The sequence below is a fragment of the Pseudomonas sp. BIGb0176 genome (genome assembly GCF_024810175.1).
GTDB lineage: Bacteria > Pseudomonadota > Gammaproteobacteria > Pseudomonadales > Pseudomonadaceae > Aquipseudomonas > Aquipseudomonas protegens.
Window position 1 is genome coordinate 1 of sequence record NZ_JANUEC010000003.1, and the last position, 225228, is coordinate 225228.

Annotated in this window: 216 protein-coding genes, 2 tRNA genes, 1 other RNA gene, 8 pseudogenes and 1 riboswitch (1 of these 228 only partly in view); of the genes and pseudogenes, 106 read left to right on the forward strand and 121 right to left on the reverse strand. The window is 62.3% G+C overall.

What is annotated here, in order from left to right:
* The first annotated feature begins 219 nt into the window (after positions 1–219).
* From M2395_RS17970 to M2395_RS17980, 3 genes are read left to right on the forward strand one after another with little or no spacing between them, the layout of a single operon-like run.
* Entirely contained in the window at positions 220–879 is a 660-nt protein-coding gene (locus M2395_RS17970) for a paraquat-inducible protein A (RefSeq protein WP_123431446.1), read from the forward strand.
* A complete protein-coding gene (locus M2395_RS17975) occupies positions 866–1489 on the forward strand; it encodes a paraquat-inducible protein A (protein WP_015637044.1) in 624 nt (207 codons plus the stop codon). Before M2395_RS17970 ends, M2395_RS17975 begins: the two co-directional genes overlap by 14 nt.
* Positions 1482–3785 (forward strand): PqiB family protein, encoded by a 2304-nt coding sequence (locus tag M2395_RS17980; protein WP_123431445.1) that lies wholly within the window; start codon positions 1482–1484, stop codon positions 3783–3785. Before M2395_RS17975 ends, M2395_RS17980 begins: the two co-directional genes overlap by 8 nt.
* 155 nt (positions 3786–3940) lie before the next feature.
* On the opposite strand, the gene mksF is transcribed toward M2395_RS17980, so the two are convergent.
* Genes mksF through mksB form a run of 3 tightly spaced genes read right to left on the reverse strand, consistent with a single transcriptional unit; the run spans position 3941 to position 8755 of the window.
* Positions 3941–6784, reverse strand: coding sequence for an Mks condensin complex protein MksF (mksF, locus tag M2395_RS17985; protein WP_123431444.1), 2844 nt, complete (start codon positions 6782–6784; stop codon positions 3941–3943).
* Complete coding sequence (gene mksE / locus M2395_RS17990) at positions 6781–7488, reverse strand: Mks condensin complex protein MksE (RefSeq protein WP_123431443.1); 708 nt, start codon at positions 7486–7488, stop codon at positions 6781–6783. Before mksE ends, mksF begins: the two co-directional genes overlap by 4 nt.
* Positions 7478–8755, reverse strand: coding sequence for an Mks condensin complex protein MksB (mksB, locus tag M2395_RS17995; RefSeq protein ID WP_041120711.1), 1278 nt, complete (start codon positions 8753–8755; stop codon positions 7478–7480). The genes mksE and mksB overlap by 11 nt, the downstream gene beginning before the upstream one ends.
* 179 nt (positions 8756–8934) lie before the next feature.
* Here mksB and M2395_RS18000 point away from each other — a divergent pair, with 179 nt between their 5' ends.
* Entirely contained in the window at positions 8935–9735 is an 801-nt protein-coding gene (locus M2395_RS18000) for a hypothetical protein (RefSeq protein WP_015637039.1), read from the forward strand.
* Complete coding sequence (gene rimI, locus M2395_RS18005; protein ID WP_011063479.1) at positions 9732–10184, forward strand: ribosomal protein S18-alanine N-acetyltransferase; 453 nt, start codon at positions 9732–9734, stop codon at positions 10182–10184. Before M2395_RS18000 ends, rimI begins: the two co-directional genes overlap by 4 nt.
* 138 nt (positions 10185–10322) lie before the next feature.
* On the opposite strand, the gene M2395_RS18010 is transcribed toward rimI, so the two are convergent.
* On the reverse strand, positions 10323–10655 hold the full coding sequence (locus M2395_RS18010; protein ID WP_011063478.1) for a hypothetical protein: 333 nt from the start codon (positions 10653–10655) through the stop codon (positions 10323–10325).
* A 155-nt stretch (positions 10656–10810) separates the two neighbouring features.
* On the opposite strand from M2395_RS18010, the gene can reads away from it, so the two are divergent.
* On the forward strand, positions 10811–11455 hold the full coding sequence (gene can / locus M2395_RS18015; protein WP_011063477.1) for a carbonate dehydratase: 645 nt from the start codon (positions 10811–10813) through the stop codon (positions 11453–11455).
* Between the two features lie 113 nt (positions 11456–11568).
* Here can and M2395_RS18020 read toward each other — a convergent pair whose 3' ends face one another.
* From M2395_RS18020 to M2395_RS18040, 5 genes are all read right to left on the reverse strand, one after another.
* Complete coding sequence (locus M2395_RS18020; RefSeq protein ID WP_123431441.1) at positions 11569–12741, reverse strand: hypothetical protein; 1173 nt, start codon at positions 12739–12741, stop codon at positions 11569–11571.
* Positions 12742–12859: 118 nt separating this feature from the next.
* Positions 12860–14581, reverse strand: coding sequence for a J domain-containing protein (locus M2395_RS18025; protein ID WP_123431440.1), 1722 nt, complete (start codon positions 14579–14581; stop codon positions 12860–12862).
* An 11-nt stretch (positions 14582–14592) separates the two neighbouring features.
* Positions 14593–16290, reverse strand: coding sequence for a molecular chaperone HscC (locus M2395_RS18030; RefSeq protein ID WP_123431439.1), 1698 nt, complete (start codon positions 16288–16290; stop codon positions 14593–14595).
* A 192-nt stretch (positions 16291–16482) separates the two neighbouring features.
* Complete coding sequence (locus M2395_RS18035; protein ID WP_015637036.1) at positions 16483–18186, reverse strand: acid phosphatase; 1704 nt, start codon at positions 18184–18186, stop codon at positions 16483–16485.
* A gap of 186 nt (positions 18187–18372) precedes the next feature.
* Positions 18373–19791, reverse strand: a complete 1419-nt coding sequence (locus tag M2395_RS18040) for a short-chain fatty acid transporter (protein WP_041119896.1) — start codon at positions 19789–19791, stop codon at positions 18373–18375.
* Between the two features lie 115 nt (positions 19792–19906).
* Here M2395_RS18040 and M2395_RS18045 point away from each other — a divergent pair, with 115 nt between their 5' ends.
* Both M2395_RS18045 and M2395_RS18050 read left to right on the forward strand, forming a co-directional pair.
* Positions 19907–20140 (forward strand): hypothetical protein, encoded by a 234-nt coding sequence (locus M2395_RS18045; RefSeq protein ID WP_041774476.1) that lies wholly within the window; start codon positions 19907–19909, stop codon positions 20138–20140.
* 4 nt (positions 20141–20144) lie between these two features.
* On the forward strand, positions 20145–21533 hold the full coding sequence (locus tag M2395_RS18050; protein WP_041119892.1) for a PLP-dependent aminotransferase family protein: 1389 nt from the start codon (positions 20145–20147) through the stop codon (positions 21531–21533).
* On the opposite strand, the gene panB is transcribed toward M2395_RS18050, so the two are convergent.
* Positions 21521–22348, reverse strand: coding sequence for a 3-methyl-2-oxobutanoate hydroxymethyltransferase (gene panB / locus M2395_RS18055; protein ID WP_011063469.1), 828 nt, complete (start codon positions 22346–22348; stop codon positions 21521–21523). The genes M2395_RS18050 and panB overlap by 13 nt on opposite strands.
* 175 nt (positions 22349–22523) lie before the next feature.
* On the opposite strand from panB, the gene M2395_RS18060 reads away from it, so the two are divergent.
* Together M2395_RS18060 and M2395_RS18065 are read left to right on the forward strand one after the other, a co-directional pair.
* Complete coding sequence (locus M2395_RS18060; RefSeq protein WP_011063468.1) at positions 22524–23852, forward strand: MFS transporter; 1329 nt, start codon at positions 22524–22526, stop codon at positions 23850–23852.
* Between the two features lie 168 nt (positions 23853–24020).
* Positions 24021–24539, forward strand: coding sequence for a hypothetical protein (locus tag M2395_RS18065; RefSeq protein WP_011063467.1), 519 nt, complete (start codon positions 24021–24023; stop codon positions 24537–24539).
* 72 nt (positions 24540–24611) lie between these two features.
* Here the strand turns inward: M2395_RS18065 and M2395_RS18070 are convergent, their stop codons facing one another.
* Entirely contained in the window at positions 24612–25028 is a 417-nt protein-coding gene (locus M2395_RS18070) for a lysozyme inhibitor LprI family protein (RefSeq protein WP_015637031.1), read from the reverse strand.
* Positions 25029–25115: 87 nt separating this feature from the next.
* On the reverse strand, positions 25116–26486 hold the full coding sequence (locus M2395_RS18075) for a gluconate:H+ symporter (RefSeq protein WP_011063465.1): 1371 nt from the start codon (positions 26484–26486) through the stop codon (positions 25116–25118).
* A 248-nt stretch (positions 26487–26734) separates the two neighbouring features.
* Here M2395_RS18075 and M2395_RS18080 point away from each other — a divergent pair, with 248 nt between their 5' ends.
* A complete protein-coding gene (locus M2395_RS18080; RefSeq protein WP_123431438.1) occupies positions 26735–27631 on the forward strand; it encodes a cation diffusion facilitator family transporter in 897 nt (298 codons plus the stop codon).
* Positions 27632–27688: 57 nt separating this feature from the next.
* Here the strand turns inward: M2395_RS18080 and M2395_RS18085 are convergent, their stop codons facing one another.
* On the reverse strand, positions 27689–28363 hold the full coding sequence (locus M2395_RS18085; RefSeq protein WP_011063463.1) for a heavy metal response regulator transcription factor: 675 nt from the start codon (positions 28361–28363) through the stop codon (positions 27689–27691).
* A 385-nt stretch (positions 28364–28748) separates the two neighbouring features.
* Here M2395_RS18085 and M2395_RS18090 point away from each other — a divergent pair, with 385 nt between their 5' ends.
* The 3 genes from M2395_RS18090 (at position 28749) to M2395_RS18100 (ending at position 34533) form a co-directional block, all read left to right on the forward strand.
* Complete coding sequence (locus M2395_RS18090; RefSeq protein ID WP_123431437.1) at positions 28749–29999, forward strand: TolC family protein; 1251 nt, start codon at positions 28749–28751, stop codon at positions 29997–29999.
* Between the two features lie 200 nt (positions 30000–30199).
* Positions 30200–31369 (forward strand): efflux RND transporter periplasmic adaptor subunit, encoded by a 1170-nt coding sequence (locus M2395_RS18095; RefSeq protein ID WP_123431436.1) that lies wholly within the window; start codon positions 30200–30202, stop codon positions 31367–31369.
* Between the two features lie 26 nt (positions 31370–31395).
* Positions 31396–34533 carry a CusA/CzcA family heavy metal efflux RND transporter gene (locus tag M2395_RS18100; RefSeq protein WP_011063460.1) on the forward strand — a complete coding sequence of 1046 codons (3138 nt, stop codon included), beginning with the start codon at positions 31396–31398 and terminating at the stop codon, positions 34531–34533.
* Positions 34534–34706: 173 nt separating this feature from the next.
* On the opposite strand, the gene M2395_RS18105 is transcribed toward M2395_RS18100, so the two are convergent.
* Positions 34707–34928 (reverse strand): hypothetical protein, encoded by a 222-nt coding sequence (locus M2395_RS18105; RefSeq protein WP_011063459.1) that lies wholly within the window; start codon positions 34926–34928, stop codon positions 34707–34709.
* Between the two features lie 176 nt (positions 34929–35104).
* Positions 35105–36433, reverse strand: a complete 1329-nt coding sequence (locus tag M2395_RS18110; RefSeq protein WP_015637023.1) for an OprD family porin — start codon at positions 36431–36433, stop codon at positions 35105–35107.
* A 321-nt stretch (positions 36434–36754) separates the two neighbouring features.
* Here M2395_RS18110 and M2395_RS18115 point away from each other — a divergent pair, with 321 nt between their 5' ends.
* On the forward strand, positions 36755–37087 hold the full coding sequence (locus tag M2395_RS18115; RefSeq protein ID WP_015637022.1) for a DUF2790 domain-containing protein: 333 nt from the start codon (positions 36755–36757) through the stop codon (positions 37085–37087).
* 60 nt (positions 37088–37147) lie between these two features.
* On the opposite strand, the gene M2395_RS18120 is transcribed toward M2395_RS18115, so the two are convergent.
* Positions 37148–37642, reverse strand: coding sequence for a RidA family protein (locus M2395_RS18120; protein ID WP_011063456.1), 495 nt, complete (start codon positions 37640–37642; stop codon positions 37148–37150).
* A gap of 216 nt (positions 37643–37858) precedes the next feature.
* Here M2395_RS18120 and M2395_RS31850 point away from each other — a divergent pair.
* The 4 pseudogenes from M2395_RS31850 to M2395_RS31865 form a co-directional block, all read left to right on the forward strand.
* A pseudogene (locus tag M2395_RS31850) lies at positions 37859–38629 on the forward strand (PAS domain-containing protein); the annotation flags it as partial.
* Between the two features lie 111 nt (positions 38630–38740).
* A pseudogene (locus tag M2395_RS31855) lies at positions 38741–39175 on the forward strand (methyl-accepting chemotaxis protein); the annotation flags it as partial.
* 273 nt (positions 39176–39448) lie between these two features.
* Positions 39449–40225 (forward strand): annotated as a pseudogene (locus M2395_RS31860) (PAS domain-containing protein); the annotation flags it as partial.
* Between the two features lie 105 nt (positions 40226–40330).
* Positions 40331–40765: pseudogene (locus M2395_RS31865) on the forward strand (methyl-accepting chemotaxis protein); the annotation flags it as partial.
* A 39-nt stretch (positions 40766–40804) separates the two neighbouring features.
* On the opposite strand, the gene M2395_RS18140 reads toward M2395_RS31865, so the two are convergent.
* The 3 genes from M2395_RS18140 to M2395_RS18150 all read right to left on the reverse strand — a co-directional run bounded on the left by M2395_RS18140 (position 40805) and on the right by M2395_RS18150 (position 43177).
* A complete protein-coding gene (locus M2395_RS18140) occupies positions 40805–41332 on the reverse strand; it encodes a GNAT family N-acetyltransferase (protein ID WP_015637021.1) in 528 nt (175 codons plus the stop codon).
* 53 nt (positions 41333–41385) lie between these two features.
* Positions 41386–42294, reverse strand: coding sequence for a LysR family transcriptional regulator (locus M2395_RS18145; protein ID WP_019093558.1), 909 nt, complete (start codon positions 42292–42294; stop codon positions 41386–41388).
* A 109-nt stretch (positions 42295–42403) separates the two neighbouring features.
* Entirely contained in the window at positions 42404–43177 is a 774-nt protein-coding gene (locus tag M2395_RS18150; RefSeq protein WP_015637019.1) for an SDR family oxidoreductase, read from the reverse strand.
* A 164-nt stretch (positions 43178–43341) separates the two neighbouring features.
* Here M2395_RS18150 and M2395_RS18155 point away from each other — a divergent pair, with 164 nt between their 5' ends.
* On the forward strand, positions 43342–43947 hold the full coding sequence (locus M2395_RS18155; protein ID WP_041119882.1) for a flavin reductase family protein: 606 nt from the start codon (positions 43342–43344) through the stop codon (positions 43945–43947).
* Position 43948: 1 nt separating this feature from the next.
* On the opposite strand, the gene M2395_RS18160 is transcribed toward M2395_RS18155, so the two are convergent.
* A complete protein-coding gene (locus M2395_RS18160; protein WP_041120709.1) occupies positions 43949–45031 on the reverse strand; it encodes an SDR family oxidoreductase in 1083 nt (360 codons plus the stop codon).
* A gap of 95 nt (positions 45032–45126) precedes the next feature.
* On the opposite strand from M2395_RS18160, the gene M2395_RS18165 reads away from it, so the two are divergent.
* The gene (locus M2395_RS18165; protein ID WP_041119880.1) at positions 45127–46029 is read left to right on the forward strand and encodes a LysR family transcriptional regulator; all 903 of its coding nucleotides are present in this window, start codon (positions 45127–45129) and stop codon (positions 46027–46029) included.
* Between the two features lie 68 nt (positions 46030–46097).
* Positions 46098–46604 carry a YbaK/prolyl-tRNA synthetase associated domain-containing protein gene (locus M2395_RS18170; protein WP_053153821.1) on the forward strand — a complete coding sequence of 169 codons (507 nt, stop codon included), beginning with the start codon at positions 46098–46100 and terminating at the stop codon, positions 46602–46604.
* Between the two features lie 6 nt (positions 46605–46610).
* Here M2395_RS18170 and M2395_RS18175 read toward each other — a convergent pair whose 3' ends face one another.
* Positions 46611–47495 carry a LysR family transcriptional regulator gene (locus tag M2395_RS18175; protein WP_123431435.1) on the reverse strand — a complete coding sequence of 295 codons (885 nt, stop codon included), beginning with the start codon at positions 47493–47495 and terminating at the stop codon, positions 46611–46613.
* A gap of 97 nt (positions 47496–47592) precedes the next feature.
* On the opposite strand from M2395_RS18175, the gene M2395_RS18180 reads away from it, so the two are divergent.
* Complete coding sequence (locus M2395_RS18180) at positions 47593–48999, forward strand: MFS transporter (protein WP_123431434.1); 1407 nt, start codon at positions 47593–47595, stop codon at positions 48997–48999.
* Between the two features lie 5 nt (positions 49000–49004).
* Here the strand turns inward: M2395_RS18180 and M2395_RS18185 are convergent, their stop codons facing one another.
* Entirely contained in the window at positions 49005–49937 is a 933-nt protein-coding gene (locus M2395_RS18185; RefSeq protein WP_123431433.1) for a DMT family transporter, read from the reverse strand.
* A 102-nt stretch (positions 49938–50039) separates the two neighbouring features.
* On the opposite strand from M2395_RS18185, the gene M2395_RS18190 reads away from it, so the two are divergent.
* Positions 50040–50939: a LysR substrate-binding domain-containing protein gene (locus M2395_RS18190; RefSeq protein ID WP_011063443.1), complete on the forward strand. Its 900-nt coding sequence runs from the start codon at positions 50040–50042 to the stop codon at positions 50937–50939.
* 36 nt (positions 50940–50975) lie between these two features.
* Here the strand turns inward: M2395_RS18190 and M2395_RS18195 are convergent, their stop codons facing one another.
* The 4 genes from M2395_RS18195 to M2395_RS18210 form a co-directional block, all read right to left on the reverse strand.
* A complete protein-coding gene (locus M2395_RS18195; protein ID WP_123431432.1) occupies positions 50976–53216 on the reverse strand; it encodes an ATP-binding protein in 2241 nt (746 codons plus the stop codon).
* Complete coding sequence (locus M2395_RS18200) at positions 53213–53827, reverse strand: biliverdin-producing heme oxygenase (RefSeq protein WP_041119872.1); 615 nt, start codon at positions 53825–53827, stop codon at positions 53213–53215. Before M2395_RS18200 ends, M2395_RS18195 begins: the two co-directional genes overlap by 4 nt.
* 258 nt (positions 53828–54085) lie before the next feature.
* Positions 54086–54472, reverse strand: coding sequence for a cupin domain-containing protein (locus M2395_RS18205; protein ID WP_011063440.1), 387 nt, complete (start codon positions 54470–54472; stop codon positions 54086–54088).
* Between the two features lie 81 nt (positions 54473–54553).
* Positions 54554–55363: an AraC family transcriptional regulator gene (locus tag M2395_RS18210; RefSeq protein ID WP_011063439.1), complete on the reverse strand. Its 810-nt coding sequence runs from the start codon at positions 55361–55363 to the stop codon at positions 54554–54556.
* Positions 55364–55605: 242 nt separating this feature from the next.
* On the opposite strand from M2395_RS18210, the gene M2395_RS18215 reads away from it, so the two are divergent.
* The 4 genes from M2395_RS18215 (at position 55606) to M2395_RS18230 (ending at position 58322) form a co-directional block, all read left to right on the forward strand.
* On the forward strand, positions 55606–56247 hold the full coding sequence (locus tag M2395_RS18215) for a LysE family translocator (RefSeq protein ID WP_123431431.1): 642 nt from the start codon (positions 55606–55608) through the stop codon (positions 56245–56247).
* 73 nt (positions 56248–56320) lie between these two features.
* On the forward strand, positions 56321–56800 hold the full coding sequence (locus M2395_RS18220; RefSeq protein WP_123431430.1) for a GNAT family N-acetyltransferase: 480 nt from the start codon (positions 56321–56323) through the stop codon (positions 56798–56800).
* A gap of 43 nt (positions 56801–56843) precedes the next feature.
* The gene (gene ddlA, locus M2395_RS18225) at positions 56844–57938 is read left to right on the forward strand and encodes a D-alanine--D-alanine ligase (protein ID WP_011063436.1); all 1095 of its coding nucleotides are present in this window, start codon (positions 56844–56846) and stop codon (positions 57936–57938) included.
* Positions 57939–57968: 30 nt separating this feature from the next.
* Positions 57969–58322: a gamma-glutamylcyclotransferase family protein gene (locus tag M2395_RS18230; RefSeq protein WP_123431429.1), complete on the forward strand. Its 354-nt coding sequence runs from the start codon at positions 57969–57971 to the stop codon at positions 58320–58322.
* Positions 58323–58331: 9 nt separating this feature from the next.
* On the opposite strand, the gene M2395_RS18235 is transcribed toward M2395_RS18230, so the two are convergent.
* The 11 genes and pseudogenes from M2395_RS18235 to ggt all read right to left on the reverse strand — a co-directional run bounded on the left by M2395_RS18235 (position 58332) and on the right by ggt (position 66056).
* Positions 58332–58913, reverse strand: a complete 582-nt coding sequence (locus M2395_RS18235) for a membrane protein (protein ID WP_019093550.1) — start codon at positions 58911–58913, stop codon at positions 58332–58334.
* A gap of 96 nt (positions 58914–59009) precedes the next feature.
* Positions 59010–59465 (reverse strand): GNAT family N-acetyltransferase, encoded by a 456-nt coding sequence (locus tag M2395_RS18240; RefSeq protein ID WP_011063433.1) that lies wholly within the window; start codon positions 59463–59465, stop codon positions 59010–59012.
* Entirely contained in the window at positions 59462–60178 is a 717-nt protein-coding gene (locus M2395_RS18245; protein ID WP_015637009.1) for a polyphenol oxidase family protein, read from the reverse strand. The genes M2395_RS18240 and M2395_RS18245 overlap by 4 nt, the downstream gene beginning before the upstream one ends.
* Positions 60179–60311: 133 nt before the next feature.
* On the reverse strand, positions 60312–61124 hold the full coding sequence (locus tag M2395_RS18250) for a MerR family transcriptional regulator (protein ID WP_123431428.1): 813 nt from the start codon (positions 61122–61124) through the stop codon (positions 60312–60314).
* Between the two features lie 78 nt (positions 61125–61202).
* Complete coding sequence (locus M2395_RS18255) at positions 61203–61574, reverse strand: type II toxin-antitoxin system HigA family antitoxin (protein WP_041119869.1); 372 nt, start codon at positions 61572–61574, stop codon at positions 61203–61205.
* Entirely contained in the window at positions 61571–61882 is a 312-nt protein-coding gene (locus tag M2395_RS18260) for a type II toxin-antitoxin system HigB family toxin (protein WP_123431427.1), read from the reverse strand. The genes M2395_RS18255 and M2395_RS18260 overlap by 4 nt, the downstream gene beginning before the upstream one ends.
* Positions 61883–61997: 115 nt before the next feature.
* A pseudogene (locus tag M2395_RS18265) lies at positions 61998–62172 on the reverse strand (DUF3077 domain-containing protein).
* Positions 62173–62718: 546 nt separating this feature from the next.
* Positions 62719–63036 carry a DNA-binding transcriptional regulator gene (locus tag M2395_RS18270; RefSeq protein WP_077934764.1) on the reverse strand — a complete coding sequence of 106 codons (318 nt, stop codon included), beginning with the start codon at positions 63034–63036 and terminating at the stop codon, positions 62719–62721.
* The gene (locus M2395_RS18275) at positions 63023–63343 is read right to left on the reverse strand and encodes a transcriptional regulator (RefSeq protein ID WP_185057808.1); all 321 of its coding nucleotides are present in this window, start codon (positions 63341–63343) and stop codon (positions 63023–63025) included. The genes M2395_RS18270 and M2395_RS18275 overlap by 14 nt, the downstream gene beginning before the upstream one ends.
* 228 nt (positions 63344–63571) lie before the next feature.
* The gene (locus M2395_RS18280) at positions 63572–64066 is read right to left on the reverse strand and encodes a GNAT family N-acetyltransferase (protein WP_077934763.1); all 495 of its coding nucleotides are present in this window, start codon (positions 64064–64066) and stop codon (positions 63572–63574) included.
* A 154-nt stretch (positions 64067–64220) separates the two neighbouring features.
* On the reverse strand, positions 64221–66056 hold the full coding sequence (gene ggt, locus M2395_RS18285) for a gamma-glutamyltransferase (RefSeq protein WP_123431426.1): 1836 nt from the start codon (positions 66054–66056) through the stop codon (positions 64221–64223).
* Between the two features lie 235 nt (positions 66057–66291).
* Here ggt and M2395_RS18290 point away from each other — a divergent pair, with 235 nt between their 5' ends.
* The gene (locus tag M2395_RS18290; protein WP_123431425.1) at positions 66292–67284 is read left to right on the forward strand and encodes a cytochrome-c peroxidase; all 993 of its coding nucleotides are present in this window, start codon (positions 66292–66294) and stop codon (positions 67282–67284) included.
* A 49-nt stretch (positions 67285–67333) separates the two neighbouring features.
* Here the strand turns inward: M2395_RS18290 and M2395_RS18295 are convergent, their stop codons facing one another.
* Together M2395_RS18295 and M2395_RS18300 are read right to left on the reverse strand one after the other, a co-directional pair.
* Positions 67334–68020, reverse strand: a complete 687-nt coding sequence (locus M2395_RS18295; RefSeq protein WP_053160028.1) for a hypothetical protein — start codon at positions 68018–68020, stop codon at positions 67334–67336.
* A gap of 118 nt (positions 68021–68138) precedes the next feature.
* Positions 68139–68978, reverse strand: coding sequence for a 5'-nucleotidase, lipoprotein e(P4) family (locus tag M2395_RS18300; RefSeq protein ID WP_123431424.1), 840 nt, complete (start codon positions 68976–68978; stop codon positions 68139–68141).
* Positions 68979–69707: 729 nt separating this feature from the next.
* On the opposite strand from M2395_RS18300, the gene M2395_RS18305 reads away from it, so the two are divergent.
* Complete coding sequence (locus M2395_RS18305) at positions 69708–70253, forward strand: sce7726 family protein (RefSeq protein ID WP_123431423.1); 546 nt, start codon at positions 69708–69710, stop codon at positions 70251–70253.
* Here the strand turns inward: M2395_RS18305 and M2395_RS18310 are convergent.
* A complete protein-coding gene (locus M2395_RS18310; protein ID WP_123431422.1) occupies positions 70250–71320 on the reverse strand; it encodes a beta family protein in 1071 nt (356 codons plus the stop codon). The two genes, M2395_RS18305 and M2395_RS18310, sit on opposite strands and share 4 nt — an antisense overlap.
* Positions 71321–72762: 1442 nt before the next feature.
* On the opposite strand from M2395_RS18310, the gene M2395_RS18315 reads away from it, so the two are divergent.
* Positions 72763–73488 carry a hypothetical protein gene (locus M2395_RS18315; RefSeq protein WP_123431421.1) on the forward strand — a complete coding sequence of 242 codons (726 nt, stop codon included), beginning with the start codon at positions 72763–72765 and terminating at the stop codon, positions 73486–73488.
* Between the two features lie 86 nt (positions 73489–73574).
* Here the strand turns inward: M2395_RS18315 and M2395_RS18320 are convergent, their stop codons facing one another.
* From M2395_RS18320 to M2395_RS18425, 21 genes are all read right to left on the reverse strand, one after another.
* Entirely contained in the window at positions 73575–74360 is a 786-nt protein-coding gene (locus M2395_RS18320) for a hypothetical protein (protein ID WP_123431420.1), read from the reverse strand.
* Between the two features lie 387 nt (positions 74361–74747).
* Positions 74748–75182, reverse strand: coding sequence for a DUF2846 domain-containing protein (locus M2395_RS18325; protein ID WP_123431419.1), 435 nt, complete (start codon positions 75180–75182; stop codon positions 74748–74750).
* A 189-nt stretch (positions 75183–75371) separates the two neighbouring features.
* Entirely contained in the window at positions 75372–75986 is a 615-nt protein-coding gene (locus M2395_RS18330) for a tail assembly protein (protein WP_123431418.1), read from the reverse strand.
* A gap of 455 nt (positions 75987–76441) precedes the next feature.
* Positions 76442–77050 (reverse strand): hypothetical protein, encoded by a 609-nt coding sequence (locus M2395_RS18335; protein WP_123431417.1) that lies wholly within the window; start codon positions 77048–77050, stop codon positions 76442–76444.
* Between the two features lie 307 nt (positions 77051–77357).
* Complete coding sequence (locus tag M2395_RS18345) at positions 77358–77720, reverse strand: hypothetical protein (RefSeq protein WP_148071265.1); 363 nt, start codon at positions 77718–77720, stop codon at positions 77358–77360.
* Complete coding sequence (locus M2395_RS18350; RefSeq protein ID WP_123431415.1) at positions 77717–79507, reverse strand: DUF927 domain-containing protein; 1791 nt, start codon at positions 79505–79507, stop codon at positions 77717–77719. Before M2395_RS18350 ends, M2395_RS18345 begins: the two co-directional genes overlap by 4 nt.
* Positions 79494–80375 carry a toprim domain-containing protein gene (locus tag M2395_RS18355; protein ID WP_123431414.1) on the reverse strand — a complete coding sequence of 294 codons (882 nt, stop codon included), beginning with the start codon at positions 80373–80375 and terminating at the stop codon, positions 79494–79496. The genes M2395_RS18350 and M2395_RS18355 overlap by 14 nt, the downstream gene beginning before the upstream one ends.
* On the reverse strand, positions 80372–80599 hold the full coding sequence (locus M2395_RS18360; RefSeq protein ID WP_123431413.1) for a hypothetical protein: 228 nt from the start codon (positions 80597–80599) through the stop codon (positions 80372–80374). The genes M2395_RS18355 and M2395_RS18360 overlap by 4 nt, the downstream gene beginning before the upstream one ends.
* 127 nt (positions 80600–80726) lie before the next feature.
* Positions 80727–81026, reverse strand: coding sequence for a DUF3077 domain-containing protein (locus M2395_RS18365; RefSeq protein WP_123431412.1), 300 nt, complete (start codon positions 81024–81026; stop codon positions 80727–80729).
* Positions 81023–81277, reverse strand: a complete 255-nt coding sequence (locus tag M2395_RS18370) for a hypothetical protein (protein ID WP_123431411.1) — start codon at positions 81275–81277, stop codon at positions 81023–81025. The genes M2395_RS18365 and M2395_RS18370 overlap by 4 nt, the downstream gene beginning before the upstream one ends.
* 478 nt (positions 81278–81755) lie before the next feature.
* Positions 81756–82430: a KilA-N domain-containing protein gene (locus tag M2395_RS18375; RefSeq protein ID WP_123431410.1), complete on the reverse strand. Its 675-nt coding sequence runs from the start codon at positions 82428–82430 to the stop codon at positions 81756–81758.
* Positions 82427–82732, reverse strand: coding sequence for a helix-turn-helix domain-containing protein (locus tag M2395_RS18380; protein ID WP_123431409.1), 306 nt, complete (start codon positions 82730–82732; stop codon positions 82427–82429). The genes M2395_RS18375 and M2395_RS18380 overlap by 4 nt, the downstream gene beginning before the upstream one ends.
* Positions 82733–83002, reverse strand: a complete 270-nt coding sequence (locus M2395_RS18385) for an AlpA family transcriptional regulator (RefSeq protein ID WP_123431408.1) — start codon at positions 83000–83002, stop codon at positions 82733–82735.
* 102 nt (positions 83003–83104) lie between these two features.
* Positions 83105–83941 carry a hypothetical protein gene (locus M2395_RS18390; RefSeq protein ID WP_123431407.1) on the reverse strand — a complete coding sequence of 279 codons (837 nt, stop codon included), beginning with the start codon at positions 83939–83941 and terminating at the stop codon, positions 83105–83107.
* A gap of 182 nt (positions 83942–84123) precedes the next feature.
* Complete coding sequence (locus M2395_RS18395; protein ID WP_123431406.1) at positions 84124–85365, reverse strand: phage integrase central domain-containing protein; 1242 nt, start codon at positions 85363–85365, stop codon at positions 84124–84126.
* Between the two features lie 169 nt (positions 85366–85534).
* Positions 85535–85611 (reverse strand) — tRNA-Met (locus M2395_RS18400).
* 77 nt (positions 85612–85688) lie between these two features.
* Positions 85689–87152: an amidase gene (locus tag M2395_RS18405; RefSeq protein WP_123431405.1), complete on the reverse strand. Its 1464-nt coding sequence runs from the start codon at positions 87150–87152 to the stop codon at positions 85689–85691.
* Between the two features lie 72 nt (positions 87153–87224).
* Positions 87225–88259: an extracellular solute-binding protein gene (locus tag M2395_RS18410; protein WP_011063422.1), complete on the reverse strand. Its 1035-nt coding sequence runs from the start codon at positions 88257–88259 to the stop codon at positions 87225–87227.
* A gap of 27 nt (positions 88260–88286) precedes the next feature.
* Positions 88287–89096, reverse strand: coding sequence for an ABC transporter permease (locus M2395_RS18415; protein ID WP_015636986.1), 810 nt, complete (start codon positions 89094–89096; stop codon positions 88287–88289).
* Entirely contained in the window at positions 89093–90013 is a 921-nt protein-coding gene (locus tag M2395_RS18420) for an ABC transporter permease (protein WP_041119859.1), read from the reverse strand. The genes M2395_RS18415 and M2395_RS18420 overlap by 4 nt, the downstream gene beginning before the upstream one ends.
* Positions 90014–90028: 15 nt before the next feature.
* The gene (locus tag M2395_RS18425; protein ID WP_123431404.1) at positions 90029–91147 is read right to left on the reverse strand and encodes an ABC transporter ATP-binding protein; all 1119 of its coding nucleotides are present in this window, start codon (positions 91145–91147) and stop codon (positions 90029–90031) included.
* Between the two features lie 226 nt (positions 91148–91373).
* On the opposite strand from M2395_RS18425, the gene M2395_RS18430 reads away from it, so the two are divergent.
* A complete protein-coding gene (locus tag M2395_RS18430; RefSeq protein ID WP_077934758.1) occupies positions 91374–92282 on the forward strand; it encodes a LysR substrate-binding domain-containing protein in 909 nt (302 codons plus the stop codon).
* Positions 92283–92369: 87 nt separating this feature from the next.
* The gene (locus M2395_RS18435; protein ID WP_011063417.1) at positions 92370–93587 is read left to right on the forward strand and encodes an MFS transporter; all 1218 of its coding nucleotides are present in this window, start codon (positions 92370–92372) and stop codon (positions 93585–93587) included.
* A gap of 65 nt (positions 93588–93652) precedes the next feature.
* Here the strand turns inward: M2395_RS18435 and M2395_RS18440 are convergent, their stop codons facing one another.
* Positions 93653–94543, reverse strand: a complete 891-nt coding sequence (locus tag M2395_RS18440) for a helix-turn-helix domain-containing protein (protein WP_015636982.1) — start codon at positions 94541–94543, stop codon at positions 93653–93655.
* Between the two features lie 190 nt (positions 94544–94733).
* Here M2395_RS18440 and pobA point away from each other — a divergent pair, with 190 nt between their 5' ends.
* Positions 94734–95921, forward strand: a complete 1188-nt coding sequence (gene pobA, locus M2395_RS18445) for a 4-hydroxybenzoate 3-monooxygenase (protein ID WP_011063415.1) — start codon at positions 94734–94736, stop codon at positions 95919–95921.
* A 189-nt stretch (positions 95922–96110) separates the two neighbouring features.
* A complete protein-coding gene (locus M2395_RS18450; RefSeq protein WP_053153765.1) occupies positions 96111–98165 on the forward strand; it encodes a TonB-dependent receptor domain-containing protein in 2055 nt (684 codons plus the stop codon).
* A gap of 60 nt (positions 98166–98225) precedes the next feature.
* Here M2395_RS18450 and ychF read toward each other — a convergent pair whose 3' ends face one another.
* The 8 genes from ychF to M2395_RS18490 form a co-directional block, all read right to left on the reverse strand.
* Positions 98226–99326 carry a redox-regulated ATPase YchF gene (gene ychF / locus M2395_RS18455; protein ID WP_053153762.1) on the reverse strand — a complete coding sequence of 367 codons (1101 nt, stop codon included), beginning with the start codon at positions 99324–99326 and terminating at the stop codon, positions 98226–98228.
* 23 nt (positions 99327–99349) lie between these two features.
* Complete coding sequence (gene pth, locus M2395_RS18460) at positions 99350–99934, reverse strand: aminoacyl-tRNA hydrolase (protein WP_011063412.1); 585 nt, start codon at positions 99932–99934, stop codon at positions 99350–99352.
* Positions 99935–100102: 168 nt separating this feature from the next.
* Positions 100103–100702 carry a 50S ribosomal protein L25/general stress protein Ctc gene (locus tag M2395_RS18465; protein ID WP_011063411.1) on the reverse strand — a complete coding sequence of 200 codons (600 nt, stop codon included), beginning with the start codon at positions 100700–100702 and terminating at the stop codon, positions 100103–100105.
* Between the two features lie 138 nt (positions 100703–100840).
* Positions 100841–101782: a ribose-phosphate pyrophosphokinase gene (locus M2395_RS18470; RefSeq protein WP_003171603.1), complete on the reverse strand. Its 942-nt coding sequence runs from the start codon at positions 101780–101782 to the stop codon at positions 100841–100843.
* A gap of 47 nt (positions 101783–101829) precedes the next feature.
* Positions 101830–101904 (reverse strand) — tRNA-Gln (locus M2395_RS18475).
* 36 nt (positions 101905–101940) lie between these two features.
* Positions 101941–102792 (reverse strand): 4-(cytidine 5'-diphospho)-2-C-methyl-D-erythritol kinase, encoded by an 852-nt coding sequence (ispE, locus tag M2395_RS18480; RefSeq protein ID WP_123431403.1) that lies wholly within the window; start codon positions 102790–102792, stop codon positions 101941–101943.
* A 1-nt stretch (position 102793) separates the two neighbouring features.
* The gene (gene lolB / locus M2395_RS18485; RefSeq protein ID WP_019095037.1) at positions 102794–103411 is read right to left on the reverse strand and encodes a lipoprotein insertase outer membrane protein LolB; all 618 of its coding nucleotides are present in this window, start codon (positions 103409–103411) and stop codon (positions 102794–102796) included.
* A gap of 4 nt (positions 103412–103415) precedes the next feature.
* Positions 103416–105140: a tetratricopeptide repeat protein gene (locus tag M2395_RS18490; RefSeq protein WP_011063408.1), complete on the reverse strand. Its 1725-nt coding sequence runs from the start codon at positions 105138–105140 to the stop codon at positions 103416–103418.
* Positions 105141–105487: 347 nt separating this feature from the next.
* Here M2395_RS18490 and hemA point away from each other — a divergent pair, with 347 nt between their 5' ends.
* The 6 genes from hemA (at position 105488) to M2395_RS18520 (ending at position 110843) form a co-directional block, all read left to right on the forward strand.
* Positions 105488–106762, forward strand: coding sequence for a glutamyl-tRNA reductase (gene hemA, locus M2395_RS18495; RefSeq protein ID WP_011063407.1), 1275 nt, complete (start codon positions 105488–105490; stop codon positions 106760–106762).
* Positions 106762–107844 carry a peptide chain release factor 1 gene (gene prfA, locus M2395_RS18500; protein ID WP_011063406.1) on the forward strand — a complete coding sequence of 361 codons (1083 nt, stop codon included), beginning with the start codon at positions 106762–106764 and terminating at the stop codon, positions 107842–107844. The genes hemA and prfA overlap by 1 nt, the downstream gene beginning before the upstream one ends.
* On the forward strand, positions 107845–108675 hold the full coding sequence (gene prmC, locus M2395_RS18505) for a peptide chain release factor N(5)-glutamine methyltransferase (protein WP_011063405.1): 831 nt from the start codon (positions 107845–107847) through the stop codon (positions 108673–108675). It begins immediately after the preceding gene.
* Complete coding sequence (locus M2395_RS18510; protein ID WP_011063404.1) at positions 108669–109424, forward strand: molybdopterin-synthase adenylyltransferase MoeB; 756 nt, start codon at positions 108669–108671, stop codon at positions 109422–109424. Before prmC ends, M2395_RS18510 begins: the two co-directional genes overlap by 7 nt.
* Positions 109417–110208, forward strand: coding sequence for a glutamate racemase (murI, locus tag M2395_RS18515; RefSeq protein ID WP_019095039.1), 792 nt, complete (start codon positions 109417–109419; stop codon positions 110206–110208). The genes M2395_RS18510 and murI overlap by 8 nt, the downstream gene beginning before the upstream one ends.
* Before the next feature lie 116 nt (positions 110209–110324).
* Positions 110325–110843: an acyloxyacyl hydrolase gene (locus M2395_RS18520; RefSeq protein WP_015636972.1), complete on the forward strand. Its 519-nt coding sequence runs from the start codon at positions 110325–110327 to the stop codon at positions 110841–110843.
* An 8-nt stretch (positions 110844–110851) separates the two neighbouring features.
* Here M2395_RS18520 and M2395_RS18525 read toward each other — a convergent pair whose 3' ends face one another.
* From M2395_RS18525 to M2395_RS18580, 12 genes are all read right to left on the reverse strand, one after another.
* A complete protein-coding gene (locus M2395_RS18525; RefSeq protein WP_041119840.1) occupies positions 110852–111160 on the reverse strand; it encodes a YkgJ family cysteine cluster protein in 309 nt (102 codons plus the stop codon).
* A 54-nt stretch (positions 111161–111214) separates the two neighbouring features.
* Entirely contained in the window at positions 111215–111730 is a 516-nt protein-coding gene (locus M2395_RS18530; RefSeq protein ID WP_019095040.1) for a DUF2878 domain-containing protein, read from the reverse strand.
* Complete coding sequence (locus M2395_RS18535) at positions 111723–112994, reverse strand: cyclopropane-fatty-acyl-phospholipid synthase family protein (RefSeq protein WP_019095041.1); 1272 nt, start codon at positions 112992–112994, stop codon at positions 111723–111725. The genes M2395_RS18530 and M2395_RS18535 overlap by 8 nt, the downstream gene beginning before the upstream one ends.
* Positions 112981–113796 (reverse strand): DUF1365 domain-containing protein, encoded by an 816-nt coding sequence (locus M2395_RS18540; protein WP_011063398.1) that lies wholly within the window; start codon positions 113794–113796, stop codon positions 112981–112983. Before M2395_RS18540 ends, M2395_RS18535 begins: the two co-directional genes overlap by 14 nt.
* Positions 113793–115040: an NAD(P)/FAD-dependent oxidoreductase gene (locus M2395_RS18545; protein WP_011063397.1), complete on the reverse strand. Its 1248-nt coding sequence runs from the start codon at positions 115038–115040 to the stop codon at positions 113793–113795. Before M2395_RS18545 ends, M2395_RS18540 begins: the two co-directional genes overlap by 4 nt.
* Positions 115037–115807 carry an SDR family oxidoreductase gene (locus M2395_RS18550; protein ID WP_065365196.1) on the reverse strand — a complete coding sequence of 257 codons (771 nt, stop codon included), beginning with the start codon at positions 115805–115807 and terminating at the stop codon, positions 115037–115039. Before M2395_RS18550 ends, M2395_RS18545 begins: the two co-directional genes overlap by 4 nt.
* A complete protein-coding gene (locus M2395_RS18555; RefSeq protein ID WP_123431402.1) occupies positions 115804–116229 on the reverse strand; it encodes a nuclear transport factor 2 family protein in 426 nt (141 codons plus the stop codon). Before M2395_RS18555 ends, M2395_RS18550 begins: the two co-directional genes overlap by 4 nt.
* A complete protein-coding gene (phrB, locus tag M2395_RS18560; protein ID WP_123431401.1) occupies positions 116222–117667 on the reverse strand; it encodes a deoxyribodipyrimidine photo-lyase in 1446 nt (481 codons plus the stop codon). Before phrB ends, M2395_RS18555 begins: the two co-directional genes overlap by 8 nt.
* A 13-nt stretch (positions 117668–117680) precedes the next feature.
* Positions 117681–118616, reverse strand: coding sequence for a MerR family transcriptional regulator (locus M2395_RS18565; RefSeq protein WP_123431400.1), 936 nt, complete (start codon positions 118614–118616; stop codon positions 117681–117683).
* 3 nt (positions 118617–118619) lie between these two features.
* Positions 118620–119570, reverse strand: coding sequence for a DUF523 and DUF1722 domain-containing protein (locus tag M2395_RS18570; RefSeq protein WP_077934752.1), 951 nt, complete (start codon positions 119568–119570; stop codon positions 118620–118622).
* A 120-nt stretch (positions 119571–119690) separates the two neighbouring features.
* Positions 119691–119906: a TIGR02450 family Trp-rich protein gene (locus M2395_RS18575; protein WP_077934751.1), complete on the reverse strand. Its 216-nt coding sequence runs from the start codon at positions 119904–119906 to the stop codon at positions 119691–119693.
* Positions 119903–120889, reverse strand: a complete 987-nt coding sequence (locus M2395_RS18580; RefSeq protein WP_011063390.1) for an NAD(P)/FAD-dependent oxidoreductase — start codon at positions 120887–120889, stop codon at positions 119903–119905. The genes M2395_RS18575 and M2395_RS18580 overlap by 4 nt, the downstream gene beginning before the upstream one ends.
* 194 nt (positions 120890–121083) lie before the next feature.
* Here M2395_RS18580 and M2395_RS18585 point away from each other — a divergent pair, with 194 nt between their 5' ends.
* A complete protein-coding gene (locus tag M2395_RS18585) occupies positions 121084–121992 on the forward strand; it encodes a TIGR01777 family oxidoreductase (protein ID WP_011063389.1) in 909 nt (302 codons plus the stop codon).
* Positions 121993–122000: 8 nt separating this feature from the next.
* Complete coding sequence (gene hemH / locus M2395_RS18590; protein WP_123431399.1) at positions 122001–123026, forward strand: ferrochelatase; 1026 nt, start codon at positions 122001–122003, stop codon at positions 123024–123026.
* 58 nt (positions 123027–123084) lie between these two features.
* Here the strand turns inward: hemH and M2395_RS18595 are convergent, their stop codons facing one another.
* Together M2395_RS18595 and upp are read right to left on the reverse strand one after the other, a co-directional pair.
* On the reverse strand, positions 123085–124359 hold the full coding sequence (locus M2395_RS18595; protein ID WP_011063387.1) for a uracil-xanthine permease family protein: 1275 nt from the start codon (positions 124357–124359) through the stop codon (positions 123085–123087).
* Positions 124360–124361: 2 nt separating this feature from the next.
* Positions 124362–125000, reverse strand: coding sequence for a uracil phosphoribosyltransferase (gene upp, locus M2395_RS18600; RefSeq protein WP_011063386.1), 639 nt, complete (start codon positions 124998–125000; stop codon positions 124362–124364).
* A 164-nt stretch (positions 125001–125164) separates the two neighbouring features.
* On the opposite strand from upp, the gene M2395_RS18605 reads away from it, so the two are divergent.
* From M2395_RS18605 to M2395_RS18620, 4 genes are all read left to right on the forward strand, one after another.
* Complete coding sequence (locus tag M2395_RS18605; RefSeq protein ID WP_011063385.1) at positions 125165–125722, forward strand: hypoxanthine-guanine phosphoribosyltransferase; 558 nt, start codon at positions 125165–125167, stop codon at positions 125720–125722.
* Positions 125723–125725: 3 nt separating this feature from the next.
* On the forward strand, positions 125726–126199 hold the full coding sequence (locus M2395_RS18610) for a WbuC family cupin fold metalloprotein (RefSeq protein ID WP_011063384.1): 474 nt from the start codon (positions 125726–125728) through the stop codon (positions 126197–126199).
* A 99-nt stretch (positions 126200–126298) separates the two neighbouring features.
* Entirely contained in the window at positions 126299–126784 is a 486-nt protein-coding gene (locus M2395_RS18615; protein ID WP_011063383.1) for a hypothetical protein, read from the forward strand.
* A gap of 63 nt (positions 126785–126847) precedes the next feature.
* Positions 126848–127135 (forward strand): PA4642 family protein, encoded by a 288-nt coding sequence (locus M2395_RS18620; RefSeq protein WP_123431398.1) that lies wholly within the window; start codon positions 126848–126850, stop codon positions 127133–127135.
* A 67-nt stretch (positions 127136–127202) separates the two neighbouring features.
* Here M2395_RS18620 and mqo read toward each other — a convergent pair whose 3' ends face one another.
* Positions 127203–128714 carry a malate dehydrogenase (quinone) gene (gene mqo / locus M2395_RS18625; RefSeq protein WP_019095052.1) on the reverse strand — a complete coding sequence of 504 codons (1512 nt, stop codon included), beginning with the start codon at positions 128712–128714 and terminating at the stop codon, positions 127203–127205.
* A 735-nt stretch (positions 128715–129449) separates the two neighbouring features.
* On the reverse strand, positions 129450–129683 hold the full coding sequence (locus tag M2395_RS18630) for a hypothetical protein (RefSeq protein WP_019096022.1): 234 nt from the start codon (positions 129681–129683) through the stop codon (positions 129450–129452).
* 206 nt (positions 129684–129889) lie between these two features.
* On the opposite strand from M2395_RS18630, the gene M2395_RS18635 reads away from it, so the two are divergent.
* Positions 129890–130474, forward strand: coding sequence for a YajG family lipoprotein (locus tag M2395_RS18635; RefSeq protein ID WP_011063379.1), 585 nt, complete (start codon positions 129890–129892; stop codon positions 130472–130474).
* Positions 130475–130562: 88 nt separating this feature from the next.
* On the opposite strand, the gene M2395_RS18640 is transcribed toward M2395_RS18635, so the two are convergent.
* Complete coding sequence (locus M2395_RS18640; RefSeq protein ID WP_011063378.1) at positions 130563–130769, reverse strand: hypothetical protein; 207 nt, start codon at positions 130767–130769, stop codon at positions 130563–130565.
* Between the two features lie 189 nt (positions 130770–130958).
* Here M2395_RS18640 and M2395_RS18645 point away from each other — a divergent pair, with 189 nt between their 5' ends.
* Positions 130959–131246: a hypothetical protein gene (locus tag M2395_RS18645; RefSeq protein WP_015636955.1), complete on the forward strand. Its 288-nt coding sequence runs from the start codon at positions 130959–130961 to the stop codon at positions 131244–131246.
* A 66-nt stretch (positions 131247–131312) separates the two neighbouring features.
* Here M2395_RS18645 and M2395_RS18650 read toward each other — a convergent pair whose 3' ends face one another.
* Positions 131313–132479: a 1-acyl-sn-glycerol-3-phosphate acyltransferase gene (locus M2395_RS18650; RefSeq protein WP_015636954.1), complete on the reverse strand. Its 1167-nt coding sequence runs from the start codon at positions 132477–132479 to the stop codon at positions 131313–131315.
* Between the two features lie 140 nt (positions 132480–132619).
* On the opposite strand from M2395_RS18650, the gene M2395_RS18655 reads away from it, so the two are divergent.
* From M2395_RS18655 to M2395_RS18665, 3 genes are read left to right on the forward strand one after another with little or no spacing between them, the layout of a single operon-like run.
* Positions 132620–132802 carry a CPXCG motif-containing cysteine-rich protein gene (locus M2395_RS18655; protein ID WP_011063375.1) on the forward strand — a complete coding sequence of 61 codons (183 nt, stop codon included), beginning with the start codon at positions 132620–132622 and terminating at the stop codon, positions 132800–132802.
* Between the two features lie 16 nt (positions 132803–132818).
* A complete protein-coding gene (locus tag M2395_RS18660) occupies positions 132819–133079 on the forward strand; it encodes a putative signal transducing protein (protein ID WP_011063374.1) in 261 nt (86 codons plus the stop codon).
* Positions 133080–133114: 35 nt separating this feature from the next.
* Positions 133115–133735, forward strand: a complete 621-nt coding sequence (locus M2395_RS18665; protein ID WP_011063373.1) for an SOS response-associated peptidase — start codon at positions 133115–133117, stop codon at positions 133733–133735.
* A gap of 115 nt (positions 133736–133850) precedes the next feature.
* Here M2395_RS18665 and M2395_RS31870 read toward each other — a convergent pair whose 3' ends face one another.
* Together M2395_RS31870 and M2395_RS31875 are read right to left on the reverse strand one after the other, a co-directional pair.
* On the reverse strand, positions 133851–134693 hold the full coding sequence (locus M2395_RS31870) for a methyl-accepting chemotaxis protein (RefSeq protein WP_371261320.1): 843 nt from the start codon (positions 134691–134693) through the stop codon (positions 133851–133853).
* Positions 134694–134705: 12 nt separating this feature from the next.
* A pseudogene (locus tag M2395_RS31875) lies at positions 134706–135992 on the reverse strand (HAMP domain-containing protein); the annotation flags it as partial.
* 273 nt (positions 135993–136265) lie between these two features.
* Between M2395_RS31875 and M2395_RS18675 the strand changes: the two are divergent.
* On the forward strand, positions 136266–137084 hold the full coding sequence (locus M2395_RS18675) for a M48 family metallopeptidase (protein ID WP_011063371.1): 819 nt from the start codon (positions 136266–136268) through the stop codon (positions 137082–137084).
* Positions 137085–137169: 85 nt separating this feature from the next.
* On the opposite strand, the gene M2395_RS18680 is transcribed toward M2395_RS18675, so the two are convergent.
* The 3 genes from M2395_RS18680 to M2395_RS18690 form a co-directional block, all read right to left on the reverse strand.
* On the reverse strand, positions 137170–137754 hold the full coding sequence (locus tag M2395_RS18680; RefSeq protein WP_011063370.1) for a TMEM165/GDT1 family protein: 585 nt from the start codon (positions 137752–137754) through the stop codon (positions 137170–137172).
* A 92-nt stretch (positions 137755–137846) separates the two neighbouring features.
* Positions 137847–137968, reverse strand: a riboswitch (yybP-ykoY riboswitch).
* 52 nt (positions 137969–138020) lie between these two features.
* Entirely contained in the window at positions 138021–139019 is a 999-nt protein-coding gene (locus tag M2395_RS18685) for a class I SAM-dependent methyltransferase (protein ID WP_015636950.1), read from the reverse strand.
* 31 nt (positions 139020–139050) lie between these two features.
* On the reverse strand, positions 139051–140016 hold the full coding sequence (locus M2395_RS18690) for a 2-hydroxyacid dehydrogenase (RefSeq protein WP_053160073.1): 966 nt from the start codon (positions 140014–140016) through the stop codon (positions 139051–139053).
* An 84-nt stretch (positions 140017–140100) separates the two neighbouring features.
* On the opposite strand from M2395_RS18690, the gene M2395_RS18695 reads away from it, so the two are divergent.
* Positions 140101–140730 carry a LysE family translocator gene (locus M2395_RS18695; RefSeq protein WP_011063367.1) on the forward strand — a complete coding sequence of 210 codons (630 nt, stop codon included), beginning with the start codon at positions 140101–140103 and terminating at the stop codon, positions 140728–140730.
* Here the strand turns inward: M2395_RS18695 and M2395_RS18700 are convergent.
* Positions 140714–141487, reverse strand: a complete 774-nt coding sequence (locus tag M2395_RS18700) for a helix-turn-helix domain-containing protein (protein WP_015636948.1) — start codon at positions 141485–141487, stop codon at positions 140714–140716. The two genes, M2395_RS18695 and M2395_RS18700, sit on opposite strands and share 17 nt — an antisense overlap.
* An 87-nt stretch (positions 141488–141574) precedes the next feature.
* Here M2395_RS18700 and M2395_RS18705 point away from each other — a divergent pair, with 87 nt between their 5' ends.
* The 5 genes from M2395_RS18705 (at position 141575) to M2395_RS18725 (ending at position 151241) form a co-directional block, all read left to right on the forward strand.
* Positions 141575–142759, forward strand: coding sequence for an MFS transporter (locus tag M2395_RS18705; RefSeq protein ID WP_123431397.1), 1185 nt, complete (start codon positions 141575–141577; stop codon positions 142757–142759).
* Between the two features lie 146 nt (positions 142760–142905).
* Entirely contained in the window at positions 142906–144588 is a 1683-nt protein-coding gene (locus M2395_RS18710; RefSeq protein WP_053153721.1) for a fatty acid--CoA ligase, read from the forward strand.
* Between the two features lie 338 nt (positions 144589–144926).
* The gene (locus tag M2395_RS18715; RefSeq protein ID WP_123431396.1) at positions 144927–146816 is read left to right on the forward strand and encodes a DUF1302 domain-containing protein; all 1890 of its coding nucleotides are present in this window, start codon (positions 144927–144929) and stop codon (positions 146814–146816) included.
* A gap of 30 nt (positions 146817–146846) precedes the next feature.
* A complete protein-coding gene (locus M2395_RS18720; protein ID WP_011063362.1) occupies positions 146847–148211 on the forward strand; it encodes a DUF1329 domain-containing protein in 1365 nt (454 codons plus the stop codon).
* 294 nt (positions 148212–148505) lie between these two features.
* A complete protein-coding gene (locus M2395_RS18725) occupies positions 148506–151241 on the forward strand; it encodes a LuxR C-terminal-related transcriptional regulator (protein ID WP_053153716.1) in 2736 nt (911 codons plus the stop codon).
* 24 nt (positions 151242–151265) lie between these two features.
* Here the strand turns inward: M2395_RS18725 and M2395_RS18730 are convergent, their stop codons facing one another.
* The 3 genes from M2395_RS18730 to M2395_RS18740 form a co-directional block, all read right to left on the reverse strand.
* Complete coding sequence (locus tag M2395_RS18730) at positions 151266–152168, reverse strand: LysR family transcriptional regulator (RefSeq protein WP_011063360.1); 903 nt, start codon at positions 152166–152168, stop codon at positions 151266–151268.
* 232 nt (positions 152169–152400) lie between these two features.
* Complete coding sequence (locus tag M2395_RS18735) at positions 152401–153732, reverse strand: HAMP domain-containing sensor histidine kinase (protein ID WP_123431395.1); 1332 nt, start codon at positions 153730–153732, stop codon at positions 152401–152403.
* Positions 153725–154399 carry a response regulator transcription factor gene (locus tag M2395_RS18740; protein ID WP_011063358.1) on the reverse strand — a complete coding sequence of 225 codons (675 nt, stop codon included), beginning with the start codon at positions 154397–154399 and terminating at the stop codon, positions 153725–153727. The genes M2395_RS18735 and M2395_RS18740 overlap by 8 nt, the downstream gene beginning before the upstream one ends.
* Positions 154400–154538: 139 nt before the next feature.
* On the opposite strand from M2395_RS18740, the gene M2395_RS18745 reads away from it, so the two are divergent.
* From M2395_RS18745 to M2395_RS18765, 5 genes are all read left to right on the forward strand, one after another.
* The gene (locus M2395_RS18745; protein ID WP_011063357.1) at positions 154539–154721 is read left to right on the forward strand and encodes a hypothetical protein; all 183 of its coding nucleotides are present in this window, start codon (positions 154539–154541) and stop codon (positions 154719–154721) included.
* Positions 154702–154956, forward strand: a complete 255-nt coding sequence (locus tag M2395_RS18750) for a hypothetical protein (protein ID WP_011063356.1) — start codon at positions 154702–154704, stop codon at positions 154954–154956. The genes M2395_RS18745 and M2395_RS18750 overlap by 20 nt, the downstream gene beginning before the upstream one ends.
* 165 nt (positions 154957–155121) lie before the next feature.
* A complete protein-coding gene (locus tag M2395_RS18755; protein WP_011063355.1) occupies positions 155122–155622 on the forward strand; it encodes a methylated-DNA--[protein]-cysteine S-methyltransferase in 501 nt (166 codons plus the stop codon).
* A 58-nt stretch (positions 155623–155680) separates the two neighbouring features.
* A complete protein-coding gene (locus tag M2395_RS18760) occupies positions 155681–156325 on the forward strand; it encodes an MBL fold metallo-hydrolase (protein ID WP_015636939.1) in 645 nt (214 codons plus the stop codon).
* Positions 156326–156436: 111 nt separating this feature from the next.
* A complete protein-coding gene (locus tag M2395_RS18765; protein ID WP_011063337.1) occupies positions 156437–157195 on the forward strand; it encodes an OmpA family lipoprotein in 759 nt (252 codons plus the stop codon).
* A 77-nt stretch (positions 157196–157272) separates the two neighbouring features.
* On the opposite strand, the gene M2395_RS18770 is transcribed toward M2395_RS18765, so the two are convergent.
* Positions 157273–157707 carry a YhcB family protein gene (locus tag M2395_RS18770; RefSeq protein ID WP_011063336.1) on the reverse strand — a complete coding sequence of 145 codons (435 nt, stop codon included), beginning with the start codon at positions 157705–157707 and terminating at the stop codon, positions 157273–157275.
* A gap of 144 nt (positions 157708–157851) precedes the next feature.
* Here M2395_RS18770 and M2395_RS18775 point away from each other — a divergent pair, with 144 nt between their 5' ends.
* The 3 genes from M2395_RS18775 (at position 157852) to zapE (ending at position 161044) form a co-directional block, all read left to right on the forward strand.
* Complete coding sequence (locus M2395_RS18775) at positions 157852–158481, forward strand: alpha/beta hydrolase (protein ID WP_011063335.1); 630 nt, start codon at positions 157852–157854, stop codon at positions 158479–158481.
* A 24-nt stretch (positions 158482–158505) separates the two neighbouring features.
* Positions 158506–159861, forward strand: a complete 1356-nt coding sequence (locus M2395_RS18780) for a tryptophan--tRNA ligase (RefSeq protein ID WP_077934743.1) — start codon at positions 158506–158508, stop codon at positions 159859–159861.
* An 88-nt stretch (positions 159862–159949) separates the two neighbouring features.
* Positions 159950–161044, forward strand: coding sequence for a cell division protein ZapE (gene zapE, locus M2395_RS18785; RefSeq protein WP_011063333.1), 1095 nt, complete (start codon positions 159950–159952; stop codon positions 161042–161044).
* 42 nt (positions 161045–161086) lie between these two features.
* On the opposite strand, the gene M2395_RS18790 is transcribed toward zapE, so the two are convergent.
* Positions 161087–161986 carry a GlxA family transcriptional regulator gene (locus tag M2395_RS18790; RefSeq protein WP_169892244.1) on the reverse strand — a complete coding sequence of 300 codons (900 nt, stop codon included), beginning with the start codon at positions 161984–161986 and terminating at the stop codon, positions 161087–161089.
* Between the two features lie 244 nt (positions 161987–162230).
* On the opposite strand from M2395_RS18790, the gene M2395_RS18795 reads away from it, so the two are divergent.
* Positions 162231–163367 carry an acyl-CoA dehydrogenase family protein gene (locus tag M2395_RS18795; RefSeq protein ID WP_077934742.1) on the forward strand — a complete coding sequence of 379 codons (1137 nt, stop codon included), beginning with the start codon at positions 162231–162233 and terminating at the stop codon, positions 163365–163367.
* Between the two features lie 79 nt (positions 163368–163446).
* Here M2395_RS18795 and M2395_RS18800 read toward each other — a convergent pair whose 3' ends face one another.
* Positions 163447–164487 (reverse strand): NADP(H)-dependent aldo-keto reductase, encoded by a 1041-nt coding sequence (locus M2395_RS18800; RefSeq protein ID WP_053153710.1) that lies wholly within the window; start codon positions 164485–164487, stop codon positions 163447–163449.
* Between the two features lie 247 nt (positions 164488–164734).
* Between M2395_RS18800 and rplM the strand changes: the two genes are divergently transcribed.
* From rplM to M2395_RS18835, 7 genes are all read left to right on the forward strand, one after another.
* On the forward strand, positions 164735–165163 hold the full coding sequence (rplM, locus tag M2395_RS18805) for a 50S ribosomal protein L13 (RefSeq protein ID WP_007928449.1): 429 nt from the start codon (positions 164735–164737) through the stop codon (positions 165161–165163).
* 14 nt (positions 165164–165177) lie between these two features.
* Positions 165178–165570: a 30S ribosomal protein S9 gene (gene rpsI / locus M2395_RS18810; protein WP_003228056.1), complete on the forward strand. Its 393-nt coding sequence runs from the start codon at positions 165178–165180 to the stop codon at positions 165568–165570.
* Between the two features lie 253 nt (positions 165571–165823).
* Positions 165824–166417, forward strand: a complete 594-nt coding sequence (gene petA / locus M2395_RS18815; protein ID WP_011063329.1) for a ubiquinol-cytochrome c reductase iron-sulfur subunit — start codon at positions 165824–165826, stop codon at positions 166415–166417.
* Positions 166417–167628 carry a cytochrome bc complex cytochrome b subunit gene (locus tag M2395_RS18820; RefSeq protein WP_011063328.1) on the forward strand — a complete coding sequence of 404 codons (1212 nt, stop codon included), beginning with the start codon at positions 166417–166419 and terminating at the stop codon, positions 167626–167628. The genes petA and M2395_RS18820 overlap by 1 nt, the downstream gene beginning before the upstream one ends.
* Positions 167628–168410, forward strand: coding sequence for a cytochrome c1 (locus tag M2395_RS18825; protein WP_011063327.1), 783 nt, complete (start codon positions 167628–167630; stop codon positions 168408–168410). The genes M2395_RS18820 and M2395_RS18825 overlap by 1 nt, the downstream gene beginning before the upstream one ends.
* Positions 168411–168562: 152 nt before the next feature.
* Positions 168563–169180: a glutathione S-transferase N-terminal domain-containing protein gene (locus tag M2395_RS18830; RefSeq protein WP_011063326.1), complete on the forward strand. Its 618-nt coding sequence runs from the start codon at positions 168563–168565 to the stop codon at positions 169178–169180.
* A 16-nt stretch (positions 169181–169196) separates the two neighbouring features.
* The gene (locus M2395_RS18835; RefSeq protein WP_011063325.1) at positions 169197–169610 is read left to right on the forward strand and encodes a ClpXP protease specificity-enhancing factor; all 414 of its coding nucleotides are present in this window, start codon (positions 169197–169199) and stop codon (positions 169608–169610) included.
* Between the two features lie 51 nt (positions 169611–169661).
* Here the strand turns inward: M2395_RS18835 and M2395_RS18840 are convergent, their stop codons facing one another.
* The 4 genes from M2395_RS18840 to M2395_RS18855 form a co-directional block, all read right to left on the reverse strand.
* Positions 169662–170240 (reverse strand): BON domain-containing protein, encoded by a 579-nt coding sequence (locus M2395_RS18840; RefSeq protein WP_011063324.1) that lies wholly within the window; start codon positions 170238–170240, stop codon positions 169662–169664.
* Complete coding sequence (locus M2395_RS18845; protein ID WP_015636934.1) at positions 170237–170830, reverse strand: phosphoheptose isomerase; 594 nt, start codon at positions 170828–170830, stop codon at positions 170237–170239. The genes M2395_RS18840 and M2395_RS18845 overlap by 4 nt, the downstream gene beginning before the upstream one ends.
* Before the next feature lie 104 nt (positions 170831–170934).
* A complete protein-coding gene (locus M2395_RS18850; RefSeq protein ID WP_011063322.1) occupies positions 170935–171306 on the reverse strand; it encodes a YraN family protein in 372 nt (123 codons plus the stop codon).
* Positions 171306–173117, reverse strand: a complete 1812-nt coding sequence (locus M2395_RS18855; RefSeq protein WP_077934741.1) for a penicillin-binding protein activator — start codon at positions 173115–173117, stop codon at positions 171306–171308. The genes M2395_RS18850 and M2395_RS18855 overlap by 1 nt, the downstream gene beginning before the upstream one ends.
* 219 nt (positions 173118–173336) lie before the next feature.
* On the opposite strand from M2395_RS18855, the gene rsmI reads away from it, so the two are divergent.
* The 18 genes from rsmI (at position 173337) to lpxC (ending at position 192735) form a co-directional block, all read left to right on the forward strand.
* Positions 173337–174209 (forward strand): 16S rRNA (cytidine(1402)-2'-O)-methyltransferase, encoded by an 873-nt coding sequence (rsmI, locus tag M2395_RS18860; protein ID WP_019093695.1) that lies wholly within the window; start codon positions 173337–173339, stop codon positions 174207–174209.
* 72 nt (positions 174210–174281) lie between these two features.
* Positions 174282–174635: RNase P RNA component class A (rnpB, locus tag M2395_RS18865), an RNA gene on the forward strand.
* Positions 174636–174943: 308 nt separating this feature from the next.
* Positions 174944–175399, forward strand: coding sequence for a division/cell wall cluster transcriptional repressor MraZ (mraZ, locus tag M2395_RS18870; RefSeq protein WP_011063319.1), 456 nt, complete (start codon positions 174944–174946; stop codon positions 175397–175399).
* Positions 175396–176343: a 16S rRNA (cytosine(1402)-N(4))-methyltransferase RsmH gene (rsmH, locus tag M2395_RS18875; protein ID WP_065365213.1), complete on the forward strand. Its 948-nt coding sequence runs from the start codon at positions 175396–175398 to the stop codon at positions 176341–176343. Before mraZ ends, rsmH begins: the two co-directional genes overlap by 4 nt.
* The gene (gene ftsL / locus M2395_RS18880) at positions 176340–176633 is read left to right on the forward strand and encodes a cell division protein FtsL (RefSeq protein WP_011063317.1); all 294 of its coding nucleotides are present in this window, start codon (positions 176340–176342) and stop codon (positions 176631–176633) included. Before rsmH ends, ftsL begins: the two co-directional genes overlap by 4 nt.
* Positions 176630–178369 (forward strand): penicillin-binding protein 2, encoded by a 1740-nt coding sequence (locus tag M2395_RS18885; protein WP_047285249.1) that lies wholly within the window; start codon positions 176630–176632, stop codon positions 178367–178369. Before ftsL ends, M2395_RS18885 begins: the two co-directional genes overlap by 4 nt.
* Positions 178369–179832 (forward strand): UDP-N-acetylmuramoyl-L-alanyl-D-glutamate--2,6-diaminopimelate ligase, encoded by a 1464-nt coding sequence (locus tag M2395_RS18890; protein ID WP_019093697.1) that lies wholly within the window; start codon positions 178369–178371, stop codon positions 179830–179832. The genes M2395_RS18885 and M2395_RS18890 overlap by 1 nt, the downstream gene beginning before the upstream one ends.
* On the forward strand, positions 179825–181192 hold the full coding sequence (gene murF / locus M2395_RS18895) for a UDP-N-acetylmuramoyl-tripeptide--D-alanyl-D-alanine ligase (RefSeq protein WP_015636930.1): 1368 nt from the start codon (positions 179825–179827) through the stop codon (positions 181190–181192). The genes M2395_RS18890 and murF overlap by 8 nt, the downstream gene beginning before the upstream one ends.
* Entirely contained in the window at positions 181192–182274 is a 1083-nt protein-coding gene (gene mraY, locus M2395_RS18900; RefSeq protein WP_011063313.1) for a phospho-N-acetylmuramoyl-pentapeptide-transferase, read from the forward strand. Before murF ends, mraY begins: the two co-directional genes overlap by 1 nt.
* A gap of 5 nt (positions 182275–182279) precedes the next feature.
* Entirely contained in the window at positions 182280–183626 is a 1347-nt protein-coding gene (murD, locus tag M2395_RS18905) for a UDP-N-acetylmuramoyl-L-alanine--D-glutamate ligase (RefSeq protein WP_123431394.1), read from the forward strand.
* The gene (ftsW, locus tag M2395_RS18910) at positions 183623–184840 is read left to right on the forward strand and encodes a putative lipid II flippase FtsW (RefSeq protein ID WP_011063311.1); all 1218 of its coding nucleotides are present in this window, start codon (positions 183623–183625) and stop codon (positions 184838–184840) included. Before murD ends, ftsW begins: the two co-directional genes overlap by 4 nt.
* The gene (gene murG, locus M2395_RS18915; protein ID WP_065365214.1) at positions 184830–185900 is read left to right on the forward strand and encodes an undecaprenyldiphospho-muramoylpentapeptide beta-N-acetylglucosaminyltransferase; all 1071 of its coding nucleotides are present in this window, start codon (positions 184830–184832) and stop codon (positions 185898–185900) included. Before ftsW ends, murG begins: the two co-directional genes overlap by 11 nt.
* Positions 185893–187347: a UDP-N-acetylmuramate--L-alanine ligase gene (gene murC, locus M2395_RS18920; RefSeq protein WP_011063309.1), complete on the forward strand. Its 1455-nt coding sequence runs from the start codon at positions 185893–185895 to the stop codon at positions 187345–187347. Before murG ends, murC begins: the two co-directional genes overlap by 8 nt.
* Positions 187344–188300 carry a D-alanine--D-alanine ligase gene (locus tag M2395_RS18925; protein WP_123431393.1) on the forward strand — a complete coding sequence of 319 codons (957 nt, stop codon included), beginning with the start codon at positions 187344–187346 and terminating at the stop codon, positions 188298–188300. The genes murC and M2395_RS18925 overlap by 4 nt, the downstream gene beginning before the upstream one ends.
* Positions 188301–188304: 4 nt before the next feature.
* A complete protein-coding gene (locus M2395_RS18930; RefSeq protein ID WP_015636926.1) occupies positions 188305–189171 on the forward strand; it encodes a cell division protein FtsQ/DivIB in 867 nt (288 codons plus the stop codon).
* A 14-nt stretch (positions 189172–189185) separates the two neighbouring features.
* Complete coding sequence (gene ftsA / locus M2395_RS18935; RefSeq protein WP_011063306.1) at positions 189186–190445, forward strand: cell division protein FtsA; 1260 nt, start codon at positions 189186–189188, stop codon at positions 190443–190445.
* Between the two features lie 72 nt (positions 190446–190517).
* The gene (gene ftsZ, locus M2395_RS18940; protein ID WP_011063305.1) at positions 190518–191711 is read left to right on the forward strand and encodes a cell division protein FtsZ; all 1194 of its coding nucleotides are present in this window, start codon (positions 190518–190520) and stop codon (positions 191709–191711) included.
* Positions 191712–191823: 112 nt separating this feature from the next.
* Positions 191824–192735 (forward strand): UDP-3-O-acyl-N-acetylglucosamine deacetylase, encoded by a 912-nt coding sequence (gene lpxC / locus M2395_RS18945; protein ID WP_011063304.1) that lies wholly within the window; start codon positions 191824–191826, stop codon positions 192733–192735.
* A gap of 68 nt (positions 192736–192803) precedes the next feature.
* Here lpxC and M2395_RS18950 read toward each other — a convergent pair whose 3' ends face one another.
* The 7 genes from M2395_RS18950 to M2395_RS18980 all read right to left on the reverse strand — a co-directional run bounded on the left by M2395_RS18950 (position 192804) and on the right by M2395_RS18980 (position 202750).
* The gene (locus M2395_RS18950; protein ID WP_011063303.1) at positions 192804–194327 is read right to left on the reverse strand and encodes a diguanylate cyclase; all 1524 of its coding nucleotides are present in this window, start codon (positions 194325–194327) and stop codon (positions 192804–192806) included.
* A 139-nt stretch (positions 194328–194466) separates the two neighbouring features.
* The gene (locus tag M2395_RS18955; protein ID WP_015636924.1) at positions 194467–195792 is read right to left on the reverse strand and encodes an OprD family porin; all 1326 of its coding nucleotides are present in this window, start codon (positions 195790–195792) and stop codon (positions 194467–194469) included.
* 190 nt (positions 195793–195982) lie between these two features.
* Positions 195983–196207: a hypothetical protein gene (locus tag M2395_RS18960; RefSeq protein ID WP_053153702.1), complete on the reverse strand. Its 225-nt coding sequence runs from the start codon at positions 196205–196207 to the stop codon at positions 195983–195985.
* Between the two features lie 250 nt (positions 196208–196457).
* A complete protein-coding gene (locus M2395_RS18965) occupies positions 196458–197822 on the reverse strand; it encodes a heavy metal sensor histidine kinase (RefSeq protein WP_072450918.1) in 1365 nt (454 codons plus the stop codon).
* A complete protein-coding gene (locus M2395_RS18970) occupies positions 197812–198489 on the reverse strand; it encodes a heavy metal response regulator transcription factor (protein WP_011063299.1) in 678 nt (225 codons plus the stop codon). The genes M2395_RS18965 and M2395_RS18970 overlap by 11 nt, the downstream gene beginning before the upstream one ends.
* A gap of 8 nt (positions 198490–198497) precedes the next feature.
* Positions 198498–201593 carry a multidrug efflux RND transporter permease subunit gene (locus M2395_RS18975; protein WP_123431392.1) on the reverse strand — a complete coding sequence of 1032 codons (3096 nt, stop codon included), beginning with the start codon at positions 201591–201593 and terminating at the stop codon, positions 198498–198500.
* Positions 201590–202750 carry an efflux RND transporter periplasmic adaptor subunit gene (locus M2395_RS18980; RefSeq protein WP_015636921.1) on the reverse strand — a complete coding sequence of 387 codons (1161 nt, stop codon included), beginning with the start codon at positions 202748–202750 and terminating at the stop codon, positions 201590–201592. The genes M2395_RS18975 and M2395_RS18980 overlap by 4 nt, the downstream gene beginning before the upstream one ends.
* 213 nt (positions 202751–202963) lie before the next feature.
* Between M2395_RS18980 and M2395_RS18985 the strand changes: the two genes are divergently transcribed.
* The 3 genes and pseudogenes from M2395_RS18985 to M2395_RS31885 all read left to right on the forward strand — a co-directional run.
* Entirely contained in the window at positions 202964–203209 is a 246-nt protein-coding gene (locus tag M2395_RS18985; protein WP_011063296.1) for a hypothetical protein, read from the forward strand.
* A 158-nt stretch (positions 203210–203367) separates the two neighbouring features.
* A pseudogene (locus tag M2395_RS31880) lies at positions 203368–203649 on the forward strand (PAS domain-containing protein); the annotation flags it as partial.
* 312 nt (positions 203650–203961) lie between these two features.
* Positions 203962–204951 (forward strand): annotated as a pseudogene (locus M2395_RS31885) (methyl-accepting chemotaxis protein); the annotation flags it as partial.
* Between the two features lie 31 nt (positions 204952–204982).
* Here the strand turns inward: M2395_RS31885 and M2395_RS18995 are convergent.
* From M2395_RS18995 to norR, 5 genes are all read right to left on the reverse strand, one after another.
* Positions 204983–205732 (reverse strand): YkgJ family cysteine cluster protein, encoded by a 750-nt coding sequence (locus tag M2395_RS18995; RefSeq protein ID WP_123431391.1) that lies wholly within the window; start codon positions 205730–205732, stop codon positions 204983–204985.
* Positions 205733–205823: 91 nt separating this feature from the next.
* Entirely contained in the window at positions 205824–206150 is a 327-nt protein-coding gene (locus M2395_RS19000; RefSeq protein ID WP_123431390.1) for a hypothetical protein, read from the reverse strand.
* Between the two features lie 97 nt (positions 206151–206247).
* Complete coding sequence (locus M2395_RS19005; RefSeq protein ID WP_123431389.1) at positions 206248–206727, reverse strand: GNAT family N-acetyltransferase; 480 nt, start codon at positions 206725–206727, stop codon at positions 206248–206250.
* A 3-nt stretch (positions 206728–206730) separates the two neighbouring features.
* Positions 206731–207633 (reverse strand): chemotaxis protein, encoded by a 903-nt coding sequence (locus M2395_RS19010; protein ID WP_065365220.1) that lies wholly within the window; start codon positions 207631–207633, stop codon positions 206731–206733.
* 177 nt (positions 207634–207810) lie between these two features.
* Entirely contained in the window at positions 207811–209367 is a 1557-nt protein-coding gene (norR, locus tag M2395_RS19015; RefSeq protein ID WP_015636917.1) for a nitric oxide reductase transcriptional regulator NorR, read from the reverse strand.
* 156 nt (positions 209368–209523) lie between these two features.
* Here norR and hmpA point away from each other — a divergent pair, with 156 nt between their 5' ends.
* From hmpA to queC, 9 genes are all read left to right on the forward strand, one after another.
* Entirely contained in the window at positions 209524–210705 is a 1182-nt protein-coding gene (hmpA, locus tag M2395_RS19020; RefSeq protein ID WP_123431388.1) for an NO-inducible flavohemoprotein, read from the forward strand.
* A 364-nt stretch (positions 210706–211069) separates the two neighbouring features.
* Complete coding sequence (locus tag M2395_RS19025; protein WP_011063288.1) at positions 211070–211579, forward strand: disulfide bond formation protein B; 510 nt, start codon at positions 211070–211072, stop codon at positions 211577–211579.
* 796 nt (positions 211580–212375) lie between these two features.
* Positions 212376–213320, forward strand: coding sequence for a ubiquinol oxidase subunit II (gene cyoA, locus M2395_RS19030; protein WP_011063287.1), 945 nt, complete (start codon positions 212376–212378; stop codon positions 213318–213320).
* A gap of 3 nt (positions 213321–213323) precedes the next feature.
* Positions 213324–215342, forward strand: a complete 2019-nt coding sequence (gene cyoB / locus M2395_RS19035; RefSeq protein ID WP_011063286.1) for a cytochrome o ubiquinol oxidase subunit I — start codon at positions 213324–213326, stop codon at positions 215340–215342.
* A gap of 3 nt (positions 215343–215345) precedes the next feature.
* Positions 215346–215972 (forward strand): cytochrome o ubiquinol oxidase subunit III, encoded by a 627-nt coding sequence (locus M2395_RS19040; RefSeq protein WP_011063285.1) that lies wholly within the window; start codon positions 215346–215348, stop codon positions 215970–215972.
* On the forward strand, positions 215973–216302 hold the full coding sequence (gene cyoD, locus M2395_RS19045) for a cytochrome o ubiquinol oxidase subunit IV (RefSeq protein WP_011063284.1): 330 nt from the start codon (positions 215973–215975) through the stop codon (positions 216300–216302).
* Positions 216303–216312: 10 nt separating this feature from the next.
* A complete protein-coding gene (gene cyoE, locus M2395_RS19050) occupies positions 216313–217200 on the forward strand; it encodes a heme o synthase (RefSeq protein ID WP_011063283.1) in 888 nt (295 codons plus the stop codon).
* A 158-nt stretch (positions 217201–217358) separates the two neighbouring features.
* On the forward strand, positions 217359–217913 hold the full coding sequence (locus M2395_RS19055) for a cytochrome b (protein ID WP_019093706.1): 555 nt from the start codon (positions 217359–217361) through the stop codon (positions 217911–217913).
* 120 nt (positions 217914–218033) lie between these two features.
* Positions 218034–218732, forward strand: a complete 699-nt coding sequence (gene queC, locus M2395_RS19060) for a 7-cyano-7-deazaguanine synthase QueC (RefSeq protein ID WP_011063281.1) — start codon at positions 218034–218036, stop codon at positions 218730–218732.
* Between the two features lie 94 nt (positions 218733–218826).
* Here the strand turns inward: queC and M2395_RS19065 are convergent, their stop codons facing one another.
* On the reverse strand, positions 218827–219708 hold the full coding sequence (locus tag M2395_RS19065) for a queuosine precursor transporter (protein WP_015636913.1): 882 nt from the start codon (positions 219706–219708) through the stop codon (positions 218827–218829).
* Positions 219695–220297 (reverse strand): helix-turn-helix transcriptional regulator, encoded by a 603-nt coding sequence (locus tag M2395_RS19070; RefSeq protein WP_015636912.1) that lies wholly within the window; start codon positions 220295–220297, stop codon positions 219695–219697. The genes M2395_RS19065 and M2395_RS19070 overlap by 14 nt, the downstream gene beginning before the upstream one ends.
* 527 nt (positions 220298–220824) lie before the next feature.
* Between M2395_RS19070 and glyA the strand changes: the two genes are divergently transcribed.
* Positions 220825–222180, forward strand: a complete 1356-nt coding sequence (gene glyA, locus M2395_RS19075; protein WP_053159994.1) for a serine hydroxymethyltransferase — start codon at positions 220825–220827, stop codon at positions 222178–222180.
* A 101-nt stretch (positions 222181–222281) separates the two neighbouring features.
* Here the strand turns inward: glyA and M2395_RS19080 are convergent, their stop codons facing one another.
* The 3 genes from M2395_RS19080 to M2395_RS19090 all read right to left on the reverse strand — a co-directional run.
* Positions 222282–222983 carry a hypothetical protein gene (locus tag M2395_RS19080; RefSeq protein ID WP_011063277.1) on the reverse strand — a complete coding sequence of 234 codons (702 nt, stop codon included), beginning with the start codon at positions 222981–222983 and terminating at the stop codon, positions 222282–222284.
* Positions 222984–223148: 165 nt separating this feature from the next.
* Positions 223149–224075: a GTP-binding protein gene (locus tag M2395_RS19085; RefSeq protein ID WP_123431387.1), complete on the reverse strand. Its 927-nt coding sequence runs from the start codon at positions 224073–224075 to the stop codon at positions 223149–223151.
* Positions 224075–225228, reverse strand: the 3' portion of a protein-coding gene (locus tag M2395_RS19090; protein WP_053159991.1) for an amidohydrolase. The gene runs 592 nt beyond the window's last position; 1154 of the gene's 1746 nt are visible here — the last part of the coding sequence; its start codon lies off the right edge, out of view — the gene reads right to left on this strand; it ends in the stop codon at positions 224075–224077. The genes M2395_RS19085 and M2395_RS19090 overlap by 1 nt, the downstream gene beginning before the upstream one ends.

Sequence of the window (225228 nt, forward strand, 5' to 3'; positions counted from 1 at the left end):
TCAGAAGTGAAACGATGCATCGCCGATGGTAGTGTGGGGTTTCCCCATGTGAGAGTAGGTCATCGTCAAGATTAAATTCCGAAACCCCAACTGCATATGCAGTTGGGGTTTTGTTTTTGCGCGCGAAAAATTTGCTCTTATTCGCAAACAAATTTGCACAGTTATTTTCGGATTGGAACACTAGAATAACCGTTACTTTCTCCACTCCCAGAGCCTTCTATGCCAGATCCGGTTGACGCCCCCGGGTTGTCAGAATTACCACTGGACGACCTGGTTGCCTGCCATGAATGCGACTTGCTGATGCGCAAGCCCAAGCTCGCCCTCGGTGAGAAAGCCCAGTGCCCGCGTTGTGGCTATGAGCTCTACGCGCACCGACAGAATGTGGTCGAACGCAGCCTGGCCCTGGTGATCGCGGCCTTGTTGCTATATGTGCCGGCGAACTTTCTACCCATCATGCAGCTCAATCTACTGGGACAGTCTTCCGAGGACACGGTCTGGAGCGGTGTGCAGGGGCTGTTCGACACCGGGATGGAAGGCGTGGCGGTGGTGGTGTTCCTGTGCAGCATGGGCATTCCCCTGCTCAAGTTGATTTGCCAGCTTTTAGTCCTGCTGAGTATTCGTTGGGACATCGGCCGCAGTTACGGCCTGCTGCTCTATCGCATTTATCACCATCTGCGCGACTGGGGCATGCTCGAGGTCTACCTGATGGGGGTGCTGGTGGCCATCGTCAAGTTGGCCGACATGGCATCCATTACCGTGGGCCTGGGCTTGGTGTGTTTTATCAGTCTGTTGTTGGTGCAGGTCTGGCTGGAGGTGGTGATGTCGCCTCACCAGATCTGGCAAGCGTTATCGGGAGAGGACATACATGCGGGCGATTGAGGCAGGCATTCTGATCTGTACTGAATGCCACGAGTTGAATCGGCAGGAGGCTGACAGCGAAGAGCAGACCTGCACTCGCTGCGGGGCCATGGTTCATCCTCGTCGCCCCAATAGCATACTGCGCACCTGGGCGTTGCTGCTCACCGCCGCGATCCTCTACATCCCGGCCAACGTGCTGCCGATCATGACCGTCAGTTCCCTGGGCCAGGGTGACCCCAGCACCATCATGTCCGGGGTCATCCAGCTGGTGCAGCACGGCATGTTTCCCATCGCTGCGGTGGTGTTCGTCGCCAGTATCCTGGTGCCCACCTTCAAGCTGGTGGGTATTGCCCTGTTGTTGTTTTCGGTGCAGCGTCACCAGCCGCTCTCGGCCCGACAGCGGATCATCATGTACCGCTTTATCGAGTTCATCGGCCGCTGGTCGATGCTGGATATCTTTGTCATCGCCATCCTGGTGGCGGTGGTCAACTTTGGCCGGCTGGCCAGCATCGAGGCCAATCTCGGTGCGGTCGCCTTTGCCAGCGTGGTGATTCTGACCATGCTGGCTGCAGTAACTTTCGATCCCCGACTGATCTGGGATAACACGGAGTCGGACGACGACCATGAGTGATTTGCCTACCGCCAAAACCCGCCCGGCCTCCAACTGGTCGGCTATCTGGGTATTGCCCCTGATTGCCCTGATCATCGGCGGCTGGCTGGGCTGGCGTGCCTACAGCCAGACCGGTATCGAGATCCAGTTGCGCTTTGAAAGCGGCGAGGGGATTCAGGCCAACAAGACTGAGGTGGTCTACAAGGGCATGCCCGTAGGTAAGGTCAAAACCCTGGCTCTGGACGATGAGGGCAACTCCAAGGGAGTGATTGCCACAGTCGAGATGAACAAGGACGTCGAGCAGTACCTGAAGACCAACACCCGCTTCTGGCTGGTCAAACCCAGTGTCAGCCTGGCCGGGATCACCGGCCTGGAAACCCTGGTCTCGGGTAACTACATCGCCGTCAGCCCCGGGGATGGCGAGCCGAGTCGCAAGTTCAAGGCCCTGGCCGAAGAGCCTCCTTTATCTGATGCCAAACCGGGCCTGCACCTGACCATCAAGGCCGAGCGCCTGGGGTCGCTGAACCGTGGCAGCCCGGTGTTCTACAAGCAGATCCATGTTGGCCAGATCAAGAGCTTCCTGCTCTCCGAAGACCAGAACACGGTAGAGCTCAAGGTCTATATCGAGCCCACCTATGCCAATCTGGTGCGCAAACACACACGTTTCTGGAACGCCAGCGGCATCAGCATCGACGCCAACCTGTCCGGGGTAAAAGTACGCAGCGAGTCCCTGTCCAGCATCGTCGCCGGGGGGATCGCCTTTGCCACGCCGGAGAATCGCAAGGACAGCCCGCCCACCGACCCAAGCCTGCCGTTCCGTCTGTATGAGGACTTCGACGCCGCCCAGGCCGGGATCCGGGTCAAGGTCAAGCTCACCGATTTCGAAGGCCTGCAGGCCGGGCGCACCCCGGTGATGTACAAGGGCATCCAGGTGGGTAGCCTGAAGGCCCTGAAGGTCGACTCCGACCTGAGCAGCGCCACCGCCGAGCTGACTCTCGATCCCCTGGCCGAGGATTACCTGGTCCAGGGCACCCAGTTCTGGACCGTCAAGCCTTCGATCTCCCTGGCCGGCATCACCGGTCTTGAGGCCCTGGTCAAGGGTAACTACATCGCTATCCGTCCCGGCGACAAGGGCGCCGCGCCCCAGCGCGAGTTCGAGGCCCGGGCCAAGGCCCCGCCGCTGGACCTGCGTGCCCCCGGCCTGCACATGGTGCTGTTCACCGACAACCTGGGGTCCCTGGATGTCGGCAGCCCGATTCTCTATAAACAGGTCAAGGTCGGGTCGGTGCAGAGCTACCAGTTCTCCCACACCCGCAAGCAACTGGTGATCGGCGTCCACATCGAGAAGGAATATGAAGGCCTGGTCAACGGTTCGACGCGCTTCTGGAACGTCAGTGGCATCACCCTGACCGGGGGCCTGAGCGGTGGTATCCAGATCAAGAGCGAGTCGCTGCAAAGCCTGATGGCGGGTGGCATCGCCTTCGAGACCCCGCTGCCCAACGTGCCGCTGAAAAAGCGCATTCCACGTTTCCGCCTGTTCGCCAACCAGGAGGAGGCGGCGCAGCGCGGCACCCTGGTGAGCATCAAGGTTGATCGCGCCGACGGCTTGCGGGCCGGCACGCCTGTACGTTTCAAGGGCCTGGACGTGGGCAAGCTGGAAGAAGTGACCCTCAGCGCCGACATGCAATCGGTCATGCTCAAGGCGCGGATCACTGAAGTGCCCGAGCGCATCGCCCGGGTCGGCAGCCAGTTCTGGGTGGTCAAGCCGGAGTTGGGCCTGATGAAGACCTCGAACCTGGAAACCCTGGTCACCGGCCAATACATCGAGGTCCAGCCTGCGACGAAGAGCCAGGGCGTGCAGACCAGTTTTGTCGCCTTGCCGCAACCGCCGGAAGCCAGCGTTCAGGAAGCCGGCCTGAGCCTGGTGTTGAGCGCTGCTCGGCGTGGCTCGCTGAAAGTCGGAGTGCCGGTAACCTACCGCGAAGTGGCGGTGGGCAAGGTGACCGGTTACGAGCTGGGCCAGACGGCCGATCGGGTACTGATCCACATCCTCATCGAACCCAAGTACGCACCGCTGGTTCGCAGTGGTACGCGCTTCTGGAACAGCAGTGGATTTGGTGTCGACTTCGGCCTGTTCAAAGGGGCGACGGTGCGTACCGAATCCCTGGAGACCCTGATCCAGGGGGGGATTGCCTTCGCGACGCCGGATGGCGAGCGCATGGGCAACCCGGCGCGGCCTCAGCAGACCTTCCCGTTGTTCGACAAGTTCGAAGAGGAATGGCTGACCTGGGCACCGAAGATCCCCCTGGGCAAATAACCTTCTTGTAGGAGCCGGCTTGCCGGCGAAGAGGCCCTCAGCCCTGCGTCGCGCCAGAGGACGCCTTCGCTGGCAAGCCAGCTCCTACAGCAGCTTTCCCATAAAAAAGGCCGCGCTCGGAAGAGCGCGGCCTTTTTCGTTGCAGCGTTACGAAATCAGACTTCGTCCAGCTCCGCTTCTGCTTCCGGCTCTGCGTTCAGCACGGCCTTGACCTGATCGTGACGACGGATGAACTTCCAGTCGGCCTCGTCGATGTAGATGCCGTTCGGTCCGCTGCCACCTTCCAGGTCGATGGCCACCTGGGCCGAAACCTGGGGCTTCACACTGGCCAGGATTGGCACGAAGCCCAATTGCAGGCTGGTTTCCAGCAGCGCCGCCTGGTTGCGCTCGTCGATGTCCGCCGCCTCGTCGAGGTAGTAAGGCAGGCGGATGCGCCCGGCCTGGTCGCGGTCCATCAAGTGCAGCAACAGGTACATGTTGGTCAGCGCCTTGATGGTCATGGTGGTGCCGTTGGACGCCGCGCCATCGATGTCGGTGTGGATGACCGGCTGGCCGTTGACCTTGGTGATCTCGAACGCCAGTTCGAACAGGTCCTTGAGGCCCAGCTGGTTGTGGTTGGCCGCCACCAGCCGCGCCAGGTACTCCTTGGCTTCTTCGTTCTTGTTGTCCTGCTCGGCGCTCTGGCTCAGGTCGAACACCGACAGGGTCTCGCCTTCTTCGTATTGCCCGGCGCTGTGGATGATCTGGTCGATGTGCTTGAGGGCTTCCTTGTTCGGCGCCAGGACGATGCGGAAGCTCTGCAGGTTGGACACCTGGCGCTTGTTGATCTCGCGGTTGAACAGCGCCAGTTGGTGTTCCAGGCTGTCGTAGTCGCTGCGGATATTGCGCAGGGTCCGGGCGATATCGGTGACCGCGGCGCGGCGCGCCTTGCCCAGGGTCAGGGCTTCGTCGGTGCGGTGGGCATAGGCGTTGATCAGCAGCTGCAGGCGCCGCTCTACGTCATCCTCACTGTCGAACTTGGCCACGCCCTTGAGGCGCACCTGGGCATACAGCGCCTCGATCTGCCCGTCGACCCGCTGCAAGCCCTGCCAGCTGTCCTGGTAGTCGTTGAGCAATGGCAGCAGGTTGTCCATGGAGTCGTCCACCGGGTCCATGAACGGCGTGCCGAACGGCAGGTCCGCCGGCAGCAACTGACGGCGACGCAGGGCGTCGTCGAGGGTGCGCTGCTTGGCTTCCATGTCGGCAATCTGCCGGCCCACCAGTTGCAGCTTGGCCGACAGTTGCTGGACGCGTTCGGTGAAGGCGTCACTGGAGCGCTTGAGTTCGTCCTGGGCGGCCTCCATCTGTGCCAGCTGCTCCAGCTTCTCGCCTTCCTCGGCGCTCAGGGTCTGGGCACGGCGGAAGTCTTCCAGGGCCTTCTGCGCATCCAGTACCTGCTGGTACAGGGCTTCGGTCTGGGTCTTGCTCGCGGCGCGGTCTGCAGCCACGGCAGCTTGGGTCTTGAGCTGCTTGAGCTCTTTTTCCAGGCGCTCTTTCTGATCCCGCAGGGCGGCGCGGTCAGCCAGGGCCTGCAGGGCTGGCGGCTCGATGTGGGAGATGTCGATGGACAGCCCCGGCACTTCGAAACGCTCGCCCTTGAAGCCATCGAGGATCAGCTGCACCGACTTCACCCACTCGCCGTTGTCGTCCAGGGCGATGCCGTGCTCGCCCAGGGGCAGGCTGAACAGCGCGCTGTTGAACAGGCGCATCAGGCGCTCCACGTCCTGCTGGGAGAACTCCTCGCGCAGGCGGGCATAGCTGTTGTTGTCAGCGTGATCGAGTTGCTGCTTGACCGACTTCAGACGTTTTTCCAGGTCCCGCAGGCGCTCTTCCAGGTCTTCGGCGGAGAACTGCCGCGACTGGGCCAGGGCGCCGGCCAGTTCATCGTGGGCATCCTTGGCCGCCAGCAGTTGCTGTTCCAGGACCTTGACGTCATCCACCAGGGCGAAGCGGTGCTTGAGCACCGACAGTTCGCCGAGCCAGCGCTGGGTGCCGGTGATTTCCCGTTCCAGGCGCATCATTTCCTGGGTGCTGCTGCGTTGGTCGTTTTGCAGCGCGTCCTGCTCGTTGCGGTAGTGCTCGGCCTGGATGGTCAGCTCTTCCTTGCGGGCGCCGGCGTAGTCCGACCAGGTGCCCAGCAGCGAGTCCAGCAACGGTGACAGGCGATGCAGTTTGCCCCGCAGAATGTCCCGCTGCTTCACGCCGTTGGCCAGGGCCTCCACCAGGGGGCCGGCGGCCACCAGGGAGTTGTAGTCCTGCTCCATGCGTCGTACGTCGCGGAAAGCTTCGTCGCACGCGGCGATGTAGTCGACGCTGCCGGAGCGCAGGCTGTGCTCGAAGGCGTCGAGGAACAGCTGCTTGAGCTTGGCCGCGGTGATTTCGCGCATGTGCAGCAGGTTGATGAACAACGCGCGGAAGGTCTTCAGGCTCTGCTCGCTGGTGGAGCGCAGCGGGATCAGGGTCAGGTCCAGGGGGATCGAGGTGTGGCCGCCCACCAGCAGGCGCCGCAGTTCATCGGGCTTGAGCTCATAGGCCTTGAGGCCCTGGCGCTCCAGGTTGGTGAACAGCTCTTTCTGCCGTAGGCAGGTGTCGTCCTTCTGGTAATGCGCCAGGTCCAGCTGGCCGGCGTAGGCGAAGAACTGGTGGCCGAAACCGCCGCCCGGGCCGCGCCCGACCACGCCGATCACATGGGGGCCGTGGGGTAGCGAGACCTCCACCAGGATGTAGCTGGTGTCGGAAGCGAAGTAGAAGCGCCGGGATTGCTCCAGGCTGTACTTGCCGAAGCTCATGTCCGACATGCGCGCCAGAATCGGGAATTGCAGGGCGTTGATCGACGCCGACTTGCCCAGGTTGTTGGCCCCGTAGACCGACAGCGGCTCTTCCAGGGGGAACAGGCCGAGGCTGTAGCCGGCGGTGTTCAGTAGGGCAAAGCGGCGGATGCCGTAGCGTTCCTTGCTCATGCGTCGAGCTCCTGTTCTTCGGCGACGGCTCGGGCCAGCGCGTCTTCTTCACTTTCTTCGGACTCGTCGAATTCGCTCAGGTCCAGCGGGTCATCGGTCTGCAGCAGTTTCTCGTCGCTGTCGTTGTCCACCAGCACCGGGGTCGGCAACGGCAGCACGCTGTGCAGGCTGGCGGCCAGGTCGCGGTCCTGTTGCACCGACAGGCAGACATCGAGGAAGCGGTGCATCGGCGGCAGGAAGCGATAGATCCCCGGCTCCTCGGCGGCAAAACCCAGCTGGGTCATGCGGCGCATGATCTTCTCTTCCAGCTCTTCCTGGGTCTGCACTTCGGCCTGGATGAACAGGTCGCGGTATTTTTCCAGCAGCGACGGCAGTTCGTCGCGGCCCAGGCTGCCGCCGTCGAGCACGGCGATCGGGTCGCGGCCCTGGTCGGCCAGGTGCTCCACCAGGATGAAGGTGAACAGCGCCAGGCGTTGGGCGGTCTTGTTCACCTGGGCGGCGGCGTTGTCCGGCACGAAGTAGTAGAAGCCGCGGGTATCGCACACCAGCTCGAAGCCCAGGGCCTTGAACAGGGTGCGGTACTGGTCCTGGAAATTCGACAGTTGGGCGTACAGCTCCGGGTCGCGGCGGCTGACGTGGTAACCCTTGAACAGCTCGCGGAAGATCGGCGCCAGCTGGGACAGTTCGGAAAGATCAAGATGCATTGGCGTTGCTCGCAGAATGCTCGGCGGCGTCATCGCGGGCCGAGAGCAGGGCGAAGGAGCGCAGGCTGACCTGGTGCTCCTGGGTGTGGTAGTCGCGGCGTTCGAGGCGCTCGCGCTTGAAGCGTTTTTCCCGGGACAGGCGCGAGAACCAGTACAGCAGTTCGTCGGTGGCGCCATCGGGCTCCTGGTCCAGCAGCCAGCTCATCAGGTCCGGCATCGGCAGGGCGTCTTCGCAGCGCTCGAGCATCTCGCGGACGGTGCGCGGCGCCTTGGGGGCCACGCCCTTGTGGGTCTTGTGGGCCTTGGGGAAGCGCGCGGGCTTGGGTTCGAAGCGGGCCAGGGCGTAGACATAGGCTTCCACCTGGCCGGAGCTGCCGAGGAAGGTGCTTTGCGGACGGGTGAACATCGGCATGGCGGCCTGGGGCACGGCGTCGATGCCCTTGCGGCGGATGGCCGACAGGGCCAGGGCCGCGCCGCGGGTCACGGCGTTATGACGGCGCGCCTCCTCACGCAGCGGCAGCAGCAGTTCCCGGGCATGGCGCAGGGTCAACTGGGCGCTGGTCTGCATTTCCAGGATCCGCGCGTGGGTGCGCAACAGCATGTCGTCGTCCACCAGGTGGCCCAGGCGCTGCTGTTCGGTGAGCATGCGCAGCAGGACGTTCTCCACCTTGCGCACGCCCTGTTCGAAGGCGCCGTCGGCGTTCACCAGCTGGATCATCGGTTCAACGTATTCGTCCCAGGTGGCCAGCACCTCGGCATAGCGCTGGCGCAGGGGGATCTGCCGGTCGCTGGTCTTGGCGCGCTCGGCCACCGCGACCAGGGCCTGTTCGTCGTTGGCGAGCTTCTTCAGGACATCGCGCACGCGCATGTCCAGCAGCCGCAGCTGACGGGCCAGGTCGTTGCCGTCGCGCACGTCGAAGGCGTCCTGGATGTAACCGGCCAGGCGCTCGAGGTGGCGCAGGTAGGCTTCGATCTCCAGGCACAGGCCCAGGCGGTGCTCACGGCGCAGGTAGGCGAGGAAGTCGTGGATCTGCGCATTGAGCTCGAAACGGTTCGGGCTTTTCGCCACCGGGACCAGGATGTCCAGGCGTATCCATACGTCCAGCAGGTGGGTGATGTCCTGGGGCGTGCTGTCCAGTTGTTGGGCAGACAGCTGTGAACGCAGTTCGGCAAGACTCAGGGTGCCTTGGTCGAAGTGCTCGCACAGCGGCTCCAGAAGTGCCCAGTGTTCGGCGAGGGCGCGCAAGACGCGCTTGGGTTCGATCATCGGAATGGCCGGCTGGTTGGCAATGAAAAGCGGCGATTGTACTGCATCAGGGGGCTGACGATTCACCCCCAGGTCCAGGTATGAGACGGACAGTCGCTTTTGTGCGCAATCAACTGCGGGCGATCTTCGGCGAAGGACGGTAGAATCCCCCTCCTCAGTTATCCACAAGTGGCCGACCTTTGCTTATCGAGTCCCGTCGTCGCGCTTATCTGTCCGCCATGCAGGTGGTCAGTTGGCTGCCGCGCAGCGAATTGCCCTTTGCCGCCCCTTCGCGCCCCGAGTTGCTGGCCCTGCCGGAACCGGAGGTGGAGGCGCCGCCTGCCCCTGTGGTCGAGGCCAAGGCCCCCGCGGCGCCGGCGGCAAGGAACGTCGAACGGCCGAAGATCGAGGTGCCGCGCCCCTCCACCGCCCCTGCGCGCCCAGCCAGCAAGGCGCCGACCGAGGGCGAAGAGGCCCCGGCCCCGGTGGTCAAGGCCCCGGTGGTACCGCCGCCGCGTTTTGCCTTGCAGTTGCTGCGGGCCGGCCGTTGCCTGCTGCTGGTGGAGTTACCCACAGGCGAAGCCTTCCAGAGCCGCGACCCGGCCTACCTGTTGCTCAAGGACATGCTGCGCGCCGCCGGCCTGCCGGACAGCCCGCAGATCCTCGCCGAGCCGGTGCGCTGGCCGATGCTGACCCGGGGCAACCTGGACCAGGGCCCCGAGGCTGCGCGGGATTTCGTCCAGGCCTTTGTCGGCGTGCGGATCGAGCAGGAACCCTGTGTCTGCCTGTGGCTGATCGGCCTGCCGGCGGTGCGGTTTGCCGGCGAGGCGAATGCCGAATCCTACAACCGCGAGCTCCAGGTCGAAGGCCTGGGTTCGGCCTGGGCCCTGCCTGGCCTGGAACTATTGATGGAAGAGCCACAGCGTAAGGCTGATGTCTGGCAAGCCATGCGTCGCTTGATGACGCGCTGGAAAAGCACTGATGAGCAAAATGACCAATGAGTGACGCGTTGACCTTCCGCCTGGCCACCGAAGCGGACCTGGATAGCATCCTGAAAATCGAATATGCGGCGTTCAGCCACCCCTGGACCCGGGGCATTTTCATGGATGCCTTCAAGTCCTACGAGGTCTGGCTGATGTTCGAAGGCAGCCAGCAAGTGGGCCACGGGGTGATCCAGGTGATCATCGACGAAGCGCATCTGCTGAACATCACCGTCAAGCCGGAAAGCCAGGGCCGCGGCCTGGGCCTGCGGTTGCTGGAAGAGCTGATGAAGCGCGCCTACCAGAAGGACGCCCGGGAGTGTTTCCTGGAAGTGCGCTCCAGCAACCAGACCGCCTATCGGTTATACGAGCGTTATGGCTTCAATGAAGTGGGGCGCCGCCGCGACTACTATCCGGCGGTAGGTGGTCGCGAAGACGCCCTGGTCATGGCCTGCACGCTGGTCGACTGAGCCTTTAACCGCACGCGGGCCGCTGTAGGATCTGGCTTGCCAGCGAAGGCGCCATTCGGGGCGATGCACGGCTTGAGGGCCTCTTCGCCGGCAAGCCGGCTCCTGCGGGAGAGCGCGTCATTGAATGCGGTGCAGGGCTCAGGGCTTGCCGTCCAGCGGGTCGCGGCGGGCCAGTTCGGCTTCATCCAGGCCATTGCCGCCACCAATGTTCTCTTCTTCGACAATACTCAGGTCCCAGTCGGCCGGTTTGTCGGCACCGGCCTCATGGGCGGAGCGGGCACCGTCTTCGCGGATCAGGGTTTCCGGGCTCAGGTCATCATCGCTTGCACCGTCGTCCGTGACGCGGTTGCTGGCGCGGGCGGCGGGTTCGTCGTCATCGAAATGCAGCTCCTCCATGGAGCCCATGCGGTCCTGATCGTCGTCGATGGGTTCGGGCTGGGGGGCGTTGTAGGGGCGTCGTGATTCGTTCATGGCGATTACTCATACTTCGGGACTAGATAAAGGGTGGACCCTTGCATGCCCCTGAAGATTCCCCCGCAAGGGATGGCCGGTATCTGTAGCAATAGGCGTGACCTCGACGGGCGGCCGTCTGTCAAAGCAGCGCATCATTCTTGAGGCTTCACAGCATGAACGAACTACAAGATCTGATTGATAACAACGAGCGTTGGGCCGAAGCGATCAAGCAGGAAGATCCGGACTTCTTCTCCAAACTGGCTCGCCAGCAGACCCCGGAATACCTGTGGATCGGCTGTTCGGACGCGCGGGTGCCGGCCAACGAGATCGTCGGCATGCTGCCGGGCGATCTGTTCGTGCACCGCAACGTGGCCAACGTGGTACTGCACACCGACCTCAATTGCCTGTCGGTGATCCAGTACGCGGTGGATGTACTCAAGGTCAAGCACATCCTGGTTACCGGCCACTACGGCTGTGGCGGCGTGCGCGCCTCTATGCAGGATCGCCAGCTGGGCCTGATCGACGGCTGGCTGCGTTCGATCCGCGACCTGTACTACGAGCACCGTGAAGCGCTGGGGCAGTTGCCCACGGAAGAAGAGCGGGTCGACCGTCTGTGCGAGCTGAACGTGATCCAGCAGGTGGCCAACGTCGGCCATACCAGCATCGTGCAGAACGCCTGGCATCGCGGGCAGAGCCTGTCGATCCACGGTTGCATCTACGGCATCAAGGACGGTCGCTGGAAGAGCCTGAACGCCACCATCAGCGGCTTCGAGCAGTTGCCGCCGCAGTATCGGCTGCGTCCGGTGGGCGCGGTCTGATCGTCGCTGGCCGCAGGCGGCGATAGGGCGCAGGCTTGCGGGCTCTGTCAGAGCACCGCGACCCTGCGGGTCGATCGCAGCCTGCGGCAGCGGCTACAGGTTGAGCGGCCGGCTCAGAGGTGCGGTACCTCGGTGCTTGGCGCCGGTGCCGGGGCCTTGAGCTGGTTGAGCTGGGTCTTGACCGGTGCACTGGTGCATTTGGCCGCGGCTTGCTGCTCGCTCAGCTTGCGCACCGAGGTGTAGAACAGCTCGCAGGTCTGCACTTTCTGCGTCACCTGCCAGGTCTGGGTGCAACTGCCGAGCAGGGTGCTCGGGTCCGTCCCCGGCTTGCTGCCCATGCCGGCCTGCCAGCAGGCCGCGCTCAGGTCCTGGCCCATCACTTTCAACCCCGCGGCATCGGCCTTGGCCTGGTCATCGTCGTAGTTCGCCGGGTCTGCCGCGTACCAGATATAGCTCGGGTGGTTGGAGCCCAGCACCGGCACCTTGACCCCCTCGCTGGGGCTGATCTGTGCCAGGCCCAGCACATTCACCGTGACCCCGTACTGCTGCTTGAGCCAATTGCGCACCGGTGCGCCGAAGGCCACCATCGGCAGGGCCGCGCCGCTGGTGCTCTGGCTGACCTGCCTGACCATGCTGGTCTGGTAGCTGTTGAAGTAGCTGTAGACTCCCTCCAGGTCCTTGCCGGCACTCGATGGCGCGGCAATCGGCGCGATGTCGACGATGGTCTGGTAGGCCGGGGTCTGCTCGGCGGCGATGCCGTTGGCCGTCAACAGGGTTGCCCAGCGGTCGGTGGTGGCCGACTCCAGATAGTCCTGGGCCTGGGTCAATGAATAGTCCGGCGGGAAGTGCAGCAGTTCGACGCTCTTGCGGTTTTCCAGGGCCATGCCCAGGGGCAGGAACAGGTACCAGCTGTAGGCCCATTTGCCATCGGCATTGAGCTGGCTGGCGCCCTTGTAGGCCAGGTCGCCGGCATCCAACAGGGCACTCAGGGGCTTGTCGTAGCCGTCCGGCACACCGCTGATGGAGGCCAGGACCTTGTCGCCGGTGGTCTTGACACTGACTTTTGCAGCGCTGTAGCCGTCACGCTGCACGCTCTGGGTCAGGTAGTGAGCCACCGTCTCCTCCAGGGTCCAGTTGCGATAGCAGATCACGTTGCAGTTGTTGGGGTAGGCGAAGAGTTGGGTGACGCGCTGGGGGCTGCCCAGATCGACTTCGACATCGGCCTGTGTCGTCGCGCTCAGGGCAGCAGCGGTCAGCGCCAGGGTCATTCCTGCGAATTTGAACATGCTCAGATCCTTTTCAGCGTGAACCCCTTCGAAGGGGGGGCCAGGACATACTGAAACAGCACCGAGCGGAGAAACAGCCGGGAGTGAAAAAATATCCATTGCCCCGGCTGCGCAGGGTTCAACCAGGCATGAGGCGCGTCCAGGGAAACCCCGGGGCATGGAGCTGACAGACCCGGATGACCACGATCATGACGACCAGATAGATCGGCTGCCAGGGGCTGAAGTGATTCCAGTGCAAGGCGCCCAGCCAGGGGCTGCGGGCACAGAAATCCGGGTCCGGCTGACCGATGCGCCGCGAATGCAGCAGGCCGATCAGCACAAAGCCCAGGTAGGCCAGTATCCCCAGGGCCCCCAGCCAATAGCCGAACAGGCCCAGCATGACCGCTTGCGGCACCCCGTGGCGCAGCACCAGCCAGTGCTGGTGCGGATTCAGGCGCTTGGGCACCAGGCGCTCGCTCAACCACAGGTCGATGGCCAGCAGGCGGGCGATCGCAGGGGCCCAGGTGTTGAGCAGGATCAGCCCGAAAATCGCCAGGACACCCCCACAGAACAGCCCCATCATCACTGCAAGTTCTTTGCTGTGTTGGGGCTTGTTCATGAAGTACAGGCTCAGGGCCAACCCCATGGCGACCCCTGACCTGATCCAGCTGTCCACACCCTGCGGACGCGGCATCAGGTTCTGCCAGAAAAACACATCGCTGCGAGGCAGCCGCTCCAGCAGCGCCGGGAAACGCGAGGCCAGGGTCTGCGACAGCTCCATGCAGGCCTGCCAATGTTCGTCTTCGAAGTGCCGGGTCAGGGCGACCTGGCGACGTCGGGGCATGGGGTTCAGCAGCAGGTGAGCCGCGGCAACGTCCGGCGTCGCTTCGCCGGGTTCCCCGGCGTTGGCCAGCAGCTTCTGATAGAAGGCCTCCTGCTGGCAGCGCTCGATCAGCGACTGCCAGAGCCACGCCGGTTCAGGGGTGTTGCCACGGCTTTCGTCCCAGCCGAACAACTGGCATACCCGATCGAACAAGGGTACCTGCCAGGCTTGCTGCTGCAGCAACTGCAGCATTTCATGCTGCCAGTTCTGGCGATGATCGAAGATCCGCAGCCAGGGTTGTGCGCAGTAGCTCGTCAGGCGTTCGAGGAAGGCCCGCTCCTGGCCGGCTTGCAGCAACGCTTCCAGCGTCCGGCGGTATTCCTGCAACAGCGTCTTGACCAGGAATGCCTCTTGCCAGGCCTCCATGGGCGGTTGTTGCCAGGGTGTCAGCCAGTCCAGATGCTCGGCGGCCCAGCCGATGATCGCGGCGTATTGCTCGGGGTGGGCGCAGCACGCCACCAGCAGGCGCTGCAGGAAATCGTCCTCGCAGCCCTGCTGCCGAGCCTGTTGCCAGCGCTCTGGCAGGTTCTCGACGCCCAGCCCCTTGAGCAGCGGCAATGCGCTAGTGGCTGGAGCGGGTAGGGGGGCGGGATCCTGCGGGGCGGGCGGGACCCAGTCCGCCAGCGGTTCGACGGACAGCGGGACGTCTTCAAGCAGGCTGGCCCATTGCTGGGCCTGGGAAGGGCCCCTCGGCGTTGGCCGCGGGGCGGCCACGTCCATCTCTATCAGGCCCGACCAGGCCTGCAGGTTGTCCGGGGGCGGTGCCTTAGTGGAGGCGGTCTGGATCACCGCGACTTCATCCGCGATCTCTTCCCGCCAGCGGGCCAGTTGCAGCGCCCGCTCATAGGCTTCACGCAGGCGCTGGAAGCCTTCGGCATCCTCGTCCGGACGGGTGATCTTCAACTGCCGGGCATAGCTGCGCTTGATGCTGCGTTCGTCGGCGTCCTCGGGCAACTCCAGCAGGGACCAGCAATCCATGTTGCCGCTCCTCAGTGCCAGTGGCCGTTTTCCAGGTGTTGCAGCTGTTCACTGAGCTGGCTGCGCACTTCGCGGATCTTGCGCTCGTCCTGGGTTTCCAGCACTTGCTGGAATTGCCCGGCCCAATAGCCGATCTGTTCGCGCAACTCCCCCAGGCTCTCCTGATACAGGCGTTCCAGTCGGGCGCTGAGCAGCGTGTTGACCTGCTGGTCGCGGGGGTGAATCTTCAATTGCGCCAGGGCCTTGAGGCGCTCCTGGATTTCTTCCGGAGTCAGCACGCCGGGGTTGTTTTCGATCACCAGGGAATGGCTTTCCCCGGTCAGCGGGATGCTCACCTGGGCTTCCAGCAGGCCGTTGATGTCGTAGGTGAAGCGCACGTCCAACGAGACTTCGCCGGCGGGGCGCTTGGGCACGCGCATTTCCAGCTGGCCCAGGGCGACGTTGTCGCGTACCAGGCGGCTTTCGCCCTGGAAGATCTTCAGCAGCACCTGCTCCTGGTTGTCATGCAGGGTCTGCACGGTCTTGACCCGGCTTACCGGCACCACGCTGTTGCGCTCGATGATCGGCAGGTAGTGCCCGCTCTCGATCTGGTTGCCGTATTGCTGGGAGGTCTCGATCCCCAGGGAGTAGGAGCAGACGTCGGTCAGCACCACTTCTTCCAGGGCCGCCGAGCGTGCCTTGAGGGCCGCCTGGACCGCCGCGCCCTGGGCCACCACCTGGTCGGGATCGAGGCTGATGGAGGGAAAGCGCCCGAACAGCCCGGCCGCCAGCTTGCGCACCAGGGGCATGCGGGTGGCGCCGCCCACCAGGAGGATTTCATCCAGGTCGCTGACGCGGATCCGTGCATCGCGCAGGGCGCGTTCGATGGGCGCCCGCAGGCGTTCCAGCAGCGGCGCATAGAGGCTGGCCAGTTGCGCCTGGGTGATGGTCTGTGTCCATTGCCGGCCATCGACCCGCAGGCTGAATTCGGCACTGGGCTCCTGGCCGAGGGCGCGGCGCACGCGCTCGGCTTCCCGGCGCAGTGCCTGGAGCACGCTCTGGCGTTCGGGAAAGCCCGCGGCCTGGGCCTGCTGTTCGAGGAAGTGTTCCAGCAGCAGGTTGTCGAAGTCCTCGCCGCCGAGGAAGTTGTCGCCGGCGCTGGCGCGGACTTCCATGACCCCGTCGAACAGCTCCAGGATCGACACGTCGAAGGTGCCGCCACCGAGGTCGAAGACCAGGAACGAGGTTTCCCGGTCACGCTGGTGCAGGCCGTAGGCCAGGGCTGCGGCGGTGGGTTCGTTGATCAGTTTTTCCACCTTGAGCCCGGCCAGTTCGCCGGCAATCCGCGTGGCCTTGCGCTGGGCATCGCTGAAGTAGGCTGGCACGCTGATCACCGCTTCCTCCACCGGTTCGCCATAGGCCCGCTCAACGTCTTCCTTGAGGCTCTTGAGCACCAGGGCCGAGAGTTCTTCGGGGCGGTAGGTCCGTTCCCCCAGGCGCACTTCGGTGGCGCTGCCCATGTAGCGCTTGAACAGCGCCGTGGTGAGCTGCGGGTGCGTGTGCAGGCGCTCCCTGGCGGCTTGCCCCACCAGGATCCGGCCTTCGTCGTCCAGGCCCACCACGCTGGGGGTCAGCAGTTCGCCCAGGGCATTGGGCACCAGCTCGCTGGCGGTTTCGCGCCAGACCGCGACCAGGCTGTTGGTGGTCCCCAGGTCGATACCTACGATCATGACGACGAACTCCCTTTCCAATCGGAAAACAGATGAAACAAATAGGTGGCGCGCAGGATATTACCCGCCGGGTGGATGGGTAAAGTGGGTGATGTTATATGGCTATCATTTGTGCCGGTGCCGCAGAACCGAAGCCGGGCTTGGGTTTCGGTTCTGCGGTGGCAGGTGGGCCCGTTGCGGGTCCGGCCGGGGTCAGGCCGTGAAGTGCAGGGCGTTGGTCAGGTCGCCCATGGGCTTCTGGCCCCGGGCGATCATGGCCTGGTCACGTTCCTTGATGCCGTCCAGGGTTTCCAGCTGGAACACCCGGGTGATCAGCCGCAGGATCGAGGCGGTGTCGTAGACCGTGTGGTCCACCGTGCCCTTGCGGGCGAACGGCGATACCACCAGGGCCGGAATCCGCGTGCCCGGGCCCCAGCGGTCGCCCTGGGGCGGCGCCACGTGGTCCCACCAGCCGCCGTTTTCGTCAACGGTGACGATCACCACCATGTTTTTCCACTGCGGGCTTTCCCGCAGCACTTTCAATGCCCGGTCGATATGCCGGTCGCCGGCGGCCACATCGGCATAGCCGGCGTGCAGGTTGAGGTTGCCCTGGGGCTTGTAGAAGGTCACTGCCGGCAGCTTGCCGGCCTCGGCATCGGCGAAGAACTTGTTGGTGCTCGACTCATCGCCCAGGCCGCCGTCGCGCAGGCGCTTGGCCCGTTCGGCGGGGTTTTCCGGGCCCTGGCGCACGAAGTAGTTGAAGGGTTGGTGGTGGTACTGGAAGTTGGGGATCTTGGGAATCCCGCCGGAATCCTTGAACTGCTCCAGGGTCGCCTGCCAGGCGCCGCCGTACCAGGCCCAGTCGACGTTCTTTTTCGACAGCTTGTCGCCGATGTGTTCGTGGGTTTGAGGCACCAGCACGCTGGGCAGGTCCGGCTTGGCGTAGTCCGGGCGCTCCGGGTCGCGGATCCAGGTCGGCCAGTAGGGCGGGGCCATGGTATTGACCGCGTAACCGTCCGGGGTCAGGGCGCTGGGACCGAACTGCGGAGCGCCGTCCATGGCACTGGCCGGGGACTTGTCCAGGGGCTTGAGGCGGGTGCCCTTGGGGTCGTCGCCCTGCAGGGTGGCGATCTGCGACTTGGCCACCGAGTTGGCAGCATCGGGGTAGAACGGCACCTTGGCGCTGATCAGGTACTGGTGGTTGAGGAACGAGCCACCGAATGCCCCCTGGAAGAAGTTGTCGCAGAGCACGAACTCCCGAGCCACGTCCCACAGGCGCAGGGAGTAGCGGGTCTGGGCGTAGTGGCCCATGGTCAGGGCGCCGGAGTCGGCCCAGGCCACGAAGCTGTCGTTCTTGCCGCCGTTGATCTGCATCTGGTTCTGGTAGAACACGTGCCACAGGTCGCGGGTCACCAGGCCCAGGGGCAGGTCCTCGCCACTGGGCCCCTTGAGGGCGAAGGGGGCATTGGGCAGGTTTTCCTGGAACTGGGTTTCCACCGGGTAGGTGATGCCGTCCAGGGTCTGCGGGCCCACCTGGAGAATGCCACCCCAGATCGGCGGCAGTTTCTGCAACAGGTTGCCGTCGCGGTCGCGCTGCTGGAAGTCTTCGGGCTTGAGGGCCGAGAGCGGTTTCTCCACCCCGGGAAAGTTGGCGAACAGGTTGTTGAAGCTGCGGTTCTCGGCGAACAGTACCACTACGTTCTTCACCTGCTCCTGCAGCGCCTTGTCCAGTTCGGCCGGGGACAAGGGGCGTTCCACCGGCGGTTTGCCTCCTGGCTCGCCGGGCTGGCCGCAGGCGCTCAGGGTGGCGCCGACCCCCAGAACCGCAACGCCGCCTAGGAAGCGGCGGCGGCTGGTATCGGCAGGCTGGTCGGTGGCGGATTCGGGGGTGTCGCGCAGGTCGGTATCGTCGCTCATGTCGGCTCCTTGCTCGGCTCTCTGAGGATTCGTTACAAAGTATTTCGGTCGCACGTTAACAACCGAATATGACGCAAAGGCTACAGGAATGCGGCACGGCCTGGCTGTCTGGGCCCTGGATAAATCTGCGATTGGGCCGACGGGCCGTTATCCACAGGCCCGCTGTGCAGCGGGCCTGTGGCTCTGTCAGGGAATGACCGGCGGCAGGTAGGACAGGGTGGTCCCCAGGGCCCAGAGCAGCACCAGCACCAGGGGCGCATGCACCAGCAACTGGACAAAGGAGAAGCCGATCAGGTCCCGGGCCTTCAAGCCCAGCACCCCCAGCAGCGGCAGCATGTAGAAGGGGTTGATCAGGTTCGGCAGGGCCTCGGCGGCGTTGTAGATCTGTACCGCCCAGCCCAGGTGGTACTGCAGGTCATTGGCCACCTGCATCACGTAGGGCGCCTCGATGATCCACTTGCCGCCGCCCGAAGGAATGAAGAAACCCAGCACCGCCGAGTACAGCCCCATCAGCAGCGCGTAGGTGTCGTGGGAAGCGATCTGCACGAAGAAGGTCGAGATGTGGTGGGCCAGGGTCTGGCCATCCACGCCCTTGACCACGGTCATCAGCGCGGCGATCGAACCGTACAGCGGGAACTGGATCAGCACCCCGGTGGTGGTGGGCACTGCCCGGGCCACGGCATCGAGGAAGCTGCGCGGGCGCCAGTGCAGCAGGGCACCGGCCATCAGGAACAGGAAGTTGTAGGTGTTGAGCCCGGAGATCGCGGTGATCGCCGGTTTGGTGGCGAACTCGTGATACAGCCAGCCGGCCGCCAGCAGCGCCAGGAGAAGGGTCAGCAGCGGGCTGTATTCCAGCCATTCGCCAGGGCGGGTCCGGGGTTGCGGCTTGGGCATGCTGAAGCTCGGGTCGACCCCGCAGGCCTGGGCATCCCGGGCGCTGCCGGGGCCGGGCGCCGTGGCGTAGGCGACGATCAGCGAGACCACCACCAGGGCCAGCAGCAGGACGCCGGATTGCCAGAGAAAGATGGTCTGGGTGAAGGGAATGACCCCGGTGATGGCCAGGATCGACGGTGGCAGGCTGCCGGGGTTGGCCTGCAACTGCGCCGCCGAAGACGACAGCCCCAGGGCCCAGACCGCGCCCAGGCCCAGGTAGGCGGCAGCGCCGGCGGCGCGGTAGTCCATGCGCAGTTCGGTACGCCGGGCCAGGGCCCGCACCAGCAGGCCACCGAACACCAGGGACAGGCCCCAGTTGAGCAGGGAGGCGACCATGGAAATCAGCGCCACCCAGGCCACCGCCGAGCGGCCGTTCCTGGGAATGCGCGCCAGCTTGTCGATCAGCTTCACCGCCGGCGGCGAGCTGGCTACCACATAGCCGCCAATGACCACGAAGGCCATCTGCATGGTGAAGGGGATCAGGCTCCAGAAGCCGTCGCCAAACGCCATGGCGGCATCGGTGGGCTTGGCGCCCATGGCCAGTGTGCCCAGGGCAACGATGATCACCGCCAGCGCGGCGAACACCCAGGAGTCGGGAAACCAGCGTTCGGCCCAGTTCGAGCAGCGCAGGGCAAAGCGGGCGGAGCGGCTATCTTGAATATCAGCGGCCACGTGAGTACCTCGGATTTCTTATGTTTATAAGGAGGTCGGCCGCCCCAGGCAGAGGCGGCCGAGAACTGTGCAAGAATGCGGCAATTGCCACGGACTGCAAAGGATCTCAACGCCCATGTCATTTTCCCCCGAAGAACGCGCCGCACTGCTCAAGGTCAAGGGTGTCGGTTCTACCGTGGTCGCTCGCCTGGAACAACTGGGCATCACTTCCCTGGCCCAGCTGGCCGCCGCCGATGCCCTGCACATCGTCACCCAGGCTTCGGCCCTGGTGGGTTCCAGTTGCTGGAAGAACAGCCCCCAGGCCCGCGCGGCGATCCAGGCGGCGATCGCCATGGCCAAAGGCAACTGAAGCGGTGCAGCGCCACCCGTCTTTCGCCTATCAGGCGGTCTACCGCTACCTGTCGCAGTGGATCGACAACGCCGCCAGCGATCAGGAGCAACGCCTGCCGTCATTGCGCGAACTGGCGCAGCGGCTGAAGGTTTCCCTGTCCACCATCAAGTACGCCTACGCCCTGCTGGAAGACGAGGGGCGCATCTGTTCGCGGCCGCGCCAGGGCTATTTCACCCGGGCCCTGGCCGCCGCGACCGTGCCCGAGGCCGGTGAGGATCTGCTCGACAACCTCTATGCCCAGGCCCGCCTGCCGGGGCGCCTGGCGCTGTGCAGCGATGCGCCGGCGATGCTGCTGTCGCTGGAGCAACCCTTGCTGATGACCGAGCGCGAACTGGCCCGCCAGTACCCGCGCAACCAGGCACCGCTGTACCAGCCCCTGGGCGAGCAGGAGCTGCGCAGCGAACTGGCCCGGCGCTACACCTGCTCCAGCCGCGACTACTGGCAGGCCGACCAGGTGTTCCTGGGGGCCGATCTGCACAGCGTGGTGGAGTTGGCGTTGCGGGCGCTGGACCTGGACGGCGGCGTGGTGCTGGTGGAGTCCCCGTGTTCCTGGGCGATCCTGCGCCAGTTGCGGGCGGCGCGCCTGCGGATTATCGAGCTGCCCCTGGATGCCGGCGGGCGCTTCGATCTGCAGCAGGTGCAAGCGCTGCTTCAGCGCGAGCCGGTGCGCCTGGCGGTGTTCTCCTCGACGGTGAACATCCCACACGGCAGCCTGATGCCCGCCGCCGACAAGCAGCAGCTGTGCCGCTGGTTCGCCGAGCGGGGGATCTGGCTGCTGGAGAACGATAGTTACGGAGCATTCAGCTTCGTGCCCGGCGCTGCTCGCTATCGGGATTTCGCCGACCCCGAGCGCCTGCTGGTGTTCGCCAGCCTGGACAAGGCCATCGGCGCCGAGGCGCCCTTGAGCTACGTGCTGAGCCGCAGCCTGGGCCCGGCCTTGCAGCGCCAGTGCCTGGAGCGGCGCTTTCGCCTGTCGCCGATCCGCCAGAAGGCCGTGGCCCGGCTCTTGAGTTCCGGTCGCGTAGACCAGCACGTGCTGAAACTGCGGGGCATGCTGCAACAGCGGATGAAGCAGTTGCAGCAACTGCTGGACGAGCAGGCCGGCGGGCTGTTGCATGCGCCGCTTGCCGCCGGCGGCGCGACCTTGTGGGTCGAAGCCAGGCGCCCGGTGCCTATGACCCGGGTCTACGAGCGCCTGCTGGCCGACGGCATCGTCATCGCCCCGGGGGCGATCTTCAGCCAGCAGGGCTTGTGGCAGCAGCACCTGCGCCTGAGCTTCACCCTGGACTGGAGCAAGGATATCCAGGGCGCCCTCGGGCAGTTGGCGCGGGCGGTGAGTCAGGCCTCCTGAACCACCCCATAACAATGCTGCAACTGCGGAAAGGCCTGCTCCCGAACCTCTGCGGCGAAGCGTTCGCAGGCCTGGCTGATCAGGGCGCCGGCATCGGCGTATTGCTTGACGAAACGCGGCACCTGGGGCCCGCCCAGCCCCAGCAGGTCTTCGGTCACCAGTACCTGGCCGTCGCAGGCCGGGGAGGCGCCGATGCCAATGGTCGGCATCGGCGAGAAGTCGCTGATGCGCCGCGCCAGGGGCTCCGCAACCCCTTCCAGCAACAGGCTGAAGGCGCCGGCCTCGAGGTGGGCCCGGGCATCTTCCTCGATCTTGCGGGCCGCCTCGCTGTCGAGCCCCTGGGCCTTGAACCCGCCCATCTGGTTGACGAACTGCGGCATCAGGCCGATATGCGCCATCACCGGAATGCCCCGCTGCACCAGGAACTCCACGGTGGGCGCCAGGGCCCGGCCGCCCTCCAGCTTGAGGGCGGCGCAACCGGTGCGGGCCATCACCTCGGCGCAATTGCGGTAGGCCTGTTGCGGGGATTCCTGGTAGCTGCCGAAGGGCATGTCGGCAATCACGCAGGCCAGGCGGCTGCCGGCCACCACCGCGCGGGTGTGGGCGATGATTTCCGCCAGGCTCATGTCCAGGGTCGAGGTGCGCCCGTAACCGACCATGGCGGTGGAATCACCGATCAGGATGAAATCCACGAAGGGGTCCATCAGCCGCGCCATGTGGCTGGTATAGGCGGTGAGGGAAACGATCTTCTGCCGGCCTTTCATGGCCACCAGTTGCGGGACGCTCAGGCGCTGGGTGCGGGTATGGCTGCTCATGACGACTTTCCTGATTCTGCTTGGGTGGGAAAGTGCCCGATTATTGGCCTGGCGCGCGGCCGTTCAAGGTACAGAAAACCCCGGAAAACCAACCCAGGGCCGGGAACGGGTTGTTCCCCGGATCTTTTGCGTAGACCATGAGCGCCTTTGCTTTGTGCTGCCATCGAGTTGCTTTATGACCCCTTCCACTGAGTCGTCGCCGGCGCGCTTTTCCCGCTCCGACTACAAGACCCTGGGCCTGGCCGCCCTGGGCGGTGCCCTGGAAATCTACGACTTCATCATCTTCGTATTTTTCGCCCTGACCCTGAGCCAGCTGTTCTTTCCCCCGGAAATGCCCGAGTGGTTGCGCCTGCTGCAGAGCTTCGGAATCTTCGTCACCGGCTACCTGGCCCGGCCCCTGGGCGGCATCCTCATGGCCCATTTCGCCGACCGCCTGGGGCGCAAGAAGGTCTTCAGCCTGAGCATCCTGATGATGGCGCTGCCCTGCCTGCTGATCGGCATCATGCCGACCTATGCCCAGATCGGTTATTTCGCGCCCTTGCTGCTGCTGGCGCTGCGGGTGCTGCAAGGTGCCGCCGTGGGCGGCGAAGTGCCCAGCGCCTGGGTGTTCGTCGCCGAGCACGCGCCGCGGGCCCATCGCGGTTATGCCCTGGGCTTTCTCCAGGCCGGGCTGACCTTCGGCTACCTGCTGGGCGCCCTGACCGCGACCCTGCTGGCGCGGGTCTTCAGCCCCGAGGAAATCCTCGACCACGCCTGGCGCTATCCCTTCCTGCTGGGCGGCGTGTTCGGCGTGATCGGCGTCTGGCTGCGCCGCTGGTTGAGCGAAACCCCGGTGTTCGTGGCGCTGCAGCACCAGCGCGATGCCGCCGCCGAACTGCCCCTGCGCACCGTGTTGCGGGAACACCGGCTGGCGATCCTGCCGGCGCTGATCCTCACCTGCGTGCTGACCTCGGCGGTGGTGGTGTTCGTGGTCATCACCCCGACCATGATGCAAAAAAGCTTCGGCATGAGCGCCAGCCACACTTTTGCCCTGAGCAGCCTAGGGATTGTCTTTCTCAACATTGGTTGCGTGCTGGCGGGGCTGGTCGTCGACCGCCTCGGTGCCTGGCGCACGGTGATGCTCTATAGCCTGCTGCTGCCACTGGGCATCGCCGTGCTCTATGGCTGCCTGATCAGCGGCGGCGCCTGGATCGGCCTGGCCTATGCCATCGCCGGCCTGGGCTGCGGCGTGGTGGGGGCGGTGCCGTCGGTGATGGTGGGCCTGTTTCCGGCGCGGATTCGCGTGTCGGGGATCTCCTTCACCTACAACATCGCTTATGCCCTCTGGGCCAGTACCACGCCGTTGCTGCTGATCGCCCTGATGCCCTGGAGCCCCTGGATCTGCGTGATCTACTGCGCAGTGATGGGAGCGGTGGGGGTCGTCAGCGCCGGTTACTTCGGCGGCCGTGTGGGTGAGGAAGGGCCTGCGGCAGCGAGAGAAAGCTGCATGGCTGACCAACGCTAGGACTTTTCTTCGGCCTGCTGTGATTCAGCGAAGCGGCGAGCTAGAGCCTTCACCAAAACGCCTCTTGATCCCGCGTGAAACCGGGCTGGAAAAGGGCTTTCAGCCCCCGGTTTTTTCCCGCTAATCTCCCGGAACGCGCGGCCTGCGCTTGGGTTTCCGGGAGCTGTCTTGATTCGTTCGACGCTGTGTTCCTTGCGAAATTTCTCCGCCTTGGCGCCACTGTTACAAGTGGCGCTGATGAGCTTCGTGCTGGGGTTGGTGTTTGCCCTGATCCAGGCCTGGACCTGCACTCAACTGGACTACGGCCTGGAGGGCGCCAGCCCCGACAGCTTGCGCGCCCGGGTGATCGCAGTGGAGGCCGGGGCGCTGCTGGTGGAGGAACTCGACACCGGGGAGCGCCAACGCTTGCGCCTGAACCGCGAACTGACCCGGCTCCAGCTGCCACTCGCTCAACTGCCGGGGCAGACCCTGGTTCTCCGCCACCTGCGGGGGTACCTGCTCAGTTGTCGCCGCGACGATCAACCCGGGTGCAGCGCCCTGTGTTCCAGCGCCGCAGAGTGCCAGCAGCGCCTGCGCCAGGGCGACTCGTGTGTTGGCATGCTGGGCTTTGCCTGGCTCGTCAGCCTGATCTGCGGACTGCTGCATGGCTTGGGGCATCGACCGTTCTGGCAGCGAGCGGGCTCCTGAGGCCGCTTTCGCGGGCAAGCCCGCTCCTGCAGGTGCTCCGGCTTGCCGGCGAAGAGGCCCCCGGGCCTGCTGTCATTCGGGCAGCAGTTGTTCCAGATAGCGGGTGCGTTCGGTGCTCAGGCGGGTCACGCAGAGGTTGATCAGGGTCACATGGGCCGGCTTGCCCGGTTCCACTTCGAAGGCCTCCAGCACGCAGGTGCTGTCGCGGTATTTGATCCAGGCGCGTTGGGCGTTCTTCAATTTGCCGAGGTATTCCTGTTCTTGCAGCAGGCTGCTGGGGTACAGGTTGTGCACCCGGACCAGCAGCGCCTGATAGCTCTGGTTGAGTGCGGCGTCGGCCCGCTCCTTGTCCTGCTGGGCGCAGCGGTCGACCTGTTCGCTGACGCTGATGTGCTCGCAATCCAGCGCTGCGGCCTGGGCAGGCGCCCAACCAGCGGCGCCTGCAATTACGGCGATGACGAGGCCAAAGATCCAGGGCTGATAAGGCATGTCGGTCCCTTGCGCTGAGAATGAAGCGGGCATTCTACAGCGCTGTTCCCAATGCAGAAGGGCTGGCCTGCCCACCACGGCCAGCGGTTATTGCAACCAGTGCCAGAGCAGCAGCGTCCCCACCAGCCCGACCACGGAAACAATGGTCTGCAGCACCGACCAGACCCAGAGTGTCTGCTTGAGTTGCAGGCCGAAATACTCGCGCACCATCCAGAACCCGGCGTCGTTCACGTGGCAGAAGAACACCGAGCCGGCGCCGATGGCCAGCGCCACCAGGGAGCTTTGGGTGGCGGCCAGACCGGCCATCATCGGCGCCAGGATGCCGGCGGTCGTGGTGGTGGCCACGGTAGCCGAGCCGGTGGCCTGGCGCAGGGCCACGGCGATCAGCCACGCCAGGAGGATATAGGGCAGGTGCGCGCCTTCGGCCACCTTGCTGATGGTCTGGCTGACCCCGGCATCCAGCAGCGTCTGTTTGAGCCCGCCGCCGGCGCCAATGGTCAGCAGCAGCACGGCAATCGGTGCCAGGCTTTTGCGCAGGGTGTTGCCGACCTGGTCCCGAGCCATGCCGTTGGCCCAGCCCAGGCAGATCACCGCGGCGATCACCGCCAGGCCCAGGGCGATCAGGGGTTCGCCGAGAAACTTCAGGGTCAGGGCCAGGGTGTTCTCCGGGCTCATGGCGACCTTGGCCAGGGTGCTGCCGAGCATCAGCAGCACCGGCAGCACAATGATCAGCAGCGACACGCCGAAGCCCGGCTGGCGCGGGGCCTTGGGCGCAGCACTGAACAGCGCGCCGAGCTCCGCCGGTTCGCTGACCTGCAGGCGCTTGGACAACCAGTTGCCATACAGCGGGCCGGCCAGGATCACCGCCGGCACGGCCAGGCACAAGCCCAGCAGCATGGTCAGGCCGAGGTCGGCGTGCAGGGCGCTGACGGCAATCAGCGGGCCCGGGTGCGGGGGCATCAGCGCGTGCAGGGTGGTCATCCCGGCCAGGGCCGGAATGGCGATTTTCAGCAGCGGCAGGCCCGAGCGGCGGGCCATGACGAAAATGATCGGCACCATCATCACCAGCCCCACTTCGAAGAACAGCGGCAGGCCGATGACCATCGCCACCAGGGCCATGACCCAGGGCAGCGACTTGCCCTTGCCCAGGCCCAGCAAGGTCGAGGCGATGCGATCGGCGGCGCCGGACTCGGCCATCAATGCGCCGAGCATCGAGCCCAGGGCAATGATGATCCCGGCCTCGCCGAGAATCGCCCCGGCGCCCTTGCTGAAGGCCTTGGCCACTTCCTCCGGCGGCAGGCCTGCGCCCACCCCGGCAATGAAGGTGCCGATCAGGATCGACAGGAACGGCGGCAGTTTGGTGGCGCTGATCAGCACAATGATGCTGGCGATGGCCACCAGGCAGCAGATGATCAGGCGGGTGTCGTGGACCATCCAGGCGGCAGTCGATACATCCAAGGCGGGACTCCTCAATCGGCTATTTTTATCTGTTACGTTTTGTTTCACTTTTTTGGGAGCATACCCGAGGCGCCCGCCGCAGAGGGCTTATGCGCACTTTTGGTGCATTCGTTAGCCGGCTAACTATGGGCCTGCCCTGGATAACCGGCGGATAACCGGCAGATGACAATTCGCTTATCCAGCCCTGGGCACCTGGCCAATCGAACTATCATCAGGGCCACGCTTTACCAGCCAACCGAGGATCTTTCATGGGCGCAGGACACAGTCACGGCCAGGTACGGGCCGGGCATGAACGCAAGTTGTGGATGGCCCTGGGGCTGACCGGCAGCTTCATGCTCGCCGAGGTCATCGGGGCCTTTGTCACCGGCAGCCTGGCGCTGCTGTCGGATGCCGCGCACATGCTCACCGATACCCTGGCGCTGGCCATCTCCCTGGTGGCGATCCAGGTCGCCAAGCGCCCGGCGGACCGAAAGCGTACGTTCGGTTATGCGCGCTTCGAGATCCTCGCCGCAGCGTTCAACGCCCTGCTGCTGTTCGTGGTGGCGTTCTACATTCTGTTCGAGGCCTGGCAACGCCTGCAGGCACCGGCCGAGATCCAGTCCACGGGAATGCTGGTGATCGCGGTGCTGGGGCTGATCGTCAACCTGATCTCCATGGGCCTGCTGGCCTCCGGCAGCAGCCAGAGCCTCAACGTCAAGGGTGCATACCTGGAGGTATGGAGCGACATGCTCGGTTCACTGGGGGTGATCATCGCCGCGCTGGTGATCATGTTCACCGGTTGGGGCTGGGTCGATTCCCTGGTGGCCGCGGCCATCGGCCTGTGGGTGTTGCCTCGGACCTGGACCCTGCTCAAGGAGAGCATGAACGTGCTGCTGCAAGGGGTGCCGGACGGGGTCGACATCGACCAGGTGGAGCAGGCCATACGCCAGGTGCCGGGGATCAGCGACGTGCACGACCTGCATATCTGGGCCCTGACCAGCGGCAAGAACGTGCTTAGCGCGCATCTGGTGGCGCACCTGCAAGGGTGGGATGAACAGGCGATCCTGGCCGAGGTCACCGAGCTGCTACAGGAGCGCTTCGACATTGCCCACGTCACCTTGCAGGTGGAGCAGGCAGGGTTTCATGAGCAGGTGCATGAACATTGAGGGAGCCGCGCTTGCGTCTTGTGCAGGAGCCGGCTTGCCGGCGAACACGGCCGCGCCTCAGTCGCGTTCTTCAAGGACATAACCCACACCGCGCAGGGTGTGGATCAGCTTGCGTTCGAAAGGGTCGTCGATCTTGGCCCGCAGGCGGCGGATCGAGACTTCCACCACATTGGTGTCACAGTCGAAATTCATGTCCCAGACAAAGGAAATGATCTGGGTCCGCGACAGCACCACGCCGCTCTGGCGCATCAGCAGGTGCAGCAGGGCGAACTCCTTGGTGGTCAGGTCGATGCGCTGCTTGCCGCGAAAGGCCCGGTGCCGGCCCTGGTCCAGCTCCAAGTCGGCGACCCGCAGCACATCCGGCACCGGCGCCTGTTCGCTGCGGCGCATCAGGGTGCGGACCCGGGCCAGCAATTCCGGAAACTGGAACGGCTTGACCAGGTAATCGTCGGCGCCCAGGTCCAGGCCACGGATCTTGTCCGCCAGCCGGCCCTGGGCGGTGAGCATCATCACCCGGGTGCTGCTGTCCTGGCGGATCTGCCCGAGCACGCCCCAGCCGTCGATGTGCGGCAGGTTGATGTCGAGGATCACCAGGTCGTACGCATGCTGGCGAGTCAGGTGCAGGCCGTCCGCGCCGTTGTTGGCGCAATCCACCACGTAGCCACTTTCAGTCAGCCCCTGATGCAGGTAGTCAGCGGTCTTGGGTTCGTCTTCGATGACCAGAATACGCATGAAAATGAGGTTCTCGGCAGGTGGGGACAGTAACGAAAAGACGCGAATAATCAGCGGGCCAATGCTCGAAAGTTGTGCGGCCCCGTGCCGTATTCGTGTTCTTTAAAGTTCGCTTGCTGGCACTTGAAAAGTGCTCTTGATGTTCACTTCGAATAGCCGGATGTTAATACAGAACCTTGAGCCAGAGCCTTTGCTAACGGATTTGTAATCTTTGCGCCACCCTGCTGATAAGCACTGAAAGTTACAGTTGGCCGAACTTGAAACTCTCCCTGTCAATGGGCGAACTGCTGCAGTTTCATATCGGCCGGAACTCCTGTGGATAAGCGTCGATATGGTGCGCTGCAACTTCGCAGACACTTTGCCTCCATAGGGGCCGGAACTTGTTATGCCGACTTTCCCGAGAATATCTGCCCGGGCAGCACGCACCTGCGTCCTGACCCTGTTGCTGGCCGTGGCGAGCCAATCTGCAAGCGCCGTCGAGCAACCGCTGTTGAGCCTGGACAGCGCCCTGGCCCGAGCCTTTGCCAACAACCCTGAACTGGCCGCCGCACGCTGGGAGATCGACATCGCCCAGGGCGCCCGCCAGCAGGCCGGGCTCATCCCCAACCCGGTGCTGTCGGTGGACGCCGAGGACACCCGCCGGGATTCGCGCACCACTTCGGTCAAGCTCAGCCAGGCCCTGGAGCTGGGGGGCAAGCGCGGAGCACGGATCGACGTGGCCAGTCGCGGTCAGGAACTGGCGGCCCTGGAGCTGGAGCGGCGTCGCAACCAGTTGCGTGCGGATGTTCTGGATGCCTATTACACGGCGCTGCGGGCCCAGGAACGCACCCAACTGGCCGGGCGCTCCCTGGCCCTGGCCGAACGGGGCGTGGCGGTAGCCCAGGGCCGGGTCAACGCCGGCAAGGCCTCGCCGGTGGAAGCCACCCGGGCCCAGGTGCAACTGGCCGAGGTGCGCCTGGAACTGAACCGGGGGCAGATGGAGCAGGACAATGCCTACCGACGCCTGGCCATGGTCACTGGCGCGGCCACCAGCGACTTTGCCGGGGTGCAGGAGCAGCCCCTGGCACTGGCGGCGCTGCCGGCTCCGGCACAGTTGCTTGGCCGCCTGCCGGAAACCACCGAACTGCGCCTGGCGGAGCAGGAAGTGGTGCAGCGCGAGGCGTCCCTGGGGCTGGAGAAGGCCCAGCGCATTCCCGACCTGGACGTCAGCGTGGGCAGCCAGTACGACGCCAGCGCCCGGGAGCGGGTCAACCTGGTAGGGCTGTCGATGCCTTTGCCGCTGTTCAATCGCAACCAGGGCAACGTGCTGTCCGCCGCCCGCCGCGCCGACCAGGCCCGGGACCTGCGCAACGCCACCGAATTGCGCTTGCGTACCGAAACCCGCCAGGCCCTGGAACAGTGGAACACCGCCCGGGGCGAGGTGCAGTCCTTCAACCAGACCATCCTGCCCGCCGCCCAGCGTGCGGTGGACAGCGCCACCCAGGGCTTCGAGATGGGCAAGTTCAGCTTTCTCGACGTTCTCGATGCTCAACGCACCCTGATCGGCGCGCGTACCCAGTACCTCGCCGCGGTGGCGCAAACCACCGATGCCTGGGTACGGATCGAGCGCATCTACGGCGACCTCAGCCGTTGGTGAAACCCTGGCTGATGGGCCTGGCGTGCCTTGCCGCGTTGCTGGTGAGCGACTGCAGTGGCGCACCCCCGACAGCCCCCGAAGACCCACCCGCGCATTGGTGCGTGCATGAGCTGCATCGGGCCATTGGTCAATGGCTGTTTCCCTCTACCCCGTAAGGCAGCGCCTGGCGCTACCGACCCTCGATCGATTCAGGAGTCCCCATGGATAAAAAACGCAGCCTTGTTCTGGCCAGCACGGCAGTGGTCGGCCTCGGGCTGGCGGCCTTGCTGCTGCCGGGCCTGTTCGCCAGCCCGGTAACGGTGCCCCAGGCCGAGGAGGCCGGGCACGGCGCCCAGGAGCCCGAGGGCCATCTGGAACTCAGCCCGGAACAGATCCAGGCCGCCGGCATCGAGCTGGCCGCAGCCGGTCCGCGGCGCCTCAACCGGGTACTCAGCCTGCCGGGAGAGATCCGCTTCGACGAGGACCGTACCTCGCACATCGTGCCCCGGGCCGCCGGTGTGGTGGAGTCGGTACAGGTCAACCTCGGCCAGTCGGTCAAGCGCGGCGAACTGCTGGCGGTGATCGCCAGCCAGCAGATCTCCGATCAGCGCAGCGAGCTGGCCGCCGCCGGGCGGCGGGTGGAACTGGCCCGTACCACCTTCCAGCGCGAGCGCCAGTTGTGGGTCGACCAGATCTCCGCCGAGCAGGATTACCTGCTGGCACGCCAGGCCCTGCAAGAGGCGGAAATCGCCCTCAACAATGCCCGGCAGAAGATGAATGCCCTGAGCGGCAGCGCCCAGTTGGTGGGCGGCAACCGCTATGAAATGCGCGCGCCGTTCGACGGTGTGGTGGTGGAAAAACACCTGAGCGTGGGCGAAGTGGTGGGCGAAACCAGCGCCGCGTTCACCCTCTCGGACCTGTCCCGGGTCTGGGCCACCTTCGGCGTGTTTCCCAAGGACCTGGACAAGGTCCGGGTCGGCCAGCCGGTGCAGGTCAGCTCCAGTGAGCTGGGGACCCAGGTCCAGGGCCAGGTGGCCTACGTCGGCAGCCTGCTGGGGGAACAGACCCGCACCGCCACGGTGCGGGTGACCCTGGCCAACCCCAATGACGCCTGGCGCCCGGGGCTGTTCGTCTCGGTACAGGTGGCCACCGAAGCCTTCGACGCACCGGTCAGCGTGCCGCAGACGGCGATCCAGACCGTGGAAGACCGGCCCTCGGTGTTCGTCCGCGTGGCCGAGGGGTTCCAGGCCACGCCTGTGGTCACCGGGGCCAGCCAGGACGGTTTTGTCGAGATCCGCGAGGGCCTCGAAGCCGGGGCCCAGGTAGCCGCCCGCGGCAGCTTTACCCTCAAGTCCGAACTGGGCAAGGGCGCGGCCGACCACGGCCATTGATCGGCCTCATCAGAGAGTGACTTCCCATGTTTGAACGCATCATTCAATTCGCCATCGAGCAGCGCATCATCGTCCTGCTGGCGGTGCTGCTGATGGCCGGCGTCGGCATCGCCAGCTACCAGAAGCTGCCGATCGACGCGGTGCCGGACATCACCAACGTCCAGGTGCAGATCAACTCCGCGGCGCCGGGGTTCTCACCCCTGGAAACCGAACAGCGCATCACCTTTCCCATCGAGACGGCCATGGCCGGCCTGCCGGGGTTGCAGCAGAGCCGGTCGCTGTCGCGCTCGGGGTTGTCCCAGGTAACCGTGATCTTCAAGGACGGCACCGACCTGTTCTTCGCCCGCCAACTGGTCAACGAGCGCCTGCAAGTGGCTCGCGAGCAATTGCCCGACGGTGTGGAGGCGGTGATGGGGCCGATTTCCACCGGGCTCGGGGAGATCTTCCTGTGGACCGTGGAGGCCGAGGAGGGCGCCCGCAAGGAGGACGGCACGCCCTACACCCCCACCGACCTGCGGGTGATCCAGGACTGGATCATCAAGCCGCAACTGCGCAACGTGCAGGGCGTGGCCGAGATCAACACCATCGGCGGCTTTGCCAAGGAGTACCAGATTGCCCCGGACCCCAAGCGCCTGGCGGCCTACAAGCTGACCCTGAGCGACCTGGTGACGGCCCTGGAGCGCAACAACGCCAACGTCGGCGCCGGCTACATCGAGCGCAGCGGCGAGCAGTTGCTGATCCGCGCGCCGGGGCAACTGGCGTCCATCGAGGACATCGCCAACATCGTCATCAGCAGCAGCGACGGCACGCCGATCCGCGTGCGCAACGTGGCCGACGTGCAGATCGGCCGCGAGTTGCGCACCGGCGCGGCCACCGAGAATGGCCGGGAAGTGGTGCTGGGCACCGTGTTCATGCTGATCGGCGAGAACAGCCGTACCGTGTCCCAGGCGGTGGCGAAGAAACTTGAGGAGATCAACCGCTCGCTGCCCGAAGGCGTGGTGGCGGTCACGGTGTACGACCGCACCAACCTGGTAGAAAAGGCCATCGCCACGGTGAAGAAGAACCTCTTCGAGGGCGCGCTGCTGGTGATCGTGATTCTGTTCCTGTTTCTGGGCAATATCCGCGCGGCGCTGATCACCGCCCTGGTGATCCCGCTGTCGATGCTGTTCACCTTCACCGGCATGTTCAGTAACAAGGTCAGCGCCAACCTGATGAGTCTCGGTGCCCTGGATTTCGGCATCATCGTCGACGGCGCGGTGGTTATCGTCGAGAACGCCATCCGCCGCCTGGCCCATGCCCAGCAGCACCACGGGCGCATGCTGACCCGCTCCGAACGCCTGCATGAAGTCTTTGCCGCGGCCAAGGAAGCCCGGCGCGCGCTGATCTTCGGCCAGTTGATCATCATGGTGGTGTACCTGCCGATCTTTGCCCTTACCGGGGTGGCCGGGAAAATGTTCCACCCCATGGCCTTCACTGTGGTCATGGCGTTGCTGGGGGCGATGATTCTCTCGGTGACCTTCGTTCCGGCAGCCATCGCGCTGTTTGTCACCGGCAAGGTCAAGGAAGAGGAAAACCTGCTGATGCGCAGCGCCAAGCGCGGCTACGCCCCGGTGCTGGACTGGGTGATGGCCCGGCGTGGCCTGACCTTCGCCCTGGCCGGCTTGATCCTCGCTGGCAGTGCGCTGCTGGCCAGCCGCATGGGCAGTGAATTCATCCCCAGCCTCAGCGAAGGCGACTTTGCCCAGCAGGCCCTGCGGGTGCCCGGCACCAGCCTCACTCAGTCGGTGGACATGCAGCAGCGCCTGGAGAAAACCCTGCTGGCGCAAGTGCCGGAGATCGAGCGGGTGTTCGCCCGCACCGGCACCGCGGAGATCGCCTCGGACCCGATGCCGCCGAATATTTCCGACAGCTACCTGATGCTCAAGCCCAAGGCCCAGTGGCCGGACCCGAACAAGTCGCGAGAGGCGCTGATCGCTGATATCCAGCGTGCCAGTGCCCTGGTGCCGGGCAGCGCCTACGAGCTGTCGCAGCCGATCCAGCTGCGCTTCAACGAGCTGATTTCCGGGGTGCGCAGCGATGTTGCGGTGAAGGTGTTTGGCGATGACATGGCGGTGCTGAACAAGACCGCTACGCAAATTGCCACGGCCTTGCAGAGCTTGCCTGGCGCCTCGGAAGTCAAGGTCGAGCAGACCTCGGGGCTGCCGGTGCTGACCATCAATATCGACCGCGACAAGGCCGCACGTTTCGGCCTCAACGTGGGGGATGTGCAAGACACCATCGCCGTTGCGGTGGGCGGGCGCCAGGCCGGCACCCTGTACGAAGGCGACCGGCGCTTCGATATGGTGGTGCGCCTGTCCGATCAACTGCGCACCGATATCGACGGCCTGTCCCGGCTGCTGATTCCCATACCGGCGACGGCGGGCACGGCCAACGGGCAGATCGGCTTCATCGCCCTGTCGGAAGTGGCCAGCCTCGATCTGGTGCTGGGCCCCAATCAGGTCAGCCGGGAAAACGGCAAGCGCCTGGTGATCGTCAGCGCCAACGTGCGCGGGCGGGATATCGGCTCCTTCGTCGAAGAGGCCACAGGCCTGATTGCCGAGAAGGTCAAAGTCCCGGCCGGCTACTGGACGACGTGGGGCGGTCAGTTCGAACAATTGCAGGAAGCCTCCCAGCGCCTGCAGGTGGTGGTGCCGGTGGCCTTGCTGCTGGTGTTCGGGCTGCTGTTCATGATGTTCAACAACCTTAAGGATGGCCTGCTGGTTTTCACCGGGATTCCCTTCGCCCTGACCGGCGGGATCATGGCCCTGTGGCTGCGGGACATACCGCTGTCGATCTCGGCGGGGGTGGGCTTCATTGCCTTGTCCGGGGTCGCCGTGCTCAACGGCCTGGTGATGATTGCTTTTATCCGTAACCTGCGAGAGGAAGGGCGCTCCTTGTCCCTGGCGATTCATGAAGGCGCCCTGACCCGACTGCGCCCGGTACTGATGACCGCCCTGGTGGCCTCCCTGGGCTTCATCCCCATGGCCCTGGCCACCGGCACCGGCGCCGAGGTGCAACGGCCCCTGGCCACGGTAGTGATTGGCGGCATCCTGTCCTCCACCATCCTCACCTTGCTGGTGCTGCCTGCCCTGTACCAATGGGCGCATCGCAGGGAAGAAGACTGATCGCGCGCCGCTTCTTGTAGCCGCTGCCGCAGGCAGCGGCTACAGGTGTCAGTCCTGCGGCAATTTTCGGGCAAAAAAAAGCGCCCCAAGGGGGCGCTAAAAATTCATCTCTTTCCAAAGGAGCATCAGAAAAAACGCTTCAAGAGATGAATGTGCTCGGTAGGCAATCGCTGTCAGATGTCTTCTTCGGCCGTGGTAGGCGCAGAAGCATCGCGAGGGGCTTTGCCGGTGCTGCCGGTGGCGGCTGTTTCCTGGTTGGCGTCGCCGTGGATCTGTTCCTGGCTGGCCAGGAAAGCTTCGCGGACCTGCTGTGGGCGTTCGCTGCCATCAGCGGCCCAGGTGGCGGAGCTGGTTGTGGCCAGTAGGCCGATCAATAACAGTTGGGTTGGGCGCATGAGCTTCTCCTGACACGTTGGGCGGCCGTGAAAAACACGGTGGCTGCCAGTGTGTCCGGGAGTATATGAAGGCCAACCTAACGAGAAGGTGAGGCCGATATTACAGTTCTGAAAGGCATGAGTCTGTGAAGAAGTTTTAACACCGGGCAGGCCTGGCGCCTGCCCGGAGCCGCTCTCTAGAGCAGGGCCAGGGGGTACTCGACGATCAGGCGAAACTCTTCCAGGTCGGATTCGAACTGGCTGGAACGGATGGTCGCCTGGCGGATGCGCAGGGACAGATCCTTGAGGCTGCCGCCCTGGAACACGTACTTGGCTTCGATATCCCGCTCCCAGCGGCGCTGGTCGGTCAGTGGGTCACCTGCCGCATCGCGGCGCATGTACACCGAGTTGGCGTGGCTGTAGTCGGCGCCGCTGCCGCGGGCGTAGCGGGTCATGAACGACAGGCCGGGAATGCCCAGGGGCTGCATGTCGAGGTCGTAGCGGACCATCCACGAGCGTTCCTTGGGCGAGTTGAAGTCGCTGTACTGGATCGAGTTGTCGAGGAAGATCGAGTCCGACTGGCGCAGGTAGTCGAAGTCGTCGTTGCCGTTGTTGCGCTGATGCGACAGGGCCAGGGTGTGGGCGCCGTAGGTGGCGCCGACCTTGGCGCTCCAGATGTTGTTGTCGAGCTCGCCCAGGAGCTTCTTGCCTTCATCGACGGCCTTGTAATAGTTGAAGCCGCTGAACAGGCTCAGTTGGTCGGACAGCGGGTAGTTGCCCGCGACGCCGAAGTAGTACTGGTCCCAGGCGTCCTTCAGGCGGCTGCTGTAGAGGCTGAAGTTGAGATTGGAGTTGAGCCGGTAGTCGCCGCCGAAGTAGCCGACCCAGGGCGAGTCCACCTTGCCGGCGTAGAAGGTGGCGAAGCCATCGCGCATGCCACTGCTGTCGGGCTGGCTCATGGCATGCAGGCGGCCGCCCTGCAGGTTGAGGCCGTCGATGCTGGTGTTCTCCAGGGTCACCCCGCGAAAGCTTTCCGGCAGCAGGCGGGAGTCGCCGTAGTGCACCACGGGGGTCTTGGGAAACACATCGCCGACTTTCACCACGGTATCCAGGGCTCGCATTTTCACCGCACCCCCAGCCTTGCCGTAGCTGTCGGCGGGCCGGTTGTCGTGGTTCAGCGGCAGCATGCCGAAGGAGCCACCGCCGCCGCTGCGGCCGGTGCCAGAGTCGAGCTTGAGGCCGTACATGGCAAAGGCATCGAGGCCAAAGCCCACCGTGCCCTGGGTGAAGCCGGATTCGAACTGGCCGATCAGGCCCTGGGCCCAGGCTTCGGAATAGCCGTTGCCGGTGGGGCTGGACTGGCCCTTGCGGTCGTCGCGGTTGAAGTAGAAGTTGCGCAGCAGCAGGTCGAGGCGGCTGCCTTCGACAAAGCCTTCGGGCCGTTCCTCGGCGGCCACTGCCGCCATAGGGCTGAGCCCCAGTACCGCAGCGAGCACGGACAGGGACAAGGGGGGATTGATACGCATGGGGGTCGCTCCTGAGTGTTGGCAGCTATCAACTTTTATATCGCCAGAGGCGTTCTTATTGGGCTCGACCGGCAGGCGTCGCAACGCCTGCCCAGTCGCTGTCGATAGTTGCAAACGGCAGATAACGGCGGGGTGACCCGGTCATTACAATTGTGCAAGAAAGCCGTCCAGGGCCCGGGCCAAAACCCCGACGGGCCGGGGGTTATCCCGGGTAGGGCGGGCTGTCGGCAGCGCCCATTACAGATAAGTAATCTGCCCGCGATCATCCTGACAGGGTCGGTTGCTTATCCTCGCTGGCGTCAACTGGACGAGGAAACTGTGATGAAAGCAATCAACCTGAGTCTCGCCGCGCTGCTGTTGAGCCTGGCTTCCCTGGCGCAGGCCGAAGGGGGAGGCGACCGTACGTTCGCCCGGGCCATGGTGGAAAACCAGAAGGCGATGGAGCGCTATGCGGCGAACCAGGGCAAGCCGGCGCCGGTGGTGCAGGCGTACCGCTACGGCATGAAGCTGGATGTCGCCAAGGTGGTCAACGTGACCCCGCCGATCAAGTCCTGCGAGGTGGTGCCTTCGCGCATGACGTATGAGGATTCCGCCGGCCAGCTCAAGACCATCGAGTACCAGGTCATGGGCCAGTGCCGCAACAACGGCAGTTGATGGGCCGCCGGCGCTGCTGTGCCGGGCCCGCAGGGGTGGGCCCGGCCAGCGTGGCTGCACTCAGTCGTTGCCGGAGCCGGGGTGCAGGGCGACGATCATGTCCACTTCCACCGAGGCATTCTTGGGCAATTGATAGACCCCCACCGAGGTCCGGGTGTGTACGCCGGCGTCGGCAAAGATCGAATAGAGGACTGCGGAGGCGCCGTCTGCCACTTCGCTCTGCTGGGTGAAGTCCGCCGCGCTCTGTACATAGACGTTGATCCGCAGGATGCGCTTGATCCGCTGCAGGTCGCCGAGCATCTGCTCGAGGATCGCCAGGGCCCGCAGGGTGCAGATCTGCGCCCCGTGCCGGGCCTGCTCCAGGGAGGTTTCGGCACCGACCCGGCCAACCACCATCACGGTATTGTCGATACGCGGGATCTGCCCGCTGACATACACCTCATCGCCATTGCGCACCGCCGGCACGTAATTGCCGCCAATGCGCATCTCGCCTTCGAAACTGTGTCCGACCTGTGCTGCGGCCTGCTGGAAAAGTGCCTTGCGTGATGCATCCATAGTCCAACTCCGTCGATCGCCCTGGAATTTCCCGTCGCCGACTATACGCGCTCCTTGGTTGCGCGAAATCCCCGGCTGCGGGCCCGAATTCCGCGGCCTTGCTGGCTGCGGAATTATTTTTGTCAGACAAGCCTTAATGGCTATTAAGAAAAATCTTTCAGGGCCGATGTTAGGCCCAAAGCAGTCCACTTTTTCAGCCCCCCCCGGTACATCCTCATGTTCAATAAACGCTTGAAGCAGGAGTTGTCGACTCTACGCGAAGAACTTTCGAGCCTTCAGCAAGTGAAGGAGAGCCTTGAAAGCGAGATGCTCGTCATCAACCTGAGCGCCGATGGACGGATTCAGTCGGTCAATCACAATTTCGCCCAGGAAATGCTCTACAAGACTGGCGATCTGGTGGGCCGGGCCCTGGAGGACATCGTCCCGGAACACGTCAAGCATGATGAGTTTCACCTGCGGTTCAAGGCGACCCTGACCCGGGGCGAACACTTTGCCGGGGCGGTGCGGCTGCTGCGCGGCAATGGCCAGGAAGCCTGGCTGCGTTCCATCTCCCAGCCGGTTCGCGACTCCGAGGGGCGGATCAAGTATTTCGCGATCTTCTCCAGCGACCTGACCCGCACCATCGAGGCCTCTCGGGAGCACGAGAACCTGATTGGCGCCCTGATGCGTTCCACCGCGCTGATCGAGTTCGACCTCAACGGCAACGTGCTGACGGCCAATGACCGCTTCCTTTCCAGCATGGGCTACAGCCTGGCGCAGATTCAGGGCAAGCATCACCGCATCTTCTGCGAGCCGGAGGAGTACAACAGCCAGGCCTACCAGGCCTTCTGGAAACGCCTGAACGCCGGGGAGTTCATCGCCGAGCGCTTCAAGCGCATCGACGCTCATGGCCGGGTGGTCTGGCTGGAGGCTTCCTACAACCCGGTCATGGACGCCAACAACAAACTCTACAAAGTGGTGAAGTTCGCCACCGTGATCACCGACCAGGTAAACCAGGAACTGGCCGTGGCCGAGGCGGCGAGCATTGCCTACAACACCTCGCTGCAGACCGACAACAGCGCCCAGCGCGGCACCACGGTGGTTACCGAGGCGGTGAACGTGATGCGCGATCTGGCCAAGCACATGCAGGAGGCCGGCGAAGGCATTGGCGCCCTCAACGAGCAATCCCTGGTGATCGGCAGCATCGTCAAGACCATCAGCGGGATTGCCGAACAGACCAACCTGCTGGCACTCAACGCGGCCATCGAGGCGGCCCGGGCCGGTGAGCAGGGGCGTGGTTTCGCGGTGGTGGCCGATGAAGTCCGGCAACTGGCCTCGCGCACCAGCAAGGCCACCGAGGAAATCGTCGGCGTGGTGCGCCAGAACCAGGACATGGCCCGCGAAGCCGTGGAACTGATGGCCGAAGGCAAGCTGCAGGCCGAGCAGGGGCTGGCTCTGGCGGCGGAAGCCGGCACCGTGATCGTCGAGATCCAGGACGGCGCGCAGAAGGTGGTCAGCGCGGTCGGCCAGTTCGCCAACCAACTGTCCTCCTGATTGCTCCCCAGCACAGTGCTCCCGCCACGGGGCACTGTGGAATTCAGGGCGGCATCGGCCAGCCCCGGCGCCCTTGGCGCCATTCATTTCCCACGCTGAGACACTCGGGCCTGACCGATAGGGCCCCGGGCGACGGCTGCGCCCAAGAAAAACCAAGAAATTTCCTAGAGGCTTGTAGGAAGTGTCTGGAAAGCGCTGCGGGGCTTGGAGAAAGCCCAAACTGCGCCGATGGCTAGGGGTTGTTGTATCCACTCCTAGTCTGTCGGTGTATCCATGTTCAACAAACGTTTGAAGCAGCAACTTGCCACCCTGAGCGACGAGCTGAACGCTCTGCAGCAATTCAAGGCCTGCCTGGAAAGCCAGGTGCTCAATCTCGAACTCGATGGCGAGGGGGCCATCCGCCGGGCCAACCAGAACTTCATCCAGGCCCTGGAACTCGATGGCCAGCCACTGGCCGGCGTGGCCCTGGAGAGCATCATCTCGCGCCACCCTCAGGCTGTGCCGTTGTATCGCGAATTCAAGGCGGCCCTGGGGCGCAACGAAAGCTACACCGGCCAATTGCGCCTGCAACGCGGAGGCGGCCGCGAGGCCTGGCTGCAGGTCTGCGTGCAGCCGATCCGCGATGGCGCCGGGCGGCTCGATCATTACAACCTGATCTGCACCGACCAGAGCGCTTCGGTGGAAAGTGCCTGCGAGCATGAAAACCTGATGGCGGCGCTGCTGCGCTCCTCTGCGGTGATCGAGTTCGACCTGCAAGGCCGGGTGCTGACGGCCAACTCGCGGTTTCTCGCCTGCATGGGCTACCGGCTGGATGAGGTCCAGGGCCAGAACCACCGCCTGTTCTGTGAACCGCAGGAATACGAAGGGCCCGGCTACCAGGAGTTCTGGGCACGGTTGAACGCCGGCGAATACATCGCCCAGCGGTTCAAGCGCATCGACAGCCAGGGCCGGGTGGTGTGGCTCGACGCGTCCTACAACCCGGTGCTGGACGCCAGTGGCCAGCTCTACAAGGTGGTGAAATTCGCCATCCTGATCACCGATCAGGTGAACCAGGAACAACGGGTGGCCGAGGCGGCGGACATCGCCTACAGCATCTCCCGACAGACCGACACCAGCGCCCAGCGCGGCTCGGCGGTGGTCACCGAGACCCTGGACGTGATGCGTGACCTGGCTACCTGCATGCAGCAGGCCGGGGACGGCATCGAAGCCCTGAACGAGCAGTCCCTGGTGATAGCGAGCATCGTCAAGACCATCAGCGGGATTGCCGAACAGACCAACCTGCTGGCCCTCAATGCGGCCATCGAAGCGGCCCGGGCCGGTGAACAGGGGCGGGGTTTTGCGGTGGTCGCCGATGAGGTCCGGCAACTGGCCTCGCGCACCAGCAACGCCACCGACGAGATCGTCGGCGTGGTGCGCCAGAACCAGGACATGGCCCGCTCGGCGGTGGAGCTGATGGCCGAGGGCCGGCAGCAGGCGGAGCAGGGCCTGACCCTGGCAGCGGAGGCCGGCACGGTCATCGTCGAGATTCAGGACGGTGCGCAGAAAGTGGTCAGCGCGGTCGGCCAGTTCGCCAACCAGCTGTCGGCCTGAGGGCGTGGGCGTGCGCCTTGGGGGCGCACGCCCGGGTTGCTAGCGTGGCGCAGGCCCATGGCACTCGTAGTGCAAGCGGTCGAACCACTCGCCGTGCAACAGGAAGCTGCGCCGCGAATGGCCGTAGCAAGAGAAGCCGCAGGCTTCCAGCACCCGCACCGAACCGGTGTTCTGCGGCCGCGCATTGGCTTCGATGCGGCTCAGTTGCAGTTCGCCGAAGGCGCGCAGCAGCACCTGCTGCACCGCAGTGCGGGCAATGCCGCGGCCGTTGAAGCGGGCGCCGACCCGGTAGCCCAGTTCCGCGCAATTGAAGTAGGGGCGCTGCACCCGGTGCAGGTTGACGCGCCCCACCAGCACTGCGTTGTCGCGGATCAGGAACTGATAGCCGCGGTCTGCCTCGGCATCCTCGCACGCCTGGTTTATGGCTTCGGCGACCCCTTCGCGGGAGTAGTAGGTGGCAGGCCGGGCGTTGATCGAGGCTTCGAAGAACGCTCGGTTTTCCCCTTCGAAGGCCAGCAGGTCATCCAGGTCGTCGAGGTGTGGAGCGCTGATGTGCAGGTGGGTCATGGTGCCAGTGCCTCAATCCGTGAAGGCGCTTTCTTCTCACGATCCGCGGGTGTTCAGCAAGCCTCCAGGTGCGGTTTGATCAGTTCGGCGAACCATTCGATGAACACGTTGAGGCGGCGCGAGCGATGGCGCCGGTCGGGGTATAGCGCGCAGATATCCATGGGCGCCACCGGCAGTTCACGGAGCACCTGCACCAGCTCGCCACGGTCCAGCAGGTGCTGCACGTCGAAGCGTGGCACCTGGATCAGCCCCAGCCCCTGCCGGCAGCAGGCGATGTAGTTCTCGACGTTGTTGACGATCACCCGGCTGGGCAGCCCCAGCAGGTGCTCGCGACCTTCCAGCAGGTATTCCCAGGGCTGCTCGCGGCCGGTGTCCGGGGAGGCATAACCGACCATCCACTGGCCGTTCTGCAGGTCCTGGGGGGTGTGGGGCTCGCCCTGTTCGGCCAGGTAGGCGGGGCTGGCGCAGTTGATCAGCGCCAGTTGCCCCAGGGGGCGGGCGACCAGGCTGCTGTCGGCCAGGCTGCCGACGCGGATCGCGCAATCGATGCCTTCCTGGACCAGGTCGATGCTGCGATCGCTGGCGCCCAGGGCCAGTTGCAGGCCGGGGTATTGCGCCAGCCATCGGGGCAGGGCGGGGACGATCAGGCGCCGGGCGATGCGGCTGGGCACATCGATGTTCAAGCGCCCGCTGACGTCTATCTGGCGGTGGTGGAACAACTGGTTGAGTTCGGCGGCGTCTGCCAGCAGGCGCCGCGCCCGTTCCAGCAGAATGGCGCCGTCGGCGGTCAACTGCACGTGGCGGGTGGTGCGGTGCAGCAGTCGGGTGCCGAGGCCGGTTTCCAGTTGCTGCACGGCGGAAGAGACGGTGGCCCGTGGCAGTTCCAGGGCATGGGCAGCCTTGATGAAGCTACCCATGTCGGCCACCTGGATGAACACGCGGTATTGCTCAAGCTTATCCATCGTTTGAACGATCCTGGTTCGGGGGCGCCTGACGGCAGTGGATCGCAGCATCGGCCGAGGCGATCGATGCTGCGGCTCGGCAGGCCAATTTACCCCTTGGGCGCCAGGATTACTTGGTGGTGTAGCCGCCGTTGATCAGTAAGGTCTGGCCAGTGATCCACCAGCCTTCGGTGACCAGGTGGCGAATGAAGGGCACCACGTCCTCGATATCGGTGAGCCCGGTCTTGCTCGAAGGCGACAGGGCTGCGGCGCTCTTGTGGTACGCCACGGCGTCGGCGCCTTCGGCCGGGTAGAAGAATGGGGTATCCATGGGCCCGGGGCCGACGGCAGTCACTGAAATGCCGCGGGCACCGAACTCCTTGGCCGCGGCCCGGGTGAAGTGTTCCACCGGCGCCTTGGAGCCGCCATAGGCGGCATAGAACGGAGTGAAGGCCCCCAGCAGCGAAGTCACCAGGGTCACCAGCTTGCCGTTGTCCTCCAGGTGCTTGCCGGCTTCCTTGATAAAGAAGAAGGCGCTCTTGGCATTGACCGCGAACATCTGGTCGTACTCGTCCTCGCTGATTTCAATGATGGGTTTCTTCAGCACCTTGCCCACGGTGTTGATGGCGATGTCGATCTTGCCGAAGCGCGCCTTGGCCTCGTTGAACAGCTGCTCCACGGCACTGGCGCGGGTGAGGTCGGCCTGCCACGCCTGGGCCTCCACACCCAGGGCCTTGAGTGCCGCCACCGTGGCCTCGGCGTCGGCCCGGCTGGCGTTGCTGTTGTAGTGCACGGCCACCGCCCGGGCACCGTGGCTGGCCAGGTCGCGGGCAATCAGGCCGCCGAGGTTCTTCACGCCACCGGCGATCAGCACGACTTTGTTGTTCAGGGAGTGATCGGTCATGGCGCGGGTCCTTCAACAATTGGGGTGAAGGCTGAGTCTAGTGTCTGCACCGCTGTTGATAAGCCGTCGGCGGCTGGACGGATTATCCAGAAAATCCGGCCAATGACCTTGCCTGCCGACGGCCGCGATGGGGCTACAATCGCAGTTTTTTTCAGGAGCCAGTCATGTCCGATCTTCGTCGCCCGGTACCGCTGGACAAGGCGTACCGCTTGCTCAACCACGGCCCAACGGTGCTGGTCAGCGCAGCCCATGGCGGGCAGCGCAACATCATGGCCGCAGCCTGGGCCATGCCCCTGGATTTCGAGCCGCCGAAAGTCGCCGTGGTGCTCGACAAGTCCACCTGGACCCGACAACTGCTGGAGGCCTCGGGCACCTTCGTGCTCAATGTGCCTTGCGTGGCCCAGGTGGATATCGTGCAGAGCCTGGGCAACAGCTCCGGGCTTGAGCTGAGCCAGGGCGGTAGCGACAAGTTCGCCGCCTACGGTCTGCAGGCCTTTGCCGGCGAGCAACTGGCGGCGCCGCTGCTGGAAGGTTGCGTGGCCTGGCTGGAATGCCGGCTGCTGCCCGAGCCCCACAACCACCAGCAGTACGACCTGTTCCTTGGCGAAGTGATTGCCGCCCAGGCCGATGCCCGGGTGTTCAGCGAAGGGCGCTGGCACTTCGACGGGCACGACCGGCTGCGTACCCTGCACCATGTTGCGGGCGGGCATTTCCTGATCATCGGTGACGCCGTTGACGGTCGGCAACTGCCCCTGGTCGGCGAGCCCTGAGTCAGGGAATCAGCCGGTAATCACGCAGCCGCTGCAACTGTTCGAGCACGCTCTGGTGGCTGTCGATGCAACCGGTAAAGCCGGCCTGGCGGATCTTGATGGTGCTTTGCACCATGTCGTAGCCGGTATTGAGCCAGCCATCGACGAAGGGCCAGGCGGCGATCTGCTCCCAGGGCGTGGGGCGCAGTTGCTGCTCCTGGACAATGCGCGCCCACAGCGGCGCCTTGTCGGCCATCTGCACCCCCAGGTTCATCGGTTGCGGCGCGGCGCTGGCAAGGCCGAAGAACCCGGCGATCTGTGGCCACAGGTGCTGCCAGCGAAAGTGATCGCCATTGGTCACGTTGAAGACCTGCTGCTGTGCATTCGGTGAAGTCAGGGCCCAGAGCACGGCCTGGGCCAGCACCCGGGAATCGGTGGCCTGGTGCAGCGCCGACCAGGCCTGCAGGCTGCCGGGAAAACGCAGTGGCAGGTTCAGTGCCTGGCTGATGGCGGCGAAGCTGGCGATGCCGGTGAGGATGTTCATCGGTGAGTTGAGGCTGGGGCCCATGACCCCGTCCGGACGCAATACCGTCCAGGCAAAACCCTCGCGTTCGGCGTCATGCCACAACAGGTCTTCCTGATCGTTGTAGAAGATCGGCCCCATGAAGCGCGGGTCGCTTTCCTTGGCTGGCGTCTTATAGGGCCCCAGGTGTTCACCGTAGGATTTGCCGCCACCGATCAGCACCACCTGGCGCAACCTGGCTCCGGCCTGGCGCAGGGCCTTGAGGCTGTGCTCCAGCATCGCCAGGTTCGGCGCCACTGTGGCGGCCATGCTTTCCCGCTCGCTGTAGGCGCAGAACACCAGGTCGGTGACGCTGCCCAGTCCGGCAAAGGCGCGGGCGGTGCCGGCGGCGTCCAGCAGGTCGGCGCTGATGTGCGCCGGTGCCGGGCTGCCGTCCAGCAGGCTGGTCGGTGGGCGGCGACGGGCGGCGGTGGTCAGTTGCCAGCCCGGGGTACGGTGCATCAGCTCGACCACTGCGGTGCCGACCACGCCATAGCCGCCGATCACCAGCAAGTGACGGTCCGGGGAAGTTGAAACGCTCATCGGGGATACCTCGAATAAAGGGATCGCCAGCATAGAGTCGGGTCTTTGAGTGAAATAGACTGCCGGCCGGAACAGCATCTGTGAGTTGAATTCATATGGCGGGCAGCGAGATCAACCGGTTTGCCGAGATGGAAACCTTTGTCGCGGTGGTGGAGTGTGGCGGCTTGTCGGCCGCTGCGCGGTTGAGGCAGGTGACGCCTTCCTCGGTGAGCAAGCTGCTGGCGCGGCTTGAAGCACGCCTGGGCGTACGCTTGCTCAACCGCTCCACCCGCCAGTTGCAACTGACCGCGGAAGGCCGCGGCTTCTATGAAAACAGCGTGCGCCTGCTGGCAGACCTGCGAGAAGTGGAGGGTGAGGCCAGCAGCGCCCGGGCTCCGGTGGGCCGGGTGCGGGTCAACACCAGCGCCTCCTTTGGCCTGCATGTGCTGGCGCCCCTGGTGGCGGAGTTTCTCCAGCTGTATCCGCAGGTGGCCCTGGACCTGGTGCACAGCGATGCCCTGGTAGACCTCTTGGGAGAACAGACCGATGTGGCGATCCGCACCGGGCCGCTGGCGGATTCGCAGTTGATTGCCCGCAAGCTCGGGGAAACCCGCGGCGTTGTCGTTGGCTCCCCGGCCTACCTGGCTCGCTGTGGCGTACCGCAGACCCCGGAGGATCTGGCCGCGCACCACCTGCTCGGTTTCGACTACGCCCGGGCCGTGCCGGGCTGGCGCCTGGGCGCGGCGGGCGAGAGCCAACTGCTGCAGCCCAATGGCCGGGTGCAGGCCAGCGACGGCGAAGCCTTGCGCCATCTGGCGCTACACGGTGCCGGGCTGGCGCAACTGGCGGCCTTCACCATCGCCGATGACCTGGCCAGCGGCAGGCTGGTACCGGTACTGGAAGCCTTCAACCAGGCGCCGCTGGAAAGTTTTTATGCGCTGTATGTCGGCCAGGGCGGCCACGTGCCGTCGCGGGTGCGGGTGTTCATCGACTTCCTGGCACAGCGGGTGCGCTTGTAGCCGCCACTGGTCAGGCGTGGCGACGGATGCTTGAATCAACCCCCTGGCGACTTTTCCAAGGACAGAACATGCATGCAGTTTTCCAACGACTGGTGAGCCTGCTGGACAGCCACCAGGCGCGCTATCGGGTGATTTTTCACCCGGCCGAAGGGCAGTCGGCGCGGGTTGCCGAGATCCGCGGCACCGAACCTGGGCAGGGGGCCAAGGCCATGCTCTGCAGCCTCAAGGGCACAGACGAGGTGTATGGGCTGGTGATTCTCAGCGGCGACCAGAGGCTGGACATGAAAAAGGTCGGCGCGGCCCTGGGGGGCAAGAAGGCGCAACTGGTATCGCCGGAGCTGGCCAGGGAGCTGACTGGTTGCGTGATCGGCGCCATTGCTCCGCTGAGTTTCGATCCGCGCATCCGGCTGATCGTCGACCCGCAACTGACCTCCCGCTACAGCGAGATCGCCTTCAACGCCGGGCGCCTGGATGCCTCCATGGTGCTCGATACCCAGGACTACCTGAGGATCGCCCAGCCGCTGCTGCTGAGCGTGACCCGGGACCTGGAGAGCGACAGCCCCCAGCCCGGTTGAAGGCGGCTACCAGCTCAACCGAACCAGGGCCTCGGCAAAGGCGGTGAGCTTCGGCGAGCACTGGCGCGAGGGCGGATACACCAGCGACAGCTCGCGGCTGCGCCCGGCATGCTCCTGCAGAACCGGCACCAGCCGGCCGGTGTCCAGGGCTTCGCGTACCGCGAACTCCATCAACTGGGCAATGCCGAAGCCGCCGAGCACCGCGTCCACCAGGGCATCGCCGATATCGAAGATCAGCCGGCCCTGGACGGCCAGGTCCAGGGGCTTGCCCTGGTCCATGAACTGCCAGTCCACCAGCCGGCCGCTGCGCAGGTTACGCACGGCCAGGCAGTTGTGCTGCTGCAGGTCGGCCAGGTGCCGAGGCGTGCCATGGCGCTCCAGGTAGCCTGGCGCCGCCACCGTGACCCAGCGCAGGGGCGCCAGGGGCCGGGCAATGAGGCGCTGGTCCAGGATCACCCCGGTGCGCACCACCGCGTCGAAACCTTCATCGATGATGTCCACCACCCGGTCGGTCATCACCGCTTCGATGCTCAGCCCCGGGTGCTGGGCCGTCAGCTCGCCGATCACCGGCATCACCACCTTGCGCCCGAACAGTGACGGGGTACTGATCTTCAACATTCCACTGGGGGATTCGCGCCGGTCCAGCAGCAGGTGTTCGGCATGGGCCAGTTCCGCCAGCAGGGGCGCGGCGCGCTCGACCAGCACCTGGCCGTCCGGGGTCAGGCTGACACTGCGGGTGTTGCGTTGCAGCAGGCGGACCCCGAGCTGCTGTTCCAGGCGGGAAATGGCTCGGGACAGGCCGGACTGGGTCAGCCCCAGGTCACCGGCGGCACGGGTGAAACTGCGGGTTTCGGCAACCCGGACCAGCAGGCGAAGGGCGTTCAGATCCATGATTAAAGTCATTACTGAAAGAGATAATGGCTTGTTTATCATTTAAACGGCATCGATGACACTGGCCGCCGGTTATTTCCACACAAGGATCTTCGCGATGTCCGCGACCCCGTTAGCCAAGCCGTCGGGCTGGATGCTGTTACTGCTGGCCACCGCGCAATTGATCATCGCCCTGGACGCCACCATCGTGTTTGTCGCCCTGCCGGAAATCGGCAGCCACCTGGGCTTCTCCGCCCAGCAGTTGCAATGGGTGGTTAGCGCCTACAGCGTGGCTTTCGGTGGTTTCCTGCTGCTGGGCGGACGGGCGGCGGACCTCCTGGGCAAGCGGCGTTTCTACATCGTCGGCCAGTCCTTGTACGCCCTGGCCTCGCTGGCCGGCGGTCTGGGCGGCAGCGCGCTGCTGCTGGTGCTGGCCCGGGCGGTGCAGGGCGTGGGCGGGGCAATGCTGTTCCCCGCGACCCTGGCCCTGATCAACACCTGGTACGCCGAGGGGCCGGCGCGCAACCGGGCCTTTGCGGTGTGGAGCGCAGCCTCGGCGGCGGGGCTGGCCCTGGGGGCGCTGCTGGGCGGGGTGCTGACCCAGTACTGGGGCTGGGAGGCGGTGTTCCTGGTCAACGTGCCCCTGGCTGGGGCCTGTGCGTTGCTGGCCCGGCACTGGATACCCGCCGACCCTGCGCGCCAGCGCGGCCGTCAGTTCGACTTGCGCGGCGCGCTGACCGTGACCCTGGGTGGCACCCTGCTGGTGTTTTCCATCGTCCAGGGCCCGGAGTGGGGCTGGAGCGCCCCGGCGACCCTGGGCTGCCTGGCGTTGTCCCTGGCCCTGCTCGGGTTGTTCGTGCGCCTTGAACAGCGTAACGCCGACCCGCTGATGCCCCTGCGCCTGCTGGGTTATCCACAACTGCGCATGGCCATGGTGATTACCGCGCTGTTCATGAGCAGCTTCGGCGTGCAGTACTACTTCCTCAGCCTGTATTTCCAGCAGGTCTATCAGTTCAGTGTGTTGCAGAGCGGACTGGCGTTCCTGCCCTCGACCCTGCTGTGCACGGCCGGGATCTGGGGCGCGGAGCGGGCCCTGCTGCGCGTAGGCTTGCGGGCGACCCTGGTCAGCGGTTTGCTGCTCGGGGCGCTGGGCATCGGCCTGATGTACCTGGCCCTGCCGGGCAGTAGCGGCTTTGTCGGCCTGCTGCCGGGGATCGTGATCATGAGCATCGGCCAGGGCATGACCTGGACCTCGATGTGGGTCTCGGCCGGGCAGGGTATCGCGGCGTCCGAGCAAGGGGTGGCTGCGGGCGTGGCCTCCACCAGCCAGCAGATCGGCGGCGCCCTGGGGCTGGCGCTGCTGGTGTCCCTGGCCAACACCTTGAGCGCCGGCGGCAATCAGGCCTATGGCATCGAGATGGCTACCGCCGCCAGTGCCCTGCTGGCGCTGTTCGGGGCCTTGCTGGCGCTGCGCCTGCCCCGGGCTGGAGTGGCCTTGCCGGCCTGTTCCGTGGCCCAGGGCTGAGGGCGTCAGCCATGGGCCTGTGGCAGGTGGCGGCGCACCGCCCACAGCACCCCGGCCAGGAGCAACAGGGCGGCGCTGCTTTGCAGCAGGCTGGGCAGGTGCTGCAGGCAGATGAAGCCATAGAGCAGGGCGAACAGGGTCTCGAACACGATCAACTGGCCGCTCAGGGTCAGCGGCAGGCGCCGGGTCGAGGCATTCCACATGCGATTGCCGAACCAGGAGCCGAGCACCGCGCTGGACAGGCTCAGGCCCCAGAACAGCATCCAGCGCTGCTCGCTGGCCTCGGCCCGGGTGCCGGGCAATGAGAACCCGTCCGCCAGCAGCCAGACCAAGGCGCTCATCAGCCCAGTGGTAATGCCCCACAGGGTCGACCACTGGCTGCTGTTGAAACGGCTGCCTTTGAGGTAGCGGGCGTTGTCGGTGGCAAACCAGGTCCAGCACAGCAAGGCGCCGAAGGCGCAGAGCAGGCCCAGGGCGCGCTGGCCCAGTTCCACCGAATCGCTGTGGGCGGTGAGCAGGGTGTCGAGGTTGATGCAGCAGATGCCGGCGAACACCAGCAACAACGGCCAGCGCAGCCGGCGCAGGGGCACGGCATCGGCATCGCCGCGGCCGGCCAGGGTGATGGTCAGCGGCAGCAAGCCGACGATCAGGGCGGTGCTGGCTACGCCGGCCCACTGGATGGCGCTGGCCAGGAGCATGAAATAGATCAGGTTGCCGGTCAGCGCCAGCTTCACCAACAGCACGGTATCGCCCCAGGTCAGGCGTTGCAGCAGCTCCCGGGCATGAGGCGCAGCCAGGAGCAGGGAGAATGCACCGTAGAGGCTGAAGCGCGCGCAGCTGAGCAGCAACGGGCTGAACTCAGGCAGCAGGCTGGGCACCACAATCGCCAGGCCCCAGACCGCACCGGCCAGGGCGGCATAAGCAACTCCACGTTTCATGCAAACACTCGTACCTAGTCATCAAGCTGCGCAGGCTAGTCATTGCTGACCGGATGGACAAAGGATATATAGGCACCTACCTATTCTCCTGGGGAATGCCTTGTGAGCCGCTTCGCCCGTCATCTGCCGCCGCTGGAAACCCTGGTCACCTTCGAGGCGGTGGGCCGCAACGCCAGCTTCACCCGTGCGGCCACCGAGCTGTGCCTGACCCAGAGCGCGGTGAGCAAGCAGATCCGTGCCCTGGAGCTGTCGCTCAAGACCGAACTGTTCGAGCGCCAGGCCCGGGGGGTGAAGCTCACCGCCAGCGGCGCCTCGCTGTTCGTCGAGGTCAGCACCCAGCTCGAAGCCTTGCTGCGCAGCGTCAGCCGCCTGCGGGCCGGGCGCGACGCCAATACCATCACCGTGCAATGCACCCACGCGGTGGCGCAGTTCTGGCTGTTCCCGCGCCTGCTGGCATTCAACAAGCAGCACCCGGACATCACCGTGAGCATCCATGCCAACAACGACATGGACGAGTCCAGCGTGGCCGAGCATGACTTCGGCATTCTCTATGGTGCGGGGCACTGGTCGTCCCTGGCGGCGGTATCGCTGTTCGCCGAGATGGTCTACCCCATCGTCAGCCGGCGCCTGGAGCTGCCTGTGGTCAAGGAGCTGGCGCAACTGGCCGAACTGCCGTTGATCCAGCTGGACGCCTCGGAGTGGAACTGCATCGACTGGCGGGACTGGTTCCATCATTTCGGGCTGGACTACAGCGCGCCACCGGGGGCCCTGGGGTTCAACCAGCTGACCCTGATGTTCAGCGCGGTGCAGCAGGGCATGGGCGTGGGGCTGGGCTGGGATTTCATGGCCAGCCAGTTGGTGGCCCAGGGCGAGTTGCTGCGGGTTGGCGAGTGGGCGTTCCGCACCGGGCAGGCGGATTTTCTGGTGCATCCGCGGCACAAGCGCCTGTCCGCCAGCGGCCAGTTGTTTCGCGACTGGCTGGTGGCCCAGGCGGCTGAATGAGCGCCCGGGGCTCAATGGCCAGCCCCGGGCTATGGGTCAGAGGCTGGCGCGCGGCACGCTGAAGCGGAACTCGCTGCCCTTGCCCACTTCGCTGTGGGCTTCGATCTTGCCGCCGTGGGCGTGGATGATGCCCTGGGTGATGTACAGCCCCAGGCCGGTGCCGTTGGGGTTGCCTTCCTTCATGGTCCAGTAGCGGTCGAAAATGAATGGCAACTGGTCGGTGGGAATGCCCTCCCCGGAGTCGCGCACGCTGAACACGATCTGCTCGCCGTCGGACATCGCCACCACCCCGACCTTGCCCTGTTTGGGGGTGAACTTGATGGCGTTGCCCACCAGGTTCGACAGCACCTGGAACAGGCGCTCGGGGTCGGCGTTGATCCTGAGGTCCGGTTCGGCGTGGAAGCTGATGTCGATGGCCTTGTCCAGAGCCAGTGGCGCCAGCAATGAATAGGCCTCTTCGAACATCTGGCTGACGTCCAGCGGCTGCGGGGCGATGCTGTAGCGCCCGGCCTCGATCTTGGAGGTGTCCAGCAGGTCTTCCAACAGGTTGTTCATGCGGCTGGCGGCCTGCTGCATGGTGTCGATGGCCGAGGAAATGCGCCGTGAGGTATGCGGGCCATCGGAACTGAAGGCCTTCTGCATCATGCCGCAGAGCATGGAGATCACGGTCATCGGGTTGCGCAGGTCGTGGGACACCACCGCCACCAGTTCGTCCCGGGCGCGCACGGCCTGTTGCTCGCGCAGCACCTGGCGCGCCAGGTCGTGCTCCAGGGCCGAGCGGCGCAGGTCATTGGCGGCGAAGCGGTCGCCGTGGCTCCACTTGGTGGAGATCCCGGCCATCTCCACTTTCCAGATCTCGAACGAGGTGCGCGGCCGCAGGCGCAGGCCGGCGTCGGAGTTTTCCAGGTCCAGGGGCTTTTGCGGGTTGCCGCTCCAGTTGATGTTTTCCTTCACTTCCGGGCGGAACCACAGCACGCCGTTATCCACAGGCTTGGGCAGGGTCATGGCCAGGACCCCGCTGGCCACCTGTTGATAACTCGCCGCCGGCGGGTAGACGCTGGCCAGGTGATGGCTGGCGAACACCGCCTGCCCGGTGCCTTGCAGCCAGCGGTGCAGGGCGCGGATTTCGTCCTGGGGCGGGCAGTTGCCGAAGCAGTGCAGTTGCTTGTCTTCGATGATTGCCACGCCACCGGCCTGGGTCAGCTCCAGCAGTAGTTGCGGCACCTGGGTCAGGCCGTCGAAGACGCTGTCGGGGGTGTCGCGCATGGCCTGGTCGAGGCTGGCCAGGGCGGCGACTTTCTCTTCCCGCTGGCGGCTGATATCCAGGGCTTCCATGGCGCTGATCTGCAACGACAGCACCTGGCCGATGGTCTGGCAGGCAATGCGCAGCTCGTGGGGCACCAGCAGCGGCTGGCGGTTGCCGCAACTGATCAGGCCCCAGAGCTGGTCGCCCTTGAGCAGGGAAATGCTCATGGAGGACAGCACGCCCATGTTCTTCATGTACTGGCAGTGGATCGGCGACACGCTGCGCAGGGTGGCGAAGCTCAGGTCCAGGGCCTGCTGAGTGTCCGGGCGCAGCGCCGGCAGCAGGGGCACCGGCTGGTAGTCGGCGTTGGGGATGATCCGCAGCCAGTTGCTGCGGTACAGCTCGCGGGCTTGCTGGGGAATGTCCGAGGCCGGGAAGAACAAGCCATTGAACACTTCCATGGTGGGGCGGGTGGCTTCGGCGATCACCTGGCCGTGGCCTTCCTCTTCGAAGCGGTAGATCAGCACCCGGTCGTAGCCGGTCATCGCCTGGATTTCGCTGACGCTGATGGTGTACAGCTCATTCAGGGTCTTGGCCGTCTGCAAGCGCCGCAGCAGGCGCCCCAGGTTCTCGGTCTGCTCTTTCAGGTGCTGGGGCTGCAGGTGTTCGAGCTGGATTTCCAGCTCCAGCATCAGCACTCCCTGGTGGCGATGCAGCAAGCCTTCGAAGCGCGCGCCATTGACGGCCAGGTGCAGCGGCGGCGCATCGGACAAGCGCGGCAGTTGCAGCACCTCGCGGATGCGCTGGCCGTCGGTGTCTCCCAGCAGTTGCTCCAGGGGCTGGCCGAGGACCTGCGCGGCAGGCTGGCCCAGCAGGGCCTCGACGTTGGCGCTGATCTGCTGGATGCGCAGCTCCGGCTCCGACAGCGTCAGCAGCACGCCATGGGGCTGGATCGCCCCGGGGGAGCGGATTGGCTCATCGGCGCAGTTGGCCAGCAGTTGTTCGAAGGCTTGGGCGTCTTGTGGGGTCATAGCAGCACCTCGCGGCTGTCGAGCCAGTGCTCGAAACAGGCAAATGTGGATTGCGCGGCGCTGACCACTTGTTGTCGTGCGCTCGCGTCCTCGGGCATGCGCCCCAGGTAGTCGAGAAAGTCTTTCCAGCGCCGCCCGGTGGCGGCGCCATACACGTCGAGGAAAGCCCCGCCGTTATCCCCGTGCAGGTCCAGGCGCTGGGCCATTTCCCGGCGCAGGATCTGCCCGCCCAGGGTCGCGCCCTCCAGTACATAGAGGGCGCCCAGGCACGCGCCGGGGCTGGCCAGTGCGGGCAGATGGTCGCAGCGGGGCAGGGCGTCGATGCGCTCCGGGGCCAGGCCCAGGGCCTGCAGGTCGCCGGCCAGGGCCGGGGTCTTGCGGCGCTGCTCCGGGTCGTAGCCGGCAGGGATCAGGCCGCTGTCATGCAGGGCCGCCTCCAGGGGCTGATAGAAGCCGAAATAGGCCTGGATCAGGCGCCGGTACCAGGCCGCATCGAGGTGCTCGGAGAAGAACGGCAGGCGCTTTTCCAGGGCCACGTGCAAGGTCGCGGTGCCGGCGCGCAGGTCTTGAAGCAGGGTGGGGGCGGTGGTGTCTTGGTGCGGTTTGGGCATTCAGGGGTCAGGGGTCGCAACAGGTAATGGACGCGCCATGGGCGTCATCGAAAGCTGGGACCAGGCTGTAGTCCCTGCACTAGAGCCATCGCACAGAAAAATAAGAGCGTCACTCTACCTGTGCTTTTTGCACTGACGTACAGTTTTTGACGCACCATTGGTCGGCCAAGGGTAGGCGATCGATGACGTGTTGCTGTGTCTGACTGTGTTCAAGAGGCAGAAATTCCTTTTTCCGTCTCGCAGGTTCAGCGGTAAGGATCAGATCCAGACGTCGTTCTGGGCGGTGCGTTCGCCACCTTGATCGCCGGTGTTGAGCACGCCCTTGGGTTCGATCAGCAGCAGTTTGACCTCCTGCTCGGCCCAGGGTTTGTGCTCGACGCCCTTGGGCACCACGAACATCTCGCCACTGCCGATGGCCACCCGGCCGTCACGGAAGTCGATGTACAACTGGCCGTCGAGCACGATGAAGGTTTCATCGGTGTCGGCGTGGGAGTGCCAGACGAATTCGCCCTGCAACTTGGAGATCTTGAACTGGTAGTCGTTCATCTCGGCGATCACCTTGGGGGTCCAGTGTTCGCTGAACAGGCCGAGTTTGCTGGCGAAGTTGATGCTCTGGTAGGCGTCTTGCGGGGCAGGGTTTTGCATGGTGTGGTCCACCTCAGTGATGAATGAGCGCTGAGGGTAAACAGCCAGGGGCTAGGGCTTCTTGAACGATCGTGTATGGCCTCAGCGGCCGAGCATCTTCAGCCAGCGCGCCGGGGGCAGGCCGTAGGTCTGGCGAAACTGCCGGGTCATGTGGCTCTGGTCGGTGAAGCCGGCGATCAGTGCGGCGTTGGCCAGGCTCTGGCCCTGCACCAGCAGCGCGCGGACCAGGTCCAGGCGGCGCATGCTCAGGTAGCGGTAGGGGCTGGTGCCGAACAGCAAACGAAAATCCCGGGACAGGCTCCAGCGGTCGCGCCCACTGTGGGCCGCCAGTTCCTCCAGGGTCAGGGTGCGGTCCAGGGCACTGTGGATGTATTCCCGGGCCCGCTCGGCCGCCACATAGTCGAAACGTTGCCGTGATTGGGCGACCCCGGAGACGCTGTTCAGGGCATGGGCCAGGTCGAACAGGGCGTCTTCCTGTTCCAGCGGGTCCAGGGGGCTGTCGACCCCACGCAGCAGGGCCTCGGTGGCGGCAAACAGCCGCGGGTCGTTGGACAGGCCGCCAGTAATGAAGGGCAGCGGCTGGCCGCCGAGGATCTGCTGGATCAGCGCCGGCTCGACATACAGCATGCGGTAGTGAAAGCCGTCGTGGGTGCCGGCCTCGCCGTCGTGGGCTTCGTCGGGGTGCAGGACCATGGTGGCGCCGGGCAGGCTGTGGCGCCAGCCGCCGCGGTACTGGAAGCTCTGCACCCCGTGCAGGGTGCGGCCGATGGCGTAGGTGTCATGGCGGTGCATGTCATAGCCATGGCCGGCGAAATACGCCTCGATGCGCTCCAGGCCCCGGGCGGGCGGCGCGCGGTGAACCCAGTCGGTGACAGCTGCGGGTTTGGCCATGGAACGGTCCTGATGGATGAAACCAAGGGCCGTACGTTAACTCAGGGGCGCGCTGGCTGTCTTGCCCCTCGGTTCTACGCCGTAGCGGTTCTGCCGGAAGAAGGGCGGCTTGCAGGAGGGTTCCGGCGCTGCACGATGGCTTGTTGCCTGAGCCGGGTTGCGAGGCCAATCGGCGGTTGCCTGGGCAGGCGCGAGTGGAGTAGCGTCGTTCCCCCGGACCCTCTTCATGGCCATCTGTTCCCATGTACGCCTCACACCTGGTTTACCTCGCCCCGTTGTTGTCGCTGGCCCTGCTCTGGAGCGTGGCGGTGATCACCCCCGGGCCGAACTTTTTCACCACTGCACAACTGGCGGCGGGCTGTTCGCGGCGCCATGGCCTGTTCGCCGCCCTGGGGGTGGCCAGCGGCACCCTGCTCTGGGGGCTGGCGGGAGGCTTGGGCATCAAATCGCTGTTCAGCGCGGCGCCGGCGCTGTTCGTGTTGTTCAAGGTTGCCGGTGGCTGTTACCTGATCTACCTGGGGCTCAAGCAGTTCAAGCGCAAGCCGGCCCTGGAGACCCCGACCACCGATGGCGCGAGCCATGCTGCGCGCAGCCTGTTCTCGGCCTACCGGCTGGGCTTTCTCGGCAACATGACCAACCCCAAGTCGGCGCTGTTCGTGGCCACCATTTTTGCCACTTCGATGCCGGCCTCCCCGCCACCTCTGCTACTGGGGCTGGCGGTGCTGACCATGGCCGGCCTGTCGCTGTCCTGGTACTGCTGCGTGGCGCTGTTTTTCGCCAGCAGCCGGGTGGCCGGGTTCTATGCCCGGGCCCGGCGCTGGCTGGACCGCCTGGCCGGTGGTTGCTATGTGCTGTTCGGCGGGCATCTGCTGGCCAATCGCTGAACGGCCGGTGCCTTGCGCCGGCCAGTATCCGCCCCCAACAAGGACGACCCGTCCCCGTATCAGGAGACCGAACATGGCTGTTGTTTTTCGCCCGGTGGCAGAGGCGGACATTCCGCGGATCTGCCGTTTCGTGGGCAATCCCCAGGAGTTGTATTTCTTCTTTCCCGCCGCCACCTGGCCACTGACCCACGAGCAACTGCGCGACTCCATCGCCCAGCGCAGCGACTCGACGGTAATCGAGCGTGACGGGCAGGTAGTGGGCTTTGCCAACTTCTACCGCTGGGCCAAGGGCGGCACCTGTACCATCGGCAATGTCATCGTCGACCCAGAGGTGCGCGGCGCGGGCCTGGCGGCGCAATTGATCGGGCAGATGATCCACATCGCCCACAGCAAGCACCAGGCCAGCGAGGTGACGCTGTCGTGCTTCAACAGCAACGTGGCGGGGTTGCTGCTCTATCCGAAGCTGGGCTTTGTGCCGTTCGCCATCGAAGAGCGCAAGAACAAGGAACAGGAGCGAGTGGCGCTGATCCATTTGCGCTACAGCCCCAGCTGAATTGAAGAACCGTCAGCAATCATTTTTTCAACGGGAAGCAGTCATGAGCAAGTTGCGGGTCGGGATTATTTTTGGTGGCCGTTCGGCCGAACACGAAGTGTCGCTGCAGTCGGCGCGCAATATCGTCGATGCCCTGGATCGCACGCGTTTCGAGCCGGTGCTGATCGGCATCGACAAACAGGGGCACTGGCACCTCAACGACACCTCGAACTTCCTGATCAACCAGGAAAACCCGGCGCTGATCGCCCTCAACCAGTCCAACCGCGAACTGGCGGTGGTGCCGGGCAAGGCCAGCCAGCAACTGGTGGAAACCTCCAGCCAGGAACTGCTGGGGCATGTCGATGTGATCTTCCCCATCGTCCACGGCACCCTGGGCGAAGACGGTTGCCTGCAGGGCCTGCTGCGCATGGCCGACCTGCCCTTTGTCGGCTCCGACGTGCTGGGTTCGGCGGTGTGCATGGACAAGGACATCAGCAAGCGCCTGCTGCGCGACGCCGGGCTGGCGGTGACCCCGTTCATCACCCTGACCCGGGCCACCCGTGCTCGCTACGGTTTTGCCCGGGCCCGGGAAACACTCGGCCTGCCGCTGTTCGTCAAGCCGGCCAACCAGGGTTCATCGGTGGGGGTGAGCAAGGTCGACAACGAGGCCGAATACGAGGCCGCGGTGGAACTGGCCCTGGGCTTCGATCACAAGGTGCTGGTGGAGTCGGCCGTGCGTGGGCGGGAAATCGAATGCGCGGTGCTGGGCAACGACCAGCCCATTGCCAGTGGCTGCGGCGAGATCGTGGTCAGCAACGGTTTCTATTCCTACGACAGCAAGTACATCGACGGGGAGGCGGCCCAGGTGCTGGTGCCGGCGGACATCAGCATCGAGCACAGCGAGCGCATTCGGGCCCTGGCCGTCGAGGCATTCCAGGTGCTGGGCTGCTCCGGGCTGGCTCGGGTCGATGTGTTTCTCACCGATGAGGGGGAAGTGCTGATCAACGAAATCAACTCGCTGCCGGGCTTCACTCGGATCAGCATGTACCCCAAACTTTGGCAGGCCACCGGCATGAGCTACAGCGAGCTGGTGAGCCGCCTGATCGAGCTGGCGCTGGAGCGTCACGCTGAACGGCAAGGGCTGAAAATCAACCGCTGAAGCGGATCATCGTGGTTAAGGAAGTGACGAATGAGTTCGGCAACAGATGCATCGGTTTATCTTTTTTCCTACGGCACCCTGCAAGACAAGGCGGTGCAGATCGCCAACTTTGGCCGTGAGTTGAGTGGCAGCGCGGATGCCATGCTTGGCTACGAACAGAGCTGGGTGGAAATCACCGACCCCGAGGTGCTGGCGGCCAGCGGCAAGACCCACCACCCGATCCTGCGCCCGGGGGCGGCGGACAGCGCGCCGATTCCCGGCACCGTGTTCTGCATCACCGCCGAGGAGCTGGCAGCGGCCGACAGCTATGAAGTCTCGGACTACAAGCGGGTCAGCGTGACCCTGGCCTCGGGCATCCAGGCCTGGGTCTACGTCAGCGCCTGAGTCTTCGGCTCACTCCGGCGGCAGCATCACACCGATGCACGCCAGGGCCAGCAGCACCGCCCCGAGCACGATGAACACATAGTTCAGCGGCGTGAAACGGGCGTTGCTGCGGCCTTCGGGATCTTTCGCGGCGGCATTCAGGCCGCGCTGGCCGAGCCAGGTGATCCACGCCAGTACCGGCAGCAGCGCCAGGCTGGCAATGTCGGTCACCGGGTAGCCGATGTTCTTGCGCGACAGCGCGTCCACCACGTTGTTGATGATCACCCCCACCACAAACAGGGTTGCCAGTTCACCGGGCCGCCAGTCATGGCTGCGGCCGTCGCGCTTGAGCGTCGCATCGGCTTCGCGGTACAGCGCATGGGTGAAGAAGATCGCGAAGAAGGCCCGGGCCACCGGCCACAGCTCCTGGCCGCTGGCGTGCCTGAACTGATGCCAGTTCTTGTAGGCCCAGTACACCTGGTAGATACCGAAGGTGAGGATGTACAGGGTCAGGAACTTGGCCTTGGACACCACGTAGAACGGCTGTTGCGCCGCTTCGGGCGAGGGGGCGACCAGATCCGCCTGGGGCGGGGCATAGAGGTTGTCAGACACGGGCACTCCTTGGGTTGAGCCTGAGGGGGGAGGCAACGTTAGCTCAGGTTGCTGGCCAAGAACCAGCAGGGGCTCGGTGGCCAACCGGAACCGGGTTCAGGCCCGGGGTGGATCCGCCGGCCGAACGTAGTGAATATCCCATTCACTTTCACCCACCTGAACAAAACCCAGGCGTCGATAAAAACGATTCGAGTCACTGCCGCGCAACGCATCCAGGTGGATGGGTAGCTGCTCGTTGGCGGAGCGTTCCAAAAGCTGCTCCAGGGCCTTGGCGCCGAGGCCCCGACCTTGGAATTGCGGTAGGACGTACAGGTGCTGCAGGCGCAGATGATCGCCGTGTGATTGGCTCTGGATAAAGCCTGCGGGCTGTCCGTCACTGAGGATGAAGTGGCAGCGTTCGGCCGCGAAGCTTGCGGCAAAACGCTCCCGGGCCCGCTGCGGATCGAAGCGCCCCAGGCGCTCAAGGCTTTCGCGCATCGCCGCGATGCGCATCTGGACCAGGGTTTCCAGGTCGCTCAGGGAGGTTGGGAGCAGTGCACTCTCGAGGTTCATGTCCGGCCGATCCACGAGTACTGGAAGGCCTTGGCTTCACCCCGGTGCCCGCGTCGACGATAGCTGGCCAGGGCCGGGGTCGAGCAGTAGGTGCACAGCTCGCTGATTTCGATCTGTTCATCACTGATTCCAGCGGCGTGCAGCAAGTGCACGGCATAGCGGCTCAGGTCGAACCACAGGGAATCGGCCTGGGTCGGTTGCGGTGGCGGAATCTGCGGCGGCAGCAGCGGGGCCGGTTGCTCACGGCTCCAGGGGGCCTGTGCGGCCGGCCACAGCGGGTCCTGAGTGGCGGACAGGGTGTCGATGAAATCGGCGCTGACTTCATAGCAGCAGGGTTTGATCGATGGGCCGATGGCCACCCGCAATTGCTGTGGGGTGATGCCCTTGCTGGCGAAGTGTTGCAGCACATTGGCGATGATCCCGCCATGCAGGCCTTTCCAGCCGCCGTGCACTGCCGCGACCCAGGAACCGTCCTCGCTGCTGATCAGCAACGGCAGGCAGTCGGCGGTGACTACTGCGATGGGCCGGCTGGAATGGGTGAGTACCGCGTCGCCGCGGATGATTCCGCTGGGCAGCGTGGTACTGGCTTGCACCACCTCGCCGCTGTGGATCTGCGAGCAGAAGAACAGGTTGGCCGGCAGGGCGGCGCCGAGGGTCGAAAACGCATGACGGATGCCGGATATCTGGTTCAACACACCTGCCTGGAAACTCATCGGGCCTTCGCTCGGTAACCTGGGAATGGCTGCAGAGCATAGCGGTATCCGAGGTACTTTTGCTGACAGACAACGCTGGATAGGCCGGGGCAGACCAGCGGTAGCCTGCTGGTCGGCCCCTTCACCGGGCGTTTCAGGCGCTCAGAGGGATATACAGTTCCACCACGCTGTCCGGGTGCGTGGGCCCCAGAAAGCGCTCGCCGGTGTACTCGAACTCCACCGCGTCGATGGGCATCAGCCCGGCGGCGGGCAACCACTCGCTGTAGGCGGCGCGAAAGGTCTCCGGCAGGGTGGCCACGCTGCCGTGATGCTCGACTCGCGCGTAATGGCGGGCAGGGATTTCCAGCTCCACCATGCCGGGCACCAGGGGCGCGTCGGCGGCGACCGGCAGGCCGGCCACATAACGCCACTGGCCGTCCTCCAGGGGCTGGCAGATGCCATAGGTGCCCACCGGCTCGGCCAGGCGCTGGATCTCCTGTTCCCGAGGTTCGAAACGTTGCCAGAGCTCGGCGATGGTGCCCGGGTCGTCCTGCTGCCAGGCCATGCCGATGATCCGCTGCGGCGCCAGGAATACCTTCTGTGGTGTCTGCGCGGCTGGGAGTTGGCGCTGCGGCTGGGCCAGGTAGCGCTGCAGATGGCCCAGTACTTTCTGGCTGCGGGCGATCTCGCTTTGCAACTGCCGGGCATGCGCCTGCAGTGACTGCTGCATGTGCAGCACGCTGTCCAGGCCGCCCTGGTCCGCCAGAGTGCGGATGTCTTCCAGGGACATGCCCAACTGCCGCAGCCAGGCGATGCGCCCCAGGGTCACGATCTGTTCCGGGCTGTAGTAGCGGTAGCCGTTGTCCCGGCCGGTGAGGGCCGGGGTGAACAGGCCGATGCTGTCGTAATGGCGCAGGGTCTTGGTGGTAAGGCCGTGGCAGCGGGCCATTTGTCCGATGGTGAGCATGGAGCGTCCTTGGTGTTGTTGGGCTGCGGGGCATGCTGAGCCTTTACCCAAGGGCAAGCTCAAGCCCGGCAGCACGGCTCAGGACGATTTGATCGGCTTGATCAGGCTCTCGGCGGGAATGCCGAACAGCTGGTGCAGTTTCCAGATCATGGGCAGGGTCAGCGCGCGCTTGCCGTTGAGCACTTCGTAGACGCGGTTGGTGCGGCCGATGGCGGGCGCCAGGTCGGCGGCGGACAAGCCGGACTGTTCCATGCGGAACTTGATCGCCTCGATCGGGTTGGGCAGGTCCAGGGGAAACTGCTTGGCTTCGTACGCCTCGATCAGGGTAATCATGACGTCGAAGTAATCGCCTTCAGGTGTTCCGGGCTGCGGTTCGTTGTCGAACAGGGGCGAGACGCTTTTCAGCGCGGCGCGGTAGTCCTGGTCGGTGTGGATAGGGCGGATGTTCATGCGGGTTGCTCCATGTCTACGCTGTCGGCATCAATGGCGTCGTACTCTTGGTGAGTGCCCACGAACTTGATGTACAGCGCACCAAAGCGGTAGGCCACGGCAACGATCAGTCGGTACTCGTTGCCTTTGATGTTGAAGACCACCCTGCGGCTTTTGAGAATGCTCGCGTTGCGATACTGGTCCTTGATCTGCGCAGGGTTGGACCACTCGGCATTCCTTGCTTCATCGATCCAGGCCAGCAGAGGCTGTTCTGCGTCCGGGTGCTTTGCCCAGAAGGCCTTCAACTGACTGACTGCAATAATTCTCATGGCGCGATCCTAGTCCCGTCCTGGGACTTAAACAAGTCGCTGAGTGCGTCAAGCGATGTACGGGCAGATCGCTGGATCTGCCCGCAGAGGCAACGTCGGTTCAGGGACGATCAGGTCATGCAGAGAGCGTGGCGTGCACGTCGTCCATCAGTGCCTTGCCCATCTCTGCCAGGTAGTGTGCCGCCCAAGCATAGCGGTCGCACCGCGGTTCCATGGCTGAATTGCTTTGCCAGATGCAACAGGGTCGAGGCGTGTTCCAGGGCGTCGTTGATCGGCACGTCGGCATTCACTCGAAACAGCGGATGCGAGTGTTCGCCGCAGTGGGAAAAGCGGATTTCACCGAGGGTGGTCAGGGGCGATTGAGTGGTCATCGGGCACCTCCGGTTTTGTGTGACGGGAGGTGTTGGGGAAACAGATTGCAGAAGCAGTTCATGGTCACGACTCCTTGATTCGAAGGACCGTCACCGTCTGCCGCCAAGCAGATCAGGGTGGCGGATTGCGCAGGATTGGCGGACCGGGAATCAAGGAACCGGCGAACCCGAAGGTTCTCCCACGCAACCCGCCATAACGCAGGTATGCGGGCGCAAAAAAAGCGCCTGCATGATTGGTGGGGGCGCTGTTGCGCCTCGATTCTATCAGGCCGCCAAGCCTGTTCGCTGATTTTGCAGCGACGGTCGAACCATAGGTTGGAGTAGGGGGCGTCGCAACGGCATTACTGCGACATTTTGTGAACCAACCCTGTAGCCGCTGCCGCAGGCTGCGAACGACCGGAACGGTCGCAGCGATCTCCCAGGCGCCGAAGGCCCTTCGGTCCTTGTCGCAGCCTGCGGCAGCGGCTACAGAGGTTGTGCCAGCACCTCTCGAAATACATCGGGCCTGAGCATTGCGATATGCAGCAATGAACGGGCCGCTCCAGAAGGCGAGCGCCGACCTTGCTCCCACTCTTGAAGGGTCCTTACCGACACGCCAAGCAGTTGCGCAAATTTGGGTTGCGACAACCCGGTTTTACCGCGCGCTTCGGCGGCCTTGGTGATCGGAATGCTATGGGTATGGCCATGCCGGCCGGCTTTGACATCGATGATCGCGTCCAGAAGCTCCTGGCCGATATTGCGCTTGGCATCGCGCTCCAATAGTTCTTTTTCAGTAAGGGGCATGATTCATCTCCTTCGCAATTCTGCGTAGAACAGGTGCTGGAATGTTTTCGGTAGCGCCTTTGCCATAGATCACCAGCGCAACCAGGGCTCCGCATGCGAGCTGGGTGGTATAGATGACCCGCACCGAGCCACTTTTTCCACGTCCATCAACGCTCCATCTGATTTTCCTGCAACCGCCAGAGCCCGGGATGACAACGCCGGACTCTGGGTCGCAGGCAAGAAACGTCATGAACTCTCCACGCTCCTCTTCGGACCAGTAATCGGGCCAGAGTCTGGAAAACAGCGGAGATTCTATGATCGTCAGCATGCGGGAGAATTCTACGTCCTTGACGTACCTTGCGGCAATGGTGGGTGCTAGGAGATGACTCCTGAAAGATTAAGAACGTGGAGTTGCAACTCCAATGAGCGGAGTCCTGATTTCCAGTCAGCCCATTCGTTTTCTTGTGTGTGATCCATGCCCCCGATGTCACCTTTTGCATGACCTGAAACCCGAGCAACTCTGCTCAGGGCGGTTCCATGATCCGGAGCCGCTCACTTAACCCTCCAACGCTTTCGCCATCTCACTGGTCGCCGCCCAACCCAGCCCCTGATACAGCGGCTTGCCGGCCTCGGTCGCATGCAGCACGGCAAAGCCCAGCCCGCGCTGGCTGAACTCGGCCTCTGCCAGTTTCATCAGCGCCGAAGCCAGGCCGCGCCGCCGGTAGGCCGGTTCGACGTAGACGTTGAGCACGTAGCCGCGTTGATCCTGGGTCGGATGGGAAGGGTGGGGCGGCCAGTCGATGCTCATCAGGCCGATGCTGGCCACGCTCTGCTCGGCGTCCATCAGGGCAAAGCCGTAGTAGCGGCCGTCCTCCAGGCGTTCGCGCAACCAGGGGCGAAAGTGCTCGGTCATCACTTGCAAGGTGGAGAGATCCTTACCCGCATCGAGAAACATCGCCTTGCGATGGCGGCAGATCAGCTCAAGGTCCTGGGGCGTCAGGCGTCGCGGGCTCAGGCCCGTGATATCAAGGTCGGCTGCAATTTCGTTCATCGTCGGTTCCTCGGTGGACAGGGACGATGCTAGGGCAGATCCCCCGGCCGGGTCAGACACAGACCAGCGCAAAACTTTGCATACAGCGCCGTTGTTTCCCGTCCACAAAAAAGGGCCAGCCTCACGGCCAGCCCTCGGGTTCATCCGATTACTCTCAATCCCCCAGCGCTTCCCCTTCACGCCGTGGATCGGCGCCGCCGGCCCAGGACGCCTTGCCCTGTGCGTCACGCACGCGAACGATGGCCTGGGTGCCGCTGGTCATGTCGATCTCGTTTACCTCATGTCCCTGAGCTTGCAGTGCCTGCTTCAGGGCCGGGCTGAACTGGCCTTTCTCCAGTTCGGTCGGCCCGTTGCGGCTGCCGAAGTTGGGCAGGCCGACGGCGGCTTGCGGGTCCAGGTTCCAGTCGAGCATGCCCACCACCGACTTGGCCACGTACTCGATGATCTGCGAGCCGCCGGGGGAGCCGACGCTGGCCAGCAGTTCGCCGCTGGCGCGGTCGAAGACCAGGGTTGGCGCCATGGACGAGCGCGGGCGCTTGCCCGGTTGGACGCGGTTGGCCACCGGCTGGCCGTTTTCCTCGGGAATGAACGAGAAGTCGGTCATCTGGTTGTTGAGCATGAAGCCCTGGACCATCAGGTGCGAGCCGAAGGCCGCTTCCACCGTGGTGGTCATCGATACGGCGCCGCCCAGGTCATCCACTGCCACCACTTGCGAGGTGGAGATGCGCATTGGCGAACGGTCCGGTGCGTAAGCCACCTGGATGCCCTGAGGCTTGCCCGGTTCGGCCTTGCCCATGCTGCGCTCGCCAATCAGTGCGGCACGCTTGGCCAGGTAGTCCGGGGCGATCAGGCCGGCCACCGGCACCGGTACAAAGTCGCTGTCGGCCACGTACAGGCCACGGTCGGCATAGGCCAGGCGCTCGGCTTCGGCAATCAGGTGCACCGCTTGTGGCGCGGGCTCCAGGCCGGCGGGCAGGTTGGTTTTCTGCGGCTTGAGGTTGGCCAGGGTGTAGCGCGGGTCGCGCTGTTCCAGGGCCTGCAGGGTGCCGAGGATCTGCGCCACCGCCACGCCGCCGGAAGAGGGCGGCGGCATGCCGCACACCTGCCAGCGCTTGTAGTCGCTGCACAGCGGCGCGCGTTCCTTGGCGCGGTAGCCTTGCAGGTCATTGAGCGACAGGCTGCCGGGGTTGGCGTGGCCCTGGACCTTGGCGACGATTTGTGCGGCCACCGGGCCTTTGTACAGAGCGTCCGGGCCTTCCTGGGCGATGCGCTTGAGCACCGCGGCCAGTGGCGGGTTCTTCAGCAGGGTGCCCACGGCTTTCGGCGTGCCGTCGGCATTCAGGAAGTACGCGGCCATGTCCGGCGAGCGCGCCAGGAACGGATCGGCGCTGATCATGGTGTGCAGCCGTGGCGAGATGGCGAAGCCTTGCTCGGCCAGGCGGATCGCCGGTTCGAACAATTGTGCCCAAGGCAGGCGTCCGTGTTTCTGGTGGGCCATTTCCAGGGCCCGCAGCACGCCCGGGGTGCCCACCGAGCGTCCACCGATCTGCGCCTGGGGGAAGGCCATGGGTTTGCCGTCCGCCTGCAGGAAGAGCTTCTCGGTGGCGCCGGCCGGCGCGGTTTCCCGACCGTCATAAGTGCGTACGGCCTTGCCGTCCCAGAGCACGATCATCGCGCCGCCGCCAATCCCCGAGGACTGCGGTTCTACCAGGGTCAGCACCGCTTGCATGGCAATCGCCGCATCGATGGCCGAGCCGCCCTTGCGCAGCATTTCGCGCCCGGCCTCGGCGGCCAGCGGGTTGGCAGCGGCGGCCATGTGCTTGTCGGCATGGCGAGTCTGCATGTCGGTGCGGTAGCCCGAGGCGATTTCCGGAGCAGCGGGCAGGGTGTTGGAAGAGGGCGGGTTGTGGCAGGCGCCAAGGCTGAGGGCGGCAGCCAGCAGGCTGAGGCCGAGCAGTTGGCGGTGACGGGGAGGGAAGTTCGAGAACACGCGTTGAGCTCCGTTCACAGGGAAATGAGGGGTCGTCCGTGCGGGGGAATGTACAGCAGTGGCGCCGGCAGTTGGACCCGGATGTAGCCCTGGGCAGTTGGCTGGAGTGGGCCATCTCCCCTGTACACAGGGTCGCAGGCAGTCTTTCACCCGGCCGTCGATTGATCTGAGTCAGGGCGGGAGGGGGGCGTTGGGTACAGGGTGAAACAAACTATAAGCCTGATGAGGGGACGTCATGCACCGTTGTAAGTGGTTACTTGTTTTCGGATTGCTGTTGGGGGGTGAGGTCAGGGGGGAAACGCCAAGCGAACCGATCCAGCCGGTACAGCCGGTGAAGATCACCGATGTGGCCAAGGTGGAGCTGGGCAAGCAGTTGTTCTTCGACCCGCGCCTGTCCAAGTCCGGTTTCATATCCTGCAACTCCTGCCACAACCTGAGCATGGGCGGCAGCGACAACCTGCCCACCTCCATTGGCCACAACTGGCACCAGGGGCCGATCAACTCGCCCACGGTGCTCAATTCCGGCATGAGCGTCGCGCAGTTCTGGGACGGCCGCGCGGCCACGCTTCAGGAACAGGCCGGTGGCCCCATCGCCAACCCGGGGGAGATGGGCTTCACCCATGACCTGGCGGTGGACGTACTGCGTTCCATTCCCCAGTACCGGGCCTCCTTCAAGCATGTCTACGGCGACGACGGCATCAAGTTTGACGACGTGACCAACGCCATCGCTGCGTTCGAAGAAACCCTGGTTACCCCCAATGCGCCGTTCGACCGCTGGCTCAAGGGCGACAAGGCGGCCATCAGCCCCACCGCGCTCAAGGGCTACCAACTGTTCAAGTCCATCGGCTGCGTGGCTTGCCACAACGGCGAGGCGGTGGGCGGTGGCTCATTCCAGAAGATGGGCATGATCGAGCCCTATGTCACCCAGAACCCGGCCCAGGGCGTGGCCGGACTGACCGGCAAGGATGCCGACCGCATGCTGTTCAAGGTGCCGACCCTGCGCAACGTGGCGCTGACCTATCCCTACTTCCACGACGGCGCCTACTGGAAGCTGGAAGAGGCGGTGGACGTGATGGCCCGTCTGCAACTGGGACGCAAGCTGGGTACCGAGGAGGTCAGCCAGATCGTGGCCTTCCTTGAAACCCTGACCGGTGACCAGCCGGACTTCAAGCTGCCGATCCTGCCGCCGTCCTCGGCGCAGACACCGCGTCCGCAGCCGTTCAACTGAGCGAAAAAAACCGCAGCCTGCTGCGGTTTTTCAAGCCCTACGTGCTGGGTCAGCCCTGCCTGGCCCCCGTGGCGCAATTGAATCGGTCATCGATGGGGGCTTGGCGAGCGGGTTCGAAGTAGCCAGGTGTACGAGTGCTATCGGTGCGTTGCCAGCGTTGTGGGTAAGACAGCATCGAGTAGGGCGAGTGGTCCTTGAGCGTCTCGTAGTTCAAGGACAGGTCGATCTGCGCGGCACCGTGAAGGAGGGGCCCTTCGATCGAAAGGACGGAGCCGGTCAGCCAGGTTCGCTCAGGGCTTTCCAGGTACCTGGGCGCGGTGATGCGCAGCCAGGTACGCCCGGCATCCTGGGAAAAGTACAGGCGCGGCAAGCCGGCCCCGCCCTTGCTGAAGCCCGGTCCTTGGGCAATCGGAATCACCAGGTAGTTGGAGTTGGCAGCATCGATCATCAAGTGCGAACCACGGCCATGTACGGTGATGCCGTTGAATGAGCCAAAGGGTGCAACCGGGGTGTGGATGCCGAGCCGGGTGTCGGTGTAGTGCACCATGTCGCCACTGCTGGCGATGACCGGCGAGGAACCGTTGCAGAGCTTGAAGGTGGTCCGGTCGATCTCGAAAAAGCGTGATGAGTCGATGCGGTAGATGACCCGGCCGGGCAGGTACTGGATCGGCTCGGGAGTGCTGCAGGCCCCAAGTACCCCGCACGAGATCAGCAACAGCAGCTTCCTTGCCCACATGAGAAAACGACTCCTTGTTCCTGCCTGAGTGCAGGGGCTGGCGTTTATGACATCCCTGGGGGCTTGGCGCAACACTGGCCATGGCGGGCCAGCGTTGCGCTGATGTTGCGACGCCCTGTCAGGGCTTCATCTGCCAGGCCGTCGAGCTGGCCGCGGCCTTGAACTTGGCCCGATTTTCCGGAGTGGCCGGCGGTTCGGAGTCGCCGAAGATCGCCTTCAGCCAATGGCCGTCGGTGGGGTTGGGGAAGAGGATGAACTTGCGGCCGAACTGCTCCTTGTCCTCGGTCATCAGGCTGCTGCGCTGCTTGACGTCGGCCACGTAGTACTTGCGTTTGAAGTCGTTGAGGTTGTCGCCCAGCATCAGCACCACGTTGTGGTCCTTGGCGATCTCCTGCTGCCGCGGCTCCTTGTTGGAGCTGTCGCGGTACACCGTCAGGTGCTGCTCATCGGCATAGGGCAGCTGGTTCTTGCGCAGGTTGGCCAGGGCGTATTCGTAGGTCTTTTCGCCCTGGTCGCGGCTGGTGACGTAAAAGACTTCGACACCCTTGGACTGGGCGTACTTGAGGAACTCCACGGCGCCTGGGGTGGCCACCGGGCCATTGTCCGCGACCCACTTGTCCCAGGCCTCGTCGTCGAAGAACTCCTTGCCCGAATTGATCATGTAGCCCCAGTAGCTGTTGCTGCTGAGCACGGTGTCGTCAACGTCGCTGATGATCGCCAGGGGGCGGTCGCCGGCCTTGTGTTCCTGCAGGGCGCGGTCCAGTTGCAGACGGGCGATGTTGAAGCCCTGGTAGTACAGCGCCTCGAACTCTGCGGCGGTCTGCTTCCAGGCCACGGCGGCGGTCAGCAGGTTGGAGGGCGGGGTAGGAGCCTGCTCGGCGAAGGTTGAGGTACAGGTGATTGCCAGGAGCGAGAACAGCCAGGGAGCGACCGCGGTTCGGGTGATTTTTGTTTTCATTTTCGAGCCCTTGAAGTGAGGATTGCGCAGCTCTCACAAACACTGCCGGAGTGTTCTATCCCAGTCAGTGGCGGTGCTCAATGCGGGTGTCGCGTTTGTGGATCAATGCGGCGTAATCCCCGGTACTTTTTCGCGGGCATAAAAAAACGGCCTACCTTGCGGTAAGCCGTTTTTAGTACTTGGTGGTACACAGACATTTGAACTGGTCATGTATCTTGCTGTTTTTATTGGTTATTTTTGTATTTATATTTTTTAGGGATACATCATGGGATACACGGTGCTGTCTGCTGGGGTGTTTTTGGCCCGTTTCACGCTGACTGAAAAAGCCGTCGAGGTTCGTTGCTCCATCCACGACGAACGGTAACGTCATCATGATAAGCCCGCCGCCGGTGCAAAGGTGTGGTCACCACCACTCCTTTGATGGATCAGTCCATAAGTGGCCCGATTATCTCGTTCCTCACTTTTGAGGAGCCATCGCCACATAGAGGCGCTCTTGCCGCGCCCCCGGCGCCAGCACCACCCCGGATCAGGGTAGTGGTCATTCGGGGGCTTTCATTTTACGTATTATCCCGACCAGATTTCCTCGATGCTAGGGTTTGGCTCCTGCTGAGGCGCGATAAGATTTGGTGATGCTATAGCTACTCGGCTTGGAAGGGGGCCGACATCCTCTCGTCGAGCACCCTTCAGACCTACTGTGAAGACTTCAAAATCGAAGGCTATAATCGCTCCATGTTAAATCCAACCGAAATACGACCTCTCCTTAAGCAATGGATCACGAGAGTGATGCCCCATGATGCTCAGGATGTCTTTATTGAAGAGCTTTGCTTTATTGATAAGGCTCGGCGGGCTGACCTCGTTCATGCCAACGGGAAGTTGAGTGCATTTGAGATAAAGTCTCACGCGGATACTTTGAGTAGGTGGGGAGGTCAACAAGAAGCTTATTTAGCCTGTTTTGATGAGGTATGGCTTTGCTGTCATTCGAAGCACTTAATTAAGGCGCTAGAAGTCTCTATCCCCACTGTAGGAATACTGGTAGTAGACGATTATTCAGGGATGGCGATGGTAAGAAGCGCTAAGTCGAATAGATCGCAGGATAAATTTCATTTGACTGGTTTTTTATGGCGGGACGAGCTCGACTCTCTGGCTAAGAGCTTCGGTATCAATGTTCGCGGGAAGGACCTGATTAAGGATGTGCGCCATAAAGTTAGCGACGCACTTCCTCTGGCAGATATTAGAGCTTGCGTTTTGCGAACTCTTAAGAGTCGATACTCTTAGATAAGATCGTCAAAATCTAATTCGTTAAATTCTTCATTGGTATCGTCGGTTATAGATAAAATCATTGCGCAGATATGCTGATTGATTCTATAACCGTTCCATGTTCCATTGTTGCCGTATCCAGTAGAGGTTGCGACAATTCGGGAGTACTCACGAGTGGCCCAACAAAAATCATCACCATGATAACCTGGTAGGTTTCTAACCTCTTGTGCTATTTCGATATAATTTGTAAATTCTTTATTTCCTCCTTTCCGTCTTTGCCACCATTCGGTTGGAGTGTAATAGCAGCCGAATGGTAGCACTGGCATACCTGGAATGTACTCCATAGGTGCGGTTGGGTTGGTTGCCGCGTAGTCGCCGTATGTGGGGCTAGGATTTATGCCGTTGCGGTCAATGTTTGACTGCCAAGCGACGTCATAACAAGCAGAAGATCGAGAGGTATTAGACGCTGGTTTGTCGATAGGGAATGAAGTGCTGAGCAGTACTACGCTTTGTAAGTTGTAAGCATTAAGCTGTTTCAATGAATGGTTGAATTCGGAGCCTGCAGCCGTACTTGCTGGTGAGGTTGCCCCGAAATCCAGTATCACATGCGCGAAGTTAGGCAGATTTAGAGAGTCTAGGATTGATAAAAGTCTGGCCCAAGATGCAGAGGTCGGTTTTTCAGGGCAGAAGACTCGAATTGCAATTTGGTTGAAGTTTCGCTCTGCAGAAAGAGCCAACTGAATAACGTCTCTTTGCGGATCATCGTCGGTCCATGAGATTACTGGGATTATATGGTTATTTGTTTTTTGGGTATTTAGAAAAAACTGCTGCTTATTTTCAAAGGCATCACTAGCGTTGTGAAGGTCGTTGCCTCCAATGAAGTCTTCTCCGATATCTTTTCTTACTCTAGATACATCTAGGAAGAATGGGTGATCAGTCCAGTTTGCCAAAAATGTCTGTAAGTGTCGGTCGTCATCTCCTCTCATATCCAAGAGAGGAGTAAACACATCTCTCCTTTCAGGCTCCAGGTTGGTGAGAGCTTTTATATCGTTTTGCCCTACCCTTAAACATGCTACGTATTGCATGTCGCGCTCCTTGCATTTTATTAGGGGAATTTGACTATTGGGGGAAGTAATTAAAATTCCAGCGTGCCTCAATGGATGCTGAGAGGTATTTGTTTTTTTCGAATAACTTGTTTTAACGTTACGCCCTGCGTGGCAATCATTGATGCTAGCTCATGGGTGGCAAAAAGCCAGTCTGGCTGGGTTTTGCAATCGACAGTTTGGCGAGGTGGCAGGGCGAACAGTTTCTGGTTTTGGTCCAGAGTTAACTAGTCGTCCCCTCTGGTGAATATTTGACGAGCATCAGTCGCCAGCACGCAGCCTTTTACGCTGGGGGCAGCGTATTGCTTACGCTGGGGGAAATTCAGACGAGACCCATCGGCGAAAATCCGTCTAGGGCCTGTCTAGTATTGCCTGGCGCACTAAGCATTTTTCTGGCTCGGTATTTCACCACCCCATCGCTCCCGGATATTGATCGAGCACTCACCTTGACGGCCGCCCCCTCTGCTTTTAGACGATGCTGGTGCTGTCCTGGCTGACCGAATGCTCGCAAAGCCTTGAGCTACGTGGCTTTCAGCGTTCCAGCCGCTGGTGGCGCCAGATAAAACCGTCAAGACCTGTCCAAAATTTCGTCAAGGTTATGTCAAGGCTGGTCAAGGATTATGGTGGCGTTTGCCTGGGGTGGCCGTGAGCCACTCTCGCTGCGTAAGTGATCGTCGCGCTGGAGCCTGTCCAGAATCCGTCTGGGGTCTGTCGGGGGTATGAGACGGCAAAGCCCTGCTATTTGACGGCCAGCGCACGGGTTAAGCCTCAGACGGCCACCCAGCGCGGATTCTGTCTCACGCCTGTCTTACATTCCGTCAAAGCGTGGTGAAAGTAATAGCCGGCGCCAGCGTGGTGGAATCTACACGGTGAGTTGAATTCAACACTCAATGCTGGCGCGGATCGTGGGCGCCGGCCAATCGACCCCGAGCCGTGAGTTTGGTCTGGGCCTGTCCAGATTGCCAGTGGAAACCACTGCAAAACCCTGGAAACCAAAGTGGAAATCAGCGACTGGAAACCAAGTGCATTGGTATAACCAGAGTTGTAACCGCTGGCCTGGTTCGCACAAGCCTCGCGTAGGAGGGTGCGAACCAGAAGTGCGAACCTCGGGTGCGAACTTGGTGCTGGTACACATCAGCGGGCGCGTACTGATCGTGCGTATCTGGCTGCTTACCATCGGCACACAGCTCTCTCCCACGGAACGTTCGCGCAGTCCAGGTACGTGAAGACACTGCGTGAAACCTTGCTGGGGTGCGCGACGGACATGCGCGAAACACTGAGCGAAAAACACTGCTGCCGATACTTGGCGCCAGCCTCCGACGGGGACGTTCCGCAGGTAGGCAGGAGCCGTTAACTATTTCGCTCTCCAATCATCTACGCTAGTCGAGACGGAATAGCGCCAATCACATACTGAGGCTCTTTGGATGGACGATAAGCACGGAGAATTACTTGATGGCCTCGATTGGTATTGGTCCCGAAAAGTAGAAGCGTATCGAGGTTTTGAATCGTTGGACGCCGAGAGTTTCAGCGTCAACGCCCGCCGATATTATGGTGAGTATTTTTTGTATCTCGTCAGCGCAATCGAGCTCCTGAGCGATTTTGACGACTCATTCAATGACTGTATTGAAACCGCACTCGATGGATACGGCGGGCACTCGGGGAAAAATAACTTTCAGTACCTTCGGCTCCTACGCCACGCGATGATTCATAGGGGGGCAGACATTACGAGTGCTGGTGTCGAAGTAAATGGCATCATTTGTCCACTGGCTCCCCCTACGCTTACTGCGAGGGGTGGGAAAAGTTTTATGCGGTTCTCGCCTTTTTTGACCGTGGTGATTTTTTTCTGTGAGGCCAAGATCGGGCCCGCTATTGAAGATTTTATGGATCGCAAGAGCTTTTGGGATAGAGACCCTGCTGTATCGCTTGCAGTGGCACTGGATATGTTGAGAAATATGGAGCACGCCTCAGCAGCGACAAAACATCAGTTGGAACACATGATGAATGACCAGGCAAAACTAGGTGCCTTGCCGTTCAACACGTTTCAAGAGCTTCGAGTCTCTTTGAAATCTGGGATGTCTTCAGAAGCTGATTTGCAGGGCCTGCTCAGTGAGTCAGAAGCTTGGTGGGCGTTTTACCGAAGCAAGCTATAGCGGTACCGGTGGTGACTCCCTGTATGTATCCATGTTGCACGTCCCAAACCGTGGATACCAGAGTGGATACCGAGCAATGAAACGTCCTAGGCGGCTGGCGCATGCTGCTTGGGACCTTTCCATAAAAAGGCGCTGAGTACTTCCGAGAGCAGTTGCTGAAGGGTGCTCATCGAATCTGGAGTCACATCGACTTCACCATAATGCCCATCCGCCATGGTAGACCCATAATTTGAACCGTTTAGGCAGTTGAGCATAAGGACGCCGCCTCCTGGGGCACTCACCATCCCATTGTTTATTGGCTTCAAGTCCAAGGGCTTGCCTCCGACCCCCAGAGACCGGGCGCGATCTTCCTGATGCTGTGCCGAATTTCGAACCCCACGAAGGTTTGGGAAGGCGATGGCCATTCGTTGGTGGATATCAGTTACTTGAGCTGGGATGTTTTCAGTTTTTGCCAGAACACCTAAAAACTTGTCGAACCCGTCTAGGGCGTACAAAAAGGCCCGCGCATAAAGGAATGAGGTGTTGTGCTCAAACTCTCTGGGAATAGCTCCCCTGGCCCATTGCTCCCGCTTAAAACGAACATCGGTTTCAAATCGTACTTCCTCCCAGTTCTCATGAGCGTTCATGCCTCCCTTTTCCAGCTCAACTATTTGTTGAATTTCGCTACGACGCTGGGCGTCTTGTTCCCATTTATCTCGACTCATAGCGGGCAAGACCCGGGCCTGTTGTGAGCTTGAAAATAGGTTGAGCGCTAAATTTGCTTCAAAAAACTGCGACTGAAGATTGCGTAGCAACCCTTCGACTTTCCAGGACCAGTCCCGGTCCTCATAGTCCAACCAGGTGCCAGGGACCACGAGCTCGAAAATATACATAGACACCTCGATATGCTTAACGAACGTGTCGCAGTGTAGTCAGGTCTTGCCCAGATTTTGTACCTTTTGATTGAACGGGTAAGCGCTGTCGACTTAACAAAACTTAACATTTCTTCAGGGCGGGAATCTGTCAAAACCTGTCATCGAGAGCGCACCAAAACCTGACATTGGATCGAGTGCGGGGCAGGGCGCGATGTTGAGAAATGTTGAGGTCAGATGGGCCTGGAGCCGATGGCAAAGCTCGCTGCCTGTTAGCAAAAGTTAGTCCCATGAGAGGTTGGCTAACCCGTCACCCTGTTAACAATTGTCAGGTGGCGGGCGGCTTGTCAGGCGATGTGGATGGTTGCCATGGCCCTAATTCAATAGGTAAATATGGCCTACTTCGACTTAAAGTGAGCCAGCTAGTTTCGTCTCTAGCACTCCTTCTCGTCCTTCGGCTTCGCTGACCAAGTGGAGCTGACTCCGGGCGTAACCGAACCCCATTTTCACCTCTTGCCACACATACAGGTTCTTGCCCGGTTGCGCGTTCACCTTGAGCATTGTCAGGTTTTCAGCGTCAGAGCCAATTGTATGAGACCCCGCGGGAACCTCTGTAACAAGGTAGGTATTTGCTGCCGTCGCACCAATAACGCGCCCGTCAACAGTCACCGTCATTTTGATTGCAGCACCCATATTTTCGTTGCGGTAGATGTAAATCCGGGACATATCTGGGAGGGTGCCAAAACGTTTCATTTCGGAGTCTAAGGCGGGCTCGCCCATGGGGACTGATGCACAGCCATGAAGCGCAGCAGAGAGGGCGAGTATGCTCGCGATCCTTTTCATTCGATGTCCCTATTAATCGCTGTAGGTCGAGAGTTGTAGGCCCTTATGACGATAGGGCGTTTTGAATCAGCGTCCTTATAACCCGGCTCTTTAGCAGTGGAAAGAGATCCTTTATGAGTAAGAGTCGGCCCAGTCAATATTGTGGAACATCCCAGGATGAGCCCGGCCCTGGCGGGCCCGCCGGTAATACTACATTTGGTCTTCGGAGTAGATCCCGGCGCTGATCACGGCGCTGCCGACGATCATCCGCCCGTAAAGCAGCGGGACAGGGTTGCCCTGGACACTGGTATTCACGGCGCCGTTGAAGCTGTAGCTGGGTCGGTTATTGGGGCTATCCTGAGACCCCAGCCCCTTAGATTGAGCGCTCAATAGCGACATAACGCCGCCTGCTGCCATGGATATGCCGACGGCACCAACGGCACCCCAACCACCTCCAGCCGCTATACCAGCAAATCCGCCGGTCATGACCGTTGCCACTGCAATGAGGACTACTCCGACAATAGTTTGCAGGCTCCCGGCGCGTTTAGATCCGGTAATTACCGGGGCAATCCGAATAACCTTTCTCCCCGTCGGCTTGCCGAGGTCGTCCTCGCCGATGTTTTCCTTCCCGACGAATACCGCAAACCGTAAACCTTTGCTTTCGGCTTCCATCATGAACTTCTCGAACCCGCGGAACTGCCTGAAGTAACCCATTACGTCCCGTAGCCCATTGCTGGTGGTAACCCGGTGTTTGGTTCTACCTGTGATTTTGGCTAGCTGGTCGGTAACGATGACTGTTTGCATTTTTTCTGTAATGGCTGCCATGGGGGGCGTGCTCCTTAAGCGAGATTGAGTTGCTGGGCCAGGCGGGCGCGGCTGTCCTGGCAGTCCTTGATCAATCTCCGGGTAATGGCGGGGTGATCTTGGTAAAAGGCGCTGGTTGCCCTGGCGTTTTTGCAGGACTTGCGCAGGATCTCCGCCCAGATGGCCGCTTCTGTGTGGGTGAAAAACGGTCCCTCTACGTAGTGCTTCTGGCCGCTATTGGTGATCCTGACCTCGTAGGCTGAGTGCCTTGCTGGGGAGTTGTGCCTCTCAAGCTGATTCGTCCGGCATGCCTCTTCGAAACGGTCCCGATGTGTCGGTGACTAGCTCGTCGTTTTGCTGTCCTGTTCCATGATGTGTACCTCTGGTGGGGCGTTGGTCATGGGCTGTCCGCCCTGTTGAATTGTTCTGTGTCGCGCCACGTTTTCGTGATTCGCAAAACGTGGCGCGGAAAATGGTCATTTGCCGACGATGCTCAGCGCGGGCGGCAGCTTTGGGCCGAACGGCGCACCAGGCGCGAAGGGGTCGGGTAGCAGGTGCTCAGGGCACTCCTTGATGAACTGGATCATGGAGGCGTGGCAGGCTCGATACAGCGGGCCACCGGCGCCCCATTCATCGCTCTTACGGTCGGAGCTGTCCTCCAATCGGGACAGATAGGCCACTCCACGGAGGCTGGTGTCACCGTCTGCGCTGGCTTGCTGGCGATGTACTGGGTTGACGGCCAGTAGGTCGCACATCCGGTCGAAGCCCAGCGCTTGCGCCAGCCCTTCACGGTCGAACATCAGCGATTGGCCAAACCCGGCAAGCGCGCTCCACGCTCCGCAGAGGGTGGCCTCTTGGTGTTCCTGGGCTCGCTGCTCCAATTCAGCAATGGCTTGCCGGGTGAAGGGGAGGAATGCTTTCAACTTGCCCGCTTGCCGGCGTAGGGCTCGCCGTTCACTGCGGATAACGTCGAGCTGGTCAGCAATGGCGCGACAGATTCTCCGGGTGGTGATGATCTGCGTGGTGGCGTTGACTCCAGGCTTCAAAGCGATGTTGCACAAGCGGGTGATAAGGCTGGGCGTCATTGGTGCGCCTCCATAGGTGTGGCGTCGTAACTGGTGCGCAGGTGAGCGCCAGCCGTGCAATGGCGGCCTGTGGGCGCGTAGCAGGATCGACAAGCCATGATGTGGTTGAGGTATTGGTCGCGTGCCTGTCGCCATTCCAGCGTGGCGGTGGCGGCACTTGCATGCGGGCTGGCGCAGAACTGGGGAGCGCGCTCGACGTGGTTGACCAACACCAGGCGCGGGCGAGGTTCAGGATTGCTCCGCAGTTTTGTGGGGGAGGCAGCGGTAACGATGGGTGGCATGTGATCGAGCAGGGCAGAAAGGAGGCTCATACCGCCACCTCGCCGCAATTACTCGTAATCCAATGTTCCTCTGATTTCAAAAACACCGGCAACAGCGGCAACAAAGGCAACGGTCCCGTAAACCGTGGCCTCCAGACGTTGCCGATGCTTCCAAATCGTTGCCACCAGTTTTGAACCGGCAACAGTGATAACCAAATGAGAGGGACGATGCCGTCTCTTATGTTGAAAATCAGGTGTGCGTTGCCAGTTGTTGCCACTCTTTTTATGGGGTGGCAACGGCTGTAAGCCACGTCCTGTAAGGCCGTTGCCGGTGTTGCCACTGTTGCCAGCGATTCTAGGTTCCTGTGAGTTTGGGCAATCCGAGTAAGTAGTGTTTGAGGGCTGGTCATGCGCCACCCCCTTCACGGTCAATGACCTCTGGATCGATCACGTAGAGGCGGGCCTGGCCACCCCCAGGGAGGCGGTAGTTCTTGGTTTTGCGCTCGTTGTCGCGGCGGGCAATTACGTTCGCGCCCTCGAGTGCTTTGACGATGCGAGACAGGCCGTAGCCGTGGGCTGCTTCGATCAGCGCCGGCTTGTTGAACAAGTACAGGCGGTTGTTTCCAACCAGTTCCCAGTAGCCAGCCCGGTTGAATACCTTGGTGTCGGGCGTTTGATCGTCGATGTCGGAAAAGCGGCTGCTGCCGTGGCGGTCGATAAAGTCCAGGATGCCGGCGAGGATCTGGCGGTCTTCGGCGTTTCCGCTACCAACCCGACTGAGCCACTCCCCATAGAGCAAACGGCAGTCAGCTAGGGCGGTGCCGGGCTCCCAAGGCAGCAGGCCATAGGCGATGGCCATTTCCCCCGCCAGCGCAATGACGGCAAACCGATCTGCCACTCGACCGGCCTGGGCGTTGTCCTCCACGAAGGTTGCACGTATCCCGGCGAAGTCTTCGAGTAGTCCGGCGCGGTCATCACTGGCGAGCAGCTTCTCGACGAACGCAGGCCCAAGGTGGCCATGGTGGGCGCCAACGGCCACGGTGAGTTGGCGGTGGAAGTCCGCACCCTCCAGGCCGTGCAGTTCATCGAAGGCCCTATGGGTGCGGGTGCCGGCGTTCACGTCGACCATGCGCAACTCGGCGCCAGCGTGGGCGGCGTTGCCGGATATCGCGGCGTGTTCGGAGAGGGAGCGCTCGCCGCTGGAAAGTGTGAGCAAGCGCCAACTCAGTTTGGCGCGGCCCTCACGCTCGCGGGTCATGGTGCCTTTGCCCTGACCGTTGGCGAGGGAGTAGGCCATTTCCTGTACGCGCTTGGGGTCTGCGCGTTTGATTTCGTCCAGGGGCAAGATGGTGTCGTTACGGCTCGATGCCTCGATCTCCAGCCCGCCCTTGGTCATGTCCCAACTGGCGGCGAACACCCCGGGGTCACCCCATACCGACGAGCCGATCAGTTGCGCCAGGGACTTGCCGCTCGAGCTGTCGCCCACCAGGTGAACACCACCACCCAACACACCGACCAGACTGAGCAGTGGGCCGGCCAGTGAGCAGCCGATCGCCAAGGTGAGCACCGGGTTGCCGGCGCACTTTGCGGCGACCTCCGACTGCCACAGCGCCAACTCGCCGCGGCGGCTGAACAACACCTGGGCCTTGTTACTGGCCTGGTAACGCACTTTGTCGCTGCCGATGGTGCGCCCAGGCAGCACGAACGCCCCCGACTCATGCCAGCCTGGCCGACTGGTGGTGGCGAACACCTCGGCGGGGTGCTGATCGAGTAGGTACTCCATGAAGGTGCCGCGCTTCTTGAGGGCAATAATGACCCCCATGCCGAACAAGGCGCGGCGGGCATCCTCGCCACTACCCCCGAACACCTCCATGGCGATGATCCATTCCTTGATGCCGCTTTCGGTCACCAGGCGTAGCAAACGTCCCTCGCTGCCATCGTCGCTGTTGGTCGTGCGAGCGACCACGGTTACTGGGCTGGCGATCCACTCATCAGTGATAGGGCGGTCGCCGCTATCGCTCTCGGCGTCGTCCTGGTCTGGAGCACGCTTAAAGCCGTGCCAGTAGACGCCAGGGCGAAGCTTGCGCCCCTTCTCATTGGTGACCCAGTGCTCGTACACGGCCCAGCAGGGACGATCAGGCTCAATGGTCGCCGCGTCAGGCCGAAGGTTAATCACGTTGGTGTCAGGCTTGGACATTGGCGAGCTTCCAGTTGGCGAGGTCGTTGAAGTCGGTGAGGTCGCCGGGGGAGCCTTCTGGCCACTCAGGGAAAGCGACCTGGGCACCGACGGCGGCCGCGGCGGCGTTCGCTGCTTTGCGCCCTGGGTTTCCGTCGGTGAGCCGATCATCGTCGCCGGCGATCACAATGGCCTGCCCCGGATAGCGGGAGCGCAGGCCCATCGCCGCCGGGATCAAGTTGCCGGCGTTCATAGCGGCGGCAACGACGTATCCGCCGTGCTGGTGGAGGCTGGCGGCCGTTGCCCATCCTTCGCAGATGCAGAGCACAGAGTCGGGCTTAATAATGCCCAGAGGCGAATAGGTGCCCTTGATCCGGCCGCCGAACAGGAAGCGCTTGCCGCCGTCAGGAGCAATTCGTTGCAGGTTGACCAAGCGGCCATCCAGGTACAGTGGGATCAGAAGGTCAGCGCCACGCTGGCGCAAGCTGTAGGGGCGAACAGCCTTGGCGACCAAATACGGGTGGTCTGGCGAGGCGCGCCGCGCGTTGTGCCACCAGTGATTGGCCTTCTCTGCCGCTCGCTGTTGGCGCCGGTGTTGTTCGGCTTCGCGCTGGCGCCGGGCCTGATCCACTAGCTCACGGATCTGCGCGGCTTCGTAGGCGTCTACTGGTTCACGGCTACACCAAGTGTTGGCACCGCCGGACTTCCAGCTGCCGAACGCGCCGGATGCAATACCATCCAGGTACAGCACATACCAACCGTTGAGGCTGCCGGGCTTGTCGTCTGGGACGCGGAAACGATGGATGGCGCCGTCTGCCACGGGAAGCCAGTCGAGCTGGCCATAGACGGCTTGGAGTGCGTCACGAAATTGGATCGTTGCGTCAGTCATGCGGCCCCCTTCGGCGGGGTAAACCGCTTGGCCAAGCGTTCCAGCTCTTGGGTTAGGCGTTCCAGCTCTTTGCAGTGCCGGCCTTGGTCGCCCTCCGAGACTCGTAGCTCCAGGAAGCCGACCAGGGTTTTCACCAGCAGCGCATAGCTGGCGCTGTCGATGTGCGCGCCAGTAGTGGGCGGCACGCCGCTACCCTTGCGCTTGATCGGAGTCACGTTACTCATGCTCCACCTCCAGGTGCTTAGCACTACGCAAAACTACGCCGCCGCACCGGGCAAACAGCTCTGTGGCTTTTTTCAAGCAAGCCGATCCCGCCAGCGCAAAAATGCGCTGTTGAAAAGTCGTCATGGTTTAGGCCCTGTTTGCTTTGAGGCGCTGCTTGATCAAGGATTCTTTCAGCGAATCAACTACAGCTCGCGCTGAATCCAAGGTGTGTTTCACCAGCCACACCTCGTTGCCTACGAGTGAACGCTCGCCCATCGCTGCGGCGTAAATTGAGTCGTCGATCGTGCTGAGAAGGTCGGACACGCTTTCCATTGCATCTTCAATCGGAGCGCCGGGGTTAACGATGAAAAGTGCCTGGTGCTTGGTGGCTTCGCCGGTTGGGTGGAAGCGGTGGCCTTCTGCGGTGTTGATGCTCGCCAGGTTCATTGGTTGCCCTCCAATGCATCGAGCTTTTCCTGCAGCTCGGTAGTCTGGCAATTGAGGTAGTTCGCCCAGTCGTCTCCGATGTACTGCCCGAGGCCTGTTAGGGCTTTAACGTTGTGTCCCTTGCCATGGGTGACGTCGGCGCTGACGGCATTGAGCAGCGCGGTCAGCCAGGTGATGTGCTCACGGCTGGAGTGGATCAGGTCGATGGCTTCACCGCCGATCAGGGATGCGCTACGAGGTGAGCTGATCATTTCGCCTCTCCTTGTGCTTCCAGGGTGCGGACGACGGCCATGTGGCTGTTGTAGCGAGCGAGACGAACGGAAAGGGACGAGTTTGCGCGAAGGGCACTCAGGGCCAAACGACGATGAGCAAAGACGCGAATTGCGGACGGACTGAGGGCGTAATTCATCGGTGTAGCTCCGTTTACTTCAATGGAGCCACTCCTATCTGCCGCCAAGCAGGGAAGGGTGGCGAGTTGCACAGGATTGGCGGACCGGGGTAAACGGAACCCGGCGCACCCGAGGGTGCTCCTGCGCAACCCGCCATAACACAAGAATGCGGGCGCAAAAAAAGCGCCTGCAATCGTAATGGGGGCGCTGTTGCGCCGTTTACTGTTCGACCCGCCAAGGTCGGTCGCTGATTTTGCAGTGACGACCAAACCATACCGGCCCTTACGATTGCATGCAAGGGACGTTATCGACCTGTCATCGGCAATCCTAAGAAGGCTGGTCATGCGGCATCACTCCGAAGGTGCTTGGCCGTCAGGCTCTGGATGTAGCGAAGTAGCGATGCCTTGCGGGCCGCGAAGTCCTTGCCCTGGCCGATCAGCAGCACGTCACGAATCTCGATCAGGGTGACCAGCAACAGCTCATGCGCGGTTAGCTGGTCGCGATTGCGGCCGGCAAATTGGCCGGTGATCACCTGGTTGATGAGCTTGGCCTCGTTGATGAAGTGGTGGCGCTGGGGAGTCTTTCCGTTCTCTTCGTAGGCGATCGCCAGAGCATCACACAGGCCGCGATAGCCGACTGCCGACTGTTGGCGCGCTTGCTGCCAGTTGGCCTGGTCTCCGCGTACCAGTGCGTCGATCTGCTCGTCGCACCAGATTTCAAAGTCCACAGAGAGCCAGCGGGCGAATTTCACTGCGAGTTTGGAGTGGAGCCAAGTTCCGCTGTTGGCGGTGTTGCCTCGACGGGTCGTCACCAGAGTAATACGGGATTTTCCCGTATTACTCTGGCTCATCCTGCTGGCCAGCTTTTCGATGTACTCCTCGGTGGAGCCAAGGCGCAACCAGTCGTTAGGTGCCTTGTCGAAGCGGGCGGCTGCAATGGTCGCGTTGATCCAGCCGTCGGCATTGAAGGTGACTGCCTGGCCCTGGTAGTCGAAGGGAATGATGCGAGTCTTCATGCAGCCACCTTCTGGCCCGGTTCGGCGATCAGTGTGTAGACGGCCACGCCGCGGTGGGTGCGCCCCCACTCATCGGTGAGCATGGTTCGGGTGGTGATGATCTTGTAGCCGGCGTTTCTCAGGTCACAGATCCGCGCACCAGGGCGGCAGATGTTTAGGTCGCGCATGATCGTGAACGTGTCAGACGGCCCCAGGCGCAGGTGTGGAATAAGCCGCACTAGTTGAGCGTGGTTGCTGGTATTGTGGAGGTGAGATTTTTCCGGGCTGGCCTTATTGGTTTGGCCTTTTTTTTGGTCGGTCATTTATGCCGCCTCCCCTCGCAGGGCGATGCGCTGGCGAACCCAGGCCTGTACCTCGGCCAGTACCCAAGCAACGGGAGCGCCACGTGCTTTGCTATTGCTCAGCGATACAGGGCGAGGAAAGGTCGGGTCATCTTTAAGGCGTTTGTAGATCGTCGGACGCTTGTATCCCGTAATTGCCTCCATTTCTGGGATGCGAATGAGAGTGGTAGCGGGGTCGTACTTATAGTGTTCTTCGGCGGTTGGGAGGTTTACTGGGGAGATGTTGGCCATATCAGTTTCCCGTTGTTGATTAGGACGGGAAACAGGTTCGTTGACACTGGAAAGGGAGTCATTGCAGCTGCAAAAGTAGACTTTGCAGCTGCAAAATTATGGTTATGGCAGAGCTGATGCCTTTAATGCGATGGCGCGAGCCTCTGCCTTGGACTGAGCAATCGTCTCTGCTTCTTTCGCTGTTTTATTGGCTTCTGCAAACATGTGATTCATTGCGGTAGCGCTCGCCCCTGGCCAACCTTTGTCTCCAATAGCAGTAGCTGCACTGCCTTGGTTGTATCGTGGTCGAGCGTTATCTAGCAATAAGGTCAAAAGGCCCGCAATCGCAAGTTGATACGATGTTTTAGGGCTTTCCGCGGGAGTGGCTTGAGCAGCTATTTCATTTACTTGAGCGAGCTTATCTCGCAGCTCGCAGTTTTCTGCCAAGGCGTTGTGCAGTTCAAGAAGAGCTGTCTCTTTCTCCGTGCGATACTTTGCCAATGATGCTCGTATGGCCTCTATTTCAAGCTCCTTCTCTGCGAGCTCCTCGGCATTAATCGTATCGGCCAAGGCCTGTACATTGGCGGATTTGAAGACAGGGTGGATGCTTTCGCACGGAGATGATGGAAACCAGTGAATCTCACGCTTTGAGATATCGCCGTTTTCAGCAAATACCATTACCTGACCATAGAGCAGCAACTTTTTCTGGTCTTTGAGAGCAAAGCGAAGTTGCTCCTGGTTTGTCACAGAGTGGTATCCAGAGGCGTGTACGCTAAGAAGCCAAGAATCCTCATCAGTCCCTGAGCAGCCTGTCCCCACATTGACGTAAGCCTGTGTCCTGCCTGCTTCACAGAGACAAAGGAGAATATCGCTGGTGATTTCAGTTTTTGTCAGGCGCCTCAGCCAATCGACAGCTTGGTCTAGCGAAAGCCACGGCAGCAGCCTGTAAACCTTATCCACACCTACTCTCCTGAATCTCTACCCACAGCCACTAGCCCGACCTCGTTTTGAAGGGAATAAACAATCAAGCGGCTGCGAACTGACAGAGCAGGTAGGCGCGCGGCAGATACAGAATGACTGTCTATCCGAACAGTAATGGCTAACAGTCTATATCTGTCCACGAGAACAATGGAAGGCCCGTATTAGGCCCTCTTGCCGAAGTCGCCATGCACAATCACGCCTCCAGCTAGGTTGTCGAGGTAGTTCGAATACCACTGCATCATCGCTGTGCGCTGTGGCAAGTACTGGGCCTTGTTGTAGACGCCGGCTACTCCGGGTTTTTTGTGTGATAGCTGGGCTTCGACGTGGTTCTCATCGAATCCGTTTTCATTGAGCACCGTCGATGCGATGTGCCGGAAGCCGTGACCGGTTTGCCGTCCCTCGTAGCCCATCCGTCGCAGGGCCATAAGAAACACGGTGTCGCTACGTGGCTTGGTGTGGTCGCTGCGGCCAGGGAACAGAAGGGGATAGCAGCCGGTGTACTGGCGCAGTTCCTCCAGCGCCTCGATCGCCTGAGACGAAAGTGGCACCAGGTGTTCAAGCCCCTTCTTGCGGCCTTTACGATCGACGGGAATCGTCCAAATCTTCTTGGCAAAGTCGAACTCTGACCACCGCGCCTCGCGCAGCTCACTGGGGCGCACGGCAAATAGGCTCAGCAGGCGTAGGCCGAGACGCACGTCGTGGGCGTGTGGGTAAGCGGCTATGGCACGAATCAGGCTCGGCAGTTCGTCAGGTGAGACGTGAGCGTAGTTCTCGGCCTTGCCGGACTGGAGATACTTCTGCAGGCCGTCGAGTGGATTGTGTGTTGCGCGGCCGGTCACCCGGGCCAGGTCGTAGGCGTCCCTGCAGTAAGCCCGAACTCGACTCATCTGCTCCAGGATACCTTGCTGTTCCATGCTGCGCAGAAATTCCATCCACTCAAGCGGGGTGATCTCCGCATAGGGACGCTTGCCGAACACCGGGAAGACGTGACGCTCCAGGGCACCCATGATTCTCTTCGCGGTGCCTGCGTCCCAGTTGGTGAGACGTGAGGCGTACCACTCCCGCGCCAGTGGCTCGAATGTCTCGCCGGCGATATCCCTCTCTGCTTTCTTGCGAGCTTGTTTAGTGACGATCGGGTTTTTCCCGTCGGCGGCGTCAGCACGCAACTCGGCGGCTTTCTGTCTGGCCACCGATCCGCTCACCTCGGGATAACCTCCCAGCCCCAGCCAAGACCATTTCCCGTCAGGCTTCTTGTATCGGAGCTGCCAGGACTTTTGGCCATCGGTCTTCACCCGGAAGTAAAGGCCATTCCCGTCGAGCTCGCGGTACTCCTTGGCGTCAGGCTCTAGCCCGGCCAATGCGGTGTCAGAAAGGGGGCGGCGCTTGATTTCAGAGCGTTTCATCGAACGTGTATCCCTTCGGTTCAATTATTTACCGAGGATACACAGGGGGATACACGGAGGGAAGGTATAGGGGGATACAAGGAGAGATAGCCAGAAACAAGAAAGCCCGCACTAGGCGGGCTTCTTGAGGTTGTTTAGAGACTCATGGAGACATCTGTAAACAGGTACTTGGTGGCTACACAGGGACTTGAACCCCGGACCCCAGCATTATGAATGCTATGCTCTAACCAACTGAGCTATGTAGCCAAGTGGCGCGCATTATTCGCTCGGAACGACAATGCGTCAAGCGTTTTTATAAAAAAATTATCTACGCTATCAACCGTTTATCCCTTCCCCCCGAAAATCAGTGGCGATGGGCAGCGCTGGAACCAGCGGCTGGCCTGTTCGTAGGCGTGGGCCAATTGCAGGACGGCGAAGTCGGCCTGGTGCTTGCCGATGATCTGCAAGCCCATGGGCAGGCCGTTGGCATTGAAGCCGGCCTGGACGCTGGCCACCGGGCAGCCGGACAAGGTGCCGGGAATCACCACCTCCATCCAGCGGTGGTAGGTGTCCATGGCCACGCCTTCGATGTTGCGCGGCCAGGGTATGTTCTTGTCGAAGGGGAAGACCTGGGCGCTGGGCAGCAGCAGGTAGTCGAAGCGTTCGAACAGTTTTGAAATGGCGCGGTACCAGTCGCTACGGATCACCGAGGCCTCGAACACCTGGCTGGCGGAGAGCTTGAGGCCGTTCTCCACTTCCCAGATGGCCTCGTCCTTGAACTGTTTGCGTTTCTGTGGATCGGCATAGGTGCTGCCCAGGGACCCAGCGACCATCCAGTGGCGCAGGGTGCGCCAACTGCTCCACAGGCGTTCGGGGGCGAAGTCGGGGCTGGCCGGTTCTACGCTGCAACCCAGGCTGCGGAAATCGCCTAAGGCCTTTTCGCAGAGCTCCAGCAGGCCCTTTTCCATTGGCAGGTAACCGTTGAAGTCCCCCAGCCAACCCAGGCGCGAGCCCTTGAAGTCGCGTTCCAGCGGGGCGGCGAAGCCCTGGCCGGATTCGGCGATGGACAGTGGCGCCCGTGCATCGCCGCCGGCCTGCACCGACAGCAGCAGGGCTGCGTCGCGCACGCTGCGGGCCATGGGGCCTTCGTAGCCGAGCTGGTCGATGAACAGGTCGCTGCTGTCGTCGAACGGCACCCGGCCCTGGGACGGGCGGAAGCCGAAGATGTTGTTGAAGGCCGCCGGGTTGCGCAGCGAGCCCATCATGTCGCTGCCGTCGGCCACCGGCACCAGGTGCAGGGCCAGGGCCGCGGCGGCGCCACCACTGCTGCCGCCGGCGGTCTTGCTCGGGTCATAGGCACAGCCGGTGGCGCCGAACAGCGGGTTGTAGGTCTGGGAGCCGAGGCCGAATTCCGGGGTGTTGCTCTTGCCGATCAGGATCGCCCCGGCGGCCTTGATCCGTTCCACCATGATGCCGTCGCGCTCTGGGATGAAATCCCGGTACAGCGGCGAACCCAGGGTGGTGCGGATGCCGTGGGTCAGGGACAGGTCCTTGATCGCGTGGGGCAGGCCGTGCATCCAGCCGCGATATTCGCCACGGGCCAGTTCGGCGTCGCGCCGGTCGGCCTCGGCCAGCAGGGCTTCGGCCGGTTGCAGGCTGACCAGGGCATTGACCAGGGGGTTGTAGTGCTCGATGTGGGCAAGGTAGGTCTGCATCACTTCCCGGCAGGAAACCTGACGCAGGCGGATACGCTCGGCGAGTTCATGGGCCTGAAGCAGGACCAGTTCGCTGGGGGGCTTGGCGATCATGGCAGGAGGGCCTTTCAAACGGCTTTAGAAACGCCCCGGCATCCAGACCGGGGCGGCAGAAGTCAACGCAGCTCAGCGCATCAGGTTGGTCCACAGGCGGTCGGCAAGGCGGATTGCGCCTTCGCCGCAGGTCTGGCTGAAGACCACCTTGGTGCCCTCGGGAATGTGCAGCTCGGGGGCATCCTTCAGGCCGGCGTCGAGGAAGGGTTCGACGCCCTTGATCGGGCTCTGGTGCTTGAGGAAGTTCTGGGTCATGGCGGCGTTCTCAGGCTGGCTGAGGAAGGCGATGAAGGCCTTGGCGTTCGCCGGATTCTTGCTGCCCTTGGGGATGACCATGTTGTCCACCCAGGCCAGCACGCCCTCTTTCGGGTAGAGGTACTTCAGGCCGGGCTTCATTTCCCGGGCGCGCATGGACGATCCGCCCCAGAACATCGACATGTCGATTTCCCCGGCCGCCAGGTTCTCGCGGATCGCCCCGGCCTTGGAGCTGTAGGTCTTGACGAAGGGCTTCTGCGCCTTGAGCAGGCCAAGGATCTGCTGCATCTGCTTGGGGTCTTCGCTGCACAGCGGAATGTTCAGGTACAGGCTGGCCATGTCGATCACTTCGCTCACCGAGTCGAACATGTTGATCCGCCCCTGCAGCTCCGCTGGTGGCTCGTAGAGCACCTTGTAACTGTCGCTCGGGCCTTTGTAGCGTTCGCCGTTGAGCACCACGCTGGTGGTGCCCCAGATGAAGGGCACCGAGTAGGCGCCTTCCGGGTCCCAGGTCGGGTTCTTCAGGTTGTCGACCACGCTGGCGTAATAGGGCTGCTTGGCCGGGTCGAAGCGCTCCAGCAACTGCTCCTTGATCAGGATCGGGATGAACTGGTGGGAGGGGATCGCCACGTCATAACCGGTGCCGCCCTGTTTCAGCTTGGCCAGCAGGGTTTCGTTGGAATCGTAGGAGTCCACCGTGACCTCGATACCGGTCTGCTTCTGGAACTTGGCGAGAATTTCCGGCGAAAAGTAGCCGCTCCAGCTCACGACGTTGAGTTTCTCGGCGGCCTGCACCGCCAGTGGCAGGCTCAGCAACAATGAGGTACCCAGGCTTGCGATCAACTTGCTCATGTCATTTCCCCAAGGTCAGTGGAAGGTTCAAGCGTGTTTCTTGCTCAACAGGTAAGAGAGGCTGACGAACAGCACCGAGACGCCGAGGATCAGCGTCGACACGGCGTTGACGTCGGGTGTCACGCCCATGCGCAACAGGCCGAAGATGAAGATCGGCAGGGTGGTGGTGCCGGCCTGGGACACCATCATCGAGATCACGAAGTTATCCAGGGAGACAATGAAGGCCAGCATCAGCCCGGAGACGATCCCCGGCATCAGCAGCGGCAGAGTCACCTTGCGGAAGGTGCGCCAGGGGCCGGCGTACAGGTCTGCCGCGGCGTGTTCCAGGGACAGGTCCATGTCGTTGAGGCGGGCGCGGATCGGCAAATAGGCGAAGGGGATGCAGAACACCGTGTGGGCGATGATCAGGTTGCCGTAGCCCAGGGACAGCCCCAGGGTAGAGAACAGCGCCAGGGTGGCCACGCCGACGACGATTTCCGGTAGCACCAGGGGCAGCATGATGGCGCCCATGGACAGTTGCAGGCCCTTGAACTTCGCCCCGCGTGAGGTGCCCAGGGCCGCCAGGGTGGCGATGGCGGTGGCCGCCATGCTGGCGCACACGGCGATCAGCAGGCTGTTGCCTGCCGCCTGGCGCAGGGCCTGGTTGGCGAACGCCGCGCGGTACCAGTCGAGGCTGAAGCCGCTCCACACCGTGGCCGACTGGTTGGCGTTGAAGGAGAACACCACCAGCACCAGGATCGGCGCGTAGAGGTACAGGTAGAACAGGAAGCTGAAACCGCCGAAGCCGGGAAAGTCCTGGACACCGAGGCCGTTGCGCTTGAACAGGCGGATCATCATGCACCCTCCTGAAGGGTTTTCTGGCGCTGGGCGCGCAGGGCGTAGACGGTCAGTACCAGCATCACCGCGGCCATCAGCACCAGCGACAGGGCTGCGCCGAAGGGCCAGTTACGGGCATCGCTGAACTGCCGGAAGATCAGGTTGCCAAGCATCATCCGGGTGCCGCCCCCCAGCAGTTCCGGGGCGATCATCGCCCCCAGGCAGGGCACGAAAGTCAGGATCGCCCCGGCGAAAATCCCCGGTTTGGCAATGGGCAGCACCACCTTGCGCAGGGTCCGAATGCGTCCGGCGTAGAGGTCCTGGGCCGCTTCCAGCAGGCGGGTGTCCATCTTTTCCAGGGTGGCGTAGATCGGCAGCACCACGAAGGGCGCGTAGGTGTAGACCAGCCCCAGCAGCACCGCACCGTCGGTGTACAGCAACTGCAACGGCTCGTGGATGACCCCCAGGCCCATCAGGCTGTTGTTGATCACCCCGGTGTTGCGCAGCAGCAGGATCCAGGCGTAGGTGCGGATCAGCAGGTTGGCCCAGAACGGCACGGTGATCAGGAAGATCAGCAGGCCGCGGCGCTGCACCGGTTGCATGGCCAGCCACACCGCCACCGGAAAACCGATCAGCAGGGTGATCACCGTGGTCAACCCGGCGATGCCGATGGAGCGCAGGGCGATCAGCAGGTAGGAATCGGCGAAGGCCAGGCTGTCGTCCAGTTGCCGTTCGAACAGCAGGGAGGTGTAGGCGTCGCTGCTGAAGACCTTGTTCACCCCGCCATAGGGGTTGGCTTCCATCAACGAATAGCCGATGACGATAAGGATCGGCACGATCAGGAACAGGCCGATGGCGACCAGGGCCGGGCTGACCCCGAGAAAGCTGCGCAGGGCCTTGCGTCGTTCCAGGTGCTGGGAAATCGAAGAAGCGTGCATGGCGAATCCTCGTGGTCAATCCAGCAGGACGCTGGCGCTGCCGCGTTCGAACAGCAGCCCGGCGCTGCTGCCTACGCTCAGGCGCGGGTGGTGTTCGAGGCTGTTGGGCGTGCGCACGGTGAGGCGCGTGCCGTCGCCGAGGCTGACCTGGTATTGCAGGTCGGTGCCCAGGTAGATCAGCGCTTCGATGCGGCACGCCAGGGCGCCTTGCGAGGCATCACCGCGCAGGTGCAAGCGCTCGGGGCGCACCGACAGGGTGACCTGCTGGCCGACCTTGGCGGTGGTGCAGGGTTGCGCCGGCAGCGCCTGCCCGGCGGGCCCGCTGAACCAGGCCAGGCCCGCTTCGACACGGCTGACCGTGGCCGGGATGAAGTTGGTTTCACCGATGAAGTCGGCGACGAAGCGATTGCGCGGCTGCTCGTAGATTTCTTCCGGGCGACCCACCTGTTGCACTTCGCCTTCGGAGAGCACGGCGATGCGGTCGGACAGGGTCAGGGCTTCTTCCTGGTCGTGGGTGACGAAGATGAAGGTGATACCGGTCTTGGCCTGGATGGCCTTGAGTTCTTCGCGCATGGCCTGGCGCAGCTTGAGGTCCAGGGCCGACAGCGGCTCGTCCAGCAGCAGTACCTTGGGGTGGGGGGCCAGGGCTCGGGCCAGGGCGATGCGTTGCTGCTGGCCGCCGGACAGCTGGTTGGGCTTGCGCGCCGCAAAGCGCTCCATCTGCACCAGGGCCAGCATCTCGCGCACCCGCTCGGCGATCTGCGCCTTGTTCAATACCTGGCCCATAGGGCGCGATTCCAGGCCGAAGGCCAGGTTCTCGGCCAGGGTCATGTGGGGGAACAGTGCGTAATGCTGGAACACCGTGTTCACCGGGCGCTCGAAGGGCGGCCGGTCGGCGATGTTCTCGCCATAGAGAAGGATCTCGCCCTGGGTCGGGAACTCGAACCCGGCGATCATCCGCAAGAGGGTGGTCTTGCCACAGCCCGAGGGGCCGAGAAGGGTGAAGAATTCGTTGTCGCGGATATCCAGGTCGATGTTCTTCAGGGCCACCGGGCCGCTGTGTGGATCGCCGTAGACCTTGCGCACTGAACGGATGGACACCGCCAGCGTTTGCAGCGCATGCAGGGCATTCATGCCTTACCTCCGATTCCCCCATGAGCTGTCGTGCAGGCCATGGATCTTGTTTTTCTTGGGCAGGATCGAAATGTGTCGGGTGCGTGGAAAGCTTGTCTTTGCAGGCTTTGCGCGGGTTTTACCGGGTTCTGCTGGGGCTGATTATCAGTGAGGGCTTGCGGGGGCGAAACATCAATTTTAACATACCGGCTGTTAAAAAATTTAATAGCAAGGGGCGGGCGAAATCATGGTCGAGCAGCGTTTGCCACCGTTGAATGCAGTGCGTGCTTTTGATGCCGCCGCCCGTCTTGGCAGCTATGTCGAAGCCTCAAGGGCCTTGCATGTGACCCAGCCGGCCATTGGCCGCCACGTGAAGCTGCTGGAGGACTGGCTCGGGGTGCAACTGTTCGAACGCACGTCCCGCGGCGTGAACCTGACCCCGGCGGGGGAGAAGTACCACCGCAAGATCGCCGCCGCCCTGCAACTGATCATCGAGGCCGGGCGCGAGGTACAGCCCAGGGCCGCCGAGCGCTGGCTGCGGATCATGGTCGTGCCGGGGTTTGCCAAGCGCTGGCTGACCCCGCGCCTGGAGGCGCTGCGCCACGTGCGCCCGGGCCTGAAGTTCGCCATCGAGCCGAACTCGACCTTTAGCGAAGTGGATGCCAAGAGCAGCGACCTGGGGATCGCCTACGGCCTGGACGGGCAATACGCCGAGTCCCGGGTCAGCCTGATCTGCCCCCGGGTGTTTCCCATCTGCACCCCGGCCTACCTGGCCAGTATCGAGGCGATTCGCGAGCCGGCGGACCTGGCCCGCCATGAGTTGATCCACTTCGATGACGGCGAGTGGTGGAACATGTGGTTCGCCGCCAATGGCCTGGATATCCAGCTCACGTCCGACCTGATCTACGTGAACAACGACCATGCGCTGTCGGTGGCGGAAAGCGGCGGTGGTATTGCCCTGGCCAACGAAGTGCTGGTGCGCGAGGAGCTCAAGGCCGGCACCCTGGTGCGGGTGCTGGAAGACCAGGTGCAGCTGGAAAGCTACCGGGTGCTGACCCCGGCCAGCGAGTGGTCGGAGGACGTGGAATGGTTTATCCAGTGGCTCAAGGCCGAGCTGGAAGCGGATTTCCCCGAGGCGCGAATCGAGGTTCGTTAGCAAGCTAATGGGATGGCGCGACTGCACCGAAAAATGGCACATTGACGCACCTGCCCCTGTGCGCCCACCCGTTGTACGGAAAATCCTATGGCTAGCAGCAACTCCCCGAGCGTCGCCGCGACGGCTTCCCCGGCTTCGCAAAGCAGTCCCCTGGTCCTGCGCATCATTGGTGCGGTGGCCCTGGCGCACCTGATCAACGACTTGATCCAGGCAGTGCTGCCGGCGATCTACCCGATGCTCAAGGACAGCTACGGCCTGACCTTCACCCAGGTCGGCCTGATTACCCTGACCTTCCAGCTGACCGCGTCGCTGTTGCAGCCCTGGGTCGGCTACTACACCGACCGCCGGCCTCAACCATTCCTGCTGCCGGCGGGAATGATCTGCACCCTGATCGGCATCCTGATGATGTCCCAGGTCGGCAGCTTTCCCTTGATCCTGCTGGCAGCAGCATTGATCGGCATTGGCTCCTCGACCTTCCATCCGGAGGCTTCGCGGGTCGCGCGGCTGGCCTCGGGCGGGCGCTATGGCCTGGCCCAGTCGAGCTTCCAGGTCGGCGGCAATGCCGGCACCGCCTTCGGCCCCTTGCTGGCTGCGGCCATCATCATTCCCTACGGCCAGGGCAATGTGGCCTGGTTCGGCCTGTTCGCGCTGTTTGCCCTGGTGGTGCTGTATGCCATCAGCCGCTGGTATGCCAACCACCTGCGCCTGTACAAGCTCAAGCAGGGCCAGGCGGCGACTCACGGCCTGTCCAGGAACCGGGTGATCAGCGCCCTGGTGGTCCTCGGGCTGCTGGTGTTTTCCAAGTATTTCTACATGGCCAGCTTCACCAGCTACTTCACCTTCTACCTGATCGAGAAATTCGACCTGTCGGTGGCCAGCTCGCAACTGCATCTGTTCCTGTTCCTGGGAGCCGTGGCGGCGGGAACCTTCTTCGGCGGCCCGATCGGCGACAAGATCGGGCGCAAGGCAGTGATCTGGTTCTCGATCCTCGGGGTGGCGCCGTTCACTCTGTTGTTGCCCCATGTCGACCTGTTCTGGACCAGCGTCCTGAGCGTGGTGATCGGCTTTATCCTGGCCTCGGCATTCTCCGCCATCGTGGTGTACGCCCAGGAACTGGTGCCGGGCAACGTTGGCATGATCGCCGGGGTGTTCTTCGGCCTGATGTTCGGTTTTGGCGGGATCGGTGCGGCGCTGCTGGGGCACCTGGCGGACATTCATGGCATCGAGTATGTGTACTACCTGTGCTCGTTCCTGCCGCTGTTCGGGGTGCTGGCGATCTTCCTGCCGCGTACCCGCAAAGCCTGATGGCTTGAGGCGTGCTGGCGATAGAACGCCCGGGGTACTGGCCCCGGGCTTTTTTTGCCTGGGCTTCAGCCGCCCTGGCGGGTGTGCCCGGTGCCTTGGCGAAAGGCGTTGGGTGTCTGGCCGCCGAGGCGCTTGAAGAAGCGGGAAAAGTAGGTGGGGTCGCTGAAGCCCAGGTTGTCCGAGAGCTGGCTGATGCTGATGTTGGTGTAGATCAGGTTGCGCTTGGCCTCCAGCATCAGGCGCTGGTGGATGATCTGCAGCGCGGTCTGCCCGGCCAGTTCCCGGCACAGGGTATTGAGGTGCACGCTGGACAGGCCGATGCGATGGGCCAGGGCTTCCACCGTCGGGTGCTCCTGGTAATGCTGCTCCACCAGCTTGATGAAGTGCCCCAACAGTTGCTGGTTGCGCTCGCTGCGGTTGCTGGGCGTCACGTTCTGCTGGCGTCGGCGGCTGATCCACACCAGCAGTACGTTGACCAGCGAATGCAGCAGCAGGTCCCGCGCCGAGGCGCTGCCTTCGTATTCCTCCAGCAAGGTCTTGAACAGGCTGTTGAGGCGCTGCCGGTCACGGCCCACCGGGTAGCGCCCGGCCGCGGCCAGGACCGCCAGCGGCGCCCCCAGCTGGCTTTCCAGTTGGGCCACCAGCGGTGCCCCCAGGGTCAGCACGTAGCCCTCGATGTTCTCGGAAAACTGAAAGCCGTGGACCATCAGCGGCGGCACCACCTGGATGGTTGCTTCGCGCACGTCCTCGCGGCGCCCTTCGACTTCCACCAGGGCCTGTCCGCTTTGCACATAGAGCAGTTGATACAGGTCGGCGTGGCGGTGCGGCTTGATCTCCCAGTGGTGCAGGCTGCTGCGCTTGGGGATGGATTCACAGTGCAGCAGGTCCGGAGTCGGCCAGGCCTGGTTTTCGCCGTAGAGCTTGAATACGGGGATGCTGGAGCGACTGGCTTTCATCGGGCGCGGCCCTGGGGGTGAGGGATTGGAATGCTCGATAATCGAACGCTGTTTTCAAAAGTGCATTTTTACGGCGGTTAATCACCATTTTTTGCGATTTTTGTCGGCAAAAATGCAGGGGTACAACAATAACCATAAATTCCGGCTTTCGCCTGCACGGTGACTGGAATGCCCTTATGAGACGACAACAATGAAAACTCAGGTTGCGATTATCGGCGCCGGACCTTCCGGCCTTCTGCTGGGCCAACTGCTGCACAAGGCCGGCATCGACACCGTGATTGTCGAGCGCCAGACCCCGGACTACGTGCTGGGCCGCATCCGTGCCGGTGTGCTGGAGCAGGGCACCGTGGACATGCTGCGCGAGGCCGGTGTGGCCCGCCGCATGGACGCTGAAGGCCTGGTCCATGAAGGGGTGGAGCTGCTGATGGGCGGCAAGCGCGTGCGTATCGACCTCAAGGCCCTGACCGGCGGCAAGACGGTGATGGTCTATGGCCAGACCGAAGTCACCCGCGACCTGATGGAGGCCCGCGCTGCCTGCGCAGCGCCGATCATCTATTCGGCGGACAAGGTGCAGCCCCATGACATGAAGGGCGCGCAGCCCTATATCACCTATGAAAAAGACGGCCAGCTGCAGCGCATCGACTGCGATTACATCGCCGGCTGCGACGGTTTTCATGGCGTGGCGCGCAAGAGCATCCCCGAAGACGTGCTGACCCACTACGAGCGCGAATACCCCTTCGGCTGGCTGGGGCTGCTGTCCGATACCCCACCGGTCAATCACGAACTGATCTATGGGCAGCATGAACGTGGTTTCGTGCTGTGCAGCCAGCGCTCCCTGACCCGCAGCCGCTACTACCTGCAAGTGCCGCTGAGCGACAAGGTCGAGGACTGGTCCGACGAGCGCTTCTGGAACGAGCTCAAGGCCCGTCTGCCAGAAGAGGTGGCGGCTGACCTGGTGACCGGGCCAGCGCTGGAGAAAAGCATCGCGCCGCTGCGCAGCTATGTGGTGGAGCCCATGCAGTACGGCAAGCTGTTCCTGGTGGGGGACGCGGCCCATATCGTTCCGCCTACCGGTGCCAAGGGCCTGAACCTGGCGGCCTCCGATGTGTGCTACCTGTACCGGATCCTGGTCAAGGTCTACCGCGAAGGGCGTACCGAGCTGCTGGAAAAGTATTCCGAACTGGCCTTGCGCCGGGTGTGGAAGGGCGAACGCTTCAGCTGGTTCATGACCAACCTGCTGCACGACTTCGGCGACCGGCAGGATGCCTGGGACCACAAGATGCAGCAGGCCGATCGCGAATATTTCCTCAACTCCCACGCTGGTCTGGTGAACATTGCCGAGAACTATGTGGGCCTGCCTTACGAAGAAATCTGCTGAGCCCACGACCCTGAAGCGACCCGCATGCAGTGGGCCGTTTCAGGGCGCTGCCTGCAACGGGCGGCAAGCCGTAATGTAACAGTGCGGAAACATTCCTATTTATAAATGATATTCATTAGCATTACACTCCGATCCCTCTCTCCCTTGATGCACCATCCGGGTGCATTGAATCGACAAGGATCGTTTGTAATGAAAGTCAGCTCATGCCTGTTCAATTCGCTTCTGCTAAGCGCCGGTGTCGGCCTGCTGGCCCCGCTGGCGCAGGCCGGCGATGCGGTTGAAGAGGCCAAGCCTGCATCGTTGGAACTGGATACCGCCTTTGTCACGGCTACTGGCGGTGCCACGGATCTCAAGGATGCCCCGGCCAGTGTCAGCGTCATCACCCGCGAGGAAATCGAGCGCCAGCCGGTCTATGACCTCAATACCCTGCTGCGCCGGGTGCCGGGGGTGACCGGTGGTTTCGGCCCGGTGGGCGAGCAGTCGAAGATCAAGCTGCGGGGGCTGGACGACAAATACACGCTGATCCTGGTGGATGGCAAGCGGGTCGGCAGTTCCGCGGACCTGAGTTATCGCCGCGACCTGGCGCGCCAGGACCTGAACTGGATCTCGCCGAACATGATCGAGCGCATCGAGATCGTCCGCGGGCCTATGTCGTCGCTGTATGGTTCGGACGCCATGGGCGGGGTGATCAATATCATCACCCGCAAGGTCTCGCGGACCTGGACCGGCTCGGCCAGCACCAATATCACCGTGCCCAAGGATTCCGACCGCGGCCAGACCACTCAGTACAGCGTGAATGCGGCAGGTCCGCTGACGGAGTCCCTGGGGCTGCGCCTGGGGGCCAACGTCACGCGTCGGGCTGCGGATGAGGTAGAGGCGCGGCGCGATGCCCAGGGCGATTTCATGTACGACGATGGCGCGGGCGGCTCCAAGGATCAGAGCGTGAATGCACTGCTGGACTGGCAGATCAACCAGGAGCAGAGCCTGTCCTTCGAGGCGGTGCATGGCGTTGAGCATTCCTGGGCATCAAAGAAGACCTTTGGTGACTGGAACGAGACCGTTGGTGGCGCCTTCGGCCCCAGCCGCCTGACCCGCGACAGCTACATTCTGTCCCATACCGGCGACTGGAGCTTTGGTACCTCGAAGCTCGATGCCTACCTGAACAAGTACCGCAACGACCTTGACCTGGGCAAAGCCAACTCGGAAGAGAAGATCGTCGAGGGCAGCCTGAATATTCCCTTCCAACTGCTGTTGGACCAGCGCCTGACGGTGGGCGGGCAATGGAAGCGTGAAGAGCTGACCAACACCGATACCCTGGGCACGGTACCCGTGGATTATCAGGGCGCGCCGGTCAGTGGCTCGACCTTGAAGGGCGATTACTCGGCGGCCTTTATCGAGGATGAACTGTTCCTGCTGGACAACCTGTCCCTGACCCTGGGCAACCGCTTCGACCACAGCGACAAGTACGGTAACCACAACAGCCCGCGGGCGTATGTGGTCTATCACCCGCACCCGGACTGGACCGTGCGTGGCGGTGTTTCCAAGGGTTTTCGTGCGCCAAGCCTGAAGGAGGGCAGTGCGGGGGCGGCTACCGAATCCGCAGGCCGGGGCTGTGGTTCGTTACGGCCGTTGGGCTATGTCACTGGTAGTTGCTGGATGGCGGGCAATCCGAACCTGACACCGGAAACCAGCACCAACAAGGAAATCGGCCTATCGTTCGACCACGATGGCTGGGAAGCGGGCCTGACCTACTTCCACACCGACTTCACCGACAAGATCGAATACGGCCCGTTGGGCCAGTACCAGGGCCGCTGGTGGACCATGCTGGAAAACGTCGACAAGGCCCGCACCCGTGGCTGGGAAGGCACCGCCCGGGTGCCGCTGGGCGACTCCGTGAACTGGCGCACCAACGCCACCTACATGCTGGAAAGCAAGAACCTGTCCACCGGTGAAGACCTGATCAGTTCACCCAAACTGTCGGCATTCAGTGCGCTGGACTGGCAGGTCACCGACCGTTTGAGCACCGAGCTTTCGGCTCAGCACGTCGGCAAGCAGCGGGGCATGGGCAATGATTTCGTGCAGTCCTACACCACCTACGACCTGACGGCGAACCTGGCGCTGACCAAGTGGCTGACCCTGAATGGCGGCGTGCAGAACCTGCTGGATAAAGACCTGCGGGACGGATCGACCAACTTCTATGTGCCCGGGCGGGCGTTCTTCGCGGGGGCGACCACTTACTTCTGAGGCCGCTGGATGTAGCGGGGGGAATCAGCCCCATTGCCAGGCAATGGGGCTGAAGGGGCATTACACGTTGAAGCGGAAGTGCATCACGTCGCCGTCCTTGACGATGTATTCCTTGCCTTCCAGACGCCATTTACCGGCTTCCTTGGCTCCGGCTTCACCCTTGAACTGGATGAAGTCGTTGTAGGCGATGACTTCGGCACGGATGAAGCCTTTCTCGAAGTCGGTGTGGATCACCGCGGCCGCTTGGGGCGCGGTAGCACCGACACGCACGGTCCAGGCGCGGACTTCCTTCACACCTGCGGTGAAGTAGGTCTGCAGGTTGAGCATTTCGTAGCCAGCGCGGATCACCCGGTTCAGGCCGGGCTCTTCCAGGCCCAGGGCCTCGAGGAACATGTCCTTTTCTTCGCCGTCTTCAAGCTCGGCGATTTCCGCCTCGATCTTGTTGCACACCGGCACCACGATCGCGCCTTCTTCCTCGGCAATGGCCTTGACCACGTCCAGCAGCGGGTTGTTCTCGAAGCCGTCTTCGGCAACGTTGGCGATGTACATCACCGGCTTGGTGGTCAGCAGGTGGAAGCCGCGGATGATCAGCTTCTCATCGCTGCTCATGTCCTTCATCAGGCTGCGGGCCGGCTTGCCTTCGGTGAAGTGGGCGATCAACTGCTCCAGCAGGGCTTTCTGGGCCACGGCATCCTTGTCACCGCCCTTGGCGTTGCGGGCGACTTTCTGCAACTGTTTTTCGCAGCTGTCGAGGTCGGCGAAGATCAGTTCCAGGTCGATGATCTCGATATCGCGCTTGGGGTCGACGCTGTTGGACACGTGGATCACGTTGTCGTCTTCGAAGCAGCGGACCACATGGGCGATGGCGTCGGTTTCGCGGATGTTGGCCAGGAACTTGTTGCCCAGGCCTTCACCTTTCGAAGCACCGGCCACCAGGCCGGCGATGTCGACGAACTCCATGGTGGTGGGCAGCACGCGCTCGGGCACGACGATGGCGGCCAGGGCGTCCAGGCGCGGGTCGGGCATCGGCACGATACCGCTGTTGGGCTCGATGGTGCAGAAGGGGAAGTTCTCGGCCGCGATCCCGGATTTGGTCAGGGCGTTGAACAGGGTGGACTTGCCGACGTTAGGCAGGCCGACGATGCCGCAATTGAATCCCATGGTGTATTCCCCGAGGAGTAGAGTCAGGCCTTCTGGCTGTGCAGGTTTTTCATCGCGCGGTTCCATTCACCGGCGAAGATATCCGGCAGCACGCCGAGGGCAAAATCGATGCTGGCATCGAGTTTTTCCTGTTCGGCGCGTGGCGCACGACCCAGGACAAAGTTTGAAACCATACTGGCAACGCCCGGATGGCCGATGCCGAGCCGCAGGCGGTGAAAGGTATTCTGATTACCGAGCTGCGCGATGATGTCCCGCAGTCCGTTGTGCCCGCCATGGCCGCCGCCGGTCTTGAGCTTGGCGACGCCTGGCGGCAAGTCGAGTTCGTCGTGGGCCACCAGGATCTCTTCCGGCTTGATGCGGAAGAAGCCGGCAAGCGCCGCCACGGCCTGGCCGCTGCGGTTCATGTAGGTGGTGGGAATCAACAGACGAATGTCCTGACCCTGGTGACTGAAGCGCCCGGTCAGGCCGAAATATTTGCGATCGGCGACAAGGTTGATCCCTTGTTTTTCGGCGATGCGCTCAACAAAAAGGGCCCCTGCGTTATGCCTGGTCTGTTCGTATTCGGTGCCTGGATTACCCAGGCCAACGATCAGTTTGATGGCAGTCACGATAGGGGCCCTTCTTTGGAGTGGTGGATGACATCGCCGCAACCGGTGCTACGGCGAAAGTGGACGACAAGAGCTGGGTTGCCTTGCGGCAAACTTCGCGTTCTCGCCCGCTTTCTCGCTACGTTCCAGTCCGCGATGTACTCCGCTTAACTCCCGCGTCAGAGTGAATTACTCTGCAGCGCCTTCTGCAGCTTCTGGAGCAACACGTGGAGCGTGAACGTTGGCTACTGCCAGGTCGTTGCCGTGTGCCAGGGCCACGAATTCAACGCCTTTAGGGGCCTTGATGTCGGACAGGTGAACAATGGTGCCGATTTCAGCGTCAGCCAGGTCGACTTCGATGAATTCAGGCAGGTCTTTGGGCAGGCAGGAAACTTCGATTTCCGCGATTACGTGCGAGATCTCGCCGCCTTTCTTGACCGGAGCAGCTTCGTTGATGAAGTGCACTGGAACGATGGCGGTCAGTTTCTGACCAGCAACCACGCGAACGAAGTCAGCGTGCATCACGTGGCCTTTGGCCGGGTGACGTTGCAGGGCCTTGATCACGACGTTCTGCTTGGTGCCACCAACGTTCAGTTCGATGATATGGCTGTAGGCAGCTTCGTTTTCCAGCAGCTTGGCAACTTCTTTGGCCAGCATGCTGATGGATTCAGGGGCTTTGTCGCCACCGTAAACTACAGCTGGAACCAGGCTTGCGAGACGACGCAGGCGGCGGCTCGCACCTTTCCCCAGGTCGGAACGCACTTCAGCATTCAGAGTAAAATCGTTCATGTTGTATCTCCAAAATAACCACACTCGCCCCAGCGTTTGCGACCAGCGCTAAAGGCGATATGGGCAAAAAAGCCCCGTCCCAACACAGGTTGGGACGGGGCGCTTTTCGTCATCGGGATGTTCTGCCAGGGACGGGCCCTAGCGGAACATCGCGCTGATCGATTCTTCGTTGCTGATACGGCGAACCGCCTCGGCAACTACCGGTGCGATATCCAGTTGACGGATACGCGCACAGGCTTGTGCTGCAGCGGACAGCGGGATGGTGTTGGTCACCACCAGCTCGTCCAGCACGGAATTTTCAATGTTCTCGATGGCCCGACCCGACAGCACAGGGTGTGTGCAGTAGGCAAAGACCTTGGCTGCGCCATGCTCTTTCAGGGCCTTGGCCGCGTGGCACAGGGTGCCGGCGGTATCGACCATGTCATCGACCAGAATGCAGGTGCGTCCTTCGACGTCGCCGATGATATGCATCACTTCGGAGTGATTGGCTTTCTCACGACGCTTGTCGATGATCCCGAGATCAACGCCCAGGGACTTGGCCACGGCACGTGCACGCACGACGCCGCCAATGTCCGGGGACACGATCATCAGGTTTTCGAAACGCTGATCTTCGATGTCATCCACCAGAACCGGGGAGCCGTAGATGTTATCTACCGGAATATCGAAGAAGCCCTGAATCTGGTCAGCATGCAGATCAACCGTGAGAACACGGTCGATGCCGACTACGGTGAGCATGTCAGCGACGACTTTCGCGCTGATAGCCACACGTGCGGAACGCGGACGGCGATCCTGACGGGCATAACCAAAATAAGGAATAACAGCAGTGATACGAGTAGCTGAGGAACGGCGGAAGGCGTCGGCCATCACCACGAGTTCCATCAGGTTATCGTTGGTCGGAGCGCAAGTCGGCTGAATAATGAAGACGTCTTTACCGCGGACATTTTCATTGATCTCGGCAGTAATTTCGCCGTCGGAAAATTTTCCAACAGAGATGTCACCGAGAGGGATATGCAGCTGACGTACGACACGCCGAGCCAGATCGGGGTTAGCGTTCCCCGTAAAGACCATCATCTTGGACACGCGCAGTACCTGAAGGCTGAGGGTATACCTGGATGAGTATAGGAAAATGGCAGGGGCGGCTGGATTCGAACCAACGCATGGCAGGATCAAAACCTGCTGCCTTACCGCTTGGCGACGCCCCTGTATCTGTTGCTTCGAATGCCTGGCACTCGGTTCCTTTAGAGCAGACTTTGCAGCTTGCGATGCAACATCGAAACGTTGCTTCCTTTGGCTACAAACCCTGTAAGGGTCTCTGTAAGAAGGGCCGAGACTTTATCAGCTTCAGCTTTGCTTGGGAAGCCCCCAAACACACAACTTCCAGTTCCAGTCAGTTTTGCTTCGGTAAATTTACCTAGCAAATTCAATGCGTTACGTACTTCTGGATAACGCCTTGCGACTACCGGAAGGCAGTCGTTTCTGCTGTTTCCCTTGGGAACGGGGCGCACTTTAATGGGCGCGGTGTTCCGTGTCAACAAAGGATCTGAAAAAATTTCTGCTGTACTAACAGACACTTGCGGGACCAGTACCAGATACCAGGGTTCTTCGGGATATTCAGGGGTCAGTTTTTCCCCCACACCTTCGGCGAAGGCAGCATGCCCGCGGACGAAAACCGGAACATCGGCGCCCAGGGTCAGCCCCAGTGCAGCCAGTCGGTCTTCGTCCCAGCCCAGTTGCCACAAGTGATTGAGGCCCAGCAGGGTGGTGGCGGCATTCGAACTGCCGCCGCCGATGCCGCCGCCCATGGGCAGGATCTTGTCGATCCAGATGTCGATGCCCTGGGTGCAGCCCGATTGTTCCTGGAGTTTCTTCGCCGCCTTGACGATCAGGTTGCTGTCGTGGGGCACGCCTTCGAATACGGTGTGCAGGCGAATCACGCCGTCATCGCGCAGGGCGAAAGTGATTTCATCGCCGTAGTCGAGAAACTGGAACAGGGTCTGCAGCTCGTGATAGCCATCTTCACGGCGACCGAGGATGTGCAGCATCAGATTGAGTTTGGCCGGGGAGGGCAGGGTCAGTTTTTCCACGGACATTTCATTGCCCCAGCTTGCGCGGCAGCCATTCCTTGATCACCAGGGTGACGTCAAGGTCGCTGCCGTGCAGTTTGATCCGCTCGGGCAGCCAATAGCCGTTCTGCTGCGAGTAGCTGCTGTATTCCACCTGCCAGCCATCTTGCTCCAGGCTCGCCAGATGGCTGTCGCCGTCCAGGGTCAGGCGGCTTTTGCTGTCGGGCGCGGGCAGGCCGCGAACCCACCAGGCCAGGTGCGAGACCGGCAGCTTCCAGCCCAGCTGTTCTTCCAGCAGGGTTTCCGGGCTTGCGGATTCATAGCGACCCTGGTTGGCCACTTCCAGGCTGACCTGGCCGGGACGACCGGTGAGTCGTGCGGCGCCACGGCCCAGCGGGCCTGACAGGCGGATGTCGTAGTAGTCCTGGCGTTGCAGCCAGAACAGCGTGCCGCTGCCGGAATCCTTGGGGGCACGAATGCCGATCTTGCCGTTGATCTGCCAGCCGTCGAGGCCGGTCAGTTGATCCTTGTGCAAGCGCCATTGCGCAGGGTTGCCCTGGCCCTGGACGGACTCGCGGGCACCGAAGCCGGCGCAGCCGGCCAGCAGGGCGATAAAGCTGAAAACGATAAAATGGCGCAAAAACATGGTCTTAAAGAGTCTCTGATCCGGTCAGGCGTTTGATGGTGCCGCGTAGCACGGGGCTGTCGGGCTGATCCTTTAGGAACTTGCTCCAGATCTGCTTGGCCTCGCGCTGCTTGCCGTTGTTCCACAGCACTTCACCCAGGTGCGCCGCCACTTCCTGATCGGGGAAGCGTTCCAGGGCCTGGCGCAGCAGGCGTTCGGCTTCGTCCAGGTTGCCCAGGCGGAAATTCACCCAGCCCAGGCTGTCGAGGACGGCCGGGTCTTCCGGAGTCAGCTGGTGGGCTTGCTCGATCAGGGTCTTGGCTTCGGCATAGCGTGTAGTGCGGTCAGACAAGGTGTAGCCCAGGGCGTTCAATGCCATGGCGTTGTCCGGTTCGCGCTGGATGATCAGGCGCAGATCCTTTTCCATCTGCGCCAGGTCATTGCGTTTTTCCGCCTGCATGGCGCGGGTGTACAGCAGGTTCATGTCGTCGGGGTATTGCTGCAGGGCCTGCTGGATGACTTTCCAGGCGCGCTCGCCCTGGTTGTTCGCCGACAGGGTCTCGACTTCGATCAGGTACAGCTGGATGGCGTAGTCGGGTTGGGCGTCGCGGGCCGCCACCAGGCGTTTTTGCGCCTCGTCGGTGCGGCCGTTGTTCATCAGGATATCGGCCTGGCGCAACTGTGCGGGCAGGTAGTCATTGCCCGGGCCGACCTGGCCGTATTCGATCAAGGCCCCTTGCGGGTCGTTGAGCTCTTCGGCAATCCGGCCCAGGTTCAGGTGCGCGGAGTCTTCGTGGCTTTCACGGGCAATCAGGTCTTCCAGGTAGCCCTTGGCTTCTTCCCAGGCCTTGGCCTCCAGGCAGACGAGTGCCAGGGAATAGCGCAGTTCGTCATCTTCCGGATATTGCTGGACCAGACTGGAGAACTGGGTCTTGGCATCCTCCATGCGGTCCTGCTCCACCAGCATGCGGGCGTAGGTCAGGCGCAGGCGCTTGTCGTCCGGGTACTTGCGGATGCTTTTTTCCAGCAGCGGCAGGGCTTCTTTACCCCGGTTCAGGCTTTGCAGCAGGCGGGCGCGCAGCAGCAATGGCGCAACTTCGCCGTCTTCCGGTGGGTTCTGTTCCAGCAGGGCCAGGGCTTCCTTGGCGTCGCCGTCCTGTTGCATGAGCAAGGCCTTGCCGAAAATCAACTGGCTGTTGTGCGGGTGTTTCTGCAGCAGGCGGTCGAAGCTTTTCATCAGGCCGTTGCGCGTGTCCTGGTCGGTATCGGCTGCGGACAGGGCAAGAAAGTCGAAGTGGGTATCGCCCTTGCCTTGCAGGACCTTCTCCATATAGACCATCGAGTCGTCATAGCGCCCGGCCCGGGCCAGCTGGATCGCGGCGGCTCGCTGCGCTTCCAGGTCGTCGGGGGCGTTTTTCGCCCAGATCAGCGATGTGTCCAGGGCAGCCTGGTCGGCGCCCAGGTATTCGGCGATGCGAAAGGCCCGCTCGGAGATGCCCGGATCCTGGGTGTTGATGGCCTGGGTCACGTAGTTGTCCAGGGCAATGTCGAAACGATTGCGCTGGCCCGCGAGTTCAGCGCTCAGCAGGCTGAAGACGGTGTCTTCGCTGAACGAGGAATAGACCTTGGGCTTTTCAGGGGCGGAGGTGCTGTCTTCCACCGGCGACGTAGCGTCCGATGAAACGGGTGCCAGAGATTGGCAACCGCTGAGGAAGACAAAGGCGAGGAGCAACGCGGAAGATCTATTCATATAGGAAGAGGGCGACTAACCTGCGGTCGGATCATCATGACACAAGCCTTCGGCCAAACATAACCGAGACTCAACGGGATGCCAGAACAGAGGCAGTCTATTAGTTTCTGCGCGAAAACTGCCTGCGCTTCGACCATGCTGCGCGCTGGGCGGCCTTGGCGCTACGCAGAAACAGGCTCGGAATGCTCATTTAGGCTCCTAAACTCCGCTTCCTCGCCTGTTTTCGCCTTGCCTGATCTTCGCTCGGCGAGTTTTGGCACAAAACTAGGACAATAGTCGGCGGTAGTTGTTCTGAGTCGGGCGAAGTAGGACAATTGCCGGCTTCTCGACATCATCAGCGACCTTGAATGGCCTTCCTTGCACTCGGTATTAACCACAAGACTGCTTCTGTAGACGTCCGCGAGCGCGTGGCCTTTACCCCTGAGCAGTTGGTTGAGGCCTTGCAGCAGCTCTGCCGACTCACCGACAGCCGCGAAGCTGCGATCCTCTCCACCTGCAATCGCAGTGAGCTCTATATAGAACAGGATCATCTTTCTGCGGATGTGGTGCTGCGCTGGCTGGCGGAATATCACCATTTGAGCCTAGACGAGCTGCGCGCCAGTGCCTACGTGCATGAGGACGATGCGGCAGTTCGTCACATGATGCGGGTGGCGTCGGGGCTGGATTCGCTGGTGCTGGGCGAGCCACAGATTCTCGGGCAGATGAAGTCCGCCTACGCCGTGGCCCGCGAGGCCGGCACCGTCGGGCCGCTGCTGGGCCGGCTGTTCCAGGCCACATTCAGCGCCGCCAAGCAGGTGCGCACCGACACCGCCATCGGTGAGAACCCGGTGTCCGTGGCTTTCGCCGCGGTGAGCCTGGCGAAACAGATTTTCAGCGACCTGCAACGCAGTCAGGCCCTGCTGATCGGCGCCGGGGAGACCATCACCCTGGTGGCCCGGCACCTGCACGACCTGGGAGTCAAGCGTATCGTGGTGGCCAACCGTACCCTGGAGCGCGCGAGCCTCCTGGCGGAGCAATTCGGTGCCCACGCCGTGCTGCTCTCGGATATTCCCCAGGAACTGGTGCACAGCGACATCGTCATCAGTTCCACCGCCAGCCAGTTGCCGATACTCGGCAAGGGCGCAGTGGAAAGTGCCTTGAAGCTGCGCAAGCACAAGCCGATTTTCATGGTGGATATCGCCGTTCCCCGGGATATCGAGCCAGAAGTCGGCGAGTTGGACGACGTTTACCTCTATACCGTCGACGACTTGCACGAAGTGGTGGCAGAAAACCTCAAGAGCCGCCAGGGCGCGGCCCAGGCCGCCGAGGAATTGGTGAACATCGGCGCCGAGGATTTCATGGTGCGCCTGCGGGAACTGGCGGCGGTGGATGTGCTCAAGGCCTATCGTCAGCAGAGCGAACGCCTGCGCGATGAAGAACTGCAGAAAGCCCTGCGCATGCTGGCCAACGGCAGCGGCGCCGAGGACGTGCTGGCCCAGTTGGCCCGCGGCCTGACCAATAAACTGTTGCACGCGCCGAGCGTGCAGTTGAAAAAGCTCTCCGCCGAAGGCCGCCTCGATGCGCTGGCCATGGCCCAAGAACTCTTTGCCCTCGGTGAGGGCTCATCGGATAAAACCCCGTAATGAAAGCGTCACTGCTCAGTAAGCTGGACATTCTCCAGGATCGTTTCGAGGAACTGACCGCCTTGCTCGGCGATGCTGAGGTCATTTCCGATCAGGCCAAGTTCCGCGCCTACTCCAAGGAATACGCGGAAGTCGAGCCGATCGTGGCTACTTATAAACAGGTGCTCAAGGTCCAGGCGGACCTTGAAGGCGCCCAGGCGCTGCTCAAGGACAACGACCCGGACCTGCGGGAAATGGCCGCCGAGGAAGTGCGCGAGGCCAAGGAACAACTGGCCGAACTGGAAAGCAGCCTGCAGCGCATGCTGCTGCCCAAGGACCCCAACGACGGGCGCAACGTATTCCTGGAAATCCGTGCCGGCACCGGCGGCGACGAGGCGGCGATCTTCTCCGGCGACCTGTTTCGCATGTATTCCCGTTACGCCGAGCGGCGCGGCTGGCGGCTGGAGATCCTCTCGGAAAACGAGGGTGAGCACGGCGGCTACAAGGAAGTCATTGCCCGGGTCGAAGGCGAGAGCGTCTACGGCAAGCTCAAGTTCGAATCCGGCGCGCACCGCGTGCAGCGAGTGCCGGCCACCGAATCCCAGGGCCGCATCCACACTTCGGCCTGCACCGTGGCAGTACTGCCCGAGCCGGATGAACAGGAAGCCATCGAGATCAACCCGGCGGACCTGCGCATCGACACCTATCGCTCCTCGGGTGCCGGTGGTCAGCACGTGAACAAGACCGACTCGGCGATCCGCATCACCCACATCCCTTCGGGGATCGTGGTGGAGTGCCAGGAAGAGCGTTCCCAGCACAAGAACCGGGCGCGGGCCATGTCCTGGCTGTCGGCCAAGCTCAACGACCAGCAGACCAGTGCCGCGGCCAATGCCATTGCCAGCGAGCGCAAGTTGCTGGTGGGCTCGGGGGACCGTTCCGAGCGCATCCGCACTTACAACTTCCCCCAGGGCCGGGTCACCGATCACCGCATCAACCTGACCCTGTATTCCCTGGACGAAATCCTCGCCGGGGGCGTGGAAGCCGTCATCGAGCCGTTGCTGGCTGAATATCAGGCCGATCAACTTGCGGCATTGGGTGAGTAAATGACCATCATCGCCAGCCTGCTGCGCGCAGCCCAACTGCCCGACTCGCCGACCCCGCGCCTGGATGCCGAGCTGCTCCTGGCCGCGGCCCTGGGCAAGCCCCGCAGCTTTCTCCACACCTGGCCGGAGCGCATCGTGCCCAGCGAGGCGGCCCTGGTGTTCACCGACTACCTGCAGCGACGCCGCTCCGGCGAGCCGGTGGCCTATATCCTTGGCCAGCAGGGCTTCTGGAAGCTCGACCTGGAGGTGGCGCCCCACACCCTGATCCCGCGCCCCGACACCGAACTACTGGTGGAAGCGGCGCTGGAACTGTTGCCCGCGACCCCAGCCACGGTCCTTGACCTGGGCACCGGCAGTGGTGCCATCGCCCTGGCCCTGGCCAGCGAGCGCCCGGCCTGGCAGGTCACGGCGGTGGACCGGGTACTGGAAGCCGTGGCCCTGGCCGAACGCAACCGCCAGCGCCTGCAACTGGACAACGTCAGCGTGCTCAGCAGCCACTGGTTCAGCTCCATTGAGTCCCGGCGCTTTGATCTGATCATCAGCAACCCGCCCTACATTGCCGAAGCCGACCCCCATCTGGTGGCCGGCGACGTGCGTTTCGAGCCGGAAAGCGCCCTGGTGGCGGGCAAGGATGGCCTGGACGACCTGCGGCTGATCGTCACCCAGGCTCCGCAGCACCTGGAGGCCGGTGGCTGGCTGATGCTGGAGCACGGTTACGATCAGGCCGCGGCGGTCCGCGAGTTGCTGGCTGCCCAGGGTTTCATCGAGGTCCACAGCCGGGTCGACCTCGGTGGGCACGAGCGCATAAGCCTCGGGTGCCGGCCGTGCTGACCGACCAGGAGCTGTTGCGCTATAGCCGACAGATTCTGTTGCAGCATGTCGATATCGACGGCCAGCTGCGCCTCAAGGAAAGCCGCGTGCTGATCGTCGGCCTCGGCGGTCTCGGTGCTCCCGCAGCCTTGTACCTGGCGGCGGCGGGGGTTGGTGAGCTGCACCTGGCCGACTTCGACAGCGTGGACCTGACCAACCTGCAACGCCAGATCATCCACGACAGCCACAGCGTCGGGGTCAGTAAGGTGGACTCGGCCATCAATCGTCTGTCTGCCCTCAACCCGGAGGTCCGCCTGGTGCCCCATCGCCAGGCGCTGGATGTCGATACCCTGGCCGCTGCCGTGGCGGCGGTGGACCTGGTGCTCGATTGCTCCGACAACTTCAGTACCCGCGAGGCGGTGAACGCCGCTTGCGTGGCGGCCGGCAAGCCCCTGGTCAGCGGTGCGGCGATCCGCCTGGAAGGGCAATTGTCGGTCTTCGACCCGCGGCGCCCGGAAAGCCCTTGCTACCACTGTCTATACGGGCATGGCAGCGAAGCCGAACTGACCTGCAGTGAAGCCGGGGTGCTCGGCCCGCTGGTGGGCACCGTGGGCAGCCTGCAGGCCCTGGAAGCCCTGAAACTGCTGGCCGGGTTTGGCGAGCCGCTGGTGGGCCGGTTGTTGTTGATCGATGCCCTGGGCACGCGCTTTCGCGAGTTGCGGGTCAAGCGCGATCCGGGGTGCAGCGTCTGTGGTACCCATCGTGAGTGAAGCGCCGATCGGGGTGTTCGACTCCGGCGTCGGCGGCCTCTCGGTGCTGGCGGAAATACAACAGTTGCTGCCCTACGAGTCGCTGCTGTATTTCGGCGACTGCGGGCATATTCCCTATGGCGAAAAGACCCCGGAGTTCATTCGCCAGCGTTGCAGCCTGATGGCCCGGTTCTTTCGTGAACAGGGCGCCAAGGCCCTGGTACTGGCCTGCAACACTGCTACCGTGGCCGGGGTGGCCGACCTGCGCCGCGATTATCCGGACTGGCCCATCGTTGGCATGGAGCCTGCGGTCAAGCCGGCGGCGGCCGCGACCCGCAGCGGCGTGGTCGGGGTGCTGGCCACCACCGGCACCTTGCAGAGTGCCAAGTTCGCCGCCTTGCTCGACCGTTTCGCCACTGATGTGAAGGTCGTCACGCAGCCCTGCCCGGGGCTGGTGGAGATGATCGAGAATGGCGACTTGCACAGTGCCGCTCTGCGCCAACTGTTGCACGGCTACCTCGAGCCTCTGCTGGCTGCCGGCTGCGACACCATTATCCTGGGCTGCACCCATTATCCGTTTCTAAAGCCGCTGCTGGCGCAGATGCTGCCCGGGCCCATCAGCCTGATCGATACCGGCGCCGCGGTTGCCCGGCAATTGCAGCGGCTGCTCGACGAAGGCGATCTGCGCGCCCAGGGGCCAGCCCGGGAAACCTGTTTCTGGACCAGTGGCGATGTCCCGCACTTTGCCCGGGTGCTGCCTCTGTTGTGGAAAGAGTCTGCTGAAGTCCTGCCTTTGCAGTTGTGAAAAAATCGTGAAAAATCCCTTCGCTGGCGCTGAACTTCTGAATGCGCGCTGGCTTCTATAGCCTATCCACAGGGTTGTACAACACCATATAAAACCGTTCGAAAAGGATGTTCCTGATGAAGCGACTGTTGTGTTTGGCTGCACTTGCGGCCGGGTTGTTGGGGCACAGTTTTTCCGCGCAGGCGGCCGGAGTCGAGTTCTCCGTGGGGCAAACCGGCGATTCGACCCAGGCCTATCGGCTGGGTATGCAATGGGATTGGGACAAGAGCTGGCTGCAAAGTGACGTCGGCCGTCTCACGGGTTACTGGAGCGGCGCCTACACCTATTGGGATGGCGACAAGACCTCCAGCAACCACAGCCTGTCGTTCTCCCCGGTGCTGGTCTACGAATTCGCCGGGGCCAGCGTCAAGCCCTACATCGAGGCCGGCATCGGGGTAGCGGCCTTTGCCCATACGCAGGTCGAGGACAACAAGCTGGGGTCATCCTTCCAGTTCGAAGACCGCATCGGTTTCGGCCTGCGCTTCGCCGGTGGCCATGAAGTCGGCATCCGCGCCACGCACTACTCCAACGCCGGCATCAAGACCCCCAACGACGGTATCGAAAGCTACGCGCTGCATTACACGATGCCGCTCTGAGGCCGCTATCAGCGATACGCCGTGGCAATTCCCCGGCGTTCGCTCAAGCAATCGGCCTCGCCCAGCTCGAACTCGCGACAGATCAGCGGCCGCAGCTCATAGATGCTGCAACGCATGCTGTCGCGGTCCAGCGCCGCGCACCAGCCGTCATCCAGGCGGCGCATGACTTCCCCTCCCCAATCGTCGGTATCGATAAAGCGCTCGGGCACCCCGGTGTCGGTGATCAGCATGACCTCCAGCTGGCAGCAACAGGCGGCGCAGGTGGAGCAACTGACGGCGGGTTCGGCGGCGATGGAGATAACGGGGATGGTGGTCATAGGCGCGCAGTGTAAGGCAGTGAGCCCGGGCTGTGTTAAAGCCCGGACGGATGCTCAGTCTCCGGTGACCAGTGGCGGCTCTTGCGGGGCCGGCCGCGCGAGCACGTGCAGCAGCGGCAGTAGCAGCGCCCAGAGCAGCCCCAGGCCGAGCAGGGTGGGGCCGGTGCCGTAGGGAAAGCTCACTCCCGCCAGGCGACCCCCGGCGTAGTAGGAAAGCGGCCCGCCCAATGCCCCCAGCACACACCCCAGCCACCAGGGCCGGGCGCTCCAGGCCAGGCCATGGCGCAGTGTGGTGGCCAGCAGGGCCCAGAGCAGCATCAGCCACAAGGGCACCAGCAGGCTGACTTGCTGGAACTGAAACACCCCGAGCCAATTGAGGAAACTGTCCAGGGCGATGCCGATCAGGGCAATGCCGACGATCATCGGGCCTTCGTCGGCCCAGCGGCCGATCCAGTGCAGATGCGCCGGCAGGATCGCCACCCCCAGCAGGAGCCAGAGGCTGTCGCCGCTGAGCACGCAGATGAACCAGCCCAGCTGGAACAGCAGGGCATTGACCAGTTGCCTAGGCATCGAGGCGCCCGAGCAGCGGTTGTGGCGCGGCCGCAGGTTTGGCCAGCAGCAGTTGGGCGGTGCCGATGCTGCGTTCCAGGAAGCCGCCTTCGCAATAGCACAGGTAAAACTCCCAGAGCCGTAGGAAGTATTCGTCGTAGCCCAGTTCGCCGAGGCGGCCATGGGCGCGGCGGAAGTTCTCGTGCCACAGGCGCAGGGTGCGGGCGTAATGCAGGCCGAAGTCCTCCATGTGCAGCAGGTTCATGTCGGTGTCGCGGCTGACCACTTCGAGCATCTTCTGTACGCAGGGCAGGGCGCCACCGGGAAAGATGTAGCGCTGGATGAAATCCACGCCATTTTTCGCCTGCTCATAGCGCTGGTCGCGAATGGTGATGGCCTGTAGCAGCATCAGGCCGTTGCTCTTGAGCAGGTGTGCGCATTGCTTGAAGTAGGTGGGCAGGAAGCGGTGACCCACGGCTTCGATCATCTCGATCGACACCAGCTTGTCGTACTGGCCGCGCAGGTCGCGGTAATCCTCCAGCAGCAGGGTTACCCGGTCCTGCAGGCCGGCGGCCTCTATCCGCTGCCGGGTATAGGCGAACTGCTCCCTGGACAGGGTCGTGGTGGTCACCCGGCAGCCGTAGTGTTGCGCGGCATACAGGGCCATGCTGCCCCAGCCGGTGCCGATCTCCAGCAGGTGGTCCTCGGGCTTGAGCGCCAGCTTCTGGCAGATGCGTTGCAGCTTGTTCAGCTGGGCCTGCTCCAGGCTGTCTTCGGCGCTGCGAAACTGCGCGGCGGAGTACATCATGGTGGGGTCGAGGAACTGCTCGAACAGCTCGTTGCCCAGGTCGTAGTGGGCCGCGATGTTTTTCTGCGAGCCCTTGCGGGTATTGCGGTTGAGCCAGTGCAGGCCGCGGATCAGCGGCCGGCCCAGTTTCGCCAGGCCGCCTTCCATGGCGTCCAGCACGTCCAGGTTGCTGACGAACACGCGGATCACCGCGGTCAGGTCCGGGGTGCTCCAGTAGCCGTGGATGAATGCCTCGCCGGCGCCGATCGAACCGCTGCTGGCCACCAGGCCCCAGGCGCTGGAGTCGTGGATGTGGATTTCCCCCAGCAGGGCGGCACCACTGCTGCCGAACACCAGGCGTTCGCCCTCTTCGCAGACCACCAGTTGGCCGTGCCTGAGCTGCGCCAGTTGTCGCAGCACGCCACGGCGCAGCAGGCTGGCGGTGAGGCTGTGGGTGCTGAGCAAGGGGGTTCTGGCCGAGATGCTAGAGGATTTCATGGCGGCGATCCTTGGGTTGTACGACGGCTGTGCGATAGGCGCCAACGGCGGCCCGATGGGGAAAAAAGCGCATGCCCTTGGCGGCCAGGCGCAGGGCCTGCCAGTAGATCGCCAGGCAGGTCTTGGCGGTCATCCATGGAAAATGTCGCAGGTACTGGTGCAGGCTGCGTCGATCCAGAGGCTGGCGTTGCAGGTTGAGGGTGGCGTCGAACACCTTGAGCTCGCCCTGCCAGTCGGCCATGTGCACGCCCAGCCGCTCGGCCGGCGGGCTGAAGCTCATGCGGTACTCCAGATCCCGGGGCAGGAATGGCGATACGTGGAAGGCCTTGGCCACGGCGAAGTGCTGGTGCTCGGGCGTTGTGGCAGTGCCCGGGCGGGCCGGTAGCACATAGTGATAGCGCTCGCGCCAGGGGGTGTTGGTGACTTCGCAGAGAATCGCCGCCAATTGCCCGTTGGCCTCGAAGCAATAGAAGAAGCTCACCGGATTGAACGCCAGCCCCCAGCTGCGCACCTGGGTCAGCAGGCGTATTGCGCCGCTGGGAGCGTGGCCGATGGCCGCGGCCACCTGCTGGCGTACCGCGTCGATCAGGCGCATGCCCTGGCCGGTGAAGGTCGGCAGGTAGTCGCTTTCACGGAAGGCGAAGGGTGCGAAACGGCTGCGGCCTGCCAGGGGCGAGAGCCCCAGCACCGCTTCCTGCTCGTCCAGGTCCAGGTACAGCAGGCCGATCCGGTAGCGGAAGGCATGGTCCTTGGGGGCGAAGCGCCGGTGGCTGATCCAGCCGTTGTACAGGGCGCTGTTCACAGTTGCTCTCCAAAGGCCTGGGCCACGCGCAAGGCGCTGACCACGCCGTCTTCATGGAAGCCGTTGGCCCAGTAGGCTCCGCAATAGAAGCTGTGGTGCGCGCCCTGCAGTTCGCCCCAGCGCGCTTGTGCGGCCAGCGCGCCGAGACTGTATTGCGGGTGGGCGTAGGTGTAGCGGGCAAGAATCTTCGAAGGGTCGATGGCGGCGCTCTGGTTGAGGCTGACGCAGAAGGTACTGCTGCTTTGCAGGCCCTGGAGAATGTTCATGTCGTAGGTCACGGCTGCGGCCTTTTCGGCGCTGGCGTCGAGGCGGTAGTTCCAGCTGGCCCAGGCCAGGCGCCGGCGTGGCAGCAGGCGGGTATCGGTGTGCAGCACCACGTCGTTGTCGGCGTAGGGCAGGGCCTGGAGGATTTCCTGTTCAGCGAGGCTCGGGCTGGATAGCAGTTGCAGGGCCTGGTCGCTGTGGCAGGCGAACACCACCTTGTCGAAGCGCTCGCTGCCGGCGTCGCTGTGGATAAGTACGCCCTGCTCATCGCGTTCGACCCGCCGCACCGGGCAGTCGAGACGGATGTGCTGGCGAAAGCTTGCGGTCAGCGGCTCGATGTAACGGCTGGAGCCGCCTTCGATCACGCACCATTGCGGGCGGTTGCTCACCGAGAGCAAGCCGTGGTTCTTGAAGAAACGCACGAAGAACTGCAAAGGGAAACCGAGCATCTGCCCCGGCGACATCGACCAGATCGCTGCGCCCATGGGCACGATGTAGTGGCGGATAAAACGCTCGCCGTAGCCCTGGCTTTGCAGGTACTGGCCCAGGGTGGTGTCGGCGGCGATGCGTTGTTGCAGCAGGTCCTGCTGGGAGGCCCGGTTGAAGCGCAGGATGTCCCGCAGCATGCCCCAGAACCCCGGTGACAGCAGGTTGCGCCGCTGGGCGAAGAGGCTGTTGAGGTTGTTGCCGTTGTACTCCAGCCCGGAGGCTGGGTCGCACACCGAAAAGCTCATCTCGGTGGCTTTGTAGCGCACCCCGAGCTGCTTCAGCAGGCGAATGAAGTTGGGGTAGGTCCAGTCGTTGAAGACGATGAAGCCGGTGTCCACGGCCTGGGTCTCGCCATTGAGGCTGACGTTTACGGTGTGGGTATGGCCGCCGATCCAGCTGCCGGCCTCGTAGACCCGGATGTCATGCCGGCGGTTGAGCACATAGGCGCAGGTCAGGCCAGCGATGCCGCTGCCGATGATGGCGATTTTCACGATGTTTCCCCGCTACGGGCCAGGCGCCTGGCAATGCCCAGTTGCAGGCGGCCGGGCAGCCAGGCCAAGAGCTTGAGGCCGAAGATGAACAGACCTGGGAAGGCGATCTCCAGGGGGCGCCTGCCCAGATGCCGGTGGATATGCCGGGCGGCCTGTTCGGCGGTCCAGCGCATGGGCATCGGGAAATCGTTGCGTGCGGTCAGTGGCGTGTCGACAAAACCCGGGCTGACCAGGGTCACGTCGATGCCTTCGGCAGCAAGATCGATACGCAGGGACTGCAGCAGATAGCGCAGCGCCGCCTTGGAGGCGCCATAGGCACCGGCCCGGGGCAGTGGCAAACAGGTCACCGAACTGGCCACGCCCACCAGGTACGGGCGATTGCCTGCGCGCAACAGCGGCAACGCGGCCTCGATGCAGTAGCTGGCGGCCAGCAGGTTGGTGTTCAGCACCCGTTCGATCAGCGCTGCGTCGAACTGCTGTACCTCGATGTATTCGCAGGTCCCGGCATTCAGGATCACCGTGTCCAGGGCGCCCCAGGCCTGGGCGATGCGCTTGCCGATCTCGCGTACCTGCAAGGCATCGGTGAGGTCGCCGGGCACCACCAGCACTCGGCCCGGATAGCGCTTGGCCAGGGCCTCCAGGGGCTCGCGGGAACGGGCGCTGAGCGCCAGCTGGGCCCCGGCCTTGAGCAGTTCTTCGGCCAGGGCTGCGCCGATGCCGCTGCTGGCACCGGTGAGCCAGACCCTTCGTGGCATGGCAGGCTTCATCCGAGCCTCCGTTTCAGCCAGGCGATCATCGCCCCGAGTAGCGGCAAGTGTTCATAGAGCAGGGCACCGGCGTCGAAATAGTCGCGGTGGCGGTAGACCCTGGCATCGCGCCATTGCAGGTACGAGCAGCCCGCCACCTGGATCAGGCCGCCGCCGTTGAGGCGCGGGTGGCGGTAGCTCATGGTCCAGCGCAGGTAGCCCTGGCCCTCGGCGCACAGGTCGCTGCCATGGAATTCAAAGCGCAGCTCACGGACGTTGGCGTAGAGCTCGGCGAAGTAGCCGCGCAACTGGGCCAGCCCCTGGACCTCGTGCAGAGGATCGGTGAACTGGATGTCATCGCTGTAGAGCTGCTCCAGCCGGTCGAGATTGTGCCGGTCGAGGGTGGCGAACTCCCGGGCGAAGTTGTCGAGAAAGTCACTCATGGCTCACTCCTGCATCCATTCGCGCGGGCAGCGCCTTGAACGCCGCCAGGGCCCGCTCCCGGGAGCGTGAAAGATCGACGATCGGCGCCGGGTAGCCAGGCACGCCGAACAGGCCGCCCATGGCCGCCGGGTTGTGGATATCTTTTTTGTTCAGCCCCGCCAGTTGCGGCAGCCAGTGCTTGATGAAGCGCCCCTCACTGTCGAACTTCTGCGACTGGCTGATGGGGTTGAAGATGCGGAAGTAGGGCGCCGAATCGGTGCCGGTGGACGAGCTCCACTGCCAGCCGCCGTTGTTGGCCGCCAGGTCGCCGTCGATCAGGTGGCGCATGAAGAAACGCTCGCCCTCGCGCCAGTCGATCAGCAGGTTCTTGGTCAGGAACATCGCCACCACCATGCGCAGGCGGTTATGCATCCAGCCGGTCTCCAGCAGCTGGCGCATGGCAGCATCGATGATCGGCAGGCCGGTGCGGGCCTCCTGCCAGGCCGCCAGTTCCTCGGGGGCATGGCGCCATTTCACCGCCTCGGTTTCCGGGCGAAAGGCCCGGTGCCGGGACACCCGTGGGTAGCCCACCAGGATGTGTTTGTAGAACTCGCGCCAGAGCAGCTCGTTGATCCAGGTGACGGCCCCGGGGCTGCCGCTTTCAAACTCGCCCTGGTTGCCGCGCAAGGCCGCGTGCAGGCACTGGCGGGGCGAGATCACGCCGGCGGCGAGGTAGGGCGAAAGCTGGCTGGTGCCGGGTTTGGCCGGGAAGTCGCGTTCGCTCTGGTAGTAGTGGATCTGTTCATCGCTGAACTGCTCCAGGCGCCTTTGCGCCTCGCCCTCGCCGGCGGGCCACAGCCCGCGCAGGGCTTGGGTGGGGCTGGGAAAGCCTTCGACCCGCTGCGGGAGCGGATCGGCGTTGATCGACAGCGGCAACTGAGCCCCGGGTGCCTTCACCAGGGCCGGCATTGCGGTATGCAGGCGGCTGTAGCAGACCTTGCGGAACTGGCTGAAGACCTGGAAGTAGCCGCCGCTCTTGGTCAGCACGCTGCCGGGCTGGAACAGCAATTGATCGAGATGACCCTGGACGCTGACTCCAGCGTGTTGCAGGGCCCGGGTCACGGCCGCATCGCGGCGGCTTTCGTGGATGCCGTATTCCTGGTTGAAGTGCAGCGTCTGCACCTGCAATTGCCGGCACAGTTCCAGCAGGACCTGAGGCGCCTGCTCCCAGGTGGCGGCGCTGCGGATCAGCAGCGGTATGTTCAGGCGGCCCAGGGCGGTGCTCAGCGATTGCAGGTTGCGCAGCCAGAAATCGATCTTGCACGGTGCATCGTCGTGGGCCAGCCACTGCTCCTTGCTCAGCAGATACACCGCTACGACCGGGCCCCGCTGGGCGGCGGCGTTCAGGGCGGTGTTGTCGTGTAGGCGCAGGTCGCTGCGCAGCCAGATCAATTGCATGTCGGTTCCCGGATCAGAAAAGTCCTCGCTCGAGCAGTAGCTGGCAGGCCGCTATCGGGTCCTGGGCCAGGTACAGATCGGCGATTTCAGTGGTACATACGGACCACTGGGCGGGGTGGATGCACACCGCGGGTCCGACGATGAATTTTTTGCAGGCCACGCCGCTGAGCAGCCTGGGCAACTGGGCGGGGTTGAGTGCCTTGCTGGAATACAGCAGCAGGCCTCGGGCCTGCAGGCGTTCGGTGGCCAGGGCCAGTTCGCCGCCGGGCAGTGGCCAGTCGAAGACTTCTACCGGGCAGTCGGCGTTGCTGGCCAGCCAGGCGGTGAGCCACAGGTGCGGCTCCAGTGGCAGGTCCGACTGGTTGACCAGCAGCAGCGGGGCGCCCTGCACCTGGCGGTTGTTGTGATAGATCCGGGCGCCGAGCTTGCTGCGCAGCCAGGAATAGAAGAACACCTGTTCCATTTGGCTGCCGAACTGGCCTTGCCAGCGTTGTTGCAGTTCCGCCAGCAGCGGCATCAACAGGTGCTCGCACAGGGTCCGTGGCGGGTACAGCGCCATGGCCTGATTGAAGGTGTCGTCGACCTTGCGCTCGGCCAACTGGCTGATGGCCCGGGCGAGGGCGGCGCGCAGGTGCAGCCAGTCATTCTCCACCTGGGGGCTGGAGCTGGTGTCGCTGTCCAGCAAGGGCTTGACCTGGCTCACCGCAACCCCTCGATTGAGCCAGGTGAGGATGGTCAGGATCTGCTGCACCTGCTCGCTGGAATACAGCCGGTGGCCCTTGGGCGTGCGCCGGGGCACGATCAGCCCGTAGCGGCGCTCCCAGGCCCGCAAGGTGACTGCGTTGACACCGGTCTGGCGCGCCACCTCGCGGATCGGCAGCCAGCCCTGTTCCTGGCAGTCGGTATCCGGGGCGGTGTCTTCGTCGACCGCTGGGGGGAAGGGTTTCATGGCTCAGATCGCGTTGCGCAGGCTGAGGTCTTCGGGGTGCGGCTGCAGGTACAGTTGCTGGGCAATGTAGGGATCGGGGTTCTGGCGCAAGTGGTGCTTGAGCAGGGTCAGGGGCACCACCAGCGGCACGATGCCCTGGCGGTACTGGCTGATGAGGCGTTGCATTTCCTGCTTGTCCTCGCTGCTGATGGCCCGCTTGAAGTAGCCACTGATGTGCTGCAGCACATTGCTGTGGGTGCCACGGGTGGCGCAGCGGCTCAGCGCTTCCATCAACTGGCTGAAGTAGCGTGGGCCGATCAGCGTCGCATCGCCCTTGCCCATGCTGCCCAACAGATTGCCCAGGGCCTTGTACTGTTCGGGGTGATGGGCCATCAGCAGGTATTTGCAGCGCGAGTGGAAGTCGGTGAGGGCGCGGCGGGTCAGGCCTTGCTTGAGCAACGCCTGCCAGTCGCGATAGACGTAGACCCGGGTCAGGAAGTTTTCCCGCAGTACCGGGTCGTTCAGGCGTCCGGCTTCTTCCACCGGCAGATTGGGATGCTGTGCGCAGAATGCCTGGGCATAGATTCCCCGGCCGCCGTTTCGGTGGGGAATGCCGTTGGCCTGGTACACCTTGACCCGCTCCAGACCACAGGATGGTGAGTTCTGCATGAAGATATAGCCACAGATATCGTCTACCTGGGCCGCCATGCGCTCGCCATATTCCGCCAGGGGCAGGGTGACATCCAGGCTGGCATCCACGGTGCCTACGGCCCGGGGTTGCTCGGGGTCGCCGACCAGTCGAATAGGTTCGCGGGGGGTGCCCATGCCGATTGCAACTTCCGGACACAGAGGCACGAAATCGAAGTAGTCACTGAGTACTCGGCTGCACAGGCGAGACTCCTTGTGCCCACCGTTGTAGCGGACCTCGACGCCCATCAGGCAGGCGCTGATGGCAATTTTCGGCTTGGCGGACATGGTGCAACCTCCGGGGCTTACCTGTACAAAAAAGTAACGCTGTACAACTTTTCTTCATCATAGAATTAAAGTTGTACAAGTCAAATTATTTGTATAGGTATTGCCTGGTAGGTTGTCGGGTTATTTCCAGCCCATTCGCCAGTCGCTGTCGTTGAGCAGGGTTTGCCAGCTCATGCGCTGGCTGCGTCGGGTGAGTACGGCTTGCAGTTCGATGTCCAGCACAGTGCCTTCTTCGTCGCAGAAAAGCTCAGTGACCAGGAAGTGTTTCTCACGGCGTTGCGGGTGGGCTGCTGTCCACTTCGACAGCAGCAGTTTGCGCGGGTTGAGGCGATTCACTGCAGGCTCTCGTGGAGCCGGCGCGCGGCCTCCTGCCCGCTCAGCCAGGCGCCTTCGACGCGGCCGGACAGGCACCAGTCGCCGCAAACGTACAGGCCCAGATCGGCGTCGGCCAGGGCGCCCCATTCATGGCTGGTGGCCGGGCGGGCGTAGAGCCAGCGGTGGGCCAGGCTGAAGGTGGGGGCGGGCATGACGCTGTGCAGCAGCTCGGCGAAGGCACCGTGCAGTTGTTCGGTCACGGCTTCTTTCGAGAGGTCGATGTGCTGCCGGCTCCAGGCGCTGGTGGCATGCAGGACCCAGGTGTCGAGGTGGCTGTCGCGCCCGGGCTTGCTGCGGTTGCGGGCCAGCCAGTCCAGCGGGCTGTCCTGCACGAAGCAGCCTTCCATGGGGGTTTCCAGAGGGGTATCGAAGGCCAGGGCGACGGCCCAGGTCGGGTCCATTTTCACCCCGGCGGCGACACCCGCAAGCTTCGGCGCGGCGGCCAGCAAGGCAGTGGCCTGTGGTGCCGGCGTGGCGATCACGACGTGGCTGAAAGGGCCGTGGGTGAAACCTTCGGCGTCCTGCAGATGCCAATGCTGTTCGCCGCGGAAGACTTCGGTGATGCGGCAGGCGAAGTGGGCCTCGAGGTCGCCGATCAGCGCGCGGGTGATGGCGCTCATGCGGGGAGTGCCGACCCAGCGGGTCTGTTCATCCGGCGAGGGGCTGAGCTGGCCGCCGTGGGAGTTGTAGAGTTGTGGCGTCCATTCGGCGACCCAGCCCTTGGCTTGCCAGCGCTGGACTTCGGTGACGAAACGACGGTCACGGGCGGTAAAGTACTGGGCTCCCAGGTCCAGGCTGCCGGCATCGCTGCGTTTGCTCGACATGCGCCCGCCGCTGCCGCGGCTTTTGTCGAAAAGGTGGACGGTATGCCCGGCATCTCGTAGCGCCTGGGCGGCGGAGAGTCCGGCGATGCCGGTACCAATGATTGCGATGGGTACTGTCATAGGGGCCTCGTTTACCTTTCTGTACAGATTACGCCGCCGCCAAAACCTGTACAATATTGTTTTTTGGTATAGCTTTCGGCGTCATCGGTTGTTCAGGTTGTCTATCGTTAAAACACAGCCTGTCCGATTGAAAAGATCCCTGCTTATAAAAATAGACTAGTGATTCGGGTAAAACGCCACGCGAGGAAGATGTCATGCATATATTGCTGACCGGCGGTACTGGTTTGATCGGGCGTGCCCTGTGTCGTCACTGGCAGGCCCAGGGTCACCAGTTGAGTGTATGGACTCGCCAACCCGATAAGGTTGCCGCCCTGTGCGGTCCCCAGGTGCGGGCTGTCAAGACGTTGCAAGAGCTGGACCAGATCCCGGTGGACGCGGTGATCAACCTGGCCGGGGCGCCGATCGCCGATCGGCCCTGGAGCCACAAGCGCAAGGCGCTGCTTTGGCACAGCCGCATCGCCCTGACCGAAACCCTGCTGGCCTGGCTCGAAAGCCGCGAACACAAACCCGGTGTGCTGGTGTCGGGCTCGGCGGTGGGCTGGTACGGCGACGGTGGCGAACGGGAACTGAGCGAGGATTCGCCCCCGGTCAACGAGGACTTTGCCAGCCAGTTGTGCATTGCCTGGGAAGAAACTGCCCAGCGCGCCGAAGCCATGGGCGTGCGTGTGGTGCTGGTGCGCACCGGTTTGGTGCTGTCGCCCGAGGGCGGCTTTTTGTCGCGCCTGTTGCTGCCCTTCAAGCTGGGGCTGGGCGGGCCGATCGGCAACGGCCGGCAATGGATGCCGTGGATTCATATCGACGATCAAATCGCCCTGATTGATTTTCTTGTGCATCAGCCTGGGGCGCAGGGTCCTTATAATGCCTGCGCGCCAAAACCGGTGCGCAACCGCGAGTTCGCCAAGACCTTGGGGCGGGTGCTGCACCGACCCGCACTAATACCGCTGCCGGCGTTTTTCCTGCGCCTGGCCTTGGGTGAATTGTCGTTGCTGTTGCTGGGAGGCCAGCGTGCCGTTCCCGCGCGGTTGCTGGAAGCGGGTTTCACTTTCCAGTTCACTGATTTGCCTGCGGCCCTGGACGCCTGTGTCCAGCCGCCTCTGAAATAGGACGTTGCATGACCGATCACGCGTTGCTCCTGGTCAACCTGGGTTCGCCGGCTTCCACTTCGGTGGCGGACGTGCGCAGCTACCTCAACCAATTCCTCATGGACCCTTATGTGATCGACCTGCCCTGGCCGGTTCGACGCTTGCTGGTGTCGCTGATCCTGATCAAGCGGCCAGAGCAATCGGCCCATGCCTACGCGTCGATCTGGTGGGAAGAGGGTTCGCCGCTGGTGGTGCTCAGCCGGCGTCTGCAGAAGGTAATGAGCGAGCAGTGGAAGCAGGGGCCGGTCGAGCTGGCGATGCGTTATGGCGAACCTTCGATCGAGTCGGCGCTGCTCAAGCTGGTGGCACAGGGACAGAAGAAGATTACCCTGGCACCACTTTACCCACAGTTCGCCGACAGCACGGTGACCACCGTGATCGAAGAGGCCAGGCGCGTGGTGCGCGAGCGCAAGCTGGACGTGCAATTCAGCGTGCTACAGCCGTTCTACGATCAGCCTGAGTACATCCAGGCCCTGGCGGCCAGCGCCAAGCCATACCTGGCCCGGGAGCATGATCATCTGTTGCTCAGCTTTCACGGCCTGCCGGAACGCCACCTGACCAAGCTCGACCCGACCGGCCAGCATTGCTTCAAGGACGCCGACTGTTGCCGCAATGCTTCGCCGGCGGTGCTGGCCACCTGTTACCGCGCCCAGTGCATGCGCACCGCATCGGCTTTGGCCGAGCACTTGGGATTGGCGGATGGCACCTGGTCGGTGTCGTTCCAGTCTCGTCTGGGACGGGCCAAGTGGATCGAGCCCTACACCGAGGCGCGGCTTGATGAATTGGCCAAGCAGGGAGTAAAGAAAGTCATGGTGATGTGCCCGGCATTTATCGCCGACTGCATCGAAACCCTGGAGGAGATCGGTGATCGCGGTCGCGAGCAGTTTCGCGAGGCGGGAGGGGAGGACCTGGTGTTGATCCCTTGCCTGAATGACGACCCACAATGGGCCAAGGCCTTGAACGCCTTGTGCGAGCGAGCGCCGCTGGCGTTGTAAATAGCTTCGCCGGCAAGCCGGCTCCTGCGTGGGAGACAGCTTGCCGGCGAAGGGTTCTCTAGATCAAAGGCTCATCGGCCTTCTTGTTTTTCCAGCCGTCGTTCCCCGGCAGTACCAGGTTCAGCACGATGGCGACAACGGCGCACAGGGCGATGCCCTTGAGGCCGAAATCATCCGGACCGGTACCGGTTCCCACCAGCACGCCGCCAATGCCGAACACCAGGGTCACCGAGACGATCACCAGGTTGCGGGCTTCGCCCAGGTCGATCTTGTGGCGGATCAGGGTATTCATCCCCACCGCGGCGATCGAGCCGAACAGCAGGCAGAGAATCCCGCCCATCACTGGCACCGGGATGCTTTGCAGCAGCGCGCCGAACTTGCCGATAAAGGCCAGGGTGATGGCGAAGACCGCCGCCCAGGTCATGATTTTCGGGTTGTAGTTCTTGGTCAGCATCACCGCGCCAGTGACTTCGGCGTAGGTGGTGTTGGGCGGCCCGCCGAACAGGCCGGCAGCGGTGGTGGCGATGCCGTCACCGAACAGGGTGCGGTGCAGGCCGGGCTTCTTCAGGTAGTCGCGGCCGGTGACGCTGCCGACCGCAATCACGCCACCGATGTGCTCGATGGCCGGTGCCAGGGCGACCGGGACGATGAACAGGATCGCCTGCCAGTTGAACTCCGGTGCGGTGAAGTGCGGCAGCGCCAGCCAGGGGGCGGCGGCGATCTTCGCGGTGTCCACCACGCCGAAGTAGAACGACAGGGCAAACCCCACCAGCACGCCGGAAATGATCGGCACCAGGCGAAAGATGCCTTTGCCGAACACCGCGACGATCAGGGTGGTGAGCAGCGCGGGCATCGAGATCATCATCGCCGTCTGGTAATGAATCAGCTCGCTGCCGTCACCGGCCTTGCCCATGGCCATGTTGGCGGCGATGGGGGCCATGGCCAGGCCGATGGAAATGATCACCGGGCCAATGACCACCGGCGGCAACAGGCGGTCGATGAAACCGGTGCCCTTGATCTTCACGGCCAGGCCGAGGAAGGTGTAGACGAAGCCCGCCGCCATTACCCCGCCCATGGTCGCCGCGAGGCCGAACTGGCCCTTGGCGAGAATGATCGGGGTGATGAAGGCAAAGCTCGACGCCAGGAAGACCGGCACCTGGCGCCCGGTCACCACCTGGAACAACAGAGTCCCGAGACCCGCCGTGAACAGCGCCACGTTCGGGTCGAGACCGGTGATCAGCGGCATCAACACCAGGGCACCGAAGGCCACGAAGAGCATCTGGGCGCCAGACAGTACCTGGCGCCAGAGCGGATCGTTGAACTCGTCCTGCATGATCAGGAATCCTTCTGCTTGGTGCCGAAGATCTTGTCACCGGCATCACCCAGGCCAGGAATGATGTAGCCATGCTCGTTGAGCTTCTGATCGATGGAAGCGGTGTAGATGGTCACGTCCGGGTGCGCCTGCTCGACGGCGGCGATGCCCTCGGGGGCGGCCACCAGGACCATGGCGCGGATGTCACGGCAGCCGGCCTTTTTCAACAGGTCGATGGTGGCGACCATGGAACTGCCGGTGGCCAGCATCGGGTCGATGATCATCGCCAGGCGCTCGTCGATTTCCGGTACCAGTTTTTCCAGGTAAGTGTGGGCTTGCAGGGTTTCCTCATTGCGCGCCACGCCTACGGCGCTGACCTTGGCGCCCGGGATCAGGCTCAGCACGCCTTCGAGCATGCCGATGCCGGCACGCAGGATCGGTACCACGGTAATCTTCTTGCCGGCGATCTTCTCGACCTGGACAGGGCCGCACCAGCCTGGAATCTCGTAGCTTTCCAGGGGCAGGTCTTTGGTGGCTTCGTACGTCAGCAGGGCACCGACTTCCTGAGCGAGCTCGCGAAAGTTCTTCGTGCTAATGTCTGCGCGGCGCATAAGGCCAAGTTTGTGTCGGATCAGCGGATGGCGGATCTCACGGATGGGCATAGGGAAAGGCTCCGGCGGCGGGCAAAAAAAACGGCCTAGATTAATCTATCCGGGGTTGTTGTCCTATAGACATAAAGTACGTTAGTCCAGAAACGCTTGATCTGACCGGGCCGGATGCGTACCTTTGCCCGCTTTTCCGAAACTGCCACCCCTTGGAGAGCGCCATGTCCGCTGATCTCGAGCATATCCGTCAAATCATGCGCGAGGCTGACTGCCTGTACACCGAAGCTGAAGTCGAGGCGGCCATCGCCCGGGTCGGTGCACAAATCACTGAAGAACTGGCTGAGCGCAATCCGGTGGTGTTCTGCGTCATGAACGGTGGCCTGATCTTCGCGGGCAAGCTGCTGACCCACCTGCGCTTTCCCCTGGAAGCCTCCTACCTGCACGCTACCCGCTACCGCAACGAAACCAGCGGCGGTGAGCTGTTCTGGAAGTCCAAGCCGGAAGTCTCCTTTATCGACCGCGACGTGCTGATCATCGACGACATCCTCGATGAAGGTCACACCCTGGGCGCGATCATCGACTTCTGCAAACACGCCGGCGCCCGCGCCGTGCACACGGCCGTGCTGATCGACAAGGACCACGACCGCAAGGCCCGTCCGGACCTCAAGGCCGACTACATGGGCCTGCCTTGCGTGGACCGCTACGTGTTCGGCTACGGCATGGACTACAAGGGCTACTGGCGTAACGCTGCCGGCATCTATGCCGTCAAGGGCATGTAAGCGATGACCGGGCCGAGCTTTCTCGATCAAGCGTTGTTCAGCGACCTGGCTGAGAAAGCCGCGGCCAACCCCCGCGGTCGTCAGCACCACAACTTCCATGCCATGGAAGAGCCTTGCCACCGGATGGCGGTGGGGCTGCAACCCTCCACTTATGTTCCGCCGCATCGCCACCTGAGCGCTGACAAGGCCGAGACCCTGCTGGTGCTCAAGGGGCGCCTGGGCGTGCTGATTTTCGATGAAGCGGGCCAGGTCCAGGGCAAGCGGGTGCTGCAGGCCGGCGGCGACTGCGTCGGTGTGGACTTGCCGGCCGGGGTTTTCCACGGCCTGGTGGTGCTGGAGCCCGACAGCCTGATGTTCGAATGCAAGGCCGGCCCTTATCGCCCAGTGGGCGAGGGTGAGCAGGCCAGTTGGGCGCCCCGTGAAGGCGAGCCCGGCGTGGCCGAATACCAGGCCTGGATGCGCGCCCAGTTCGACTGAACAGGCCCGCGCCCGTGACAGCGGCCTACCGTCGGTAACGGTGCAAGATTTGCGGTAAAAACCCGTGCTAGAGTGCTCGGCCCTTGTCTGGAGCCTGTCATGAGCCTGTTGATTCGCAGTAGCGCGGCCCTTCTTCTGTGCTTGAGCCTGCCCCTGGCAGCCGCCCCGGCCCCCTTGCACGGGCAGTTCCTGCCTCCCGATGATCTGACTCTGCGCGACAGCGTCCCGCAACAGCAGCAGTTGTTGCAGGTCACCGAGTATTCGGTGGTGATCGGCAGCCAGCGCCAATCGAACCAGCAACCGATTCCCGTGACTTCGCCAGTGTGGGTGCGGCTCAAGGGCAAGCCGTTGAACAAGGGCGCCACCATCAGCCAGGTGCTGGTGAACTTCGACGGTGAAAGCAAAAGCCTGAAAAAGCCGCAGTTCGATGCCAAGACCCGGACCCTGACCCTGTATTACCCGCTGGCCCAGTACCGTGCGGTGATGGACCTGTTGCGCAACGACACGGTGTATTGCCAGTTCCTCAGCTATGCCAACGGGCACATCTGGGCTGACCTGCATACCGGCAGCGTGCGTTCGCGTTGAGGCCATATGCGGGCTGGGGGTAAACTGCCCGCCCCGTGAAATGTCTGCGAGCTGGAGTCGGCAATGCGTAAAGATAAGAAACAAGTGATTGGTGACGAGATCAGCGACGAGCAGATCAAGTTGTTCCTCGATTTCGAGCCGGTCGATGCAACTTCGCCGTCCCTGCACAAGCTGATCAAGGCCTATCGTGGCCTGCGCATCGATGATTTCGAACGCTTCCTGACCTTCTTCGTCGAAGCCGGTTTCGACCTGGATGGCAAGGATGAGCACGGCCAGACCTTCGTCGACCTGATCCGCGATCAGCGCAACGCCGCCGACTACATCGAGCTGATGGCCAACGCCCGCGGCTGATCTTCTCGCCAGGCATAAAAAAACGCCCCGTCCTGCGAAGGACGGGGCGTTTTTCATTCAGCGCGGATCAGGCGCAGCTTTCGGTTTCCTTGCTTGGCTCGACCAGCTCCAGGCTCAGGTTGTTTTCGCTGTTGATCTGGTGGTACAGCGTTGCGTCGGTTTCCAGGACCTTTTCCCGTGCCGGGAAGATTTCCTTGAGCTTGGCAGCCCATTCGCCGCTGGCCTTGGCCGGGAAGCAGCGCTCGATCAGCTCCAGCATGATCGAAACGGTCACCGAGGCACCTGGCGAGGCGCCGAGCAGGGCGGCCAGAGAGCCGTCCTTGGCGGCCACCAGTTCGGTACCGAACTGCAGGATGCCGCCTTTCTTCGGATCCTTCTTGATGATCTGCACCCGCTGGCCGGCCACTTCCAGGCGCCAGTCCTCGGCCTTGGCCTCGGGGTAGAAGCGGCGCAGGGATTCCAGGCGCTGCTCCATGGACTGCATGACTTCGCTGACCAGGTACTTGGTCAGGTCCATGTTGTCCCGGGCCACGGCCAGCATCGGGCCGATGTTGCCGGCGCGTACCGACATCGGCAGGTCGAGGAACGAGCCGTGCTTGAGGAACTTGGTGGTAAAGCCGGCATAAGGCCCGAACAGCAGGGACTTCTTGCCTTCGACCACGCGGGTGTCCAGGTGCGGCACGGACATCGGTGGCGAGCCCACGGCCGCCTGGCTGTAGACCTTGGCCTGGTGCTGCTTGACCACTTCCGGGTTGTCGCAACGCAGCCACTGGCCGCTCACCGGGAAACCGCCGAAGCCCTTGCTTTCCTCGATGCCCGAGGCCTGCAGCAGGGGCAGGGCCGCGCCACCGGCGCCGAGGAACACGAACTTGGCGTCGACTTCGCGGGTACTGCCGCTGTTGACGTCCTTGATGCTCACGGTCCAGCCGTTGGCCTTGTTGCGCTTGAGGCCAGTGACACGCTTGCAGTACTTGACCTGGGCATCGGGAGCGCTGGTCAGGTGCTTGAGCAACTGGTTGGTCAGGGCGCCGAAGTTGACGTCGGTACCGTTGAGCACGCGAGTGGCGGCGATGGTTTCGTCCGCTGGGCGGCCCGGCATCATCAGCGGCATCCACTCGGCCATCTTGGCCTTGTCTTCGGTGTATTCCATGTCCGCGAAGGCATGGTGCTGGCTCAGTACTTCAAAGCGCTTCTTGAGGAAGGAAACGCCTTTTTCGCCCTGTACGAAGCTCAGGTGCGGCACGGGGCTGATGAAGGACTTGGACGAGCCGAAGGTGCCTTTCTTGGTCAGGTAGGACCAGAACTGCTTCGACACCTCGAACTGGGTGTTGATGTGCACGGCTTTCTTGATGTCGATGCTGCCATCGGCGGCCTGTGGCGTGTAGTTCAGCTCACAGAGGCCGGCGTGGCCGGTACCGGCGTTGTTCCACGGGTTGGAACTTTCCGCGGCACCCGAATCCATCAGCTCGACGACTTCCAGCTTGATCGCGGGGTCGAGCTCTTTGAGCAGTACAGCAAGGGTGGCACTCATGATGCCGGCCCCGACCAATACGACGTCTACTGCTTCGTTATGCGCCATTAACGCGTCTCCAAAATCTGCAGCACCAAATTGACGGCATGGCTGCCAGGAGTGACGGGGCGGTTCACGTAATGCCCCAGGTTACCCATGGCCAGGATCGCCATGTCCGAATCTTCGCAATTTTTTGCAACTACCACGGACGCTGCCAACCGGGCCTCAAGGTGCGTATGAACGCATCTCGGGGAGCCTCGGGCAATTCGACTTATGGTCGATACATCCGCTCGTGCAACCAAATCCGTCAGCGGACAGGCTTCAAGCACCAGTTCTTGAGGAGTGCTCGGTCCTGTGTAATCGGGCTGTTGTAGAGGCCAATGGTGCCAGTTCAGACGCAAAACTATTCATTTGCTCGCCACACTCTTGTGAAGTTGTGAAAACCCGTTTTTTCACGCTCTTTTGAAGACGTGAACCTCAAAAAAGGGCTGCCTCAGCCTGGCACCTGGCCCGCGCGGTGATGCCGGCAAAGGATGCGGGCACGACGGGCAAACAGCTTTAAGTGGCCGAGCAACGGCAGCTCTGCAGTTTCGCGAAAAGTGGAGGTTTGCAAGGTGAACAGCAAGCACGCCAGCTTCACTCGAACTGTGTGGGCGGCTCTCTGTGGGCGGTGCGGGGTGCCAAAGCAGTGGCGTTGGCGGTACTGCGAGGCCCGATCAGGAGACGTCCTTATAATCGGGGGGAGATTGTAACGAAGAAATGCGCAGAAATGATCCTGTTTCGCGACTTTTATTAGGCTTTTGGTCAGGTGGCCAGTATCGGTTGCACCCGGGAGCGAGCGCAGCGCGGGCTGACCCGGGCGCTGGCGGGCAGCGCCTGGTGCAACCAGTTCAGGCGAATTTCCTGGATTTCCACCCAGCCATCGCCTACCGGGGCCAGCAGGCAGTGCTTGAAGGCCTGGCAACGTCCCTGGCTGTCCAGCAGGGCGAAGCTGCGAAACTGTTGACGGGGGGCGAACAGGGAGCGGAGGAAGTTCATGACCAGGTACCTGAATGTGTCATTGACGATAAGAATGCCCTTGAGCCGTTACATCATGATGTATTGCCAGTGAACGGCAGGTTACAGGAACCCGGTTGTACGGGACCTGTCTGAGTCTTGACTAAGTCATGCCTGGCGCTGGTTTGCCGTCCTTGTGCACCGCTATACTGCGGGCCTGTTTGTGCCTGATTCCTGGAGAGATGAGCATGTTGCAACGCCTGTTGTTCGGTTTGATCACTGTGACCAGCCTGTCGCTGGTGGGTTGCGCCCACAGCCCGCAACAACTGAGCCCGGAGCCCAAGCTCACTGCCCAGCTGGCGCCTGTCGGCCATGGCCAGCCGGTGGTGGTGAAAGTGGTTGATGGACGTCCTTCGCCGACCCTGGGCACCCGTGGCGGCCTGTACCCGGAAACCAGTGCCATCACCGTGCAGAGCGCGCAGATCCTGCCCAAGCTGCAGGCCCAGGCCGAAGCGGCAGTGCGCCTGCTGGGCTTTACCCCGACCGCCGGTGGCGCCAACGCCCCTCAGTTGACCGTGACCCTGGCCGAGCTCAAGTACCAGTCGCCTAAAGAAGGCCTGTACGTGACCGAGGCTACCATCGGTGCCACCTTCCGCTCGGATGTGCAGAACGCCAACCGTCGTTACAGCGGCCGTTACGGTGCTTCCCTGGACCAGCGTTTCGGCATGGCGCCGAACCAGGACACCAATACCAAGCTGGTGGGTGATGTGCTCAGCGATGCCTTGACCCGTCTGTTCAAGGATCCGACCGTGGGCCAGATCCTCGGCGAGTAACCCGCGCCTGGCTGGGGTTTGAGCCCTGGCCAAGCAACGAAAAAGCCCGGCTGCCTGATGGCGCGCCGGGCTTTTTTATGGGCGCGGATCAGGCCGCCTCGACGTAGAAGTCCAGCATGCTGACGCCCGTCAGCAGGTCTGTTTCCGGCAGGTCCGCGTGCTGGTGCCCGCCCAGGGCGCAATACACCAGCCAGTGCCGGTCCTGCACGTTGAACGCCAGGGCGCCCACCAGCGCCTGCTGTTCTTCACTGGGGGCGATCAGGTAAAGGCGGTCCTGGTTTTCGGCGTGCAGCATGACAAGCTCCGTGGGTTTCGAGGGGCGACAGACTGGCTTGTTTAGATGACGAAAAGATGACGCTTTAAATTAATGGACCGGCGTCTCGTTACTGGTCGGAAAGCCCCCCGCGTTTTGTCGGGGATTGAGTAGAATCCGCGCCGCGGGTGCACTCGACGGCCCGTATACGGCTTTCCTCCGAGGTTCATGATGTCGCTGCAACTGATCTGGTCGATGTTCAACGCCCATCCCGCCAAACTGATTAATCTGCTTGCCCTGCTGTTCGCCTGCCCAGGCAGCTGGCTGCTGCACGCCACCCGCCGTCGTGAACTGCGGGCCCTGGCCAATCTGGCCGTGCAGAGCGAGGGACGGGCGGTGGATCAGCCGCTGCTGATGCTGGATCCCGCAACCTTGCGCATCAATAGGTTTTTCTACCGCTTCGGCTTCGCCTGCCTTGGCCTGGCGTTGCTGGTGTCCTGGATCAGCACCCGGTTCTGATCAACCCCCAGGTTGCAGAAACGACAACGGCGCCCGCAGGCGCCGTTGTGCTTTCCAGTCCGGCCGTTACAGCGCCAGACCGGCCTTGACCCGATACTGGTTGCGCACCGGATTGGCGTATTGCAGTACCAGGTACGGCCGGTGTTCTGCCGGGCAGGCATCCAGCCGGCGCTGCCACTCCTGTTCGGCCTTGGCCAGCTCCTGGGCCGGGAAGACCTCGGCGGCCGTTGGCACCTGCAGTTGTGGATCGGCATCGCTCCACTGGGCATAGGCCAGGTAGTGCACCGGGAACAGGCGGTAGCCGCCGAGGATCTGCCGGTCCATTTCCATGGCCAGTTGCTTGGTGTCCTCGAAGGATTCGCTGATGGGCGCGGCGAAGTTCACGTGGACCCGGCCTTTATAGCCGGTGATGCCCTTGGCGATGCTCACGTCATCCTCGCCTGGTGCCTTGGTATAGGTGCCGGTGGTGGCGCGGATGTACAGCTCGCGGGCCTTGGCCTGGTCGCAGGGGTCGTATTCGTAGCTGATGGACACCGGTGTCAGGTTCAACGACTGGATGACCTCGCCGAACGGCTCGTCCTTGCGGCTCATGTGGAACATCTTGAGGATCGCCGACTCGGTGCGATCGTCGCCATCCTTGGCCCGGCCCTCGGCCTGGGCGATCCAGATCGACTGGCCGTCGTTGCGGATCGAATGGTTGATATAGGCCGACAGCAGCTGGTAGGCCGCGAGCTTTTCCCGGCGACCGCTGATGGAACGGTGCACGATGAAACTCTTGTTCAGGCGCATCAGGTCGCTGACAAACGGCTTCTGCAGCAGGTTGTCGCCAATGGCGATGCGTGGCGTCGGCAGGCCGGCGTGGTACACCGCGTAGTTGACGAAGGCCGGGTCCATGACGATGTCGCGGTGGTTGGCCAGGAACACATAGGCGGTGCCCGACTTGAACTGCTCGACGCCGGTGTAGGTCACGCCGTCGGTGGCCCGCTCGATGGTGTGGTCGACGTAGAATTCGACCTTGTCCTGCAGGGTGGCCACCGAAGTGACCCCGGCAAACTCACGGCGCAGGCGGTGAGCGATCAGGGGTTTGAGCAGCCAGCCGAAAGTCTTGGCAAAACGCGGGAAGCGAAAGTGGGTGAGGATATCTAGAAACGCCTTGTCACCGAGCAGCCGGGCCAGCACCGCTGGTACTTCGCTGTCGTGGTAAGGTCGGATGGCATCGAATTCGCCCATCATGCTCTCTTGTTAGAAACGGCTAGGGTAAGAAAAGGTTCGGATCGAAAAAAAGCCGGGCACGGTCTGAAAATTCAGCTCAAACAAAAAAAGCCCTGCAAATAGACCGGCGATTATACGCATAAGTCACTCTGGAGACGGCGATGCTGGAAACCGACCATTATCAGTGCCCTTACTGTGGTGAACAGGCAGAGGCGGTGCTGGACCTGTCTGGCGGCGACCAGACCTATATCGAAGACTGCCCGGTGTGCTGCCGGCCCATTGTATTCACCCTGCAAACCGACGGTCGGGAATGGATGCTCGACGTTCACAGTGAAAACGACTGAATGGGGAGTGGCCCTTATGCAGCGCATCTACGAGCCGGAAAACCTGCTGGAAGGCGAGTTGCTCCAGTGCATGCTGGCCAGCGAGGGGATCGAGGCCCATCTGCAGGGGCGCGATCTGTTGGGCGGGGCAGGGGAGCTGCCGCTGTTCGGGCTGCTGGGGCTGTCGGTGGAAAACCACCAGGCGCAACAGGCGCGAGAGCTGATCGCTGCGTACAATGCGGCCCTGCCGTTGCCCTTTGATGAACCGGACAATTTTGCCGGGGTGCTGGTCTGTTAGGCTGAGCGCCGATTTGCCGAGAGTTGTATTGCCCCATGTGTGGACGTTATGCCCTGTTTCGCTGGAACCCCGCGTTTGCCGCCTTGCCGGGATTTCCCGCTGACCAGAAGGCGCAGTGGAACATCTCGCCCAATGATTCGGTGCTGATCCAGCGCGCGGAAAACGGCCAGCGCACCCTGGCCCGGGCCCGCTGGGGGCTGACACCGCCGTGGCTCACGGACCTTTCCCGGACGCCCGCCCATGCCCGGGCGGAAACCCTGGCGGAGCAGCCGATGTTTCGCCAGGCCTTTCGCGAGCGGCGCTGCCTGCTGCCGGCCAATGGTTTCTACGAATGGCGCGGCGGCACCCGCAAGCGCCCCTACTGGCTGACGCCGGGGGAAGGTTCGTCGATCTTTTTTGCCGCGATATGGGAGGCCTACCCGGTGCAGGAGCAGGTCTGGCTGAGCACTGCAGTGGTAACCCAGGCGGCTTCCAATCTGCGTCGCCCGCTGATCCTCGATGCCGCCGGCCAGCAAGCCTGGCTCGATCCCGAAACCCCCTTGCATGCCCTGCAAGCCTTGCTGGCCAGCCCGCCGGCAGCCCTGCGCGAGCGGGTCCTGGCCAACCTGGTCAATGACCCCAAGCTCAACGGCCCCGAGTGCCTGACCCCCGCCTGAAGCATCAACTGCAGGAGCTGGCTGCAGGAGCTGGCTTGCCAGCGAAGAGGCCCCCTGGTTCGCTGCCCAAGCCAGGATCGCTTTCGCCGGCAAGCCGGCTCCTGCAGGTCCGTGATTAGACTTTGAACTGGTTGATCAGGCGTCGTTGCTGTTCGGCGAGCTTGGTCAGCCCGGCGCTGGCCGCACTGGACTCATCGGCGCCGCCCGCCACTTCATTGGCCACCTGGCCGATATTGATCACATTGCGGTTGATGTCCTCGGCCACCGCGCTCTGCTCCTCGGCGGCGCTGGCGATCTGGGTGTTCATGTCGTTGATCACCGACACCGCCTGGGTGATGGTTTCCAGGGCCTGGGCCGCCTTGGCCGCGTGTTCCACACTCTGGTCGGTCTTGTGCTGGCTGTCCTCCATCACCCGTACCACTTCCCGGGTGCCCTGTTGCAGTTGCTGGATCATCGACTGGATTTCTTCGGTGGCCTGCTGGGTTTTCTGCGCCAGGTTGCGCACCTCGTCGGCAACCACCGCAAAGCCCCTGCCTTGCTCGCCGGCTCGGGCCGCCTCGATTGCCGCGTTAAGCGCCAGCAGGTTGGTCTGCTCGGCAATCCCGCGAATGGCGATGAGGATGGCGTTGATGTTCTCGCTGTCCTTGGCCAGGGTCTGCACCACGCCCACCGCACGGCCGATTTCCTCGGCCAGGGCGCCGATGGCGCTGGAGGTGTCGCGCACGATCTGCATGCCCTGGCTCGCGGCCTGGTCGGCGTGGCTGGCGGCTTGCGCGGCCTGGGTGGCATTGCGCGCGACGTCCTGGGCGGTGGCGGTCATTTCGTGCACCGCGGTGGCTACCTGATCGATTTCAACCATTTGCTTGTGCACGCCCTGGTTGGTGCGAATGGCGATGTCTGCGGTGTGTTCCGAAGAATCGCTGACGCTCTGAACCGAGGTCACCACTTGGCTGATCATCGCCTGCAGCTTGGCCAAAAAGGTGTTGAAGCCTTTGGCGATGGAGCCCAGCTCGTCAGCGCGATCGCTGGTCAGGCGTCGGGTCAGGTCGCCTTCGCCCTGAGCGATGTCGTCGAGCATTGCCACCATCTGCCGTAGCGGCCGGGCAATGCCGTGGCCCACCAGCCAGATCACCAGCAAGCCGAGGCCGGCAATCACCAGCCCGACCATGGCCATGCCGAAGGTGTCGGCCTTGCGTTGTTCGGCCAGGTCACCTTGCAGTTTGTCGAGGTCGGCCATCACCGCGCTCAGCGGCAGTTGCAGCATCAGGGTCCAGTGCGCATCGGTCTGGCCGATGCCGAAGGGCAGGTACAGGCTGATGGTGCCGTTGGCCTGGTCGACGTCGTAGGTCACTTCGCCGCGCTTGAGGCTGGACAGCTTGGTCAGTGCATCACTGCTGAGCACGTCGCTGACTTTTTCACCGAACTTGCTCGAGTCCTTGGTATAGGCGACCAGGCGACCGTTACCGCCGATCAGGGCCATGTGCCCGGCGCCGCCGTAGAGCTTCTGGTTGGCGCCCACCAGCATGTCCTGGATGAAGTTCACTGACAGGTCGGCACCCACGATGCCCTGGAACTTGCCGTTGAGCAGGATCGGCTGAATAAAGGAGGCCAGCATCACCACCTTGTCGCCGACCTTGTAGGGAGCGGGGTCGATGGCGCAAGGCTTTAGGCTGTCCTGGGAGCAGAGGTAGTACTCGCTGGCGCGCACGCCGGTGGAAAGCAGGGTCCGATCATTGACGTCGGCCAGTTTGTCCAGGCCCAGGCTGCCGTCTTCATTGCGGAACCACCAGGGCAGGAAGCGGCCGTTTGCTGCATCGATACCCACCACCGAGGTGCCTACGTAGGCAGCGTCGTCATGGTCGATGGCGCCGGGTTCCCAGCCAATGTACGCACCGAGGATCTTCGGGTTCTGGGTGACGTTTTCCTTGATCAGGGCAATCAGTTGTTCACGGCTCAGGCTCAGCCCGGCATGGCCTTGCGAGTCCTGGGTGCCCATCAGCGCATTGACCCGCACCAGGCCGCCGGCGATCAGCAGGGGCGCTTCCAGTTCGCGCTGGATCTGGCTGACCTGGGTCTGCGCCAGGCCGCTCAGGCGTTGTTCGATGACCTGTTCGAACTGGGCCTGGGTACGGTCTTGCACCATCTGCTGGGTCCTGGCCCCGGAGAACAGGGCGTACAGCACCAGGGCTGCAACCACGCTGAGAACGATGGCGCCGGCCAGGGCGGCGACGGAAAACTGGATCGACTTGAACTTCATAGAGGCTCCGGGCGCAGGAATTTAGGTCTGCCGAGCTGTATCGGCCGCTGCAGCGCTGGCCATTAGCCTTACACGGAAAAATGACTGTTTCAGGGAGCTTGATGTCGTTCTTGGCAAGCTGTGGGGGTAACCCGGGCGGGATTTGCGGGAGGAATGAATTTTCTCCTGCAAGGCAGATATGTATCTGAAATGCGACCGATTGCTGTTTTTACATCTGGCGCGGATACATTTCCGCCCTTAGGATACGCGCCACGTTTTCAGGGAGGTTTCATGATGAAGAAGTCATTGGTCGTATGTGCATTGAGTGCCGCAGTACTGCTCAGCGGTTGTGAAACGGTCAATACCACCAGCGGTGGCGTGGTCGGTGTGGATCGCAAGCAATCCATGTTCAGCATGGTTTCCAGCGCTGAAGTGAACCAGTCCTATGCCCAGTCCTATCAGCAGACTCTGGGTGAAGCCAGCAGCCAGGGCGTACTGGACAAGACCAGCGCCAACGCCAAGCGCCTGCAGGTCATTGCCAACCGCCTGATTGCCCAGGCGCCGACTTTCCGCCCCGACTGCGCGCAGTGGAAATGGGAAGTCAACCTGATCAAGAGCGACGAGCTCAACGCCAACTGCGGTCCTGGCGGCAAGATCATTTTCTACTCCGGGCTGATCGAGAAGCTCAAACTCACCGACGATGAAATCGCCGCGGTCATGGGCCATGAAATTGCCCACGCCCTGCGCGAGCACGGTCGCGAAGCCATGTCCAAGCAGTACGCGGTCGGTGCCGGCAAGCAGATCGCCACCTTGTTCGGCGTTCCGCAGGAAACCGTAGCCCTGGGCGACAACGGGGTGAACCTGCTGATGACTCTGCCCAACAGCCGCGAGAATGAAAACGAAGCGGACCTGATCGGCCTGGAACTGGCCGCCCGTGCCGGTTACAACCCGAATGCGGCCATCAGCCTGTGGAACAAGATGGGCCAGGCTGCCGGTGGCTCCGCGCCGCCCGAGTTCATGAGCACTCACCCGGCTTCCACCAGCCGTATCGCTTCCTTGCAGGCGGCGATTCCCAAGGTGATGCCGCTGTATCAGGCCGCCAAGAAGTCCTGATCCCTTCGCGTCATTGTCGATGACGCTGTCGCCGGCACGCCGGCTCCTACGGGTTGCGTAGGGGCCAGCTTGCCGGCGATTTCGTTTATACCCAGCCGCTGATCTGCATGGCCTTGTACACCGCCACCACGGCGAGGATGAAGAAGGCCGACGCCGCCAGGCGACGGATCAGGGTCAGGGGCAGCTTGTCTGCGGCGAAGTTGCCTGCCAGGACCACCGGTACGTTGGCAATCAGCATGCCCAGGGTGGTACCGATGATCACCAGCCACAGATCCGGGTACTGCGCCGCCAGCATGACGGTGGCGACCTGGGTCTTGTCACCGATTTCTGCCAGGAAGAAGGCGATCAGGGTGGTCAGGAATGGGCCGAACTTGCGTGCGGTATTGGCTTCGTCGTCGTCCATCTTGTCCGGAACCAGGGTCCACAGCGCGGTGGCGGTGAAGCTGGCGGCGAGGATCCAGTGCAGGGTCGAGTCCGAGAAGAAGCTGCCGAACCAGGCGCCTACCGCACCGGCCGCCGCGTGGTTGGCCAGGGTCGCGGCAACGATGCCGGCGATGATCGGCCAGGGTTTGCGAAAACGTGCGGCGAGAATCAGGGCAAGCAGTTGCGTCTTGTCGCCGATTTCGGCCAAGGCAACGATTGCGGTGGGAACGAGTAGGGAGTCCAGCATCATCAGGGTTTTCCTAAGGGGCGGGTCGACACGGCTATGACACGTACAGCCTTCCCGCCCCGGGTAAGGTGTGCGTGTCATAGGTCTTGTCAAACCCTGCGGTCCGTCTGTGCGGACTCTTGGGTCGCATGCGCCATGGTCTGTTGACCAAGTATGTTGACGCATGCCGGACGAGCGTGGCGCTCGTGGGAGACTACTCCCCTAGGACGGAGCGGATTCTGCCTAGGCAAAACCCTTTCGGCAAGCCTTGTTTGCGAAAAAGGATTTCAGCCGCGCTTGGCCCGATAAATGCGAAAGCCCTGGCCTTCGGCCTTGATCGCACAGGGCCCCAGGTGCTCTTCGATCAGCGGCTGGTAGCGCAGGAAGCTGTTGGCAACTACTCGCAGTTCTCCACCTTTTTGCAGATGTTTGGCTGCTTTTCGCAGCAGGTTTTCCGTTGCCTGGTAGTCGGTATGGACCCCGGTGTGGAAGGGCGGATTGGTCAGGATGCCGTTCAGCCCCATGGGCGCGGCGTCGATTCCGTCACCGGTCAGCACCTCGGCTTCCAGGCCGTTGGCCGCCAGGGTCAGGCGGCTGCTGGCGGCGGCGAAGGCGTCCACATCCAGCAGGGTCACGCGGCTGTCCGGGTAGCGGCGTTTCACGGTGGCCCCGAGCACTCCGGCACCGCAGCCGAAGTCCAGCAGGTGGCCGGCGGGCAGGTGGTCCAGGTGCTCCAGCAGCAGCGCGGTGCCGCGATCCAGCCGGCCATGGCTGAACACCCCCGGCAGGCTGATGACTTTCAGCGGGCCTTCGGCCAGCGGCAGTTCGTACTCATGGGCCAGGCTCTGCAGGGTGAGCGGTTCGGGAGCATTGGCCACCGTGACCTGCCACAGCTGGCAGTGCCGGGCGCTATCGAGCTTGCGCGGTTTGCCGAAGGGGTTGAGTTGCTTGGCCGCACTCTCCACGCCGCTGCGCTTCTCGCCCACCAGGTACAGTTCGCGCCCGGCCAGGCGCGAGGCCAGGGCGTTGAGCAGGTAGTCGGTGAGGTCCTTGGATTTGGGCAGGAACAGCACGGCGCTGTCGAAGGATTGGGCCGGTGCGTCTACGCCAAAGTGACTGCGGCCGGGAAAGCGCGCCTCCAGGGCTGCCTGGTCGCCGGCGTGCCAGCTCCAGCCCCGGGCATTGGGCAGGCGGCCCAGCAGATCGTCGGCGGCCAGGCCGGCCAGCAGCAGTGAGCCTTGAAACAATTCAGCCTGACGCAACAGTACTTCACTGCGTGTGTCCATGATCCGCCCCCGAAAAAAGTGGCGAAGTTTATCAACTCACGACCCGCAGCGGGGCGCCGCTGAAGAAGGCGTGGGCGTTTTCCGTCAATTGACCGACGATTCGCTGGCGGGCCTCGCGGCTGCCCCAGGCGTTGTGTGGAGTGACGATCAGGCGCGGAATGTCGCCGGCCAGCAGGGGGTTGCCAGCCACCGGGGGTTCGACGCTGAGCACATCGGTGGCTGCACCACCCAGGTGACCATTGCGCAATGCATCGGCCAGGGCCTGTTCATCGATCAGCCCCCCGCGGGCGGTGTTGACCACCAGGGCTCCGGGCTTGAGCAGGGCCAGTTCCCGGGCACCGATAAAGTGGCGGGTGTGCTCGTTGAGGGGGCAGTGCAGGGTCAGGGCGTCCACTTGCGGCAGCAGTTCCTCCAGCGGCAGGCGGTCCGGGCGGGTCGGGCGGCCTGGAATCTGCCCCAGCAGCACACGCATGCCAAAGGCTTCGGCCAGGCGGGCCACCGCGCTGCCCAGTTCGCCATTGCCCAGCAGGCCCAGGGTCTTGCCCGCCAGTTCGATGATCGGGTAGTCCAGCAGGCAGAACTGACTGGCCTGTTGCCAGCGCCCGGCAGCCACGGCCTGCTGGTAATCGGCGACCCGGGTGGCCAGGTTGAGCAGCAGCATCAGGGTGTGCTGGGCCACCGAGGGAGTGCCGTAGCCCTGGCAGTTGCTGACGGTGATCCCCTGCTTGCGGGCTGCGGCCAGGTCGACATTGTTGGTGCCGGTGGCGGCCACCAGGATCAGTTGCAGGTCGGGGCAGGCGGCCAGGGTTTCGGCTGTCAGTGCCACCTTGTTGCTGATGGCCACCCGGGCTCCCTGCAGGCGTTCGGCGACCTGTTCCGGCGCTGTGTGGGCATGTACTTGCAGAGGGCTGAAGCTGTCATGCAGCGCACCCAGGTCCAGGTCACCGAGGTCCAGTGAGCTGTGATCGAGGAAGACGGCGCGGCGATTGTTAGTCATGAACTGTACCTTTTGCACGAGGGTTCTAAGGCGTAATCTGCCGAGCCTAACAGATGAAATAATTAGACATACACAGGAGCCTGCATGTACTTCACCGAGTTCTTGACCGTTGCCCTCATCCATCTTCTGGCAGTGGCCAGCCCCGGCCCGGACTTCGCCGTGGTGGTGCGTGAAAGCGTGACCCACGGCCGTCGAGCCGGCACCTGGACCGCGCTGGGCGTGGGCTGCGCAATCTTCCTGCACGTGGGTTACTCGCTGCTGGGGATCGGCCTGATCGTTTCCCAGTCCATCGTTCTGTTCAACGCACTGAAGTGGCTGGCTGCGGCCTACCTGCTGTACATCGGCTACAAGGCCCTGCGTGCCCAGCCGGCCAAACCGGCGGCCGACGACCTGCACAAGGAAGCCGGGGTCCGCACTGCGCGTGGGGCCTTCACTTCAGGCTTTGTCACCAATGGCCTGAACCCCAAGGCGACGCTGTTCTTTCTCTCGCTGTTCACCGTGGTGATCAACCCGCATACGCCGCTGGCGATCCAGGCCGGGTATGGCGTGTATCTGGCGGTGGCCACCGCTGTGTGGTTCTGCCTGGTGGCCATGCTCTTCAGCCAGCAGCGGGTTCGTGCCGGCTTTGCCCGCATGGGCCACTGGTTCGACCGCACCATGGGCGCAGTGCTGATCGCCATCGGCGTGAAGCTGGCCTTCACCGAGATGCATTGATTGCGCTGAGCTGATTCAAGGCCGCCACGTAATGCCGTGGCGTATCCCCGAGCAAACGGCAGAACATCGCGCTGAAGGCCCGGGCGCTGCCGTATCCCAGCGAGTCGGCCACGCTGTGCACGCTTTCCCCGGCGAGCAGGCGTGGCAGGGCTTCCATCAGGCGCACCTGCTGGCGCCAGGCATTGAAGTTCATCTGCACCTGCTGCTGGAACAGCCGCGCCAGGGTTCGTGAACTGGCGCCGACCTGCTGCGCCCAGTCTTCCAGGGTGTGGGGGTGATCCGGGGTCTGTATCAAGGTCCGGCAGATGGCTTGCAAGCGCCGGTCCTGGGGCATGGGAATGTGCAGCGGAAGGTTTTCCAAGGCGGCGATTTCTTCCAGCATCAATTGCTGGATCAAGGGGTTTTCCGCTTGTTCCGGACCTTGCACGGCACGCAGGATCAACTCCCGCAGCAGCGGTGTGACCGCCAGGACGCAGCATTGGCGCAATGCGGGCGCTGACAGCTCCGGGTCGATGAACAGAGAGCGCATGCGCACCTCGCCGACCATGAAGATTTCATGCTCCACCAGTGGCGGGATCCACACCGCCCGGCTCGGTGGGATCACCCAGGCGCCCTGGGCGGTGACCAGGCGCATGGTGCCGCAGGCGGCGTAGAGAAACTGCGCCTCGCGATGGCGGTGCAATGGTTGATGCCCGGCGTCGGGGTAGTCCCGGGGATAGGCGCTGACCGGCCCATGGTGGAAGTGGTCGATTAACATGTCCGGTCCAATGACTTTGTTGTCAGAAATGCGGTGGATTGCCAAATTAGCATAGGCGGCACAACAACCAACCCCCGGTGTGTCGCCATGAATCAAGCCCGAAACGTCATCCGCTACGTCAACGCCGCCCATGTCATCGATCACATGTTCATGCTGATCTTTCCCGCTGCCGTGCTGGGCATGACCCAGGCCTTTGGCCTGGACTATGCCGGGCTGATCGGTCTGTCCCTGGGTGGTTTCATCGCTTTTGGCGCCTGTTCGCTACCGGCCGGTTGGCTGGGGGATCACTGGAGTCGGCGGCAGATGATGCTGCTGTTCTTTTTCGGCATCGGTGGCGCTTCGATCCTCACCGGGCTCAGTAATAGCCCGAGCATGCTGGTGATCGGGCTGACCCTGATGGGAATATTCGCCGCTATCTATCATCCGGTGGGCACCGCGATGCTGGTGGCCTATGCGCAGAATCGCGGGCGCGAGATCGGCATCAACGGTATGTGGGGCAACCTCGGCGTGGCCTTCTCGGCCTTGATTACCGGCTTGCTGGTGGCGCAGTTCGGCTGGCGCTCGGCGTTCATCCTGCCGGGGAGCGTGGCCATCCTTCTGGGTGTCGGCTTTGCCTTGCAGGTGCGTGACGAGCCTGCCCCCGCACGCGCCCATGTGCCGCTCAAGGGCAAGGGCGGGCAGCAGATCTCCATGTTCCTGGTGTTCGGCGTGCTGGCCCTGGCCACAGCCACTGGCGGGGTGGTCTTCAACGCCACCACCATGACTTACCCGAAGCTGTTCCAGGAACGCCTGCATGAATTGTTCACCTCGCCGCAGACCCTGGGGGTGGTGGTCAGCCTGGCCTATGCCTTCGGCGCAGTGGCGCAGTTGTTGATCGGCCGGGTATTGCACCGCTTCAGCCTGAAGTGGCCGTTCATCATTTTGACCCTGCTCCAGGCCCCGTTGCTGCTGGCGATGGCCGACAGCCAGGGTTGGGGTGTGATCGTCCTGGGTGCGGCCTTCATGTTCGTGGTGTTCGGCCTGGTCACGGTGAACGATGCCATGGTCGCCAACTTCGTTGCGCCCCAGTGGCAGTCGCGAATCTTCGCCTTGCGTTACTGCCTGTCGTTCGGTGCCAGTGCCACGGCGATTCCGCTGATTGCTCTGGTGGAACCGCGTCAGGGCCTGAGTGGCCTGTACCTGGTCCTGGCGGGGGTCGCGGCGCTGACGTTTGCCGCGGCGCTGGCCTTTCCCCGCACCCCCGCGGAAGCGGCAGTGGGGCAAAGCGCCTGAGGTCGTGCAGGGCCGTAACAATACTGGCCTGAAGCTAGTATTTGTACGGCCCTGCAAATCATTCCTTTGGCTGATTTAGCGGGCGCGCAGGAGCTCTAGAGTGGTTATCCTCCAGTCACGACCGAGCCGTCAGAAAAGGGATTCTTATGTTGCAGACTCGCGTTATTCCTCCCGCCGAAGGCGCCTACCAATACCCACTTCTGATCAAGCGCTTGCTGATGTCCGGCACCCGCTACGAAAAAACCCGCGAGATCATCTACCGTGACCAGTTGCGCTACACCTATCCGACCCTGATCGAGCGGGTGGCGCGCCTGGCCAATGTGCTGACCGCGGCCGGGGTCAGGGCGGGGGACACCGTGGCGGTCATGGACTGGGACAGCCATCGCTACCTGGAGTGCATGTTTGCCATCCCGATGATCGGTGCGGTGATCCACACCATCAACGTGCGTCTGTCGCCGGAGCAGATTCTCTACACCATGAACCATGCCGAGGACCGCTTCGTGCTGGTCAACAGCGAGTTCGTCGGCCTGTACCAGGCGATTGCCGGGCACCTGACCACGGTGGAGAAAACCCTGCTGCTCACCGATGCCCCGGAGAAAACTGCCGAGCTGCCGAACCTGGTGGGCGAGTACGAGACCTTGCTCGCCGCCGCCGGCCCCCAGTACGCGTTCGAGGATTTCGACGAGAACTCGGTGGCCACCACCTTCTACACCACCGGCACCACCGGCAACCCCAAGGGCGTGTACTTCACCCACCGCCAGCTGGTGCTGCACACCCTGGGGGTGTCCACCATCATGGGGGCCATCGACAGCGTGCGCCTGCTGGGCACCAACGATGTGTACATGCCCATCACCCCGATGTTCCACGTGCACGCCTGGGGCTTGCCGTACGTGGCCACCATGCTCGGGCTCAAGCAGGTCTATCCCGGGCGCTACGACCCGGAGTACCTGGTGGAGCTGTGGCGCCGGGAGAAGGTCACCTTCTCTCACTGCGTGCCGACCATCCTGCAGATGGTGCTCAATGCCAAGGCGGCCCAGGGTACGGATTTCGGCGGCTGGAAGATCGTCATCGGCGGCAGTGCGCTGAACCGCGCGCTGTACGAGGCGGCCAAGGCCAAGGGCATCCAGCTGACGGCTGCCTACGGCATGTCGGAAACCGGACCGCTGGTGTCCTGTGCGCACCTGAACGATGAACTGATGGCGGGCAGCGAGGACGAGCGCACCACCTACCGCATCAAGGCCGGGGTGCCGGGGCCGCTGGTGGAGGCGGCGATCATCGATGCCGAAGGCAACTTCCTCCCGGCGGACGGCGAGGCCCAGGGCGAGCTGGTGCTGCGGGCGCCCTGGCTGAGCGAAGGTTATTTCAACGAGCCGCAAAAAGGCGCCGAGCTCTGGGAAGGCGGCTGGCTGCATACCGGTGACGTGGCAACCCTGGACAGCATGGGGGTGATCGACATCCGCGACCGGATCAAGGACGTGATCAAGACTGGTGGCGAGTGGATCTCCTCCCTGGACCTGGAGGACCTCATCAGCCGCCACGCGGCGGTACGTGAAGTAGCAGTGGTGGGCATCGCCGATCCGCAGTGGGGCGAACGCCCATTCGCCCTGCTGGTCATCCGTGAGGGCCATGAGATTGGCGCCCGCGAGCTCAAGGAACACCTCAAGCCCTTCGTCGAGCTGGGTCACCTGAGCAAGTGGGCGATTCCCAGTCAGATCGCCCTTGTTACTGAAATTCCCAAGACCAGCGTTGGCAAGCTCGACAAGAAGCGCATCCGCGTCGACATCAGCGAGTGGCAAGCCAGCAACAGCACCTTCCTCTCCACGCTCTGAGCGTCCTCTGCCGTGCCCGCTCGGGCACGGCATGCCCACCCGGCAAGCCTTTGCCTTGTGCTCACGGATTTTTCAGTCATTCTTGCCGCGCCGTTTTTCAGAGGTTATGGCAAAGGGCTGTTCCAGTGCGGTGGGTGGCTGCAAATCACACTTTAGAGGGATCAAGCAGTAATCCCTGCTGGATATAGTCCGTTCACGGATTTTTCTGAACGACGGAGCATTGCGGGGTGCTCGCGCCACGCAACTTCGGAGCCGGGACAAGTGTTCATTCAACCGGTATTCGAAGCGTTTTCAGAAGAGCGTACTGCCATAACAATAATGCACATGGAGTAGCGTCGATGACATCAGCAAACCAGTTCTGGCGCCGGGCGAAACTGCCCCTGGCCGTCGGTCTCGCCTCCACGCTCGCCGGGCCGGCATTCGGCGTCAGCTTCAATATCGGTGAAATCGAAGGCAGCTTCGATTCGTCCCTGTCGGTGGGGGCCAGTTGGTCGACCGCCGGGCGCAACAAGGACCTGATCGGGGTCAACAACGGCGGCAAGGGCCTGTCCCAGACCACCGATGACGGCCACTTGAACTTCAACAAGGGCCAGACCTTCTCGAAGATCTTCAAGGGTATCCATGACCTGGAATTGAAGTACGGCGATACCGGTGTGTTTGTCCGTGGCAAGTACTGGTATGACTTCAAGCTCCAGGACGAAGACCTGGACTTCAAGAACGTCAGCAACGACAACCGTAAAGAGGGCGCCAAGTCTTCCGGCGGTCAGATCCTCGATGCTTTCGTCTATCACAACTACTCCATTGCCGATGAGCCAGGTTCGGTGCGCTTCGGTAAGCAGGTGGTGAGTTGGGGCGAAAGTACCTTCATTGGTGGCGGTATCAACTCGATCAACCCGATCGACGTGTCGGCGTTCCGCCGTCCTGGTGCCGAGGTCAAGGAAGGTCTGATTCCGGTCAACATGTTCTACATCTCCCAGAACCTGACCGAGAACCTGTCGGCCGAAGCGTTCTATCAGTTGGAGTGGGACCAGACCGTTACCGATAACTGCGGAACCTTCTTCTCGCAGCCGGACAACATTTCCGATGGCTGTGACGACAATCTGCGTCTGCTCGCCAAGCGTTCGACCATCGCCGCCACGGCGCCGGGGCGCGCGGCCCTGGCCGCGATGCAGGCTCGTGGCGTCGACGTCAACGAAGAAGGCACGCTGGTGCGTCGCAGTGGCGACCGAGATGCCCGTGACAGCGGCCAATTCGGTGCGGCGTTCCACTACAACTTCGAGCCGCTGGACACCGAGTTCGGTGCCTACTTCATGAACTATCACAGCCGAGCGCCGATCTTCAGTGCCACGGCGGCACCACAGTCGGCTTACAACATTGCTCCTGGCTTCGGCACTTTGGCGCCGGTATGGATCGCCGGTAATTCGAAGTACTTCGTTGAGTATCCAGAAGACATTCGCCTGTATGGCTTGAGTTTCTCCACCACCCTGCCTACGGGGACGGCCTGGAGCGGTGAAATCAGCTACCGGCCGAATGCGCCTGTACAACTCAACTCTACCGATATTCTCTATTCCGCCGTTCGACCTCTGAAGGGGGCATTTGCCAACGCCTCGTTGCTTGAAGGTGTAGCGGGGCAGGACCTTCACGGCTATCGCCGCAAGGAAGTCACTCAGTTCCAGACTACCTTCACGCACTTCTTCGATCAGGTCATGGGCGCCAGCCGTCTGACGCTGGTGGGTGAGGTGGGGGTTACCCATGTCGGAGGCCTTGAGAGCAAGTCGGATGTCCGCTATGGACGTGATCCGGTGTTTGGTCCTGGCGCCTTGCCAGCCACCGGCGGGCAAAACACCTGTCGTGCGCTTAACTCCACCACCATTGCCGGTGCAGGTCCTGGCGCAGACGCCAGCAATCTGAGCGCCAACTGCAACAACGATGGCTTCACCACCGCCACCTCCTGGGGCTACCGCGGCCGTGCCATTTGGGAGTACCCGGATGTGTTCGCTGGTGTGAACCTCAAGCCGAACGTGGCTTGGTCCCATGACGTCAAGGGTTACTCGCCAGGTCCTGGCGGCAACTTCGAAGAAGGCCGCAAGGCCATCAGCCTGGGGCTGGATGCCGAGTACCAGAACACCTACACCGCGAGCCTGGCCTACACCAACTTCTTCGGTGGCGACTACAGCACCGTGGATGACCGGGATTTCCTCGCCTTGAGCGTTGGCGTGAACTTCTAAGCACACTGCATTTTCAGGAAGAACAACAATATGAAAATCACCAAGAGTCTGTTGCACGTCGGTGTGCTGGGACTGTCACTGCTGGCCACCGGGGTCATGGCCGCGGTCTCGGCCGATGAAGCCGCCAAGCTGGGTACCAGCCTGACGCCGATGGGCGCGGAAATGGCCGGCAATGCCGCCGGCACCATTCCGGCCTGGAAGCCACTGGCGACCAATGCTGGCACCGTGGACAGCAAGGGTTTCCTGTCCAACCCCTACGGCAGCGAGCAGCCGCTGTTCACCATCACCGCGCAGAACGTCGAGCAGTACAAGGACAAGCTGGCGCCGGGGCAGTACGCGATGTTCAAGCGCTACCCGGAAACCTTCAAGATGCCGGTCTACCCGTCCCATCGCGGGGCCACCGTGCCGGCTGACGTGTTCGCCGCGATCAAGCGCAACGCCACCAGCACCAACCTGGTGTCCGGCGGCAACGGCCTGGAGAACTTCGAAACCGCGATTCCGTTCCCGATCCCGAAAAGCGGCGTGGAAGTCATCTGGAACCACATCACCCGCTATCGCGGTGGCAGTGTGACCCGCCTGGTGACCCAGGCCACGCCACAGGCCAACGGCTCCTACAGCCTGGTGTACTTCCAGGACCAGTTCGTGTTCCGCGACAAGATGAAGGACTACGATCCGAAGAACCCGGGCAACATCCTGTTCTACTTCAAGCAGAAAGTGACCGCGCCGGCGCGCCTGGCCGGTGGCGTGCTGCTGGTGCACGAAACCCTCGACCAAGTGAAGGAGCCGCGCTCGGCCTGGGTCTACAACGCTGGCCAGCGCCGCGTACGCCGCGCCCCGCAAGTGTCCTATGACGGTCCGGGTACCGCTGCCGACGGCCTGCGTACTTCCGACAACCTGGACATGTACAACGGTGCGCCGGATCGCTACGACTGGAAGCTGGAAGGCAAGAAGGAGATGTACATCGCTTCCGACAGCTACAAGCTCGACTCGCCGACCCTGAAGTACGCCGACATCATCAAGGCCGGCCACATCAACCAGGACCTGGCTCGCTATGAGCTGCGCCGGGTCTGGCATGTGGTGGCAACCTTGAAGGAAGGCCAGCGCCATATCTACGCCAAGCGTGACTTCTACATCGACGAAGACACCTGGCAGGCAGCGGTGATCGACCACTACGACGGTCGTGGCCAGCTGTGGCGCGTGGCCGAGGCTCACGCCGAGAACTACTACGACAAGCAAGTGCCGTGGTACGCCCTGGAAACCCTCTACGACCTGCAGTCCGGCCGCTACCTGGCCCTAGGCATGAAGAACGAAGAGAAACAGGCCTACGACTTCGGTTTCACCGCCACCACCAGCGATTTCACCCCAGCCGCCCTGCGTCAGGACGGGGTTCGCTGAGCCGCTGCAAATAGAGGCCGCATCCTCGGAAAAAGCCCCGACCTGGTTCGGGGCTTTTTTTTGCCTGAGGGCCCGGCCTTGGAATCCATCCGGGTGCAGACGGCTTTCTCGAAGCTAATTAGCCACTTAATCAATAAATAAACGAAATATCTTTTAATCATTCAGAGTTATCTGACCAATTTGCTCATAGTCTTTTTCGCCCGAATGGTCGCAAAAATCTTCAACAGGTGGCCTTTTACCGCTAGTCTGCGGACATCTGCTACGCCGACAACCGTACATCAATAAGAGTTGGCCATGACTGACCTGTCCCCCCTGCAACGGCCTGCCAGCGCGGTGATCCCCGCTCTGGAGGGGCGTTTTTATCGACCCCCCCTGCCCGATGGATACGTGCAGCGGCCGCGTCTTTGCGAGCGTCTGAGCGCCGGGTTGAAGGGGCGATTGCTGCTGGTCTGTGCGCCTGCCGGGTTTGGCAAGAGCTCGCTGGCCGTGGAGTTTTGCCAGGGGCTGCCGGATAACTGGCAGAGCCTGTGGCTGGGGTTGAGCCGCCGGGACAGCGATCCCGGGCGTTTCCTCGAGCGTCTGTTGGCCGGTCTGCAGCAGTACTTTCCCCAATTGGGACGGCAGTCCCTGGGCCTGTTGAAAATGCGTCAGCGTCACCAGCCCTTCGCCTTTGAAGAGTGGCTGGACGGCCTGCTGGATGAGCTGGCGGTGCAATTGACCGGTGCCAGTCCGTTATTGCTGGTGCTGGACGACTATCACCTGGCCCAGGGGCCGGTCCTCGATCGTTGCCTGCAGTTTTTTCTCAATCACCTGCCCGATGGCTTGCTGGTGCTGGTCACCAGCCGCCAACGCCCGGACTGGCACCTGGCGCGGCTGCGGTTGTCCCGGCAACTGCTGGAGCTGCACGAGCAGGATTTGCGCCTGACCCACGACGAATCCCTGAGCCTGCTCGACCGGCACAGCAGTTCGCTGCGCGGCGAAGCCCTGGAAAACCTGATTCAGCGCAGCGAAGGCTGGGTGGCCGGGCTGCGTTTCTGGTTGCTGGCGGCATCCGAGGCGGGAGCCGGGGGCGCGCTACCCCAGGGCCTGCATGGCGGGGAAGGGCTGATCCGCGACTACCTGCTGGAAGAGGTCATCGACTGCCTGCCCGCCGAAGTGCAGTCATTCCTGTATGACACGGCGCCCCAGGAGCGGTTTTGCGCCGAGCTGTGCGATGCCCTTCGCGAAGCCCATGACAGCGCCGAGATCCTGGGTTTCCTCCAGGCCCACCAGGTATTCCTGGTGCCCCTGGATGAACACGGCCATTGGTATCGTTATCACCACCTGTTTTCCGACCTGCTGCGCACCCGGCCCACGGCCAATGCCCTGGTGCCAGCGGCCAGCCTGCACCTGCGCGCCTGCCGCTGGTTCAACGCCCAGGGGCTGCTCGACGAGGCGGTGGAGCAAGCGCTGCGCGCCGGGCACCTGGACGTGGCGGCCAACCTGGTGCAGAACCTGTCCGAAGAGCAACTGCTGGCGGAACAGAACGTCGGCATGCTGCTGCGCTGGAAGATGGACCTGCCCGACAGCCTGCTGATCAGCACGCCGCGGCTGATCGTGCTCTACAGCTGGGCCCTGGGCCTGGCCTGCCAGCTGGATGCGGCGGAGGAACTGGCCAATCACCTGAGTCGTTTCCTGCCGGCCCCTTCGGCCACGGCGCAGAAGTCGATGTTGGCGCAATGGCTGGCCCTGAGCGGAATCATCGCCCGTGGCCGCGGCCAGCGGGAAAACACCCTGGCCTATTGCAGCGAGGCCCTGGAAAGCCTACCGCCCAAACGTTATGGGCAGCGCCTGATGTGCCTGTCGACCTTGTCCAACCTGGCCATTACCGATGCCGATCTGTGGCGGGCCCGCAGCCTCAATCGCGAATCCCTGGAGCTGGCGCAACGGGTCGGCAATCCGTTGTTCGAAGCCCTGGCCCACTACGACCGTGCCCGGGTCCTGCAGGCCCGCGGCGAAGTGCTGCGGGCGCAGGAGGAGGTACACCAGGGGCTGCGGCGCCTGCAGGGCCTGTCGGCCCAGCGGTTGTATGCGGTGCGGGCCCGGTTGACCCTGTATGACGGTTATCTGCTGACCCTGCGTGCCCAGCCCGAGGCCGGCCTGTTGCGCTTGCAGGCCGGCCTGGTGGAGGCCCGGGCCTGTCGCGATATCAGCGTGCTGATCGGTCACTGCGTGATCGCCAAGCAGGAAGGCCTGGGTGGCGAGTTCTCCCGAGCCTTCGCCGAGCTGGCGGAAGCCGAGCGCTTGATGCACATCTGGGACGTGCCACCGATCTATTACCTGGCAATGATCACCCTGGTGAAATGCGAGCTGTGGCTGGCCCAGGGGCGTACCGATCTGGCCGAAGCCTGGCTGGCCCGCCTGGGCCAGACCTACACCGGCGAACAGGCGGCGGCGCCACCGGAGTTCCACCCGCAACTGCCGTTGCACATTGAATTGCAGCAAGCCCAGCTTGAAAGCATCAAGGGCGATCTGGGCCGGGCGGAGCAGCGCTTGAATCGGTTGGTCGAGCATGGCCAGCAAAGCGGCCGGCAGTTGCTGAGCGTCATGGCCCTGACCCAGAAAGCCGCACTGTTGCTGGCGGCCGGTCGCGGTCCGCAGGCCCGCCAGGACCTGGCCCAGGCTCTGGAGGCCGGGGTTGGAGGCGCGGTGCAGCCGTTCATGGCATTGCTCCATGGCCATCCCGTCTGGATGCGTGAGCAGTTGCAGCAGGGCGTATCGACAGCCCTGACCCAGGCGTTGCTGGAGCGGTTGCCGGCAGCATCGCGTGAACCTCAGGAGATCGTGGCCCATAACGAGTCCTTGAGCTCCCGGGAGCTTTCAGTGTTGCAGTTGATCGCCCAGGGCTGCTCCAACCAGGAAATCAGCGAGCGCCTGTTCATCTCGTTGCATACGGTGAAGACCCATGCCAGCCATATCAACAGCAAGCTGGGGGTAGAGCGCCGGACCCAGGCCGTGGCCCGGGCCCAGGAGCTGGGGTTGCTGGGGTAGGCGCTGCGCCACTGGCTGCCGGGGCTAGCGGGCCAGGTGCTCCTTGCAGTAGTCGGCGAACAACCGCGCCGGCTTGGTCAATTGGCCACGTTTGAGCCAGGCGGCCACCAGGCCTGAACCTGTGACGTCCTCGACAATGTCGACACACACCACCGGCTTGCCATCGTAGGAAAAAGGCGAGTGGGGGCGGGTGACCAGGATCGAGAAACCGAAGCCCTGGCCGACCATCCCGCGCACCATCTCGATGGACGGTGAGCTGAAGGCAATCTGCGGCGTCAGCCCCAGTTCTTCGAACAGGCTGACGAAATAGGTGCGGCTCGGTTGCACGTCCAGCAGGATCATCGGCTCCAGGCACAGGTCGCGCAGCGATACCTGGGGCTGCTTGGCGTAGCGATGGCCGGCCGGCAGCAAGGCGTAAGGCCGTTGCGGCGGCATCAGTGGCTCGGTTTCGATGGTGCCGTCCAGGTCATGCTCATAGAGGATCGCCAGATCGAACGCGCCACCGGTCAGGCCCTGTACCAGTTCCTGCTGTTCGCCATCACGGATGCGGATTTCCACCCCGGGATAGAGCGCGCTGAAGCCGGCGATCAGTTGTGGCAGGTACAGCGGTGCCACGGTTTCGAAGCAGCCGATGTCGATCTGTCCGGCGACCACGTCGTTGTCTGCCAGGGCGTTCTGCTCGAACTCCTTGGCCATGCGCAGCAGCTCCTGGGCCTTGCGGTAGAAACGTGCCCCGCTGGGGGTCAGGGAGACGCCGAGGGCATGGTGACGAATCAGCAATTGCACGCCGAAGCTGTCCTCCAGGCCCTTGATGGCGGTGGAGATCGACGGCTGGGCAATGTACAGCTTGCGTGATGCCTCGGCGACGCTGCCGCACTCGACGGTGGTGATGAAGTACTTCAGTTGACGCAGATTGTAGGCAGCCACAGCGAACCTCGTTCTTTGCCCGGGCACGGGGGAAGGGCGGCCGGGTCAGGGTGACCCGGGACTTGCATGCATCACCGCGCATGCAGTGCGCTTGATGCAAGCAAGTTACGCACCGGCAAGGCTCCCCCGGCGTGTTTTTTTGTCCCGCAACAATACTCACAAGTGCCGGGAGGGAGGGCATGACCAAGGCAGTTTTTTCATCGCTTGCGAGCACATTTTTCCTCGCTTGGCTTCAGGCACTCTCCTCGCCGGGGTCGGCGGGCGGGGCTTCCTCGGTCGGGGTGGCGTCGAAGTCCAGGGTGACGCTGAAGTGTTGCTCCTCCACCAGCACGTCGATGCGCCAGCCCAGGCGGGCACACAACTGGCGCATCAGTTCCAGACCCAGGCCATAGCCGTAGTCGCTGGAAGGCTCGATCTGCTTGGCTTCGCGGATGCGGTTGAGAATGCGCAGGCGCGGGTAGTCGAAGTGGATCTCGATGGTGCCGTCATCGGCATATTGCAGGGCGTTGCGCAGGAAATTGCCGACCACGATTCGGCAGGCGGTCAGGGGCAGGCGGCAGGGCGTGGTGCTGATGTCCAGGGTCAGTTCGATATCCCGTGTCCCGATCAGGTAGCGCTGCTCCTGAATCAGCTCGTTGACCAGCCCGCTCATGTCGATGGGCTCCTCGGGCAGGGCTTCGGGCAGCTCGCGGCTCATCCACAGCAAGGTCTCGGCGATGCGCTGCATGTTCAGTACCGAGCGTTCGATACGTTGCAGGGGCGGCGGCAGGGCGCCGCCGGATTGCAGGGTCAGCAGCTCGATATTGGCCTTGAGCACTGCCAGCGGGGTACGCAGTTCATGGCTGGTGTAGCGTAGCAGCCGACCTTCACGCAGGCTGGCAGCCTGGACCTGTTGCATGCTCTGGGCCAGGGCGTCGGCCAGCATATTGAATTCCTTGAAGCTGAAATTGGGCCGTTCGCCGGCCACCGTGTCGGGGTCCTTGAGGGTACTGGACCACTGGGACAGGCGGCCCAGGGGCCGTACCAGCCACCAGACCAGCAGGGCAATGATGATCAGCGCCGGTATGAACACCGCCAGGCTGATGAAAATCACCCCGTGCAGTTCACGGTCCAGGTAGGCGTCGGACAGTGGCGTCTCGACTTCGCCGCCTTCTTCCTGGTCATGGTCGACGTCGTACATGTACAGGGTCTTGCCGTCCGCCAGGGGTTGGGCAAGGATCGCCCGGCCTTCATCGTCGTCATCGGAATCCAGATCGCCAAAGACCTGGACTGCACCGAAGGACAGGCTCGGGGGCGTGTCCAGCAATTGGCGGACCTTCTCGGGCAGCGCCTCCTTGCCGATGACGCTGGTATAGAAATAGTTGTGCGGCGGCGGGGTCGTGGGGTCCTTGTTGTAGTGCCTGGCGAAGTACTGGGCTTCTTCCTCCATCATCGCGCTGGCGGTGTAGAGCAGGCCGCGGACGCTGTATTCCGGCAGCAGCAGACTGTAGATCAGCAGCACCACGGCAATCAGCAGCAGGAAGCTGCCGCTGATCACCCATTTCAAACTCAGGCCGTTACGCATGTGACCTCAGCTGTATGCCAATACCGGGAAGGGTGTGGATCAGTGGCTGGTCGAAGGACTTGTCCACAGTCTTGCGCAGCCGGTGCATATGCACCTTGAGGGTGTTGCTGTCGGGCGGCTCGTCGCCCCAGATCGTCGCCTCCAGGCGTTCCCGGGTGACAGGCTCGGGGCTGGCGCGCATCAGGCATTCCAGCAGGGTCCAGCAGATGGGCGACAGGTGCAGTTCCTGGCCGGCGCGGCTGACCTTGCGGGTGGTCAGCTCCATTACCAGGTCGGCCACCTGCAGGCGGCTGGCCTGGCCGCTGCGGCGCAGGCTCAGGGCACGGATCCTGGCCACCAGCTCGGCCAGTTCGAAGGGCTTGACCAGATAATCGTCGGCACCGGCGGCAAAGCTGGCGAGCTTGTCCGACAGGGCATCCAGCGAGGTGAGCATGAGGATGGGGGTCTGGCTGCCGTTCTGGCGCAGTTGTTCGCACAGTTGCTGGCCGTCCAGCCGCGGCAGCATGATGTCGAGGAGGATCACGTCGTAATGCTGGCTCAGGGCCAGGTTAAGGCCGGTCTGGCCGTTGCTGGCGTGGTCGCAGACGATGCCGCCGATTTCCAGGTACTCGATGACGGTATTGGCCAGGTCGAGGTTGTCCTCGACCAGCAGCAGGTGAATATGCACGGAAACGTCCCCTTGGACCCTTGGCACTCGATGGCCCGAAGGATAGCGGAAGCCGAGGCTTTTCCATTGATGTTTACCCGCTGTTAACCCGGCGCTCTCTAAGCTCAGGCTCTTCTTAACTGCAGAGCGCGGCACAGCCATGAACCTGTCTTCAGTGCTCAAAGGCATCCTGCTGGTGTTGATTCTTCTCGGCCTGATGGCTTGCGTCCTGCCGTCCGGGGCACCCATGGTGCGCCTTGGGGACGGCGGCCCCTTGAGCTTGTTCCTGCTGGGGCATGACCTGCAACGGGCGGAGGCCGAGCATGTCGCGGGTATCGTCTGACGATAGCGGCGCCGGCTACACCGACCAGTTGGTGCTGTGTCTGATGCTGATCCTGTGTGTATCGATTTCCCTGGGTGCCTATATCGTGCGCTTCAACGCCCAGATCGACCGCCAGCGCGAGCTGTCGCCGGTGCACTTGCTGGAGTGTGGTCAGGGGCGGGGGGCCTTTATCGTCGACCCCCATGGCCGGCTTAGCAGCAGCGACAATTGCTACCTGGTGGACGAAGACGACTAGCCTCGCCGCCTGGCAGCGCCCAGAATGATCCGCCTTCGAGTTCCAGCGCAAGAAACGAGGTTCTTGCGCTGAAATCTCGTTCTACAGTGCAGGCGTACTGAGATGAAGGCGGCGAACCCCAGGGTTGCCGGCCTGATTTCCCTGGCGGATTGAAGGAGAACTGCGATGTCCTGCGTATTCAAGAAAATGGCGTCCCCGGTTGGCCAACTGACCCTGGTCGCCCGGGGAGCGAAGCTGGCGGCGATTCTGTGGGAGCACGAGCGGCAGAACCGGGTGCGCCTGGGCCCACTGCAGGAAGCCGCGGAGCATCCGCTGTTGCTGGAGACCGAGCGCCAGTTGCGCGAATACTTTGCCGGTACCCGCGAGCGTTTCGAGCTTGAGCTGGACTTTGTCGGCACCGAGTTCCAGCGCCAGGTCTGGCAAGCCCTGCTGACCATTCCTTTCGGCGAGACCCGCAGTTACAGCCAGATCGCCCGACAGATCGGCAATCCCACTGCAGTGCGTGCGGTAGGGGCGGCCAATGGGCGTAATCCGATCTCGATCGTCGCCCCCTGCCACCGGGTGATTGGCGCCTCGGGCAGCCTCACCGGTTTCGCTGGCGGTCTTGAGGCCAAGCAGTTCCTGTTGGCACTGGAAGGCGAGGAAACGTTGCAACTGGCGTTCTGAGTAAGCAGTGGCGGCGAGCTGTGACAGAATGGCCCATCGATTTTTCTGGAGCCTTCCCATGGACGCCGCCAAGCCCAGCCTCATCCGCGAAACCTTCCCCGTCGGCCCGCTGCAGTGCAACTGCACCATCATTGGCGACCCGCTGACCAAGAAAGCCATAGTCGTCGATCCGGGCGGCAACCCCGACCTGATCATGGCGCGCCTGGACGCACTGGGCCTGAAGGTGGTGAGCATCATCCATACCCATGCCCATCTGGATCACTTCCTGGCCTCCGGGCAGATGAAGGAAAAGACCGGCGCCACCTTGCACTTGCACAAGGACGACCAGTTTCTCTGGGACAACCTTGAGATGCAGTGCAGCATGTTCGGCGTGCCCTACACCCCTGTGCCGTCCCCGGATCGCTGGTTGGGTGATGACGAAGAGCTGGCCTGCGGTTGCGGTGTGGCCTTGCACACTCCAGGGCATACCCCAGGTTCCATGAGCTTTTGGTTTTCCGAGGCTAAGCTTCTGATTGCCGGCGACACGCTGTTCAAGCGCGGGGTCGGGCGCACGGATTTGTGGGGTGGCGACCAGGCCACGCTGGTGCGTTCGATCAAGCAGCGTCTCTATACCCTCGACGAAGACGCCACAGTGGTTGCCGGGCACGGCCCAGACACCCGGCTGGGAGATGAGATGCGTCAGAACCCGTTCGTGCGAGCCTGACTATTTGACCGTTGGTTCACGGAATTTTTGCCGTTCTGCGTGTTCCAACGCCGGCAAAGGTCTATTGCCAACGTCCGCTGCACCACAGAATGCAAAATGTAGGAGCTTTCCATGTTCACCTCACGTCGTTTGATTGTTGTCGCTACTGCTGTGGCCTTGTTGTCCGGCTGCGCTTCGCCTAACCCCTATGACAACCAGGGGCAGGCCGACGGCGGCTCGTCTGGCATGAGTAAAACCGCCAAGTACGGTGGGCTGGGAGCCTTGGCCGGTGCGTTGGCTGGTGCTGCCATCGACCACAACAACCGTGGCAAGGGGGCCCTGATCGGTGCTGCAGTGGTCGGTGCTTCCGCGGCAGGTTATGGCTACTACGCTGACCAGCAGGAGAAAAAACTGCGCGCCAGCATGGCTAACACCGGGGTCGAAGTGCAGCGCCAGGGCGATCAGATCAAGCTGATCATGCCGGGCAATATCACCTTCGCCACTGACTCGGCGAATATCGCGCCCAGCTTCTACCAGCCCCTGAACAACCTGGCCAACTCCCTGCGTGAGTTCAACCAGAACCAGATCGAGATCGTCGGCTACACCGACAGCACCGGCAGCCGTCAGCACAACATGGATCTGTCCCAGCGTCGCGCCCAGAGCGTAGCGACCTACCTGACGTCCCAGGGGGTCAGCGGTTCCAACCTGTCCGCTCGTGGCGCCGGTCCGGACAACCCGATCGCCAGCAACGCCGATGTCAACGGCCGTGCGCAGAACCGTCGGGTCGAGGTCAACCTCAAGGCGATTCCGGGCCAGCAGTACCAGCAACCGAACCAGCAGTACCAGCAGCCCTATCAGCAGCAAGGTCAGCAATACCAGCAGTATCCCTGACCGGACTGGCTGAACCCCAGGCATAAAAAAGCCCGCGCGATGCAGATCGGGCGGGCTTTTTTAATGGCTGAGGCGTATTACTTCTTCAGGCCATATTGCTCGTCGAGCATGCCTGGGGCATTCGGCGTCTTCGGCGCGTAGTCCCGTGGTGGTTCCTGGTCCCGTGGAGGGGTCAGGCGCTCACGTGGAGCCTGCACCGACTCCGAGTGCAAGGCGGCCAGCAGGCGCTGGCGGGTCAGTTCGTCCAAGGCCAGGCGATTGGCGCCCTCGGCGAGGTGATCCTGCACTTCCTGGTAACTCTGGGTCAGTTTCTTGACCAGGGTTGCGGTGCTGTTGAAGTGAGTGACCACTTCATTCTGATAATTGTCGAAACGTTCCTGAATATCATCCAACTGACGCTGCGTGCGGTTAGGCGCGGCATTGGGCAGCAGGCGAGCGACCAGGAATCCAATGGCGACACCCGCGACCAGGGCAAGAGTCGGCAACAACCAAACTAAGAGCGAGTGTTCCACGAGTCCTTCCTCTATAAACGGCTTTGCTTTACGTTAACGGCTCGAACCTGCGCTGTATACCGCGATTCACTCGCAATAGATTGGCACAGACCATTTGCTAGACGAGTCGACCCCCTTCGAGGTCACGGAGTTCCTTCCTTGCTTATGCGTGAAACCCCTGTAGTGATTGCCGGCCCGGTGGGCCAACTGGAAGCCCTGTATCTGCAGGTGCCCGATGCACGTGGGATGGCGCTGATCTGCCACCCCAATCCGGTGCAGGGCGGCACCATGCTCAATAAGGTGGTATCCACCCTGCAGCGCACTGCGCGGGATGCCGGCCTGAGCACTCTGCGCTTCAACTACCGTGGCGTGGGCGCCAGTGAAGGCAGCCACGACATGGGCAGCGGTGAAGTCGACGATGCCCAGGCGGCAGCCCAGTGGTTGCAGGCCCAGCATCCGCAACTGCCCTTGACCCTGTTCGGGTTCTCCTTTGGCGGCTTTGTCGCGGCCAGCCTTGGCGGGCGTCTGGAAGGCCAGGGCACGCAGCTCAAGCACTTGTTCATGGTGGCGCCGGCAGTCACCCGCCTGCGTGATAGCGACCTGCTGCCGCAGAACTGCCCGTTGACCCTGATCCAGCCGGAAACCGATGAGGTCATCGACCCTCAGGCGGTCTACGACTGGTCCGACGCGCTTGTTCGCCCCCATGAGCTGCTGAAAGTGGCAGAATGCGGGCACTTTTTTCATGGCAAGCTCACCGATCTGAAAGATCTGGTGCTGCCGCGACTTTCGAATTGATAGCAGTCTGATAAGCGATTACCCATGACTACTCGTACGCGTATCCTCACCGGCATCACCACCACCGGCACCCCGCACCTGGGCAACTATGCCGGTGCGATCCGCCCGGCGATCGTCGCTAGCCGCGACAGCAATGCCGACTCCTTCTACTTTCTGGCCGACTACCACGCACTGATCAAGTGCGATGACCCGCTGCGTATCCAGCGTTCGCGCCAGGAAATCGCCGCCACCTGGTTGGCCGGTGGCCTGGATGTGGAACGCGTGACTTTCTATCGCCAGTCGGACATCCCTGAGATCCCCGAGCTGACCTGGCTGTTGACCTGCGTGGCGGCCAAGGGGCTGCTCAACCGTGCCCATGCCTATAAGGCTTCGGTGGACAAGAATGTCGAGGCCGGTGAAGACCCGGACGCCGGCATCACCATGGGCTTGTACAGCTACCCGGTACTGATGGCGGCGGACATCCTGATGTTCAACGCGCACAAGGTGCCGGTGGGCCGCGACCAGATCCAGCACGTGGAAATGGCCCGGGACATTGGCCAGCGTTTCAACCACCTGTTCGGCCAGGGCAAGGAGTTCTTCACCATGCCCGAGGCGCTGATCGAGGAAAGCGTTGCCACCTTGCCAGGCCTCGATGGCCGCAAGATGTCCAAGAGTTACGACAACACCATCCCGCTGTTCACCAGCGCCAAGGACATGAAGGACGCGATCTCGCGGATCGTCACCGACTCCAAGGCGCCAGGCGAGGCCAAGGATCCGGACAACTCTCATTTGTTCACCCTGTACCAGGCGTTCTCCACCCCTGCGCAAGCCGCCGAGTTCCGCAGCGAGCTGCTTCAGGGCCTGGGTTGGGGCGAAGCCAAGAACCGCCTGTTCCAATTGCTGGATGCCGAACTGGGCGAAGCCCGCGAGCGTTATCACCAACTGATCGCACGCCCTTCGGATCTGGAAGACATCTTGCGTGCCGGCGCCGTCAAGGCCCGTGCCGTGGCCACGCCGTTCCTCAACGAACTGCGCGAAGCCGTGGGCCTGCGCTCTTTCGCCGCCCAGGTACAGGTGGCAGCCACCTCCAAGAAAAAAGCCGCCAAGGCCGCGCGTTTCATCAGCTTTCGAGAGGATGACGGCAGCTTCCGTTTCCGTTTGCTGTCGGCCGATGGCGAGCAACTGCTGCTGTCGCGCAATTTCGCTGATGGCAAGGCTGCAGGTGCTGTCACCAAGCAACTGCAATCGGGCCAGGAGCTGGATCTGCGGACCGAGGGCAATGCATTCGGTATCTGGCTGGACGGCGCCTGTGTGGCGGATAGCCCGGACTTTGCCGATGCCAGCGCCCGTGACGCGGCTGTAGATGCACTGCGCATCGCTCTGACCCCGGCGCAGGACTAATCGGCATCTTCCCGACCAAGGGCTGATTGCCATTCCCCAGGGCCGTCGCTAAAGTGACGGCCCGTTTTTGTTGCCTTGCTAACGAATTATGACGCCCCTAGAACGATACCAAGCAGATCTGAAACGCCCGGATTTCTTTCATGATGCGGCACAGGAAACGGCTGTGCGTCATCTGCAGCGCCTGTATGACGATCTGATCGCGGCCGAGCAAAACAAGCCGGGCCTGCTCGGCAAGCTTTTTGGCAAGAAGGATCAGACGCCGGTCAAGGGTCTGTATTTCTGGGGCGGAGTGGGGCGCGGTAAGACCTATCTGGTGGACACCTTCTTCGAAGCCTTGCCGTTCAAGGAAAAGGTACGCACGCACTTTCACCGTTTCATGAAGCGCGTACACGAAGAAATGAAGACCCTGGGCGGTGAGAAGAACCCGTTGACCATCATCGCCAAGCGTTTCTCGCAAGAGGCGCGGGTGATCTGCTTCGACGAATTCTTCGTGTCTGACATTACTGACGCGATGATTCTTGGCACCCTCATGGAGGAGCTGTTCAGGAATGGCGTGACCCTGGTCGCCACCTCGAACATCGTCCCCGACGGCTTGTACAAGGATGGCTTGCAGCGCGCGCGCTTCCTGCCGGCGATTGCCCTGATCAAGCAGAACACCGAGATCGTCAACGTCGACAGCGGTGTCGACTACCGCCTGCGTCACCTGGAGCAGGCGGAGCTGTTCCACTATCCATTGAACGAAGAAGCACAGGAAAGCTTGCGCAAGAGCTTCCGGGCGTTGACGCCGGAGTGCACCCAGGCGGTGGAAAACGATGTGTTGATCATCGAGAACCGCGAGATCCGCGCATTGCGTACCTGCGATGATGTGGCCTGGTTCGACTTCCGGGAGCTGTGCGACGGCCCGCGCAGCCAGAACGACTACATCGAGCTGGGCAAGATCTTCCATGCCGTGTTGCTCAGTGGCGTGGAGCAGATGAGCGTCACCACCGACGACATCGCCCGGCGCTTTATCAACATGGTCGACGAGTTCTACGACCGCAACGTCAAGCTGATCATTTCCGCCGAGGTCGAACTCAAGGACCTCTACACCGGTGGCCGCCTGACGTTCGAGTTCCAGCGCACCCTTAGCCGTCTGCTGGAGATGCAGTCCCACGAGTTCCTGTCGCGGGCGCACAAGCCATAAGCATCGCCAGATGAAAAAGGGCCTGCATTGCAGGCCCTTTTTTTATGCCGCCTGTTGCTGGAACTGTTGGCGGTACTGGTTGGGTGAAAGTTCGGTGTGCTGGCGGAACAGTCGGGCGAAGAAACTGGCGTCGTCGTAGCCGACTTCGTAGCTGATGGTCTTGATGCTCTTGCGCGTTCCCGAGAGCAGGCCCTTGGCGGTTTCGATGCGCAGGCGCTGCAGGTAATGCAGGGGCTTGTCGCCGGTGGCGGTCTGGAAACGGCGCATGAAGTTGCGAATGCTCATGCCGTGCTCGCGGGCCACGTCCTCGAAGCGGAACTTGTCGGCGAAGTGCTCTTCGAGCCAGTGCTGGATCTGCAGGATGATCACGTCCTGATGCAGCTTCTGGCCGCCGAAGCCGATGCGCCCTGGGGCGTAGCTGCGCTGTACTTCATAGAGAATGTCCCGGGCCACGGCCTGGGCCACGTTGGCACCGCAGAAGCGTTCGATCAGGTAGATGTACAGGTCGCAGGCCGAGGTGGTACCGCCCGCGCAGTAGAGGTTGTCGGCGTCGGTCAGGTGCTTGTCCTGATTGAGCTGGACCTTGGGGAAGCGCTCATTGAAGGCGCTGAAGAAGCGCCAGTAGGTAGTGGCTTCCTTGCCATCGAGCAAGCCGGCTTCCGCCAGCCAGAACACCCCGGTGGCTTCGCCGCAGAGCACCGCGCCGCGAGCGTGCTGGGCGCGCAGCCAGGGCAAGATCTGCGGGTAACGCTGGCACAGGGTGTCGAAGTCGTCCCAGAACGCCGGGAGGATGATGATATCGGTGTCTTCCAGCGGGCCGTCCACCGGCATGATCACGTCGCTGAAACTGCATACGGGTTGACCGTCGGGGCTGACCAGGCGGGTTTCGAACGCCGGGGTCAGGCCTTGGCCCAGTTGTTTGCCGTAGCGCAGGCTGGCCAGATGGAAGAAATCCTTGGCTTGCATGAGGGTGGAAGCGAAAACCCGGTCGATAGCCAGGATGCTGACGCGCCGCAAGGGCGTGGAGGTTTGGTTAGACATAATTCAATTGTTCTTATAGGGGAAAGTGGTCACCAGACGGCTGGATCGTCTTATTTTTTGTCGGATGTGTCCAGTGTCCCGTGCAGGTGGCTAGCCTTAGGCTCTGGCAGCCAACCCATGATCAATAACCATCACAGGTGCCTGCATGATCCCTAGAACCTTGTTCAGCTCCGAGCACGAACTCTTCCGTGACAGCGTGCGTACATTCCTTGAGAAAGAGGCAGTGCCCTTCCATGGAGAATGGGAAAAACAGGGCTATATCGACCGTCAGTTGTGGAGCAAGGCGGGGGAGGCCGGAATGCTGTGTTCGCACATTCCCGAGGAGTACGGCGGCCTGGGGGCGGACTTTCTCTACAGCGCGGTGGTGATCGAGGAGATTGGCCGGCTGGGGCTGACGGGCATTGGTTTTTCCCTGCATTCGGACATTGTCGCGCCCTACATCCTGCATTACGGCAGTGAGTCGCTGAAGCACAAGTACCTGCCCCGGCTGGTCTCGGGGGAAATGGTCACGGCCATTGCCATGACCGAGCCGGGGGCGGGCTCCGACCTGCAAGGGGTGAAGACCACGGCAGTGCTCGACGGCGACGAATACGTGATCAATGGTTCCAAGACCTTTATTACCAACGGCTACCTGGCGGACCTGGTGATAGTCGTGGCCAAGACCGATCCCAAGGCCGGAGCCAAGGGCACCAGCCTGTTTCTGGTTGAGGCCGATACTCCCGGGTTCTCCAAGGGCAAGCGCCTGGAGAAAGTGGGAATGAAGGCTCAGGACACCTCCGAGCTGTTCTTCCAGGATGTGCGAGTACCCAAGGAGAATCTGCTGGGGCAGGCTGGGGCAGGTTTTGCCTATTTGATGCAGGAGTTGCCCCAGGAGCGCCTGACCGTGGCCATTGGTGGCCTGGCCAGTGCCGAGGCGGCGTTGCAGTGGACCCTGGAATACACCCGCGAACGCAAAGCCTTTGGCAGGGCGATTGCCGATTTCCAGAACAGCCGTTTCAAGCTGGCGGAAATGGCCACGGAAATTCAGATCGGCCGGGTATTTGTCGATCGCTGCCTGGAGCTGCACTTGCAGGGCAAGCTCGATGTGCCGACGGCGGCCATGGCCAAGTACTGGGGGACTGACCTGCAGTGCAAGGTGCTTGATGAATGCGTGCAGTTGCACGGCGGCTACGGCTTCATGTGGGAGTACCCGGTGGCCCGGGCCTGGGCCGATGCCCGGGTGCAGCGCATTTATGCCGGGACCAACGAGATCATGAAGGAGATCATTGCCCGCTCACTATAGGGAGCGGGCCGCCGGCGAAGGGTGCGAAGCGGGTTATGCGACGTATCCATTCGCTGGCAAGCCAGCAACTGTGGGCCTATTAAGGCGCGGGGTTGGGGTGATCCTTGTGGATTGCCTCGATCCCGGCGAGGACCTCCTCCGACAACTTCAAGGCGGCGCTGGCGATGTTGCTGTCCAGCTGTTCCAGAGTGGTGGCGCCGATGATGTTGCTGGTCACGAACGGCTGTTGAGTGACGAAGGCCAGGGCCATTTGTGCCGGATCCAGGCCGTGCTCGCGGGCCAGCGCCACATAACGGCTGCAGGCTGCTTCCGACTGAGGGTTGAAGTAGCGGCTGAAGCGGCTGTAGAGGCTCAGCCGTGCCTTGGCTGGCCGCGCGCCGCCTTCGTACTTGCCGGACAGGTAGCCAAAGGCCAGGGGAGAGTAGGCCAGCAGGCCGCATTGTTCACGAATGGCAATTTCCGCCAGGCCTACTTCGAAGCTGCGGTTGAGCAGGTTGTAGGGGTTCTGGATCGAAACCGCCCGCGGCCAGCCACGGCTCTCGGCCAGGGCAAGGAACTTCATGGTGCCCCATGGCGTTTCGTTGGACAGGCCGATATGGCGGATCTTGCCGGCCTTGACCTGCTCGTCCAGGGCTTCGAGGGTTTCTTCCAGCGGAGTGAAGTCTTCATCGGCCTGGTGCTTGTAGCCCAGTTGGCCGAAGAAGTTGGTGCTGCGCTCGGGCCAGTGCAGTTGGTACAGGTCGATCCAGTCGGTCTGCAGGCGCTTGAGGCTGGCATCCACGGCTTCGACAATATGCTTGCGGTTGTGCTTGAGCTGTTTGTCGCGAATGTAGTCGATGGTGTTGCCCGGACCTGCGATCTTGCTGGCCAGGACCCAGTCGGCGCGGTCGCCGCGCTGCTTGAACCAGTTGCCGATATAGCGCTCGGTGGTGGCGTAGGTTTCGGCCTTTGGCGGCACCGGGTACATCTCGGCAGTGTCGATGAAGTTGATTCCGGCGTTCTTGGCCCGCTCGATCTGAGCGAAGGCTTCAGCCTCGGTGTTCTGCTCTCCCCAGGTCATGGTGCCCAGGCAAATTGCACTCACATTCAGATCGGTTCGGCCCAGCTGGCGGTAGTCCATCGGGTGCTCCCTTGGCAAAACAATCATAAAAGCAGGTTGAAATTTTTTTCGCAATCTGCATAATTCGGCAGCTCTTTCTGCAGTGGAAGTGATGCGCCGCCTGCCGAAGAATCTTGCCGTATATCAGACGCGCTGACCCGAGCCCCCGATAGCGTCTGTGTCCGGCTGCCTTTGACCTTGTCAAAGTAAGCACTATTCAGTAAGATCCGCCGTCTATTTTGCTGGGCGGCCCCTGAGGCTATAAAGAATGAAAACTTTTACTGCTAAACCGGAAACAGTAAAGCGCGACTGGTTCGTCGTCGACGCTGCTGGTCAGACCCTGGGTCGTCTGGCCACCGAAATCGCGAGCCGTCTGCGTGGCAAGCACAAGCCTGAGTACACTCCTCACGTTGACACCGGCGACTACATCGTCGTGATCAATGCCGAGCAGGTACGTGTTACTGGCGCTAAAACCACTGACAAAATGTACTACTCCCACTCCGGTTTCCCGGGCGGCATCAAGTCGATCAACTTCGAAAAGCTGATCGCCAAAGCCCCTGAGCGCGTGATCGAGACCGCGGTAAAAGGCATGCTGCCTAAGAACCCGCTGGGTCGCGACATGTACCGTAAGCTGAAAGTCTATGCGGGCGCTGCACACCCTCATACTGCTCAGCAGCCCCAAGAACTGAAGATTTAACGGAATAGTTCATTATGTCGGCGACTCAAAATTACGGCACTGGCCGTCGCAAGACTGCAACCGCACGCGTTTTCCTGCGTCCGGGCACTGGCAACATCTCGATCAACAACCGCTCCCTGGATAACTTCTTCGGTCGCGAAACTGCCCGCATGGTAGTTCGTCAACCGCTGGAGCTGACCGAGACCGTTGAGAAGTTCGATATCTACGTCACCGTTATCGGCGGCGGTGTAAGTGGTCAAGCTGGCGCAATCCGCCACGGTATCACTCGCGCTCTGATGGATTACGACGAAACTCTGCGCAGCGCGCTGCGTAAAGCTGGTTTCGTAACCCGTGACGCACGTGAAGTTGAACGTAAGAAAGTGGGTCTGCGTAAAGCGCGTAAGCGTCCGCAATACTCCAAGCGTTAATTCGCTACTGCGTTCAAAAACGCCCAGTCTCCTCGCGGAGCTGGGCGTTTTTTATTGTCTAGAATTTGCTCTGTGACAACTTGCCACATCCGCGGAGGCCCTATACTGCAAGGCTTCGGGCCGGCGCGGCTTGGTAATTACCTTGTCAGAATAGGGGCTTTTCATTACCATTCGGCAAAATTTTTATAAGTTCAGATTTTTACTTAGTAGATGCCTGATTTAACAGGCCACAAAGCTGATGGGAGAGGACTGAATGAGCAATGACGGCGTGAATGCAGGCCGGCGTCGCTTCCTAGTAGCAGCCACATCCGTGGTGGGTGCTGCTGGAGCGGTGGGGGCTGCGGTCCCGTTCGTGGGGTCATGGTTTCCCAGTGCCAAGGCGAAAGCCGCAGGTGCACCGGTGAAGGTGAATATCAGCAAGATCGACCCAGGTCAGCAGATGATTGCTGAATGGCGTGGTCAGCCGGTATTCATCGTCCGCCGTACCGAGGAAATCCTGGGGAATCTTAAAAAGATCGAGGGCCAGTTGTCTGACCCTGACTCCAAGAACTCAGTACAACCAACCTACGTCGACCCGGAAGTGCGTTCGATCAAGCCAGAGATTCTGCTGCTGATCGGTATCTGCACCCACTTGGGCTGTTCTCCGACCTTCCGTCCTGAAGTGGCGCCCGCGGATCTGGGCAAGGACTGGGTAGGTGGCTATTTCTGCCCTTGCCACGGTTCCCACTACGATCTGGCTGGTCGCGTCTACAAGTCGCAACCTGCGCCTTTGAACCTGCCAGTACCCCCGCATTCCTATGAGTCGGATGACATCATCGTCATTGGCGTCGACACGGAGAAAGCGTGATGAGCAAGTTCATGGATTGGGTTGATGCGCGCTTCCCCGCGACCAAGATGTGGGAAGACCATCTCAGCAAGTATTACGCTCCGAAGAACTTCAACTTCTTCTATTTCTTTGGCTCCCTGGCGCTGCTGGTTCTGGTCAACCAGATCGTAACCGGTGTCTGGCTGACCATGAGCTACACCCCTTCGGCGGAAGAGGCCTTCGCTTCCGTTGAATACATCATGCGCGACGTCGAGTACGGCGCGATCCTGCGTCTGCTCCACTCCACCGGCGCTTCGGCGTTCTTCATCGTGGTCTATCTGCACATGTTCCGTGGCCTGCTCTACGGTTCCTACCAGAAGCCCCGTGAGCTGGTGTGGCTGTTCGGCATGCTGATCTACCTGGCACTGATGGCCGAGGCCTTCATGGGCTACCTGCTGCCGTGGGGCCAGATGTCCTACTGGGGCGCCCAGGTGATCATCTCGCTGTTCGGTGCGATCCCGGTCATCGGCGACGACCTGACTCAGTGGATCCGCGGTGACTACCTGATTTCCGGTATCACCCTGAACCGCTTCTTCGCCTTGCACGTTGTTGCCCTGCCGATCGTGATCCTCGGTCTGGTGGTGCTGCACATCCTGGCACTGCACGAAGTGGGTTCGAACAACCCGGATGGCGTCGACATCAAGAAGAACAAGGATGAGAACGGCATCCCGCTGGATGGTATTCCTTTCCACCCTTACTACACCGTGAAGGATATCGTCGGCGTAGTAGTGTTCCTCTTCATCTTCTGCTCGATCGTGTTCTTCTTCCCGGAAATGGGTGGCTACTTCCTCGAGAAGCCGAACTTCGAACAGGCCAACCCGTTCAAGACGCCTGAGCACATTGCTCCGGTTTGGTACTTCACCCCGTTCTACGCGATCCTGCGTGCGGTGCCGGACAAGCTCATGGGCGTCATTGCCATGGGGGCTGCCATTGCCGTGCTGTTCGTGCTGCCTTGGCTCGACCGTAGCCCGGTCAAGTCCATGCGCTACAAAGGCTGGCTGAGCAAGATCTGGCTGCTGGTGTTCTGCATCTCGTTCGTGATCCTGGGTGTGTTGGGTGTATTGGCACCGACTCCGGGCCGTACGCTGCTGTCGCAGGTATGTACCTTCCTGTACTTCGCCTACTTCATTCTGATGCCGTTCTACACCAGGCTCGAGAAGACCAAACCGGTTCCGGAAAGGGTGACTGGCTGATGAAAAAGCTATTTGCTGTACTGATTCTTGCTGCTATGCCTGTATTGTCTTTCGCGGCCGAGCACGGCGGCCCTGAGTTGGAGAAGGTCGATATCGACCTGGCCGACAAAGCTGCCCTGCAAGACGGCGCGCGTACCTTTGCCAACTATTGCATGGGCTGCCACAGCGCCAAGTTCCAGCGTTATGAGCGGGTTGCCGACGATCTGGGCATTCCTCACGATCTGATGTTGAGCAAGCTGGTCTTCACCGGCGCCAAGATCGGTGACCACATGAACATCGGCATGCAGCCGGCAGATGCCAAGACCTGGTTTGGCGCTGCGCCACCGGATCTGACCCTGGTGGCCCGTGTGCGGGGTACCGACTGGCTCTATGGCTACCTCAAGTCCTTCTATGAGGACCCGGCGCGCCCTTGGGGTGTGAATAACAAGGTTTTCCCGAACGTGGGCATGCCTAACGTTCTGGTTGGCCTGCAGGGTCGCCAGGTGATCGGTTGCAAGCAGGTGCAGATCGTCGAAGACGGCAAGAAGCAATACGATCCGCTGACCGGCACGCCGCTGACTCATGAAGCCTGTGACCAGCTGACCATCAAGGAGAACACCGGGACTCTCAACGAGGCTCAGTTCGACGAGAAGGTCAAGAACCTGGTGACCTTCCTGGCTTACTCGGCCAACCCGGTCAAGCTGCAGCACCAGCGCATCGGTACCTACGTACTGCTGTACCTGGCCTTCTTCTTCGTGTTCGCCTATCTGCTCAAGCGCGAATACTGGAAGGATGTGCATTGATAGCGTTTTAAGCATCAGTTGTTGAACGTGCGCGCCCAAGGGCGTCTCTGAAACTGTAACAACCCTGTATCATTCGGGGGTTACCAGAGGCGCCCTGAGGGCGCGCTCGTTTTTTCTGCTTCCGATAATTTCAACAAGCGAGGAGGATCGCCATGGGCGTGACCAATCGGTTGGCCTGTTACTCCGACCCCGCCGACCACTATTCCCACCGGGTGCGCATTGTGCTCGCAGAGAAGGGTGTCAGCGCCGAGATCATCAGTGTGGAGGCGGGGCGTCAGCCGCCGAAGCTGATCGAAGTGAACCCTTATGGGAGCTTGCCAACGCTGGTCGACCGCGACCTGGCGTTGTGGGAGTCGACAGTGGTGATGGAGTACCTGGATGAGCGTTATCCGCATCCGCCACTGCTGCCGGTTTATCCTGTGGCGCGAGCCAACAGCCGTCTGCTGATACACCGGATCCAGCGTGACTGGTGCGGGCAAGTGGATCTGATTCTTGATCCGCGGACCAAGGAGGCTGCTCGAGTGCAGGCGCGCAAGGAATTGCGTGAAAGCCTGACGGGTGTTTCTCCTTTGTTTGCCGACAAGCCATTTTTCCTCAGTGAGGAACAAAGTCTGGTGGACTGCTGCCTACTGCCCATACTCTGGAGATTGCCGGTCCTGGGTATCGAACTGCCGCGGCAGGCCAAGCCGTTGCTTGATTATATGGAACGCCAATTTGCGCGTGAGGCTTTCCAGGCGAGTCTGTCTGGTGTCGAACGCGATATGCGCTGAGGCTTAAGGAGCCGCTATGAACTCCAGTCGACCTTATCTGGTCCGCGCGCTCTATGAGTGGATTGTGGACAACGATTGCACCCCGCACATGCTGGTCAATTCCGACTATCCGGCAGTGCAGGTGCCCCAGGGCTTTGCCAGTGATGGGCAGATCGTCCTGAACATTTCTCCCAGTGCCGTGCGTCATCTGCATATGGATAACGACGTAGTGACCTTCGAAGGGCGCTTCGGTGGTGTGCCGCACAGCCTGCATGTGCCGGTTGCGGCGATCTTGGGGATCTATGCCCGTGAGAATGGCCAGGGCATGGTCTTCGATCTGGAGTCGCCTCTGGATGAAGAGGATGATCTCGAGCCGGATGACGACTTGCCGCCACCGGACAGTGAGCCGCCGCGCCCCAGTGGCCGACCGAGCTTGAAAGTGGTCAAGTAATAAAAAAGGCGATCCATTCGGATCGCCTTTTTTGTATCTCGCCGTTGTGTGTCAGTCGATGTATTCGAACAGTTTGACGATTTTCTGCACACCGGACACGCCCTGAACCAGGTTAGTGGCCTGGGTGGCCTCCTGTTGGGTCAGCAATCCCAGCAGGTAGACGATGCCGTTCTCGGTCACCACCTTGATTCGCGAGGCGGGCACGCTGGCGTCGGTGAGCATCTGGGTCTTGATCTTGGTGGTCAGCCAGCCATCGTTCTGGCGGGCCAGGAAGCCGGAAGGTGGCAGTACCTGCAGTTCGTTGTGCACCTTCTTGACGCGCTGCACTTCGCTGGCGGCCTGTTCGGCCATGGCCTTGAGGTCCGGGCGGGGTGTTTGTCCGGCCAGCAGGACGATGCCGTTGAAGCTGGTGACAACGATGTGCGAGTTGTTTTCCAGGTCTGGGCTGGCTTTGGCGACGTTGACGGCGACTTTGGTCTCGATCAGCGAGTCGTCGATCTTGCTGCCAAAGGTACGGGTGCCGCGGTCATCATCGATGGGTTTGTCGCGGGTGGCGGTAATCACCGAGCTGCAACCAGTGATGCTCAGGCACAAGGTCAAGGCCAGGAGGCCAAGGCGATTAGGGGTCATTCTTCACTCCCGAACAATTGGCTGTCGATCAGATCGCAGAGGCAATGGATCGCCAGCAGGTGGACTTCTTGAATGCGTGCAGTGACGGTGGCCGGTACGCGGATCTCGACATCTTCAGGCAGCAGCAGGGAAGCCATGCCGCCGCCGTCACGACCGGTCAATGCTACGACAATCATTTCGCGATCATGTGCGGCCTGGATCGCTTGAATAATGTTTGCGGAGTTGCCGCTGGTGGAAATCGCCAGCAATACGTCACCGGGCTGGCCCAGGGCGCGGATCTGCTTGGAGAAGACTTCGTTGTAGCTGTAGTCGTTGGCGATCGAGGTGATGGTAGAGCTGTCGGTAGTCAGGGCAATGGCCGGCAGGCTCGGGCGTTCGCGCTCGAAGCGGTTGAGCAGTTCGGAGGAGAAATGCTGGGCATCGCCGGCGGAGCCGCCGTTGCCGCAAGAGAGCATCTTGCCCTCGTTCAGCAGGGCGTTGACCATGACCTGGCTGGCTTGCTCGATGTGCGGTGCAAGTACGTCCATCGCCTGTTGCTTGGTGTCGATACTGGCCTGAAAAAGCTGGCGAATTCGGGATTGCATGTCCATCTGTGTGACCTTAAGTGGCGCGGCTTGGTGGCACGTAAATGTGCAGCCCGCAAAGCAAAGAGCAAAAAAGTTGAGTGAAAATGGGTGCGGCCTGAGGGCTTCTTTCAGCTGTCGAAGGCATTGCGTAGCCAGTTCAAGCGGGCTTCTGCACCCGAGGCGCCGTCAATGGCGACCACGTCGAAACGGCAAGGATGGCTGGACCAGCGTGATTCGCTTTGCAGGAAAAGCTGCGCGGCAAGGATCAGTTTTTGACGCTTGCGCCCATCGATACTGCCCAGTGCGCCACCCCATTGCGTGTGTTTTCTGTAGCGGACTTCGACGAATACTACTGTATCGCCGTCAAGCATGACCAGATCAAGCTCGCCGCGTTTACACAACCAGTTCTGCGCCAGCAGGCGCAGTCCGTGCTGTTGGAGATGCCGAAGCGCTTGGCTTTCGGCATCTCGTCCGCTGTGCTGGCTTGATCCTTGGAGCATTAGCGCAGCGTATCGGGCAGGCGGGTCACCTGGCCCCCGACGAACTTGGCCCATGGCAGCTGACGCTCGATGCGTTGCCCGGCAGCCATGCCCAGGCTGCCGGATTCACCTTCTATCCGGCTGTCTGGCAGGGCCTTGAGTTGGCCCAGGCGTGGCGCCAATCGATAGGCGTCGACGCCCATGGCATACAGGCGCCCTAGGCTGCCGCCGGCTTGCGGCCATTGTGCGGTGACCTGGCGGCGCAGCGGGCCGTTGGCATCCAGCAGCCATGGGGTTTCGCAGAACATCACACCGTTCATGTCGTTGTACTGGTTCTGGTCGCCGCTGGCGCTGAACACATTGGAGGTGGCGTAGACCGGTACATCACCAGCGTATTGGAAGTTCAAGGTCGGCTTGATTTGCTGCGCCTGTTGCGGAGTGGAGGCGAGGAAAATGAACTCGATATCCTGGCGACGTGATGGCTGTGCGGCTACCTGGGTGCCTACGGTGCTCTGCAGGCTCTTGGCGCGGCCTTCGCTCTGGCGCAACTGGAACAGGTCGGCAATCTGCTGTGCCAGGGCGACGGGCTGATCGACGCGTTCGATACCGATTACGCTACCACCGTTGGCTTCCCAATCCTGACGGAATGCCTTGAGCACGCGATCGCCCCATTCGCCTTTCGGAACCAGAGCGGCGGCGCGGTGCAGGCCATCGGCGCGGGCGCGACGGGAAACCTCGCGGGCTTCGTCTTCGGCTGCCAGGCCGAACTGGAACAACTGCGCCGGGCCTTGTTCGCCTTCGCTGTAGTTCAGGGCCAGGGTGGTGATCGGCAGCTGCGGGCGAGCGGCAAGTTGCTTGACCAGGGGCTTTTCCAGTGGGCCGACGACCAGTTGCACGCCAGCGGCCTGAGCCTTGCGGTAGAAGTCATCCAGCGAGCTTAGGCGCGAGCTGTCATAGAACTCGATGCTGGGTGGATTCTGTCCGGCTTGCTGAGCCTGGTAGTGAGCAGCCATGAAACCTTCGCGCAGTGCTTTGGAAACCGATGCGAGGGGGCCGTCCTGTGGCAGCAGCAAGGCAATTTTCGATACCGGCTGGCTGGCCAGTTCCTTGAGCTTGATCAGGGGTTGGGGCAGTTGAATGGCAGCCGGGTGCTTTGGATTCTGGGCGCGCCAGGTATCGATGGCTGCCTGCTGCTGTTCCAGGGTGCCGGCGCTCTTGACTGCCAGGGCCAGGCTCATCCAGCCGGCCAGGTCGTCATTGCCGGCAGGCTGCAACTGATCGGTCGGCAGGGCGGCAATCAGTGCCCAGATGGCTTCGTGGTTTTTGGCTGCTGCATCATCCTTGAGCAAGGGCGCGATAACGATGCGCTCTTTGGCGGCGGCCAATGTCTGGCCGTCGGCTTCCAGTGCGCGAGCATGAACGCTGCCGGTGCGAATCTGTTGAGCTGCCGGCAGTTCGCTCAGGTGTTGCAGGCTTGGATGGCTCAGTGCGGTGAGGGCAGCCTTTGGCTGGTTGCGCACCAGGGCCAGCTCTGCGGACAGGGTGCTGGCGAAGATTTGCTGGGCAGGCTTGAGTTGATCCAGCGGCACTTGCTGCAGGATTTGTCCGGCGCGTCCGGCATTGCCTTGACGATACGCCAGGTCGGCGGCGCTCAGGCGCAGCAGGGCTGCTTTTTCCGGAGTTTTGCTGGTGGCGGCCTGTTCGAGCAGTTGCTCGATACTGGCATCCGGTGTCCGTGGAAGTTCGCCAAGGCTGGAAGAGGGCGAGCTGGCGCAAGCCACCAGAAGGGTAGCCAGGCAGAGGGCAAGAAACAGCCGCAGGCAAGCGATCATGTAAGTGTTCCTGATACTCGATCAAATGAGCGTGGAATTGTACCCAAGCGCTGGCTGGGGTGCGATGTTACTGGCGATAAACCGTCGATTTAGCTCAAGCAAATGTTGCTTGGCTGCCTGAAAGGTCGCGGCACAGCGCCATACCGGCTGATCGCAAGGCGTATTGAGAATGCTTCAACGCGCTACAATGGCGCTTTTGCCGATCAAGAGGTGTGCGCTTTGACTGCTCCAGGTCCTTTGAATTCCGCTGCTGGCTCGCTTTATGTGGTGGCGACGCCCATCGGCAACCTGGACGATATCAGCGCCCGGGCCTTGAAGCTGTTGCGCGAGGTGTCGTTGATCGCTGCCGAAGATACCCGGCATTCCCAGCGCCTGATGCAGCACTTTGGTATTTCCACGCCCCTGGCTGCCTGCCATGAGCACAACGAGCGTGATGAGGGCAGTCGCTTCATTACTCGTCTGCTGGCTGGGGATAATGTCGCCTTGATCTCCGATGCGGGCACGCCGCTGATTTCCGATCCCGGCTACCACCTGGTGCGCCAGGCGCGGGCGGCGGGTATCAATGTGGTTCCAGTACCGGGGGCTTGTGCTCTGATCGCGGCGTTGTCGGCGGCGGGCTTGCCTTCAGACCGGTTCATCTTCGAAGGCTTTCTGCCGGCCAAGGCGGTCGGGCGCAGGGCGCGGCTGGAAGCGGTCAAGGAAGAGCCGCGTACGCTGATTTTCTATGAGGCGCCGCATCGCATACTTGAATGCCTGCAGGATATGGAGTCGGTATTCGGTGGTGAGCGGCCGGCATTGCTGGCGCGTGAATTGACCAAGACCTTCGAGACCCTGAAGGGGCTGCCACTTTCCGAGCTGCGCCAGTTCGTCGAGTCCGACAGCAATCAGCAGCGTGGGGAGTGCGTGGTGCTGGTCGCGGGGTGGACAGCGCCGGAAAGTGATGAGGCGATCAGTAGTGAGTCGATGCGTATCCTCGACCTGTTGCTCAAGGAAATGCCGCTGAAGCGGGCTGCTGCTTTGGCTGCGGAAATCACCGGCGAGCGCAAGAATGTGCTGTATCAGGTGGCCCTGGATAAACAGAAAGAACAATAAATTGCGTAGCAGGGTGGCCAAAGGCTTTTAGCGCTTGTTCTTCGTTCGCTCTGCCGTTAACCTGCGCGGCGGAGAGTCGATTGGACAGTCGCTGCCCTCTATGAAAATTAGAGGGGGGAGGAAAGTCCGGGCTCCATAGGGCGGAGTGCCAGGTAATGCCTGGGGGGCGTGAGCCTACGGAAAGTGCCACAGAAAATAACCGCCTAAGCACTTCGGTGCCGGTAAGGGTGAAAAGGTGCGGTAAGAGCGCACCGCACGTCTGGTAACAGTTCGTGGCTAGGTAAACCCCACTCGGAGCAAGACCAAATAGGGTTCCAAGGCGTGGCCCGCGCTGGAACCGGGTAGGTTGCTAAAGATGTCCAGTGATGGCCATCGTAGAGGAATGACTGTCCTCGACAGAACCCGGCTTACAGATCGACTCTCCACCTTTTCCCTCCCTGCTTGAATCAATAGCAGAAGCGTTTTTGTAATACCGAAAAAATCTTACTCTTAATAAATTACTTTAACTTCGCGCTGCAGCTTATTGAGCTGTCGGAAGTTGATGCTCTGAAACACCCTTCGAATTCCCGTTACCTCTCCTTTAAGTCTCCTAAATCTCCGTTCTATAAGGCTTTTCCGTCGCCGCGCGCCTTGACGGTGGTGTGGGCGCATTCCTATAGTGTGCGCAAGTGGCGGAAAGTGGCATGAAGTGGGTTTTTTGAGCGCAAAACGCTAAAATTTGGAGAAACGCTGACGTGTTTCGCGGAGCTAACGCTATCAGTCTCGATGCAAAAGGCCGTCTCGCCATGCCGAGCCGGTATCGTGACGAGCTCGTTTCGCGAAGTTCCGGGCAGTTAATCGTCACCATCGATGCCGTTGATCCCTGTTTGTGTGTTTACCCCCTCGATGAGTGGGAGCTGATTGAAACCAAACTGCGCGCACTGCCTTCTCTTCGTGAAGAGAACCGTCGTTTGCAGCGTTTGCTGATTGGTAACGCCGTCGACCTTGAACTCGATGGCAGTGGTCGTTTTCTGGTGCCTCCGCGCCTGCGTGAATATGCCAAGTTGGATAAGCGCGCAATGCTGGTGGGCCAACTGAACAAGTTCCAATTGTGGGACGAGGATGCCTGGAATGCTGTTTCCGCAGCGGACCTGGCAGCTATTCAACAACCGGGCGCCATGCCTGATGAACTGCGTGATTTGATCCTGTGACTATTGATAGCGGCTTTAACCACATCACCGTACTGCTTGACGAAGCCGTCGAGGCTCTCGCCGTACGTCCTGATGGCTGCTATCTGGATGGCACCTTCGGGCGTGGCGGGCATAGCCGGCTGATTCTCAGCAAGCTCGGGCCCCAGGGGCGCCTCCTCGGATTCGACAAGGATCCCCAGGCGATTGCCACCGGGCAAGCGCTAGCGGCCGAAGACGGCCGCTTTGTCGTTGTACAGCGCAGTTTCGCCGAGCTCGGTTCGGAAGTTGCCGAACGCGGCCTGGCGGGCAAGGTCAGCGGTGTCCTGCTGGATCTGGGGGTGTCTTCGCCGCAGCTGGACGACCCTGAACGCGGCTTCAGTTTTCTCAATGACGGCCCGCTGGATATGCGCATGGACCCGACTCGCGGCATCAGTGCTGCGCAGTTCATCGCCACCGCTCCGGTAGAGGAAATTGCCCGGGTATTCAAGGAGTACGGCGAGGAGCGTTTCTCCGGTCGCATGGCGCGAGCCGTGGTCGAGCGCCGCGAGATCCAGCCGTTCGAGCGTACCGCTGATCTGGCTGAAGTGTTGAAAGTCGCCAACCCGGCTTGGGAGAAGGGCAAGAACCCGGCTACCCGTGCTTTCCAGGGGCTGCGCATTCACGTCAACAATGAACTGGGTGATCTCGAGGCTGGCCTTGAAGCTGCACTGGAGTCCCTGGAAGTGGGTGGTCGCCTGGTGGTGATCAGCTTCCACTCCCTGGAAGACCGCATCGTCAAATTGTTCATGCGTCGTCTGGTCAAGGGCGAATCGGACAATCTGCCGCGCAATTTGCCGGTGCGTTTCGAAGCCTTTGTGCCGAAAATCAAGATCCACGGCAAAGCGCAGTTCGCTTCCGAGGCAGAGCTCAGGGCCAACCCGCGTGCCCGCAGTGCCGTCATGCGCGTCGCGGAGAAGCTTCGGTGAGCAAGCTTTTCGCCAAGCCACTTCCGGGCGGAAGCTTTTTCATGTTCCTGCTATTCGTCGGCGTTCTGGTTTCCGCGATTGCGGTGTCCTACAGCGCCCACTGGAACCGTCAGTTGCTCAATACGCTGTACGGCGAGTTGAGCGTGCGTGACAAAGCCCAGGCCGAATGGGGCCGTCTTATTCTTGAGCAAAGCACCTGGACTGCTCACAGCCGCATTGAAGTGCTGGCCACCGAACAATTGAAAATGCACATTCCCGGCGCGGCCGAAGTTCGCATGGTGGCGCCATGAAGCTCGAAGGCGCGCTCTATCCATGGCGTTTCCGTGTAGTGCTGGGTTTGCTGGCGGTCATGGTGTCGGCGATTGCCTGGCGCATCATCGACCTGCAAGTGGTCGACCGTGACTTCCTCAAGGGGCAGGGCGATGCACGCAGTGTCCGGCACATTCCGATTCCCGCGCACCGCGGTCTGATCACCGATCGCAATGGCGAGCCGCTGGCCGTCAGTACGCCCGTGACCACCCTCTGGGCCAATGCCAAGGAAATGCAGCTGGCCAAGGATCGCTGGCCGGCGCTGGCCATGGCACTTGGCCAAGACCCGAAAGCCCTGGCCGAGCGGCTTGAAGCCCAGGCCAATAAAGAGTTCATCTATCTGGTCCGAGGCCTGACGCCTGAACAGGGCCAGGCCGTATTGGATCTGAAGGTCCCCGGTGTCTATGGCATCGAGGAATTCCGACGCTTCTATCCAGCCGGCGAAGTAACCGCGCACATGGTGGGTTTCACCGATATCGACGACCGCGGTCGCGAAGGGGTGGAACTGGCCTACGACGAATGGCTCGCAGGGGTTCCGGGCAAGCGCCAGGTGATCAAGGACCGGCGCGGCAGGCTGATCAAGGACGTCCAGGTCACCAAGAACGCCAAGGCCGGCAAGCCCTTGGCGTTGTCGATTGACCTGCGCCTGCAATACCTGGCCAACCGCGAGCTGCGCAACGCCATCGTCGAGAACGGTGCCAAGGCTGGCAGCCTGGTGATCATGGATGTGAAGACCGGCGAGATCCTGGCCATGGTCAACCAGCCGACCTACAACCCGAACAACCGGCGCAACCTGCAGCCGGCGATGATGCGCAACCGCGCGATGATCGACGTATTCGAGCCTGGCTCGACCATGAAAGCGATCTCCATGAGCGCCGCACTGGAAACCGGACGCTGGAAGCCCAGCGATACCGTCGAGGTCTACCCGGGCACCCTGCAGTTGGGCAAATACACCATCCGTGACGTTTCCAAGACCGAAGGCCCGGTACTCGACCTGACCGGCATCCTGATCAACTCCAGTAACGTCGGCATGAGTAAGGTGGCCTTCGATATCGGCGGCGAAACCATTTTCCGCCTGGCACAGAAAATCGGTCTGGGCCAGGACACGGGGCTCGGCTTCCCTGGTGAACGGGTCGGCAACCTGCCGAACTACCGCGAATGGCGCAAGGCGGAAACCGCGACCCTGTCCTATGGCTACGGCCTGTCGGTGACCGCGATCCAGCTGGTGCACGCCTTTTCCGCATTGGCCAACAACGGCCGTATTGCGCCGCTGACACTGATCAAGTCCGACAAGACTCCGCAGACCACCCAGGTGATTCCGGAAAATGTCGCCAAGACCATGCAGGGCATGCTGCAGCAAGTGATCGAGGCCCCGCGCGGAGTATTCCGTGCACAGGTTCCGGCCTATCACGTGGCTGGCAAGAGTGGTACTGCGCGCAAGACTTCGGTGGGTACCAAGGGCTACGCCGAGAACTCCTACCGCTCGCTGTTCGCCGGCTTCGGTCCGATGAGTGATCCACGCTACGCGATCGTGGTGGTGATCGACGAACCGAGCAAAGCCGGTTACTTCGGTGGCCTGGTATCGGCGCCGGTGTTCAGCAAAGTGATGTCCGGCACCCTGCGCTTGATGAACATCACCCCGGACAACCTGCCGACCACGCAGCAGGCCAACGCCGCATCCGGCACCCCTGTACGAGCCAATGGAGGGCGCGGCTGATGTCTCTTAGCCTGAACAAGATTTTCGCCCACGCCGGTCGCGACCTGCTGATTCGTGAGTTGACCCTGGACAGCCGTAACGTGCGGGCCGGGGACCTGTTTCTTGCGGTGCCCGGCGCCAGGTTCGATGGGCGTGCGCACATTGCCGATGCCCTGCAGCGCGGCGCTGCCGCGGTGGCTTATGAAGTGGAAGGGGCAACTGTGTTGCCGCTGACCGATGTACCGCTGATTCCGGTCAAGGGCCTGGCGGCGCAGCTGTCGGACATAGCCGGGCGCTTCTATGGTGACCCGAGCCGCCAGTTGAACCTGGTGGGCGTGACCGGCACCAACGGCAAGACCAGCGTTACCCAACTGGTGGCTCAGGCCCTGGATTTGCTCGGCCAGCGTTGTGGCCTGGTAGGTACCCTGGGGACCGGGTTTCATGGCGCGCTGCAAAGCGGGATGCACACCACGCCGAACCCGATTGCCGTGCAGGCCACCCTGGCGGACTTGAAGAATGCAGGAGCCAAGGCGGTGGCCATGGAGGTCTCTTCCCATGGCCTGGATCAGGGGCGCGTGGCGGCACTGGCTTTCGATGTGGCGGTGCTGACCAACCTGTCCCGTGACCATTTGGATTACCACGGGACCATGGAAGCCTATGGCGCAGCCAAGGCCAAGCTCTTTGCCTGGAACGACCTGCGTTGCCGGGTGATCAACCTCGACGACGATTTTGGCCGGCAACTGGCGGCGGACAAACATGAGTCACGACTGATCACTTACAGCCTCGAAGACGCCGCTGCTTATCTGTACTGCCGCGAAGCGCGTTTTGACGATGATGGCGTGCGCGCGACCCTGGTGACTCCACAGGGTGAGCACCACCTGCGCAGTTGCCTGCTCGGGCGCTTCAACCTGAGCAACGTGCTGGCTGCGGTAGGTGCGTTGTTGGGTCTTGAATACGCGCTGGACGAAATTCTTGCGGTCCTGCCCAAGCTTGAAGGCCCCGCCGGACGCATGCAGCGCCTGGGTGGCGGTACTCAGCCGCTGGTGGTGGTGGATTACGCCCACACCCCGGATGCCCTGGAAAAAGTCTTGCTGGCCCTGCGTCCGCACGCCAAGGGCCGCCTGCTGTGCCTGTTCGGTTGTGGCGGCGACCGGGACCGCGGCAAGCGTCCGTTGATGGCTGAGGTGGTCGAGCGTCTGGCCGACGGCGTGCTGGTGACTGATGACAACCCACGCAGCGAAGACCCGGCCCAAATCTTCGACGATATTCGTGCCGGTTTCAGCGCGGCAGAAAAGGTGGAATTCGTAGCCGGTCGCGGGCTGGCCATTGCTCGCCTGATCGCTTCCGCGTCGGCTGATGACGTGGTGGTGCTGGCCGGTAAAGGCCATGAGGATTACCAGGAAATAAACGGCCAGCGACATGATTTTTCTGATCTCGCCGAGGCGGACAAAGCCTTGACCGCGTGGGAGGTGGGCCATGCTTAAAGCCCTGCAACTCAGTGAAGTCTCGGCTCCATTGGACGCCCGCCTGATCGCGGGCGATGCTCGTTTTAGCGGCGTCAGTATCGATAGCCGGGCGATTCAGGCCGGCCAACTGTTTATTGCTCTGACCGGCCCACGCTTTGACGGCCACGATTACTTGAATGAAGTGGCGGCCAAGGGCGCCGTGGCGGCGTTGGTTGAACGTGAGGTTCCCGACAGCACGCTGCCGCAACTGCTGGTCAAGGACACTCGCCTGGCGCTGGGGCAGTTGGGTGCGCTCAATCGCGCCGCGTTCAGCCGCCCGGTCGCTGCGGTAACCGGCTCCAGCGGCAAGACCACGGTCAAGGAAATGCTCGCCAGCATCCTGCGCACCCGTGGTCCGGTACACGCTACTCGGGGCAACCTGAACAATGACCTGGGTGCGCCCCTGACCCTGCTGGAACTGGCCCCGGAACACACAGCCGCAGTGATAGAGCTGGGCGCTTCGCGCATCGGCGAGATTGCCTACACCGTGGCCATGACTCGCCCCCACGTAGCGATCATCAATAACGCCGGTACCGCTCACGTCGGTGAGTTTGGCGGGCCGGAGAAGATTGTCGAGGCCAAGGGGGAAATCCTGGAGGGCCTCGATAGCGCCGGGATCGCCGTGCTCAACCTGGACGACAAGGCTTTCCCTATCTGGAAGGCCCGTGCTGCCGGCCGTCAGGTGTTGAGCTTCGCCCTGACTGATAGCTCTGCCGATTTCTTTGCCTCCGATATCGGTCGCGATGCCCGTGGCTGCCCATCCTTCAAGTTGCACAGCCCCAAGGGTGTGGAGGCGGTGCAATTGAACCTGCTGGGTACCCATAACGTTGCCAATGCCCTGGCTGCGGCAGCCGCGGCCCACGCCATGGGCGTCTCGCTGTTCGGCATCGTCACCGGCCTGAATGCGGTGCAGCCGGTCAAGGGGCGTACCGTCGCCCAACTGGCCAAGAACGGCATGCGGGTCATTGATGACACTTACAACGCAAACCCCACCTCAATGTGCGCCGCCGTTGATATACTCGCCGGCTTTTCCGGCCGCACCGTCCTGGTGCTCGGAGACATCGGCGAGTTGGGCGAGTGGGCGGAGCAGGGGCACCGCGAAGTAGGTGCATATGCCGCTGGCAAGGTTTCGGCCCTCTACGCCGTAGGCCCGATGATGGCTCATGCCGTTGCCGCCTTCGGCGAGCACGCGCGCCACTTCGCCAGCCAGGCTGACCTGATTGCCGCCCTGGGCGTCGAGCAAGACCCAAATACCACCATTTTGATCAAAGGATCGCGCAGCGCGGTGATGGAAAACATCGTCGCGGCTTTGTGCGGCTCCAGTACGGAGAAACATTGATGCTGCTGCTGCTAGCGGAGTACCTGCAACAGTTCTACAAAGGCTTCGCGGTCTTTCAGTACCTGACCCTGCGCGGGATCCTCGGGGTACTGACTGCGCTGTCTTTGGCGCTGTGCCTGGGTCCGTGGATGATCCGTACTCTGCAGAACCGCCAGATCGGCCAGTCCGTGCGTAACGATGGTCCGCAATCTCACCTGTCCAAATCGGGCACACCGACCATGGGCGGCGCGCTGATTCTCTCGGCCATCGGTATCAGCACCCTGCTGTGGGCCGACCTGCGCAACCACTATGTGTGGGTCGTGCTGCTGGTGACCCTGGCCTTTGGCGCCATCGGCTGGGTCGACGACTATCGCAAGGTGATCGAGAAGAATTCCCGTGGCCTGCCCAGCCGCTGGAAGTATTTCTGGCAATCGGTGTTCGGCCTGGGCGCGGCGATCTTCCTTTATATGACTGCCCAGAGTCCGGTGGAAACCACTCTGCTGATCCCGATGCTCAAGGACGTGAGCATTCCCCTTGGCATCGGCTTCGTGGTCCTGACCTATTTCGTCATCGTCGGTTCGAGCAACGCGGTCAACCTGACCGATGGCCTCGATGGCCTGGCGATCATGCCTACGGTGATGGTGGGCGGTGCGCTGGGGATCTTCTGCTACCTGTCGGGTAACGTGAAGTTCGCCGAATACCTGCTGATTCCCTATGTCCCCGGGGCGGGAGAGCTGATTGTCTTCTGTGGTGCGCTGATTGGCGCGGGCCTGGGCTTCTTGTGGTTCAACACTTACCCGGCGCAGGTGTTCATGGGTGATGTTGGCGCCCTGGCGCTGGGCGCGGCCCTGGGCACTATCGCGGTCATCGTCCGTCAGGAAATCGTTCTGTTCATCATGGGCGGCGTGTTCGTGATGGAAACCCTGTCCGTGGTGATCCAGGTTGCCTCCTTCAAGTTGACCGGCCGCCGTGTGTTTCGCATGGCGCCGATTCACCACCATTTTGAACTCAAGGGCTGGCCCGAGCCGCGCGTGATCGTCCGTTTCTGGATCATCACCGTGATTCTGGTGCTGATCGGCCTTGCCACCCTGAAGCTGAGGTAGAACGAGTGTCTCTGATCGCTTCTGACCACTTCCGCATCGTTGTCGGCCTCGGCAAGAGCGGCATGTCCCTGGTTCGCTTCCTGGCGAGCCGGGGCGTTGCCTTTGCGGTGGCCGATACGCGGGAAAATCCACCTGAGCTGGCCACGCTGCGGCGTGACTACCCGCAGGTGGAGGTGCGTTGTGGCGAGCTGGACGTGGACTTCCTGTGCCGTGCCGACGAACTCTACGTGAGCCCCGGCCTGGCCCTGGCGACCCCGGCCCTGCAGGCTGCTGCTGCCCGTGGGGTGAAATTGTCCGGTGATATCGAGCTGTTCGCGCGTAACGCAAAGGCACCGATCGTGGCAATCAGTGGTTCCAACGCCAAGAGCACCGTGACCACCCTGGTGGGAGAGATGGCAGCGGCGGCGGGCAAGCGCGTGGCGGTCGGCGGCAACCTCGGGACCCCGGCCCTGGACCTGCTCAGCGATGACGTCGAGCTGTACGTGATGGAGCTGTCCAGCTTCCAGCTGGAGACCACCGACCAGTTGGGCGCCGAAGTGGCCACCGTGCTCAACATCAGCGAAGACCACATGGACCGTTACAGCGGCCTGCCGGCCTACCACCTGGCCAAGCACCGGATCTTCCGTGGCGCCCGGCAGGTGGTGTTCAACCGCCAGGACGCTCTGACCCGGCCATTGATCGGTGAAGGCCTGCCATGCTGGACCTTCGGCCTGAGCAAGCCTGATTTCAAGGCCTTCGGCCTGCGCGAAGAGGACGGTGAGAAGTACCTGGCCTTCGAGTTCCAGAACCTGATGCCCGTGCGCGAGCTGAAGATCCGCGGCGCCCATAACCAGTCCAACGCCCTGGCAGCCTTGGCCCTGGGTCATGCAGTGGGCTTGCCGTTCGACGCCATGCTCGCGGCGCTGCGCACTTTCGCCGGCCTCGAGCATCGCTGCCAGTGGGTTCGCGACCTGGATGGCGTGGCGTACTACAACGACTCCAAGGCCACCAACGTGGGCGCCGCCCTGGCGGCCATCGAAGGCCTTGGCGCCGACATCGAAGGCAAGATCGTGCTGATCGCCGGTGGTGACGGCAAGGGCGCCGACTTCAAGGATCTGCGCGGCCCGGTGGCGGCCAACTGCCGCGCGGTGATCCTGATGGGGCGCGACTCCGATCAGATCGGCGAAGCCATCGGTGACGCCGTGCCGCTGATTCGTGTCGGCTCGCTGCAGGAAGCCGTGGAGCAATGCCGCGCCACTGTCCAGCCCGGTGATGTGGTGCTGCTGTCGCCGGCCTGCGCCAGTTTCGACATGTTCAAGAACTACGAAGACCGTGGCCACCAGTTCGTCCGCGTTGTGGAGGAACTGGCATGAACCTGAGAAACATCATCAAGCCCTATCCATCGCCGATCATCACCGGTCGGGGCATCGACCTCGACTTCCCGATGCTCGCCGGTTGCCTGACCCTGCTCGGCCTGGGCCTGGTCATGATTGCCTCGGCCTCCACTGAAGTGGCGGCGGCGCAGTCGGGCAGCGCCCTGTACTACATGATTCGCCACCTGATCTACATCCTGCTGGGCCTGGGTGCCTGCATCGTCACCATGATGATCCCGATCGCCACCTGGCAGCGCCTGGGCTGGTTGATGCTGATCGGTGCCTTCGGCCTGCTGGTGATGGTGATCATTCCGGGGATCGGCCGGGAAGTGAACGGTTCGATGCGCTGGATCGGCTTCAGCTTTTTCAACGTCCAGCCTTCCGAGATCGCCAAGGTGTTCGTGGTGATCTACCTCGCCGGTTACCTGGTGCGGCGCCAGAAAGAAGTGCGCGAGAGCTGGATGGGCTTCTTCAAGCCGTTCATCGTGCTGCTGCCCATGGCTGGCCTGCTGCTGATGGAGCCGGACTTCGGCGCCACTGTCGTAATGATGGGCGCCGCTGCGGCCATGCTGTTCCTGGGAGGGGTCGGGCTGTTCCGGTTTTCCCTGATGGTGGTGCTGGCGGTTGCCGCGGTGGTGCTGCTGATCCAGATGCAACCCTATCGTATGGCACGTCTGACCAACTTCGCCGACCCCTGGGCCGACCAGTTCGGTGCCGGCTACCAGCTGTCCCAGGCGTTGATCGCCTTTGGTCGCGGCGAGTGGCTGGGCGTCGGCCTGGGCAACAGCGTGCAGAAACAGTTCTACCTGCCGGAGGCTCACACAGACTTCGTGTTCTCGGTACTGGCTGAAGAGCTGGGCGCCGTCGGTTCGCTGTGCACGGTGGCGCTGTTCGTCTTTGTCTGTATCCGCGGCATGTACATCGGCCTGTGGGCGGAAAAGGCCAAGCAGTTCTTTGCCGCCTATGTCGCCTACGGCCTGTCGTTCCTGTGGATTGGTCAATTCCTGATCAACATCGGGGTGAACGTCGGCCTGTTGCCGACCAAGGGCCTGACCTTGCCTTTCCTCAGTTATGGCGGCAGCTCGCTGGTGATCTGCTGCGCCTGTCTGGGGTTGTTGCTGCGTATCGAATGGGAGAGCAGGACCCACCTGGGCAGTGAAGAGATGGAGTTCAGTGAAAGTGACTTCGCCGAGGAGCCGAGCCATGGGCGCTAATGTCCTGATCATGGCCGGCGGCACCGGAGGCCACGTGTTCCCGGCACTGGCCTGCGCCCGCGAGTTCCAGGCCCGTGGCTACACCGTGCACTGGCTAGGCACCCCACGTGGCATCGAAAACGATCTGGTGCCTGCGGCCGGGTTGCCGTTGCACCTGATCAACGTCAGCGGTTTGCGGGGCAAGGGCAAGCTGTCCCTGCTCAAGGCGCCGTTCGTGTTGATCAAGGCCGTGCTCCAGGCGTGGCGGGTCATTCGCCAGTTGAAGCCGGTCTGTGTCCTGGGTTTTGGCGGTTATGTGACCGGCCCTGGTGGAGTTGCCGCGAAGTTGTCCGGGGTGCCGGTCATCGTTCACGAACAGAACGCCGTGGCCGGTACCGCCAATCGGCTGCTGGTGCCGTTGGCTGCCCGAGTCTGCGAAGCTTTCCCGGACACCTTCGGTGCCTCGCAAAGCCGGCGCACCACGGGCAACCCGGTACGCACCGAACTGTTCCTCGAAACACCGCGCGAGGCCCTGGCCGGACGCAAGGCGCGTTTGCTGATCCTGGGCGGAAGCCTGGGCGCAGAGCCGTTGAACAAGCTGTTGCCGGAAGCCTTGGCACAGGTCGCCCCCGAGCTGCGCCCGGAGGTGTTCCACCAGGCCGGCAAAAACCACGATGAAGTCACTGCAGAGCGCTATCGCGCCGCCGGCGTCGAGGCGCAGGTGCAGCCCTTTATCAAAGACATGGCCCAAGCCTATGGCTGGGCCGACCTGGTGGTCTGTCGCGCAGGCGCGTTGACCGTCAGCGAACTGGCTGCCGCCGGTCTGCCCTCGATGCTGGTGCCTTTGCCCCACGCGATCGACGACCACCAGACCCGCAATGCCGAATATTTGGCTCGTGAAGGTGCTGCCTTCCTGATGCCGCAAAGAACGACTGGTGCTGCGGACCTTGCCGCTCGCCTGACAGAGGTTTTGATGCAACCAGAACGACTCGACAACATGGCCCAGGCCGCCCGCCGCCTGGCCAAGCCCGGCGCCACCCACGACGTAGTGAATATCTGCCTGGAGGTGGCCCATGGTTGAGAATCAGAAAGCCATGCCGCAGCCGGAAATGCGCCGCATCCGCCGCATCCACTTCGTCGGTATCGGCGGCGTGGGCATGTGCGGGATTGCTGAAGTGCTGCTGAACCTGGGCTACCAGGTTTCCGGTTCCGACCTCAAGGCATCGCCGGTTACCGAGCGCCTGGAGTCCTTTGGCGCACAGATTTTCATCGGCCACCGCGCCGAGAACGCTGCCAATGCCGATGTGCTGGTGGTTTCCAGCGCCGTGAACACTTCCAACCCGGAAGTTGCCACCGCTCTGGAACGGCGTATTCCAGTGGTGCCGCGGGCGGAAATGCTCGCCGAACTGATGCGCTACCGTCACGGCGTGGCCGTGGCCGGCACCCACGGCAAGACCACCACCACCAGCCTGCTGGCCTCGGTATTCGCCGCTGGCGGCCTGGACCCGACGTTCGTCATCGGCGGGCGGCTGAATGCAGCGGGCACCAATGCACAACTGGGCACCAGCCGTTACCTGATTGCCGAAGCCGACGAAAGCGATGCCAGCTTCCTGCACCTGCAACCGCTGGTGGCTGTGGTCACCAACATCGACGCCGACCATATGGCGACCTACGACGGTGACTTCAACAAACTGAAGAAAACCTTTGTCGACTTCCTGCACAACCTGCCGTTCTACGGGCTGGCAGTGATGTGCCTGGACGATCCGGTGGTGCGCGAGATCCTGCCGCAGGTCAAGCGTCCGACCGTGACCTACGGCTTCAGCGAAGAAGCCGACGTGCGCGCCATCAATGTACGCCAGCAAGGCATGCAGACCTTCTTCACCGTACTGCGTCGCGACCGCGAGCCGCTGGACGTGTCGGTGAACATGCCGGGCAACCACAACGTGCTGAACTCCCTGGCGACCATCTGCATCGCCACCGACGAAGGCATCAGCGATGAAGCCATTGTCCAGGGCCTGTCGGGCTTCCAGGGTGTGGGCCGACGCTTCCAGGTCTATGGCGAACTGCCGGTGGAAGGGGGCAACGTGATGCTGGTGGACGACTACGGTCACCACCCGACCGAAGTCGCTGCGGTGATCAAGGCCGTGCGCGGTGGCTGGCCGGAACGCCGCCTGGTGATGGTCTACCAGCCGCACCGTTTCAGCCGTACCCGCGACCTGTACGACGACTTCGTGCAGGTACTGGCCGATGCCAACGTATTGCTGCTGATGGAGGTCTACCCGGCCGGCGAAGAGCCGATCCCGGGCGCCGACAGCCGTCAGTTGTGCCACAGCATCCGTCAGCGTGGCCAACTGGACCCGATCTACATCGAGCGTGGGGTCGACCTGGCACCGCTGGTCAAGCCGTTGCTGCGCGCCGGTGACATCCTACTGTGTCAGGGTGCCGGTGACATCGGTGGCCTGGCGCCAAAACTGCTCGGCAGCCCGCTGTTCGCCGGTGCTGTAGCCGCTGGCAAGGGGGCGAAATGACCGCTGCCTACGCCAACCTGTTCTCTACCGTGAAACCGAGCGATTTCGGTCGCGTCGCCGTTCTTTACGGTGGCAAGAGCGCCGAGCGCGAAGTGTCGCTCAAGTCCGGCAAGGCCGTGCTTGAAGCGCTGCAGAGCGGCGGTGTGAACGCCTTCGGCATCGACGTCGGCGATGATCTGCTGCATCGTCTCTTGAGCGAGAAGATCGATCGTGCCTTCATCATTCTCCACGGTCGTGGCGGTGAAGACGGCAGCATGCAAGGGCTGCTGGAGTGCCTGGGGATTCCTTACACCGGCAGCGGCATCCTCGCTTCGGCCCTGGCCATGGACAAACTGCGTACCAAGCAGGTCTGGCACAGCCTGGGCATTCCGACGCCGCGCCACGCCGTATTGAGCTCCGAGGCCGATTGTATTTCCGCGGTGGCGGAACTGGGCCTGCCTTTGATCGTCAAACCGGCTCATGAAGGCTCCAGTATCGGTATGGCCAAGGTGACTTCCGCGTCCGAATTGTTCGACGCATGGAAGGCGGCCAGTACCTACGATTCGCAAGTGTTGGTCGAGCAATGGATCCAGGGTCCGGAGTTCACCATCGCGACCCTGCGTGACCAGGTGCTGCCACCCATCGCCCTGGGCACTCCCCACACATTTTACGACTACGACGCCAAGTACCTGGCTTCCGATACCCAGTACCGGATCCCGTGCGGGCTCGACAGCTCCAAGGAACAGGAACTCATGGAACTCACGGCGAAAGCCTGTGAGGCGCTCGGTATCGCCGGTTGGGCACGTGCCGACGTGATGCAGGACGCCCAGGGGCAGTTCTGGTTCCTGGAAGTGAATACCGCTCCGGGCATGACCGATCACAGTCTGGTTCCGATGGCGGCCCGCGCGGCCGGCCTGGATTTCCAGCAACTGGTATTGGCCATCCTGGCAGCCAGTCTTGAGGCGAGAGGTTAAGTCCATGCAAGGCGCGTCGCTTCGTCATCAGCAACCCGCACCCGGCCGCAAGCCGGTGCCGCGGGGTGCCAGCCGAATGGTGGCCAAAGAGCCGATGTCGGCGCGCCTGCCGAAAGCCAACTTCGGCTTTCTGAAAAGCCTGTTCTGGCCGGTGCTGCTGGTGGCTCTGGGGTTTGGCACCTATGAAGGGGCCCAGCGCCTGCTGCCGTACGCCGACCGCCCGATCACCAAGATCGCGGTGCAGGGGGACTTGAGCTACATCAGCCAGCAGGCGGTGCAGCAGCGGATCGCGCCTTATGTCGCGGCGAGCTTCTTCACCATCGACCTGGCGAGCATGCGCACCGAGCTGGAGCAGATGCCCTGGATCGCCCACGCCGAGGTACGTCGGGTGTGGCCGGACCAAGTGGTGATTCGCCTGGAAGAACAACTGCCGGTGGCCCGCTGGGGCGACGAGGCGCTGTTGAACAACCAGGGCCAGGCCTTCACCCCGCGTGAACTGGCGAACTATGAGCACTTGCCGCAGTTGTTCGGGCCGCAGCGGGCCCAGCAGCAAGTGATGCAGCAGTATCAGGTGTTGAGCCAGATGCTGCGGCCGCTGGGCTTTTCGATCGCCCGTCTGGAGCTGCGTGAGCGCGGCAGCTGGTTCCTGACCACCGGCGCCGGCAGTGCCGGCCCGGGTATCGAACTGCTCCTGGGCCGCGATCACCTGGTGGAGAAGATGCGCCGCTTCATTGCCATTTATGAAAAAACGCTGAAAGAACAGATCACGAACATCGCGCGCATCGATCTGCGCTACGCCAACGGCCTGGCCGTCGGCTGGCGCGATCCGGCGGCACCCACGACGGCGCAACCTGCCGTCGCGAAGAATTAAGAAGAGGCAGGACCATGGCAAATGTGCAAAGCGGCAAAATGATCGTCGGCCTGGATATCGGTACCTCCAAGGTTGTGGCGCTGGTGGGCGAAGTCGCGGCCGATGGCTCGCTGGAAATCGTCGGCATCGGCACCCATCCTTCCCGCGGCCTGAAGAAGGGCGTGGTGGTGAATATCGAATCCACCGTGCAGTCGATCCAGCGGGCGGTGGAAGAGGCGCAACTGATGGCGGGCTGCCGTATCCACTCGGCGTTCGTCGGTGTGGCGGGCAATCACATCCGCAGCCTGAACTCCCACGGCATCGTGGCGATTCGCGACCGTGAAGTCAGCTCGGCGGACCTGGAGCGGGTCCTCGACGCTGCCCAGGCCGTGGCGATCCCGGCTGACCAGCGGGTTCTGCACACCCTGCCGCAGGATTACGTGATCGACAACCAGGAAGGCGTGCGTGAACCCCTGGGCATGTCCGGCGTACGCCTGGAAGCCAAGGTGCACGTGGTCACCTGTGCAGTGAATGCCGCGCAGAATATCGAAAAATGCGTGCGCCGCTGCGGCCTGGAAATCGACGACATCATCCTCGAACAACTGGCTTCGGCCTACTCGGTGCTCACTGACGACGAGAAAGAGCTGGGCGTGTGCCTGGTGGACATCGGCGGCGGCACCACCGACATGGCGATCTTCACCGAAGGCGCGATCCGCCACACCGCGGTGATTCCGATTGCCGGCGACCAGGTGACCAACGACATCGCCATGGCCCTGCGTACCCCGACCCAGTACGCCGAGGAAATCAAGATCCGTTACGCCTGCGCCCTGGCCAAGCTGGCCGGTGCCGGCGAAACCATCAAGGTGCCAAGCGTTGGCGACCGCCCACCGCGCGAACTGTCGCGCCAGGCCCTGGCCGAGGTGGTCGAACCGCGTTACGACGAACTGTTCACCCTGATCCAGGCCGAACTGCGCCGCAGTGGCTACGAAGACCTGATCCCGGCGGGCATCGTGCTCACTGGCGGCACTTCGAAGATGGAAGGCGCGGTGGAACTGGCCGAGGAAATTTTCCACATGCCGGTTCGCCTGGGCGTGCCCCACAGTGTCAAGGGCCTGTCCGACGTGGTGCGCAACCCGATCTATTCCACCGGTGTCGGCTTGCTGCTGTACGGGCTGCAGAAACAGTCCGACGGCATCTCGTTTTCCGGCATCGGCAGCCGCGACAGCTACAGCAGCGACGAGCCCAAGGCGGCACTGCTCGATCGCATCAAGAGCTGGGTGCAGGGCAACTTCTAAAGATTTACCGCAACACCGTTTCAAAGCAGTAGGCAGTAGGCGAAAAACTAGAGAAATGAAAGGAGAGGGAAAATGTTCGAACTCGTAGACAACATCCCGCAAAGTCCGGTAATCAAGGTTATCGGTGTTGGCGGTGGCGGCGGCAACGCGGTCAATCACATGGTCAAGAGCAACATCGAAGGCGTCGAGTTCATCTGCGCCAACACTGATGCTCAAGCGCTGAAAAACATCGGCGCGCGGACCATCCTGCAACTGGGTACCGGCGTGACCAAGGGCCTGGGCGCGGGTGCCAATCCGGAAGTCGGCCGTCAAGCCGCCCTGGAAGACCGCGAGCGTATCGCTGAAGTACTGGCGGGCACCAACATGGTGTTCATCACCACCGGCATGGGCGGCGGTACCGGTACCGGTGCGGCGCCGATCATTGCTGAAGTGGCCAAGGAAATGGGCATCCTCACCGTTGCGGTGGTGACCCGTCCGTTCCCGTTCGAAGGCCGCAAGCGCATGCAGATCGCCGATGAGGGCATCCGCGCGCTGAGCGAAAGCGTCGACTCGTTGATCACCATCCCCAATGAGAAACTGCTGACCATCCTCGGCAAGGACGCCAGCCTGCTGTCGGCTTTCGCCAAGGCGGACGACGTATTGGCCGGTGCCGTTCGCGGTATTTCCGACATCATCAAGCGTCCGGGCATGATCAACGTCGACTTCGCCGACGTACGTACCGTGATGAGCGAAATGGGCATGGCGATGATGGGCACTGGCTGCGCCAGCGGTCCGAACCGTGCACGTGAAGCCACTGAAGCGGCGATCCGCAACCCGCTGCTGGAAGACGTGAACCTGGAAGGCGCACGCGGCATCCTGGTGAACATCACCGCCGGTCCTGACTTGTCCCTGGGCGAGTACTCCGACGTGGGTAGCATCATCGAGGCCTTCGCTTCCGAACACGCCATGGTCAAGGTCGGTACCGTTATCGATCCGGACATGCGTGACGAGCTGCATGTAACCGTAGTGGCCACCGGCCTGGGCGCAAAAATCGAGAAGCCTGTGAAGGTCATCGACAACACCGTCCAGACTTCCATGTCCGCCCAGTCGCAAGCGCCAGCCCCTGCTCGCCAGGAACTGCCGTCGGTGAACTACCGTGACCTGGACCGTCCGACCGTCATGCGTAATCAGGCGCAGTCGAACGCGGCGACCGCGGCGAAGCTGAATCCGCAAGATGATCTGGACTACCTGGACATCCCGGCATTCCTGCGTCGTCAGGCCGATTGATGGAATGCATCAGGGGTATTAGGGTGATTGGTGTTCAGCAAAGGCATGGTCTGCTATTATCGCCAGCCTTTGTTGATACCAGTTCGCAATTTGCGCTGAAGCGGCCCAAGCCATGATTAAACAACGCACCCTGAAGAATATTATCCGTGCCACAGGTGTAGGCCTGCATTCCGGGGAGAAGGTATACCTGACCCTCAAGCCTGCGCCTGTCGACACCGGCATTGTGTTTTGTCGTGCCGACCTGGACCCTGTGGTGCAGATTCCTGCTCGCGCGGAAAATGTTGGCGAAACCACGATGTCGACCACTCTGGTCAACGGTGACGTCAAAGTGGACACGGTGGAGCACTTGCTCTCGGCCATGGCTGGCCTGGGCATCGATAACGCCTACGTCGAGCTCTCCGCGTCTGAAGTCCCGATCATGGATGGCAGTGCCGGACCCTTCGTATTCCTGATTCAATCTGCTGGCCTCGAAGAACAGGACGCAGCTAAAAAGTTCATCCGCATCCTTCGTGAAGTGACCGTGGAAGACGGCGACAAGCGCGCCACTTTCGTGCCTTTCGATGGTTTTAAAGTGAGCTTCGAGATCGATTTCGATCACCCGGTTTTCCGTGACCGCACCCAGAGTGCAAGCGTGGACTTCTCCAGTACTTCGTTTGTAAAAGAAGTCAGCCGCGCCCGTACCTTTGGTTTCATGAGTGATATCGAGTACCTGCGCAAGCACAACCTCGCACTCGGCGGCAGCGTGGAAAACGCAATTGTGGTCGATTCGGATGGCGTACTGAATGAAGACGGTCTTCGCTACGAAGACGAATTCGTCAAGCACAAGATCCTGGATGCAATTGGCGACCTCTACCTGCTGGGCAACAGCCTGATAGGTGAGTTCAAAGGCTTCAAGTCGGGCCATGCACTGAACAACCAGCTACTGCGCAAGTTGATTGAGCAGAAAGATGCCTGGGAAGTCGTGACCTTCGAAGATGCCAGCACTGCACCGATCTCTTACATGCGTCCGGTTGCGGCCGTGTAAGTCACTCTCTCTTTCCTTTTGTTTTTGAAGGCCATCCCCCCGGATGGCCTTTTTTTATGCCTGCGGTTTCAAGCGCCGCGCTTGGAGCCGCCCTGGGACATGTTGGAAACCACCCGGTTGCGCCCGCTGTACTTGGCCTGATACAGCGCCTTGTCGGCGTCGCTCACCCATTGTTCAAGACCGATATCGGCGTTACCCGACCAGGTGTTGATGCCAATGCTCACGGTCAGCGGCGCGGCGTGTTCGCTGATGGCCGGCAAGGCGGCGATACTGGTGCGGATCTTCTCGGCGAGTACGGCGGCGCCGGCACTGTCGGTACCTGGCAGGATGACCGCAAACTCCTCGCCGCCATAGCGCGCCGCCAGGTCCGATGGGCGCCCGACGCAGGCGCCAATGCTCTGTGCCACCGCACGCAAGGCCTGGTCCCCCAGCGGATGGCCGAAGCGGTCGTTGAAGGATTTGAAGTGATCGACATCGACCATCAATAGCGACAACGGCAGGTTGGCGCGCCGAGCCCGCGACCATTCGTTGCCCAGCACCTGGTCCAGGGTCCGGCGATTGGCCAGGCCGGTGAGGGCATCGACGGCTGCCAGGCGCGCCAGTTCCTGCTCGGCGCTCTGCCGGCGCCGCAGTTCGCGGCACAACTGCCAGGTCAGCCAGAACAGGGCGATGCAGAGGGCGCCAGTGGCGCCGCTGATCAGCACCGCGGTGCGTTGCCAGGCTCCGAAGACCTCGTCGATGGACAGCGCGACAATCACGATCAGGGGCAGATCGCCGACCTGGGAAAAGGTGTATAGCCGCTGCTTCTGATCAACGCTGGAGACGCTGCTGAAGCTGCCGTTGCCTTCACGCAGAATGCGGACGAAGTTGGGGCGGCTGCTGAAGTTCTTGCCTATCAGGTCGTCTGCCAGCGGCGGTTGCTGGGCCAGCAGAACGCCGTCGCGGCTCACCAGGTTGATCGTACCGTTGCGACCGATATCCAGATTTCTGAACAGCTCGTTGAAGTAGCTCAGGCGCATGGCCGCTTCGGCCACCCCGATGAACTGGCCATGCTCGTCGCTGAGCCGGCGGCTGAAGCTGATCCGCCAGTCGTGATCGGCGGTGCGCGCGCGGAACGGCGGGCTGATCATCATCCTCGGGTCCGGATTGTCGATGTGCGATCGAAAGTACTCGCGATCGGCGTAGTTGCCCGTGCGCGGCACGACCGAGGCCGAGTCGGCCAGCACGTCGCCGTGCCTGTCCAGCAGCAGGATGTCGCCCTTGTAGGGCGCTGCGGTGGCCCGGTCGAACAGCGCCAGGTGACGTATGGACGCCGAAACATCCTTCAGATCGTCACGTTGCGCGGCACTGATCAGTCCCTTGAGAGACAGGTCGTAGAGCTCGACGTTGCGCAATACATCGGCGTCGATCAGTTGCACGATGTTGTTGGCGGCACGTGTGGCAGCCTGTTCGGCAGCGGCGTGTTCGCGGATCAACAGGTAGGTGACGATGCCGAGAATGGCTACAACGATCAGCGAGCTGGAGAGGATCAGCAGGCGCTCGGTATTTGACGCGATCTTCCCTGTGCGGGGTGTCGCACTACTCACGTTCATGATTTTGATTTCTGCTGCGTCGACAGTTTTGAGTCTAGTGTGGACGTGGGCTACAGAAATCGGTCACGCCTGCGCGCTTGTATAAATCTCCGATAAAAAAAAGACCAGCAAAACATGCTGGTCTTTTTGTTTGGGCGGCTTAGAAGACGTTGATCGGGTAGTCGACGATCACCCGGTATTCGTCGGTGTCGTTGTCCAGCGCGCCGTAGCCGTTGCCGCCACGGTTGGTGGCCCACTGCAGGCGTACGGCGAGGTCCTTGGCGCTGCCGCCCTGCACCACGTACTTGAGGTCCAGGTCGCGCTCCCAGTGCTTGGCGTTCTTGCCGTCGGCGCTGTACCAGCTGGCATAGCCGCGGCTGGCCGGATCGACCTTGGTCAGGTCCAGCTCGCCGCGCGAGTAGGACAGCGCCGAAGTCAGGCCCGGCAGGCCGAGACCGGCAAAGTCATAGGCGTACTTGAGCTTCCACGAACGCTCGTTGGGGCCGTTGAAGTCCGAATACTGCTGGGAGTTGTCCAGGTAGATGCTGTCGCCCTGGGCGATGTAGTCGAACGGTGTGTTGCCGTTGACCCGCTGATAGGCCGCGGTGACGCTGTGGTTACCCACGCCGACGGTGAAGTGCAGGCTGTAGGTGTTGTTGTCGATGTTGCCCAGCAGCGCCTGGCCGGTGTCCTGAGTGTGATAGAAGTGCAGGCCCGGGTTGAGGCTGACCAGTTCGTTGACCGCGTAGGTGTAGTCCAGGTCGTAGTAGTACTGGTTCCAGATGTCCTTGAGTTCGGACGCGTAGAGGCTGCTGGTCAGCCCTGGCACGCCGCTCCAGGCCACGCCGGCCCAGTTCAGGTGCAGGCTCTCGTCGCCCTCGCGCAAGCTGCCGTAGGAAGTACCGATGCGTTTGTGTCCACTCTGGTTGTACGGCTTGGTGAAGCTGGCCTGGCCGCCCTCGATCAACCAGCCGTCGAAGCTGTGGTTGGTTAGGCTCACGCCGCGGAAGGTCTGGGGCAGCATGCGGCTCATGCCGCCGGCGATCACCGGGTTGTTGAGGAACAGGTCGCCAGCCTTGAGCTCGGTATCGAAGGCCCGCATTTTCAAGGTGGCGCCGGCGGTGGAGAACGAGCCGGGTGCCTTGTGCCGGCCATCGTCGCTGATAGGCAGGATGCTTGACTTGGTGGTGCCGCCACCACCGTCCAGCTTGAGGCCGAGCATGGCGTTGGCATCAAGGCCGAAACCCACGGTGCCCTGGGTGTAGCCCGACTCGAAGACGCCGAGAAAACCCTGGCCCCATTCGATGTTGTCTTTGTTCTGCTGCAGGCGGTTGCGGTTCATGTAGTAGTTGCGGGCGTTGAGCTTGAGGCTCGAACCCTCGACAAAACCCTCGGTCTTGGTTTCTTCGGCGGCTTGCCCGAGTGTCGGGATCGTTGCGGCGATTGCAATGAACAGGGGGCTGATCTTCAGTGAGGTCTTGAACAACGTTTAGCTCCTTTGGTGAACGACAATGGCTTCTTATTGTGAATTCGGGTGTTTCTTGTTCTGGGTATGACGAGTGTGCCGAGGGTTTCTATACGGCAAAAAAAAGCCGCTGAACTCAGCGGCTTTAAGACAACTTACTCCCGGGTTGAAAGCAGAGAAGTTGTCGAGGGAAACAAGTCGAAAGCTAGGATCAACTGTCTTTCTGAGTGTCGCTCTTGCTTTGCTTGGCAGTGATCTTCTGGGCTTGCTGAGTGTTTTGCTGCTGGGCTGCCTGGGCGATCTGGGCTTGTTCGAAAGCGGCGGCGCGTGCGGCATTTCTTGCCACGAATCCCTGGGATTCTTCGGCCATGGCCATTGGTGCCACGAACAGGGAAGACAAAACGAACGCGCTGGCGATACCCATACTGTTGGACATTTCTGAAGACCTTCTTGCAGAGCAAGTTCAATTCGGTGCGACAAAAATATAACCACGTGGCTGCTGGAAAAAGAGCCGAACAGGATAAGGACTGTTACAAAAAAAACAATAGTAGGAGCTGGCTTGTAGGAGCTGGCTTGCCAGCGAACGCGTCCTATTGCCTTGCGCCGGATGTGTTGACGCCTTCGCCGGCAAGCCGGCTCCTACAGAATCCGAGAATCCGAGAATCCGAGAATCCGAGAGTTCCGAGTCAGAGAGGCAGGTACAGGCCGAAGGTATTGATGCCCCGGTCGCTGCGCACGAACACATCGCCGCCATGCATCAGGGCGATGGCCTTGACGATGGCCAGCCCCAGGCCGTGATTGGCACCGCTGTTGCTGCGCGAGGCATCCACCCGGTAGAAACGCTCGAACAGCCGTGGCAGGTGTTCACTGGCAATGTCCTGCCCCGGGTTGCTGACGGCGATCGCCACCTGGTGTTCCTGGACCTCGATCCGCACCTGGATCACTTCCCCGGCTGCGGTGTGCTGCACCGCGTTGCTCAGCAGGTTGATCAGGGCCCGGCGCAGGTGGGCAACCTCGATCCGCACCTGGGCATCGCCCTGAACCTCGACCCTGACCTGGGCGTCTTCGAGGATGAAGTCCAGGTAGTCCAGGGTCGTTGCCACTTCCGCCGCCAGGGAACTGGTGGTGAGCTTGGTGGCCTTGCTGCCCTGGTCGGCACTGGCCAGGAACAGCATGTCGTTGATGATCGAACGCAGCCGCTCCAGCTCTTCGAGGTTCGATTGCAGTACCTCGAAGTAATGCTCCGCCGAGCGCCCCCGGGTCAGGGCGACCTGGGTCTGGCCGATCAGGTTGGTCAGGGGCGAGCGCAGTTCGTGGGCCACATCGGCGTTGAACGACTCCAGGCGCGAGTAGGCGTGTTCGACCCGTTCCAACGTAGAGTTGAAGGAATTGACGAACTGCTTCAGTTCCGGCGGCAGTGGCGACAATTGCAGGCGCCCGGACAGCCGTGGCGGTGCCAGGCGCTGGGCTTCCTGGGAGAGCTTGATCAGCGGCTTGAGGCCGATCCGCGCCACCCAATAGCCCAGGGCCGAGGCCAGCAGCACGCCGACAATGGCCAGGCCGATCAGGGCCATCAGCAACTGATGCTGGGTCTGGTGGAAGGTGTCGGTGTCGATGGCGATCAGAAAGCGCAGGGCCGGGCGCTGTTCCTTGGCCGGCAACTGGCTGACCAGGACTTTCAGCGGATAGGGGTGATCGCTCAGGTTCAGGTCACGCATGCCCAGGGGGCCTTGGGCGAATTCGCGGATCTGCGCGTCGGGGTTGCCGTATTCATAGCCGGGGTCGCCGCTGATGGCCCAGAAGCGGATGCGCTTGTCTTCCTCGCTCAGCAGCTTGAGCTTGGCGTTGATCTTGGCCCAGTGCTCGGGGTTGCCGTAGCGGGTCAGGGCCGACTCCAGCACGCTGTAGCGCGCATCCAGTTCGGCTTCCGGGAGCAGCCCCAGGCCCTTGTCCACCTGCTGGTAGAGGGCCCCGCCAATCAGCAGGAAGATCAGCAGCGCCACCAGAGTGAACAGCCCGCTCAGGCGCAGGGCAATGGAGTTACTCGGCACCGCGGCTCTCCAGCACATAGCCCATGCCACGGATGGTGTGCAGCAGTTTCTGTTCGAAGGGGCCGTCGAGCTTGGCCCGCAGGCGCTTGATCGCCACTTCGACGACATTCGCGTCGCTGTCGAAATTGATGTCCCAGACCATTTCCGCGATGGCGGTCTTGGACAGGATCTCGCCCTGGCGCCGGGCCAGCACGCTGAGCAGGGAAAACTCCTTGGCGGTCAGGTCCAGGCGGCTGCCGGCACGGCTGGCCTTGCGGCTGATCAGGTCGATCCACAGGTCGGCGATGCTGATCTGCACCGGCTCATGCCCACCGCTGCGACGGGTCAGGGCTTGCAGGCGGGCCACCAGTTCAAGGAAGGAGAAGGGCTTGCCCAGGTAGTCGTCGGCGCCATCGCGCAGGCCCTTGATGCGGTCTTCCACGCGTTCGCGGGCGGTGAGCATGATCACCGGGGTCTGCTTGCGCGCACGCAGTGCTCGCAATACGCCAAAGCCATCCAGGCCGGGCAGCATCACATCCAGCACTATCACGGCATAGTCGCCCTCCAGAGCCATGTGCAGGCCTTCGACGCCGTCCCGGGCCAGGTCGACGGTGTAGCCTTGCTCGGTCAACCCGCGGTGCAGGTAATCGGCCGTTTTTTCTTCGTCTTCGATAATCAGAACGCGCATGACCCGCCTCAGGTAGTGGTGGCCGGCAACAGGGCCGGCTGGGGCCGGTGGAACAGCCGCTCAAGCCACAAGTATATGACCGGCGTGGTGAACAGCGTCAGGGCCTGGCTGACCAGCAGGCCGCCCACCACGGCAATCCCCAGGGGCTGGCGCAGTTCGGCGCCGGCGCCGTAGCCGAGCATCAGCGGCAGGGCACCGAGCAGGGCGGCCAGGGTGGTCATGATGATCGGCCGGAAGCGGGTGATGCAGGCCTGGTAGATCGCCTCCTCGGGAGGCAGGCCGCCGTGGCGCTGGGCTTCCAGGGCAAAGTCGATCATCAGGATGCCGTTCTTCTTGACGATGCCGATCAGCAGCACCAGGCCGATCAGCGCCATGATGGAAAAGTCCTGGCCGCACAGCCAGAGCATCAGCAAGGCGCCCAGCCCGGCCGAGGGCAGGGTGGAAATGATGGTCAAGGGATGCACGAAGCTTTCGTACAGCACCCCGAGAATGATGTACACCGCCACCAGCGCCGCCAGGATCAGGTACGGCTGGCTGGCCAGCGAGCTCTGGAAGGCCTGGGCCGCACCCTGGAAATTGCCGCTGATGGCCGTTGGCATGCCGATCTCGCTCTTGGCCTGGTTGAGCAGGATGACCGCATCGCCCAGGGCCACGCCGGGGGCCAGGTTGAAGGACAGGTTGGCCGCCGGGAACATGCCGTCGTGGGCAATCGACAGCGGGCCGATGGTGGGCGCCTCGAAGCGCGCCAGGGCAGAGAGCGGGACCATTTCTCCGGTCAGCGGCGAGCGCAGGTAGAAGTAGTTGAGGCTCTCGGCCTTGCCCCGTTGCTGGGTGTCGAGTTCAAGGATCACGTTGTACTGGTTGATCTCGGTCTGGAACTCGTTGATCTGGCGCTGGCCGAAGGCGTCGTACAGTGCCTCGTCGACATCGCTGGCGGTCAGGCCGAAACGCGCGGCAGCCGTGCGATCGATCTGGATGTGGGTGATGCTGCCGCCCAGTTGCAGGTCGTTGGAGATGTCACGGAAGGCCGGGTTGCTGCGCAGCTTTTCCGTCAGGCGCTGGGTCCAGGTGCTCAGGGTCGGGCCGTCGTTGCTTTTCAGTACGTACTGGTACTGGGCGCGGCTGGGACCAGAGCTGAGGTTGATGTCCTGGCCGGCCCGCAGGTACAGGACAATGCCGGGCACCTTCATCAGTTGCGGGCGGATGCGGTCGATGAAGGCACTGGCAGACACGTCCCGGTCGCCACGGTTCTTGAGGGAAATCCAGAAGCGGCCGTTGGCGATGGTCTGGTTGCTGCCCGAGACCCCCACGGAGTGGGAGAAGGCCTGCACTGCCGGGTCGGCGGCGACGATCTCGGCCAGTGCCTGGTGCTTTTTCACCATGTCCGGGTAGGAAATGTCCGCCGCAGCCTCGGTAGTACCGAGCACGAAGCCGGTGTCCTGCACGGGGAAGAAGCCCTTGGGGATCAGAATATAGCCGGCAATGGCCATGCTCAGGGTCAGGCCGAAGATCCCCAGCATCAGTTTCTGGTGGGCCAGAGCCTTGCGCAGGCCGCGCTCGTAGACCGCCAGCAGGCGCTCGCCGAAGCCCGGCTTGGCATGGGCCGGGTGCACCGGCGCGCGCATGAACAGGGCCGCCAGGGTTGGGGCCAGGGTCAGCGAGACCACCACCGAAATCATGATGGTGGAAGTGGCGGTCAGGGCGAACTCCTTGAACAGCCGGCCCACCACGCCGCCCATGAACAGCAGGGGAATGAACGCCGCCACCAGGGAGAAGCTGATGGAGACCACGGTGAAGCCGATCTCGCCGGCGCCCTTGATTGCCGCCTCGCGCATGCCGTCGCCGGCTTCCAGGTGGCGGTGGATGTTCTCCACCACGACGATGGCGTCATCCACCACAAAGCCCACGGCCACGACAATGGCCACCAGGGTCAGGTTGTTCAGGCTGAAGCCCAGCACGTACATCAAGGCGAAACTGGCGGTCAGGGATACGCCCAGCACCGCGGAGACGATCAGGGTCGCGGACCACTGGCGCAGGAACAGCGCCATCACCGCCACCACCAGCAGCACGGCGATCAGCAGGGTGATCTCCACTTCGTGCAATGAGGCGCGGATGGTCTGGGTCCGGTCCACCAGCACCTTGACCTGCACCGAGGCCGGGAGCATGGCCTCCAGGCCTGGCAGGGCAGCCTGGATGCGGTCCACGGTCTCGACGATATTGGCCCCGGGCTGGCGCGAGATCACCAGGTTGACCCCCGGTTGGTCGCCGGACCAGGCCTGGACGTAGGCATCTTCCGAACCGTTGACTACCCGCGCCACATCCTGCAGGTGCACGGGGGCACCGTCCTTGTAGGAAACGATCAACTGGCCGTATTCCTCGGGATGGAACAACTGGTCGTTGGTGGACAGGGTGGAGATGCTCGACTCGCCGTACAGTGCACCCTTGGCCAGGTTGAGGCTGGTCTGCTGGATCGCCAGGCGGATGTCGGCCAGGGTCAGGCCGATGGCCGCCAGTTTGTCCGCCGAAGCCTGGACCCGGATCGCCGGGCGCTGCTGGCCGGTGATGTTGATCTGGCCGACCCCGTCGATCTGACTGATCTGTCGGGCCAGCAGGGTTTCCGCGTAGTCACTGAGCTCGGTGCCGGGCATCTGCGTCGAACTGATGCTGAGGATCAGCACCGGGCTGTCCGCCGGGTTGACCTTCTTCCAGGTGGGCAGGGTGGGCATGTCCTTGGGCAACTTGCCAGCGGCGGTGTTGATCGCCGCCTGCACTTCCTGGGCGGCGGTGTCGATGCTCTTGTTCAAGGTGAATTGCAGGGTCAGCAAGGACGAGCCCAGGGCGCTGCTGGAGGTCATCTGGGTCATGCCGGGAATGGCGCTGAATTGCACCTCCAGGGGCGTGGCCACGGAAGAGGCCATGGTGTCCGGGCTGGCACCGGGCAGGGCGGCGGACACCTGGATGGTCGGGAACTCGGCCTCTGGCAGCGGAGCCAACGGCAGGCGCGGGAAGGCAATGGCGCCCAACAGTACCAGGGCGAAGGTCAGCAGGACGGTGGCGACCGGATGGTCGACGCACCAGGCGGACACCGAGCCATGGCCCTTCATGGCTGGGGCTCCGTCGCCTGTACCACCTGGGGTGGATCGCTCAGTACCTGGACCTGGGAGCCGGGCTTGAGCCGCGACTGGCCGTCACTGACCAGCACATCGCCAGCCTGGACCCCGGAGATGATGTTCAACCCGCTGTCCTGATACACCACCTGCACCGGCACGACTTCCACCTGCTGGCCCTTGACCCGGTACACGAAGTGCTGGTCCAGGCCGCGCTGGACCACGGTCGGCGGTACGGTGAGGGCGTTCTGGTCCAGGGCGGTCTGGATTTTCACCGTCACCAGTTGCCCGGGCCACAGCTGCTGCTGGGCGTTGCTGAACTCCGCCTTGGCGCGGATGGTGCCGGTCCCGGCGTTGATCTGGTTGTCGATCAGGGTCAGGTGGCCGTTGCCCAGCAGGGCCCCGGCGCTGTTGCTGTCAGCGCCGAGGAACGCCTTGACCGCCGCCGGGTCCTGGGCGCGGATCAGTTGCTGCAGGGTTGGCAGCATTTGCTGGGGCAGGGAAAACTCCACGGCAATCGGGTCGATCTGGGTTACCGAGAACAGGCCCTGGGTATCGCTCATGCGTAGGAAGTTGCCTTCATCAACGGTACGAATCCCCACCCGGCCGCTGACGGGAGAGCGGATCTGAGTGTAGGAAAGCTGTACCTGAGCGGCATCAATGGCAGCCTGGTTACCCTGGGCCGTGGCGTTGAGCTGATTGACCAGGGCCACTTGCTGGTCATAGGTCTGCTTCGAGATGCCGTCATCCACCGACAGCAGCTTGTAGCGCTTGAGGTTGATCTGGGCCACCTGCAACTGGGCCTGGTTCTGCGCCAGCTGGGCCCGGGCCTGATCGAGGTTGGCGCGTATCGAACGATCATCGATGGTCGCCAGCAGGTCGCCGGTCTTGACCAGTTGCCCCTCCTTGACCAGCAGCCGGGTCAGGATGCCATCCACCTGTGGGCGAATCACCACGCTGTGCAGCGACAGTACCGTGCCGATGCCGCTGGCGTAACGCGGCACATCCTGCTGGTGCACGCTGACCACCCGTACCGGAATGGCCGTGGGCGCGGCCAGCCTGGCGGTGGCGGGCTTGTTCAGGAACCACGCGAGGCCGGCGATGAGCATCACGAGTACCGCTGCGGTCACGACTGTTTTCTTGGCAATGGGCATGGGGAGAGAGCGCCGGGCAATGATGTCGGAAGGATGGCCATGATCTGGGCACAGTTATAGCCCGACAACCCGGTCAGCACCGTGACGGCCAGCTGTCAGCGCTGTCAGAAAACTCCCGGTGGGCCCCGATCAAAGATGGCTGGCGCACAGGTATACTGGCGCCCACTGCGGCCTGCACCCCGGCGCGGATTTCCTTTCTCTCCTGGAGTTTCCATGACTTCCCCTGCACAACCCGCTGCGGATGACGCCCTGAACGTCGACCCGGCCGCTGACGCAACCGCTACCGACACCCCGAGCACAGCGGCGATCCCGGCGTTCAAGTTTCCCTTCAAGCCTTCCGAGTTTGCTCCTGCCAAGAATGCCCAGCAGCCCTGGTACAAAAATGGTGCCAGCAACGGACACACCAAGACCCCCGGCGCAGCGCCTCCCGGCACTCGTCGCTCCATGGGCAAACGCTGATATCGCCGACATTCGCAGAAAAAATCCCGATTTGCGCTTTTTTAATCGCAATGATGGCTAATTGCTTTAAACCTGAGCTGGATCAGTATTTGTGGCATCAGTGCGCTTAGAGTCAGCAGCCCTGCCGACTCCACCCAACACATACGAGCGCGCTATCCATGAAGATCAACCTTCCGGTTACTGGGCGAAACGTGGACTTTGCCCCTGATGCGAATATCCTTTCGACCACTGATCTGACTAGCGCGATCACCTACGCCAACCCTGATTTCATCAAGATCAGTGGCTACAGCCGTGAGGAGTTGCTGGGCGCGCCGCATAACCTGTTGCGCCACCCGGACATGCCCTCCGCGGCCTTCGCCCACATGTGGCGCACCCTCAAGCGCGGCCGTTCGTGGATGGGCATGGTGAAGAACCGTTGCAAGAACGGCGATCACTATTGGGTCAGTGCCTATGTCACGCCCGTGACCCGCGATGGCCAGGCGGTGGAATACCAGTCGGTGCGCACCAAACCCAGCGTCCGTCAGATCGAGGCGGCGGAGCGGGCCTATGCCCAGCTCAACGGTGCCGGCCCCTCGTGGTGGAGCCTGTTGCCGGTGATCAGCCTGCGGTTGCGTCTCTGGGCCTCCATCAGCGCCGGCTTCATCGGCAGCTACGGCGTTTCAGTGTGGCTGCTGCCCGAATCCTGGATGGTCCAGGGGGCCGTGATGGCCATGGGGTGGTGCCTGAGCCTGACGGCGGTCGGCGTGCAAGCGCGTCCACTGGATCGATTGGCCGAGCGCGCCCGGCAGATCGGTGACAACCCCTTGAGCCAGGGCATCTATACCGGCCGTACCGACGAGTTCGGGCGCATCGAGTTCGCCCTGCAGATGCTCGAAGCCCAGGTGGGCGCGGTAGTGGGGCGCATCGGCGATGCGTCCCAGCGCCTGGAGGGGCATGCCGCGGAACTGGTGGAGCATCTGCACAGCAGCCACAACAGCACCCTGGAACAGCAGGCGGAAACCGATCAGGTGGCGGCGGCCATTCACCAGATGGCGGCCAGCGTCGCCGAGGTCGCCACCCATGCCCAGCAGGCCTCGGTGGCGGCGGACCAGGCGGAAAGCGAAACCCGTGAGGGCCACCTGCTGGTGGGCGAAAGCCGCAGTGCGGTGCTGCGCCTGGCCAGCGAGCTGGAGCGGGCCACCGAGGTCATCCATCAACTGGAAAGCCATAGCACCGACATTTCCGGGGTGCTGGAGGTGATCCGCAGCATCGCCGAGCAGACCAACCTGCTGGCCCTGAATGCGGCAATCGAGGCGGCGCGGGCCGGGGAGCAGGGCCGGGGTTTTGCCGTGGTCGCCGATGAAGTGCGCGGGCTGGCCCAGCGCACCCAGGATTCCACCAACGAGATCCAGCGCATGATCAGCACCCTGCAAATGGGCGCGCGCAATGCGGTGGAGGCCATGCAGCACAGCAGCCAGCACCTGGAGAGCAGTGTCGACCAGGCCAAGCGCGCGGCGGTGGCCCTGGACGGCATCAGCCAGCGGGTCAACCAGATTACCGAGATGAGCTTGCAGATTGCCGCAGCGGTGGAAGAGCAGAGCGCAGTCAGCGAGGACATCAACCGCAACATCATCGGCATTCGCAATGCCTGTGAGGCGACCGTCAGTGCCGGCCAGCTCAGCCACGTCAACTCAGGCGACGTGGCCGGGCTGGCGGGGGACTTGCGGCAACTGGCCCTGGAGTTCTGGCACAAGCGCGGCTAGGGCTGTTCGCCGCCCCGCCATTGTCCGCGGCTCAGGCGGCGCGCAGGGAAATGAAGGCGTAGTCCAGAGGAGTTTCACTGACCACCTGGGCACCGGCGGCCTGGACCTGACCGGCGATATCGTCTCCGGACAGGTGAAAGCGCCAGGGCTGGCCCGGTGCTCCGGGTGGTGCAGCCTGGACCTGGTCGATGGCGTTAGCCAGGGCGCCCATGTCCGGTAGGTAAGCGGTGAACCCGTCGCCCTTGAGCGCTGTGGTGCGAATGCCCAGCAAGGCGCAAATGGCTTCCTTGGTGTGGATGTCGTCACGGTCGGCCTGGCGCGAGCGGCGGATCAGCTCGGCCAGCTCCTGATCCACCAGTTCATTCCCCAGAATCAGTTGCGGGCCCTGTTCCCAGGATTCCGGCGGGCATTCCTTGGCCTGCGGGTTGAGGGGAATGTGCGGATTGATTTCCATGGGGTAGATGCGGCACACCAGTGGCCGGCGCTGGTAGATGCGGCACAGCTGGTCTTCGTCAAGATTCCGGCAGGGGCCGACGTTGTAGGCGGCGAAGGTGATCGCCACATAGGCTTCGGTGGCGCCACTGCGGACCCGGCAGGAACGGCGTTCGGCGTGCTCGCGCTGCTGCACCGGCAGCCCCAGGCCATTGCCGAGGAAGGCTTCCACCAGAATGATCACCTGGCCGCCGTCGGCCGCCCAGCCGCGGGCTTCCAGCAGGGTCAGGGGCACGTGGTGATCGTTGCAGCATTTGCCGCAGCCGACGCAGGAAAACTGAGTGTTCATTGCACGAAGCGCCTTGTGGATCAGCAGGAGTCAGGTGGGAAAACCGTCATGGACGCTACCCGGGTCCATGCCGAAGCAAGTTATGCGCCATTCACCGGGCCGTGAGGGCCGGCCGGATCGAGTCCCACTCGCTGACCTCAGCCTGGCCGGTCTGCCTGTTGTACAGGCACAGTTCGATGCCCGATTGGCCGCGCATGTGTTTCTGCGGGTAGCGGCCTTGCAGCAACAGGGCGCTGACGCCGACCTGGTCGGGAAATTGCGCGATGGTTCCCACGGGTTTGGGGTTTTTCAGGCCGCTGGCCTGGGTACAGCTGATTCGGATGGCCTGCTCCAGGGCGGCCCAGGCATCGTCGCTGGAGGCGCTGGCCTGGTCGGTGAGGGTGGCCAGGCAGAGCAGGCACAGAGTCTTGGCGTTCATGGGGGCGGCTCCTTGGGGCGCAGGGGCGTTGGGATCGCCGGGGCTGATCCGGCCGTTCGCAGCCTTCGGCGGCGGCTACAGGATAGTGACCGGCGGATCAGTCGAGGGTTTCGTGACGCACGATGTACATGCCGACGCGTTCGTAGAGGCGCCGGGCCCCTAGGTTGCCTTCCAGTACCCGCAGATCGACACAGCCTTCCCGGCGTTCGGCGAACAGGATGAAGGCTTGTTGCAGCAAGGCGCACCCCAGGCCCTGGCCGCGCACGCGGGGGTGTACCACCAGGTCCTTGATGTAGGCGCTGGTCCAGCACTGGGCGACGCCGATCACACCTTCGGCATCCCGGGCCACCAGGCACAGTTCGGGGTCGTATTCGGCATCGCTCTCGAAGGCCTGGCGCCAGCTGTCCAGCACCGGGACGTCGCCGCCACCGTCCTGGTAGCCCAGATGCATCAACTGATGCACAGCCTGCGCATGCTCGGGGCTGTAGTTGTACACAGTGATGCCGGCAGGCCACTGCGGCGCTGCCAATGGGGCAGTGAGATCGCGGCGCATCAACAAACAGTGGATCTGGCTCATGCCTCAGGCGCCCTGGGTGGCAATGGTCTTGGCGGCGTCGATCAGGCAGCGGGTCAGTTCTGGCGAGGAAAACTTGGTGAGCACGGCGTTGGCACCGGCCACACGGGCTTTCTCGCTGTTCATGGCGCTGTCCAGGGAGGTGTGCAGCAGCACGTAGAGGTGGGCGAAGTCCGGGGTTTCCCGCAGGGTGCGGGTCAGGGCGTAGCCGTCCATCTCCGACATCTCGATGTCCGAGACAATCAGGTTGATCTCGTTGGCCGTGCCTTGCAGTTCCAGCAGGCAGTCGATGGCTTCCTTGGCGCTGCGGGCGGTGTGGCATTGCAGGCCGAGGTTGCGCAAGGTGTGTACCGATTGCTGCAGTGCCACCTGGCTGTCGTCCACCACCAGGATCCGCGCGTTGCCCAGGGCTTCGGCGTCTTCCATGCTCAGCTCGGTGGGCGCCATCTCGATCTGGGCCGGGGCGATGCCATGGATCACTTTCTCGATATCCAGTACCTGCACCAGGGTGCCGTCCACTTGGGTCACCCCGGTGATGTAGGACTTGAGGCCGCCGGAACCGAAGGGCGGTGGACGGATATCGGTGGTCAGGCAATGCACGATCTTGCTCACGGCCTGCACGTGCAGGCCCTGTTTGGAGCGGCTGACGTCAGTGACGATCAGGCAGCCGCTGTCGGGGTCGGCCAGGGGCCGCTCGCCGATGGCCCGGCTGAGGTCGATCACCGACAGCGAGTTGCCCCGCAGGGTGGCGATGCCTTTCACGTGGGGGTGGGATTCGGGCAGCTTGGTCAGCGGCGGGCAGGGAATGATCTCACTGACTTTAAGCAGGTTGATTGCCATCAGCTTGCCGCTGCGCAAGGTAAACAGCAGAAGCGATAGCGAATCTGCGCGGGCTTTGTTGGAGGACATAAAAACCTTCTCTGGAGAAAATTGGCTCGTGGCACGGGCCACGGACAACCATTGATAACGGGTTATCGACGTGTTCAGGGCTGGCTTTAGCGGTGTTCCCGCTTTCCGTCGGCGGCGCGACCCTGGCCGGCAAGCCGGCTCCTGCAGAGGGGCGGGGCGCTTTGTCGGCGCTGGCGTTTACCGCAGGCCCAGGCGCTTGGCCAGGCGGCTCAGGTTGGCCCTGTCCAAGCCTAGCTCACGGGCGGCGCTGGCCCAGTTGTGCTGGTGCCGCTCCAGGCAACTGCTGATCAGTTGGCGCTGGTAGTGGTCGGTGGCCTGGCGCAGGTCGCCGGCGACCGCTGGCATGGCCTGGGTTGCAACAGCAGGCTCGACGGGGGCGCTGGTTCTTTCGCTGGCCCGGGGCAGGTCCAGATCGCCGGCATCCAGGCTGAGGATCTTCGGCCGCTCGGGGTGGTTGCCCAGCGCTTTCAGAGCGCTGCGCCCGATCAAGTGCTCCAGCTCGCGAACGTTGCCCGGCCAGTGGTAGGCCAGCAGCGCCTGTTGCGCTTCAACGCTCAGGCGCAGGCTGCCCAGGCCCATGCGCGAGCGGTTCTGTTCCAGGAAGTAGCCACTGAGCAGCAGCACATCGCGGCCGCGCTCGCGCAGTGCCGGCACCCGCAGGGGGTAGACGCTGAGACGGTGGTAGAAGTCGGCACGATAGCGGCCGTTGCGCACTTCTTCCGCCAGATCGCGGTTGGTGGCGGCAATCAGGCGCACGTCGACCCGATGCTCCTGGTCCGACCCCAGGCGTTGCAGTTGGCCGCTTTGCAGCACCCGCAGCAGTTTGGCCTGGACTGTCAGCGACAACTCGCCCACTTCATCGAGAAACAGCGTGCCGCCATTGGCCAGTTCGAATTTTCCCCGGCGATCCTGGGTGGCCCCGGTGAAGGCGCCGCGCACGTGGCCGAACAGCTCGCTCTCCACCAGGGTGTCGGGCAGGGCCGCGCAGTTGAGGCTGATGATCGGCTGCTCGGCCCGGGGCGAAGCCGCGTGGATAGCCTGGGCGACCAGTTCCTTGCCGACGCCGGTTTCTCCGGTGATCAGCACCGTCAGGTCGCTGCCGCCCACCAGCTTGATTTCCTCCAGCAAGCGTTTGTGGGCCTTGCTCTGGCCGATCATCTCGCGGTTCTGCCCACTGGCCTGGCGATAGACCTCGGCCCGCTGGTGCTCGTTTTCGGCGCGCTGGGCCAGGCGTTCGATGCGCTGGGCGGCGCTGACCGTTGCGGCGGCGAGGCTGGCGAAGGCTTGCAGGGCATCCAGCTCGATGGGTTCGAAGCGCTGCGGGTCCAGGGCATCTAGGGTCAGCAGGCCCCAGGGGCGCTCGTCGACGAACAGCGGGCAGCCCATGCAGTCATGCACTTCCAGGTGATCATCGAGCCCTTCCACCAGGCCGTCGTAGGGGTCGGGCAAGTCGCTGTCGCTGGCAAAGCGGGTCGGGCCCGGGCTGCTGAGCAGGGCGGCGAAGCGCGGATGCTCGCTGACCTTGAAACGGCGGCCCAGGGTGTCGGTGCTCAAGCCGTTGACCGCCAGTGGCACCAGCCACTCGCCATCCAGGCGCAGCAGTGCAGTGGCATCGCAGGGCAGCAGGGCGCGCAGAGCTTCCAGCAGGCGGCGATAGCGCTCGCCTTCGGGCAGTTCGCGGGACAGGTCGGTGACCAGGGGAAGCAGGGCGGTGAGCAGGGATTTTGCAGTCATAATGACTCCGTGGTGTCTTAATGACTATAAAAGACAGAATGTCTTTATGACTATATTTATTTTAACTTGTTGATATTTAAAGTATTTATTTCTGGCACGAAAACTGATTAGGCATAGGAAACCTGCAAGCAGTCATAAAGTCCAGGAGTTGTCCTTATGCTAAGCGTTCAAGATCGTGCCATTATCAAAGCCACTGTGCCCCTGCTCGAAAGCGGCGGCGAAGCCCTGATTACCCACTTCTACCGGATGATGCTCTGCGAGTACCCGCAAGTGCGGCCACTGTTCAACCAGGCGCATCAGGCCAGCGGCGATCAGCCCCGGGCCTTGGCCAATGGTGTTCTGATGTATGCCCGGCACATCGACCAACTGGACCAGTTGGGGGATCTGGTGGCCAAGATCATCAACAAGCACGTCGCCCTGCAGATCCTTCCGGAACATTACCCCATCGTCGGCGGTTGCCTGCTGCGGGCCATTTCCGAAGTGCTGGGCAGCGAGATCGCCACCCAGGAAGTGATCGATGCCTGGGCCGCCGCCTATAACCAGCTGGCGGATATCCTGATCGGCGCCGAGGCGGCGATCTACGACGAGAAAGCCCAGGCGCCCGGCGGCTGGCGCGGTGCCCGTGAGTTCCGGCTGGTGCAGAAGGTGGAAGAAAGCGCGGAAATCACCTCCTTTTATTTCGAACCGCTGGACCAGGGGCCGATCCTCGCCGCTGAACCGGGGCAGTACATCGGTTTGCAGCTCTTTATAGGGGGCGAGGAAATCCGTCGTAACTACTCCCTCTCGGCACTTTCCAACCAGGGCCAGTACCGCATCAGCGTCAAGCGCGAAACCGGCGGCGTGGCCTCCAACTACCTGCATGACCAATGCCCGGTGGGCACCAGCGTCATGCTGTTCCCTCCCGCGGGGGAGTTCACCCTGGCGGCCAGCGACAAACCGCTGGTGCTGATCAGCGGCGGGGTGGGCATCACTCCAACCCTGCCGATGCTGGAGGCGGCGCTGGCCACCGAGCGTCCGGTGCATTTCATCCACTGCGCCCGCAACGGCCAGGTGCATGCCTTTCGCAACTGGGTCGATGAACTGGCCCAGCGGTATCCACAGCTCAAGCGCTTCTATTGCTACGCCGAGGATGACGGTGTCAGCCCGGCGGCGGACAAGCTGGGCATGCTGACCCGCGAGCAACTGGCCGAGTGGCTGCCGGAGCAACGCGACCTGGACGCCTACTTCCTCGGGCCCAAGGGTTTCATGGCCGCGATCAAGCGTCACCTTCAGGCCCTGGGCATTCCCGAGCAGCAGAGCCGCTATGAGTTCTTCGGTCCGGCAGCGGCCCTGGAATAACCACCCCGGCCGGCGCCCCACGGGCGCCGGCTTTTTCTCTCCCCCCTTCGTTTCATGTCGCTCCGGCATTCGCTGATTTACCCGAAACCGCCTTTGTTCTCGGCGTATTTGGTATGGCGGTTAATCCACTCTTAACCTGCTTGTCGCTATTGTCCGCACCTGGCAAAGCGCCCGAAGCCGCCTTGCAGTGGCGCTGTACGTCCCTGCATTCAAAGGTCATGTTCAACGTGTAGACTTCCCGGCAGCCGGGTGTGCCTCTGCGAGCATTGGCCTGCGCGCGATCGACGGGTTCATCGAAGACAATCTCGGTCTGCCGCCTCGGGTCTCGGGGGGCAGGCTGAACACAACAGAAAAAGGAATAGGGATGAGTGACGACAGACTGGGTTTGGGACGCGAGCGGCGTTTCCTGGTGCTGCTGGGGATTATCTGCCTGGCACTGATCGGCGGAGCCCTGTACATGCAGGTGGTGCTGGGCGAGGCGCCGTGCCCGCTGTGCATCCTGCAGCGTTATGCCTTGCTGCTGATTGCACTGTTTGCCTTCATCGGTGCGGCCATGAGTTCGCGACGTGGGGTCACGGTCATGGAAACCCTGGTGGTCATCTGCGCCCTCGCCGGCGCGGGCGTGGCGGGGCACCATGTGTACACCCAGTTCTACCCCTCGGTGAGCTGTGGCATCGATGTACTGCAGCCGATTGTCGACAGCCTGCCGTTGGCCAAGATCTTCCCCCTGGGCTTTCAGGTGGACGGTTTCTGCTCCACGCCGTACCCGCCGATCCTCGGTCTGTCCCTGGCCCAGTGGGCGCTGGTGGCGTTCGTGCTGACGGTGATCCTGGTGCCTCTGGGTGTGGTGCGCAATCGCAAGAAAACCTACTGATTCGCCCGTAAAAGCCCCGGCTCCCCATGGGAGGGCCGGGGCTTTTTTGTGCCGTTCATTCGGCACCTGAAAAGTCCGTGATTTGCGGCAAGCGCAGGTGCGGCAAAAGTGCGACATGTTGTCACAGTGCCGCGGTCGCAGAGGGGCGGTTGAGTCGCTGCAACAGACTGCATTCTGGCGCGCTGGTTCAATGAGAGCCTGTCAGTTTGTGTACGCGAGCCTGTCGGCCGAGAACCATAGCCTGCTATCGATACAAATCTTCACAGCGCCCGTTTTACAAGGGGTGAAGCCTGATGGAAGGCGGCCCTCAGGGGGGATCGAGAGTCCTGGAAGGGGGGTGTTTCAGGTCCTTTTTGGGGCTTTTTGTTGCAAATGAAAATCGCTATGATTGCGATTCTTTGCAACAATCATGAGGGATTGTTGCGCCATGGGATAAAAATTATTTCGGGATAAGACATGGTTTATAAAACGCGACATATCTACAATCGCCCGCACTGAATTTCCGACGCTGCTCAACCCTGAGCACACGAGGACGGTCGAGGGGCGGATAGAGCGCTCCATGCGACTGCGGGTGTCGGCGCCTTCCAAACTTCCGCACCAAATGGAATTGGTCTGTAACAAGGCCTTTGACCACGAGATCGAATAAGAACCACTGCTAGCCCGGGATGTGTCGTTGAGCGCTTAACGCAACGGGCAGGCCCTTATTCAATTGAAGAAAAATGCCAACCCTTGGCAGGGTGAAGTGTTGGCGATCAAAACCCAACTGCATTGCGCAAGCTGCTTTAGAGGTCGTGAGATGAGTAAAAACAGGTACCCCAGATTACTAGGCTTATTGCCGCTGCTCGGCATGTTAATGCTGGGAGGGTGCAAGTGGACCTTGCTCGATCCCAAGGGTCAGGTCGGTCTGGATGAACGAAACCTGATCATCACGGCAACCATCCTGATGCTGCTGGTGGTTGTGCCGGTCATCATCATGACCTTCGCCTTCGCCTGGAAATACCGCGCCTCCAACAAGGACGCGACCTACGCGCCGAAGTGGTCCCACTCCACCAAGATCGAGATCGCGGTGTGGCTGGTTCCGGTGCTCATCATCATTGCCCTGGGTTATGTCACCTACAAGTCGACCCACGCCCTGGACCCGTACCGTCCGCTGGATTCCGACGTCAAGCCAGTGACCATCGAAGTGGTCGCCATGGACTGGAAGTGGCTGTTCATCTATCCCGACCAAGGGATCGCCACCGTCAACAAGATCGTTTTCCCGGCCCATACCCCGGTGAACTTCCGCGTGACCTCCGACACCGTGATGAACTCGTTCTTCATCCCGGGCCTGGGCGGCCAGATCTACGCGATGGCGGGCATGACCACCAAGCTGCACCTGATTGCCAACCAGAACACCGAACTTGAAGGTATCTCCGCCAACTACAGCGGCGCGGGTTTCACCGGCATGAAGTTCAAAGCGATCGCTACCAGTCAGGAAGATTTCGACGCCTGGGTAAACGAAGTCAAGAAGGCACCTAAACAGCTGGACACCGCTGAATACGAAGCCCTTTCCAAGCCAAGCCAGAACAATCCTGTAGAGCTCTACTCCGCCTACGCGCCAAACCTGTTCCAGACCGTCATCGACAAGTATGAAGGCATGAAACCGGGCAAGCCGCTCAAGCACGAGAAGAAAGAAAAGGAAGTGGCCGCAACGGAAGGGATGGACGTGAGTTCGCATTCAGCTGCCGGGGCAGAGGAGTAAACGATGTTTGGTAAATTAAGTCTGGAAGCGATTCCGTTCCACGAGCCGATTGTCATGGTCACCGTTGCCATGATTCTGCTCGGTGGCGTGGCGCTGTTCGCGGCAATCACCTACTTCAAGAAGTGGACCTACCTGTGGACCGAGTGGCTGACGTCCGTCGACCACAAGAAAATCGGTGTGATGTACATCATCGTCGCCATGGTCATGCTGCTGCGTGGTTTTGCCGACGCCATCATGATGCGTACCCAGCTGGCCATGGCCACCGAGGGTTCGCCTGGCTACCTGCCACCTGAACACTATGACCAGATCTTCACCGCTCACGGTGTGATCATGATCATCTTCATGGCGATGCCATTCTTCACCGGCCTGATGAACCTTGTCGTGCCGCTGCAGATCGGCGCGCGTGACGTGGCCTATCCGTTCCTCAACTCCCTGAGCTTCTGGCTGCTGGTTTCGGGCGTGGTGCTGATCAACCTGTCCCTGGGCGTTGGCGAATTCGCCAAGACCGGCTGGGTTGCCTATCCGCCGCTGTCGGGCTTGCAATACAGTCCGGGCGTGGGTGTGGACTACTACATCTGGGCGCTACAGCTATCAGGGCTGGGGACAACGCTGACGGGGGTCAACTTCCTGGCCACCGTGCTGAAAATGCGTACCCCGGGCATGAAGATGATGGACATGCCGATCTTCACCTGGACCTGCACCTGGGCCAACGTGCTGATCGTGGCTTCGTTCCCGATCCTCACCGCTACCCTGGCACTGCTGACGCTTGACCGTTACATGGATTTCCACATTTTCACCAATGAGCTTGGTGGCAATCCAATGATGTACGTGAACCTGTTCTGGGCCTGGGGTCACCCCGAGGTGTACATCCTGATCCTGCCGGCGTTCGGTATCTTCTCCGAAGTGATCTCGACCTTCTCCGGCAAGCGCCTGTTCGGCCACCATTCGATGATCTACGCTTCCGGCGCGATCTCGGTACTGGGCTTCATGGTCTGGCTGCACCACTTCTTCACCATGGGTTCGGGGGCCAGCGTCAACGCCTTCTTCGGCCTGGCGACGATGCTGATCTCGATTCCGACGGGGGTGAAGCTGTTCAACTGGCTGTTCACCATCTACCACGGCCGTCTGCGCATCACCAGCCAGGTTCTGTGGACCCTGGGCTTCATGGTGACCTTCGCCATCGGCGGCATGACTGGCGTACTGCTGGCCATTCCGGGTGCCGACTTCGTTCTGCACAACAGCCTGTTCGTGATCGCTCACTTCCACAACGTGATCATCGGCGGCGCGGTATTCGGCTACATCGCCGGCTTCAGCTTCTACTTCCCGAAAGCCTTCGGCTTCAAGCTGCATGAAGGTTGGGGCAAGGCTGCGTTCTGGTTCTGGATCTCCGGCTTCTTCGTCGCGTTCATGCCGCTCTATGCACTGGGCTTCATGGGCATGACCCGTCGTCTGAACGCCACCACCAACCCTGAGTGGGTGCCGTACCTGTACGTCGCCATGGTAGGTGCGGTGATGATCGCCGTGGGTATCGCCTGCCAGCTGATCCAGCTGTACGTCAGCGTGCGTGACCGCAAGCAGAACATGTGTGTATCCGGCGACCCTTGGAACGCCCACACCCTGGAATGGTCGACCTCGTCGCCACCTCCGTTCTACAACTTCGCGGTACTGCCGAAAGCCGAAGGCATCGATCCGTTCACCGAAGCCAAGGAAAACGGCACTGCCTACGCGCAGCCTGGCCGCTACCAGCCGATCCACATGCCCAACAACACCGCTACCGGTCTGGTCATGGGTGCTCTGCTGACCGTGTTCGGTTTCGCCATGATCTGGCACATCTGGTGGCTGGCCATCGCAAGCCTGGCCGGCACCGTGATCTATTTCGCGATCCACGCTGCCCGTGATGATCAAGGCTACATGGTGCCGGTCGAAACGATCGAGCGCATCGAAGCCGAACAGCACAAGCGTCTGGTATCGGAGAACAAGATCCCGGCTACCCGTGTTGAAACCTCGTTGGAACAGGCTTAATCCATGTCGAACTTAGTGACCAATGCTGGACACGCCCATGTCGATGACCATGGGCACGATGACCATCACCACGACTCGGGCGAGATGACCGTATTCGGTTTCTGGCTCTACCTGATGACCGACTGCATTCTGTTTGCGTCGATCTTCGCGGTATACGCGGTACTGGTTAACAACGTAGCGGGTGGCCCGTCGGGCCACGACATCTTCGAACTGCCATACGTACTGGGTGAAACCGCCCTGCTGCTGTTCAGTTCGATCACCTACGGCTTCGCCATGCTGGCGTTCTTCCGGGGCAACAAGAAGCAGGTACTGGGCTGGTTGGCCATGACCTTCCTGTTCGGCCTGGGCTTCATCGGCATGGAGATCAACGAGTTCCACCTGCTGATCTCCGAAGGCTATGGCCCTAGCCGTTCCGGCTTCCTGTCCGGGTTCTTCACCCTGGTCGGTACCCACGGTCTGCACGTGACCAGCGGTCTGATCTGGATGGCGATCATGATGTACCAGGTGCAGAAAAACGGCCTGACGGCGACCAACAAGACCCGTCTGAGCTGCCTGAGCCTGTTCTGGCACTTCCTGGACGTGGTGTGGATCTGCGTATTCACCGTTGTTTACCTGATGGGGACTATGTAAATGGCCAACACACACTCCCACGACGAAGCCGGTCACGGCAGCGTCAAGTCCTACGCCATCGGCTTCATCCTGTCGGTCATCCTGACACTGATCCCGTTCGGCCTGGTGATGTACCCATCGCTGCCCAAAGACGTGACCCTGTGGATCGTCCTGGCGTTCGCAGTCATCCAGGTGCTGGTGCACCTGGTGTACTTCCTGCACCTGGACCGTTCCGAAGCACAGCGCAACAACGTGGTGGCGTTCATCTTCGCCGCGTTGGTCATTGTTCTGCTGGTTGGTCTGTCGTTGTGGATCATGTTCAGCATCCACACCGTCATGATGGCGAAGTGAGGTAAACCCGATGTCGCTCAAGCACTTTATCCAAATCACCAAACCGGGGATCATTTTCGGTAACGTGCTTTCTGTGGCAGGCGGGTTCTTCCTGGCCTCGAAAGGGCATGTCGATCTGGCCATTTTCCTGGCCGCCATGATCGGCACCTCGCTGGTGGTAGCGTCCGGTTGCGTGTTCAATAACTGCATCGACCGTGACATCGACCTGAAGATGGAGCGCACCAAGAACCGCGTGCTGGTCCAGGGCCTGATTTCCCTGGAAGTGGCACTGGTCTACGCCTCTATCCTCGGTGTCGCCGGCGTCGCCCTGCTGTACTACGTGGCCAACCCGTTGGCCGCGTTGTTCGCGGTAATCGGCTTTGTCATCTACGTCGGCTTCTACAGCCTGTACCTCAAGCGCAAGTCGGTTCACGGCACGCTGGTGGGCAGTCTGTCCGGGGCCATGCCGCCAGTGATCGGCTATGTCGCGGTCAGCAACAGCTTCGACATGGCTGCGCTGACCCTGCTGGTGATGTTCAGCCTGTGGCAGATGCCGCATTCCTACGCTATCGCGATCTTCCGCTTCAACGATTACCTGGCCGCATCGATTCCGGTGCTGCCAGTGAAGCGTGGCATCCGCGTGGCCAAGAAGCACATCCTGCTCTACATCCTGGCATTCCTGGTGGCGACCCTGATGCTGACCTTCAGCGGTTACGCCGGCATGAGCTACCTGGCGGTAGCGGCGGCCATGGGCATGTACTGGTTGTACATGGCCTGGACCGGCTACAAGGCAGTGGATGACACCGTGTGGGCGCGCAAGCTCTTCGTGTTCTCGATCTTCACCATCACCGCGCTGAGCGTGATGATGTCGGTGGATTTCAAGGCCCCGACCGAGCTCCTGCTGACCTACGCACACTAAGCTGTCCAGGCCACAGGAAAAGCCCCGCCTTCGCAAGAAGCGCGGGGCTTTTTTCATTGCGCTGGATTGATGGTCACATCATTTAAAGTTTTTCGGCCCGAAGGCCTGGCCTGGCCGGGTAAAATGCGCCGTTCGTGGATAGAACCTGAGTGGATGCAATGGAAAACCGTATTGAACTGTACGACTCGAAGGCGCGCTATGGCGTCATCAGTCGCGGACTGCACTGGGCCATGGCCCTGGCCTTTGCCTGGATCTACAGCACCACCAGTGCGCATTACCTGCTGGCCGATTCGGCCCTGGACAAGTTCCTCTGGCCGACCCACAAGCAAGTCGGCCTGCTGTTGATGGCCCTGCTGCTGGTGCGTGTGGTCTGGAGCCTGTTGAACCGTCATCGCCGGCCGCCGAGCCTCAACCTTGCAGCAACCCTGGGGCATGGGCTGCTGTATGCCGGGATGTTTGCCATTCCGTTTCTCGGCCTGTTGCGTCAGTACGGCTCGGGTCGCGCCTTTTCCGCCTTCGGTCTGCCGGTAATGAACGGCTTCGACGGGCCGAAGATCCAGTGGATGACCGAGCTGGGCAACAATTTCCACAGCCTCCTGGGCTGGACCCTGCTGGTGCTGATCGTCGGCCATGTGGCGGCGCTGATCCTGCACTGCATCAAGGGCCAGGGGCATATTCTGCGGCGCATGGCCGGCAGTGCACGCTCGGCGTGAGCCGCGCACCCGAACACGGAAAAGCCCCGCCTTCGAGAGACGCGCGGGGTATTTTATTGAGAGCCCTTGCGTGGGCTGCCCAACTATTCAAATGACCCAACTCATGCAGGAAGCAGAATGATGAAGAAAACAGCGGTTATCGTGTTCAGCGGCGGACAGGACTCGACAACCTGTCTGATCCACGCCTTGCCGCTCTATGACGAAGTGCACTGCATTACGTTCGACTATGGCCAGCGGCACCACGCGGAAATCGAGACCGCGCAGCGGCTATCCAAGCAGTTGGGGGCGACCGTGCACAAAGTGCTGGACGCTTCGTTACTCAACGAACTGGCGATCAGCAGCCTCACTCGGGACAACATTCCGGTGCCCACGGTGAACAGTTCAGGCGAGAGCTTGCCCAGCACCTTTGTACCCGGAAGAAACATCCTGTTCCTTACCCTGGCCTCTATCTATGCCTATCAGGTAAAAGCCGAGACCGTGATTACCGGAGTGTGCGAGACCGATTTCTCGGGTTACCCCGATTGCCGCGATGAATTTGTAAAGGCATTGAACAAGGCCCTCGAACTGGGCATGGAGTACAAGTTGCGCCTCGAGACTCCACTGATGTGGCTGAACAAGGCAGAAACCTGGGCTCTGGCGGACTACCACAATCAACTGGAGCTGGTTCGCGAGCAGACCCTGACTTGCTACAACGGCATCATGGGCAGTGGCTGCGCCAACTGCGACGCCTGCAATCTGCGGGCAAAAGGCTTGAACGCTTATCTGGAGAACAAGACGCAAGTCATGGATAGCCTGAAGAGCAAGATGGGTCTGAAGTGAGGATTTGAGCAGCTTGCTGCCCTTGGAGCCCAACACTGAACCTGCCTGGCAGATAGGTGTTGAGCTCCGGCGTCGCTCTACAAACAGCGATCGATCATTTTGCCTGGCTATCCGTTATGTATCTCTTGAACAGTGATCGTGCGCCATAGGCGGGCAATATATTGAAGAATGCAAAACAGACCTTGATTGCGATCTGAACATAAATCATGTTCAGGATGTCGTTGTTTTGCATGGATCCATAGAAGGCGATGTAGCAAAACACGAAGCTGTCGATGATGACCGCAAACAAGGTGCTGAGGAATATCCGCAGAAATAGGAATCTGGAATTTGTGAGTTCCTTTATCTTGCACAGCAAATATGAGTTTATGTTTTCAGAAACAAGGAAGGAAACGGAAGACGCTACCAGTACAGACGACACCTGGATAATAACGTCGTTATAAGGTGTATCGAGTTTCCAGCCTGGCAGTCCGGGGAGAAAAGTGGACGCGTAGAGCAGGATGATGATCATGGCGTTGCTTGCAAATGCAAACAGAATGGCTCTTCTGGCGAGCCTGAGTCCGAAGTTCTCGTTCAGCAGGTCAACGATCAGGAATGTCAGAGGGTACAGAAAGGTGCCGGGGGTAATAATGATGTCGAGGGATTCAAGGTAGATCGGCTTTGTTGCAGCGATGCTGGTGAAAATATAAAAGGTAAAGAGCAGCAGGTTGAGGATGATGTAGATCATCCATGAGTTTTCATTGCGGTCGTTCAAGTCGTATGCAGTAAGTGTTCCTCCTTGTGAGTAGAACTTTTTATACAGGTTTTTAACTTCCATTTTGTTTAAGTTATCCATTATTTCGCTGTTCACTACTTCGCTCAGCTTTATTTTTATGACCTTGCCGGTGTCGATGATCATGATCACGGCCAGGTTTTTATTGTTCTCAAACCCCAGAAGCTTGTACTTGCTGTTCTCGATATCACCTTCATAGGCAGTCATTGAAGCGTTCCTCAATGATATCGCCGACAACGGATATACGATCTGGGTCGAAGACGACCTCGTTCATGATCAGCAGTTTCCTGGTCTGTTTGTCGTAAGCCAGTTTTTCCTTTTCATCGGTGATCGTCCCCTTTTGCACGATCAGCAGGCCGCCGACCTCATACATGCCCTTGATATCGTTTTCCAGGCGCACGGCTATCAAGTTAGAGGATGTACCGAAGTAGTAGGTCAATGGGAAACAAGTGGCGAGTTCGCCAATACGTTTATCCATGTTGGCCATCAACTGGCTTTCCTTGAGGATCGGAACAGCAGCCGGGTTCATGTTCCCTTGCGGGGAAATGCTGCTTTCGATGATCTCCTTCTCTTCAAAGTCGACGGTTTCTATTTCCTCATAGGAAATGCCGAAGAAGTCGGAGATTTTTCGAATGGTGGACTGCTGGACGTTGCTGACCTTGCCTTCCAGGATGTTGTATATGGTTGTTCTGGTCAGGCCACTGGCGTTGCATAAAGACAGTTGTGTCTCTCCGCGACTTTTAATCAGGTATTTGATATTGCTTTTTAAATACTCTGTTCTTTCTCTTCTGTGCATCAAATGCCTCACCATTTCCTTATAGTCGTAATGCATCGAATTTTTTAGCGTTCACATCGCGCATGACATCGATTGCCTGGTGCCAATAGCGGGATCACTGTGGCAGAAGCCTGTCAGTTGCTTGTGTGTTGTCTGGTAATTCGCTAGTGCTCCTTTAGCCAGCCTGTATCCGTCCTGGGATACTTCGCTACGGGGACTGTGGGCGATCAAGTCGCTGAGAGGGGCCGGTTTGCACAGGGCCGCAACGGACAAGTGTTGCATGCGTCAGCCATGACAATAAAGCCCCAGGGGTTGGGCATTATCACTCTCGCCCTGAGGCTTGCACCGGCAAGGCTGCGCCGATGTCCTTCCACTTCAAAAAAGAAGCATTTAACTTTGGGGATGTTTAATTTTTTGATTAATTCTGTTACGCCTTATACAGTCTTGACCCAGGGCCCGGATCAGCCCGATTCACACCAACGAACGTAAAACCCAGGAAGCACGCCCTCGTTCGTGGCGCGCAGCACTCAAGGAAGGGGCACAGATTTATGGCAGCCGATACCGAACCACTGAGGAACCAGGCCGACTTGCTGCGATGTGGCTTGGCGGACCTGCGAACAGAAGACGCCGAGCTGGCCAGGATCCTGGACGCTGAAGTAAGCCGGCAACAACGCACGCTTTCCCTGGTTTCATCCTCCTGTGCAGCCACCCCCAGAAGCCTTGCCGCCTCGGCCTCGGCGTTGGTCAACGTGACGGCGCAGGGGGTTGCGGGCAAACGCCATCACGCCGGGTGCGAAAACGTCGATCTGGTGGAATCCCTGGCGATCCGCAGGGCACGGGAGCTGTTTGCCGCGCAATACGCCGCGGTGCAATCGCACTCGGCCTCAAACGCCAACTACCAGGTGTTGTCCGCGCTGCTTGAGCCGGGGGACACCCTGCTCGGGATGGCCCTGGATCATGGCGGCGACCTGACCCACGGCAGCTCCCTCGCTTTTACCGGTGCCCACTACAAGGCGATCCGCTACGGCACCACGGCCCAGGGCACCATCGACTACCAGGAGGTACGTCAGCTGGCGATGGCCCATCGCCCGCGCATCATCATCTGTGGGGCAACGGCTTATTCGCGGGTCGTGGACTTCCAGCGTTTTCGCGACATTGCCGATGAAGCCGGGGCCATCGTCCTTGCCGACATCTCCCATATCGCCGGCCTGGTTGCCACGGGGCGTCATCCGAGCCCGATCGATGTGGCGCACGTCACCACCACTTGCACCCACAAACAGCTCGCCGGGCCACGCGGCGGCCTGATTCTTTCCGGGCGGGACGCGGACACCAAGGTGCCCGGCCTGAGGTCGAGCTTTCGTCGGGTGCTCGACCAGGCAGTTTTCCCCGGGATGCAGGGGGCGCCTGCAGTCAACATGATCGCCGCCAAGGCGGCCGCGCTGGGCTATGCCATGTCTGCACAGTTCGATGCCTACATGGGGCGGATTCGCGCCACGGCGGATGAAATGGCCTGCGCGTTCATGGCGCGGGACTACGAGGTAATGGGCGGCGGGACGGAAAACCACACGATCCTGTTGCGTTTGCCTAAGGGCATCAGCGGCTCCCTCGCCGAATCGGCATTGGAAAAGTGCGGAATCATCGTCAGCAAAAAACGCGCACCGGGGGAGACTCGATCGTCATTTGCCGCCAATGGCTTGTGTATCGGCACGGGCTCCATCGCACAGCGCTATGTGGACCCCCAGGGCTGCCGGCAGATCGTCGACCTGGTGTGCCGGATACTGGATCAGCTGCAGCCGCGAGGCGAGCAGCCATACGTTCTGGAGCCTGCGCAGCAGGAGTGCTTCCGGCTGGAGACCGAGGCGTTGTGTGCGATGTACCCCATCCTTGAGTACGGGGATCGCTGAAGAAAGAAAAGCCCCGTCTTCACGCTGGAATACGGGGCTTTTCAGGTCTGCAGAAGGCTGTGCTGGCGCTTCGCGAGCAAGCTCGCTCCTGCCGCGGCGGGTTACAGCTGTTGTTGCGCGCTGTAGCCTTCGAACGCGGTCTGCTGCTGGATCGCGGTAACGATGTTCTTGCGGGTGGCCTGCTGTTCGTTGCCATCCTTGTCGAGGAACATCTCGCTTTCCAGTTCCGCCTCGTCGCCTTCGCCGACAAAGCTGAAGCCGAGGAATTCGAAGGCTTCACGGTCGACGTTGGCCTTGGAGCGCGGGCGCATCGGCAGGGTGACGCTGACGCCGTCCTTGCTGATGGCGAACACTTCCATTTCCTTCTTCGGACGCGCCTTGCTCTTGCCGCCGCTGGGGTTGCTGATGGCCTGGTGGGTCTGGTTCAGCACCTTCAGGGCCAGGCCGTAGACCAGCTCCTGGAAGTCCGGATCGTCCTTGTAGCTGGAGAGAATCCGGCTGATGGGGAATTTCTTGCTCAGGTCTTCCAGGGCGGCGAGGTCGGCGGCCTCGGCGTCTTTGAGCTGCTTGAGCTGGCCCATGAGTTCATAGGCGGTGTCGTCGTCAAAGCGGTCGTGGGCCTGGCGAATCGCTGCGCGCAGTTCGCGAATCTGGTCACTTTCTTTCGAGGTGTGGAAGGCGTCGAGCACCATCTCGCTGATGGTCTTGGCCTGGGACACGTGTTGTGAAAGATGAATGGCGTTTTCGTATTCGGCCTTGTTGGACAGGGCGACTACGGATTCTTCGGTGTTGGAATCAGGCATTGAACATCCACTACTTGGTTTAACAGGTTTGAGGCGCGAAAGGCCCAGGGGGATTTTCGGGGGCGCCTAATCTATTGGACCCGGGCCCTATTGTCACGGACCAAGCGACGGCCCGGCAGCCGCGCCTCTTTCAGACCGGCCTTCGCGCCACAGATTCCCTGTCGTTCAAAGCACTTGTGTATCGCTGACCCCAGCCTCCAGTTCCTGGCGCAGATCGCTGCCTCGGCGGGCGATGAATACCAATTGCGCGGCATGCTCGGTGGGCTGATCGGCGGCCAGGGTGAACTGGCTGCGGTTGCCCACATGCTGCAACCAATAAGGTTGTTCATTGCCTTCAAGGCGCACCAGGCCCTTGAGGCGCAGCAGGTCGGCGGGCAGGCGCGCCAGCCAGTCCCGCAAAGCCTTGGGCTGCAGCGGTCGCGAGCTTTTCCACACCCAGCTTTCGAACAACTGGTCGTGGGCCTGGGGCAGGGCCTTGAACAGCACTTCGGTGGAGCGCACCGGCGGCGCCAGCAGCAGCTCGGGGGGCAGCTCGGCCTGCACCGTGTCGAACACCGGGGCGCGATTGCCGAGGCTGGCGCGGATGTTCTGCAATTGCTCGGCGCTCACCAGGTCGGCCTTGTTCAGCAGCACCCAGTCGGCGCAGGCCACCTGGGCTCGGGACAGGCGGGCCATTTCCCCTTCCAGGTCCTGGTAGCCGCTGGCATCCACCAGGGTGATCACCGCGTCCAGGTGCAGGCGGTTGCGCAGTTGCGGGTAGCCGATGGTCTGCACGATGCGCTGCGGGTCGGAGACGCCGCTGCACTCGATGACAATTCGCTCCAGGGCCGGGCGCAGCTTGGACAGGCTCACCAGTTGCGCCAGCAGGTCCTCCTGCACGGTGCAGCAGATGCAGCCGTTCTGCAGGCTGTACACCGCGTCGGTGACCTCGGCGATGATCGCCGCATCGATGTTCAGCTCGCCGAAATCGTTGACGATCACCGCCAGCCGGCCGCTGTCGGCGCGTTGCACCATGCGGTTGAGCAGGGTGGTCTTGCCGGCGCCGAGAAAGCCTGCAACCACGGTTACCGGGATGCTCGGGGTGCTGTTCATTATTCCTTGCCCTCGATCACCGGTGGCAGGCCTTCCCACACCGCTTGCAGCGGGGTGTCGCTGAAGGTGCCCTGGCGGTCGTAGACCAGTTGCCCCTCGACGAAGGTCAGTTGCACCTGGGTGTGGTGGATGTAGTTGCGTGCGCCCTGGGCGAACAGGTCGCGGTCGAGGACGATCAGGTCCGCCGACTTGCCGGCCTCCAGGCTGCCGGTCAGGTGCTCCAGGCCCATGGCATGGGCGCCGTTGAGGGTCGCCACTTGCAGGGCCTGTTCCAGGCTGATGGGGTCACCGAAGGTGTCGGGTTCCTGGTTCCACGGGTTCTGCCGGGTGACCATGGTTTCCAGGGCCAGCCATGGATCGATGGACGCCACCGGCCAGTCGGTGCCGAACACCGCGATGCCACCGGCTGCCAGCACACCCTTGAAGTCATAGATGCGCTTGAGGCGTTCCTGGCCGTAGCCGGAGCGTGCGCCGCTGGCGAACGGAGTCGGGTACCAGGCTGCCGGTGAGAACTCGGCGATCACGTCCAGGGCCTGGAAACGCTTGAGGTTGCCCGGGTGCAGCAGGGTGCTGTGGGCGCATTGGTGACGGATGCCGCTGTTGCCGTTGCGCCGCCGGGCCTCGGCCACGGCATCGAGGAACACGTCGGAGGCGCCGTCGCCGGTGCAGTGGGCGATCACCCGCAGGCCGCGCTTGTCCATGTCCACCACCATGTCGGTAATGTGTTCCGGGGTCAGGTTGAGCTTGCCGCGCCAGCTCGACTCTTCCGGCCAGGGGGTCAGCAGGTAGGAAGACTTGGGCTCCACGGTGCCATCGAAGTGGAACTTCACCGCGTTGGCACTCAGGCGCGCGCTGCGATAGAAATGCCGCTCGCCACTGAGCAGTTCCCAGCGCCGGCGCACCGGGAAGATGTCGTCCTGCCAGCTGATGGCGGCTTCCACCCGCAGGGTCAGCTCGCCGGCATCGTCCAGTTCCTTGAGGGCCTGCAGGCGGTTTTCGCAGACGTGCACGTACTTGGTGGCGGTGACCCCGCGAGAGGTCTGGAAATGCACGCCATCGCGATAGGCACGGCGCAGCACCGACACCGGAGTCGGCGGCATGGCGGCGTGGATCAGGGCGTAGGCACCGTCGATCAACAAGCCGTTGGGTTCGC

Bases quoted from the DNA above. Each gene is read 5' to 3' on its own strand.
- M2395_RS18885 (WP_047285249.1), top strand. From the start codon at position 176,630: ATGAAGCTCGAAGGCGCGCTCTATCCATGGCGTTTCCGTGTAGTGCTG.
- murG (WP_065365214.1), top strand. From the start codon at position 184,830: ATGGGCGCTAATGTCCTGATCATGGCCGGCGGCACCGGAGGCCACGTG.
- hemH (WP_123431399.1), top strand. From the start codon at position 122,001: ATGACCGATCACGCGTTGCTCCTGGTCAACCTGGGTTCGCCGGCTTCC.
- M2395_RS18315 (WP_123431421.1), top strand. From the start codon at position 72,763: ATGGACGATAAGCACGGAGAATTACTTGATGGCCTCGATTGGTATTGG.
- M2395_RS18205 (WP_011063440.1), bottom strand. From the start codon at position 54,472: ATGCAAAACCCTGCCCCGCAAGACGCCTACCAGAGCATCAACTTCGCC.
- M2395_RS18295 (WP_053160028.1), bottom strand. From the start codon at position 68,020: ATGTGGGCAAGGAAGCTGCTGTTGCTGATCTCGTGCGGGGTACTTGGG.
- M2395_RS18565 (WP_123431400.1), bottom strand. From the start codon at position 118,616: ATGAAACCCTTCCCCCCAGCGGTCGACGAAGACACCGCCCCGGATACC.
- M2395_RS17970 (WP_123431446.1), top strand. From the start codon at position 220: ATGCCAGATCCGGTTGACGCCCCCGGGTTGTCAGAATTACCACTGGAC.
- M2395_RS18360 (WP_123431413.1), bottom strand. From the start codon at position 80,599: ATGAGTAACGTGACTCCGATCAAGCGCAAGGGTAGCGGCGTGCCGCCC.
- M2395_RS18270 (WP_077934764.1), bottom strand. From the start codon at position 63,036: ATGCCCCTTACTGAAAAAGAACTATTGGAGCGCGATGCCAAGCGCAAT.
- M2395_RS18410 (WP_011063422.1), bottom strand. From the start codon at position 88,259: ATGAGCAAGTTGATCGCAAGCCTGGGTACCTCATTGTTGCTGAGCCTG.
- M2395_RS18780 (WP_077934743.1), top strand. From the start codon at position 158,506: ATGACTACTCGTACGCGTATCCTCACCGGCATCACCACCACCGGCACC.
- M2395_RS19005 (WP_123431389.1), bottom strand. From the start codon at position 206,727: ATGAGCCAGATCCACTGTTTGTTGATGCGCCGCGATCTCACTGCCCCA.
- M2395_RS18160 (WP_041120709.1), bottom strand. From the start codon at position 45,031: ATGAGCGTTTCAACTTCCCCGGACCGTCACTTGCTGGTGATCGGCGGC.
- M2395_RS18275 (WP_185057808.1), bottom strand. From the start codon at position 63,343: ATGCTGACGATCATAGAATCTCCGCTGTTTTCCAGACTCTGGCCCGAT.
- M2395_RS18010 (WP_011063478.1), bottom strand. From the start codon at position 10,655: ATGAACGAATCACGACGCCCCTACAACGCCCCCCAGCCCGAACCCATC.
- M2395_RS18365 (WP_123431412.1), bottom strand. From the start codon at position 81,026: ATGAACCTGGCGAGCATCAACACCGCAGAAGGCCACCGCTTCCACCCA.
- prfA (WP_011063406.1), top strand. From the start codon at position 106,762: ATGAAAGCGTCACTGCTCAGTAAGCTGGACATTCTCCAGGATCGTTTC.
- M2395_RS18200 (WP_041119872.1), bottom strand. From the start codon at position 53,827: ATGCCCAAACCGCACCAAGACACCACCGCCCCCACCCTGCTTCAAGAC.
- lpxC (WP_011063304.1), top strand. From the start codon at position 191,824: ATGATTAAACAACGCACCCTGAAGAATATTATCCGTGCCACAGGTGTA.
- M2395_RS18690 (WP_053160073.1), bottom strand. From the start codon at position 140,016: ATGACTAACAATCGCCGCGCCGTCTTCCTCGATCACAGCTCACTGGAC.
- rimI (WP_011063479.1), top strand. From the start codon at position 9,732: ATGAGTGACGCGTTGACCTTCCGCCTGGCCACCGAAGCGGACCTGGAT.
- M2395_RS18650 (WP_015636954.1), bottom strand. From the start codon at position 132,479: ATGATGGGCGAATTCGATGCCATCCGACCTTACCACGACAGCGAAGTA.
- M2395_RS31870 (WP_371261320.1), bottom strand. From the start codon at position 134,693: ATGATCAGCCAAGTGGTGACCTCGGTTCAGAGCGTCAGCGATTCTTCG.
- M2395_RS18325 (WP_123431419.1), bottom strand. From the start codon at position 75,182: ATGAAAAGGATCGCGAGCATACTCGCCCTCTCTGCTGCGCTTCATGGC.
- M2395_RS18555 (WP_123431402.1), bottom strand. From the start codon at position 116,229: ATGAGTGACTTTCTCGACAACTTCGCCCGGGAGTTCGCCACCCTCGAC.
- ychF (WP_053153762.1), bottom strand. From the start codon at position 99,326: ATGGGATTCAATTGCGGCATCGTCGGCCTGCCTAACGTCGGCAAGTCC.
- M2395_RS18120 (WP_011063456.1), bottom strand. From the start codon at position 37,642: ATGGATGCATCACGCAAGGCACTTTTCCAGCAGGCCGCAGCACAGGTC.
- glyA (WP_053159994.1), top strand. From the start codon at position 220,825: ATGGCAGCCGATACCGAACCACTGAGGAACCAGGCCGACTTGCTGCGA.
- M2395_RS18655 (WP_011063375.1), top strand. From the start codon at position 132,620: ATGCTGGAAACCGACCATTATCAGTGCCCTTACTGTGGTGAACAGGCA.
- M2395_RS18260 (WP_123431427.1), bottom strand. From the start codon at position 61,882: ATGAGAATTATTGCAGTCAGTCAGTTGAAGGCCTTCTGGGCAAAGCAC.
- M2395_RS19025 (WP_011063288.1), top strand. From the start codon at position 211,070: ATGAGTGACGACAGACTGGGTTTGGGACGCGAGCGGCGTTTCCTGGTG.
- M2395_RS18835 (WP_011063325.1), top strand. From the start codon at position 169,197: ATGAACTCCAGTCGACCTTATCTGGTCCGCGCGCTCTATGAGTGGATT.
- M2395_RS18425 (WP_123431404.1), bottom strand. From the start codon at position 91,147: ATGAATGCCCTGCATGCGCTGCAAACGCTGGCGGTGTCCATCCGTTCA.
- M2395_RS18745 (WP_011063357.1), top strand. From the start codon at position 154,539: ATGAACCTGTCTTCAGTGCTCAAAGGCATCCTGCTGGTGTTGATTCTT.
- M2395_RS18665 (WP_011063373.1), top strand. From the start codon at position 133,115: ATGTGTGGACGTTATGCCCTGTTTCGCTGGAACCCCGCGTTTGCCGCC.
- M2395_RS18970 (WP_011063299.1), bottom strand. From the start codon at position 198,489: ATGCGCGTTCTGATTATCGAAGACGAAGAAAAAACGGCCGATTACCTG.
- M2395_RS18735 (WP_123431395.1), bottom strand. From the start codon at position 153,732: ATGCGTAACGGCCTGAGTTTGAAATGGGTGATCAGCGGCAGCTTCCTG.
- M2395_RS18280 (WP_077934763.1), bottom strand. From the start codon at position 64,066: ATGAACGAAATTGCAGCCGACCTTGATATCACGGGCCTGAGCCCGCGA.
- M2395_RS18675 (WP_011063371.1), top strand. From the start codon at position 136,266: ATGAAGAAGTCATTGGTCGTATGTGCATTGAGTGCCGCAGTACTGCTC.
- M2395_RS19080 (WP_011063277.1), bottom strand. From the start codon at position 222,983: ATGCCTGATTCCAACACCGAAGAATCCGTAGTCGCCCTGTCCAACAAG.
- M2395_RS18110 (WP_015637023.1), bottom strand. From the start codon at position 36,433: ATGCGTATCAATCCCCCCTTGTCCCTGTCCGTGCTCGCTGCGGTACTG.
- M2395_RS18150 (WP_015637019.1), bottom strand. From the start codon at position 43,177: ATGACCGATCACTCCCTGAACAACAAAGTCGTGCTGATCGCCGGTGGC.
- panB (WP_011063469.1), bottom strand. From the start codon at position 22,348: ATGAGCAGCCATACCCGCACCCAGCGCCTGAGCGTCCCGCAACTGGTG.
- M2395_RS18210 (WP_011063439.1), bottom strand. From the start codon at position 55,363: ATGGCCAAACCCGCAGCTGTCACCGACTGGGTTCACCGCGCGCCGCCC.
- M2395_RS18080 (WP_123431438.1), top strand. From the start codon at position 26,735: ATGGGCGCAGGACACAGTCACGGCCAGGTACGGGCCGGGCATGAACGC.
- M2395_RS18320 (WP_123431420.1), bottom strand. From the start codon at position 74,360: ATGTATATTTTCGAGCTCGTGGTCCCTGGCACCTGGTTGGACTATGAG.
- M2395_RS18180 (WP_123431434.1), top strand. From the start codon at position 47,593: ATGTCCGCGACCCCGTTAGCCAAGCCGTCGGGCTGGATGCTGTTACTG.
- M2395_RS18820 (WP_011063328.1), top strand. From the start codon at position 166,417: ATGAGCAAGTTCATGGATTGGGTTGATGCGCGCTTCCCCGCGACCAAG.
- M2395_RS18300 (WP_123431424.1), bottom strand. From the start codon at position 68,978: ATGAAAACAAAAATCACCCGAACCGCGGTCGCTCCCTGGCTGTTCTCG.
- M2395_RS18715 (WP_123431396.1), top strand. From the start codon at position 144,927: ATGACATCAGCAAACCAGTTCTGGCGCCGGGCGAAACTGCCCCTGGCC.
- M2395_RS18830 (WP_011063326.1), top strand. From the start codon at position 168,563: ATGGGCGTGACCAATCGGTTGGCCTGTTACTCCGACCCCGCCGACCAC.
- mksB (WP_041120711.1), bottom strand. From the start codon at position 8,755: ATGATCGAACCCAAGCGCGTCTTGCGCGCCCTCGCCGAACACTGGGCA.
- M2395_RS19000 (WP_123431390.1), bottom strand. From the start codon at position 206,150: ATGAACGCCAAGACTCTGTGCCTGCTCTGCCTGGCCACCCTCACCGAC.
- M2395_RS18025 (WP_123431440.1), bottom strand. From the start codon at position 14,581: ATGGATTGCTGGTCCCTGCTGGAGTTGCCCGAGGACGCCGACGAACGC.
- M2395_RS18450 (WP_053153765.1), top strand. From the start codon at position 96,111: ATGAAAGTCAGCTCATGCCTGTTCAATTCGCTTCTGCTAAGCGCCGGT.
- cyoD (WP_011063284.1), top strand. From the start codon at position 215,973: ATGGCCAACACACACTCCCACGACGAAGCCGGTCACGGCAGCGTCAAG.
- M2395_RS18845 (WP_015636934.1), bottom strand. From the start codon at position 170,830: ATGGACATGCAATCCCGAATTCGCCAGCTTTTTCAGGCCAGTATCGAC.
- pobA (WP_011063415.1), top strand. From the start codon at position 94,734: ATGAAAACTCAGGTTGCGATTATCGGCGCCGGACCTTCCGGCCTTCTG.
- M2395_RS18380 (WP_123431409.1), bottom strand. From the start codon at position 82,732: ATGACCGACCAAAAAAAAGGCCAAACCAATAAGGCCAGCCCGGAAAAA.
- M2395_RS18085 (WP_011063463.1), bottom strand. From the start codon at position 28,363: ATGCGTATTCTGGTCATCGAAGACGAACCCAAGACCGCTGACTACCTG.
- M2395_RS18115 (WP_015637022.1), top strand. From the start codon at position 36,755: ATGAAAGCAATCAACCTGAGTCTCGCCGCGCTGCTGTTGAGCCTGGCT.
- M2395_RS18775 (WP_011063335.1), top strand. From the start codon at position 157,852: ATGCGTGAAACCCCTGTAGTGATTGCCGGCCCGGTGGGCCAACTGGAA.
- M2395_RS18995 (WP_123431391.1), bottom strand. From the start codon at position 205,732: ATGAACACTCAGTTTTCCTGCGTCGGCTGCGGCAAATGCTGCAACGAT.
- M2395_RS19010 (WP_065365220.1), bottom strand. From the start codon at position 207,633: ATGTCCTCCAACAAAGCCCGCGCAGATTCGCTATCGCTTCTGCTGTTT.
- M2395_RS19070 (WP_015636912.1), bottom strand. From the start codon at position 220,297: ATGCACAGAAGAGAAAGAACAGAGTATTTAAAAAGCAATATCAAATAC.
- M2395_RS18435 (WP_011063417.1), top strand. From the start codon at position 92,370: ATGGCTAGCAGCAACTCCCCGAGCGTCGCCGCGACGGCTTCCCCGGCT.
- upp (WP_011063386.1), bottom strand. From the start codon at position 125,000: ATGCCCATCCGTGAGATCCGCCATCCGCTGATCCGACACAAACTTGGC.
- M2395_RS18930 (WP_015636926.1), top strand. From the start codon at position 188,305: ATGCAAGGCGCGTCGCTTCGTCATCAGCAACCCGCACCCGGCCGCAAG.
- prmC (WP_011063405.1), top strand. From the start codon at position 107,845: ATGACCATCATCGCCAGCCTGCTGCGCGCAGCCCAACTGCCCGACTCG.
- M2395_RS18355 (WP_123431414.1), bottom strand. From the start codon at position 80,375: ATGACTGACGCAACGATCCAATTTCGTGACGCACTCCAAGCCGTCTAT.
- M2395_RS18725 (WP_053153716.1), top strand. From the start codon at position 148,506: ATGACTGACCTGTCCCCCCTGCAACGGCCTGCCAGCGCGGTGATCCCC.
- M2395_RS18795 (WP_077934742.1), top strand. From the start codon at position 162,231: ATGATCCCTAGAACCTTGTTCAGCTCCGAGCACGAACTCTTCCGTGAC.
- M2395_RS18980 (WP_015636921.1), bottom strand. From the start codon at position 202,750: ATGCCCATTGCCAAGAAAACAGTCGTGACCGCAGCGGTACTCGTGATG.
- M2395_RS18020 (WP_123431441.1), bottom strand. From the start codon at position 12,741: ATGTTCAAATTCGCAGGAATGACCCTGGCGCTGACCGCTGCTGCCCTG.
- M2395_RS18700 (WP_015636948.1), bottom strand. From the start codon at position 141,487: ATGTTAATCGACCACTTCCACCATGGGCCGGTCAGCGCCTATCCCCGG.
- M2395_RS19065 (WP_015636913.1), bottom strand. From the start codon at position 219,708: ATGACTGCCTATGAAGGTGATATCGAGAACAGCAAGTACAAGCTTCTG.
- phrB (WP_123431401.1), bottom strand. From the start codon at position 117,667: ATGCAATTGATCTGGCTGCGCAGCGACCTGCGCCTACACGACAACACC.
- M2395_RS18175 (WP_123431435.1), bottom strand. From the start codon at position 47,495: ATGGATCTGAACGCCCTTCGCCTGCTGGTCCGGGTTGCCGAAACCCGC.
- petA (WP_011063329.1), top strand. From the start codon at position 165,824: ATGAGCAATGACGGCGTGAATGCAGGCCGGCGTCGCTTCCTAGTAGCA.
- rpsI (WP_003228056.1), top strand. From the start codon at position 165,178: ATGTCGGCGACTCAAAATTACGGCACTGGCCGTCGCAAGACTGCAACC.
- M2395_RS18985 (WP_011063296.1), top strand. From the start codon at position 202,964: ATGACTTCCCCTGCACAACCCGCTGCGGATGACGCCCTGAACGTCGAC.
- M2395_RS18305 (WP_123431423.1), top strand. From the start codon at position 69,708: ATGTTAAATCCAACCGAAATACGACCTCTCCTTAAGCAATGGATCACG.
- M2395_RS18165 (WP_041119880.1), top strand. From the start codon at position 45,127: ATGGCGGGCAGCGAGATCAACCGGTTTGCCGAGATGGAAACCTTTGTC.
- M2395_RS18290 (WP_123431425.1), top strand. From the start codon at position 66,292: ATGCACCGTTGTAAGTGGTTACTTGTTTTCGGATTGCTGTTGGGGGGT.
- M2395_RS18145 (WP_019093558.1), bottom strand. From the start codon at position 42,294: ATGGATAAGCTTGAGCAATACCGCGTGTTCATCCAGGTGGCCGACATG.
- M2395_RS18415 (WP_015636986.1), bottom strand. From the start codon at position 89,096: ATGATGATCCGCCTGTTCAAGCGCAACGGCCTCGGTGTCCAGGACTTT.
- M2395_RS18105 (WP_011063459.1), bottom strand. From the start codon at position 34,928: ATGCGCCCAACCCAACTGTTATTGATCGGCCTACTGGCCACAACCAGC.
- M2395_RS18620 (WP_123431398.1), top strand. From the start codon at position 126,848: ATGCGTAAAGATAAGAAACAAGTGATTGGTGACGAGATCAGCGACGAG.
- M2395_RS18925 (WP_123431393.1), top strand. From the start codon at position 187,344: ATGACCGCTGCCTACGCCAACCTGTTCTCTACCGTGAAACCGAGCGAT.
- M2395_RS18140 (WP_015637021.1), bottom strand. From the start codon at position 41,332: ATGACCCACCTGCACATCAGCGCTCCACACCTCGACGACCTGGATGAC.
- rplM (WP_007928449.1), top strand. From the start codon at position 164,735: ATGAAAACTTTTACTGCTAAACCGGAAACAGTAAAGCGCGACTGGTTC.
- M2395_RS18695 (WP_011063367.1), top strand. From the start codon at position 140,101: ATGTACTTCACCGAGTTCTTGACCGTTGCCCTCATCCATCTTCTGGCA.
- M2395_RS18595 (WP_011063387.1), bottom strand. From the start codon at position 124,359: ATGCAGGACGAGTTCAACGATCCGCTCTGGCGCCAGGTACTGTCTGGC.
- M2395_RS18685 (WP_015636950.1), bottom strand. From the start codon at position 139,019: ATGGACACACGCAGTGAAGTACTGTTGCGTCAGGCTGAATTGTTTCAA.
- M2395_RS18705 (WP_123431397.1), top strand. From the start codon at position 141,575: ATGAATCAAGCCCGAAACGTCATCCGCTACGTCAACGCCGCCCATGTC.
- cyoE (WP_011063283.1), top strand. From the start codon at position 216,313: ATGTCGCTCAAGCACTTTATCCAAATCACCAAACCGGGGATCATTTTC.
- M2395_RS18430 (WP_077934758.1), top strand. From the start codon at position 91,374: ATGGTCGAGCAGCGTTTGCCACCGTTGAATGCAGTGCGTGCTTTTGAT.
- M2395_RS18960 (WP_053153702.1), bottom strand. From the start codon at position 196,207: ATGTCCAACAGTATGGGTATCGCCAGCGCGTTCGTTTTGTCTTCCCTG.
- M2395_RS18490 (WP_011063408.1), bottom strand. From the start codon at position 105,140: ATGAATAGATCTTCCGCGTTGCTCCTCGCCTTTGTCTTCCTCAGCGGT.
- M2395_RS18185 (WP_123431433.1), bottom strand. From the start codon at position 49,937: ATGAAACGTGGAGTTGCTTATGCCGCCCTGGCCGGTGCGGTCTGGGGC.
- hemA (WP_011063407.1), top strand. From the start codon at position 105,488: ATGGCCTTCCTTGCACTCGGTATTAACCACAAGACTGCTTCTGTAGAC.
- M2395_RS18155 (WP_041119882.1), top strand. From the start codon at position 43,342: ATGTCCGATCTTCGTCGCCCGGTACCGCTGGACAAGGCGTACCGCTTG.
- M2395_RS18045 (WP_041774476.1), top strand. From the start codon at position 19,907: ATGTCATTTTCCCCCGAAGAACGCGCCGCACTGCTCAAGGTCAAGGGT.
- M2395_RS17980 (WP_123431445.1), top strand. From the start codon at position 1,482: ATGAGTGATTTGCCTACCGCCAAAACCCGCCCGGCCTCCAACTGGTCG.
- M2395_RS18535 (WP_019095041.1), bottom strand. From the start codon at position 112,994: ATGAAATCCTCTAGCATCTCGGCCAGAACCCCCTTGCTCAGCACCCAC.
- M2395_RS18385 (WP_123431408.1), bottom strand. From the start codon at position 83,002: ATGGCCAACATCTCCCCAGTAAACCTCCCAACCGCCGAAGAACACTAT.
- M2395_RS18030 (WP_123431439.1), bottom strand. From the start codon at position 16,290: ATGATCGTAGGTATCGACCTGGGGACCACCAACAGCCTGGTCGCGGTC.
- mraY (WP_011063313.1), top strand. From the start codon at position 181,192: ATGCTGCTGCTGCTAGCGGAGTACCTGCAACAGTTCTACAAAGGCTTC.
- M2395_RS19040 (WP_011063285.1), top strand. From the start codon at position 215,346: ATGTCGAACTTAGTGACCAATGCTGGACACGCCCATGTCGATGACCAT.
- M2395_RS18310 (WP_123431422.1), bottom strand. From the start codon at position 71,320: ATGCAATACGTAGCATGTTTAAGGGTAGGGCAAAACGATATAAAAGCT.
- M2395_RS18645 (WP_015636955.1), top strand. From the start codon at position 130,959: ATGTCGCTGCAACTGATCTGGTCGATGTTCAACGCCCATCCCGCCAAA.
- M2395_RS18255 (WP_041119869.1), bottom strand. From the start codon at position 61,574: ATGAACATCCGCCCTATCCACACCGACCAGGACTACCGCGCCGCGCTG.
- M2395_RS18375 (WP_123431410.1), bottom strand. From the start codon at position 82,430: ATGAAGACTCGCATCATTCCCTTCGACTACCAGGGCCAGGCAGTCACC.
- M2395_RS18090 (WP_123431437.1), top strand. From the start codon at position 28,749: ATGCCGACTTTCCCGAGAATATCTGCCCGGGCAGCACGCACCTGCGTC.
- M2395_RS18405 (WP_123431405.1), bottom strand. From the start codon at position 87,152: ATGATCGCCAAGCCCCCCAGCGAACTGGTCCTGCTTCAGGCCCATGAA.
- M2395_RS18170 (WP_053153821.1), top strand. From the start codon at position 46,098: ATGCATGCAGTTTTCCAACGACTGGTGAGCCTGCTGGACAGCCACCAG.
- M2395_RS18440 (WP_015636982.1), bottom strand. From the start codon at position 94,543: ATGAAAGCCAGTCGCTCCAGCATCCCCGTATTCAAGCTCTACGGCGAA.
- M2395_RS18330 (WP_123431418.1), bottom strand. From the start codon at position 75,986: ATGGCAGCCATTACAGAAAAAATGCAAACAGTCATCGTTACCGACCAG.
- murC (WP_011063309.1), top strand. From the start codon at position 185,893: ATGGTTGAGAATCAGAAAGCCATGCCGCAGCCGGAAATGCGCCGCATC.
- can (WP_011063477.1), top strand. From the start codon at position 10,811: ATGAACGAACTACAAGATCTGATTGATAACAACGAGCGTTGGGCCGAA.
- M2395_RS18605 (WP_011063385.1), top strand. From the start codon at position 125,165: ATGTCCGCTGATCTCGAGCATATCCGTCAAATCATGCGCGAGGCTGAC.
- M2395_RS18855 (WP_077934741.1), bottom strand. From the start codon at position 173,117: ATGATCGCTTGCCTGCGGCTGTTTCTTGCCCTCTGCCTGGCTACCCTT.
- M2395_RS18585 (WP_011063389.1), top strand. From the start codon at position 121,084: ATGCATATATTGCTGACCGGCGGTACTGGTTTGATCGGGCGTGCCCTG.
- M2395_RS18640 (WP_011063378.1), bottom strand. From the start codon at position 130,769: ATGCTGCACGCCGAAAACCAGGACCGCCTTTACCTGATCGCCCCCAGT.
- M2395_RS18465 (WP_011063411.1), bottom strand. From the start codon at position 100,702: ATGAACGATTTTACTCTGAATGCTGAAGTGCGTTCCGACCTGGGGAAA.
- M2395_RS18660 (WP_011063374.1), top strand. From the start codon at position 132,819: ATGCAGCGCATCTACGAGCCGGAAAACCTGCTGGAAGGCGAGTTGCTC.
- M2395_RS18350 (WP_123431415.1), bottom strand. From the start codon at position 79,507: ATGTCCAAGCCTGACACCAACGTGATTAACCTTCGGCCTGACGCGGCG.
- zapE (WP_011063333.1), top strand. From the start codon at position 159,950: ATGACGCCCCTAGAACGATACCAAGCAGATCTGAAACGCCCGGATTTC.
- ispE (WP_123431403.1), bottom strand. From the start codon at position 102,792: ATGTCCGTGGAAAAACTGACCCTGCCCTCCCCGGCCAAACTCAATCTG.
- M2395_RS18975 (WP_123431392.1), bottom strand. From the start codon at position 201,593: ATGAAGGGCCATGGCTCGGTGTCCGCCTGGTGCGTCGACCATCCGGTC.
- M2395_RS18230 (WP_123431429.1), top strand. From the start codon at position 57,969: ATGAGTTCGGCAACAGATGCATCGGTTTATCTTTTTTCCTACGGCACC.
- M2395_RS18635 (WP_011063379.1), top strand. From the start codon at position 129,890: ATGTTGCAACGCCTGTTGTTCGGTTTGATCACTGTGACCAGCCTGTCG.
- M2395_RS18760 (WP_015636939.1), top strand. From the start codon at position 155,681: ATGGACGCCGCCAAGCCCAGCCTCATCCGCGAAACCTTCCCCGTCGGC.
- M2395_RS18395 (WP_123431406.1), bottom strand. From the start codon at position 85,365: ATGAAACGCTCTGAAATCAAGCGCCGCCCCCTTTCTGACACCGCATTG.
- M2395_RS19085 (WP_123431387.1), bottom strand. From the start codon at position 224,075: ATGAACAGCACCCCGAGCATCCCGGTAACCGTGGTTGCAGGCTTTCTC.
- cyoB (WP_011063286.1), top strand. From the start codon at position 213,324: ATGTTTGGTAAATTAAGTCTGGAAGCGATTCCGTTCCACGAGCCGATT.
- hmpA (WP_123431388.1), top strand. From the start codon at position 209,524: ATGCTAAGCGTTCAAGATCGTGCCATTATCAAAGCCACTGTGCCCCTG.
- M2395_RS18950 (WP_011063303.1), bottom strand. From the start codon at position 194,327: ATGAACGTGAGTAGTGCGACACCCCGCACAGGGAAGATCGCGTCAAAT.
- M2395_RS18420 (WP_041119859.1), bottom strand. From the start codon at position 90,013: ATGCACGCTTCTTCGATTTCCCAGCACCTGGAACGACGCAAGGCCCTG.
- murF (WP_015636930.1), top strand. From the start codon at position 179,825: ATGCTTAAAGCCCTGCAACTCAGTGAAGTCTCGGCTCCATTGGACGCC.
- M2395_RS18615 (WP_011063383.1), top strand. From the start codon at position 126,299: ATGAGCCTGTTGATTCGCAGTAGCGCGGCCCTTCTTCTGTGCTTGAGC.
- M2395_RS18710 (WP_053153721.1), top strand. From the start codon at position 142,906: ATGTTGCAGACTCGCGTTATTCCTCCCGCCGAAGGCGCCTACCAATAC.
- M2395_RS18840 (WP_011063324.1), bottom strand. From the start codon at position 170,240: ATGACCCCTAATCGCCTTGGCCTCCTGGCCTTGACCTTGTGCCTGAGC.
- M2395_RS19055 (WP_019093706.1), top strand. From the start codon at position 217,359: ATGGAAAACCGTATTGAACTGTACGACTCGAAGGCGCGCTATGGCGTC.
- M2395_RS18220 (WP_123431430.1), top strand. From the start codon at position 56,321: ATGGCTGTTGTTTTTCGCCCGGTGGCAGAGGCGGACATTCCGCGGATC.
- M2395_RS18825 (WP_011063327.1), top strand. From the start codon at position 167,628: ATGAAAAAGCTATTTGCTGTACTGATTCTTGCTGCTATGCCTGTATTG.
- M2395_RS18680 (WP_011063370.1), bottom strand. From the start codon at position 137,754: ATGCTGGACTCCCTACTCGTTCCCACCGCAATCGTTGCCTTGGCCGAA.
- M2395_RS18720 (WP_011063362.1), top strand. From the start codon at position 146,847: ATGAAAATCACCAAGAGTCTGTTGCACGTCGGTGTGCTGGGACTGTCA.
- M2395_RS18335 (WP_123431417.1), bottom strand. From the start codon at position 77,050: ATGACGCCCAGCCTTATCACCCGCTTGTGCAACATCGCTTTGAAGCCT.
- M2395_RS18370 (WP_123431411.1), bottom strand. From the start codon at position 81,277: ATGATCAGCTCACCTCGTAGCGCATCCCTGATCGGCGGTGAAGCCATC.
- mqo (WP_019095052.1), bottom strand. From the start codon at position 128,714: ATGGCGCATAACGAAGCAGTAGACGTCGTATTGGTCGGGGCCGGCATC.
- M2395_RS17975 (WP_015637044.1), top strand. From the start codon at position 866: ATGCGGGCGATTGAGGCAGGCATTCTGATCTGTACTGAATGCCACGAG.
- ftsW (WP_011063311.1), top strand. From the start codon at position 183,623: ATGAACCTGAGAAACATCATCAAGCCCTATCCATCGCCGATCATCACC.
- M2395_RS18520 (WP_015636972.1), top strand. From the start codon at position 110,325: ATGAAGCGACTGTTGTGTTTGGCTGCACTTGCGGCCGGGTTGTTGGGG.
- M2395_RS18070 (WP_015637031.1), bottom strand. From the start codon at position 25,028: ATGCCTTATCAGCCCTGGATCTTTGGCCTCGTCATCGCCGTAATTGCA.
- M2395_RS18755 (WP_011063355.1), top strand. From the start codon at position 155,122: ATGTCCTGCGTATTCAAGAAAATGGCGTCCCCGGTTGGCCAACTGACC.
- M2395_RS18345 (WP_148071265.1), bottom strand. From the start codon at position 77,720: ATGACCAGCCCTCAAACACTACTTACTCGGATTGCCCAAACTCACAGG.
- M2395_RS18765 (WP_011063337.1), top strand. From the start codon at position 156,437: ATGTTCACCTCACGTCGTTTGATTGTTGTCGCTACTGCTGTGGCCTTG.
- ddlA (WP_011063436.1), top strand. From the start codon at position 56,844: ATGAGCAAGTTGCGGGTCGGGATTATTTTTGGTGGCCGTTCGGCCGAA.
- M2395_RS18550 (WP_065365196.1), bottom strand. From the start codon at position 115,807: ATGAAGCCTGCCATGCCACGAAGGGTCTGGCTCACCGGTGCCAGCAGC.
- cyoA (WP_011063287.1), top strand. From the start codon at position 212,376: ATGAGTAAAAACAGGTACCCCAGATTACTAGGCTTATTGCCGCTGCTC.
- M2395_RS18630 (WP_019096022.1), bottom strand. From the start codon at position 129,683: ATGAACTTCCTCCGCTCCCTGTTCGCCCCCCGTCAACAGTTTCGCAGC.
- M2395_RS18750 (WP_011063356.1), top strand. From the start codon at position 154,702: ATGTCGCGGGTATCGTCTGACGATAGCGGCGCCGGCTACACCGACCAG.
- M2395_RS18215 (WP_123431431.1), top strand. From the start codon at position 55,606: ATGTACGCCTCACACCTGGTTTACCTCGCCCCGTTGTTGTCGCTGGCC.
- mksF (WP_123431444.1), bottom strand. From the start codon at position 6,784: ATGAGCAAGGAACGCTACGGCATCCGCCGCTTTGCCCTACTGAACACC.
- ftsZ (WP_011063305.1), top strand. From the start codon at position 190,518: ATGTTCGAACTCGTAGACAACATCCCGCAAAGTCCGGTAATCAAGGTT.
- mksE (WP_123431443.1), bottom strand. From the start codon at position 7,488: ATGCATCTTGATCTTTCCGAACTGTCCCAGCTGGCGCCGATCTTCCGC.
- M2395_RS18035 (WP_015637036.1), bottom strand. From the start codon at position 18,186: ATGAGCGACGATACCGACCTGCGCGACACCCCCGAATCCGCCACCGAC.
- M2395_RS18100 (WP_011063460.1), top strand. From the start codon at position 31,396: ATGTTTGAACGCATCATTCAATTCGCCATCGAGCAGCGCATCATCGTC.
- queC (WP_011063281.1), top strand. From the start codon at position 218,034: ATGAAGAAAACAGCGGTTATCGTGTTCAGCGGCGGACAGGACTCGACA.
- M2395_RS18195 (WP_123431432.1), bottom strand. From the start codon at position 53,216: ATGACCCCACAAGACGCCCAAGCCTTCGAACAACTGCTGGCCAACTGC.
- M2395_RS18245 (WP_015637009.1), bottom strand. From the start codon at position 60,178: ATGAGTTTCCAGGCAGGTGTGTTGAACCAGATATCCGGCATCCGTCAT.
- M2395_RS18610 (WP_011063384.1), top strand. From the start codon at position 125,726: ATGACCGGGCCGAGCTTTCTCGATCAAGCGTTGTTCAGCGACCTGGCT.
- M2395_RS18580 (WP_011063390.1), bottom strand. From the start codon at position 120,889: ATGACAGTACCCATCGCAATCATTGGTACCGGCATCGCCGGACTCTCC.
- M2395_RS18525 (WP_041119840.1), bottom strand. From the start codon at position 111,160: ATGACCACCATCCCCGTTATCTCCATCGCCGCCGAACCCGCCGTCAGT.
- M2395_RS18570 (WP_077934752.1), bottom strand. From the start codon at position 119,570: ATGTCCGCCAAGCCGAAAATTGCCATCAGCGCCTGCCTGATGGGCGTC.
- M2395_RS18890 (WP_019093697.1), top strand. From the start codon at position 178,369: ATGTCTCTTAGCCTGAACAAGATTTTCGCCCACGCCGGTCGCGACCTG.
- M2395_RS18095 (WP_123431436.1), top strand. From the start codon at position 30,200: ATGGATAAAAAACGCAGCCTTGTTCTGGCCAGCACGGCAGTGGTCGGC.
- M2395_RS18250 (WP_123431428.1), bottom strand. From the start codon at position 61,124: ATGCTCACCATCGGACAAATGGCCCGCTGCCACGGCCTTACCACCAAG.
- M2395_RS18240 (WP_011063433.1), bottom strand. From the start codon at position 59,465: ATGAACCTCGAGAGTGCACTGCTCCCAACCTCCCTGAGCGACCTGGAA.
- M2395_RS18800 (WP_053153710.1), bottom strand. From the start codon at position 164,487: ATGGACTACCGCCAGCTGGGCCGAACCGATCTGAATGTGAGTGCAATT.
- M2395_RS18530 (WP_019095040.1), bottom strand. From the start codon at position 111,730: ATGCCTAGGCAACTGGTCAATGCCCTGCTGTTCCAGCTGGGCTGGTTC.
- ftsA (WP_011063306.1), top strand. From the start codon at position 189,186: ATGGCAAATGTGCAAAGCGGCAAAATGATCGTCGGCCTGGATATCGGT.
- norR (WP_015636917.1), bottom strand. From the start codon at position 209,367: ATGACTGCAAAATCCCTGCTCACCGCCCTGCTTCCCCTGGTCACCGAC.
- lolB (WP_019095037.1), bottom strand. From the start codon at position 103,411: ATGTTTTTGCGCCATTTTATCGTTTTCAGCTTTATCGCCCTGCTGGCC.
- M2395_RS18060 (WP_011063468.1), top strand. From the start codon at position 22,524: ATGACCCCTTCCACTGAGTCGTCGCCGGCGCGCTTTTCCCGCTCCGAC.
- M2395_RS18850 (WP_011063322.1), bottom strand. From the start codon at position 171,306: ATGCTCCAAGGATCAAGCCAGCACAGCGGACGAGATGCCGAAAGCCAA.